221 protein-coding genes (2 of these 221 running past the window's edge) are annotated in these 230,686 nt (G+C 41.8%); 12 read left to right on the forward strand and 209 right to left on the reverse strand.

The window, feature by feature from the left end:
• A protein-coding gene (locus ACFVS1_RS12935) for a peptidase G2 autoproteolytic cleavage domain-containing protein (protein WP_387547916.1) crosses the window boundary here: on the reverse strand, positions 1 to 48 show its beginning. It extends 2,100 nt beyond the left edge of the window; only the first 48 of its 2,148 coding nucleotides appear in the window; the start codon lies at positions 46 to 48; the stop codon falls past the left edge of the window.
• Positions 49 to 828: 780 nt separating this feature from the next.
• Between ACFVS1_RS12935 and ACFVS1_RS12940 the strand changes: the two genes are divergently transcribed.
• Positions 829 to 1,650, forward strand: coding sequence for an SMI1/KNR4 family protein (locus tag ACFVS1_RS12940; protein WP_387547918.1), 822 nt, complete (start codon positions 829 to 831; stop codon positions 1,648 to 1,650).
• Positions 1,651 to 1,796: 146 nt separating this feature from the next.
• Here ACFVS1_RS12940 and mutL read toward each other — a convergent pair whose 3' ends face one another.
• The 5 genes from mutL to miaB all read right to left on the reverse strand — a co-directional run bounded on the left by mutL (position 1,797) and on the right by miaB (position 9,382).
• Positions 1,797 to 3,737 carry a DNA mismatch repair endonuclease MutL gene (gene mutL / locus ACFVS1_RS12945; RefSeq protein WP_387547920.1) on the reverse strand — a complete coding sequence of 647 codons (1,941 nt, stop codon included), beginning with the start codon at positions 3,735 to 3,737 and terminating at the stop codon, positions 1,797 to 1,799.
• 22 nt (positions 3,738 to 3,759) lie between these two features.
• Complete coding sequence (gene mutS, locus ACFVS1_RS12950; protein WP_387547922.1) at positions 3,760 to 6,384, reverse strand: DNA mismatch repair protein MutS; 2,625 nt, start codon at positions 6,382 to 6,384, stop codon at positions 3,760 to 3,762.
• 271 nt (positions 6,385 to 6,655) lie between these two features.
• A complete protein-coding gene (locus tag ACFVS1_RS12955; RefSeq protein WP_034313495.1) occupies positions 6,656 to 7,195 on the reverse strand; it encodes an outer spore coat protein CotE in 540 nt (179 codons plus the stop codon).
• Positions 7,196 to 7,407: 212 nt separating this feature from the next.
• The gene (locus ACFVS1_RS12960; protein WP_101224709.1) at positions 7,408 to 7,836 is read right to left on the reverse strand and encodes a YlbF/YmcA family competence regulator; all 429 of its coding nucleotides are present in this window, start codon (positions 7,834 to 7,836) and stop codon (positions 7,408 to 7,410) included.
• Between the two features lies 1 nt (position 7,837).
• Complete coding sequence (miaB, locus tag ACFVS1_RS12965; protein WP_352921358.1) at positions 7,838 to 9,382, reverse strand: tRNA (N6-isopentenyl adenosine(37)-C2)-methylthiotransferase MiaB; 1,545 nt, start codon at positions 9,380 to 9,382, stop codon at positions 7,838 to 7,840.
• Positions 9,383 to 9,700: 318 nt separating this feature from the next.
• Between miaB and ACFVS1_RS12970 the strand changes: the two genes are divergently transcribed.
• Entirely contained in the window at positions 9,701 to 10,051 is a 351-nt protein-coding gene (locus ACFVS1_RS12970) for a hypothetical protein (protein ID WP_387547927.1), read from the forward strand.
• Between the two features lie 72 nt (positions 10,052 to 10,123).
• Here ACFVS1_RS12970 and tdh read toward each other — a convergent pair whose 3' ends face one another.
• The 22 genes from tdh to ACFVS1_RS13080 all read right to left on the reverse strand — a co-directional run bounded on the left by tdh (position 10,124) and on the right by ACFVS1_RS13080 (position 33,991).
• On the reverse strand, positions 10,124 to 11,164 hold the full coding sequence (tdh, locus tag ACFVS1_RS12975; RefSeq protein WP_387549347.1) for an L-threonine 3-dehydrogenase: 1,041 nt from the start codon (positions 11,162 to 11,164) through the stop codon (positions 10,124 to 10,126).
• Between the two features lie 230 nt (positions 11,165 to 11,394).
• Positions 11,395 to 11,748, reverse strand: coding sequence for a hypothetical protein (locus tag ACFVS1_RS12980; protein WP_387547929.1), 354 nt, complete (start codon positions 11,746 to 11,748; stop codon positions 11,395 to 11,397).
• 116 nt (positions 11,749 to 11,864) lie between these two features.
• The gene (locus ACFVS1_RS12985) at positions 11,865 to 12,731 is read right to left on the reverse strand and encodes a 2-oxoacid:ferredoxin oxidoreductase subunit beta (protein WP_352921364.1); all 867 of its coding nucleotides are present in this window, start codon (positions 12,729 to 12,731) and stop codon (positions 11,865 to 11,867) included.
• Positions 12,718 to 14,475 (reverse strand): 2-oxoacid:acceptor oxidoreductase subunit alpha, encoded by a 1,758-nt coding sequence (locus ACFVS1_RS12990; protein ID WP_352921366.1) that lies wholly within the window; start codon positions 14,473 to 14,475, stop codon positions 12,718 to 12,720. Before ACFVS1_RS12990 ends, ACFVS1_RS12985 begins: the two co-directional genes overlap by 14 nt.
• A 216-nt stretch (positions 14,476 to 14,691) precedes the next feature.
• Positions 14,692 to 15,627 carry a dipeptidase gene (locus ACFVS1_RS12995; RefSeq protein ID WP_387547931.1) on the reverse strand — a complete coding sequence of 312 codons (936 nt, stop codon included), beginning with the start codon at positions 15,625 to 15,627 and terminating at the stop codon, positions 14,692 to 14,694.
• A gap of 133 nt (positions 15,628 to 15,760) precedes the next feature.
• Entirely contained in the window at positions 15,761 to 16,021 is a 261-nt protein-coding gene (gene spoVS, locus ACFVS1_RS13000; RefSeq protein WP_029281188.1) for a stage V sporulation protein SpoVS, read from the reverse strand.
• A gap of 173 nt (positions 16,022 to 16,194) precedes the next feature.
• On the reverse strand, positions 16,195 to 16,992 hold the full coding sequence (locus ACFVS1_RS13005) for a TIGR00282 family metallophosphoesterase (protein ID WP_387547933.1): 798 nt from the start codon (positions 16,990 to 16,992) through the stop codon (positions 16,195 to 16,197).
• Between the two features lie 151 nt (positions 16,993 to 17,143).
• Positions 17,144 to 18,703: a ribonuclease Y gene (gene rny / locus ACFVS1_RS13010; RefSeq protein ID WP_063231807.1), complete on the reverse strand. Its 1,560-nt coding sequence runs from the start codon at positions 18,701 to 18,703 to the stop codon at positions 17,144 to 17,146.
• 354 nt (positions 18,704 to 19,057) lie between these two features.
• Positions 19,058 to 20,104, reverse strand: a complete 1,047-nt coding sequence (gene recA, locus ACFVS1_RS13015; RefSeq protein ID WP_207437422.1) for a recombinase RecA — start codon at positions 20,102 to 20,104, stop codon at positions 19,058 to 19,060.
• 346 nt (positions 20,105 to 20,450) lie between these two features.
• Complete coding sequence (locus ACFVS1_RS13020) at positions 20,451 to 21,683, reverse strand: competence/damage-inducible protein A (protein ID WP_387547936.1); 1,233 nt, start codon at positions 21,681 to 21,683, stop codon at positions 20,451 to 20,453.
• Between the two features lie 23 nt (positions 21,684 to 21,706).
• Entirely contained in the window at positions 21,707 to 22,291 is a 585-nt protein-coding gene (gene pgsA, locus ACFVS1_RS13025) for a CDP-diacylglycerol--glycerol-3-phosphate 3-phosphatidyltransferase (protein ID WP_352921373.1), read from the reverse strand.
• Positions 22,292 to 22,455: 164 nt separating this feature from the next.
• Positions 22,456 to 23,364 (reverse strand): helix-turn-helix domain-containing protein, encoded by a 909-nt coding sequence (locus ACFVS1_RS13030; RefSeq protein WP_387547938.1) that lies wholly within the window; start codon positions 23,362 to 23,364, stop codon positions 22,456 to 22,458.
• Between the two features lie 8 nt (positions 23,365 to 23,372).
• Entirely contained in the window at positions 23,373 to 24,164 is a 792-nt protein-coding gene (locus ACFVS1_RS13035; protein WP_034313530.1) for a DUF3388 domain-containing protein, read from the reverse strand.
• Positions 24,165 to 24,405: 241 nt separating this feature from the next.
• A complete protein-coding gene (locus tag ACFVS1_RS13040; RefSeq protein WP_283917438.1) occupies positions 24,406 to 24,663 on the reverse strand; it encodes a DUF3243 domain-containing protein in 258 nt (85 codons plus the stop codon).
• An 80-nt stretch (positions 24,664 to 24,743) separates the two neighbouring features.
• A complete protein-coding gene (gene ymfI, locus ACFVS1_RS13045) occupies positions 24,744 to 25,469 on the reverse strand; it encodes an elongation factor P 5-aminopentanone reductase (protein WP_352921377.1) in 726 nt (241 codons plus the stop codon).
• 19 nt (positions 25,470 to 25,488) lie between these two features.
• A complete protein-coding gene (yfmH, locus tag ACFVS1_RS13050) occupies positions 25,489 to 26,775 on the reverse strand; it encodes an EF-P 5-aminopentanol modification-associated protein YfmH (protein WP_387547942.1) in 1,287 nt (428 codons plus the stop codon).
• Positions 26,775 to 28,055 (reverse strand): EF-P 5-aminopentanol modification-associated protein YfmF, encoded by a 1,281-nt coding sequence (gene yfmF, locus ACFVS1_RS13055; RefSeq protein ID WP_387547945.1) that lies wholly within the window; start codon positions 28,053 to 28,055, stop codon positions 26,775 to 26,777. Before yfmF ends, yfmH begins: the two co-directional genes overlap by 1 nt.
• A gap of 211 nt (positions 28,056 to 28,266) precedes the next feature.
• Complete coding sequence (locus ACFVS1_RS13060; RefSeq protein ID WP_352921381.1) at positions 28,267 to 29,226, reverse strand: ABC transporter permease; 960 nt, start codon at positions 29,224 to 29,226, stop codon at positions 28,267 to 28,269.
• Entirely contained in the window at positions 29,227 to 30,270 is a 1,044-nt protein-coding gene (locus tag ACFVS1_RS13065; RefSeq protein WP_352921383.1) for an ABC transporter permease, read from the reverse strand.
• On the reverse strand, positions 30,263 to 31,798 hold the full coding sequence (locus ACFVS1_RS13070; protein ID WP_387547949.1) for an ABC transporter ATP-binding protein: 1,536 nt from the start codon (positions 31,796 to 31,798) through the stop codon (positions 30,263 to 30,265). The genes ACFVS1_RS13065 and ACFVS1_RS13070 overlap by 8 nt, the downstream gene beginning before the upstream one ends.
• 209 nt (positions 31,799 to 32,007) lie before the next feature.
• Positions 32,008 to 33,105 carry a BMP family lipoprotein gene (locus tag ACFVS1_RS13075; RefSeq protein WP_144527119.1) on the reverse strand — a complete coding sequence of 366 codons (1,098 nt, stop codon included), beginning with the start codon at positions 33,103 to 33,105 and terminating at the stop codon, positions 32,008 to 32,010.
• A 160-nt stretch (positions 33,106 to 33,265) separates the two neighbouring features.
• Entirely contained in the window at positions 33,266 to 33,991 is a 726-nt protein-coding gene (locus tag ACFVS1_RS13080; RefSeq protein WP_101224693.1) for a GntR family transcriptional regulator, read from the reverse strand.
• 304 nt (positions 33,992 to 34,295) lie between these two features.
• Here ACFVS1_RS13080 and ACFVS1_RS13085 point away from each other — a divergent pair, with 304 nt between their 5' ends.
• Complete coding sequence (locus ACFVS1_RS13085; protein WP_352921389.1) at positions 34,296 to 34,595, forward strand: DUF6509 family protein; 300 nt, start codon at positions 34,296 to 34,298, stop codon at positions 34,593 to 34,595.
• 29 nt (positions 34,596 to 34,624) lie between these two features.
• On the opposite strand, the gene ACFVS1_RS13090 is transcribed toward ACFVS1_RS13085, so the two are convergent.
• The 100 genes from ACFVS1_RS13090 to ACFVS1_RS13585 form a co-directional block, all read right to left on the reverse strand.
• Positions 34,625 to 36,955 carry a DNA translocase FtsK gene (locus tag ACFVS1_RS13090; protein ID WP_387547953.1) on the reverse strand — a complete coding sequence of 777 codons (2,331 nt, stop codon included), beginning with the start codon at positions 36,953 to 36,955 and terminating at the stop codon, positions 34,625 to 34,627.
• 238 nt (positions 36,956 to 37,193) lie between these two features.
• Positions 37,194 to 37,421, reverse strand: a complete 228-nt coding sequence (locus tag ACFVS1_RS13095) for a YlzJ-like family protein (RefSeq protein WP_241591238.1) — start codon at positions 37,419 to 37,421, stop codon at positions 37,194 to 37,196.
• Complete coding sequence (locus ACFVS1_RS13100) at positions 37,418 to 38,164, reverse strand: ClpP family protease (RefSeq protein WP_034313566.1); 747 nt, start codon at positions 38,162 to 38,164, stop codon at positions 37,418 to 37,420. Before ACFVS1_RS13100 ends, ACFVS1_RS13095 begins: the two co-directional genes overlap by 4 nt.
• 131 nt (positions 38,165 to 38,295) lie before the next feature.
• Positions 38,296 to 39,966 carry a ribonuclease J gene (locus tag ACFVS1_RS13105; RefSeq protein ID WP_352921393.1) on the reverse strand — a complete coding sequence of 557 codons (1,671 nt, stop codon included), beginning with the start codon at positions 39,964 to 39,966 and terminating at the stop codon, positions 38,296 to 38,298.
• Between the two features lie 275 nt (positions 39,967 to 40,241).
• Entirely contained in the window at positions 40,242 to 41,108 is an 867-nt protein-coding gene (gene dapA / locus ACFVS1_RS13110) for a 4-hydroxy-tetrahydrodipicolinate synthase (protein WP_387547958.1), read from the reverse strand.
• 50 nt (positions 41,109 to 41,158) lie between these two features.
• Complete coding sequence (gene dapG, locus ACFVS1_RS13115) at positions 41,159 to 42,385, reverse strand: aspartate kinase (RefSeq protein ID WP_352921395.1); 1,227 nt, start codon at positions 42,383 to 42,385, stop codon at positions 41,159 to 41,161.
• A gap of 77 nt (positions 42,386 to 42,462) precedes the next feature.
• The gene (gene asd / locus ACFVS1_RS13120; protein ID WP_098370982.1) at positions 42,463 to 43,518 is read right to left on the reverse strand and encodes an aspartate-semialdehyde dehydrogenase; all 1,056 of its coding nucleotides are present in this window, start codon (positions 43,516 to 43,518) and stop codon (positions 42,463 to 42,465) included.
• Between the two features lie 211 nt (positions 43,519 to 43,729).
• Complete coding sequence (locus ACFVS1_RS13125) at positions 43,730 to 44,332, reverse strand: dipicolinate synthase subunit B (RefSeq protein ID WP_101224686.1); 603 nt, start codon at positions 44,330 to 44,332, stop codon at positions 43,730 to 43,732.
• Positions 44,329 to 45,231 (reverse strand): dipicolinic acid synthetase subunit A, encoded by a 903-nt coding sequence (gene dpaA / locus ACFVS1_RS13130; RefSeq protein ID WP_230177688.1) that lies wholly within the window; start codon positions 45,229 to 45,231, stop codon positions 44,329 to 44,331. The genes ACFVS1_RS13125 and dpaA overlap by 4 nt, the downstream gene beginning before the upstream one ends.
• A 229-nt stretch (positions 45,232 to 45,460) precedes the next feature.
• The gene (locus ACFVS1_RS13135; protein WP_241591230.1) at positions 45,461 to 45,730 is read right to left on the reverse strand and encodes a YlmC/YmxH family sporulation protein; all 270 of its coding nucleotides are present in this window, start codon (positions 45,728 to 45,730) and stop codon (positions 45,461 to 45,463) included.
• Between the two features lie 162 nt (positions 45,731 to 45,892).
• Positions 45,893 to 47,119, reverse strand: a complete 1,227-nt coding sequence (locus tag ACFVS1_RS13140) for a M16 family metallopeptidase (RefSeq protein ID WP_241615843.1) — start codon at positions 47,117 to 47,119, stop codon at positions 45,893 to 45,895.
• A 46-nt stretch (positions 47,120 to 47,165) separates the two neighbouring features.
• Entirely contained in the window at positions 47,166 to 48,125 is a 960-nt protein-coding gene (locus ACFVS1_RS13145; RefSeq protein WP_352921399.1) for a polysaccharide deacetylase family protein, read from the reverse strand.
• Between the two features lie 158 nt (positions 48,126 to 48,283).
• Positions 48,284 to 50,401 carry a polyribonucleotide nucleotidyltransferase gene (gene pnp / locus ACFVS1_RS13150; protein WP_230177479.1) on the reverse strand — a complete coding sequence of 706 codons (2,118 nt, stop codon included), beginning with the start codon at positions 50,399 to 50,401 and terminating at the stop codon, positions 48,284 to 48,286.
• A gap of 319 nt (positions 50,402 to 50,720) precedes the next feature.
• The gene (gene rpsO / locus ACFVS1_RS13155; protein ID WP_053345367.1) at positions 50,721 to 50,990 is read right to left on the reverse strand and encodes a 30S ribosomal protein S15; all 270 of its coding nucleotides are present in this window, start codon (positions 50,988 to 50,990) and stop codon (positions 50,721 to 50,723) included.
• A 135-nt stretch (positions 50,991 to 51,125) separates the two neighbouring features.
• Positions 51,126 to 52,076, reverse strand: a complete 951-nt coding sequence (gene ribF, locus ACFVS1_RS13160) for a bifunctional riboflavin kinase/FAD synthetase (RefSeq protein ID WP_387547965.1) — start codon at positions 52,074 to 52,076, stop codon at positions 51,126 to 51,128.
• Between the two features lie 33 nt (positions 52,077 to 52,109).
• Complete coding sequence (gene truB / locus ACFVS1_RS13165; RefSeq protein ID WP_387547968.1) at positions 52,110 to 53,030, reverse strand: tRNA pseudouridine(55) synthase TruB; 921 nt, start codon at positions 53,028 to 53,030, stop codon at positions 52,110 to 52,112.
• Positions 53,031 to 53,200: 170 nt separating this feature from the next.
• Positions 53,201 to 53,560, reverse strand: a complete 360-nt coding sequence (gene rbfA, locus ACFVS1_RS13170; protein WP_101224680.1) for a 30S ribosome-binding factor RbfA — start codon at positions 53,558 to 53,560, stop codon at positions 53,201 to 53,203.
• A gap of 17 nt (positions 53,561 to 53,577) precedes the next feature.
• Positions 53,578 to 53,859, reverse strand: coding sequence for a DUF503 domain-containing protein (locus ACFVS1_RS13175; protein WP_352921406.1), 282 nt, complete (start codon positions 53,857 to 53,859; stop codon positions 53,578 to 53,580).
• Positions 53,856 to 56,006 (reverse strand): translation initiation factor IF-2, encoded by a 2,151-nt coding sequence (gene infB / locus ACFVS1_RS13180; protein ID WP_101224678.1) that lies wholly within the window; start codon positions 56,004 to 56,006, stop codon positions 53,856 to 53,858. The genes ACFVS1_RS13175 and infB overlap by 4 nt, the downstream gene beginning before the upstream one ends.
• A gap of 19 nt (positions 56,007 to 56,025) precedes the next feature.
• On the reverse strand, positions 56,026 to 56,331 hold the full coding sequence (locus ACFVS1_RS13185; RefSeq protein WP_034313614.1) for a YlxQ family RNA-binding protein: 306 nt from the start codon (positions 56,329 to 56,331) through the stop codon (positions 56,026 to 56,028).
• A gap of 4 nt (positions 56,332 to 56,335) precedes the next feature.
• A complete protein-coding gene (gene rnpM, locus ACFVS1_RS13190) occupies positions 56,336 to 56,611 on the reverse strand; it encodes an RNase P modulator RnpM (RefSeq protein ID WP_061462443.1) in 276 nt (91 codons plus the stop codon).
• Between the two features lie 15 nt (positions 56,612 to 56,626).
• A complete protein-coding gene (nusA, locus tag ACFVS1_RS13195; protein WP_352921409.1) occupies positions 56,627 to 57,757 on the reverse strand; it encodes a transcription termination factor NusA in 1,131 nt (376 codons plus the stop codon).
• A gap of 43 nt (positions 57,758 to 57,800) precedes the next feature.
• On the reverse strand, positions 57,801 to 58,274 hold the full coding sequence (gene rimP / locus ACFVS1_RS13200) for a ribosome maturation factor RimP (RefSeq protein ID WP_352921411.1): 474 nt from the start codon (positions 58,272 to 58,274) through the stop codon (positions 57,801 to 57,803).
• A 193-nt stretch (positions 58,275 to 58,467) separates the two neighbouring features.
• Complete coding sequence (locus ACFVS1_RS13205; protein WP_352921413.1) at positions 58,468 to 62,790, reverse strand: PolC-type DNA polymerase III; 4,323 nt, start codon at positions 62,788 to 62,790, stop codon at positions 58,468 to 58,470.
• 158 nt (positions 62,791 to 62,948) lie between these two features.
• Positions 62,949 to 64,649, reverse strand: a complete 1,701-nt coding sequence (locus tag ACFVS1_RS13210; RefSeq protein ID WP_352921415.1) for a proline--tRNA ligase — start codon at positions 64,647 to 64,649, stop codon at positions 62,949 to 62,951.
• Between the two features lie 266 nt (positions 64,650 to 64,915).
• Positions 64,916 to 66,184, reverse strand: coding sequence for an RIP metalloprotease RseP (rseP, locus tag ACFVS1_RS13215; protein WP_101224674.1), 1,269 nt, complete (start codon positions 66,182 to 66,184; stop codon positions 64,916 to 64,918).
• Between the two features lie 7 nt (positions 66,185 to 66,191).
• Entirely contained in the window at positions 66,192 to 67,352 is a 1,161-nt protein-coding gene (gene dxr, locus ACFVS1_RS13220; RefSeq protein ID WP_387547975.1) for a 1-deoxy-D-xylulose-5-phosphate reductoisomerase, read from the reverse strand.
• Between the two features lie 43 nt (positions 67,353 to 67,395).
• Entirely contained in the window at positions 67,396 to 68,193 is a 798-nt protein-coding gene (locus ACFVS1_RS13225) for a phosphatidate cytidylyltransferase (RefSeq protein ID WP_241591212.1), read from the reverse strand.
• A 25-nt stretch (positions 68,194 to 68,218) separates the two neighbouring features.
• Entirely contained in the window at positions 68,219 to 68,992 is a 774-nt protein-coding gene (locus ACFVS1_RS13230; protein WP_352921418.1) for an undecaprenyl pyrophosphate synthase, read from the reverse strand.
• 399 nt (positions 68,993 to 69,391) lie between these two features.
• Positions 69,392 to 69,949: a ribosome recycling factor gene (gene frr / locus ACFVS1_RS13235; RefSeq protein ID WP_352921420.1), complete on the reverse strand. Its 558-nt coding sequence runs from the start codon at positions 69,947 to 69,949 to the stop codon at positions 69,392 to 69,394.
• A 3-nt stretch (positions 69,950 to 69,952) separates the two neighbouring features.
• Positions 69,953 to 70,675, reverse strand: a complete 723-nt coding sequence (gene pyrH, locus ACFVS1_RS13240) for a UMP kinase (protein WP_034313639.1) — start codon at positions 70,673 to 70,675, stop codon at positions 69,953 to 69,955.
• 125 nt (positions 70,676 to 70,800) lie between these two features.
• The gene (tsf, locus tag ACFVS1_RS13245; protein WP_241591208.1) at positions 70,801 to 71,685 is read right to left on the reverse strand and encodes a translation elongation factor Ts; all 885 of its coding nucleotides are present in this window, start codon (positions 71,683 to 71,685) and stop codon (positions 70,801 to 70,803) included.
• Positions 71,686 to 71,981: 296 nt separating this feature from the next.
• The gene (gene rpsB / locus ACFVS1_RS13250; protein ID WP_053345349.1) at positions 71,982 to 72,695 is read right to left on the reverse strand and encodes a 30S ribosomal protein S2; all 714 of its coding nucleotides are present in this window, start codon (positions 72,693 to 72,695) and stop codon (positions 71,982 to 71,984) included.
• Between the two features lie 154 nt (positions 72,696 to 72,849).
• Complete coding sequence (locus tag ACFVS1_RS13255; protein WP_352921423.1) at positions 72,850 to 73,482, reverse strand: hypothetical protein; 633 nt, start codon at positions 73,480 to 73,482, stop codon at positions 72,850 to 72,852.
• Between the two features lie 199 nt (positions 73,483 to 73,681).
• Entirely contained in the window at positions 73,682 to 74,446 is a 765-nt protein-coding gene (locus tag ACFVS1_RS13260) for a FliA/WhiG family RNA polymerase sigma factor (protein ID WP_387547982.1), read from the reverse strand.
• Positions 74,447 to 74,572: 126 nt separating this feature from the next.
• A complete protein-coding gene (locus ACFVS1_RS13265; RefSeq protein ID WP_387547985.1) occupies positions 74,573 to 75,076 on the reverse strand; it encodes a chemotaxis protein CheD in 504 nt (167 codons plus the stop codon).
• Positions 75,069 to 75,707, reverse strand: coding sequence for a chemotaxis protein CheC (locus ACFVS1_RS13270; protein WP_387547987.1), 639 nt, complete (start codon positions 75,705 to 75,707; stop codon positions 75,069 to 75,071). The genes ACFVS1_RS13265 and ACFVS1_RS13270 overlap by 8 nt, the downstream gene beginning before the upstream one ends.
• Before the next feature lie 4 nt (positions 75,708 to 75,711).
• Entirely contained in the window at positions 75,712 to 76,167 is a 456-nt protein-coding gene (locus ACFVS1_RS13275; RefSeq protein WP_352921429.1) for a chemotaxis protein CheW, read from the reverse strand.
• Positions 76,168 to 76,271: 104 nt separating this feature from the next.
• Positions 76,272 to 78,314, reverse strand: coding sequence for a chemotaxis protein CheW (locus tag ACFVS1_RS13280; protein ID WP_387547990.1), 2,043 nt, complete (start codon positions 78,312 to 78,314; stop codon positions 76,272 to 76,274).
• 21 nt (positions 78,315 to 78,335) lie between these two features.
• The gene (locus ACFVS1_RS13285) at positions 78,336 to 79,433 is read right to left on the reverse strand and encodes a protein-glutamate methylesterase/protein-glutamine glutaminase (protein WP_352921433.1); all 1,098 of its coding nucleotides are present in this window, start codon (positions 79,431 to 79,433) and stop codon (positions 78,336 to 78,338) included.
• Positions 79,434 to 79,443: 10 nt separating this feature from the next.
• On the reverse strand, positions 79,444 to 80,310 hold the full coding sequence (locus tag ACFVS1_RS13290; protein ID WP_387547992.1) for a MinD/ParA family protein: 867 nt from the start codon (positions 80,308 to 80,310) through the stop codon (positions 79,444 to 79,446).
• Positions 80,294 to 81,451: a flagellar biosynthesis GTPase FlhF gene (gene flhF / locus ACFVS1_RS13295; RefSeq protein WP_387547994.1), complete on the reverse strand. Its 1,158-nt coding sequence runs from the start codon at positions 81,449 to 81,451 to the stop codon at positions 80,294 to 80,296. The genes ACFVS1_RS13290 and flhF overlap by 17 nt, the downstream gene beginning before the upstream one ends.
• Complete coding sequence (gene flhA / locus ACFVS1_RS13300) at positions 81,448 to 83,484, reverse strand: flagellar biosynthesis protein FlhA (RefSeq protein WP_387547997.1); 2,037 nt, start codon at positions 83,482 to 83,484, stop codon at positions 81,448 to 81,450. The genes flhF and flhA overlap by 4 nt, the downstream gene beginning before the upstream one ends.
• Positions 83,485 to 83,524: 40 nt before the next feature.
• Positions 83,525 to 84,607, reverse strand: a complete 1,083-nt coding sequence (flhB, locus tag ACFVS1_RS13305) for a flagellar biosynthesis protein FlhB (RefSeq protein ID WP_352921440.1) — start codon at positions 84,605 to 84,607, stop codon at positions 83,525 to 83,527.
• Between the two features lies 1 nt (position 84,608).
• On the reverse strand, positions 84,609 to 85,385 hold the full coding sequence (gene fliR / locus ACFVS1_RS13310; protein ID WP_387548000.1) for a flagellar biosynthetic protein FliR: 777 nt from the start codon (positions 85,383 to 85,385) through the stop codon (positions 84,609 to 84,611).
• A 3-nt stretch (positions 85,386 to 85,388) separates the two neighbouring features.
• On the reverse strand, positions 85,389 to 85,658 hold the full coding sequence (fliQ, locus tag ACFVS1_RS13315) for a flagellar biosynthesis protein FliQ (RefSeq protein WP_101224658.1): 270 nt from the start codon (positions 85,656 to 85,658) through the stop codon (positions 85,389 to 85,391).
• A gap of 14 nt (positions 85,659 to 85,672) precedes the next feature.
• A complete protein-coding gene (gene fliP, locus ACFVS1_RS13320; RefSeq protein WP_387548003.1) occupies positions 85,673 to 86,338 on the reverse strand; it encodes a flagellar type III secretion system pore protein FliP in 666 nt (221 codons plus the stop codon).
• Positions 86,335 to 86,994: a flagellar biosynthetic protein FliO gene (locus ACFVS1_RS13325; RefSeq protein WP_387548006.1), complete on the reverse strand. Its 660-nt coding sequence runs from the start codon at positions 86,992 to 86,994 to the stop codon at positions 86,335 to 86,337. The genes fliP and ACFVS1_RS13325 overlap by 4 nt, the downstream gene beginning before the upstream one ends.
• A gap of 15 nt (positions 86,995 to 87,009) precedes the next feature.
• A complete protein-coding gene (gene cheY, locus ACFVS1_RS13330) occupies positions 87,010 to 87,372 on the reverse strand; it encodes a chemotaxis protein CheY (RefSeq protein WP_063231856.1) in 363 nt (120 codons plus the stop codon).
• Between the two features lie 17 nt (positions 87,373 to 87,389).
• Positions 87,390 to 88,607, reverse strand: a complete 1,218-nt coding sequence (gene fliY, locus ACFVS1_RS13335) for a flagellar motor switch phosphatase FliY (protein WP_387548009.1) — start codon at positions 88,605 to 88,607, stop codon at positions 87,390 to 87,392.
• The gene (fliM, locus tag ACFVS1_RS13340; RefSeq protein ID WP_387548012.1) at positions 88,597 to 89,595 is read right to left on the reverse strand and encodes a flagellar motor switch protein FliM; all 999 of its coding nucleotides are present in this window, start codon (positions 89,593 to 89,595) and stop codon (positions 88,597 to 88,599) included. Before fliM ends, fliY begins: the two co-directional genes overlap by 11 nt.
• Positions 89,596 to 89,647: 52 nt before the next feature.
• On the reverse strand, positions 89,648 to 90,076 hold the full coding sequence (gene fliL / locus ACFVS1_RS13345; RefSeq protein ID WP_241591174.1) for a flagellar basal body-associated protein FliL: 429 nt from the start codon (positions 90,074 to 90,076) through the stop codon (positions 89,648 to 89,650).
• Positions 90,073 to 90,309 carry a flagellar FlbD family protein gene (locus tag ACFVS1_RS13350; protein ID WP_387548016.1) on the reverse strand — a complete coding sequence of 79 codons (237 nt, stop codon included), beginning with the start codon at positions 90,307 to 90,309 and terminating at the stop codon, positions 90,073 to 90,075. The genes fliL and ACFVS1_RS13350 overlap by 4 nt, the downstream gene beginning before the upstream one ends.
• A 28-nt stretch (positions 90,310 to 90,337) precedes the next feature.
• Positions 90,338 to 91,603 (reverse strand): flagellar hook protein FlgE, encoded by a 1,266-nt coding sequence (locus ACFVS1_RS13355; protein WP_352921452.1) that lies wholly within the window; start codon positions 91,601 to 91,603, stop codon positions 90,338 to 90,340.
• 385 nt (positions 91,604 to 91,988) lie between these two features.
• Complete coding sequence (gene flgD / locus ACFVS1_RS13360) at positions 91,989 to 92,636, reverse strand: flagellar hook assembly protein FlgD (RefSeq protein ID WP_387548019.1); 648 nt, start codon at positions 92,634 to 92,636, stop codon at positions 91,989 to 91,991.
• Between the two features lie 8 nt (positions 92,637 to 92,644).
• A complete protein-coding gene (locus tag ACFVS1_RS13365; protein ID WP_387548021.1) occupies positions 92,645 to 93,952 on the reverse strand; it encodes a flagellar hook-length control protein FliK in 1,308 nt (435 codons plus the stop codon).
• Positions 93,953 to 93,963: 11 nt separating this feature from the next.
• A complete protein-coding gene (locus ACFVS1_RS13370; protein ID WP_387548023.1) occupies positions 93,964 to 94,593 on the reverse strand; it encodes a MotE family protein in 630 nt (209 codons plus the stop codon).
• Positions 94,594 to 94,597: 4 nt separating this feature from the next.
• Positions 94,598 to 95,044: a flagellar export protein FliJ gene (gene fliJ / locus ACFVS1_RS13375; RefSeq protein WP_241591164.1), complete on the reverse strand. Its 447-nt coding sequence runs from the start codon at positions 95,042 to 95,044 to the stop codon at positions 94,598 to 94,600.
• Between the two features lie 2 nt (positions 95,045 to 95,046).
• Positions 95,047 to 96,366, reverse strand: a complete 1,320-nt coding sequence (gene fliI / locus ACFVS1_RS13380) for a flagellar protein export ATPase FliI (protein ID WP_387548026.1) — start codon at positions 96,364 to 96,366, stop codon at positions 95,047 to 95,049.
• A gap of 2 nt (positions 96,367 to 96,368) precedes the next feature.
• Positions 96,369 to 97,136 (reverse strand): flagellar assembly protein FliH, encoded by a 768-nt coding sequence (gene fliH, locus ACFVS1_RS13385; RefSeq protein ID WP_387548029.1) that lies wholly within the window; start codon positions 97,134 to 97,136, stop codon positions 96,369 to 96,371.
• Complete coding sequence (fliG, locus tag ACFVS1_RS13390; RefSeq protein WP_387548032.1) at positions 97,120 to 98,139, reverse strand: flagellar motor switch protein FliG; 1,020 nt, start codon at positions 98,137 to 98,139, stop codon at positions 97,120 to 97,122. Before fliG ends, fliH begins: the two co-directional genes overlap by 17 nt.
• A gap of 13 nt (positions 98,140 to 98,152) precedes the next feature.
• Positions 98,153 to 99,751: a flagellar basal-body MS-ring/collar protein FliF gene (gene fliF, locus ACFVS1_RS13395; protein ID WP_387548034.1), complete on the reverse strand. Its 1,599-nt coding sequence runs from the start codon at positions 99,749 to 99,751 to the stop codon at positions 98,153 to 98,155.
• A 94-nt stretch (positions 99,752 to 99,845) separates the two neighbouring features.
• The gene (gene fliE / locus ACFVS1_RS13400) at positions 99,846 to 100,154 is read right to left on the reverse strand and encodes a flagellar hook-basal body complex protein FliE (RefSeq protein WP_352921468.1); all 309 of its coding nucleotides are present in this window, start codon (positions 100,152 to 100,154) and stop codon (positions 99,846 to 99,848) included.
• Between the two features lie 23 nt (positions 100,155 to 100,177).
• The gene (gene flgC, locus ACFVS1_RS13405) at positions 100,178 to 100,636 is read right to left on the reverse strand and encodes a flagellar basal body rod protein FlgC (RefSeq protein ID WP_352921470.1); all 459 of its coding nucleotides are present in this window, start codon (positions 100,634 to 100,636) and stop codon (positions 100,178 to 100,180) included.
• On the reverse strand, positions 100,636 to 101,031 hold the full coding sequence (gene flgB, locus ACFVS1_RS13410; protein ID WP_352921472.1) for a flagellar basal body rod protein FlgB: 396 nt from the start codon (positions 101,029 to 101,031) through the stop codon (positions 100,636 to 100,638). The genes flgC and flgB overlap by 1 nt, the downstream gene beginning before the upstream one ends.
• 750 nt (positions 101,032 to 101,781) lie before the next feature.
• Complete coding sequence (gene codY, locus ACFVS1_RS13415) at positions 101,782 to 102,561, reverse strand: GTP-sensing pleiotropic transcriptional regulator CodY (RefSeq protein WP_057278408.1); 780 nt, start codon at positions 102,559 to 102,561, stop codon at positions 101,782 to 101,784.
• 90 nt (positions 102,562 to 102,651) lie between these two features.
• Positions 102,652 to 104,061 (reverse strand): ATP-dependent protease ATPase subunit HslU, encoded by a 1,410-nt coding sequence (gene hslU / locus ACFVS1_RS13420; RefSeq protein WP_048684871.1) that lies wholly within the window; start codon positions 104,059 to 104,061, stop codon positions 102,652 to 102,654.
• Positions 104,062 to 104,073: 12 nt separating this feature from the next.
• Positions 104,074 to 104,601, reverse strand: a complete 528-nt coding sequence (gene hslV, locus ACFVS1_RS13425) for an HslVU peptidase proteolytic subunit (RefSeq protein WP_048684874.1) — start codon at positions 104,599 to 104,601, stop codon at positions 104,074 to 104,076.
• A gap of 20 nt (positions 104,602 to 104,621) precedes the next feature.
• The gene (gene xerC, locus ACFVS1_RS13430; RefSeq protein WP_352921475.1) at positions 104,622 to 105,524 is read right to left on the reverse strand and encodes a tyrosine recombinase XerC; all 903 of its coding nucleotides are present in this window, start codon (positions 105,522 to 105,524) and stop codon (positions 104,622 to 104,624) included.
• 59 nt (positions 105,525 to 105,583) lie between these two features.
• Positions 105,584 to 106,891 (reverse strand): FADH(2)-oxidizing methylenetetrahydrofolate--tRNA-(uracil(54)-C(5))-methyltransferase TrmFO, encoded by a 1,308-nt coding sequence (trmFO, locus tag ACFVS1_RS13435; protein ID WP_352921477.1) that lies wholly within the window; start codon positions 106,889 to 106,891, stop codon positions 105,584 to 105,586.
• A gap of 428 nt (positions 106,892 to 107,319) precedes the next feature.
• Positions 107,320 to 109,395: a type I DNA topoisomerase gene (gene topA / locus ACFVS1_RS13440; RefSeq protein ID WP_387548041.1), complete on the reverse strand. Its 2,076-nt coding sequence runs from the start codon at positions 109,393 to 109,395 to the stop codon at positions 107,320 to 107,322.
• 267 nt (positions 109,396 to 109,662) lie between these two features.
• Positions 109,663 to 110,529 (reverse strand): DNA-processing protein DprA, encoded by an 867-nt coding sequence (gene dprA / locus ACFVS1_RS13445; RefSeq protein ID WP_387548043.1) that lies wholly within the window; start codon positions 110,527 to 110,529, stop codon positions 109,663 to 109,665.
• Between the two features lie 120 nt (positions 110,530 to 110,649).
• Positions 110,650 to 111,552 (reverse strand): succinate--CoA ligase subunit alpha, encoded by a 903-nt coding sequence (gene sucD / locus ACFVS1_RS13450; RefSeq protein WP_387548046.1) that lies wholly within the window; start codon positions 111,550 to 111,552, stop codon positions 110,650 to 110,652.
• Positions 111,553 to 111,570: 18 nt separating this feature from the next.
• Positions 111,571 to 112,731 (reverse strand): ADP-forming succinate--CoA ligase subunit beta, encoded by a 1,161-nt coding sequence (gene sucC, locus ACFVS1_RS13455; RefSeq protein WP_241591139.1) that lies wholly within the window; start codon positions 112,729 to 112,731, stop codon positions 111,571 to 111,573.
• Positions 112,732 to 113,223: 492 nt separating this feature from the next.
• Positions 113,224 to 113,496 (reverse strand): EscU/YscU/HrcU family type III secretion system export apparatus switch protein, encoded by a 273-nt coding sequence (locus ACFVS1_RS13460; protein ID WP_387548049.1) that lies wholly within the window; start codon positions 113,494 to 113,496, stop codon positions 113,224 to 113,226.
• Positions 113,493 to 115,412, reverse strand: a complete 1,920-nt coding sequence (locus ACFVS1_RS13465) for a hypothetical protein (RefSeq protein ID WP_387548052.1) — start codon at positions 115,410 to 115,412, stop codon at positions 113,493 to 113,495. Before ACFVS1_RS13465 ends, ACFVS1_RS13460 begins: the two co-directional genes overlap by 4 nt.
• Before the next feature lie 13 nt (positions 115,413 to 115,425).
• Positions 115,426 to 116,208, reverse strand: coding sequence for a ribonuclease HII (locus tag ACFVS1_RS13470; protein WP_387549349.1), 783 nt, complete (start codon positions 116,206 to 116,208; stop codon positions 115,426 to 115,428).
• Positions 116,209 to 116,378: 170 nt separating this feature from the next.
• On the reverse strand, positions 116,379 to 117,251 hold the full coding sequence (gene ylqF, locus ACFVS1_RS13475; RefSeq protein WP_241591136.1) for a ribosome biogenesis GTPase YlqF: 873 nt from the start codon (positions 117,249 to 117,251) through the stop codon (positions 116,379 to 116,381).
• Between the two features lie 17 nt (positions 117,252 to 117,268).
• On the reverse strand, positions 117,269 to 117,829 hold the full coding sequence (gene lepB / locus ACFVS1_RS13480) for a signal peptidase I (protein WP_387548055.1): 561 nt from the start codon (positions 117,827 to 117,829) through the stop codon (positions 117,269 to 117,271).
• A gap of 216 nt (positions 117,830 to 118,045) precedes the next feature.
• Positions 118,046 to 118,393, reverse strand: coding sequence for a 50S ribosomal protein L19 (gene rplS / locus ACFVS1_RS13485; RefSeq protein ID WP_034313702.1), 348 nt, complete (start codon positions 118,391 to 118,393; stop codon positions 118,046 to 118,048).
• A gap of 130 nt (positions 118,394 to 118,523) precedes the next feature.
• The gene (gene trmD, locus ACFVS1_RS13490) at positions 118,524 to 119,258 is read right to left on the reverse strand and encodes a tRNA (guanosine(37)-N1)-methyltransferase TrmD (RefSeq protein WP_387548058.1); all 735 of its coding nucleotides are present in this window, start codon (positions 119,256 to 119,258) and stop codon (positions 118,524 to 118,526) included.
• The gene (gene rimM, locus ACFVS1_RS13495) at positions 119,258 to 119,776 is read right to left on the reverse strand and encodes a ribosome maturation factor RimM (protein ID WP_214750782.1); all 519 of its coding nucleotides are present in this window, start codon (positions 119,774 to 119,776) and stop codon (positions 119,258 to 119,260) included. Before rimM ends, trmD begins: the two co-directional genes overlap by 1 nt.
• A 10-nt stretch (positions 119,777 to 119,786) precedes the next feature.
• On the reverse strand, positions 119,787 to 120,173 hold the full coding sequence (locus ACFVS1_RS13500; protein ID WP_034313711.1) for a YlqD family protein: 387 nt from the start codon (positions 120,171 to 120,173) through the stop codon (positions 119,787 to 119,789).
• Positions 120,174 to 120,382: 209 nt separating this feature from the next.
• Positions 120,383 to 120,613, reverse strand: a complete 231-nt coding sequence (locus tag ACFVS1_RS13505; RefSeq protein ID WP_048684915.1) for a KH domain-containing protein — start codon at positions 120,611 to 120,613, stop codon at positions 120,383 to 120,385.
• A 13-nt stretch (positions 120,614 to 120,626) separates the two neighbouring features.
• A complete protein-coding gene (rpsP, locus tag ACFVS1_RS13510) occupies positions 120,627 to 120,899 on the reverse strand; it encodes a 30S ribosomal protein S16 (protein ID WP_275730449.1) in 273 nt (90 codons plus the stop codon).
• A gap of 153 nt (positions 120,900 to 121,052) precedes the next feature.
• Positions 121,053 to 122,393, reverse strand: coding sequence for a signal recognition particle protein (gene ffh, locus ACFVS1_RS13515; RefSeq protein WP_101224630.1), 1,341 nt, complete (start codon positions 122,391 to 122,393; stop codon positions 121,053 to 121,055).
• A gap of 11 nt (positions 122,394 to 122,404) precedes the next feature.
• Positions 122,405 to 122,737, reverse strand: a complete 333-nt coding sequence (locus ACFVS1_RS13520; protein WP_034313718.1) for a putative DNA-binding protein — start codon at positions 122,735 to 122,737, stop codon at positions 122,405 to 122,407.
• 213 nt (positions 122,738 to 122,950) lie between these two features.
• Positions 122,951 to 123,973 carry a signal recognition particle-docking protein FtsY gene (ftsY, locus tag ACFVS1_RS13525; RefSeq protein ID WP_352921494.1) on the reverse strand — a complete coding sequence of 341 codons (1,023 nt, stop codon included), beginning with the start codon at positions 123,971 to 123,973 and terminating at the stop codon, positions 122,951 to 122,953.
• Between the two features lie 27 nt (positions 123,974 to 124,000).
• A complete protein-coding gene (smc, locus tag ACFVS1_RS13530) occupies positions 124,001 to 127,564 on the reverse strand; it encodes a chromosome segregation protein SMC (RefSeq protein WP_387548066.1) in 3,564 nt (1,187 codons plus the stop codon).
• Between the two features lie 24 nt (positions 127,565 to 127,588).
• A complete protein-coding gene (rnc, locus tag ACFVS1_RS13535) occupies positions 127,589 to 128,329 on the reverse strand; it encodes a ribonuclease III (RefSeq protein ID WP_352922609.1) in 741 nt (246 codons plus the stop codon).
• Between the two features lie 263 nt (positions 128,330 to 128,592).
• Positions 128,593 to 128,826, reverse strand: coding sequence for an acyl carrier protein (locus ACFVS1_RS13540; RefSeq protein WP_034313729.1), 234 nt, complete (start codon positions 128,824 to 128,826; stop codon positions 128,593 to 128,595).
• Between the two features lie 57 nt (positions 128,827 to 128,883).
• Entirely contained in the window at positions 128,884 to 129,627 is a 744-nt protein-coding gene (gene fabG, locus ACFVS1_RS13545; protein WP_352921498.1) for a 3-oxoacyl-[acyl-carrier-protein] reductase, read from the reverse strand.
• Positions 129,628 to 129,629: 2 nt separating this feature from the next.
• Entirely contained in the window at positions 129,630 to 130,571 is a 942-nt protein-coding gene (gene fabD, locus ACFVS1_RS13550; protein ID WP_352921500.1) for an ACP S-malonyltransferase, read from the reverse strand.
• Positions 130,572 to 130,598: 27 nt separating this feature from the next.
• Positions 130,599 to 131,585, reverse strand: coding sequence for a phosphate acyltransferase PlsX (gene plsX, locus ACFVS1_RS13555; RefSeq protein WP_352921502.1), 987 nt, complete (start codon positions 131,583 to 131,585; stop codon positions 130,599 to 130,601).
• Between the two features lie 24 nt (positions 131,586 to 131,609).
• On the reverse strand, positions 131,610 to 132,167 hold the full coding sequence (gene fapR / locus ACFVS1_RS13560; RefSeq protein ID WP_034313744.1) for a transcription factor FapR: 558 nt from the start codon (positions 132,165 to 132,167) through the stop codon (positions 131,610 to 131,612).
• A 119-nt stretch (positions 132,168 to 132,286) separates the two neighbouring features.
• Positions 132,287 to 134,338, reverse strand: coding sequence for an ATP-dependent DNA helicase RecG (recG, locus tag ACFVS1_RS13565; RefSeq protein WP_352921504.1), 2,052 nt, complete (start codon positions 134,336 to 134,338; stop codon positions 132,287 to 132,289).
• The gene (gene sdaAA / locus ACFVS1_RS13570) at positions 134,335 to 135,219 is read right to left on the reverse strand and encodes an L-serine ammonia-lyase, iron-sulfur-dependent, subunit alpha (protein WP_241591117.1); all 885 of its coding nucleotides are present in this window, start codon (positions 135,217 to 135,219) and stop codon (positions 134,335 to 134,337) included. The genes recG and sdaAA overlap by 4 nt, the downstream gene beginning before the upstream one ends.
• Before the next feature lie 37 nt (positions 135,220 to 135,256).
• Entirely contained in the window at positions 135,257 to 135,919 is a 663-nt protein-coding gene (gene sdaAB, locus ACFVS1_RS13575; protein ID WP_352921506.1) for an L-serine ammonia-lyase, iron-sulfur-dependent subunit beta, read from the reverse strand.
• Between the two features lie 207 nt (positions 135,920 to 136,126).
• Complete coding sequence (locus ACFVS1_RS13580) at positions 136,127 to 137,797, reverse strand: DAK2 domain-containing protein (RefSeq protein WP_387548073.1); 1,671 nt, start codon at positions 137,795 to 137,797, stop codon at positions 136,127 to 136,129.
• 18 nt (positions 137,798 to 137,815) lie between these two features.
• Positions 137,816 to 138,178 carry an Asp23/Gls24 family envelope stress response protein gene (locus ACFVS1_RS13585; protein WP_034313762.1) on the reverse strand — a complete coding sequence of 121 codons (363 nt, stop codon included), beginning with the start codon at positions 138,176 to 138,178 and terminating at the stop codon, positions 137,816 to 137,818.
• Between the two features lie 251 nt (positions 138,179 to 138,429).
• On the opposite strand from ACFVS1_RS13585, the gene rpmB reads away from it, so the two are divergent.
• On the forward strand, positions 138,430 to 138,618 hold the full coding sequence (gene rpmB, locus ACFVS1_RS13590) for a 50S ribosomal protein L28 (RefSeq protein ID WP_034313767.1): 189 nt from the start codon (positions 138,430 to 138,432) through the stop codon (positions 138,616 to 138,618).
• Between the two features lie 187 nt (positions 138,619 to 138,805).
• Here the strand turns inward: rpmB and spoVM are convergent, their stop codons facing one another.
• The 17 genes from spoVM to ACFVS1_RS13675 all read right to left on the reverse strand — a co-directional run bounded on the left by spoVM (position 138,806) and on the right by ACFVS1_RS13675 (position 156,827).
• Positions 138,806 to 138,886 carry a stage V sporulation protein SpoVM gene (gene spoVM / locus ACFVS1_RS13595; protein WP_034313769.1) on the reverse strand — a complete coding sequence of 27 codons (81 nt, stop codon included), beginning with the start codon at positions 138,884 to 138,886 and terminating at the stop codon, positions 138,806 to 138,808.
• A 122-nt stretch (positions 138,887 to 139,008) separates the two neighbouring features.
• The gene (locus ACFVS1_RS13600; RefSeq protein WP_387548077.1) at positions 139,009 to 139,662 is read right to left on the reverse strand and encodes a thiamine diphosphokinase; all 654 of its coding nucleotides are present in this window, start codon (positions 139,660 to 139,662) and stop codon (positions 139,009 to 139,011) included.
• Between the two features lie 102 nt (positions 139,663 to 139,764).
• Complete coding sequence (gene rpe, locus ACFVS1_RS13605) at positions 139,765 to 140,412, reverse strand: ribulose-phosphate 3-epimerase (RefSeq protein WP_352921511.1); 648 nt, start codon at positions 140,410 to 140,412, stop codon at positions 139,765 to 139,767.
• A 1-nt stretch (position 140,413) separates the two neighbouring features.
• Positions 140,414 to 141,295, reverse strand: a complete 882-nt coding sequence (gene rsgA, locus ACFVS1_RS13610; protein ID WP_230177534.1) for a ribosome small subunit-dependent GTPase A — start codon at positions 141,293 to 141,295, stop codon at positions 140,414 to 140,416.
• A 23-nt stretch (positions 141,296 to 141,318) separates the two neighbouring features.
• Positions 141,319 to 143,352 carry a Stk1 family PASTA domain-containing Ser/Thr kinase gene (gene pknB, locus ACFVS1_RS13615; RefSeq protein ID WP_387548080.1) on the reverse strand — a complete coding sequence of 678 codons (2,034 nt, stop codon included), beginning with the start codon at positions 143,350 to 143,352 and terminating at the stop codon, positions 141,319 to 141,321.
• A gap of 5 nt (positions 143,353 to 143,357) precedes the next feature.
• Positions 143,358 to 144,107: a Stp1/IreP family PP2C-type Ser/Thr phosphatase gene (locus ACFVS1_RS13620; protein WP_137018768.1), complete on the reverse strand. Its 750-nt coding sequence runs from the start codon at positions 144,105 to 144,107 to the stop codon at positions 143,358 to 143,360.
• A 4-nt stretch (positions 144,108 to 144,111) separates the two neighbouring features.
• Positions 144,112 to 145,206, reverse strand: coding sequence for a dual-specificity RNA methyltransferase RlmN (gene rlmN / locus ACFVS1_RS13625; protein WP_387548083.1), 1,095 nt, complete (start codon positions 145,204 to 145,206; stop codon positions 144,112 to 144,114).
• Positions 145,206 to 146,558 (reverse strand): 16S rRNA (cytosine(967)-C(5))-methyltransferase RsmB, encoded by a 1,353-nt coding sequence (gene rsmB / locus ACFVS1_RS13630; RefSeq protein ID WP_387548086.1) that lies wholly within the window; start codon positions 146,556 to 146,558, stop codon positions 145,206 to 145,208. The genes rlmN and rsmB overlap by 1 nt, the downstream gene beginning before the upstream one ends.
• Positions 146,545 to 147,504 (reverse strand): methionyl-tRNA formyltransferase, encoded by a 960-nt coding sequence (gene fmt / locus ACFVS1_RS13635; RefSeq protein ID WP_387548088.1) that lies wholly within the window; start codon positions 147,502 to 147,504, stop codon positions 146,545 to 146,547. The genes rsmB and fmt overlap by 14 nt, the downstream gene beginning before the upstream one ends.
• Positions 147,501 to 147,986 carry a peptide deformylase gene (gene def, locus ACFVS1_RS13640; RefSeq protein WP_352921521.1) on the reverse strand — a complete coding sequence of 162 codons (486 nt, stop codon included), beginning with the start codon at positions 147,984 to 147,986 and terminating at the stop codon, positions 147,501 to 147,503. The genes fmt and def overlap by 4 nt, the downstream gene beginning before the upstream one ends.
• Positions 147,987 to 148,079: 93 nt before the next feature.
• Positions 148,080 to 150,491, reverse strand: coding sequence for a primosomal protein N' (priA, locus tag ACFVS1_RS13645; protein ID WP_387548091.1), 2,412 nt, complete (start codon positions 150,489 to 150,491; stop codon positions 148,080 to 148,082).
• Positions 150,492 to 150,497: 6 nt separating this feature from the next.
• Positions 150,498 to 151,706, reverse strand: coding sequence for a bifunctional phosphopantothenoylcysteine decarboxylase/phosphopantothenate--cysteine ligase CoaBC (gene coaBC / locus ACFVS1_RS13650; RefSeq protein ID WP_387548094.1), 1,209 nt, complete (start codon positions 151,704 to 151,706; stop codon positions 150,498 to 150,500).
• Between the two features lie 259 nt (positions 151,707 to 151,965).
• Positions 151,966 to 152,172 carry a DNA-directed RNA polymerase subunit omega gene (rpoZ, locus tag ACFVS1_RS13655; RefSeq protein ID WP_098371057.1) on the reverse strand — a complete coding sequence of 69 codons (207 nt, stop codon included), beginning with the start codon at positions 152,170 to 152,172 and terminating at the stop codon, positions 151,966 to 151,968.
• Positions 152,173 to 152,175: 3 nt separating this feature from the next.
• Positions 152,176 to 152,790, reverse strand: coding sequence for a guanylate kinase (gene gmk / locus ACFVS1_RS13660; protein ID WP_241591087.1), 615 nt, complete (start codon positions 152,788 to 152,790; stop codon positions 152,176 to 152,178).
• 10 nt (positions 152,791 to 152,800) lie between these two features.
• Positions 152,801 to 153,064, reverse strand: coding sequence for an extracellular matrix/biofilm regulator RemA (gene remA, locus ACFVS1_RS13665; RefSeq protein WP_034313813.1), 264 nt, complete (start codon positions 153,062 to 153,064; stop codon positions 152,801 to 152,803).
• Between the two features lie 53 nt (positions 153,065 to 153,117).
• Positions 153,118 to 153,993: a YicC/YloC family endoribonuclease gene (locus ACFVS1_RS13670; RefSeq protein ID WP_352921528.1), complete on the reverse strand. Its 876-nt coding sequence runs from the start codon at positions 153,991 to 153,993 to the stop codon at positions 153,118 to 153,120.
• A 158-nt stretch (positions 153,994 to 154,151) separates the two neighbouring features.
• Positions 154,152 to 156,827: a cation-translocating P-type ATPase gene (locus ACFVS1_RS13675; RefSeq protein WP_387549352.1), complete on the reverse strand. Its 2,676-nt coding sequence runs from the start codon at positions 156,825 to 156,827 to the stop codon at positions 154,152 to 154,154.
• 424 nt (positions 156,828 to 157,251) lie between these two features.
• Between ACFVS1_RS13675 and ACFVS1_RS13680 the strand changes: the two genes are divergently transcribed.
• A complete protein-coding gene (locus ACFVS1_RS13680) occupies positions 157,252 to 158,973 on the forward strand; it encodes an Rqc2 family fibronectin-binding protein (protein WP_387548098.1) in 1,722 nt (573 codons plus the stop codon).
• Between the two features lie 45 nt (positions 158,974 to 159,018).
• Here ACFVS1_RS13680 and pyrE read toward each other — a convergent pair whose 3' ends face one another.
• From pyrE to ACFVS1_RS13890, 42 genes are all read right to left on the reverse strand, one after another.
• Entirely contained in the window at positions 159,019 to 159,654 is a 636-nt protein-coding gene (gene pyrE, locus ACFVS1_RS13685) for an orotate phosphoribosyltransferase (protein ID WP_387548101.1), read from the reverse strand.
• Positions 159,648 to 160,364 carry an orotidine-5'-phosphate decarboxylase gene (gene pyrF, locus ACFVS1_RS13690; RefSeq protein ID WP_352921534.1) on the reverse strand — a complete coding sequence of 239 codons (717 nt, stop codon included), beginning with the start codon at positions 160,362 to 160,364 and terminating at the stop codon, positions 159,648 to 159,650. The genes pyrE and pyrF overlap by 7 nt, the downstream gene beginning before the upstream one ends.
• Positions 160,336 to 161,277 carry a dihydroorotate dehydrogenase gene (locus ACFVS1_RS13695; RefSeq protein WP_387548104.1) on the reverse strand — a complete coding sequence of 314 codons (942 nt, stop codon included), beginning with the start codon at positions 161,275 to 161,277 and terminating at the stop codon, positions 160,336 to 160,338. Before ACFVS1_RS13695 ends, pyrF begins: the two co-directional genes overlap by 29 nt.
• Positions 161,274 to 162,053, reverse strand: a complete 780-nt coding sequence (locus ACFVS1_RS13700) for a dihydroorotate dehydrogenase electron transfer subunit (RefSeq protein WP_352921538.1) — start codon at positions 162,051 to 162,053, stop codon at positions 161,274 to 161,276. Before ACFVS1_RS13700 ends, ACFVS1_RS13695 begins: the two co-directional genes overlap by 4 nt.
• Entirely contained in the window at positions 162,050 to 165,256 is a 3,207-nt protein-coding gene (gene carB, locus ACFVS1_RS13705) for a carbamoyl-phosphate synthase large subunit (protein ID WP_387548109.1), read from the reverse strand. Before carB ends, ACFVS1_RS13700 begins: the two co-directional genes overlap by 4 nt.
• Positions 165,235 to 166,341: a carbamoyl phosphate synthase small subunit gene (locus tag ACFVS1_RS13710; RefSeq protein ID WP_241591070.1), complete on the reverse strand. Its 1,107-nt coding sequence runs from the start codon at positions 166,339 to 166,341 to the stop codon at positions 165,235 to 165,237. The genes carB and ACFVS1_RS13710 overlap by 22 nt, the downstream gene beginning before the upstream one ends.
• Positions 166,338 to 167,624 carry a dihydroorotase gene (locus tag ACFVS1_RS13715; RefSeq protein ID WP_241591067.1) on the reverse strand — a complete coding sequence of 429 codons (1,287 nt, stop codon included), beginning with the start codon at positions 167,622 to 167,624 and terminating at the stop codon, positions 166,338 to 166,340. Before ACFVS1_RS13715 ends, ACFVS1_RS13710 begins: the two co-directional genes overlap by 4 nt.
• On the reverse strand, positions 167,587 to 168,522 hold the full coding sequence (locus ACFVS1_RS13720; RefSeq protein ID WP_352922616.1) for an aspartate carbamoyltransferase catalytic subunit: 936 nt from the start codon (positions 168,520 to 168,522) through the stop codon (positions 167,587 to 167,589). Before ACFVS1_RS13720 ends, ACFVS1_RS13715 begins: the two co-directional genes overlap by 38 nt.
• A 197-nt stretch (positions 168,523 to 168,719) precedes the next feature.
• The gene (locus tag ACFVS1_RS13725; RefSeq protein WP_101224597.1) at positions 168,720 to 170,009 is read right to left on the reverse strand and encodes a solute carrier family 23 protein; all 1,290 of its coding nucleotides are present in this window, start codon (positions 170,007 to 170,009) and stop codon (positions 168,720 to 168,722) included.
• A 176-nt stretch (positions 170,010 to 170,185) separates the two neighbouring features.
• On the reverse strand, positions 170,186 to 170,728 hold the full coding sequence (gene pyrR / locus ACFVS1_RS13730) for a bifunctional pyr operon transcriptional regulator/uracil phosphoribosyltransferase PyrR (protein ID WP_352922619.1): 543 nt from the start codon (positions 170,726 to 170,728) through the stop codon (positions 170,186 to 170,188).
• Positions 170,729 to 170,924: 196 nt separating this feature from the next.
• Complete coding sequence (locus tag ACFVS1_RS13735) at positions 170,925 to 171,842, reverse strand: RluA family pseudouridine synthase (RefSeq protein WP_214750815.1); 918 nt, start codon at positions 171,840 to 171,842, stop codon at positions 170,925 to 170,927.
• Entirely contained in the window at positions 171,835 to 172,305 is a 471-nt protein-coding gene (gene lspA / locus ACFVS1_RS13740; protein ID WP_101224594.1) for a signal peptidase II, read from the reverse strand. The genes ACFVS1_RS13735 and lspA overlap by 8 nt, the downstream gene beginning before the upstream one ends.
• A gap of 194 nt (positions 172,306 to 172,499) precedes the next feature.
• The gene (gene ileS, locus ACFVS1_RS13745; protein ID WP_352921547.1) at positions 172,500 to 175,268 is read right to left on the reverse strand and encodes an isoleucine--tRNA ligase; all 2,769 of its coding nucleotides are present in this window, start codon (positions 175,266 to 175,268) and stop codon (positions 172,500 to 172,502) included.
• Between the two features lie 394 nt (positions 175,269 to 175,662).
• On the reverse strand, positions 175,663 to 176,178 hold the full coding sequence (locus ACFVS1_RS13750) for a DivIVA domain-containing protein (protein WP_034313857.1): 516 nt from the start codon (positions 176,176 to 176,178) through the stop codon (positions 175,663 to 175,665).
• Between the two features lie 85 nt (positions 176,179 to 176,263).
• Positions 176,264 to 177,037, reverse strand: a complete 774-nt coding sequence (locus tag ACFVS1_RS13755) for a YlmH family RNA-binding protein (RefSeq protein WP_352921549.1) — start codon at positions 177,035 to 177,037, stop codon at positions 176,264 to 176,266.
• A gap of 134 nt (positions 177,038 to 177,171) precedes the next feature.
• Positions 177,172 to 177,438 carry a YggT family protein gene (locus tag ACFVS1_RS13760; protein WP_034313862.1) on the reverse strand — a complete coding sequence of 89 codons (267 nt, stop codon included), beginning with the start codon at positions 177,436 to 177,438 and terminating at the stop codon, positions 177,172 to 177,174.
• A gap of 6 nt (positions 177,439 to 177,444) precedes the next feature.
• The gene (locus ACFVS1_RS13765) at positions 177,445 to 177,909 is read right to left on the reverse strand and encodes a cell division protein SepF (protein ID WP_352921551.1); all 465 of its coding nucleotides are present in this window, start codon (positions 177,907 to 177,909) and stop codon (positions 177,445 to 177,447) included.
• 21 nt (positions 177,910 to 177,930) lie between these two features.
• Positions 177,931 to 178,602, reverse strand: a complete 672-nt coding sequence (locus ACFVS1_RS13770; protein WP_352921553.1) for a YggS family pyridoxal phosphate-dependent enzyme — start codon at positions 178,600 to 178,602, stop codon at positions 177,931 to 177,933.
• 2 nt (positions 178,603 to 178,604) lie between these two features.
• Positions 178,605 to 179,432: a peptidoglycan editing factor PgeF gene (gene pgeF / locus ACFVS1_RS13775; protein ID WP_387548119.1), complete on the reverse strand. Its 828-nt coding sequence runs from the start codon at positions 179,430 to 179,432 to the stop codon at positions 178,605 to 178,607.
• Between the two features lie 55 nt (positions 179,433 to 179,487).
• A complete protein-coding gene (locus ACFVS1_RS13780; RefSeq protein ID WP_101224588.1) occupies positions 179,488 to 179,757 on the reverse strand; it encodes a YlmC/YmxH family sporulation protein in 270 nt (89 codons plus the stop codon).
• A 220-nt stretch (positions 179,758 to 179,977) separates the two neighbouring features.
• Complete coding sequence (gene sigG, locus ACFVS1_RS13785; protein WP_034313871.1) at positions 179,978 to 180,757, reverse strand: RNA polymerase sporulation sigma factor SigG; 780 nt, start codon at positions 180,755 to 180,757, stop codon at positions 179,978 to 179,980.
• Positions 180,758 to 180,907: 150 nt separating this feature from the next.
• Entirely contained in the window at positions 180,908 to 181,627 is a 720-nt protein-coding gene (sigE, locus tag ACFVS1_RS13790; protein ID WP_034313874.1) for an RNA polymerase sporulation sigma factor SigE, read from the reverse strand.
• A gap of 58 nt (positions 181,628 to 181,685) precedes the next feature.
• Positions 181,686 to 182,612 carry a sigma-E processing peptidase SpoIIGA gene (gene spoIIGA / locus ACFVS1_RS13795; RefSeq protein ID WP_101224587.1) on the reverse strand — a complete coding sequence of 309 codons (927 nt, stop codon included), beginning with the start codon at positions 182,610 to 182,612 and terminating at the stop codon, positions 181,686 to 181,688.
• Between the two features lie 448 nt (positions 182,613 to 183,060).
• Complete coding sequence (gene ftsZ / locus ACFVS1_RS13800) at positions 183,061 to 184,218, reverse strand: cell division protein FtsZ (RefSeq protein WP_098371076.1); 1,158 nt, start codon at positions 184,216 to 184,218, stop codon at positions 183,061 to 183,063.
• Between the two features lie 44 nt (positions 184,219 to 184,262).
• Positions 184,263 to 185,561, reverse strand: coding sequence for a cell division protein FtsA (gene ftsA, locus ACFVS1_RS13805; protein ID WP_241594359.1), 1,299 nt, complete (start codon positions 185,559 to 185,561; stop codon positions 184,263 to 184,265).
• 267 nt (positions 185,562 to 185,828) lie between these two features.
• On the reverse strand, positions 185,829 to 186,194 hold the full coding sequence (locus tag ACFVS1_RS13810) for a small basic family protein (RefSeq protein WP_137018793.1): 366 nt from the start codon (positions 186,192 to 186,194) through the stop codon (positions 185,829 to 185,831).
• On the reverse strand, positions 186,194 to 186,904 hold the full coding sequence (locus ACFVS1_RS13815; RefSeq protein ID WP_387548126.1) for a DUF881 domain-containing protein: 711 nt from the start codon (positions 186,902 to 186,904) through the stop codon (positions 186,194 to 186,196). Before ACFVS1_RS13815 ends, ACFVS1_RS13810 begins: the two co-directional genes overlap by 1 nt.
• A gap of 42 nt (positions 186,905 to 186,946) precedes the next feature.
• Positions 186,947 to 187,639 carry a DUF881 domain-containing protein gene (locus ACFVS1_RS13820; protein WP_387548129.1) on the reverse strand — a complete coding sequence of 231 codons (693 nt, stop codon included), beginning with the start codon at positions 187,637 to 187,639 and terminating at the stop codon, positions 186,947 to 186,949.
• Positions 187,626 to 188,408, reverse strand: coding sequence for a cell division protein FtsQ/DivIB (locus ACFVS1_RS13825; RefSeq protein WP_352921563.1), 783 nt, complete (start codon positions 188,406 to 188,408; stop codon positions 187,626 to 187,628). Before ACFVS1_RS13825 ends, ACFVS1_RS13820 begins: the two co-directional genes overlap by 14 nt.
• Before the next feature lie 130 nt (positions 188,409 to 188,538).
• Positions 188,539 to 189,447, reverse strand: coding sequence for a UDP-N-acetylmuramate dehydrogenase (murB, locus tag ACFVS1_RS13830; protein WP_387548133.1), 909 nt, complete (start codon positions 189,445 to 189,447; stop codon positions 188,539 to 188,541).
• Positions 189,448 to 189,801: 354 nt separating this feature from the next.
• Positions 189,802 to 190,902, reverse strand: coding sequence for a stage V sporulation protein E (spoVE, locus tag ACFVS1_RS13835; protein ID WP_098371083.1), 1,101 nt, complete (start codon positions 190,900 to 190,902; stop codon positions 189,802 to 189,804).
• 160 nt (positions 190,903 to 191,062) lie between these two features.
• On the reverse strand, positions 191,063 to 192,415 hold the full coding sequence (gene murD / locus ACFVS1_RS13840) for a UDP-N-acetylmuramoyl-L-alanine--D-glutamate ligase (protein WP_241594364.1): 1,353 nt from the start codon (positions 192,413 to 192,415) through the stop codon (positions 191,063 to 191,065).
• Complete coding sequence (gene mraY / locus ACFVS1_RS13845; protein WP_352921568.1) at positions 192,416 to 193,393, reverse strand: phospho-N-acetylmuramoyl-pentapeptide-transferase; 978 nt, start codon at positions 193,391 to 193,393, stop codon at positions 192,416 to 192,418.
• 88 nt (positions 193,394 to 193,481) lie between these two features.
• Complete coding sequence (locus ACFVS1_RS13850; RefSeq protein ID WP_387548137.1) at positions 193,482 to 194,954, reverse strand: UDP-N-acetylmuramoyl-L-alanyl-D-glutamate--2,6-diaminopimelate ligase; 1,473 nt, start codon at positions 194,952 to 194,954, stop codon at positions 193,482 to 193,484.
• A gap of 158 nt (positions 194,955 to 195,112) precedes the next feature.
• Positions 195,113 to 197,035, reverse strand: a complete 1,923-nt coding sequence (locus tag ACFVS1_RS13855; RefSeq protein WP_241594366.1) for a stage V sporulation protein D — start codon at positions 197,033 to 197,035, stop codon at positions 195,113 to 195,115.
• A 113-nt stretch (positions 197,036 to 197,148) separates the two neighbouring features.
• The gene (locus ACFVS1_RS13860) at positions 197,149 to 199,305 is read right to left on the reverse strand and encodes a penicillin-binding protein (RefSeq protein WP_387548140.1); all 2,157 of its coding nucleotides are present in this window, start codon (positions 199,303 to 199,305) and stop codon (positions 197,149 to 197,151) included.
• Between the two features lie 2 nt (positions 199,306 to 199,307).
• Positions 199,308 to 199,664 (reverse strand): cell division protein FtsL, encoded by a 357-nt coding sequence (gene ftsL, locus ACFVS1_RS13865; RefSeq protein WP_101224576.1) that lies wholly within the window; start codon positions 199,662 to 199,664, stop codon positions 199,308 to 199,310.
• Positions 199,665 to 199,695: 31 nt separating this feature from the next.
• Positions 199,696 to 200,628 (reverse strand): 16S rRNA (cytosine(1402)-N(4))-methyltransferase RsmH, encoded by a 933-nt coding sequence (gene rsmH / locus ACFVS1_RS13870; protein WP_352921574.1) that lies wholly within the window; start codon positions 200,626 to 200,628, stop codon positions 199,696 to 199,698.
• 52 nt (positions 200,629 to 200,680) lie between these two features.
• Positions 200,681 to 201,112: a division/cell wall cluster transcriptional repressor MraZ gene (gene mraZ / locus ACFVS1_RS13875; RefSeq protein ID WP_034313914.1), complete on the reverse strand. Its 432-nt coding sequence runs from the start codon at positions 201,110 to 201,112 to the stop codon at positions 200,681 to 200,683.
• Between the two features lie 343 nt (positions 201,113 to 201,455).
• Positions 201,456 to 203,084, reverse strand: coding sequence for a bacillithiol biosynthesis cysteine-adding enzyme BshC (gene bshC, locus ACFVS1_RS13880; RefSeq protein ID WP_387548145.1), 1,629 nt, complete (start codon positions 203,082 to 203,084; stop codon positions 201,456 to 201,458).
• A gap of 109 nt (positions 203,085 to 203,193) precedes the next feature.
• The gene (locus ACFVS1_RS13885; protein WP_387548148.1) at positions 203,194 to 203,586 is read right to left on the reverse strand and encodes a DUF3397 domain-containing protein; all 393 of its coding nucleotides are present in this window, start codon (positions 203,584 to 203,586) and stop codon (positions 203,194 to 203,196) included.
• 4 nt (positions 203,587 to 203,590) lie between these two features.
• The gene (locus tag ACFVS1_RS13890; protein WP_387548151.1) at positions 203,591 to 204,475 is read right to left on the reverse strand and encodes a 2-dehydropantoate 2-reductase; all 885 of its coding nucleotides are present in this window, start codon (positions 204,473 to 204,475) and stop codon (positions 203,591 to 203,593) included.
• Between the two features lie 470 nt (positions 204,476 to 204,945).
• Here ACFVS1_RS13890 and ACFVS1_RS13895 point away from each other — a divergent pair, with 470 nt between their 5' ends.
• Positions 204,946 to 205,434 (forward strand): N-acetyltransferase, encoded by a 489-nt coding sequence (locus ACFVS1_RS13895; protein ID WP_387548154.1) that lies wholly within the window; start codon positions 204,946 to 204,948, stop codon positions 205,432 to 205,434.
• Positions 205,435 to 205,478: 44 nt separating this feature from the next.
• On the opposite strand, the gene ACFVS1_RS13900 is transcribed toward ACFVS1_RS13895, so the two are convergent.
• The 4 genes from ACFVS1_RS13900 to ACFVS1_RS13915 all read right to left on the reverse strand — a co-directional run bounded on the left by ACFVS1_RS13900 (position 205,479) and on the right by ACFVS1_RS13915 (position 207,852).
• Positions 205,479 to 206,099: an RsfA family transcriptional regulator gene (locus ACFVS1_RS13900; protein ID WP_352921582.1), complete on the reverse strand. Its 621-nt coding sequence runs from the start codon at positions 206,097 to 206,099 to the stop codon at positions 205,479 to 205,481.
• Between the two features lie 79 nt (positions 206,100 to 206,178).
• Positions 206,179 to 206,943 (reverse strand): enoyl-CoA hydratase/isomerase family protein, encoded by a 765-nt coding sequence (locus tag ACFVS1_RS13905; RefSeq protein WP_387548156.1) that lies wholly within the window; start codon positions 206,941 to 206,943, stop codon positions 206,179 to 206,181.
• A gap of 148 nt (positions 206,944 to 207,091) precedes the next feature.
• A complete protein-coding gene (gene rpmF / locus ACFVS1_RS13910; protein ID WP_034313929.1) occupies positions 207,092 to 207,265 on the reverse strand; it encodes a 50S ribosomal protein L32 in 174 nt (57 codons plus the stop codon).
• 65 nt (positions 207,266 to 207,330) lie between these two features.
• The gene (locus ACFVS1_RS13915) at positions 207,331 to 207,852 is read right to left on the reverse strand and encodes a YceD family protein (RefSeq protein ID WP_098371093.1); all 522 of its coding nucleotides are present in this window, start codon (positions 207,850 to 207,852) and stop codon (positions 207,331 to 207,333) included.
• A 219-nt stretch (positions 207,853 to 208,071) separates the two neighbouring features.
• Between ACFVS1_RS13915 and ACFVS1_RS13920 the strand changes: the two genes are divergently transcribed.
• Positions 208,072 to 209,277 (forward strand): nucleotidyltransferase, encoded by a 1,206-nt coding sequence (locus tag ACFVS1_RS13920; protein ID WP_387548159.1) that lies wholly within the window; start codon positions 208,072 to 208,074, stop codon positions 209,275 to 209,277.
• 94 nt (positions 209,278 to 209,371) lie between these two features.
• On the opposite strand, the gene ACFVS1_RS13925 is transcribed toward ACFVS1_RS13920, so the two are convergent.
• Together ACFVS1_RS13925 and ACFVS1_RS13930 are read right to left on the reverse strand one after the other, a co-directional pair.
• A complete protein-coding gene (locus ACFVS1_RS13925; RefSeq protein WP_352921588.1) occupies positions 209,372 to 210,397 on the reverse strand; it encodes a SepM family pheromone-processing serine protease in 1,026 nt (341 codons plus the stop codon).
• A complete protein-coding gene (locus tag ACFVS1_RS13930) occupies positions 210,387 to 211,184 on the reverse strand; it encodes a patatin-like phospholipase family protein (protein WP_352921590.1) in 798 nt (265 codons plus the stop codon). The genes ACFVS1_RS13925 and ACFVS1_RS13930 overlap by 11 nt, the downstream gene beginning before the upstream one ends.
• Before the next feature lie 307 nt (positions 211,185 to 211,491).
• On the opposite strand from ACFVS1_RS13930, the gene ylbJ reads away from it, so the two are divergent.
• Positions 211,492 to 212,709 (forward strand): sporulation integral membrane protein YlbJ, encoded by a 1,218-nt coding sequence (ylbJ, locus tag ACFVS1_RS13935; RefSeq protein WP_352921591.1) that lies wholly within the window; start codon positions 211,492 to 211,494, stop codon positions 212,707 to 212,709.
• 42 nt (positions 212,710 to 212,751) lie between these two features.
• On the opposite strand, the gene coaD is transcribed toward ylbJ, so the two are convergent.
• Together coaD and rsmD are read right to left on the reverse strand one after the other, a co-directional pair.
• Positions 212,752 to 213,243 carry a pantetheine-phosphate adenylyltransferase gene (gene coaD / locus ACFVS1_RS13940; RefSeq protein ID WP_352921593.1) on the reverse strand — a complete coding sequence of 164 codons (492 nt, stop codon included), beginning with the start codon at positions 213,241 to 213,243 and terminating at the stop codon, positions 212,752 to 212,754.
• The gene (gene rsmD / locus ACFVS1_RS13945; protein ID WP_034313946.1) at positions 213,244 to 213,819 is read right to left on the reverse strand and encodes a 16S rRNA (guanine(966)-N(2))-methyltransferase RsmD; all 576 of its coding nucleotides are present in this window, start codon (positions 213,817 to 213,819) and stop codon (positions 213,244 to 213,246) included.
• A gap of 458 nt (positions 213,820 to 214,277) precedes the next feature.
• Here rsmD and ACFVS1_RS13950 point away from each other — a divergent pair, with 458 nt between their 5' ends.
• Positions 214,278 to 214,667, forward strand: coding sequence for a DUF7147 family protein (locus ACFVS1_RS13950; protein WP_387548166.1), 390 nt, complete (start codon positions 214,278 to 214,280; stop codon positions 214,665 to 214,667).
• 48 nt (positions 214,668 to 214,715) lie between these two features.
• On the opposite strand, the gene ACFVS1_RS13955 is transcribed toward ACFVS1_RS13950, so the two are convergent.
• Positions 214,716 to 214,991 (reverse strand): YlbG family protein, encoded by a 276-nt coding sequence (locus ACFVS1_RS13955; protein WP_048684554.1) that lies wholly within the window; start codon positions 214,989 to 214,991, stop codon positions 214,716 to 214,718.
• 137 nt (positions 214,992 to 215,128) lie between these two features.
• On the opposite strand from ACFVS1_RS13955, the gene ACFVS1_RS13960 reads away from it, so the two are divergent.
• Positions 215,129 to 215,452, forward strand: a complete 324-nt coding sequence (locus ACFVS1_RS13960) for a hypothetical protein (protein WP_387548169.1) — start codon at positions 215,129 to 215,131, stop codon at positions 215,450 to 215,452.
• Between the two features lie 179 nt (positions 215,453 to 215,631).
• On the opposite strand, the gene ACFVS1_RS13965 is transcribed toward ACFVS1_RS13960, so the two are convergent.
• The 5 genes from ACFVS1_RS13965 to ACFVS1_RS13985 all read right to left on the reverse strand — a co-directional run bounded on the left by ACFVS1_RS13965 (position 215,632) and on the right by ACFVS1_RS13985 (position 218,942).
• Positions 215,632 to 216,081 (reverse strand): YlbF/YmcA family competence regulator, encoded by a 450-nt coding sequence (locus ACFVS1_RS13965; protein ID WP_352922621.1) that lies wholly within the window; start codon positions 216,079 to 216,081, stop codon positions 215,632 to 215,634.
• A gap of 60 nt (positions 216,082 to 216,141) precedes the next feature.
• Positions 216,142 to 216,567 carry a hypothetical protein gene (locus tag ACFVS1_RS13970; RefSeq protein WP_387548171.1) on the reverse strand — a complete coding sequence of 142 codons (426 nt, stop codon included), beginning with the start codon at positions 216,565 to 216,567 and terminating at the stop codon, positions 216,142 to 216,144.
• Positions 216,568 to 216,627: 60 nt separating this feature from the next.
• Complete coding sequence (locus tag ACFVS1_RS13975; protein ID WP_101224562.1) at positions 216,628 to 216,870, reverse strand: YlbE-like family protein; 243 nt, start codon at positions 216,868 to 216,870, stop codon at positions 216,628 to 216,630.
• A 12-nt stretch (positions 216,871 to 216,882) separates the two neighbouring features.
• Positions 216,883 to 217,314 (reverse strand): YlbD family protein, encoded by a 432-nt coding sequence (locus ACFVS1_RS13980; RefSeq protein WP_241594380.1) that lies wholly within the window; start codon positions 217,312 to 217,314, stop codon positions 216,883 to 216,885.
• Between the two features lie 593 nt (positions 217,315 to 217,907).
• Positions 217,908 to 218,942, reverse strand: a complete 1,035-nt coding sequence (locus tag ACFVS1_RS13985; protein ID WP_352921600.1) for a CAP domain-containing protein — start codon at positions 218,940 to 218,942, stop codon at positions 217,908 to 217,910.
• A 346-nt stretch (positions 218,943 to 219,288) separates the two neighbouring features.
• Here ACFVS1_RS13985 and ACFVS1_RS13990 point away from each other — a divergent pair, with 346 nt between their 5' ends.
• Positions 219,289 to 219,651, forward strand: a complete 363-nt coding sequence (locus ACFVS1_RS13990) for a YugN family protein (protein WP_101224559.1) — start codon at positions 219,289 to 219,291, stop codon at positions 219,649 to 219,651.
• A 114-nt stretch (positions 219,652 to 219,765) separates the two neighbouring features.
• On the opposite strand, the gene ACFVS1_RS13995 is transcribed toward ACFVS1_RS13990, so the two are convergent.
• From ACFVS1_RS13995 to cyoE, 7 genes are all read right to left on the reverse strand, one after another.
• Positions 219,766 to 220,227 carry a DUF420 domain-containing protein gene (locus tag ACFVS1_RS13995; RefSeq protein ID WP_057278459.1) on the reverse strand — a complete coding sequence of 154 codons (462 nt, stop codon included), beginning with the start codon at positions 220,225 to 220,227 and terminating at the stop codon, positions 219,766 to 219,768.
• Positions 220,228 to 220,435: 208 nt separating this feature from the next.
• The gene (ctaG, locus tag ACFVS1_RS14000; RefSeq protein WP_352922623.1) at positions 220,436 to 221,347 is read right to left on the reverse strand and encodes a cytochrome c oxidase assembly factor CtaG; all 912 of its coding nucleotides are present in this window, start codon (positions 221,345 to 221,347) and stop codon (positions 220,436 to 220,438) included.
• A gap of 141 nt (positions 221,348 to 221,488) precedes the next feature.
• Complete coding sequence (ctaF, locus tag ACFVS1_RS14005; RefSeq protein WP_048684534.1) at positions 221,489 to 221,824, reverse strand: cytochrome c oxidase subunit IVB; 336 nt, start codon at positions 221,822 to 221,824, stop codon at positions 221,489 to 221,491.
• 4 nt (positions 221,825 to 221,828) lie between these two features.
• Positions 221,829 to 222,458, reverse strand: a complete 630-nt coding sequence (locus tag ACFVS1_RS14010; protein WP_034313980.1) for a cytochrome (ubi)quinol oxidase subunit III — start codon at positions 222,456 to 222,458, stop codon at positions 221,829 to 221,831.
• On the reverse strand, positions 222,458 to 224,329 hold the full coding sequence (ctaD, locus tag ACFVS1_RS14015) for a cytochrome c oxidase subunit I (RefSeq protein WP_106027286.1): 1,872 nt from the start codon (positions 224,327 to 224,329) through the stop codon (positions 222,458 to 222,460). The genes ACFVS1_RS14010 and ctaD overlap by 1 nt, the downstream gene beginning before the upstream one ends.
• A 24-nt stretch (positions 224,330 to 224,353) precedes the next feature.
• Positions 224,354 to 225,436 (reverse strand): cytochrome c oxidase subunit II, encoded by a 1,083-nt coding sequence (gene coxB, locus ACFVS1_RS14020; protein WP_352921602.1) that lies wholly within the window; start codon positions 225,434 to 225,436, stop codon positions 224,354 to 224,356.
• A 253-nt stretch (positions 225,437 to 225,689) separates the two neighbouring features.
• A complete protein-coding gene (cyoE, locus tag ACFVS1_RS14025; RefSeq protein ID WP_352921604.1) occupies positions 225,690 to 226,628 on the reverse strand; it encodes a heme o synthase in 939 nt (312 codons plus the stop codon).
• A gap of 601 nt (positions 226,629 to 227,229) precedes the next feature.
• Between cyoE and ACFVS1_RS14030 the strand changes: the two genes are divergently transcribed.
• Positions 227,230 to 228,216, forward strand: a complete 987-nt coding sequence (locus tag ACFVS1_RS14030) for a COX15/CtaA family protein (RefSeq protein WP_352921606.1) — start codon at positions 227,230 to 227,232, stop codon at positions 228,214 to 228,216.
• Positions 228,217 to 228,399: 183 nt separating this feature from the next.
• Here ACFVS1_RS14030 and pyc read toward each other — a convergent pair whose 3' ends face one another.
• Positions 228,400 to 230,686, reverse strand: the 3' portion of a protein-coding gene (gene pyc, locus ACFVS1_RS14035; RefSeq protein WP_387548180.1) for a pyruvate carboxylase. The gene runs 1,151 nt beyond the window's last position; only the last 2,287 of its 3,438 coding nucleotides appear in the window; the start codon falls outside the window, past its right edge — the gene reads right to left on this strand; it ends in the stop codon at positions 228,400 to 228,402.

Genomic DNA, 230,686 nt, shown 5'->3' on the forward strand with positions numbered 1-230,686 from the left:
CGCTTCCGAACAAGTCCCTATCGGATTTTGGTTACATCCATTTGCCATTATCGTTCTCCATTCTTATAAAATTTTTTCATATTAAAAAATCTATATTATGTTATGCATATTTCAAAAAATGGTATAGACAAGCTTCATTTACTAAATAGCCCATATAGGATTTTGACTTGATAATTGCGTTGTTGTAATAATTAGTGGTCTATCACGGAGATTATATCTTGAATACAGGACTCTTCAGCAGAAAGCTTTTCAAACGCTTTGTTAAAGATTATGACCCATAATTGTAATCATTTAACGAAAAAAGCAAGGAGAACCCTATTACTTTAATGTTTATCTATTGCTTTTAATTACATGATCCGTTTTTTACTTCGCCACATCCTTACATTTGGTGTCCACCCAATGTGGTTTATGGGTATTTAAAAATCCATAACATGCTTGGATACAATTATCCGTTATATAATCTAAATATATTCTACCGAGTTTCTTCTTATAATATAAGAAATTCTCAAATTACTCCCCCTAATACAGCAACAGATTATTCAGTTTGCGGTTGGCTCAGAACTACTCCTATCTTTAAAAGAACCTCCAACTATCAAAATGCTCAATCTAGTTCTATAAAATTTAATCATCTGTGGCTTAATAGTGCATCACAGGTTCTATCTAAAAAGGAATTATTGAAATTTTATAAATGCAAATAAATTAAAACATTTTTTTGGATAAATATAAGAAATCACCTTACAATTGAAAAAGCCTATAAATAGTTGAGATTTTACTGTTGTATGATTTATTTGAGAAGAATGAAACTAAGTAATATGGAGAGTGTGATACTTGGAGTCTATTTTTGAAGAATTCGAAGATATGGATTTTGATGAATATAACCTAAATGAATTAACAGAAGGAGATATCCTTGATGCTGAAACAAATTTAAACATTAAACTCCCAAAAGAATATATTGAACTATTAAAAATTCAAAATGGAGGATATTTAAAATACAACGCATTACCAGTGAGTTTTAAAAATTCCTATGCTGATAATCATATTGCTGTAGACTTTCTGTTTGGAATTAAAGAGAATGAAGGAATTTACAAATCAAAATACCTTCTTAATGAATGGGGAATTAAAGAAAAAGAATTTGTAACAATCTCTGGAGATGGACACACGTGGATTGTATTAGATTATAGAAAAAATAAAGATGAACCAGAAATAACTTTTATAGACATTGAAGAGAATAGAACTTCTGTTATCTTTAAGACTTTTAAAGAAATGATTGAAAATTTATATGAACCGCCAACAGAAGATTTGTCCGATTACATTGGTGGATATGAGTTATCCGTTGAACGTGCAAAAGAATTGTGTAAAAGTATAGATACTGAGGACATTTTAGATGGTATAAGCATATGGGCATGTAGTTATAAAGATTTAACAGAACTCGCATCTACACTGATTATGTTCCTTGAAACTAACTCAGATATATATATTCAAGAAAGCGCATCTCAAAATTTAGTTGAATTAATCAGCGATGAGTTTGTAACTGATGAAAACATAATAAAAAAAGCGTTGCATATTTTAGGCTCTGTAGAAGAAAGGGAAATCAATAGTGATATAAAGTATTCACACAAGTTATTACTTGACTTTATAAACAGGAACTAACTCAGTTACTTCGAATATACAGGTCTCTTATGCTGAAAACTTTTCAAAAAGCTCTAGGAAAAAAGAGCATGGACCAATAAATGTGGTCATTTAACTAAAAAAGAAAGGGAGAACCCTATTACATATGGGTTCTCCCTTTCTTTTATTTACATGATTCTCTTGAACATTTTCTCCATTTCATAAATGGAATAAGAGATGATGATAGGTCTTCCATGCGGGCATGTGAAGGGATCGGTTGTCCGTCTTAATTCATCCAACAGCGCTTGGATTTCATCATTGCGCAGATGGCGGTTTGCCTTTATGGAGGCTTTACAGCTCATCATGATAGCTGCTTCTTCGCGCAATTTTTTGATGTCGACCTTTTTCATCGAGAGCAATTGTTCAATCATTTCCTCAAGGATTTCCTGTTCAATTCCCTTAGGGAACCATTGAGGATGCGATCGGACAATATAGGCGTTGTAGCCAAACTCCTCTAAATAGACGCCGACTTTTTCCAACTCATGCCGATATTCATTTATCCGGATACATTGGTCTGTTGAAAATTCTAGGGTGATGGGAACCAGCATGTCCTGTAGCTCGTTTTCAACACGCCCGACCTTCTCTTTAAAATATTCGTATTTGATCCGTTCCTGGGCAGCATGCTGGTCAATGATATATAAACCTTTTTCGTTTTGGGCGAAAATATATGTTCCATGCATTTGCCCAATCGGGTACATGGGAGGAATGCGGTTAGCATGTTCATTCGCCTCGATTTCTTCCTCTTGTTCGACCGTGTAGGTGGTATACTTTTCAGCTGACTCGAAATATGGTTTGCTTTCATCATCTTGTAAGACCGGTACATAGGCATCTTCCATTTGCTGCTGTTCAGTGCTATAGATTATTTCCTTTATTGGTTCAAGATTGAAATCTTCATTATGATCCACGTAATTCTTTTGTTCCTGCTTTTCCCGGATCAAGGTATCCTTCAAGAGGGAAGCTTCTTTCTTGGCTTCTTCGAGGACCCGCTTGCCGCTTTCAACAACATGGTCCAATTCCAGAGTGGTTTGCTCACTTTTCACTTGTTCCGGCTTTGCTGCAGGTGTATATCCACTTGGAATTAGAGACATCTTTTTAAACGAAGATTTGATCGTTTCCGATACAAGACTGAACAATTCCTGTTCCTTGCTGAGTCTTACCTCCATTTTGGACGGATGTACATTGACATCGACAAGAATCGGGTCCATTTCAATATTCAGCAAAGCGATTGGAAAACGCCCTATTGGTAGAAGTGTATGGTACCCATCCAATATTGCTTTCACGAGCGCATAGTTTTTAATGAAGCGCCCGTTTATCATGGTTGAAATATAATTCCTTGAAGCCCGGGTGATTTCGGGCATGACGATATATCCGGATAATTTGAAATCCAGTGAGCTTACCTGAACCGGAATCATCTTTTTGGCAATATTCGTACCATAGATTGCGGCCAGCACCTGCCTGACATCACCGTTACCATTCGTATGGAGGATACGCTTCTCATTGTGTGTTAACCGTATAGAAACATCGGGATGTGAAAGTGCGAGCCTGTTAGCGACATCCGTAATATTTCCTAGCTCGGTATGAATGGTTTTCATATATTTCAACCTTGCAGGGGTATTGTAAAACAAGTCGGAAACAAGAATATCCGTTCCTTTACGGCTGGATGAAGCCTCAAGTTCCTTAACCATGCCGCCTTCAAGAAGTATGCGCGTTCCTACACCTTCGCCAGTGCTGCTTTTCATTTCAAAACGGGAAACTGAAGCAATACTGGGCATTGCTTCTCCGCGGAAGCCGAGTGTTCGGATTCGGAAGAGATCATTTTCATCTTTTATTTTACTTGTGGCGTGACGTTTAAATGCCGCTTCTATGTCATCAGCCAAAATCCCATCGCCATTATCCACGATCCTAATGGAACCGAGTCCCGCCTCCACCAATTCAATCTCTATAATGGTGCTGTTTGCATCTATTGCGTTTTCCACAAGTTCCTTAACGACTGAGGCTGGGCGTTCAACAACTTCGCCAGCTGCGATTTTATTAGATAAAGCCTCGTCGAGCTGTATGATTTTTCCCATTTTTATCGCCTCGCTTTAATTCTCATTTAAGTTTCTTTTGTAACTTATAAAGGGTATTCATCGCCTCAAGCGGCGTCATTTCAAGGATATCCAATGATTTTATGTCATCGAGCACCTTTTTTTCCTTAGGCGAGGAATCCATTTTTCCTTTAGGAGCCTCTTCCCCAAAGAAGGAAAGCTGTGCCTCATTGACGGATGTTACCGGGGCGACTTCGGCAATAGGTGCTTTTACAGCAGCAGGCTGTTCAGCCATCCCCTTTGCCTGTCCATTTTCATTTTCCAGCTGGGCTAAAATAGCGGCCGCCCGATCTATTAACTGCTCCGGTAAATCAGCTAGCTTTGCCACATGAATTCCATAGCTTTTATCTGCTGGACCTTCTTTAATTTTATGAAGGAAAACGACATTTCCATTTTGCTCAATGGCACTGACATGGATATTTTTCAATTTTGGCAGTTCCTCTGACAGCACTGTCAATTCGTGATAATGAGTCGAAAAGAGAGTCTTTGCCCCAATTTCCTCATGAATATATTCAATGATGGCCTGGGCAAGCGCCATCCCGTCATATGTTGATGTTCCCCGCCCGATTTCATCAAATAATATCAAACTGTTTTCTGTCGCATTCATGATGGCATTTCTAGCTTCAAGCATCTCGACCATGAATGTACTTTGGCCGGAAATCAAATCATCTGCCGCGCCAATCCTAGTAAATACCTTATCAAAAATAGGCAATTCAGCTATACTTGCGGATACGAAGCATCCGATTTGCGCTAGAATCGATGTTAGCGCTATCTGACGCATATACGTACTTTTACCCGACATATTGGGCCCTGTGATCAAGAGTAACTCCCGGTCTCCATCCATGAAGCAGTCATTCGGGACATACTCCTGTGATTGAAGGACTTTCTCGACAACTGGATGCCGGCCTTCCTTCAGTACGATCCTTCGATCATCAGAAAAGACAGGCTTCACATAATGGCGTTCTTCGCTAATTGTCGCAAAGCACTGCAAGACATCCAGTTCACTTACACCTTTCGCTAAATCCTGTAAGCGTGGGATATAGCTTTTGACCTCTTCACGAAGATTGAGGAATAGGTCATATTCCAAACTGATGCTTTTTTCTTCTGCTTGTAAAATCAAAGCTTCCTTTTCTTTCAACTCAGGTGTGATATAACGTTCGGCATTCGTTAAAGTTTGCTTCCGTTCATAACGGCCTTCTTCAAGCAGATGCAAATTGGCTCGTGTGACTTCAATATAATAGCCAAAAACACGATTATATCCGATTTTCAATGATTTGATCCCTGTGCGTTCCCGCTCTTCCCGTTCAAGCTGTGCAATCCAAGTTTTCCCGTTTCTGCTGGCATCTCTGTATGTATCCAGCTCCTTATGGAAACCGTCCTGAATGATATTTCCTTCCTTCACGGACAATGGCGGGTTTTCTACAAGCGCAGTTTCAAGCAAATCCGTCACTTCTTCGCAAGGATCCAATTTATCGGCCAGAATTGAAATATCCTGATTTGAAGCCATTGACTTCACGATTTCCCGAATGATCGGCACCTGTTGCAATGAACGCTTCAGTTGGATCAAGTCCCGAGCGTTTACATTCCCGAAGGCCACCCTTCCGGCAAGCCGCTCCAAGTCGTACACTTCCTTCAGGCGTTCACGTAAGTCCTGCCGTTCGAAGTATTGATTTTTCAGGGTTTCAACAAGGCTTTGTCTCCGCTCGATTTGTTTTTTATTAATGAGCGGTCTATCAATCCATTGTTTCAACATTCTTCCGCCCATGGCTGTTTTCGTTTCATCAAGCAGCCATAATAATGAGCCTTTTTTACCTTTGGAACGAATGGTTTCAGTTAATTCCAAATTACGTTTGCTATAATAATCAATTTTCATATATTGTGATGTTTCATATGCAAGCACTGGCTGTAAATGATCCAAGCTGCGTTTTTGGGTCCGGTAAAGATAATTCAATAAACGTGAGGTCGTTGTCGCCAGCTTCTGGTCTTTTAACAAATGAAGCAATGTAGCGAATGACTCGCTTTGATCCAAATTATTCTCTAGGGATAGAGCGGCAGCGCCCCGTTCTTGCAGCTTTTTTTTCCATTCTTCATTGAAATCCTCAGCAATGACCACTTCACTTGCACCAAGGATGGCAAATTCATTCAGAACTTCCTCGAAACTCTCAATTAAAGTGACCTTATTTTCCCCTGTCGATAAATCATTGTATCCAAAGCCAAACTGACCATCCGTAAAATAAGTGATCGTAGCAATATAATTATTTTCCTTTTCACGAAGACCCTTACTATCCATTTTCGTTCCCGGAGTAATCAGCTGGACAACTTCCCTGCGTACCACGCCTTTGGCTTGCTTCGGATCTTCGGTTTGTTCACAAATAGCTACTTTAAAACCTTTTTCTATCAATATATCAATATAATTAGCAGCCGAGTGATACGGAATGCCGCACATGGGAATTCGCTCTTCACTACCGCCTTCTCGACTTGTTAATGTGATTTCGAGCTCTTGAGATGCATTCAGTGCATCGTCAAAAAACATTTCATAAAAATCGCCTAAACGAAAAAATAAAAAGGCATCCTGATACTCTGCCTTAATTTTTAAATATTGCTGTATCATCGGAGTATATCCAGCCATTCCTTCAAAACCTTTCCAAACTATAATCTATTACACATTTATGTCCTTCATTATAACATACGGGAAAGCAACATTGCCTGTATTCGAAATTGCATGGTAAATCAATTATCCTTTAATTTGTAGCTAGCTGTATCTGCAAAGCCATTCGCACGGTTATAGTAACATTGCATTCCTATATTTTTCTCATAGCCAGATCTGCAAAGGACTTGTCCCGCTTCAAATTAAATAAAACCGGATGAAGGGAATGTCATCCGGTATTAATTTCTATATTCTATTCGTCTTCGAATTCATCAAGGAAATCCGGATCTAAATCTTCGAAATCCTCATCATCGAAATCAGAGCCCCAGTCATCCTCACAGCGGCCATCTGGACTTACAGCGACACAAATTTTCGTTTCGCCGACGACTTCCACAAAGAATTCCCTTTCCACATGGACAATGATTTTTTGTCCACATGGGGAGATGCAAGCTTCTAAACAATTCGGCTGTTGGACAGCTTTTGCAACGATTTCATGGTCATCAAGACAATCGGGATCACGGTATTTCAGCGAAATAACGTCGGTATATTGCACTTTTTCAGTTACAACTTCCGTCTTCGAATTTTGGTTATAGGAATACCAGACGTTGATTTCGTAGCTGCCGTGAATTTCTACCTTTTTGCCGACTTTCTTTGCATCGTATTTATGGTTGATGATCCAACAACCTAGAATGCTAGAAGGATGATGAGCCGGGCAAATGGTGTGAGAGGACTTTGTGAATTTGCGTCCTTTTGCCACCACCGCTTTAGTAATTATCTCTCTATATTGTGACATGCTAGCGAACCCTCCTCATACAGTTTCCATTCATCCTATGCGTGGTAAAAGTCTAGTGTGCGTAGAATTTTAATTGTTTGAAAACTGCTGTAATGTTTTAAACCTAGGTTATTTTATGCGCATGTTTTGGGATATGTGTCACGAATGGGCACTGTATAAGGATTTCTGCATCTAAAAAAAGCCCTTCTGAAATCAGAAGGGCTTTTTGATATTCATGAACAGCTTCCGCCGCCTGCTTGTACCTTTGAACCTGTCTCACCGCGAAGGACGTCACCTTCAGTCGATTCAATAATCAAGTCCGTCACCTTATTCGATACCTGTGAGGAAACCATTTGTAAAAGGTCATTTACATCCACTTGGGATTGTTTGAATTCTTGCACGATCGGAAGTTCATCCAATTGTTTTTCCAGTGCATCAATTTTGGCCTGTACTTGACTGTATGCTTTCTCTTTGCCATAATGCTGGAAGTTTACAGCCTGTTTTTGTAAGCTCTTGATGCTGGCGATCATTTCACGGATTTTTTGATTTTCATTGATGTGAGCTTCTGCCCGTTTAAAGAAATCGACTTCTTCCGTGCTTGCGATCATTTCAGCAAGCTCGGCAGCTTTGTTCAGAATGTCATCTTTAGTATATTTCGTCATATTACTCCACCTCAATCGCCGTTGCTTCTTCAACCATATCTCCATTCAGTGACCATGTTTTCGTTCCGGTGATTTTCACTTTTACGATTTGGCCAATGGCGGATTTTGGTCCTTTGAAGTTCACGAGCTTATTTTTCGTTGTATAACCTGCCAATACTTCCGCATTCTTCTTGCTTTCGCCTTCAACGAGCACTTCAACAATCTGCCCATCATACTCCTTCATTTTCAATGCACACGTTTCATTGACAAGGGCGTTCAAGCGTTGCAGACGTTCCTTTTTCACTTCCATTGGTACATTATCCTGCATTTTCGCAGCCGGTGTTCCCTCACGTGGTGAATAGATGTAAGTATATGCCGCATCGAAACCAACTTCACGGTATAATGACATCGTTTCTTCAAAGTGCTCTTCCGTTTCATTCGGATAGCCTACAATGATGTCAGTGGTTAGCGATGCACCTGGGATGGCTTCCTTGATTTTTTTTACTAGCTCTAAATATTGTTCACGTGTATATTTACGGGCCATGATTTTAAGTGTGTCCGTACTTCCCGATTGAACTGGGAGATGGATATGGTCAACGAGATTGCCGCCCTTCGCCAATACTTCAATCAAGTGATCATCGAAATCACGGGGATGGCTTGTCGTAAAACGAATACGCGGAATATCGATTTTGCGGATTTCATCCATCAAATCACCGAAACGGTATTCGATATCCGTAAAATCTTTACCATAAGCATTCACATTCTGTCCAAGCAGGGTTATTTCCTTGTAACCCTGTGCCGCTAAATGACGGACTTCCTGTATGATATCTCCAGGCCTGCGGCTTCTTTCTTTCCCTCTTGTGTACGGTACGATGCAGTATGTACAAAACTTATCGCAGCCATACATGATATTGACCCATGCCTTCGTTTTTCCTTTACGCACTTTCGGAAGGTTCTCGATTACATCACCTTCTTTAGACCAAACCTCAATGACCATTTCCTTGGAAAGATAAGCTTCATTAAGAATTTGCGGGAGGCGGTGGATATTATGCGTTCCGAAAATCATATCTACAAAATGGTGCTTCTCTAATATCCGCTTTACAACTGACTCCTCTTGTGACATACAACCGCAAACCCCAAGCAATAGATCCGGCTTTTCCAATTTCAATGATTTTAAATGCCCCAATTCACCGAACACTTTATTCTCTGCGCCTTCCCGAATTGCACAAGTGTTAAGTAAAATGACGTTAGCATCATCCACCGTGTCTGTCGGCTGATAACCAAGTGCCATAAAGATGCCCGCCATGACTTCTGTATCATGTTCGTTCATTTGACAGCCATAAGTACGAATATAAAACTTTTTACCTTCTCCCATTCCACGGAAACCTTCAGGAATGGCAAAGTCATCATGATATTCTACTTCTTCTTTGCCTCGCTTTTTCGCATCTTTTAAGGAAGGCGGAATATAAACGGCTTGAAAGTACTTACTGAAGTCCTTTTCGGATTTTTTGTCCGCTGGATTCTCAGCCTGTACTTGTTGTGATTCTAATCGTTGTTTCTCGTTCATAGTTAATCTCCTTTCAAAATAGTTAGTTTATTTCTTTCACCAACTATTTCAAGACCTATCTTCTAATGGTTTTATACGGATTCCTTTTTAGGAATCACCAGTAAATACTTGCTTTTAAGTGTGATATATCCACATTATTATAGTATAAAGCTTTTAACAGCAAGAAACAATCATTCTGACATGGCTTCTTTAAATGTAAGAAATTTTTCACAAATACAGAAAATAAGAACATGAAAGAAGAGGCTAAAACGAAATTAGCCCCTTCTTATTAAAATAATAGGATGATATTATTCCTTACAGCTATTTCTAAAGCATACCATGCAATTTACTCTTGAATTTGAGCGATTTACTCGTGAATTTGGGCGTTTTACTCGTGAGTTTGACCGCTTTACTCGTGAATTTGGGCACTTTACTCGTGAGTTTGGGCACTTTACTCGTGAATTTGGGCGTTTTACTCGTGAGTTTGACCGCTTTACTCGTGAGTTTGGGCACTTTACTCGTGAGTTTGGGCACTATACTCGTGAGTTTGGGCACTTTACTCGTGAGTTTGGGCACTTTACTCGTGAGTTTGGGCACTTTACTCGTGAGTTTGGGCGTTTTACTCGTGAGTTTGGGCGTTTTACTAGTGAATTTGGGCACTTTACTCGTGAGTTTGCGTTTTACTCGTGAGTTTGCGTTTTACTCGTGAATTTGGGCACTTTACTCGTGAGTTTGCGTTTTACTCGTAAACCTTCTCACTCTTTAAGGTATCAGGAGAACCTTACCACACTGACCTTTGATCATCAGTTCAAATCCCTTTTCAAAATCGCTTAGTGAAAAACGGTGGGTAATCATTGGTTTTACATCAACCTTGCCGCTTTCAAGCAGGCTTGAAACCTGTTGCCAGGTTGAAAACATCTTCCTTCCCGTTATTCCCTGGACAGTAAGGCCCTTGAATACTATATCCTCCGTTATATTAAGGGTGACGGGCTTAGTAGGCAAACTTAGAATGGATATTCTTCCACCATTTGTCGCCATCTTAAACCCTTGTTGGATAGCCGCCGGATTACCGCTCATTTCGCAAACGACATCCACCCCATCGGCACTTGTCAGGCTTTTCGTGATTTTCAATGGATCCTGTTTAATTGAATGAATGAGGTCTGTAGCACCCATCTTTTTGGCAAGCTGCAGTCGATAATCATTAATATCAAGAGCGATTACTTTATCAGCACCCGCGGCCTTTGCTACAGCAATCGCCATAAGTCCAATTGGGCCACAACCGATTATTGCCACCGTTTTACCCAGCACCTCGCCAGCTAGCACGGAATGGACTGCATTACCCATCGGTTCTTGGATGGTAGCTATATCGAGTGGCATATCACTTGGGTTTTTCCATAAATTTTTGGCTGGCAGAGCTATATACTCTGCAAAGCATCCTTGTTTATCAACACCGATAATGTTTGTTTTTTTACAAATATGGAATTGACCGGTTAAGCACTGCCTGCATGTACCGCAAACGATATGTGTTTCGGCAGATACGCAATCACCAAGCGAAACATTGCTTACACTTGCCCCTATCTCCATTACTTCCCCAGCAAATTCGTGCCCAAATACATATGGTGGACTCACTCTTCCCTGCGACCATTCATCCCAGGTGAAAATATGAATATCCGTTCCGCAGATCGAGGTCATTTTCACCCGAATCAAGACCTCGTTATCACGAATATCCGGTATATCGACAACTTGTAACTGTGCCCCATAACCTCGGTGGTGTTTGACGACGGCTTTCATTTTACCTCTCAACATGTACATTCCCCCTGAAATAGGGCTGCTCACTTCATATTCCTTAATATGTAAAATATATGAAAAATCCGTCACGAAAATACCATAATCGCTTTTCACATTAATAATGATAATTTTTAGGGCATTCGTACATTTTTGTTAAATGGGTCATGTTTCTATAGCATCTCGTACGCTCTTGAATAAGATATCTTGTACAAACAAACAAAAATTATGAAGGAGTGACTTATATGTCATGTGGATGCAATAATCATGATCATCATGATCATCATGATCATCATGATAACCGCAATAATAACGACAGAATCGCAGACGATTTTTGTCGTGCGGTGAGGGGCTGTAATAAACGCGACCGCGACCGCGACCGGGATCGGGACCGCGATCGGGACCGCGATCGGGACCGCGATCGGGACCGCAATCGCGACTGTGATCGGGACCGCGATCGAGACCGCGATCGGGACCGCGGTCGTCATGAACGTTGTTGTTGTAGAAGAAGGAATCGTTGTTGCTTCGGTTTCGGTGGCGGTTTCTGTGGCGGTTTCGGTGGCCGTTGCGGTTTTTAACCGTAACTTCGGCGGATGCAACAACGGTTGTTAAGCTAAGCCAGTCGAAAGTCTTCTAGCATGTGGCACATCTACTGGAGAGCCTAATAATTAACCACAAAAAAGGTTCACCCCATCTTAAGGGGTGAACCTTTTACCTTTTACATAAATTCAGCGACAAGCTTATCAAAGTGCGCTTGATCAAGAGTCAAATCTGATTTATTTAACGCTTTTTCAGCATACCCTGGCACTAATTCCTGGTACGAAGGGCGCGAAGAGTCTTGATAAATAATCCCTGTCACAAGGCTGTCATGCTGCATCAAAGTCTGCATGGCCTGTTCTTTATTTGATGAATCATAGTCTTCAATCGTGTTCAATTTAGTCAAGTTTTGTTTAAACCAGTCATACGTATTGATTTTATTGTATGTTACGCAAGGAGAGAAAACATTGATAAAGGAGAACCCTTTATGGTTTATCCCTGCTTCAATGATCGCCGTCAGGTCTTTCAAGTCTGTGGAAAAGCTTTGGGCGACAAACGTAGCGCCAGCTGATAAAGCTAATTCCATAGGTGAAACAGCCTGTTCTATCGATCCTTCTGGAGTGGATTTCGTTTTAAATCCAGCAGCGGACCTCGGAGAAGTCTGGCCTTTTGTCAATCCATATATTTGGTTATCCATGACAATATAGGTAATGTCGATATTACGGCGGATCGCATGGATGGTGTGTCCCATCCCGATTGCAAAACCATCTCCATCTCCGCCTGAAGCTATAACGGTCAATTCACGATTGGCCATTTTTACGCCTTGGGCAATTGGCAGTGAGCGGCCATGGATGCCGTGGAAACCATATGACTTGATGTAACCGGAAATACGCCCTGAACAGCCGATTCCGGAAACAACAGCCAAATTCTCCGGCTCCAATCCCACATTCGCTGCCGCACGCTGCATGGCAGCCTGAACGGAGAAATCTCCGCAGCCAGGACACCAGTTAGGTTTTACATCATTCCGAAACTCTTTAAACGTTGCCATATTCGAACATCTCCTTGCATTGTGTGTGAATTTCATGCGGGAGGAATGGATTGCCATCATATTTTAGGATGCTTTTAATTTTATTAACATGTCCGACATTCATCTTGATAATATTAGCCAATTGTCCAGTCGCATTATTTTCAATAACTACTACTTTCTTAGCTCTTTGCACCAATGATAGGACTTCATCAGCTGGGAAAGGATGAATCAAACGGATTTGCGCATGATTCACTTTCATTCCATCCGTTTCTAACCGGCCGATCGCTTCATCAATCGTCCCGCGTGTTGAGTTAAAGCCAAGAATTAATAAATCCGCTTCTTCATGCGGTGTGTTTTTGTATACTGGTGTTTGGAATGTGTTAGTTAAATTATTCAGCTTACGCATCCGTTTATCCATTTGCAATTTACGATTCAAAGCCGTCTCGGAAGGTCTGCCCGTTTCATCATGTTCAACACCAGTAACATGGTGAATTCCATTTTTCATTCCAGGCACCACACGCGGTGAGACTCCGTCTTCCGTTACTTCATAACGCTTGAAATAAGATTTGTCTTCAGCCTCTTCAATTTCAAAGTCCACCAATTTACCGCGTCTTATCTCCACTTTGCCGTAATCAAGCGGCTGAACCGTTTGTTTACCTAATGATAGCTGTAAGTCGGATAGAACGATAACTGGACATTGATATTCCTCTGCAAGGTTGAATGCTTCCGCCGTATCATAAAATGCTTCCTCAACTGTACTCGGAGCCATGACGATTTTAGGTATTTCACCATGTGTACCATAAATCATGGCCATTAAATCGGATTGCTCCTGTTTTGTAGGAAGTCCCGTAGATGGACCGCCACGTTGAGTATCGACGATGACAATTGGCGTTTCGGTAATGCCCGCTAAACCAATCGCTTCCATTTTCAAGGATAGTCCAGGTCCAGCTGAAGCTGTGATGGCACGTACGCCGCCATAGTTTGCACCGATGGCCATTGTAGCCGCCGCGATCTCATCTTCAGTCTGGATGACCGTTCCGCCAAATTGAGGAAGTTTTTTTATTAAGTATTCCATAATTTCCGAGGCAGGAGTAATCGGGTAAGCTGCCATAAAGCGGCAACCGCCTGCAACTGCACCTAAAGCGATAGCATCGTTTCCAATCATGAACATTCGTTTTTGGCCGTCTGCCTTTTCCAGCTCCATGGCGCCCAGTTTTTCTCCAAGCAACACTTCCATTGCCTTATAGCCAGCAGTAATGGCATCCATATTCTTCTTAACGATTTCTTCACCCTTACGGCCGAATATTTCATCAACCACATCGTTGAATACGGAAATTTCCATTCCTAGAACAGCACATGTCGCACCGATGGCGACCATATTTTTCATTAATGATGTTCCTAATTCGGCTGCTATTTCCGTAAAGGGAACAATATATAATTCTGCCTTTGTATCTTCTGGGCAGACAGGTTTGAATTTTGCATCTGCAATTATGATGCCACCCTCATGTAATTCTTTATAATTGACGTCAATCGTTTCTTGGTCAAAAGCAACTAAGATGTCTAAATCATCAGAGATAGCACGAGTTTCCGTAGTACTAACACGAATTTTGTTATTCGTGTGTCCACCCTTGATTCGGGATGAGAAATGACGGTAGCCATACAAGTAATAACCTAAGCGATTGAGGGCAATACAGAATATTTCTCCTGTACTTTCAATACCTTCACCTTGTTGTCCGCCAACTTTCCATGAAAGTTGATTGATCATGTCTTACACTCCTTTAGGACGTTCGTATATAAATGCATTTAACCGCACCTCTCTTCAGAACATTCAACTATGTAAAATTATCGTTCTAATTTAGGAAAGGTGTACTAAACGCTTTCAATTCTATCGGTTAAATCAACAAATTGCAACCTTTTTGCTTTTATTTTTTATATTTTCAGAATATTTATTCATATCTATATAGTAAGAATTGAAAATCACTTAAGATATTTCCTTTTCTAGCGGAAAATTACGAGTGAAATTATCAAAAAGGAGACCTTTTACAAACTCACTGGAATAAAGCCTGTTCAGTTCATTGATTAAGTTATGATAATCCTTATATGACATCAAATTCTCTACCATATGATCGATTCCATCGAAGTCAGACCCTAATCCAATTTGTCTTTCCCCTCCCAAACTGCATATATGCTCAATATGTTTCAGGATATCCTTGATCGAAGCCGATTCACCATTTGCCAGAAATTGCGGGACAAAGGTTACGCCGATCACACCATTTTTCTGCAAAAGGGCTTTTATCTGCCCGTCTTTTAAATTTCGCGGATGCGGACAAAGATGGTAAGCATTCGAATGGGAGGCAATTGGGAATTTCGCCAAATTTAAGGTGTCCCAAAATCCCGCTTCGGATAAATGGGATAAATCGCACCAAATCGACTTCTCATTCAATTGCGCGACCACCTCGGTTCCAAACCCTGTCAAGCCGCCCCCTCTTGTTTCTAATGCCCCATCCGCTACCAAGTTAGCGTAATTCCAAGTTAGGCCTACGGAGGACACTCCAAGATGAATAAGGGTTTTCAGCTTCAATAAATCATTCCCGATGCAATCGCACCCCTCCAAAGTTAGCATTGCACCTATTTCCTTTTCTTTTAAAGATTCGATGTCTGCCTTGGTCTTTATAAATTTCATTTCCGGCTCCGATAAAATCTTTTCATGAAAAATATCGACCATTGCCAAAGCAGCTTGAAATCTCATATCAGGGTGGACTTTTTCAGGAATATATATTGCAAAACATTGGACCTTTCCCCCTTCATCCAATAATCCCCGCTTATTTATATGTAACTTATCACTATTCGCAAAAGAAATATCCGGATCGATGAACATCTTCATCAGTACATCACAATGGGCATCAAAAATCGCCAATGTAATCCTCCTTCCTGTGCCTTTTTATGAACCTATATTCCATTATAAAGGGATATGGATTTTTCGTCATTTGGATTTCACGACAAAAAAGAGCCTGCTCGCCATCCGACAAACAGGGCATCCAAACATGGAATTATCTTGGTTCAATGATTAGTTTTATTGCCGTTCGCTCTTCGCCATCAATAAGTATATCTGTAAAGGCAGGAATACAAATCAAGTCAACTCCACTAGGTGCGACAAACCCTCTTGCGATTGCTACTGCCTTGACGGCTTGATTTAACGCACCTGCACCGATGGCTTGAATTTCGGCTGCTCCTCTTTCCCTGAGCACTCCCGCTAGTGCGCCTGCTACAGAATTAGGATTAGATTTTGCTGAAACTTTTAATATTTCCATTCCTAGTCCTCCTTGTTTTCCCTGCCGATTCTAACTTGGCTCAATAGTTATAACACTTTCCACTGCTACTATATTCATCAAGTAAAACTTGTATGACAAAGAAAACCGGGATTGTCCACCATTTATTAATGAATGGAAAAACGGATGGCCAGTTGACTGTCCATCCGTTCGAATCAATGATAAAAGGGATGATCTTCGTTAATCAGTATCCTTTCTATTTTTTTAGCCTTGCCAGTTTTATCATCAATTTCAAGCAGAATTCCGCTTAATAGGGTCCGCCCCTCTTTTGGCACTTCGAAACGAACCGGAAGGCTGGTTAGGAACCGATGGATGACTGCATCTCTTCCCATACCAAGGATGCCATCATAGGGTCCTGTCATGCCCACATCAGATATGTAAGCGGTGCCTCCAGGCAGTATACGGTTATCTGCTGTCTGGACGTGTGTGTGTGTCCCGACAACAGCTGTAACCTTCCCATCCAAGAACCACCCCATAGCCTGCTTTTCACTTGTAGCTTCTCCATGAAAATCGACAAAGATGATTGGTGTCTTTTTTTGAGCCTCTGCCACGAGTTCTTCAGCCTTTTTGAACGGACAATCCAAATCCGGCATGAATGTTCTCGCTTGCAAATTGATGACTGCTATTTCATATTGGTTCAATTTTAAAAATTTCATTCCTTCACCAGGTACCCCGTCTGGAAAGTTCGCAGGACGGACGAGATATTTCGCTTCATCGATAAAATTGAAAATATCACGATTATCCCATGTATGATTTCCCATGGTCACCGCCTGCGCTCCCCACTCTAAAAAACTGCGGTAAATCTTTTCTGTAATTCCCCGGCCACTTGCTGCATTCTCGCCATTGATGACCGTTATGTGCGGGCGATACTTTTCTTTTAACTTAGGAAGGTATTCTTGGACCATATCACGACCAGGAGACCCCACTACATCTCCAATAAATAGCAATTTCATTGTAAAACCCTTTCTGGAATCACCTAATTATATGAATTATTCAAGTATGTATTGTAACATAATTTGGGGTAATTATAAGAATTACGCAAGTCGATTAACATCCGAAAAAGAAAAAACGAAGTGGTTTCACCACTTCGTCTTTCATTAACGATTATTTAGCGTATTCTACTGCTCTTGTTTCACGGATGACCGTGACTTTTATATGACCAGGGTAATCGAGCTCTTCTTCAATCCTTTTCCGGATATCACGTGCGAGTCGATGGGCCGAAAGATCATCAATTTGTTCTGGTTTCACTAGAATCCGCACTTCTCGTCCGGCTTGAATCGCAAATGATTTTTCCACTCCATCATAGGATTCGGAAATTTCCTCAAGTTTTTCAAGTCTTCTAATGTAATTTTCAAGCGTTTCACTTCTAGCTCCCGGTCTTGCAGCTGATAATGCATCAGCGGCAGCCACAAGCACTGAAATGATGGAAGTTGGTTCCGTATCGCCATGATGTGAAGCGATGCTGTTAATGACAGTTGGGTGCTCTTTATATTTGGTTGCTAATTCAACGCCAATTTCAACGTGACTGCCTTCCACTTCATGATCAATCGCTTTCCCAATATCATGCAATAAACCTGCACGGCGGGCAAGAACTTCATCCTCACCAAGTTCAGCGGCCAGTAAACCTGAAAGCTGTGCCACTTCAATTGAATGTTTAAGTACGTTTTGCCCATAACTGGTACGGAACTTCAAACGTCCTAGTATTTTGATGAGATCTGGATGGAGACCGTGAACGCCAACTTCAAAAGTTGTTTGTTCACCAATTTCACGAATATGTTCATCCACCTCACGTCTTGCTTTGTCAACCATTTCTTCAATGCGGGCCGGATGGATCCGTCCGTCCTGAACAAGTTTCTCAAGAGCCAAGCGTGCCGTTTCCCGTCTAATTGGGTCGAATCCAGATAAAATGACAGCTTCAGGAGTATCATCGATAATAAGGTCAATACCTGTTAGCGTTTCTAACGTCCGGATATTTCGACCTTCACGTCCGATTATCCGTCCTTTCATTTCATCGTTTGGAAGATTTACTACAGAAACGGTGGTTTCTGCAACATGATCAGCCGCACAACGCTGAATGGCAAGAGAAAGAACTTCTTTTGCTTTTTTATCAGCTTCTTCTTTGGCACGGGTATCACTTTCTTTAATCATAAGCGCTACATCGTGAGCAAGCTCGTTTTCCATTCGGTCTATAATGATTGCTTTAGCTTCTTCACGAGTTAAACCGGAAACACGTTCAAGCTCTGTTTGCTGCTTACGAACCGTCTCGTCCACTTTGCTTTCCATCTCTTCAATATGCTGTTGTCTTTGGTTTAGAGAATCTTCTTTTTTCTCCAAAAGGCTTTCACGTTTGTCTAACGTTTCATCCTTGCGGTCCAGATTCTCTTCTCTTTGCAATAACCGATTTTCTTGTTTTTGTAATTCGTTCCTTCTTTCACGGGCTTCCCGATCCGAATCGGCACGAACTTTATGAATTTCATCTTTTGCTTCCAACAAGGCTTCTTTCTTAAGTGCTTCCGCTTCACGTTTTGCATCCTCAAGGATGTGTTCAGCAGAGCCCTTTGCCCCTGCTATTTTACTCTCAAATTTTGATTTGTGAATAAAATAACCAACAACTGCACCGACGATTAGGCCAAGCAAAGTGAAGATGATTGTCATGGGTTCCATCGTTTCACCTCCCCTTGCTATGAACTTTTTACATAAAATGTTGAACTGTCGGCAAGTACATTGCACATAAATTCAATATACAGCACTTAATTTTCAAAATTTTAGTTTGAAAAATTGTAAAATATACATATTAATTGTATAGTTGAGAATTTTTATTGTCAAGCGTTTGTCCCTTATGTATCAATGATTATTCAAGTTTTCTTAATATCAACCATCATAATGTACAGCATTCTTTATGGAAGAAGTCTGTAAATCTGATTTCAATGCCATTTATTCCGCTGAAAAATTTCACACTTTTCTCAAAATATATAGAAAAGGCCTAAGCGAACAAGCTTAGGCCTTTTCCAAATACCATTAATCAAGCAATTCAAAATGCTCTTCTGGCTCATTTTCTTCTGGCGGTAATTCATGCTCTCCATCGAGATTATAGTGATCTCTGATTTTTTGAGAAATTTCCTGAGCGATATCCTGATTTTCTTTCAAGAACAGCTTCGCATTTTCGCGGCCTTGTCCGACACGCTCTTCATTGTATGAATACCACGAACCGCTTTTAAGGACGATATCAAGATCTGCACCCATATCGATGATTTCACCTTCCTGGGAAATCCCTTGACCATACATGATGTCAACTTCTGCTTGACGGAATGGTGGAGCAACCTTGTTTTTTACAACCTTGATTTTCGTTTTATTACCGACGATTTCATTACCCTGTTTTAATTGTTCCGCACGGCGCACTTCCAGACGAACAGTTGAATAGAACTTCAATGCCCGGCCTCCCGGAGTCGTTTCTGGATTCCCAAACATAACACCGATTTTTTCACGGACTTGGTTAATGAAAATGGCAATGGTATTTGATTTATTAATGGCACCAGACAGTTTTCTAAGCGCCTGGGACATCATCCGCGCTTGAAGACCCATATGGGAATCTCCCATTTCGCCTTCAATTTCAGCTTTAGGAACAAGTGCTGCAACCGAATCAATGACAATGATATCTACAGCTCCACTTCGAACTAATGCTTCAGCGATCTCCAAGGCCTGTTCACCCGTATCAGGCTGTGAAAGAAGTAATTCATCTATATTCACACCAAGTTTTTCTGAATATGCTGGATCTAAAGCATGCTCTGCATCAATGAATGCAGCCGTGCCGCCAGTCTTTTGTACTTCTGCAATAGCATGTAATGCAACAGTCGTTTTACCGGAGCTTTCAGGTCCATATATCTCAATGACCCGGCCTCTTGGATATCCGCCCACTCCCAATGCTACGTCCAATGCTAAAGAACCGCTTGAAATCGTTGAAATCCTACGATCAGACTGTTCCCCAAGTTTCATAATAGAACCTTTACCAAATTGTTTTTCAATTTGTTTTAACGCCATATCTAAAGCCGCTTGACGATCACTCACTCAATTTCCTCCTCTATATTCAAATAATCGGCTGTCCGATTAAAGGTGTACTTACGTTAGCAATTATTCGAGATCAAAGTTTGCATCCTGTCTCAAAACCTATCTTTACTATATACTCTTTTTACTATTTTGCCAAGCAAAAAGTCGAACATTCATTCGTTTTTTTCTTTCGGGGCATTCTCTGTAAAAGAGCGTTTTTTCTTAAGGAAATCTCCATTTCCTTTCACTTGCTCTCTAAAAAAACATTTTCATTGAATTAACTTTTTTCTTTTTTTCCCTATTTTCCAAGAAACAAACTTCTTAAACCAAATAAAAAGCAGAGCTGTAAAAAGCTCTGCTTATAGCGTTATAAATCCCTTAATAGGTAATGACAGCCGTACTTCACACTCCGAATCCGGTTTTGCGCCCTGCTTCCGGAAAGATTCAACTCCTTGAAATGAGTGTTTCCATCCCGATAGGAAATGCCAATGAATACTGTCCCTACAGGCTTGCCTTCTTGTTCATCCGGACCTGCAACACCCGTAAAGCTTATGCCTACATCCGCATCGAGCTTGCTCCGGACATTAGAGGCCATTTCCATTGCACACTCACCGCTGACCACCCCATGCTCAGATATGGTATGATCGCTGACCCCAAGGACGTTCGACTTCGCATCATTCGTATAGCAGACAATTCCGCCTTTGAAGACTTTACCGGCACCCGGTATGGTTGTCAGCTGTTCTTGGAACATCCCTCCGGTCAAGCTTTCAGCTGCCGCAATTGAAAGCTTGCGGACCGTTAATTCTTTTACAAGTTCCTTTATTAGCGAAGTATTATCACTTCCATAATGGAACTTACCGACCCTGCTAAGAATTTCTTTTTCCGCTTCTAAAATAAGCTCTTCGCATTTTTCTTTAGAAGAGTCTTTAGCGGTAATCCTTAACGTCACTTCCCCTTCGGCTGCAAGCGGAGCAATTGTCGGATTCGTTTGATTGACAAGAAGATCCTCAATCACCGTTTCCAGTTCTGCTTCACCTATACCGTAGAACCGAAGAACCTTCGAATCGATCCGCTCATGCTTTTCCAGTTTATTCATGATCTTTTCATAACCATAACTTAAAAACATCGGCTCCATTTCACTTGGCGGACCAGGGAGAAGCATATATGTAATCCCAGATTTGGACAAGACCATTCCCGGAGCCATGCCATGATCGTTTACCAACACTTCACTGCCTTCTAAGACAAGGGCTTGCTTTTTGTTGTTTTCCGTCATCGGCCGTTCCCGTTTTTGAAAGTAAGCTTCAATGGATTGCAAAGCTTCATCATTAAAAACGAGCTTTTTCCCTATATGGCGAGCAATCGTTTCTTTCGTTAAATCATCTTTGGTAGGACCGAGTCCACCGGTAAAGACTATCAAGTTCGCCCTCGATTCAGCGATTTCTATAGCTTGTTGTAAACGGCGGTCGTTATCCCCTACCACAGTATGATAAAAAACGTTGATTCCCATTTCCGCAAACTGCTGCGATAAGAACCTTCCATTAGTGTTATTGATTTGTCCTAAAAGAAGCTCTGAGCCCACTGCAATGATTTCTGCATCCATCTTTTCAAAACCACCATTCGTTTTTACTTTGAATTAACAAATACTTCTTTGTTTTTTATAAAATAATCCATGCCTGACCAGATTGTAAAGATTAATGCAATCCACAATGCGATATTGGCAAATGGAAGTGAAATGAGGGCAAATGGAAGGTTATGCAGCAATAAAGCCGAAATAGAAACGATTTGTGCCCATGTTTTAATTTTACCAAGCTGGTTCGCTGCAACCACTTCCCCTGTACCCGCTAGCACTAAACGCAAACCGGTTACTGCAAACTCGCGGCTTATGATCACGATGGCGATCCATGATTGACCGTACATTAAATCTAGATCAACCAAAACGATTAAGGCAGCCGAAACCAGAAGCTTATCAGCCAGTGGATCTAAAAATTTCCCTAAATCAGTAATCATATTATATTTTCTGGCAAAATGGCCATCGATCCAATCCGTAGTGGAAGCGATAATAAAGAGGATGGCTCCAGCTAAGTGCGCAACTGGCAAACTGTATTCTCCCCAAGTCAGCGTCCCCCATGAAAAAGGAACGAGCATGATGATTAAAAATACTGGTATTAAACAGATTCTTGCTACTGTAATCTTATTAGGCAGATTCAAAACTTTTACCTCCAAAATTTACGCCTGCCATTCGGGCCTGCGTCTTAGATCTAAAATACGCTCTTATGTATAATTTAACTCAAAATCCAATCTTATATGCCGGGTTAATCCATTTCCCGACACCTTACTATTATATAGAGCAAAAATAGTCATCTATAAGATGACTATTCGGCTTTCGTAAATTGTATCGTAACCAATTGCGTATTCACTTCAGTCGGTGAAATGGAATACTCCAGCTTCTCATCATTCACATAAATCTCAGTTTCATATGCTCTGCCTATATTGATGACAGCTTCTTTTTCATTGGTGAAATCAATTTCCTGGCTTTTATCCTTGTCGATAGTGCCCTGGAATAGTAATTTACCTTCACCATTTTTTATGCCGACCCATGGTGAGCCTTTTGAGGTCACCTTTAATTTAAAGGTATCTGTATTTTTTAATTCATACGTACTATTTTTACCGCTGGAACTTGTGACGGCAAGTTTTTGCTCTTTCTTTTCATCTTTGACAACTTCATCATCTTCATTCTTCTCATCAGTTGAATCCGGTTTTTCTTCATTCTGTTTTTTGTCTGCATTCTCTTTTTCTTCGTTAAAACCATCACTTTTATTATAGCCCACAGCTTCATTCTCTTTAGCGTTCTTTTTATCATCATTATCTGGGTTACTCATATAATTCGATACCAGTACCCATATCAAAATGGCCGCACCAATTACTAAAACGACAGCCAAGATCTTAGGTAGCATTTCCACAACCTTTGAATCTCCTGCCGGTATAGTTTTCCGGGATTGGACCCTTGAGAGCTGTTCTGGCAATTCCTCGCTATAGATAGATGGCACTTCACTTTTATATTGTTCGAAAATCTCTTCCGGGTCCAGTCCGACCGCTTCACAATATTGCTTTATGAATGCCCGTACATAGAACTTTCCAGGCATCATACTATAATTTCCCTCTTCAATGCCAATAAGGTAACGCTTTTGAATCTTCGTTAATTCCTGCAAATCTTCCAAGCTAAGGCCTTTGGCTTCCCTAGCTTCCTTTAATCGATTACCTAACTCAGTCAAATAAAACACCTGCCATTTTAAAAGTCAAAGGAACCAAAATCGGACCCTGAAAACTGGTCTTTTTGGTCGACAACTTCATATGTTATTTCTTCTTCAGGATTGTTTCGCAATTCAATAATATAATCAAAGTCTTCGAGGGTATACTCTGTATTTTGGACAAAAACATCCGGATGTTCGATTACTTTGACAGCATCAAGCCTCATTATTTCGCGAATTAACTGCCAATGACGCTCATTTGCACGGCGAGTGGAAACAATTCCATCCAAAATGAACAAATTATCATTATTATATTCATCCTCAATAAGCTGACTGCGGATAGTCTGCTTTAAAAGGGTCGATGACACAAACAACCATCTCTTATTAGCACATACACTCGACGCTACGATGGATTCAGTTTTCCCGACACGAGGCATCCCTCGTATCCCGATCAATTTATGACCTTCCTGTTTAAACAGCTCGGCCAGGAAATCGACAAGCAAGCCCAGTTCATCACGGACAAACCTAAAGGTGTTTTTCTCATCGGCATCGCGCTGAATATAACGTCCATGCCTGACTGCGAGGCGATCACGCAATTTAGGTTCCCTCAGCTTAATGACCTTTATCGTATCCATAGTACGGAGAATTGACTCGAATCTCTCTATATTACGGCTGTCTTTCGCCAACAAAAGTAAACCACGCCTGCCTTCATCGACCCCGTTAATGGTGATGATATTAATGGAAAGCATACCCAGAAGGGATGAAATATCCCCTAATAAACCAGGACGGTTGACTTGGATTTCATATTCAAAATACCATTCTTTATTATCCACGATAACACTCCTTAAGCCTAAAAGCTTTCACCCTACTCAGGGGCAAAAAACTTATCCATCGTAAATTTCAAGGTCTGAACACTTTTTTATTAATTGTCTAGCTTCTATAATATAGCATTTCGTGATAAGTTAAAAGGAAAAACCCTAGAAAAATATTCATTTTTATATAAGAAGATAAATAATCATCCACTTAAATCCAAAAGGCCCTGTTAATTTATAACAGGGCCTTTGGAGAGATATTTTACTTCGTTCCATTGTTCTCGACTAACTTGACCATGACACTTGCCATGGCGTGTTTTTCTTCATCGCTTGCAACTGACCAAAGATCAGCAAGCACTTTCTCTTGATCATTCTGGGGCTCAACCTGATTAGCCAGGTAATCACCGATTTCGAAAGCCAAGTTGTTAACAGCGCCTTCTGACAAGCCTTGTTGTTCACCTTGATTTAATCTGTCGCCTAAAAAGTTTTTCCATTGATCCCAATTGTCCAGTACAGACATGAATGGTCACCCTTTCCTTCAAAATAGTACATAGATATTTTGTGAAGGAACCGAGGAAATTATACATGTCTTAAAAAAAATCATGTGTACCATCCGCCATTTACGCCTAAAATTTGCCCGGTTATATAGGATGACTTGTCGGAAAGCAAATAGTAAACGGCCTCTGCGACTTCTTTGGAATGCCCCATCCTGCCCATCGGGATATCGCCTTTGATGATCTCCAGATCTTCTGCACTGAATGATTCGAGCATGGAAGTGGAAATCGCACCGGGGGCAACGGCATTCACCCGGATTCCATTAAGCGAGACTTCTTTGCTAAGCGCCTTGATAAAAGCATTTTGACTGCCCTTGACCATTGAATATAATACTTCACAGGATGCACCTGTCTGCCCCCAAATCGATGTGACCGCAACGATGGCAGCCTGTTCTTGGTACATAAGCTTTGGAAGCAGTTCCTTTGTTAATTGGAAAGGGCTCGTTACATGCAGCTGCACCATTTCATTAACGATTTTTTCTTCCATATCTGATATTAGTCCATAATAGCTATTGCCGCTATTGAGGACGATTGCATGTAGGGCAAAAATATTTTCAGCCAATTTCTTGTATCCATCCGGTGCAGCCAAATCCGCTTGAACCGGAATAAGTTCGACTTGATGGGGCTTCAGTTCTTCAATCAGTTCAAGTATCGCTTCTTCATTGCTGTTATAATGTAAATAAAGTGAATAATTCTCCTCGGCGAGCTTTATAGCGATTTCCCGGCCGATTCCTCCACTGGCTCCAGTAATAAGGGCAAAACGTTTCCCCACATTCGAGCCCCCTTTTATATTATTTAGGAAGTACCTGACAGACTGTCATCCGTTCATCGGATATTAAGTCCTTGGCGAACTCCCTGATATCTTCAATCGTTAGTTTTTCCAATACTGATACAACATCGAACAAGTTCATATCATTGAATGCATATCTGGTGAATTGATTCGCTATATATTCCGGCGAATTCAGAGAACGAAGGAACGAACCGATTTTTTTCTTGATTGTCCTTTGCAGGCTTTCTTCATTCAGGCCGGTTCCGGCTTTTGATTTTTGCAGGATACCAAATAAAGACTCCGTCAACTCATCAGGTTTGGCACTGTCCCCGCCAATTAACGCAAATCCAAAACCTTGTTCCTGTGTATAATCATATGAGAAGCTTTGATCAATCAACCCTTCCTCATATAGCTCTTCATGCAAAGGTGAACTTTTGCCGAACAGCATCTCCAGATAAATATTGGTTGCCAATTCCCTTTTCAAAAGCTGTAAACCGGATTGATGGACATTGGTCGCCTTGATTCCCAGCATCACTTTAGGTGTCTGGACATTCATTCTTAAGACTTCCTTGTCCTTGGCAACAATTTCCGGCTCTTGGTCAACCTTACGTTCCACCTCAGGTTGTTCGTTGTACCCTTTATTATTTTGATTATCCCGGATCAGCTTCATGGTGCTTTCGACATCCACCGGTCCTACAACGAATAGGAGCATGTTGCTAGGATGATAAAACGTATTATAACATTCGTAAAGCATATCCTTCGTAATATCTGCAATGGATTCCACAGTACCGGCAATATCGATTTTTACGGGATGCTGATGATACATATTGGCTATCGTCCCGAAATATAATCGCCAGTCCGCATTATCATCATACATATTGATTTCCTGTCCAATGATTCCTTTTTCCTTCTCTACCGTCTTTTCCGAAAAGTAAGGATCCTGGACAAAGTCGATTAAGGTAGTTAGGTTCCTCTCGAAATCGGACGTGCTGGAAAATAAATAAGCTGTACGGGTGAAAGAAGTAAAGGCATTTGCAGATGCTCCCTGCTTTGAAAATTGCTGAAAAACATCTCCATCTTCCTTTTCAAAAAGCTTATGTTCAAGAAAATGGGCAATCCCATCAGGTACTTTAGTGAATTCCGTTTCATTCAATGGTTTGAAATGGTTGTCAATCGAACCATATTTCGTCGTGAAAGTGGCAAATGATTTATTGAAGCCAGTTTTCGGAAGAATATACACTTCTAGGCCATTATCCATTTTTTCATGGAAAAGTTCTTCTTTCAATTGAGTGAATGCTATTTTTTCCATTACCCTTGCACCTCCTCTTCCGTTAGGAAATAAATCGTATCAAGCTGAATCTTTTGACCAACTGCAATGATTTCTTCCTTTGTCGTCCGCTCTGTGTTTGCAAACCACTCGTCGAGTGATATATCATGCCCGGAAACCACATTATGATATAAGATTTCCACAAGTCCTCTCGAAACGTCAATGGTTTCAAGGAGTTGATTCTTTACGACCGCCTTTGTCTGTGCCAGCTCTTCTTCAGAAAAGTTCCCTTGCTTCATTTCCTTCATTTGTGCATGAATGATATCCAATGCCTGCTTGTAGTTGGCATTTTCAATGCCGGCCATGACCATTAATAGACCTTTATGACTTTCGAGCCTCGAAGCTGCATAATAAGCAAGGCTGGCTTTCTCCCGGACATTGATGAAAAGTTTGGAATGTGAAAAGCCACCAAAAATCCCATTGAAAAGCTGAAGTGCATAATAATCCGGATCACCGTAGGCAACTTGGGTTCGATAACCGATATTCAATTTCCCTTGCTTCACATCCGAATTCTCAATGATTTCTTTTTCCTTCTCCACTACCTTGCCCGTCTTCCGTGGCAGTCTCACAGGAACTCTTTCTTGCAATGAAACATACTTGTCAGCCAGGGCCTGCACTTCCGATTCATCGATGTCACCGATTACGTATAAATCGATTTCATCCTCCGCCAGCACTTTTTTATAATAGGCGAAAAGGGACTCAGGAGTCATCGTTTCCAAGTCTTGTAGATTACCGCTCGCTTCTAAAGCATATGGTTCGTTTTTGCACATTTCCTCTACAAGGCGTATAGCTGAATATCGCATTTTGTCATCGGAAATGGACTGAATCCGTTGTTTTAAAGAACGGATTTCATTGGAAACCGTTTTAGGGTCAAAGGCTTCGCCTTTCTTCTTCGGATTAAAGATCACCTCTGATAATAACCCAAAAGCCTTTTCGAGGAGAGGGGTTGAATCATTAAGGAATTTTTCATTGACGATATCGATCGTAAAACTTATGATTTGATATTCGCCTTTTTTAGCTACATCAACATAAAACCCTGCTCCATATAAATCATCGAGATACGATCGAAGCTCGGGTGTTGTAGGATATTTACTTGTATTGCTTTGTAACACATATGGCAGCAATGCGCGATATGTAACGTCCTCTTTTGTCAACGGGGCTTTCAATTTCAGTACAAGAGTATTCGTTTTATATTTATCCGTCCGGACCACATGAAGCTTGTAGCCGCTTTTTTCCGTAATTGTATCGGAAGCAATAGACATGAATAATCCTCCTCATTATATAAATCACCTTTATTAGCTTATTGTTTGTAGATCGGAACCCTTTTAAACATCTACTTAAAATATACATGTGAAAGGAAAAATCATGCAAGTTACAGCTACTTTTTTTGGTATTTCACCGGCCTCACCATCACTTACGGCTCCAATCTCAAGAGAAAAAACCGGCCAGCAAAGTTGCTGACCGGTTCAATCCTTATCTTTTCCCTTTGATGTATGGCTGTCCGGATGCTTTCGGAGCATCTGCACGTCCAATGAAACCAGTTAGTGCAATAATCGTCAAGATATATGGCATTATCAATAAGAAAACGGACGGTATGTCTTTTATAAACGGAAGGCTGGAACCGACGATGCTTAAACTTTGTGCCAAACCAAAGAATAACGCAGCTCCCATTGCTCCAAGCGGATTCCATTTACCAAAAATCATGGCGGCAATGGCCATGAAACCTTGACCATTGATGGTCGTATGACTAAAGTCATTCGCAAATAAAGTCGCATGGATGGCTCCCCCGATACCGGCAAAGGCTCCTGATAGAAGGACAGCCTGATAACGGATCTTGGTCACATTTATGCCCATTGTATCAGCAGCCATCGGATGCTCCCCTACAGACCGGAGGCGAAGTCCAAATGATGTTTTAAAAATGATATACCAAACGAAAATTGCCACAATAATTGCCAGATAAGCAATATAGTAGCCGTTCGAGAATAATATAGGACCTATAATAGGGATATCACTTAGCAAAGGAATATCTATCCTCGGGAAAGTTTCGGTGATAATATCCGTTTGACCTTTATCATAAATCTTCTTAACAAGAAATAAGGTAAGCCCCACTGCCAATAAGTTTATAGCCACCCCGCTTACGGTTTGATCCGCGCGGAATGTTATGGACGCAACTGCATGTAGCGCTGAAAATAGCAACGCAGCAATCATGGCGACTAAAACGGAAAGCCATGGTGTCCAGGCCCCCAATACATCTGCATACATTAAGTTGAAAACGATTCCTGTGAAGGCTCCAATTACCATTAGCCCTTCCAGCCCTATATTGATAACACCAGATCGTTCAGAAAATACACCACCAAGCGCAGTGAAAATCAGCGGGGCAGCGTAAGCAATCATGGACGGAATGATGATTTGTAGCACTTGATAAATGTCCACTTATTTCGCCCCCTTCTTAAAGCTTTGCACAATCCAGCGGATAAAATAGCTGGATGCAACAAAAAATATAATTAATGCAATGACAATATCAACAATTTCACTTGGAATGCCGGTCTGTAATGGCATATTGATTGCCCCTGCTTTAAGTCCACCGAACAAGAAAGCCGCCAGGACAACCCCGATTGCTGAGTTGGCTCCCAATAACGCAACGGCAATCCCATCAAAACCGATTCCCGTAAATCCACCTTTAATGGCTGCATAACCAAAAGTCCCCAGACCTTCCATCGCTCCAGCTAAACCTGCAAATGCACCTGAAATGACCATGGATAGAATGATATTTTTGTTTACACTCATTCCGGAATACTCGGAAGCCTGCTGATTAAATCCAACAGCTTTCAACTCGAAGCCGGTTTTTGTCTTTTCCAAGATGAACCACATAATGAATACACAGATGATCGCTATGAAGATTCCCCAATGAAGTCGGGAGAAATCTGTTAAACTCTCAAAAAATGGGGAACGAAGGGACGCTGTTTCAGCAATCCGTTCCGTTTTGTCCTGATTATCGGAAATAACGTTTTGTATTAAGTAATTGGTTACATACAAAGCCGTGTAATTTAGCATGATGGATACAATTACTTCATGTACGCGGAATTTAGCCTTCAAATACCCTGGAATAAAGGCCCAAAGCGATCCAGCTACAGCTCCTGCAAGTATTGCTAATGGTAAGTGGATGATTTTCGGGAGATCAAAAGCGACTCCAACCCAAACTGCTGCAAGCCAGCCAACGATTAATTGACCTTCAACTCCAATATTGAACAAACCTGTTCTAAACGCGAAGGCAACGGCTAAACCAGCAAGGATATACGGTATGATTGTTCGTAAAGTTTCGCCTGCATAATAGGAATCGCCAACGATTCCAGCCAACATTGCCCCATATCCTTCAACTGGATTATATCCACTCACCAACATGATAACTGCTCCAGCAAGCAATCCAAGGATGACAGCAAATAATGGACTCGTTAATTTATAAAAATATTTAGACATGTTCTCTTTCACCTGCTTCCGGACGCTTACTTCCAGCCATTAATAATCCCAATTCCTGTTCTGTCGTTTCTTTAGGATCCACAATTGCAACTATTTCTCCTTCATAAATGACGGCGATTCGATCACTGACATTCATTACTTCATCTAGTTCAAAAGAGATCAGAAGAACGGCTTTACCAGCATCACGCTGTTCAATCAACCGACGGTGGATGAACTCGATAGCACCGACATCCAACCCACGTGTAGGCTGTGCCGCAATCAATAAATCAGGGTTTCTATCCACTTCTCGACCAATGATTGCTTTTTGCTGATTTCCTCCTGATAGTGCCCGGGCAGGCGTATATTCATCAGGTGTCCTAACATCATATTCTTTAATGATCGTACGAGCCTTTTCAAAGATTTTCTTAGCGTGCAAAATGCCGCCTGATGAAAAAGGCTCTTGATAATATGTTTGCAGTACGATGTTTTCACCAATGCTAAAGTCCAGGACAAGCCCATGTTTATGACGATCTTCAGGTATATGCCCTACTCCAGCCTCAGTGATTTTACGAGGTTTCATATTCTGTATCTGTTTTCCGTTCAATGATATAGTTCCAGTGGTCACTTTCTTCAATCCTGTAAGAGCCTCGATAAGTTCGGACTGTCCGTTGCCATCCACTCCGGCAATGCCAATTATTTCACCAGCACGTACAGAAAGGTCAAGGTTATGAACAGCAGATACACCACGGGAATCTTTCACTTCCAGATTCTTCACTTCTAAAACGACTTCTTGAGGATTCGCTACTGATTTTTTCGTTTTAAAAACGACATCCCTTCCAACCATTAAACTGGCTAGTTCATCGGGATTTGTTTCTTTAACATTCACTGTCCCAATGCCCTTGCCTTTTCTAATAACCGTGACTCGATCGCAAACCTCCATAATTTCCTTTAACTTATGGGTAATCAGGATAATGGACTTTCCTTCCTTAATAAGGGCTTTCATGATCGTGATCAATTCTTTTATTTCCTGAGGTGTCAATACAGCAGTAGGTTCATCAAAAATCAGAATTTCCGCACCTCGGTACAAGGTTTTCAATATTTCCACCCTTTGCTGCATCCCAACGGAAATATCAGCAATTTTCGCATCTGGATCCACACTTAAATGGTACCGTTCCGAAAGTTTCCTTACCTCTTCACTCGCTTTCTTTACATTAACCTTTCCATATTTCGATGGTTCTTTTCCAAGAATGATATTTTCGGTAACTGTAAATGGATCTACCAGCATAAAATGTTGATGCACCATTCCAATTCCGAGGTCATTGGCAACATTCGGACTTGTAATCTGAACAACCTTCTCATTCACACGGATTTCTCCCTGCTCTGGCTGATATAATCCAAATAGTACATTCATTAGCGTGGATTTTCCAGCTCCATTTTCGCCTAGCAATGCGTGAATCTCCCCTTTTTTCACCTGAAGGGTTATATTATCATTTGCAATAATACCTGGGAATTCTTTACGGATATTAAGCATCTCAATTACATGTTCCACGTATAATCAACTCCTATAGAAATGAGGATTCTGATACCTAACTAGGAGATATTGATAGATTCCTAATAGTTCTCATTTGGTTTTTTCATAAAAAACCAAATGAAAAACTACAAAAAGTTTCATAGTCTTTCATTCGGTTTTTCATCCATATGAAAAAGGATTCGAAGGCCTTCAACAGACCTTCTTATTCCTTTTCATTTCTGAATGAATTATTTAAATCCTAATTCCTTTAATTCTTTTTCAGTACCAGGAGTTTTTTGTTCGCCAGATTTAATTTTTTCCACGTATTCATTAACCGCTTTTAATGATTCTTCAGTTACATTTTCTTGAGATTCCGAAATCATGATCCCGTTTTCCTCAAGACCGTATTCAATCGTTTCTCCACCAGGGAAGTTACCCTCTTTTGTCTTTTTCGCTAAATCCTGAACTGCAACATCTACACGTTTTACCATTGAAGTCAAAGTAACATTATAATCCTTTCCATCAACTTTCAATGCGCCTTCTTCTTTTTGGTCACGGTCTACCCCGATAACCCAAATGTCTTTTTTAGGATCTTTTTTCTTCAATTCTTTAGCAGAAGTGAATACACCGTTTCCTGTTCCACCAGCCGCTTGGTAAATGATATCAATTCCAGAAGAATACATGTTATTTGCCATTTGCTGACCTTTAGCTGCATCTCCAAATGACCCTGCATATTGCGCTGTAATTTTCGCATCCGGATTTACTGATAGCACACCAGCTTTAAAGCCTACCTCAAACTTCTTGATTAGTTCGGAATCCACACCGCCGATGAAGCCTATTTTATCCGATTTAGTCTGTAAACCGGCAATAACGCCCACTAGGAATGATCCTTGTTGCTCTTTAAAAACGATGCTTGCAACATTGTCTTGTTTTACAACGCTGTCAACGATTGCAAATTGAGATTTAGGACGCTGTGTTGCCACCTCATCAACCGATTCCGCTAATGCGTAACCAATCGCATAGATAATATTATAATTTTCTTTAACAAGTGTATTTAGGTTCGTTGTATACTCAGAATCTGATTTTGACTGAATGTAATTATAGCCGTCTTTTCCTTTTTCCAATCCATTGTCTTTACCAAAAGCTTGAAGACCTTCCCAAGCGGATTGGTTGAAGGATTTGTCGTCGATACCGCCAATATCGGTAACCATCGATACCGTGAAGTTATCTTTGTTTTTCCCATTTGAAGATTCTTTATCATCATTCTCTGAATTACCACATGCTCCTAGTAGCGTACCGGCTGCAAGAACAAGTGAAAGAGCTAGTCCTAATTTGCGCTTTTTCAATTTTTATCCCCCTAATTTACATAGTTTTTTGAGCAGGAATGTTCTGAAAAGTCATTTATGTTTGCGTTTTCACTTCTCGTTAATTTTTTTTGCATCCGCTTGATCGACTTTTTCGGAATCGAAACAAACGCTTGCATTCACCCGTTTGCAGAGTCAAGGCCTACACACGTTTACGAAGAACATGAAAGCTGAACATATTGGCTTTAAAGTAGTTTACAGAATACAGGATAGGCTGGTCCCAATCATCCAGATGCATCTGCTTTAGAACGAGCAGTGCGGCTTCTGGCGAGCATTTAAGGATAGGAGAAACTTTCTCATGATATCCAATAGGCTCAATCTCAGCTACAGCATGCGTAATTTTCCGATGCGCATCTCTTTCCAATATATCTAAAAGAGACTCATCATTACGGTCAAAATTTTCTGATAGTATAGATTCAGGAATTTTGTCAATACAGTAGACAACTGGCTCCCCATTAGCAGTCCTCACTCGTTCGATGATGACGATGCGTTCATCTGTCGAACACGAAAACCTGCGTATATCCTCTTCTGTAGGTTCTTGGGCCGTCGAGCTTAAGAAAATCGTACCCGGTTTCATTCCTGCCTCTTCAATCATGTTCGTGACACTTTTTAATTGCTCGATACCTGAAGTGAACCGAGGTTTCGGATTGACGAAAGTCCCCACTCCGTGGCGGCGAATGATGATGTTTTCTTCTTCTAAAATTCGCAGCGCTTCTCGAAGTGTCGCCCTACTAACTCCCAATTTTTTTGCAAGATCGAATTCTGAAGGGAATTTTTCATTTTCCTGATAGACTCCAGCTTCAATATCCTGCTTCAGGTAATCAATGACCTGCAAATATAAATGTCGACTATCTGATTTTATTGACATACAGTTTCCCCCAGCTAATTTCTTAAGACATCAGACCTCTGATGTTGAATCATTCCTACTAATCGAAAATAATATAACATTTTTTTTGACATAAATAAATAGTGTTTTACTATTTACTTTAAAAGAATTTAGGAGAAATTACCCTTCCCTGTGTCTTTTAATCTAGAAAAGGCCGCTGGATTTGTACGATTATTCTCCTAAATCAGATAATTTTTTTTTAAAAAAGCAAAATGAATGCTGCTCTGTTCAAGATGCTGTTTTCCTGTATAATAGGATTTATCTTCTTTGAAGGGATGTACACAAGATGTTAAAGATTACAGAATACACGATTGAAAAATTGAATGATCCATTTGGTATTTTGTCCGGGGAACGTTACGAGTTGTTCTTGGATATTGAAGTGCCTGAAGAGGATGAGCTCTTTTCAGAAAATGGTTTATATATCCGGGTGCTTTTTGCAGTGGAAGAGCAAGCTGGAAAATTGATTAAATATGATATTTTTGAAAAAGGTAATGAGGGCGCACTCGAATTCGATTTAGAAGAAGATGAAGAAGCGATGATTACCGACTTCTGCCTTAGACATTTAGACGAGGCGATGAATAATTAAAAAACCGGGCAGCAGCCCGGTTTTTTTACCTATGATGAATGCGCTTCATCTTGTTCATCTTTAGTGACCAACACATTTCGCGGTTTACTGCCTTCATATGGACCGACAATTCCCCTCGCTTCCATTTCATCAATCAATCTCGCTGCCCTCGTATAGCCAATCCGGAAACGGCGCTGCAGCATGGAAACCGATGCAGTCTGCATTTCTACGATCAAGGACACGGCATCCCCATATAAATCATCTTCGACTTCACCATTTGATGTTTCTGCAATTTCATCGGGTATCATCTCTTCGTTGTATTGTGCTTTTTGCTGTGAAATGACATATGTGACAACTTCCTCGACTTCATTGTCGGATAAAAAGGCACCTTGAACGCGAACCGGTTTTGAAGCTCCTGCAGGCAGGAAGAGCATGTCACCCCGGCCTAACAGTTTTTCAGCTCCGCCCATGTCGAGGATCGTTCTCGAATCAGTCATTGATGAGACACTAAAAGCAATCCGAGATGGGATGTTCGCTTTAATGACCCCTGTAATTACATCTACGGATGGCCGCTGAGTGGCAATTATCAAGTGGATACCAGCGGCACGTGCCATTTGCGCAAGCCGTGTGATGGCATCCTCTACATCATTTGAGGCGACCATCATCAAATCCGCCAGCTCATCGACAATCACTACGATATAAGGCAAGAGCGGTTGTTTGGCATCTTCTTCGATGTTATACCGGTTAATATAATCATTGTAGCCTTCAATATTACGCGTACCGGAATGAGAAAATAGCTCATAGCGCCTTTCCATTTCACTGACCACTTTTTGCAAAGCCTGTGCAGCTTTCTTTGGATTTGTCACTACAGGTGCGAGCAAGTGGGGAATTCCATTATAGACATTCAGCTCCACCATTTTTGGATCGATCATCATCATTTTCACTTCATGCGGTTTTGCCCGCATCAGGATACTCGTGATAATCCCGTTGATACAAACGGATTTCCCGCTGCCAGTAGCACCAGCCACTAGTAAATGGGGCATTTTATTGAGCTCCGCCTTAACCGCTTCACCGGAAATATTCCGACCTAGGCCTATTTGCAGTTTTGCGTCAGGCTTGTCAACTTCCTTGGCCTCTAAAACTTCCCTTAATGACACCATTGCCACTTCGGAGTTGGGCACTTCTATTCCGATAGCCGATTTTCCGGGAATCGGAGCTTCGATTCTAATATCCTTTGCGGCCAGTGCAAGGGCCAAGTCATCCGATAGGCTGACAATTTTACTTACCTTCACCCCTACGTCCGGATGAACTTCGTATTTGGTTACGGCTGGGCCTAAATGAACTTGAGTGACCCTAGCTTTTACTCCAAAGCTTTGAAAGGTGCGCTCAAGCTTCGCCGCATTTTCATGGATCAATTGGTATTCTCCGCTTTGGTCCGTTTTTTTGGGCTGCAATAATAAAGTAAGAGGCGGTAAAAGATATTCTTTATTCTCCACTTCCGTAAAATTCATAGGCGGAACGACATCATCCTGGTCCTCTTTATTATCAGCTGCAGGTTCCGCAACGACCGGAATTATTTCGTCTTCGTCGCTATAGGCTTTATCAGCAAAGCTGGAAATGATCCGCTCCGTCGCCATTTGCTGTGTATCCTCTTCTTGAAGAAGGGGATGATCCGTTTCTTCCACCGGTTCTTTTTCCCGTTTCTTCTTTTTAACCGGATTCTTTTTCTTTTCTTTTTTGTCTTCATTCCACGTTCTCATATCATCTCTGAATGCGGACCATTGCTTTTTGAAAAAGCCGCCAAGACCCATGAAAAACTTCCCGAGGGTTTCACCTAACGTTTTCCCTGTCAATAGGACGGCACCTACAATGATAAAAAGGAATGAAACGATTTTCGATCCTGCTTCGTCGAATAAAAAGTATGAGGCTGCAAATAATATCGCTCCAATCATACCGCCCCCAAGGTCCTTTGTGCTGGCCTTGCCGGTCACTTCCATCCAGAATAGTTCCCATGTATTCGAAATGACGCTGGGCTTCGTGAATGGCCCTCCATCTGCAAGCATGTTGAACAGCGTCACATGACTCAGTAGGAGCATGCTCGCAACAAGGAAATACATCCCGACGAATTGCCGTTTTAACAGGTAAGGGACCTCTCTCTTTATCATCAAATAGAACCCAGTTGCAATTGCTCCCAACAAAAAGAGGATATACCATTCCCCCATGAAGAAGCGGATTAAAAAGACCGTCCCATTTCCCACTGCCCCAAGCTTGGCAATGGCAATGATGGCCAAACCTATTATAGTGAGGCCAATCAATTCATATTTAAGTGTTAGTTTTAACTTTTCTGTACTATTCTTTTTTCTTCGTTTCTTCTTTGCCATAATATCACCTGATTCTTTATGAAACTATTCTAACTTTCCAATTCAACATCACTGCATGATTTCCCTTCACGAAACAAACGTTCGCTACTGATTATACCAAATAAATATGACCCTGTCCTTGATATAAATACCATTCATTCTTAAGGCGGACATTTTTCCCATATAATGAATAAAGCAGCCAAGCGGCTGCTGATTTTCATTCCAGTATATCATAATTTACCTCAGTTAGTCTTTTTTACTAAGGATTCATCTGTTGGAACACATTTATGACAGCTCCTGGCTGAATGTGTACATTCATATAATCCTCAGGATCTGTGCTCACAATTCGATCAATGCGAAACGTGCGGCCCCCGTCATGTTCAACCATCACATGTACGCCATTATAGATCATTTCTATTAAATTTGCCGTCTTCTCATGGTGATGAGGGAAAATTATTTCTTCAGGAACGATCGTATAAAGCGTCATTGCAGAAGCCCCTCCTCTTCCCCGGCAATTTTTGGCCTTCTTTCTTCCATGAAGCTATTCAGTTTTCTCATCGCCTGGCCTACTCCACCTACATCATCGATCATTCCGATTTCAACTGCCTCGGCCCCAATTACATTCGTACCGATATCACGAGTTAAATTTCCTTTAGCAAACATTAAATCCTTAAAACTTTCTTCCGTAACGTTGGAGTGCCGCGTAACAAATTTGATGACTCTTTCCTGCATTTTATCCAAGTATTCAAAGGTTTGGGGCACGCCAATGACCAGACCTGTCAAACGAATGGGATGAATCGTCATCGTTGCTGTTTCAGCAATATAGCTATGGTCACACGAAACCGCAATCGGCACACCGATCGAGTGACCTCCCCCAAGTACAATCGAGACGGATGGCTTTGAAAGCGAAGCCAGCATTTCTGCGATGGCTAGTCCCGCTTCGACATCTCCTCCCACTGTATTTAAAATGACTAGTAGTCCCTCTATATTGGGATTTTGTTCAATTGCCACAATTTGCGGAATAACATGTTCATATTTGGTCGTTTTATTTTGAGGCGGCAGCTGCATATGTCCTTCAATTTGTCCAATGATCGTCAAACAATGGATTTTTGAGTCCTGAGATAGTTGCGGAACGTTGGTAGCTCCCAGCTGCTGGATTTTCTCGATTAAAGTTGAATTCTTACCTTCCTGCTTGCCTTCATTTTCATTTGGTAATGGTGCATTATCCACTATGCCAACCCCTTTCTTCTTATAGCCTATAGCTTTATTATGTCTCGAGACTCGGACTTCATTCTTCAAGATATAAGAGGTTTGACACAGAAAAAAAGAACCCCTGACTGCTTAAATCAGGGGTTCCTTACTTAATATTCCATGATGATCGGCAAAATCATTGGACGGCGTTTCGTTTTTTCATAAAAGAATTGGTTTAACGCATCACGCATTTCCTGCTTCAGCGTGGACCAATCAAAAGGTTGGCGCGACCCATTTTTCTTTACGATTTCACTTACTATTTCAGTTGCTTCGCCAATCATTTTTTCTGATTCGCGAACATATACGAAGCCCCTTGAAATGATTTCAGGGCCAGCTGCAATGCTTTTATCCTGACGGTTCAACGTGACCACTACAATCAAAATGCCATCCTGGGATAACAAGCGCCGATCACGAAGAACGATATTACCCACATCTCCAACGCCGCTGCCATCTATCAAGATATTTCCTGCAGAAACTTTACCGGAAAGACCCATTTTATTGCTCTTAAGTTCGATGACATCACCTTTTTCGGCAATGATGATGTTTTCACGCTTAATCCCCGCTGCAACCCCAACTTTTTGATGGGCATATAAATGGCGGTATTCCCCATGTACAGGGATGAGGAATTTAGGATTCATCAAATTGATCATCATTTTCAGTTCTTCCTGACTGCCATGACCCGTTACGTGCACTTTATATTTATTTGCAGATACTACTTCCGCACCTACCCTGTATAGCAAATCGACGGTTTTGGATAAAATCAGTTCGCCGCCCTGTAAGGGTGATGCACTGATCAAAACTGTGTCTCCCTTTTTGATTGTCACCTGCTTGTGGGTTTGTTTTGCCATTTTTTGAAGTGCCGCAATCGGCTCCCCCTGATGACCGGTCGATAACACGACGATTTCACGGTCGTCATACTGGCTTATTTCATTAATTGGGATTATCAGCTCTTCTTCGACCTTTAAGTAACCTAGGTTCAAGGCTGTTTCATAAACGCGCTGCAGGCTTTTCCCTACAACTGCCACTTTTCTGCGACTTGCTGCCGCTGCATTGAAAACATGTTGAATCCGGTTAATATTCGAAGCGAAGCACGCAACGATGATCCTTCCGGAGGCAGCATGGAATACCTCTGTAATATCCTTGGCCACAACTGCTTCTGATGTCGTATAACCTGGCCTCTCGGCTCCGGTACTATCCGAAAGCAAGCATAGGACACCTTCTTCACCGATACTCGCCATTTTACCGATTTCCGGTTTATATAAATCTGTTGCTGCTTGATCGAATTTGAAATCCCCTGTATAAACGATTGCACCTTCACGAGTGTGGATCACGACTCCGACGGAATCAGGAATACTATGGTTTGTCCGGAAAAAAGACACGGCTGCTTGAGGGAAACTTAAAAGAGAATCCGAATCGATTTCAGTGAATGTCGCCCTGCCGTTAAAGCCATCTTCCTTTAATTTCGTTTTGATTAAAGCGAGAGTAAGCTTTGTTCCATAAACAGGTACCGGTAAATATTTCAAGACATAAGCAAGCGCTCCCATATGGTCTTCATGACCATGGGAAATGAATATTCCCTGTACCCGTTCCTTATTATCCATCAAATACGTAATATCTGGGATAACCGCATCGATTCCGAGCATTTCGTCTTCTGGCAGCATTAACCCTGCATCAAGAAGATAGATGTCCTCGTTCACCTCAACGACGTACATATTTTTACCAAGTTCCCCTTGTCCTCCAAGAGAAATCACTTTTATTCCATTATTTTTATCTTTACCCAATCGAATATCCTCCTTAAAAAATCCCGTTCATAATTTCCCAATGATTTCATTATAACCGATGTTCAAAAAACATGACAACACTTACCATTTTCAGAGGGACTTTTTCATTTAATCCAATAAAACAACCCATTATGTAAGAGATCCTTTGTACTTCCGGTTTCAATTGATAATAAAATTCAAATATTTTCATCCGAAAACGGAAAGTATATCCCATTCATATACATCATTATGTAAAAACAAGCCAATCTTCAACGATCAGCTTGTTCCGTGTCTTTTTATTTTTTTAATACCTTGGTTAATGCAAGGCGCTCTTGCTCAGTCAATGGCACGATTGGAAGTCTCACCGATCCAACGTCAATTCCATATAACTGAAGCGCTGTTTTGACAGGTGCAGGGCTAGGCGCTGCAAACAAACCTTTTATAAGCGGCAACAGTTCCTGATGCAGCCTGGCTGCCTCTTTCAAGTTCCCGCTGATGAAGGCCTCCACTATTTTCTGTAACTCATTACCTGCAATATGTGAAGCAACCGAGACTACACCCACACCACCAATCGCCAATACTGGGAGTGTTAATGCGTCGTCACCACTATATAATGCAAAATCTTCTTCCGTGCCGGCTATGATTTGGGTCATAGCGTTTAAATCCCCGCTCGCTTCCTTAACGGCTACGATATTAGGGATTTTTGAAAGGCGGATGATCGTTTCCGGTTCAATATTTACCGAAGCGCGCCCAGGGATATTATAAACCATAACAGGGAGAGTCGTACTGGCTGCAATAGCCTTAAAATGCTGGTACAGACCTTCTTGATTCGATCTACTATAATACGGGGCAACCAGCATTATCGCATCGGCGCCATTTTGTTCCGCTTTTTTTGTCAACTCGATTGACGCATACGTATTGTTGCTTCCTGTACCCATGATGATGGGCACACGTTTTTCAACAACCTTTGAAACATGACGCAATAAGGCGATTTTCTCCTCCGAAGATAAAGTTGGAGATTCCCCTGTCGTTCCCGAAAGCACAAGCGAATCGGTTCCATTCGCTAATAAGTAATTAACCAATGAAGTCGTCTTTTGAAAATCAACATTTCCCTTGCTATCGAAAGGGGTGACCATTGCGGTTGATACTCTACCAAATATCATTATCAAACACCTCTTTAATTTTTAAAACCTTTAATTATTAAAAAACCTGTTTATTGGACTTCCCTTTCATGCAATTGAAACGCATAGTGCAGGGAATTAACTGCTTCTATTAAATCTTCCTCTTTTACGAGTACCCAAATTGTCGTATGGCTGTCCGCTGACTGGAGAATGGCAATCTCCTTTTCGGAAAGCGCTGTGACAATCTTCGCTGCAACGCCTGGGACTCCATTGATGCCTGCACCGACTACTGAAACCTTGGCACAATTCCGTTCAATGACCGGTTCATGACCAAGCTCGGCCAAAATCGTGAGGGCAAGTTCTGTCATATCCTCCGAAACGGTATAAACTACGCCGTTTGGATAAATATTTATAAAGTCCACTGAAATGGAGGCATTGGCCATTGCTTTAAAAACTTCTGCCTGTAGATTATATTGATCTTTTTTCGCACGGACCTTGATTTGAGTGATCTTTGGTACATGGGCAATCCCGGTCACGAGCCTTTCACGGATGTCACTGCCCTGGCTTCCCTTGTTCATGCTTGTAACAAGTGTTCCCAAGCCTTCGCTGTATGTTGACCTTATCCGAATCGGGACTTTCGCCTGCATCGCAATTTCAACAGCTCTAGGATGAATGACCTTTGCCCCTTGATATGCCATATTGCAAACTTCCGTATATGAAACGATTGATAATGGACGAGCTTGATCGGCAATACGTGGATCTGCCGTCATGATTCCTTCCACATCCGTAAAAATATCGACCCGTTCAGCTTGCAATGCCGCACCTAATGCTGCGGCAGAAGTATCGCTTCCACCACGCCCGATGGTCGTGATGTCCCCGTTTTTAGCCGCTCCCTGGAAACCTGCTACAACGACAACATCCTTCACCTCAAGTTCTTTCATGAGACGGTCGCATTTCATTTCGATAATTTTCGCACTTGAATAGTCGGTATTCGTCAAGAATCCCGCTTGAGCTCCAGTATATGCGACAGCATCAATACCATGTTCCAAGAGCATGTTCGTAAATACGACAGATGATATCGTTTCCCCTACTGACATAAGTAAATCCTGTTCTCGTTTTGAAAGGCAGGCTTTCGCTCCATTTACCAGGGAAAGTAGGGTATCCGTTGCATAAGGATCGCCTTTTCTTCCCATTGCTGAAACTACAACCACCACTTTATAGCCTTCTTTAATCGCATTTTCAATATGCCCCTTGGCGAATGAACGGCTTTCCTCATCACGAACGGATGTCCCACCGTATTTCTGGACGATAATTTTCATAATATGCACCCCAAATATAAGCCAGCTTCCCAATCCGGGAAGCTGACAAAAACTCTCTATCCTATTGGAATTTGATTTTACTTAACGGTAACCAAACCTAATTTCAAAAGGCTCTCAGCAATTTGAACCGAATTCCAAGCTGCCCCTTTTAATAGATTATCGGAAACCACCCATAAATGGAAGCCTTTATCTTCATCCAAATCTTTGCGTATCCGACCGACGAATACATCATTCTTGCCGACGGATGAAGCAGGCGTAGGGTAAACTTGTTGTTCCGGTTCATCTTCTAACACTATTCCAGGTGCCGTTTTCATTAAATCTTTTATTTGAGAAGCCGCTATGCCTTCTTTTTCAACTTCAATGTATACAGATTCCGAATGACCTGTTACAACAGGAAGCCTCACGCAAGTTGCTGCCACTGGAAGGTCTTGCATATGCATGATTTTCTTTGTTTCATTAATCATTTTCATCTCTTCGAACGTGTACCCGTTATCTTGAAATTTATCGATTTGGGGAATGACGTTAAATGCGATTTGATAATGCTTTTCGTCCCCTTTTACCGGTAAAATTTTCGGATCTATTTCTTTTTCATCGAGCAAGTCGCGAGCTTGTTCCTTTAATTCATTAATCGCTGCTGCACCTGCACCCGAAACAGCCTGATAGGTAGAAACAACAATTTTTGATAAGCCGTATGTCTTGCGGATAGGTTCCAATGCCACAACCATTTGGATAGTTGAACAATTCGGATTTGCTATGATCCCATTATGCTGTTTCAAGTCTTCTTCATTTACTTCAGGAACGACTAGCGGCACATTTTCATCCATCCGGAATGCGCTTGTATTATCCACCACTATCGCACCGCGTTTCACTGCTTCTGGAGCCAATTCCTTAGACACGCTTCCTCCAGCACTGAATAAAGCGATATCGATGCCTTCAAAGCTTTCAGGTTTTGCTTCCTGCACTTCGATTTCTTCGCCCTTAAACGTAAGTTTGATTCCTGCGGAACGAGCCGATGATAAAAAGATGATTTTCTTAATCGGTAAGTCCCTCTGTTCGAGTGTTGAAATCATTTGTTGTCCTACTGCTCCAGTTGCTCCCACAACTGCAATACGCAATCCCTGTGTCTCAGTCATTTATACATACTCCTTTTCTATCTCTTAAATTAGTTATTATTGGATTTACTGCTTCTTTTTCAGAATATCATTTATTTTATCACATTAACATTCCAAAGGGTCGCACTTTAACAAAATATTCTGGTAGTGGAGTGGTTTTTTATAACTTCAACCTACAAATTTATGCATATATGTCAGTCGATAGAAAGCGGGATTGAGGCAGAATACTTTGTCAGACTAAATCATCCTTGAACCTTTCGACGATGACAGGTTGAATCTGTTCCCTTTCCAGTGCCGCGATGATCGTATCCCTTATCATGCTCATCCTTGCAACCATGGAACTTGGTTTACCTTTGGGATTATCCTGGCCATATGGGACGAAATAAATGTCTTTAGCTGCCATCAGCCTCATTAGATTGACACCATTTAACCCAAGTGCATCATTTGTTGATATGGCGACCACGACTGGACGATGATTTCTCATCGTCGCTTTTGCAGCCATAAGTACTGGCGAATCGGTAAGTGCATTTGCCATTTTACTCATTGAGTTACCCGTTAAAGGAGCGATCACCATGCAATCAAGTGGCAATTTAGGTCCTAAAGGCTCTGCTTTGACGATTGTATCAACGACATGGTTCCCCGTCAATTTTTCTATTCTTTCGACCCAGTCCTCTCCCTTTCCAAAACGGGTTTCTGTGTTTTGGACAGTGGATGTTACGATTGGAATGACTTCCGCTCCTTCATTTACAAGTTTTTCTATTTCCGGAAACACTTCATCATATGTGCAATGTGATCCTGTTAATCCGAAACCAATACGTTTCCCTTTGAGACTCATATCATTTTCCCCTTCCTTTTCAAGAACTCGCCTTGAATCAATAGTCCCAGTGCATTCGCTAATATCTGACCAGCTGTTTTCGGGGCAACTATACCCGGCAGGCTCGGTGCCAACAGCGCCTTAATTCCCCTTTTTTCAGCGTAACGAAAATCCGTCCCCCCCGGTTTTGAAGCAAGGTCGATGATTAATGTATGAACGGGCATATTGGCTATAACTTTTGCGGTAATTATCGGAAAAGGAATCGTATTGATACATATATCAACATCTTTCATTTCTGCAGCGAGTTCATTTAAATGAAAAGGAGCTAATGCCATTTCACTGATTCTCGCAATATCTTCGCTTTTTCTTGCCCCCACCTTCACTTTTGCTCCAAGTGCATGGAATGACCGGGCTACACTCATTCCGACCCTTCCCAGTCCGAGAACGGCTACATTCGATCCATGGATAGTAAAATCCGTATGTTGAATGGCCATCATGATTGCCCCCTCAACAGTGGGAATCGAATTATAAATAGCCACATCATCACGTTCGAACAATAGAACGAGTTTACGATCCACTTTCTTGAATATCTCATTAAGGTAGTCGTTACTGATTCCTGCATAAAAAATGCAATGTGCCGGGGTATTTTTTATCATTTCTTCAGTCAAAACAACCTCTTCACTGGAAAAGATTGTTTCTACTTTCCCATCTGAATCCGTGCCCCGGACAGGTAAAATAACTGAATCTAATTCCTTGAAGTTTATATCTTCCATTTTTTCCTTAACCGCTCCGGTAAAAGCATGGTCGAGCTGTTCAAAACCTACCAATAATAGCTTTGCATCAAGCTCCGTCAGTTTACGGACAACTTCAAGCTGACGCGCATCTCCACCAATTACAGCGATTTGCATGCCTGTGAGCATTAAAACCGTCACCTTCTTTATATAAAAGATCCTAAACATTCCTTGCTTCATGATATACAATTCCTTCAAGAAGCAATTCGGTTTTTGCTACATTCTCTAGTTACCCTGCCATCTTATGTTTTCACTTAAAAAACGGTGATAAGAAAAGAAAAAACGCCATAGCTATTGCCAGCTAAGGCGTTTTCGAGCTTGCGTTCCAAGAAGTTCAAGGTGCCTGGCACAAGCGTGGTCATCCATCCATATGCTCTCCGTCTTTAAGTGAAAGTCCTTCCTGAAAATCAATGATGACCATATCTGCACCGATTTTTTTTATATGTTCCCAAGGAACTCTTATTTCACTGCCATTCCTTAAAAGGCCGAACCATTTGACAGATGGGATGATCAATGAGGTAATTTGTCCAGTTTCATCTATTTCCAAATCAGTCTGACCAAGGACCCCTAATCTCTCCGCCCTATTCACATCGACTATTTCCTTACCGCTCAATTCGCTCAACCTCAAATTCGCTTCCCCCTTTTTCGCCTTCTATTCAATCTATATCCGAAAAAGGTAAACTTAGAAGGCATTTGTCCAAATATTGTCCATAACATTGGATCCTCCCGCATTCAAAGAAAAAAAGCCTGACCTCCCATTAATTAAAGGAAGGTGCAGGCGTGTTCGTCATTATTTATCCCAGTTTTCCAGCGGGCTCACTAATGACAAGGAATGTTCCGTAAAGATCTGGTTTGCCAATTCATTGACAGTATCCTCCGTCACCTCGTCAATCTTGATGATGATATCATCAAGGGTACGGTGCTCACCCAACATCAGCTCATTTTTTCCGTTCCGGCTCATGCGGCTATTCGTGCTTTCAAGGCTAAGCATCAAGCTGCCTTTAAGTTGCTCTTTACTATTCCGTAATTCCTTTTCGGTAATGCCATCCCTCTTTAAAGTATCCAGTGTTTCCTGAATGGTTTCATACAGGCTGTCAAGCTGATTTGTGCCTGTCCCCCCATATACTGTCACCATACCGCTATCTTGATAGCTGGAATGATAGGAATAAACGGAATAGGCAAGGCCTCGTTGCTCCCTGACATCCTGGAATAGGCGGCTGCTCATGCTTCCTCCAAGAATATTATTCAAGGTAATCAGGCTGTATGTTTTATCATTTCCGATTTCCAACCCTTTGTAGCCAAGGCATAAGTGGGCTTGTTCCGTATCTTTTTTACGGGTGATCCTATTTTCATGGAAGGAAGGCTTGACCAATTCAAGACGATCTTCCCCTCCTTGATACGAGCCAAAGTAGCTTTCGACTTCCTTAATCATTTTTTCATCTACATTCCCAGCAATGGATACAACTACTTTATCGGGTGTATACATGTCATGGACGTATTTTTTTAATGTATCACTATTGAACGTTTCAAGCGTATTTTCCGTGCCAAGTATCGGATAGCCAAGGGGATGATTTTCATATACCGCCTTGCTTAAGAGGTCATGGACAATATCATCTGGTGTGTCTTCGTACATTTTGATTTCTTCGTAGACGACATTTTTTTCTTTTTTCAATTCTTCCCCATCAAACGTTGAGTTGAAGAACATATCAGCAAGGATTTCAAGCGCATAGCTTGCATGGTTATCCATTACTTTTGCATAATAGCATGTATACTCTTTTGAAGTGAATGCATTCACCTGTCCGCCAATACTATCGAATGACTCGGCAATTTCACGCGCATTTCGCGTAGCTGTCCCTTTGAAGAACATATGCTCCAAGAAATGTGAAACCCCATTCAATTCCGGTGTTTCATTTCTTGAACCTGTTTTGATCCATACTCCAATTGCTGCAGAGCGTACAGTTGGAATATTTTCCAATACAATTCTTACTCCATTTTGACACGTGTATTTCTTAATCAACTAACATTCCTCCCAATCATTCTATGCTGCTATCGTAACCAATACATTATGGATTCGATCGCTCTTCATCTACTGCTTCCGAAACGGTAACAACATCTAAGTCTTTCTTTTTTATTTCAATTATTAACGTTTCCAGTGATTTTGCAGTAGATTCCGTCGGATGCATCAATATAAATGCTCCTGGGTGTACCTTAGAAAGCACTCTTTGTTGAAGGACTTCAGGGCTTGGCTTTTGCCAGTCAATCGTATCCACACTCCACATGACGGTCTCCATGCCGAAAGAATCCGCGATTTTCACCGTTTCGTCCCGGTAGCTTCCACTTGGTGGTGCGAACCATTTCATTTTCAAACCCGTCACCGCTTCAATGACTTCGTTCGTTTTTCGAATTTCCTCACGTGTAGCTTGTGCGGAGATGTTTTTCATATCGGGATGTGAATAAGAATGATTTCCAATTTCATGTCCGCCACCCTTGATCATCTTGGCCAAATCTGGGTTTTTCTTGGTCCAATTGCCTTCCAGGAAAAAAGTGGCCTTGACATTATACTTTTTTAACACGGCCAACATATCTTGTAAGTACTCATTCCCCCAGGCCACATTGATTAAAAATGAAACGACTGGCTTTTCGGGATGGGCACGGTAAATCGGAGCCGGATCCAGATCCTCCATATGTATCTTCGCAGGAACCTGCTGAAACACCAGCTTATCTTTATCGAACACGCCCTCCTTCTTCATGGCTTTATACGAATCATCAATATTTACCTTCAGGCCGTTATATGCAGGAACGGTTTTCCAGACAGAATCTATTCGTGCATCCTGTGGTGCAATCTCATATTTTTTTGTTGATTCTTTTATTTGTAAAAGAAGCTCGTCTTCTTGCTTCATTGAAGCAACTGAATCATCGGTTAATTGGGTCAAGTAAATTTGTGTATATGGATTTTGCACTAATAACCATGATATACCTGCAATGGCACTTATCGCAACTATCTGCTTCCATTTATTATTCATTTTTTACGCCCCCTTCATACCAAAATGTATGAAGAAAACGGACAAGGTAGAACTTGACATCCTTTTAACGCCATTCACACTATGGATATCCCCATACTTTTAAACAAAAAAAAGCATGCAGATTCGCAAGGAACCGCATGCCGGATTTTCATTTTTCATTACGATTGAGAAGGGTTGGCTGCCTCTTTTTGCTCTTTCAAGACCGCTTTACGGGAAAGGTTTACCCTTCCTTGCTTATCGATCTCAGTAACTTTGACCAATAATTCATCCCCAAGTGAAACGACATCTTCCACTTTTCCGACTCTTTCTTCAGCCAGTTCAGAAATATGTACCAAACCGTCTTTACCGTTGAAGATTTCAACGAAGGCACCGAACTTTTCGATACGTTTAACTTTACCTAAGTATAGTTCGCCCACTACGACTTCACGTACGATATCCTCAATGATTTTCTTCGCTTTTTGAATCATTGGTTCATCAGTAGAAGATATGAATACCGTTCCATCTTGTTCGATGTCGATTTTCACGCCAGTTTCTTCAATGATTTTGTTGATATGTTTTCCGCTCGGTCCAATCACATCACGGATCTTATCCGGATTTATGGACATTGTAACGATTTTTGGAGCATATTTGGATAACTGCTCACGCGGTTGATTGATTGTTGACATCATTGATTCCAAAATATGCATCCGGCCATGTTTGGCTTGAAGTAAAGCTTCTTCAAGAATCTCTCTTGATAGACCCTCAATCTTAATATCCATTTGTAGGGCAGTAACACCTTTTGAAGTACCTGCGACTTTAAAGTCCATGTCTCCCAGATGGTCTTCCATGCCTTGTATATCCGTTAAGATTGTATAGTGCTCACCTGATTTGACAAGTCCCATGGCAATACCGGCAACTGGAGCTTTCAATGGAACACCGGCATCCATCATTGCCAAAGTGCTTGCACAGATACTTGCTTGTGATGTTGAACCGTTTGATTCAAGCACTTCAGAAACAAGTCTGATTGTATAAGGGAAGTCTTTATCGTTTGGAATAACAGGCTCCAATGCCCTTTCACCAAGTGCACCATGACCGATTTCACGGCGTCCTGCCCCACGGATGGGTCCAGTTTCACCGACACTGAAATGCGGGAAGTTATAGTGGTGCATAAAACGTTTTGACTCTTCGGTACCAAGTCCGTCCAGAATCTGCACATCACCAAGTGCACCTAATGTACAGATGGATAGAGCTTGGGTTTGTCCGCGTGTGAACAATCCGGAACCATGTGTACGTGGCAGAATGGTAACTTCAGATGATAATGGTCTGATTTCGTCAGGATTACGGCCATCCGGACGCACCTTTTCTTCCGTGATTAAACGACGGACTTCGGATTTGACCAATTTATTCAGGATTTCTTTGATTTGCTTTAATTTTTCTTCATCAGTTTCTTCCTCATAATGACCCAATACACGATCTTTTACTTCTTTGATCGCGTCTTCACGAGCATGTTTTTCCTGAACTTGTACAGCTTTGTTCAAGTCTGCTTCACATAGGCCTTTCACTTCTGCTTCCAGTTCTGCATCCACTTGATATAAAGTGACCTGCATTTTTTCCTTGCCGATTTCAGCAACGATTTTCTCTTGGAATGCAATGATCTTCTTGATTTCATCATGTCCAAACATGATTGCTTCAAGCATCGTTTCCTCTGGCACTTCATTTGCTCCGGCTTCAACCATGTTGATAGCATCTTTAGTGCCGGCAACCGTCAGATTGATGTCACTTTTAGCTAATTGATCGACAGTAGGGTTAATAATGAATTCATTATTGATCCTTCCCACTACAACTCCGGCAATTGGCCCTTCGAACGGAATATCGGAAACTGAAAGTGCAAGTGAAGAACCTAGCATAGCTGCCATTTCCGTAGAACAATCTTGATCGACACTCATAACCATGCTGATGATCTGAACATCATTCCTGAAGCCATCGGCGAAAAGCGGACGGATTGGACGGTCAATCAAGCGGCTTGCAAGAATTGCCCTTTCACTCGGTCGTCCTTCACGTTTAATGAAGCCTCCCGGAATTTTACCGACTGCATAAAGTCTTTCTTCGTAGTTGACTGTCAAAGGGAAAAAGTCGACATTTCTAGGTTCCTTCGAAGCCGTTGCTGTACTTAATACAGCAGTCTCTCCATAACGGACTAAAACTGCCCCGTTCGCTTGTTTGGCCAATTGCCCTATCTCTACCGTTACATTACGGCCGGCCCAGTCAAATGAATACGTATGTTTTTCCTGTCCCATTTATTAAACCCCTCTCTGAATCTTCACTTAGAGGCTTAGTTTACCTAAACCTGTATTTGATAAATCATTTATATGTGAAAAGTAACTAAACTCGAGTTAAAACCAAACTATTCCTATTATGCACGAAAAAAACAAGCATTAACAGTAAAATGAATAAAAATTTCATTCATTTGATTATGTATATCCCGATCATTTATAAATGGAAAAGGACCCGGCTCCTGCCGAGTCCCAAGGACGAAGGCCCAGCCTTAAGTAGAATACGTCCAAATCATTTGATTAACATCAAAAAAGCGGGAAATTTCCCGCCTTCCTGAAAAAATTATCTACGTAGACCTAATTTGTTAATTAGTGTACGGTAACGAGTAACGTCTTTGTTACGTAGGTAAGTTAAAAGATTACGACGTTTACCTACCATTTTTAGAAGACCGCGACGTGAATGGTGGTCTTTTTTGTGTGTGCGTAAGTGACCGTTCAAGTTGTTGATTTCTTCTGTTAATACTGCGATTTGAACTTCTGGAGAACCAGTGTCAGTATCGTGAGTTCTGAACTCAGCGATAAGTTCGTTTTTGCGTACTTGTGTAATTGCCATGTTATTATTCCTCCTAAAATTCTGTAAAATCACCTATTACCGAGCCAGCGTCGGAGTCTCGACTAGCCAAGCAATGGTTATTTTCATACATACAATAGAATACATGTTTTTCATTAAAATTGCAAGTCTTGTCTTTTATCCTTCAAGATTTGCAAAATAGTCTATGGCATTTTGCTTATCCGTTTCAATCTGAGCGACCAACGCTTCCAGTCCGGAAAATTTCTGCTCACTCCGAAGTCTTGTATGCCATTCAACCGAGACCTGGCTGCCATAAATATCTCCTGAGAACTCCAAGGCATGAACCTCCACAGTCGGATATTTAGGTTTTTCTTCGTGGAATGTAGGTTTGTAGCCGACATTGCAAACCCCTTTATACCATTTACCGCTTATTTTGATCCTGACGGCATATACGCCGGCAGCAGGAAAAATATAATCATCACCCACTTCAATATTAGCGGTGGGGAAACCCAATTTCCTGCCCCGCTTTTCACCGTGAACGACATGTCCTTTCGTTAAATAGCGGCGGCCAGCCAAATGATAAAAGTCGGTAAAGCTGCCATTACTTAGAGTTTCCCTGATTCTCGTCGAGCTAACCTTTTCATCTTCCATTGTCTGTTTTGCGACGACTGTCTGTGAAAATCTGCCCTGTGCATAAGCAGGCAAATCTTCCATCGACCCTTGACCATAGCGACCGTAGGAATAATCAAAGCCTGCAACTACGTGACGGACATTCAGCCCGGCAATGTATTCGTCAACGAACCGTTCCGGCAGTACCGAAGCAAATTCCTTGCTGAAATGGACAATGAATAAATAATCTATCTCCATCGACTCTATGATAGCCACTTTATCTTCAAGTGGAGTGATATAGCGGATATTTTCCGTTTTCCTACCCAGTACTGCAGAAGGATGTGGGTCAAATGTCATGACTGCTGACTTAAGATTCATTTCTTCGGCTTTTTGCTTGGCGGTCTGAATAACTATCTGATGACCTTTATGTATACCATCAAAAAATCCAAGCGCCATTACAAGCTCAGGAAAATCATCCGAATTAAATTGATGAGGATGCTCTATTGCGATCACTTTCACCTTTCAATCTCCTCTTTCCGGCGGTAAAACGGTCTATAATTCTTGTGCCAATACTTTTACAGGTTTAATTAATCCCTCTTTTGTCGGATGTATTTGATAAATGGCAATGGCCTTATCTGCTGGGTCGACCATAACAAAAGGCATCCCTTTATCAACAACAACATCCTTTGGTTGCTCCAATACCGCACCGTTAAGTACTTTCTTTGCTACTTTATCACTAATCTGAAATTTGGGCAAATGAAATAATCCCCGTTCCAAAGGCAGCAGAAATTTATCCGTTTGTCCACTTTCCATGAAATCTTCCACTTCCGCAAATGTGAAACAATCCTCCTGCTTAAAACCAGCTGATTCAATACGAGTCAAGTCTGACATATGGGCAGGGAAACCCAATTCTTCCCCCATCATGACTGCAAGCGTACGAATGTATGTTCCTTTGCTGCATTTGACGCGAAACCGAAAAGAAATGGTCTCCCCTTTGAATTCAGAACGATCATCGAGAAGGGTAATATCATAAATGGTGACCTCCCTTGTCGGCCTCTCCACTTCCACCCCTGCACGGGCATATTCATATAACTTCTTCCCGTTTACCTTTACTGCTGAATACATTGGCGGCGTCTGTTCAATCTTTCCAGTCAGTGATTCCAGCACTTCCAGAATCCGTTTACGCTGAATCACTTGATCAACCTTTTTCTCTTCCACTTTTTCACCGCTTGCGTCTTCAGTCGTCGTTGAAAAACCAAGGGTAACTTCCCCTTCATACGCTTTTCCGGCTTCTGTCAAATATTCGGCTATCTTGGTTGCCCTGCCAATACAAATAGGTAAAACCCCTGTTACATCAGGATCTAAAGTACCTGTGTGCCCAACCTTTTTTGTCTTTAGGATCTTTCTTAATTTAAAAACACAATCATGGGATGTCAATCCCTTGGGTTTCCATAATGGAAGAATACCGTTCACGCTTTCACCTCATCATTTATAAAACACCCTAAATTATTCTCATAAAAACAAAATGAATTCCAATTCCGATAGGTGTTTTTCGCTTTTTTACATACCCATTTTTCAAAAAAAAGAGACCGACTTCAAGAAGTGCAAAGCACTTATTGAGTCGGCCTCCTTTTACTGCTTGCTTATTCCTCGTCTTTTTCAGCCGGTTTATTGATTTGGGAAATCAACGACTCGATACGATTACCATAATCGACCGATTCATCAAATTCAAAAAACAGCTCAGGGGTTTTGCGAAGGCGGATCCGCTGCCCAATTTCTGAACGCATGAATCCTTTCGCCTTAGCTAGACCTTGCAGGGTTTTCTCCCTTTGTTCCTGGTCACCCAAAACGGAAATATAAACTGTTGCCTGTTGTAAATCGCCTGTAACCGCGACATCCGTCACAGTAACAAATCCGATTCTTGGATCTTTAATTTTTCGGCCGATAATTTCACTCAGCTCTTTTTTCATTTGTTCGCCAACACGATTTGAACGAAGGCTCATAATATCACCTCGATAGCCTAAAGCCAGTCTATATCTGTTATTGTTCGCTCTAGTTCCGGAAAAGAATCTAGAAATTTAAGGGCATTTTGAAGTTCCCGTTCAGTAGCCTTCCTCGAGGATGATACGGTAACGATAGTAATCTTTGTCCGCTGCCATAAATCCTGGAAATCGGTTTCTGCTACAGAAATATTGAACTTCTGCTTAAGCCGTGTCATGACACGCTGAAGCACGGCCCGTTTTTCTTTCAAAGAATGGGTGTCATGGATGATGCATTCACATTGGACAGAGCCAACGATCATTTACGTTCAATCTCTTCCATAACATACGCTTCAATTACATCGCCTTCTTTAAGGTCGTTGTAATTTTTAATCGTAATACCGCACTCATAGTTCGTTGCCACTTCTTTTACATCATCTTTAAAGCGTTTCAATGCATCAATTTCACCTTCAAAAATGACGACACCTTGACGAATTAAGCGAATTCCGCTGTCACGGGTAATTTTTCCTTCTGTAACGTAAGAACCGGCAATCGTACCCACCTTGGATACTTTGAAAGTCGTACGGACTTCAGCCTGACCGATAATTTTTTCTTCGAATTCAGGGTCAAGCATCCCTTTCATAGCCGACTCGATCTCTTCGATCGCTTTGTAGATGATGCGGTGAAGGCGGACATCAACATTTTCTGATTCAGCTGCACGCTTCGCATTCACGTCAGGACGGACGTTGAATCCGATGACGATAGCATTCGAAGCTGTAGCAAGGATGATGTCAGACTCTGTGATAGCACCGACGCCAGTGTGTATGATTTTCACTTTAGCGCCTTCCACTTCTATTTTATTCAGGGAAGCGGCAACTGCTTCCGCAGAACCTTGAACATCAGCCTTTAAAATGATGTTCAATTCTTTAATTTCCCCTTCTTTCATTTGCTCGAACAATGTATCTAGGGTTACACGGGATTTCTCATTACGTTGTGAAGCAAGTTGCCTTTGTGCACGCACTTCCCCAACTTGACGGGCCGTTTTCTCATCTTCAAAGACGATGAAACGGTCGCCGGCCTGTGGCACTTCGTTCAATCCAGTGATTTCAACAGGTGTTGATGGACCTGCATCCTTAACACGGCGTCCCAGATCGTTAACCATGGCACGAACACGTCCGAATGTATTACCGATAACAATCGGATCGCCGATTTTCAACGTTCCGTTTTGAACTAGCAAAGTGGCAACCGATCCGCGCCCTTTATCCAAACGTGCTTCGATGACCGTTCCATTTGCTTTACGAGATGGATTAGCTTTATACTCCTCCACTTCACTGACAAGAAGGATCATTTCAAGCAAGCTGTCGATTCCTTCACCGTTTTTAGCTGAAATTGGTACGAAGATCGTATCTCCGCCCCATGCTTCAGAAACTAAACCGTGTTCTGTCAATTCTTGCATGACACGGTCCGGATTGGCAGCTTCTTTATCCATCTTATTGACAGCGACGATAATTGGAACTTCTGCCGCTTTAGCATGGTTGATCGCTTCAATCGTTTGAGGCATAACACCATCATCCGCAGCGACGACAAGGATGGTGATATCGGTAACTTGTGCACCGCGGGCACGCATTGTCGTAAACGCAGCATGGCCTGGTGTATCCAGGAATGTTATTTTCTTATCATTAACTTTAACTTGATAAGCACCGATATGCTGAGTGATTCCGCCTGCTTCGCCTTCCGTTACTTTTGTATGGCGTATAGAATCGAGCAATGTCGTTTTACCATGGTCAACGTGTCCCATGATCGTCACGACAGCCGGACGTTCGATCAAATCTTCAGAAGCGTCCTCAGTGACAAGTGATTCCAGGTCTGTTAGGTCGATACGAATCTCTTCTTCGGCCACTACACCGTATTCCGCACAAATCAATTCAATCGCATCTTTATCCAAAGTCTGGTTGATTGTTGCCATAACACCAAGCATAAAGAGCTTTTTAATGATTTCAGAAGGTTCACGGTGAAGTTTTTTTCCAAGTTCCATAACAGTCAAAGACTCATAAAACGTAATTTTCTCTGGAAGTTCCCTTTCTTTACGTTTTGTAACAGGTGCCTGAGGCGCTTGTTGTCTTTGTTTATTATTTTTATTCTTGTTATTGCGGCCCTTGTTGAACTGACCTGTTGGTTTTTTCGTTCCTACAGGTTTAACTGGTGGTTTCTTCTTCAGTTTTTCTTTATTGACTGTGCTCTTTTCATCCGCTTCAGCTTCGTACTTCGCTACCGTAGCGTTAGCTTTTGGTTCTTGGCTTTTATCTTCGTTTTTAGGTTTGATTGAATCGTTTAATTTATTTACAGTTGAATCGTCTAATGCTGTCATATGGTTTGTTACCTCTATATTCATTTCTTTAAGTTTATTTATTACATCCTTGCTTGAAACGTTCTTTTGTTTTGCATATTCATATACACGCAATTTTGTCATACGTTCACCCCCGTAAAATTTAATCGAGCAGCGTTCGGAGTTTTTGTGCAAAACCTTCATCCAGAACTGCGACGGCAACTCTAGCATCCTTGCCTATCGCATGGCCGAGCAATGACCTGCTTTCGACTCTTTTTAAAGGAACCTGATAAAATGCGCACTTATCAGATATTTTTTTTTCAGTGTTTTTTGAAGCGTCCGCGGATAAAATAACAACTTTGGCATTACCGCTTCTAATCTCTTTAACCACTAATTCTTCACCCGAAATTAGCTTGCGTGCTCGATTGGCCAAACCTAATAGAGACATCCATTGTTGTTGTTGGGTCATGGTGTTAGTTTTTCTCCTTATTCACTAATTCAAGCAATTGTTCATAAAGGGAAGAATCGATTTGGGTACTAAGGTGATTAGCCAGCACATTTTTCTTTTTGGCCAGCTCGATAACATCCCGATCAAGAGTCAAATAAGCTCCCCTTCCAGATTTCTTTCCGGTAGGATCCAGGCTGACTTCCCCTTCTTTAGATCGAACGATGCGAATGAGTTCTTTCTTCGGCTTCATTTCGCCTGTAGCCACACATTTACGCATCGGGATTTTTTTTCGGCTATTCATCTTTTTCACCTCGAATTACTCGTTATCCTCTTCGAAATCTGTTTCCTCTTCAGTAACATAACTATCTCTGCTCAAAAGGAATTCCTGTTCTTCCACAGGATAAATACCAGCTTCGCGGGCTTCCGTTTCACTCTTGATATCAATTTTCCATCCTGTAAGCTTGGCAGCTAAACGGGCATTTTGTCCACGCTTACCAATTGCCAGCGAAAGTTGATAATCCGGAACGATTACAGTCGTCGCCTTTTCCTCTTCTTTCACTATAACTTCAAGTACTTTTGAAGGGCTTAAAGCATTCGCAACGAAAATGACCGGATTCTCCGACCATTTAACGATATCGATTTTTTCACCTTTCAATTCATTGACGATGGCCTGGACACGCTGTCCTTTTTGGCCTACACAAGAACCGACTGGATCTACTTCTTCGTTATCGGAGTGCACGGAGATTTTTGAACGGTCACCTGCTTCGCGGGCAACTGACTTAATTTCTACTGTTCCATCAAAAATTTCAGGCACTTCGATTTCGAATAAACGTTTTAAAAGGCCAGGATGTGAACGGGATACAAAAATTTGCGGGCCCTTGGAAGTCTTTTCAACTTTAGTGATGAAAACTTTAATGCGATCATGTGGCTTATACTGTTCATTCGGCATTTGCTCATTCACCGGGAGCAAAGCTTCGATTTTACCTAGGCTCACATAAATGAATCGGGAATCCTGGCGTTGTACGATGCCAGTCATGATATCCTCTTCACGATCGATGAATTCGGCATAAATGATGCCCCGTTCCGCTTCACGCACCCTTTGAGTGACGACTTGTTTTGCTGTTTGTGCAGCAATACGGCCGAAATCCTTAGGTGTTACTTCCATTTCGACAATATCATCTAACTGATAGTTGGGATCAATTGCTCTTGCTTCTTCAACAGAAATTTCCAGACGTGAATCGAACACTTCGTCTACAACGTCTTTTCTGGCAAATACACGCATTGTCCCTTTACCAAGATTCAAGTCGATACGTACATTTTGTGCTTGGTTAAAGTTACGGCGGTATGCCGATATAAGGGCAGATTCAATCGCGTCGATCAAAACCTCCCTGGAAATTCCTTTTTCGTTTTCTAAAATATAGAGAGCATCCAATAACTCATTGCCCATGGTGATCCCCCTTACGGATATTTAAATTAATGATTTGCTTGACTTAAGCGAAGGTAATCGCCAATCTTGCTTTGGCTACCTTTTCGAATGGTATGACGATCGTTTTCTTTCTTGTCTTGATTCTGACTTCGAGTGTCACTTCTTCACCATCGAAACTGGTTAAGATTCCTTCGAATTCTTTTTCATCTAAAATGGGCTCGTATGTTTTTATGTAAACATTTTTACCGATAGCATTAAGGAAATCCTTCTCTTTTTTCAGAGGCCTTTCTGCTCCGGGTGATGAAACTTCGAGAAAATAATTTTGTGGAATCGGATCAACCTCATCAAGCTTTTCACTGAGTTTTTCACTCACATTTCCGCAATCTTCAATATCTACGCCTGTTTCTTTATCAATGTACACTCGAAGGAACCAGCTTTTACCTTCCTTCACATACTCCACTTCGACTAATTCAAGCTGCAATTCTTCAAGAATTGGTAATGCTAATTCCTCTACGACTTCCGTTACCTTTTTACTCATTTGTTTCCTCCATACGTGCGTTGTATGCGCTTGGTTTCGGATTCAAAATTAAATGGTCAATACAACACGAAAGAGTGGGTTTCCCCACTCTTGCCATTGGTTCCTCTTAGTATTTCCAATAAAAATATACCATAATCAAGATATTTATGCAAATATCATGTCTGTTTCTTCCTTTTTGGAATCAGTTCCCTCTTTAAAATAAAGATAACTGGTTTTGTTCAGGCAATGACTCCAGACAGCCTTGTTTATCAAGGTATTCAAGGATGGTCTTCGAAACCTTCCCACGTTGCTGAAGGTCTTCTTTGGAGAGGAATTCACCATTTTTCCGTGCATTGACAATATTGATCGCCGCATTCGTCCCAAGACCCGGTATCGAATTGAATGGCGGTATCAATGTATTTCCTTCAATCAGGAATTGATCTGCACTGGATTTGTACAAGTCAACTTTAGCGAAGGAATATCCGCGTTCACACATTTCCAATGCAAGTTCGAGAACCGTCAATGTATTCTTTTCCTTGGTGGATGCATCCAATCCCTTTACCATGATTTCTTCCATTTTCGATTTGATGGCCTGCGATCCCCGAGTCATGGCGTCGATTTCAAAATCATCGGCACGCACTGTGAAATAGGCTGCATAATACAATAAAGGCAGATGGACTTTAAAATAAGCAATCCGGACAGCCATTAAGACGTAAGCTGCAGCATGGGCTTTCGGGAACATGTATTTAATCTTCTTACATGAATCGATATACCATTCGGGTACCTCATTTTTCCTCATTTCCTCTTCGAATTCCTCAGAGAGCCCTTTCCCTTTACGTACAGATTCCATGATTTTAAACGCTAGGGAAGGATCAAGACCTTGATAAATCAGATAGACCATAATATCATCCCGGCAGCCTATAACCTCACTTAGTGTACATATCCGGTTGTGAATCAGTTCCTGTGCATTGCTCAGCCATACATCCGTACCATGGGAAAGCCCCGAAATCTGAACAAGCTCGGAAAATGTCGTAGGTTTCGTATCTTCAAGCATTTGCCGGACAAAGCGCGTACCAAATTCCGGGATGCCCAGCGTACCCGTTTTACACATGATCTGTTCTTCGGTAACTCCTAAAGATTCAGTGCTGCTGAATATTTTCATTACTTCCGGATCATCGGTAGGAACGGTCTTTGGATCGATGCCGCTTAAATCTTGAAGCATCCGGATTACTGTCGGATCATCGTGTCCAAGTATATCAAGTTTCAAAATATTATCGTGAATGGAATGGAAATCAAAGTGAGTAGTTTTCCATTCGGAATTCCTGTCATCCGCAGGGAACTGAATAGGTGTGAAATCATAGATATCCATATAATCCGGAACAACGATGATTCCGCCCGGATGCTGTCCAGTCGTCCGTTTCACACCAGTACAGCCGGCAACAAGGCGATCAGTCTCGGCCCCACGCATATGGATGTTATTATCAGAGGAATACCCCTTTACATATCCATAAGCCGTTTTTTCGGCAACCGTACCAATCGTCCCTGCACGATATACATATTCTTCTCCGAATAGGACTTTCGTATAGTTATGGGCCTTCGGCTGATATTCACCGGAGAAGTTCAAGTCGATATCGGGAACCTTATCCCCTTTAAACCCAAGGAAAGTTTCGAATGGGATATCATGCCCGTCTTTTGTATAAGCAATGCCGCAATCGGGACAGTCTTTATCAGGCAGGTCAAACCCGGAACCTACAGAACCGTCATTGAAGAATTCGGATTTCTTGCACTCCGGACATACATAATGCGGCGGAAGCGGATTTACCTCTGTAATTTCAGTCATGGTGGCAACGAAAGATGATCCAACCGATCCCCTTGAACCAACTAGATAACCATCATTCAATGATTTTTTAACAAGTTTGTGAGAAATTAAATAAATAACGGCAAAACCGTGGCCGATGATGCTTTTCAATTCTTTTTCAAGACGGGCTTCCACGATTTCCGGCAGGTTCTCTCCATAGATCTTCCTTGCCATGCCATAACTCATTTCACGCATCTCTTCATCTGCACCTTCAATTTTAGGTGTATATAACTCATCCTTGATCGGCTTGATTTCATCAATCATATCAGCGATTTTATTCGTGTTGGTCACCACGACCTCTTTAGCTTTCTCGGAACCGAGGAAGGAGAATTCCCGCAGCATTTCATCTGTTGTCCGAAAATGTACGTCAGGAAGCTTATGACGATTCAGCGGATTGGCGCCGCCTTGTGAATTCACAAGGATTTTACGGTAAATTTTATCATTCGGATCCAAATAATGAACATTTCCCGTAGCTACGACTGGCTTATCCAATTTTTCACCAAGCTTGACTATATTGGAGATGATCGTTTCTAATGATTTATCATCCCGTACATATTCAAGCTCAACCAAATGCTGATACACTTCCTTCGGATGGATTTCAAGATAGTCGTAGAATTCGGCGATATCGACGACTTCCTCAAAACCCTTCTGCATCATCCCTTCAAAAACTTCCCCTTTATCGCAACCCGATCCTACCAAGATTCCTTCACGATACTTTTTAAGTTGTGAGCGAGGTAATCGGGGCACACGATAGAAATAATCGATGTGTGATATTGAAATTAATTTGAAAAGGTTTTTTAACCCCGCCTGTGTTTGCGCGATCAGCGTACAATGGGACGGCCGGGAACGCTGATAGGCATTTCCTTTACCCATATTGTCATTAAGTTGATCATGATGGGTAATCTCCCTTTCCATCGCATCCTTCAGCATCTTCAGCATAAGGTAACCTGTAGCTTCGGCGTCATAAATGGCCCTATGATGCTGGGTCAAATCAATATCGAACTTTTTACATAATGTATTTAACCGGTGATTTTTAAACTCCGGATATAAGAAACGGGCAAGTTCCAATGTATCAAGAACTGGATTGGAAGCTTTAGGATAACCCAAGTTTTTATAACCTATATTCAAAAAGCCCATATCGAAGGCTGCGTTGTGGGCAACCAGGATCGCATCGCCCGCCCAGTCCTTGAACTTTTCTAGTACTTCCGAGACTTCTGGAGCATTTTGTACAAGATCATCAGTGATTCCAGTCAACTCTATCGTCGTATTGGAAAGTGGGTGATGCGGATTCGCAAATGACTCGAATCGATCAATGATATCACCGTCACGAATTTTCACTGCAGCAAATTCAATGATCGTATCATAAACGGCTGACAGGCCTGTCGTCTCTACGTCAAACACAACATAGGTGGCATCCGCCAAAGCGATATGCGCCTCATTATAAACAATGGGTACACCATCATTTACAAGATTCACTTCGACGCCATATAGGATTTTGATACCATTCTTTTTACCGGCACTATAAGCTTCAGGAAATGATTGTGCGCCAGCATGATCTGTAATGGCCACAGCCTTATGCCCCCACTTTGCAGCCTGGGCAACAAGCGCAGAAGTAGGTGTCACGGCATCCATCTGGCTCATTGGGGTATGCATATGCAGTTCTACACGCTTTTCCCCTTCTGGAGCCTTATCCTGCCGTCCTTGTTTTGAAATTTCATTTATATCATTTGCGATCATTACAAGGTCACGTACGAATGTATCATTTTGGATGCTGCCTTGGGCACGTACCCACATCCCTTTTTTCACTCGGGCAAGTATGGCGGCATCTTCTTTATCACGCGAAAACATTTTGACCAATATCGAGCTCGTATAATCAGTGACTTTAAAGGTCAACAGGCTTCGTCCGCTGCGTAACTCACGCACTTCTGCATCAAATACGAAGCCTTCGATAGCAATCCTGCGCTCTTCATCAATAATTTGTTCGATTCTGCGGAAATCCGCATCTTCTTTAATCGTATAGCCAATTTTAACCGGTCCATCGTAGACGGCATCGTCGCCGCCTTTTTCCGATTCTTTTTTCTGCATTTCCACTAGGGCAGCAAGTCCCTTTTCTGCGTCTTCCTTTTGTTTCTCTTCTAAGAACTTCTGGTAATCAGGATTCGAAACCGTTTCCTTCACTTCCGCTTCAAGTGTCAACGGGGGAAAACCGAATGTTTGGTAGATATTCGAAATGATGCCGGAGTATTTTCGTTTTAACTGACCAGCCTCCGTATCATTTCGGGCGCTAACGATAAGCTTATATCCATTCACCGTTGGCACTTGTTCATTCAGAAGTGATAACAGTGCCGGAGACATGCCTTCAAGCTCGCTGATGCAGTTTTTCCAATACTCTTTCACCAATTGATCCGTCACCTGCGGATTAGCTACGTTCAAGTTGAATGTGACCTTCGCAATATGGGAAAACGTACTTGCTAGATGAGTAGCAAGTCTTGTATGAACACTGCAAGGAATTAATGCAGGTATATTAAAAGCAAAATGCCATGTTTTGGACTCCCTCTCGATTGAGAGTTTATCAATTTCGGCACCTATGAAATAATTCACAAAGGCATCCTCAGTCAAGTCCATCTGCTGGAGCAAGAGTTGAAATCTCTCTCTACCGCTATTTGGATTTTGATCCATTCCCTCTCTCCCCTATCTACTATCTCTTATTTTTCATTATCATTTTCTTTTGATACCAGAGGCTATTATAACATATCATGAATGTTTCACTAGTATCCAAATCCATGAAAAGGAAAGGCATCATCCAAGTGAATGATGCCTAATTCCGCTATTTTAAATTATGCCATTATTTCGTGAAGCTTTTGAGTCAGTTCGGCTCTTTCAATTTCAAGAACCTCACCCGTTTTACGGATTTTCACTTCGACGATTCCGTCGGATGCCTTTTTACCAACAGTCACCCTGACAGGAAGACCGATCAAATCAGAGTCTGCGAATTTTACGCCCGCACGTTCTTGACGATCATCCATAAGAACTTCCATGCCTTGTGCTTTTAGATCATTATATAAATCTTCTGCAAGGGCAGCCTGAGCCTCATCCTTCATATTGATTGGAATCAAATGGACTTGGTATGGCGCCAAATTCGCTGGCCAGACCAATCCTTTTTCATCGTTGAATTGTTCAGCAACAGCGGCAAGTGTACGGGAAACACCTATGCCATAACAGCCCATGATCATAGGCTGCGTCCGTCCATTCTCATCCAGGAATGTCGCATTCATAGCATCGGAATATTTAGTTCCCAACTTGAATACGTGGCCTACCTCAATTCCTTTGGCAAATTTAATTATTCCGTTTCCGTCCGGTGATGGGTCACCCTCTTGGATGAAACGAAGATCTATATAATTGGCCACGTTAAAATCACGAGCGGGATTTACGTTCACATAATGGTGGTCTTCTTCATTAGCACCACAAATTCCATTAGCCACGGCCTCGACGGCAACATCCGCAATTACTTCAACTTCAGAAGTGACATTGATTGGTCCAAGAGATCCAATTGTACATCCTAAGACTTCCTTCGTCTCATTTGGATCGACCAATTCAACGATTGAAGCGTTATAAAAATTCTTCAGCTTGATATCATTGACTTCATGATCTCCTCGTACCAATACAAGCACATACTTTTCATCCACTTTAAACAATAAGGATTTAATTAGTTTCTCTGCACTAGTATTCAAGAATGCAGCAACTTCTTCAATCGTTTTTTGACCTGGTGTATGGACCTTTTCAAGTGCAATTTGTTCTTCTGGGCTTTTTTCATATTTTACGCTCACAGGTGCCATTTCAATATTGGCTGCATAATCGGAACTATCCGAATAAGCGATGGTATCCTCCCCTATGTCAGACAGGACCATGAATTCATGTGTATCCTTACCACCCATTGCCCCTGAATCGGCAATGACGGCACGGAAGTTCAAGCCACAACGGCTGAATATATTCGAATATGCCGCATATAAATTTTTATAAACAGCATCAAGGCTTTCTTGATTGGCATGGAAAGAATAAGCATCCTTCATGATGAACTCCCGTCCACGCAACAATCCGAAACGCGGTCTTTTTTCATCACGGAATTTGGTTTGGATCTGGTAAACCGTTAATGGAAGACGCTTATATGATTTCACCTCATCACGAACTAAGCTGGTTATCACTTCTTCATGTGTGGCACCAAGCGCAAATTCACGGTTGTTGCGATCCTTTAGCCTCATCAACTCTGGACCATAAGTATACCAGCGTCCAGATTCCTGCCAGAATTCGGCTTGTTGTAAAGCCGGCATCAATAGTTCTACTGCGCCAGCATTTTCCATCTCTTCCCGAACGATCGCTTCAACCTTTTGAAGCACCTTTTTCCCAAGCGGCATAAAACTATAAACCCCGCTGGAGTTTTGTCTCATAAATCCTGCACGTAATAGCAGCTGATGGCTTTTGATTTCAGCATCTGCAGGCACTTCCCTCAATGTAGGGATCAACGTCATACTTTGTTTCATATCTGCACCTCTTCAATATTTCCTTTAAATTACTTGCAGCTACGGTATATTTAATACCGCAACAATAATACGGTCATTTCATACAAAAAAGACTTTCCGCGTTATTCAGAAAAGCTAATTTAATATACTCATTCTCGATTATACTTACGATTTCCCTAGAAAACAAACAATTTCCCCAAAACGATTAAAAAACTAGGAAATCCTTCAGATAATAAAACGGCCAACAGATAAATCTGCTGGCCTGTTTTGCATTATCAAAACATGTCTTACAGGAAGAAGCGCTGGATGTCGTTCCATGTAACGACAATCATCAATAACATCAGCAAAGCAAAGCCGATGAAGTGGACCATTCCTTCTTTTTGACGATCGATCGGTTTCCCTCTCAAGAATTCGACCACAAAGAATAACAGCCTTCCTCCATCCAGTGCCGGTAGCGGAAGCAGGTTCATGATTCCCAAGTTAATGCTGAGCAGCCCTGCCCATTTCATTAACGTGAATAAACCTTGTTTCGCCACTTCCTCTGTTGATTTATATATTCCTACAGGACCGGATAAACTGTCGATTGTAAACCCACCCGTTACGAGGTCACCAAGGATGATGAAGATTTGTTTTGTCCAAAAATACGTTTCTGTAAAACCATATTGTATAGCTTTAATCGGTGCTTTTTCAACCGGAGGGTATACTCCGATAATCCCGATTTTCTTCCCTTCCCTCTCCACTTCTTGCGGAACAACCGGAACTTCCAATGTTTTCCCGTCCCTGTCAACGACGAACTCGATCTCTTGCCCAGGGTTCTTTTGAATGCTTTCCTGAACATCTCCCCAAGTGGAGACTTCCGTCCCTTCTATGGATTGAATGACATCCCCCGATTTTAAACCGGCATTTACAGCCGAGCCATCCGGTGTCAACTCGCCAAGTTTCGCTTCATCCACCACGACTCCTTGAAACAGGCCGATCAATACAAAAATGACAAAAGCCAAAACGAAATTCATTGCCGGTCCAGCTACAATCGTTAGGAACCTGTGCCCAAGCGACTTTGAGGCAAATTGCCGGTCAAAAGGAGCAATCTGGTTCTCTACTCCATTTTCAACGATCACCGCTTCTTTATGAATGGCAAACGTTTTTAGTGTTTCTTCCTCGCCCTCTTCATAACCAGTAAGGATCAGTTTATGATCAAGGTCGATCACTTCAACTTCCACAAGACGAATATCAGGATATTTATCTTTATTGTTCAAAATGATTTTTGTAACATTCTCTTCATTATCAAACATTAATCCCACTCTGTAGCCGGGCTTCAATTCTATATTCTCTGCATCTTCACCAGCCATACGCACGTACCCGCCAAGAGGAAGCAATCGAATGGTATAAACCGTTTCCTTCTTTTTATATGTGAATACTTTTGGCCCGAAACCGATTGCGAACTCACGGCATAAAATTCCTGCTCGCTTTGCAAACACTAAGTGCCCAAGCTCATGGAAAAATACTAGAGCTCCAAAAATGATGATGAACGCTATAATCGTTTCTAAAGTCTGCATGTTCCGGTCACCTATCTTTCACTAAAGATTCTATATACTGCCTTGTCATATGATCGACTTCCTGAATCGTTTCTAAATCTGGAAGGGCTATGACGGAATGCTGATTCAGCGCTTTTTCAATCAATGTTTCAATATCAAGGAAGGTTACCTTTCCAGATAAGAAAGCAGAGACTGCAGCTTCATTGGCGGCATTTAGCACAGTAGTCATCGTTCCGCCCATTTTACCCGCTTTATAAGCGAATTGCAAACAAGGATATCTGGTGAAATCCATATCGCTAAAATGCAGTTTGCCTGCTTCAGCAAGGTTAAGCCGTTTGCGCCCTGCCAGCGGAACGCGATCCGGATAAGTAAGTGCATATTGTATCGGCACCCTCATATCCGGTGTCCCCAGTTGTGCTATCACGCTGGAGTCATGAAACTCAACCATGGAATGGATGATGCTCTCCTTATGTAGCAATACATCAATTTTATCGTAGGGAAGATCGAATAGCCAGTGGGCCTCAATTACTTCCAATCCTTTATTCATCATTGATGCCGAATCGATTGTGATTTTAGCTCCCATTGACCAGTTCGGATGGTTCAGTGCCTCTTCCACCGTTACATCCTTCAATTCTTCCCTGGTCCTATCTCGAAAACTGCCTCCAGAAGCAGTAATGACAAGTCGTTCTATATTTCTTTCCTTTTCACCTTGCAATGCCTGAAAAATAGCGGAATGCTCACTGTCAACCGGCAGCAATCTAACCCCCGCTTTTTTTGCTTCACTTATGACCAAATGACCTGCCGTCACCAAAGTCTCCTTGTTGGCGATAGCAATATCTTTTTTAGCCTTTATTGCTTGAAGTGTCGGATAAAGACCAACGCTTCCGATTACAGCATTGACCAATATCGTCGCTTGACCATAAACGGCAACTGCGGTCAATCCCTCATCCCCATACATGAACTCGATATCTTTGCGGCTGGAGAATTCACTTTTCAAAACGTGATAATCTTCTTCCGTCTGGACTGAAACCAGTTTCGGTTCAAACTCTTTTATATAAGTCCTGACCAATTCTATATTCTTTCCAGCAGAAAGCGCCACGATCTTGAATTGATCTGGATGGGACCTTACTACATCCGCTGTTTGTTGACCAATCGATCCTGTCGCACCCAAAAGGCTGATATTTTTCAAATTGTTCATCTCCTAATTCAAATAACACTTGCCTATATTTATATTATAAAACGTGCAATAAATGCAAAATCGGTAAAATGAATATCACGCTATCAAGCCTGTCCAAAATTCCACCATGTCCCGGGAGAAGCGTCCCTGAATCCTTAACGCCATAATGCCGTTTATACGCCGATTGGACCAGATCGCCCAATTGGCCGAATACCCCAATGATTAATGAAATCAATAATAATTGTAATAACGTGTAATCAAGGCTGGAGAAGGCGTAAAACAGAACCCCCACTACCATTGCGGAAAATAACCCGCCGATAAATCCTTCCACCGTCTTGTTTGGACTTATTTCTGGCCATAGCTTTCTTTTACCAAGTGATTTACCTATGAAGTAGGCCCCGGAATCGGTTGCCCAGATCGTAAATAGGGTAAGGAGGATATAAATTAGCCCCAACCCCAATGAGTCACGTGTCTCAAATAGGTAATAGAAGCCTATCCCCAAGTATAGGATTGAAATCACTAGAAAGCCTGCGTCATCAAATGTAAAACGGTTTTTTGAAACGACTGTATAAAGCAACAGCAGCAAAACCCCGATTAAGAAGACTTGAACTTTATCGTAATTTATTTCTGCTAAAAAAGCAGTATACTCATTAGGCAATAAAAGCACCCACAATAATATGTAGGAAAGAAATGCTTCAAAAGACAGTACACGTAACTTTTTCATTTTCATCAGTTCATACAAACCAATTGACCCTAACAGATATACCGTCAGTAAAAAGGGAGTGCCCCCTAAAATGACTAGTGGAATGAAGATAGCGGCAACCACGACCGCCGTAATAATTCGTTGTTTCATTATTCCATTTTCCTCGCCTTCTACATTAAACGCCACCGAATCTTCGTGAACGCTTTTGATACTCCTCAACTGCCTGCAATAAATGCTCTTCACTAAAATCCGGCCATAGCACCTCAGTAAACCACAGCTCAGTATAAGCCGCCTGCCAAAGCATGAAATTACTTAAACGGATTTCACCGCTTGTACGGATCAGTAAATCAGGATCCGACAAATGTTTGGTCATCATGTAACTGGATAGCATTTCCTCCGTTGCATTTTCCTTTATTATACCATTCTTAGCATCTTGAATGATGCTATTCACTGCAGACACAATCTCCCCACGGCTTCCATAATTCAGAGCAAAATTCAGAATCATCCCATCATTGTCTTTCGTGTCTTCCATTGCCCGTTTAACGGCACTTTGAGTATGTGACGGAATGAGAGACAAGTCCCCTATCATTTCAACTCTTACATTTTCGGAAATGAGCTCGGGTAAAAATGTTCCAAGAAATTCCTGTGGAAGCTTCATCAAAAAGTCGACTTCACTTTTCGGACGTTTCCAATTTTCAGTGGAAAACGCATAGACTGTCAAAGTTTTGACCCCTAATTTATTGGCAACTTTCGTAATTCTACGAACTGTTTTCATACCTTCATGATGACCCGCCACACGTGGCAATGCACGCTTTTTGGCCCAACGGCCGTTCCCATCCATAATGATGGCGATATGCTGAGGAACATCAAACTGTTTAATATGCTGAATCCTATTTGTTACATCGGAAGAAGCATCTTTTTTAACGAAACGCTTCCAAAGTGAATACATATGTTAGTCCCCCATCAGGTTGTACTTATCTCTCTACAAAGGCAAAGTTTTCGTGCACTATGTATATCAAGCTTTCTGCCGCTTAAAAAGAATCTATATTATAATATCAAAAAAAAACTGGTTCTCATATTATTATTATGAAAATTAATTCTTCATTAGAAGCTAGAAAGGGAGAAATCATTCCTTCTTTTTTAAAAAAACCGGTTGTGATTACCATGAAAAATGCAAAAAAAGGACCACCTCCAACGTTTGCATGCAACATACTAACTCTAGGAGCAATCATTATCGGAGAAACCTTATTATAACAGTTTTCTCCTTTAAGCACACCTATATGTTAGAACCAAGACATGACCCGGTATGGATTCGGCCCTCTTCATTTAATCAACTCTTCAGTGGAAATTATACTTCCAAAATTTCTTTTTCTTTATCTTTTGTAATTTCATCAATTTTCGTAATATTGCCATCTGTCATCTTTTGGATGTCATCTGCATAGCCACGTAAATCATCTTCCGTGATTTCACCACTTTTTTCAAGCTTTTTCAAATCATCATTAGCATCGCGGCGAACATTACGGACAGCAATTTTCGCTTCTTCCGCTTCTTTTTTAACGACTTTCACAAGCTCTTTTCTGCGCTCTTCCGTTAAGGCTGGGATGGCTATCCTGATGACCGATCCATCATTAGAAGGATTTAATCCTAAGTCTGATTTCAAAATCGCCTTTTCGATTTCACCCAAAACCGTTTTATCATATGGTTGAATGACTAATAGTCTAGCTTCCGGGACAGAAATGCCTGCCACCTGATTGACTGGTGTCGGCGATCCATAATATTCGATCGAGATTTTATCAAGCAATGAGGCATTTGCCCTTCCGGCACGGATGCTTGCTAATTCACGTGTATACGCTCCAATGGCTTTTTCCATTTTCGTTTTCGCATTCGAAATAACTTGTTTCGGCATCTTTTATTTCCCCCTTACAATAGTACCAAGCGTTTCGCCTAATACGGCCCGTTTAATATTACCTTTTTCCATGATCGAGAAGACGATCAATGGGATATCATTGTCCATGCATAGTGAGGACGCAGTTGAATCCATTACTTCTAACCCTTCTTTAATCACATCAAGGTAAGAAAGTTTATCATACTTCACTGCATTTTTGTCCTTAACCGGATCTGCATTGTATACGCCATCCACATTGTTCTTCGCCATCAAGATGACATCAGCTTCAATTTCAGCAGCACGCAGGGCGGCAGTGGTATCCGTTGAGAAGTATGGATTACCTGTGCCAGCTGCAAAAATCACCACTCTCTTTTTCTCTAGATGCCTGATAGCACGGCGTCTAATGTATGGCTCTGCGACTTGCCTCATCTCGATGGAAGTTTGCACGCGCGTTTCAATTCCAAGCTGATCAAGGCTGTCTTGTAATGCCAATGAGTTCATGACTGTAGCCAGCATACCCATATAATCGGCATTAGCACGATCCATGCCCATTTCACTGCCTATTTTCCCGCGCCAAATGTTTCCGCCGCCGACAACAACAGCCACTTCCACATCAAGCTCAGCCACTTCCTTGACTTGTTCAGCAATCGATTTAATTACTGCAGGGTTAATTCCAAATCCTTCTTCACCGGCTAATGCTTCGCCACTTAGTTTTAAAACGACACGTTTATATTTAGCGTTACTCATGAGAACCTCCAACTATGTAATCTTTTCATTCGTTCATCATGCTTTCTTGCAATACTACCAAAAATTCATGACATTTCAAAAAATAGGGAACACCAGAGTGTTCCCTATTATTAATTATCTGACAATTAGTCTTTTTTAACTTGGTTCATTACTTCTTCAGCAAAGTTTTCTTGACGTTTTTCAAGACCTTCCCCTACTTCATAACGAACGAATGATTGGATTTTTCCGCCTTTTGATTCAACGAATTGTCCCACTTTTTGATCTGGGTTCTTAACGAAAGCTTGTTCGTTAACACAAATTTCTTCGTAGAATTTATTGATACGTCCTTCAACCATTTTTGCAACGATTTTTTCAGGTTTCCCTTCATTAAGGGCTTGTTGCGTTAGTACTTCGCGTTCGCGTTCTAATTCGCTAGCATCAACTTGGTCACGAGAGATATATTTCGGGTTGATTGCAGCGATATGCATTGAAACGCCTTTAGCTGCCTCTTCGTCAGTGGTACCTTCAAGAACTGATAGTACACTGATACGTCCACCCATGTGAAGGTATGCACCAAATGCGTCGTTATCTGTTTTAGAAACGACTTGGAAACGGCGTAGAGTTAATTTTTCCCCGATTTTAGCTACTGCAGCATTGATATGATCTGCTACTTTTGCTCCATTTTCCATTGTTTGCTCAAGAGCTGCTTCAACGCTTTCAGGTTTGTTAGCAAGTAGGAATCCAGCCAATTCTTTAACAAGAGTTTGGAAGCCTTCGTTTTTAGCAACGAAATCAGTTTCTGAGTTCACTTCAAGGATTACCGCTTGGTTTCCTTCAACAACGATTGAAGTTAGACCTTCAGCAGCAATACGGTCGCCTTTATTAGCAGCTTTTGCAATTCCTTTTTCACGTAGGAAATCGATTGCCTTTTCCATATCGCCTTCTGTTTGTACAAGTGCCTTTTTACAGTCCATCATACCGGCACCAGTTTTTTCACGCAATTCTTTAACTAATTGTGCAGTGATTGCCATAATATATATCCTCCTCAAATTACATGCAGTTTATTCAATCTTTACCCATTATTGCCAAAAAATACTTGTTATCATCCAAGAGAATAACGAGCCTTGACAATATTTCCGAAAAAACATCCACTTTTTCAGTCAATATGACGGAACATTTTAATTCCTGAAAAATCGCCCATACCTTTTTAAAAAGACATTACGTACAGTGATTTTATGTATGCTTATTTAGTGCAAAAAAAAGGGATAAAAGGCATTATCCTCTTATCACCTTTTTTCTTACTAAATAAGCAACCTTTTTTTACTTATTAAGCAGTAGTTGTTTCAGTTGCTGTTTCTTCGCCTTGTTTAGCTTCTAAGATAGCATCTGCCATTTTACCTGTTAATAATTTAACAGCACGGATTGCATCGTCATTCGCAGGAATAACTACATCGATTTCATCCGGATCACAGTTTGTATCAACGATACCAACAAGCGGAATGTGTAATTTGTGCGCTTCCGCAACAGCAATACGCTCTTTGCGAGGGTCGATAACGAAGATCGCATCAGGAAGAGTCTTCATATCTTTAATACCGCCTAAGAATTTCTCTAAGCGATCCCATTCTTTTTTAAGTTGGATAACTTCTTTTTTAGGAAGTACTTCGAAAGTTCCGTTTTCTTCCATTTTTTCGATATCTTTAAGACGAGTGATACGTTTTTGGATTGTTTCAAAGTTTGTTAAAGTTCCACCTAACCAACGTTGGTTTACATAGTACATACCAGAACGGATAGCTTCTTCTTTAACAGATTCTTGAGCTTGTTTTTTAGTTCCGACGAAAAGAACAGTACCACCGTTAGCAGCTAGTTCTTTCACGAAGTTATAAGCTTCTTCAACCTTTTTAACTGTTTTTTGAAGGTCGATGATGTAGATGCCGTTACGCTCAGTGAAGATATATTTCTTCATTTTTGGGTTCCAGCGACGTGTTTGGTGTCCGAAATGCACACCAGCTTCAAGCAATTGTTTCATAGAAATGACTGACATTTTAGTTCCTCCTAAATGGTTTTGTTTTTCCTCCGCACCGATCATTTTCATACAGAAACTGTCATAACAGCACCATCTGCAAGAATTACGGGGCGTGTGTATTAACACCATTTCATAATATATCATAATGGCTCTGCACAATCAAGAGATAACTTTATCTATTCATGCGAAACTTTAGTAATAGCTCTACCTCGGTTTGACCGCGACCTAACTTTTTGGCGATTTCCTCTACTGAATGTCCTTGATCCGCTAACATATCCACTTTTTCATTTAATGATCGTTCATTTAACGAAGCCTGCAGCATGTCCGAAAATTCCATGCCAGCCGGCTGCCCTTCGTTTTTTGGAGAAGCGGCAGCCGATGAAAGCTCCAATTTGTCCGCGACTTTTACTGGTAAAGCATTGGTTTCATTTTCTTCAGGCATAATTTTATAGGCATTGATCGCCTGCTTTTTAGCAGCGGCGCGGCTTCCCTCTTTAAACTCTAGCAGCATGTTTTGTTTTTCTACTTTATCTTCCTTTTTTTCTTTGATCGAGCCATGTACTTGTCCTTTTTGACCATGCTCATGATCCATTGCCACCGAATTGTTGAATGCCTTTACCAATGTCTCGTTATCCTCTTTCATCTCCATCAAATAACCAGACAATATTTGTTCCATTTCTCCAATGATGGCCTTTTGGTCTTTTTCCAATTTACTTAAACGATTTTGCCGAAGATATAAAACGATGATGGCGAAAATGGTGAATATGTTTAATACAAACAACAGAAATATAAAAAATGCTGTCATGTTGCCTCCTAATTAACCGGAATAGTCAATCTGTTGTTTTTCTCTTATTGACTAAGTACAGTTCGAACATTCTGTGATTTCGAAGCATTTATTGATGCGGGTTCCGTATCAATTCTTTCAAGCTGGCAGGGGGCTTTCTAAGTTCAATTAGGATTTTATGCTTCCCAGACTCAGAAGCCCTCTTCAATAGATATCATGATTAATTCTTTTGTTCTTGCATAGTGTTTCTTAATTTATATATCGCTTTTGAATGAATTTGGGATATCCGGGACGTAGATAGGCTCATCACTTGCCCGATTTCGGTCAATGTTAGTTCTTCTTTATAAAAAAGCTGTAAAACCAACTGTTCTTTTTCATTAAGGGTTTCTATGACTTTGGCTAATTCAACATACAGTTCATCCCTTAACACATGTTCCTCAGGTAAATCCGCCTTTTCATCTTTAATATGAAAATTCGCGCTTTCTTTATCGTCTTCTTGGGGATTTTCATCCATTGATAGTACATTGGCAAAGAAGTTCTCATTCAATGCAGCATATACTTCATCTTCCGGAATATTCAATTCAGCGGCTATCTCATTTGGCGAAAGGTTCCTCATGTATTGCTGCTCCAGCTTTTCTATTGCAGCTTCAATTTTCTTGGCTTTATCTCTTGCGCTCCGAGGAAGCCAATCCTCTTTTCTTAATCCATCTAAAATAGCACCACGTATTCTAAATGATGCATATGTGTCAAACTTCAGGTCACGCTTCGTGTCAAAACGTTCCAGGGCATCGAATAACCCCATCATCCCTAAACTCCTTATATCATCCCGGCTCACATTTTTAGGAAGACTTACTGAAATACGTTGAACATGATACGATACGAGGGGTATGTATTTCTTCACCAAAATGTCCCCGGCTAGCGGATCTCTGCGATCCACCCAATTCTTCCAACATAACTGCTCTTCTTCGATGGTCAGATGAGACATTGGACATCCTCCTAACAATGTTATACGATTTGTGACCGATACGGCCCCTAAACCCATACATGCAATAATAATTAGATTGCAAGTGTACCTGTCATATTTTTGGCTTTTCAAAAGCCAAATCCGATCCTATATGTTTTTAGTCCCTTTTGTAACGGTCCGTATATTTAGCAAACAATCACTTAAATTGAATTCAATCGTTCTTCCGCTATTCTCGCCAACATCTTCGGCGACGACTCTAATGCGCAAGTCAGATAACTCTTTCCGGACAGCTTCCACATTCCGGGGTCCTATTCTCATTAAATCCTCTCCGGAGGCAAATTGAAACATTTGTGCTCCGCCAGCCAACTTCGCTTTTAGGAATGGCATTCTTGCGCCTTCTTTTACTAAGAGCCGCACTAATTCCTTTATCGCGGTATCTGCAAATTTGGCTGCATTGATCTGCCCCGATTTAGTTAGTGAAGAGTCAGGCAGCATAATATGTGCCAAACCTGCAATTTCTTTTTTCTCATCATAAATTACAACACCAACACACGACCCCAAACCGGAAGTGCGAATCGTATAGGGAGGTTTTATTATATTCATATCCGCTATTCCAACCTTAACAACCTGGACATTTAACAATTCAGTCATTAGGTGACACTCCTAAAGCGGAAAAAATGATATCTAAAAATTCGGGATCAGGTAATAAAAAGAAATGACCATTAATGGAATCAGCGAATAGCTGGTCTTTTTCAAGCACAGTATCAATGACGATGGCTGCGTCACTTACTACGGATAATTCCAGTAATCCGTAACTGATCGTTGCCCCTACCATATCGATGCTCAGGGATGGAACGGATGGATAGATATTCAATCGGGTGAAATCAGAAAGGGAAGAGAGATAGGATCCCGATAAGATATTCCCTAATTCCTGAAGGCAAGAAAGTGCCAAATCATTATAGTGTGCGGATTCCATCAAAAAGGTCTCATCACCTGTCATCTTACGAATCAAATATTGGGCTACAGGAAGCGAAAGGATAAAAAACATACTCCCTGAAGCATCACCTTCTATTCTAAGGAAAACGCTGGCAACGACGTGATCGGCCCCGCCAGCCATTTCCATCATTTCATCAAATGAAACGATTCGGACATTAGGAACATTCGTATCAATTTTCCTATTAAGGATGGCAGAAAGCGCAGTTGCTGCGTTCCCTGCACCTATATTGCCGATTTCCTTCAAAATATCGAGTTGAAAAGGGTTGATTTTCTCAATGAACGACATATGATTATCCTTCTCTTAACATATTTTCAGTCATTTCCAGACTTAGGGCCTTCTCCAAATTGATTAGGACGAGCAGTCGCTTTTCAATTTTAGCCACTCCGCTAATGTATTCTGAAGCCAAATGTCCCACAACTTCAGGCTGAGGTTCGATACTCTCCACAGGAATATCCAAAACATCATTGGCAGAGTCCACTATTAACCCAACTTCCATATCATCCAGAATGACGATGATAATTCTTGTTGTTTCATCGTATTCCACCTCTTCGAAACCAAAACGTACCCGTAAATCAATAATTGGGGTGATTACACCCCTTAGATTTATGACTCCCTTAACAAACTTTACAGCCTTTGGAACTCTGGTAATATGCAGAATCTTTTCGATACCGCTGACTTTATCCACTGGAATTGCATATTCTTTATTCTTAATTTGAAATACGATTACTTTCATATCCTCAGACATCTATTCCCCTCCTTTTAATAAACTCATGATTGATGTGCAGTCTTAACGAAAACCTGAATCGAAACGGGCGAACCAACGTCCCCTTCGCCCCATCTATCTATCATTCAATGAATCAATGTGTTGCAATCTATGATTAAAGCAACTTGACCATCACCAAGAATCGTTGCCCCCGATATTGCAAATGCGCTATTTAAATAATTACCTAGTGATTTCAGAACGACTTCCAGCTGCCCGATGAATGAATCAACGACTAATCCGGCTAATTTATCGCCTTTTCTTACAATGACCACAGAGAGGGACTCTTCTTCTTCCTGACTGATAGGCACTTCAAATATATCTTTCAAGAACAGAAGCGGCAGAATCTTTCCCCTGAAGTCAATAACCTGTTGATTATGGGCATTCAAGATATCTGCTTTTTTTATGATGGCAGTTTCTATAATGGAAGAAAGCGGAATGGCATATTTTTCGTTTTGGATTGCAACAAGCATGACAGAGATAATGGACAATGTAAGCGGAAGCTGAATTAGGAAGATGGATCCCTCATTCTCTTTGGAATCGATCGTGACAGATCCACCGAGAGACTCAATGGTATTTTTAACCACATCCAGCCCAACACCGCGCCCCGATACATCTGAAATGGTTTCCGCTGTTGAGAAACCCGAAGCGAATATCAATTCATAGATTTGCTTATCCGTTAGGGTGGCGGCAGTTTCCTTGGTTAATATCCCATTGGATAGCGCCTTGTTCAAAACTCGATTTTTATTGATTCCTGCGCCGTCATCCTGGATTTCAATGAAAACATGATTACCGCTGTGGTAGGCTTTTAACAGGATTTTACCTTCTTCATTCTTTCCTTTCGCCAAACGTTCTTCAGGTGTTTCAATTCCATGATCCATGGCGTTTCTTAATAAATGGACGAGAGGATCACCGATTTCATCAATGACTGTACGGTCAAGTTCCGTTTCTGCACCGTTGATTTCCAAATTGACTTTCTTGTTTAAATCCCTTGCTAACTGACGAACCATTTTAGGAAAACGATTGAATACAGTTTCAACGGGCACCATCCGCATATTCAAAACGATTGTTTGTAAATCACTTGTTATACGGGACATTCTTTCTACTGTTTCATGCAATTCTTGATTATCCAAATCACTGGAAATTTGGTCAAGTCTGCCTCTATCGATTACTAGTTCCTCGAATAGGTTCATTAATATATCAAGCCGCTCAATGTTCACCCGAATGGTCTTGCTTGATGCCGGCTTAACTGGTGCCTGTTTTTTCTTATCATCCTTATCAGTTGGAAGCACGGCTTTATTTGTCTCTTGTTCCGGTATTTCAGCAACTTGATCTTCTATAGAATTGCCTCCATGCCTCAAGCCCTCAAGATCAAGGGCATTTACCACAACTTGATCCACTTCGGAAACCTTCATGACTTTTTCTTTTATCTCATCACTCGATTCTGTTGTTACCATCGTGACTGTAAATTGCTGATCGAATTGCTCTTCTTCCAAAAGTTCGACTGGTGGGTGTGACTTGATTACTTCACCTGACTTTTCAAGCACCTCGAAAACCATAAACACCCGGGCAGCTTTTAAAAGACAGTCCTCACGCAACCCTATCGAGATTTCGAAGCTGTTGAAGCCTTGATCTTTGGACTGCTGAAGCACTGTCCATTCAAATTCATCATACTCTCCCGCAGTCAATTCCTCTTTTTCAAGGACGGCAGAAGCTGCTGCAATCTCTGCAATGGTGGAAGAAACGGGCGACTCCCCTTTTTCAATCATTTCCAGCTGTTGGACAACCACCTCCACATTTCTTTTTCCATCTCCACCTTCAGCAATGGACATGACCATCGCTTCTAAATCATCAACCGCTAAAAATATCACATCAAATAATTCTGGAGAGAGAGCGATTTGGCTATTTCGGATCGCATCCAACACATTCTCCATTTTATGAGTTAAATTGGTTAGATCCTCATACCCCATAGTCGCCGACATCCCTTTTAAGGTATGGGCGGAACGAAAGATTTCATTTACGATCGAGAGGTCTTCCGGATTCTTTTCGAGTACCAGCAACTGTTCGCTGCACGTTTGAAGATGTTCTTTACTTTCTTCTATAAAAACCTCTAAATACTGATTCATATCCATACAATCTCACACCTCCACGTGTTAACAATAGCTTATTATCGCTTTAGCTATTTTTTCTACATCCTCTATGCTATCTATTAACTTGGTATTGATTGCCGCCTTGGGCATACCAAAAACGATTGATGTCTCCTGTGATTCGGCTATCGCTTTTAAAGGACCCTCCTGTTTAAGCTTCATGAGTCCCATCGCCCCGTCCATCCCCATCCCGGTCATGATAACGGCTATTTTCGCAGATTCATTCATTTCACTTACCGATTCAAATAGCACATCAACTGACGGGCGATGTCCATTACGCAATTCGGATTGATCCAAAAGGATTGCCCAGCTCATTCCGACTTTCCTCACTTTCAAGTGAAAACCTCCAGGTGCGATATAGGCGACACCTTTTTGAATCAGTTCCCCCTCTTCAGCTTCCTTCACTTTAATCTTGCATAATGAATTCAGACGTGTTGCCAAGGATTTTGTGAAACCGGGGGGCATATGCTGGACAATGAGTATGGGAGCATCAACCTCTTCCGGGAGTCCTGCCAAGACGGTCTGCAGAGCTCTCGGACCTCCTGTTGATGTACCGATGACTATTATCTTTTTGTACCCATAGGACCATTTTTTTTGATTTTTTTCAATTTTAGACGATTCTTTTGAATCTATTTTACTATATTTTCCCCAAACGGATGGGCTTCTTTCAATATTCATCGCATTTTTTTCTAGTTTGTGAACATTTGCCCTGCTGGCTGCCATAACTTTTTCATGGAGGTCTTTCTTGATTTTATGTAGATCCAATGAAATGGCACCCGAAGGTTTTGCCACAAAGTCAAAGGCTCCGCCGTTCATGGCGGCAAATGTATTTTCCGTTCCTTTTTTCGTTGTGCTTGATAACATGACTACAGCAGTTGGACATTCATCCATGATCCGGCTTAATGCTTCCAATCCGTCCATAATGGGCATTTCCACATCCAAAGTCACGACATCGGGTTTTAAAGCCTTTATTTTGTCTAAGGCATCTCTTCCATTCCTGGCAGTCCCGATGACCTCCATCCTGCTATCTTCCGCTAAAAACTCTGAAATTAACTTTCTCATAAACGCAGAATCGTCCACTATCAGCACTTTTACTTTACTCATATTAGGAGACCTACTTTCCAAAAAAATATCTCTTCATATTTTGGAGGAAATGACTTTTTTGCAAAGTCAATTCTTCCCCAAATGAATGATTTGCAAATCTTGAAGCAATGTCCATAATGGCTTTGGATACATCGGCTTCAGAATCGAAAAGGAGAAAGGGAATTTGTCGGGAAACAGAATTGGGTACGGTTCTATCATCCGGCAAGTAACCAAGAGCTACAGTTTCCAGTCCCAAAAATTTCACTAGTGCATTTTGGAGGCGCTTAATTGTTTCTTTGCCGTCCTTACTCGTGAAAACCCGATTGCAAACAAGGAAAAATGGAATCTCTTTATTTACTGAATGGATATATTTCATTGCAGAATATGCATCCATGATAGAAGTGGGTTCAGGCGTCGTGATAACGACTAATTCATCCACACATAACAGAAATTTCATGGAATCCTGAGTGATGCCTGCACCCATATCAAATAAGATATAATCATAATTCGCCAACAATAAACTGAATTCCTCATTAAACCGGGTATACTTTTCTTCATCAAGTGAAAAGAGATTTGTCAACCCCGTTCCACCTGTAATGATTGAAATGTTTCCCGGTCCTGCCATGATGATATCCTTCAAACTAAAATCGTTTTCAAAAAAATCAATAATGCTGCTGGGAGATTGTTCCCCGATCAAAATATCAATATTCCCCATACCGATATCCATGTCGAACAACAGTACTTTTTTGCCGCTTTGGGATAAGGCAATCGAAAAATTCAAAGAAAAGTTTGATTTTCCCACTCCGCCTTTCCCGCTTAAAACAGCAATCGTTTTGGCCATTGATCGATTTTGGCGGGCTTCCAATCTTCTTCGCAAATTCTCAGCTTGATCTTTCATATTCATTAGCCCCAATAGCCATTTTCAATAGCTGTGATGATGTAGCTATTTCTATATCGTCTGGCACATTTTGTCCATCTGTTATATAGGCGGCTCCTAATTTATGAGTGTGTATAAAATTGAATATCTGCCCGAAAGTGGAGGTTTCATCCGCTTTTGTAAAAATGACCTGTTTAATAGGTATGCTAGCAAACTGTCGATAAATATCTTCCATATCCTTTTGTTTAGAGGTCAACGACAATACTAAATAGGTTTCCATCTCATCTGTAAAATGGATGATTTCATTAAGATCCTTGACATATTGCGGGTTACGGAAATTCCTTCCGACTGTATCAATAAAAACAAAATCATAATGGGAGAAGCGTTCAGCAGCCCTTTTAAAGTCTTCTAAATTATAAGCAACTTCAATTGGAACGTTTAAAATCTTGGCATATGTCTTAAGTTGATCTATTGCAGCAATCCTGTACGTATCTGTCGTAATGAAAGCCACCTTTTTATCATGCTTCAATATGGTTTCCGCCGCTACTTTCGCCAAGGTTGTTGTCTTTCCCACACCTGTTGGGCCAACAATGTTAATATATTTTTTTTGCAGCCCGGGTTTTCCGTTTTCAACCTTTTCCAAAATCCTGAGCATGGCTTCTTCCAACCAAACTTGAACCTCTTCATCAGTGGATTGCTGTTTAAAAACGAACCATTTTTCAAGCAATTCATCCATGATTTGGGACCGAAGTGATATATCCACTTCCTGCTCGGTTAGGTATTTGTGGATTTTCTCCAGCTTCCCCGGATATTTTTTATCAGCTGAATAGATTTGCAAACTCTTTATCATATCTTTCAAACCTTCGATTTCTTTTAATAAGTCAGCACTTTCCCTATTCCCTTCATTAGGTTCAGAGGCATGACTTGCCATTTCCAGCTTTGATGGCAACTTTTTAGATTTTTGCTTGGTTACGGCTTGGATAGGCTGGGGCACAGGGTCTATGGCGGCAATGACTTCAATATTCCTCTTTTTGAATAATCCTAAGAAACCACCATTATATACAGCCTTCGAACTTAAGATTACTGCATCACTGCCTAGTTCCGCCCTTATTCGTTTCATTGCCTCGTTCATTGATGGCGCCAAATATTTCTTTACCTTCAATCGATATTCACCACCCCTACACTTTGTACTTCTACATTCGACTCGAGTTCATTGTATGAAAGAATCGGCACATTAGGAAAATAACGTTCAGTTAGTTGCCGGGCATACATCCTTACTGCTGGAGAGCAGAGTAAGATCGGTTGGTGATCCATTAGGGTCAGCTCTTCCAATTTGGCTGCAACTGCCTCCAATATGGATTGTGATATCGTTGGATCCAATGATAAAAAATTACCATGTTCGGTTTGCTGTACACCGTCCGCGATGGTCTTTTCAACTTTCCCCGATAATGTTATGACTTTAATTCTATTATCATCCGAAATAAAAGAATTCGTTATTTGTCTGGCTAAATTCTGCCTTACATATTCAGTAAGCAAATCTGTGTCAGTCGATAACTTGCCATAATCAGCAAGCGTTTCGAAAATGATCGGTAAGTTCCTTATCGAAACTTTTTCCTTCAATAATTTTGCCAATACCTTTTGTACATCTCCTATAGACAAGGGATTCGGAGTGACTTCCTCTACTAGAATTGGCGCCGATTCGTGGAGATGATCGATCAATTGTTTCGTTTCCTGCCTGCCCAATAATTCCTGCGCATTGGACTTTATGACTTCCGTCAAGTGGGTGGATACAACACTTGGCGGGTCCACAACTGTATAACCCAGCATCTCGGCATGTTCTTTCATATCATCCGTAATCCACTTGGCCGGTAAACCGAACGATGGTTCTATCGTATCGATTCCTTCTATTGAATCATCCTCCATCCCTGGACTCATGGCCAAGAAATGATTTAGGAGCAATTCCCCCTTTGCCATGACACTTCCCTTAATCTTCAGCCGATACTCATTAGGATTCAACTGAATATTATCACGTATTCTGACGACAGGGATCACGAGCCCTAACTCAATTGCAAGCTGCCGGCGGATCATGACGACCCGGTCGAGAAGGTCTCCCCCTTGATTGGCATCCGCAAGCGGAATCAATCCATATCCAAACTCAAATTCGATCGGGTCGACACTTAAAAGGTTAACGACGCTTTCTGGACTTTTCATTTCATCGGTTTCCAGCACTTCTTCCATTTCTTGTATTTCACTTTCGTCCTGCTTCGGTATCCTTGAAATTGTATACCCTCCAACGACTAATAAAGCAGCGATCGGAATGGTGAACAAGTCGGAAATGGGAGTGAATAAACCTAAAAGGAAAATGGTTGCTGCTGTTAGGTAAAGCATTTTGGGAAATTGAAATAACTGCTCAACAATATCCGCTCCGAGGTTTCCATTCGAGGCTGCCCGGGTTACGACAATTCCCGTAGCTGTAGAAATCAATAAAGCTGGTACCTGACTCACGATACCGTCACCAACCGATAACATGGAAAAATGAACGGCTGCTTCTCCAAAGCTCATGTCCAATTGCATGACACCAATGATCATACCGAAAATCAAGTTAATGATGACAATGATGATGCCCGCTATGGCGTCTCCTTTAACAAACTTACTAGCCCCATCCATGGATCCATAAAAGTCTGCTTCGTTACTAATTTTTTCCCTTCTGGCACGTGCTTCGTTTTCTGAAATCATCCCAGCATTTAAATCTGCATCGATGGCCATCTGTTTACCCGGCATCGCATCCAGCGTAAATCTTGCCGCTACCTCCGAGACGCGTTCGGAACCTTTAGTGATGACGATGAAATTGATGATGACCAAAATGATGAATACAACTAATCCTACAAGCACGTTACCGCCGACTACAAACGACCCAAAGGTTTCTACAACTCCTCCAGCATCGCCATAGGTCAAAATGGCACGAGTCGTCGAAACATTCAACCCCAGCCTGAACAATGTCAGTAAAAGGAGCAAGGAAGGAAAGATTGAAAATTCGAGAGGTTCTTTCATATTCATCGCAGTCAATAGAACCAGCAACGCAAGAGAGATATTTAAAAGGAGTAAAATACTTAACAACCATGTTGGCAATGGAATGATCAACATGGCAACGATCATGATGACGCTCGATATAACAACTAAATCTCTTGCTCGCATGTTTTTTCTCTCCTAACTAGCGGGTTACCCTATTACATCTTTACAGTTTACCTTTGGTTTTATATACAAAGGCCAGTATTTCAGCGACTGCCTTAAAGAACTCTTCCGGTATCGCCTGGCCTAATTCAGCTTGATCATATAAAGACCTGGCCAAAGGCCGATTTTCCACCATGATCACATCATTTTCTTTAGCAATGAATTTAATTTTCTGGGCAACAAAATCAACGCCCTTTGCCACTACATACGGAGCCTCAGCTTTTTCTTCATCATATTTTAAAGCAATAGCAAAATGCGTCGGGTTAGTGATGACGACATCCGCATTGGGAATTTCCTGCATCATTCTTTGAGCGGCCATCTGCCTCTGCTTTTGCTTTATCTTGGATTTGATGAGCGGGTCCCCTTCGGAATTTTTATATTCATCCTTTATATCCTGTTTGGACATCCGGATGTTTTTTTCAAAGTCATATTTTTGATACAAATAGTCTAATAGAGCAATGAACAATAAAGCCACGGCAGCATAAAATCCTACTTTAATCGTAATATCCGCCAAGGTTGCCATCGCTTCTTCCACAGAAATCTGTGATAAAATCATAATCTCGTCCATGCGCTGCCATAGTACATAAAAGGCAACAAAACCAACAAATGATATTTTAAGAATGGATTTCAATAATTCAACAATGGCCCTCATTGAAAAAATGCGTTTGAACCCTTTAATGGGATCTAATTTTTCAAGTTTGAACTGTATGGATTCGGTCGAAAACAAAAAACCGACTTGCATGACATTAGCCAATATCCCAGCTAGTATCGCTGCTGCAAAAACGGGTCCTAGGATAAGGCCCATCTCCTTTAAAACCTCTATCAAGATAATTTGCATATTCTCCTCACTGAATCCAGCCAAGGTAAAATTCTGCAGATATTCTTTCATAAGAGCGAGCAAATGATTATACATGTACGGTCCCATAAGCAATAACACTGAAAACACTGCAATTAAATTCACAGAGGTATTTACATCTTGACTCTTTGCCACCTGACCTTTTTTCTTAGAATCCTGACGTTTTTTGGGAGTCGCCTTTTCGGTCTTTTCACCAGCGAAAAACTGCAAATCCAGCTGAAACCTCTCCATATCAAACGCCTCCAATCAATTGCATTAGGTGACGCATGGTCAAAAGCAAGAAATTGAAGAGTTGGGTGACAACCGTCATCATCGTTCCCATTACCAGCATGATAACCGCTAAGCCGGCAATGATTTTCACTGGAATCCCAACAACGAACACATTTAATTGAGGAACTGTCCTGGCAAGTATCCCTAGCGTGACATCCACTAAGAAAATACTTCCCACCACTGGAATGGACATTTGAAAAGCAATCATGAAAGCTTTGCTGAAAGCTTTGGCCAAATATTCTATCAGCGCATGATCTCCGAATGGCACAAATAATTGGTCAATCGGGATGAACTGATAACTATAAAAAATTCCATCCAAAAGCAAATGATGGCCATTCGTACTCAATAGAAATAATAAAGCGATTGTATAAAGATATTGTCCCATCAACGGGCTTTGTGCCCCCGTTTGGGGATCGATGACATTCGCTATTGAAAAACCCATTTGAAAATCAATCAATCCGCCAGCTATTTGAACGGCCGATAAAATCATATACGCTGCAAATCCAATGAAAAGGCCAACAAGCGCTTCCTTCATGATCAATAAATAAAATGTGACATCCAATTCCAGAACCGGAGCATCAATGGTGTAGTACATGATCCAGGCAAGGAAGATCCCAAGCCCGATCCGATGTTGTACCGGTATAGATCGGTATGAAAAGATCGGCATGGCCACGAAAAACGTAGTGACCCGGACCACAATTAATAAAAAGGCGGGAAAGTGCGGAAATAATTCCTCCATGCCCTACCCTACAAATCGATTCAGATTACCGAATATTTCATTTGCATAGGATAATAGGTGGCTCAACATCCATGGAGCCAATAAAATGAGTCCCAATAAGACTGCGACGATCTTCGGAACAAATGCCAAGGTTTGTTCCTGAATCTGTGTAGTTGCCTGAAAGATGCTTACTAATAGTCCTACAATAAGAGCGATTACCATCAATGGGCCCGCGATAATCAATACCATATAAATTCCTTTTTCCGCTATATCAATAACAAAATCTGCACTCATTTTTTCTCACCTGCTTAAAAACTCTGTAATAAAGACTTCACCACTAAATACCATCCGTCAACAAGAATGAAAAGGAGGATTTTAAATGGCAGCGAAATCATGACTGGCGGCAACATCATCATCCCCATCGACATCAGGACACTTGCAACGACCATATCAATAACCAAAAAGGGAATGAAAATCATGAAACCTATTTGAAAAGCTGTTTTGATTTCACTGATTGCAAAAGCTGGTACAAAGGCAGTCAAGGGAATGTCCTGTATCGTTTCAGGCTTATACACCTTGGCATATTCCAAGAATAGCTCAAGGTCCTTCTGCCTTGTATGGGCACTCATGAATTCCTTAAATGGTATCGATGCCTGTACATATGCTTCTTCTAAATCTATCTCTTCATTAAATAACGGGGTTAATGCCTTTTCATTCACTTCCTGAAAAGTCGGTGCCATTATGAAAAATGTCATGAAAAGTGCCAGGCCGACCAACACCTGATTCGGCGGCATCTGCTGTGTAGCTAGCGATGTTCTCACAAAACTCAGGACAATGATGATTCTTGTAAAGCAGGTCATCAAGATCAATATGCTTGGAGCCAGCGATAAGACAGTCATCAGTAGAACAAGTTTGACGGAAGTAGAGACATTAGCGGGATCACTGTTATTAAAAAACTCCATGAACTCATTCATTCATTGTCTCTTCCTTTCCTATCAAGCTCCTTTAACAGCTTTTTCCTGCTATCAGACAATTGATCGAGTTGACTTTTGAACTCTGCAGAGAAACTGGCGGTTTCGGATCCGCTTTTCTTCAACCACTTATTTTTCAACTTCATTGCAAGCTCCCCAGGCTGGATCATTTGATCGATCTTATCGTTGTGATTTTTCAAAAGCTGTTCATATTCCTCGGGATCATCTATTTCTTTCAAGAGCTGAATATTTTCACCGACCCCGATCACCAATATTCTCCCGCCAACTTTAACAAGCTGGACAGAACGATTTGCGCCAAGGCCCGTACCGCCTAAATTCTCCACTGAATTTGCCTTTTGATACGATTTACTTTTTTTATTGATGAACTTTAATAGGCTATAGAGAAGGGCCACTACAAAAATAGTAGCAAATATCATCCTCAGAAACTCCCAAACGGTTATCCCCACTTTGTCAGGATTCGTTGTCTGTTTGGTAGATTTAGAGCCTTTTGATTCACCTTTATCCACCTTTAAATCATCTGGCTGTTCATAAACATCCTTCACTGTTTTTTCAAGATCTTCCGCATGGGCCTGTATGGCCCCAGAGGAGAATACCACTATCATCAGTGAGACCTGAAGCCATTTTTTAATTAAAAACAATATGAAGACACCCTCTTAACTTAATGCTTTATTTATGGCTTCCAAAACACGGTCTGCCTGGAATGGCTTCACGATAAAGTCTTTTGCACCCGCCTGGATCGCATCAATGACCATGGCTTGCTGTCCCATCGCTGAACACATGATGACCTTAGCTTGAGGATTTACCTTTTTAATTTCCTTTAATGCCGTAATTCCATCCATTTCAGGCATGGTAATATCCATCGTTACAAGATCCGGATGAGTTTCTTTATATTTTTCCACTGCTTGGGCGCCATCTGCTGCTTCCCCGACTATTTCAAAACCATTTTTTGAAAGGATATCCTTAATCATCATTCTCATAAATGCTGCATCGTCCACAATTAAAATTCTATTAGCCATAATTTTCGTCCCCCAAATTATCTTATTTTATTTAATCGGTCACTTTGACTCATGATATCTGTAACACGCACTCCAAAGTTTTCATCAATCACCACTACCTCGCCTTTTGCTATCAAGCGGCTGTTTACCAGGATATCCACTGGCTCTCCCGCTAATTTATCCAATTCGATGATCGATCCGGAGGACAGCTCCAAAATATCCTTGACGGAGCGTTTCGTTCTTCCAAGCTCCACCGTTACCTGCAAAGGGATATCCATCAGCATACTGAGATTTTTTGTTTGAGACTCCTGAAGCTGATAAGGCTGAAAACTGGTGAAACTGGCAGGCTGAACATTTACCGGCTGTCCTGTTGGTACGGATGAAACGCCAAAATGTTGTGGTACATTCGGCATTTGGTTCGCTGGTTGGGTTTGGTGACCGACTTGTCCATAAGTTTCATTTACCGATCGTTCATACCGGCTATCCTGGAATGGTGGCGGCTCCTGAGTTGGAATGTTTGTTACTGGTTCACTTAGTATTTTTTGCGTTTTCATCTCGGCAGGATCGCTTTCGCTCGTCCCATTTAATAATTCAGAAACTAACCCTTTAGCAAACTCTAACGGCAACAACTGCATGATACTGGAATCAATTAAGCTGCCGACACGGAGACGGAAAGAGATTTTTGCAAATAAATCCTCGTTCGGTATCGCATTTTCACCTTCACCATTTAAAAAGTTAAGTAAATCTATGCTAGGTGGAGAAATATCCACTTTTTTACTGAAAATGGTCGACATGGATGTCGCAGCAGAACCCATCATTTGGTTCATGGCTTCCTGGACAGCACTCAATTGAATTTCCCCAAGCAGGTCAGAAGGATTCTCCCCATCTCCTCCAAGCATCAAATCAGCAATGACAGCAGCATCGCTCTGCTTGATGACCAGCATATTTATACCTGAAAAACCTTCTGTATATTGCACTTGAATCGCTACATACGGATGCGGGAATTCTTCCGCGATCTGTCCCCTTTCAATCAATGTAACCGTCGGAGTGGTGATATCCACTTTTTGATTCAACAAAGTGGATAGGGCAGTGGCCGAACTTCCGAAGGAGATATTACCGATTTCACCGAGTGCGTCGAGTTCCATCATCGATAAATAATCGTCAATCGAGAGAGGGAACACCTCATCTTCAATATCACTTGTACCTTTTAAAAGGGCATCTATCTCGTCTTGTGAAAGCATTCCATCACTTACCATCTTCGTCTCCCCCTTTCAAAATATCAAGAATCTGGATAGCATGTTTTTTTCCTACTTTTCCTGGCTGCCCGCTGTATTTTGGGACCCCTCCAATGGTAATCGTCAAAGGTTCATCGATTGCCTTATTTAAATCGATGATATCGCCAACATCAAGCAGCAAAAAATCCTCGATGGTGATGTCCGTGGAACCAAGTTCGGAAATAATGGGAAGATCTGCGTTTCGGATACGCTTTTCCAAAATCATGATTTCCTCCGGGATTTTTTCCTTTTGGGAATTTTCCATCCAATAATGAGCGGATAACTTTGGTATGATCGGTTCCAATACGACGTGAGGAATGCAAACATTAATCATTCCACTCGTTTCGCCGATTTGTGTATTCAAGGAAATGACCACGACAGTATCATTGGGTGAAACTAGTTGTAAAAATTGTGGATTGACCTCGAACTCTGTCATCACCGGTTCGATTTCAACAATCGTTCCCCAAGCCTCCTGTAAATTTTCAAAAGCCTTCTCGAATAAATTCGACATGATTTTCGTTTCTATTTCCGTTAAACTATCCACCTTATTCACGCTTATGCCCCGCCCGCCCAAAACGCGATCCATCATGGAATAAGCGATATTCGGGTTGACCTCAAGAATGATTCGGCCATCCAAGGGCGGCACCTCAAAAACATTCATGATGGTCATTTTAGGAATCGATCGGATAAACTCTTCGTAAGGTATTTGATCTGCCGAAGCAACGGATATTTGGACATATGTTCTAAGCTGAGCAGAAAAGTATGTGGTCAGCAGCCTTGCAAAGTTCTCGTGTATCCTGGTCAAACTCCGGATTTGATCCTTAGAAAACCGAAGCGCCCTTTTAAAGTCGTATACTTTCACTCTTTTTTCTACTTCTTCTTTTTTTAAATCATCTGCATCCATTTCACCTGTGGAAATGGCCGATAACAAAGCATCGATTTCATTTTGCGATAATATTTCCCCGGACATTAACACTCACCTCCAAAGCTTCTCCTTCTTATTTAATGAAGCAAGGATGTTCTTATTGCAGAATCGAGGAGGTTATATAAACCTTTTCAACTTTTCCTTCTTCCATTAATTCATTCATTCTAGTCTTTAACGCTTCTTGAAGCTTTTCCTTGCCTTTTTTACCGGTTAACTCTTCCGCTTTCATTTCTGATAGTTCGGTAATGATGATATTTTTCACTTGAAAATTTCTTTTTTCCAACTCTTCTTTTGCTTTTTTATTTTCTGTTTGGACCATAAATGAGATTTTGATATAATCATTGCCGGCAAGATTCGTAGTAATTTCAGGAATCTCAACTGAAGATTTGACAATTTCGTCAATGCTAGGCTTATCTTCGGCAGATGTGGGATCAGATAACTTTGTCACTACCACGACCGCTATGACACCAACAAGCGTTATAGCCACGAGTATGATCAACATAATGGTCAATAGATTTTTTTTCATGAACTCTCCTCCACATCCTTACGAAAACCGAGAATATTAACGGTACGATAAAATTGTATAATAGCTTCAACCAGTTCCTCTTCCTTCTCTAGCACAACGATTTTCTTACCATTTGTAAAAGTAATGGTCGTATCTGGCAATGACTCGACTGTGTCTATGTACAATGCATTGATATAAAAGCATTTTCCATTGAGCCTTTTGACTTTGATAATGATATTTAGGAGCCAAGGCAAAAAGCACCTGGCTCCTCCCTCCCTTAACCTATCGTTTTAAGTTAACCAATTCCTGCAAAATCTCATCCGACGTCGTGATGATCCTAGTATTCGACTGGAAACCACGTTGAGCAACGATCATTTCAGTAAACTCTTCGGATAAATCCACATTGGACATTTCCAAAGAACCTGATGCAATAACACCGCGCCCCTCACCTGCGATATTGATATTTGCAGTACCTGAATTTATTGATTCCTGAAAAGTATTGCCACCAGTTTTCGTCAAGCCAGATGGATTGGAAAACTTGGCGACGGCCAGTTGGCCTAAGGTAGTGATCAGACCGTTAGAATAAACGCCATTTATTTCCCCTGATGAACCAATATTAAAGCTTTCCAGTTTACCTTCTTTATTACCATTCGGATTGACTAGAGCAGTGGTGGAACCTTTAACTTGAGTAAGATTCGAGAAATCAAAATCCAAATTAACTTTTTGTACGCTTTCATCACCTTGTGTATCCGAGTCATCCTCTTCGCCGCTTGAAATATTTATGGTTTGACCTGACTGGGTTTTATCAGCTGCCACTATCTGACCATTAGCGTTGAAATTAACCGTTGTGAACGGTTTTGGTTTAGTAGCTGATGTATCCCCAAAAGCAGCAGGTTCTTCATCAAAAAGCTCCCATTTATCATCACCGTTTTTTTGGAAATAGATAGTTGCCGTTTGTTCTTTACCCTTGTCATCCACAACTTTCATTTGCTGGCTAAATACGGTACCATCAATTGCGTCGGCAGCTAGATTTCCACTTACTGATATTTTAGTGGTGGTAATGGCAGGTAAAATCGCATTGACGTTAACAGCAACGTCGCCAATCGTTTTTGATCGTTTCCCGTTTTCATCAACCTTGTAGGCCTGCACTTTCAAACCATTCGCGTTGACAAGGGTACCATTATCATCCAAATAAAAGTTTCCTGCACGTGTATATGAAAGAGAATCGCCTTGCTTGACGACGAAATAGCCATCACCGGATATTCCTAAATCAAGATCGCGGCCGGTGGTTTGCAGGCTTGACTGTGTATGGATCGTATCGATTGTAGCAATCGTGGAGCCCAATCCAATTTGTTTAGAATTGGTTCCTCCTTTATTGGCTGTTGCTGCACTTGCACCAGATACCGTTTGGTTCATCGCATCGCTGAATGTCACACGGCTTTTTTTGAAACCATAAGTATTGACATTGGCGACGTTATTACCGATAACATCCAATTTTGTTTGTAAGTTTTTTAATCCGCTTATTCCCGAATACATTGAACGAAGCATGGTAAAAGCTCCCCTTTCATATAAAGACTGCTTCCGTCATTCCACAGTCCAGGCTTCCTCTTTCAGGTCCAGCCTATTTATCTAAAATGATGATTCCATTGATGTTCGTGAAAATTTGACATGTTGCTTCTTCCCTGTTCGTGCTGTGATGACCTTATTGTTTATCGTGCTTACTATCAGTGCCGCATTCCCTTTAATGTAATGATAAGAGATTCGGTTACACCCATTTTTGACTCATCCGCAATTGAACATGTTTACTGATGGTCTATGTGTGTAGACAGCAGCTTGAAAATGCTGTTGGAAGCCTTGCTGGATCATCTGCCTTTGCCTTAACAATCATATTTGTTTGTGTCATCGCTTGAGCGGAATTGCTTGAAAACCAAGTTTATTCATATCCCGCCCCTTCAGCGACTTTTATCAATTGATCTGATGATAACTTGGTGTTGTTTTCATCATCCACTTCAATTTGCAGTTTGCCATTATTCATGGATACCGAGATTACGACAGCTGATGTCTCTCCATTTTTTTCATCCATCCAGGAAACGCGCTTGCCTATTAATTCACTTGCCGCCGTCAAGCTATTCGACGTGGAAGTTGTTTGTTTCATTGTCGAAATATTTGCGGGTTCAAGCTTTGTGCCATCTTCTAAAAGAAAATAAACTCCATCACCCTTATATTGGATCGATTTAACGATGCCTGTTCCTTCTTCTATCGCAAGGTCATCATCGCCTTCATCCAATTTGTGCCAAGTGACTTCCTTTCCGACAAAAGAGTTATAGTTCATTAAACTATTTTGTTGATTGATCCCGATTATTTCTTCCATTTGGGCTCCCATATTCATCATCTGTTCCAGAGAAGAAAAAGTGGCCATTTGGGCGATGAACTCGGTATTGTCCATCGGGCTTGACGGATCTTGGTTTTGAAGCTGGGTAAGCAACAATTTCAAGAAATCATCTTTTCCCAATGCATCCCCGGTTTTTCTGTTTTCAGTTTGGGATTTTGATAATAGTAGTGATGTATCGATGGTCGTCATTTTTTCACCTACACTTCCAGATTTAACAGAGCATCGGCAAGGGATCCCGTAAACTCGCTTTCCGGCTCTTCATTGCTTTCTTCCTTACTCTCCTGTTGTTCATTATGTTCATCCGCATCTTTCTGGCTGAATTTCTCAGAGTTAAAAGCATTGAAGGTCTGTGATATTTCAATTCTTTCCATTTGAATGTTTTGTCCGCTAAACGCTTGTTTTAAACCATGAATCTGGTTCTCCAGAATATCTTTGGCTTGGACAGTAGTAGCCAGAATCTTGGCTGACAGCATACCGTCCCTTTGAATCAGCTCGATTCTTAGGGATCCTAAATGTTCAGGATTCAATCTGATCAACAGTTTATTTACACCGTTAGTTCCGCTAAAGTTCGCCTTACTTAAAATATTTTCAAATTGCTTAACAAACTCATCTTGACTGACAGTTTGCTCAACTTTGGGAGCCGCCAAGACGAATTGCTCCAGCTTTGTCATGAGAAAAGGCATACCAGGCCCTTGATGTTTACCGCTATCCGGTCTTTGCAAAGTCACACTGCTAGCGACTGCTCCATCTTTATTCACCTTGTCACTCCCAGATAGATGCGATAATGCGCTTCTAAATGTTTCTATTGCTTTAGTTTGCCTTGTCTCCGAAGTGTTGGATTGGTCAGGTTCTGTTTTTGATTTTGACTGATTGGACAGCCATTTCTCCAGCTTCCCCGTTATTCCTTCAAGCAGGTGTTTCATTTGTTTCTGAATGGCCGCTTCATCTTGTGTCATATCCTTATTCTCCGAAAGAAGATCTTGAATTTTCACCAGTTTCAAAAGATTCACCACACCAGACAATGGGAGGTCATGCCATTCTTCTTCGCTCAATACAGTAACTTTTTTCAGGGTGGTATACAGTTCAATGACATTGGCTGATAACAAACTTTGTGGATTCAGGCTGAAGTCATCACCTTCTTGTTCTAAATCCAGTTCCTCGATGCTCGCAAAGAAATCATCAAGGGCACCCTCACCATTTCCAAGTATATTTTTTTGGACCTGTAAAATAAGGGTGCTGTCTTGTTGGTTTGTTGAAGGGGCAACGGCTGCACTCTCTTCCCCTGTATCACTTAACCTTTCAAGTTTCAAAAAAACAAGCAAATCGTTTATTTCAGACATTCGCCCTTCAGGGTTGCCCCCTTTATCCGATGGAATGGGAGGTTCTGCCACTATCGCTGATTGAAGGACTGATCCAAACCCTGAATTAGTTTGTTGATTTGGCTTAATTGGTACCTTTTGAGTTAATGATGCCAAGGGAAGTAAAGAATTAATGGCAGAATTCATATATTCACCTCCTAACTCTTTTCACTTAAACTTTGTTCCGTTAGTTTCTTCGTTAACCTTGCAGCATCAGCCGTTGTCATTTGCTCCAAAACCTTTGCTAAAGTGGCTGCTTTCATACTTGAGAGAATTTCCACTGCATCTTCATCATTCATTTCGGTAATGATGGGTGCAGCCTTCTTGGGAGCCATCGTTTCATAAGTACGGATGATATCTTTGAACGCTTGTTTACTATTATTCTGACTATCTTTAAGTTGATTCATTTCTGTTTGAAGCTGCTGTTTTTCCGCTTCTGCCTTTTCAATGGCCTTGTCACGTGTATCGATGATGCTCTCAAGCTTGTCTATCTCTTTTTCCTTGTTTTCAATCTCGGTTTCTAATTTTTCGAGCTTCATGGAAACTTTCTCATCACTCTTGGCTGGTTTATCTTCCTCTTCATCCTTTTGATCCGATTCAATGAAGGGTATTTTCGCAGACATTTCTTTTGCCTTTTCCACTACATTCACCCCTGCAACTGTAAAAACGATTAAAGCTACAGTTACCGCAAAGATTAATGGAATGAAGATGACAAGAAACCATTGAAACTTACTTATCTTGCTTTCTTCCAATTCTTCCAATCCATTAGATTCACTTTTTTTACCCATTCCATCACCTTACGCCTTTGCTTAAGAATTGCCGGATTGATATTTCATCCATTTGTTTGTTCTCAGCTTCCTTTATGACATCGAGGAATTTATGAAAATCATTTTCTTTCATTTTCTCGTACTTTTTAACCTCGATATTTCTTTCCATTAATATATCCCGTTGAATATTCATCTTGTATCGCGCTTCAATGACTTCCTGTTGACAGTGGTTTAAGAGTTTTTCCAAGTTGTCCATAAATAACTGATGATGACGAATTTCCTGTATGGATAATCCATTTCGCAGCTTTTCCTGTTGAAACTCAAGCAGCTCTTCCTTTTTCTTTAAAAGCTTATATAACTTTTCTGCCACTTCTTCAAATTTTTTTAAAGCAGCATTATATTTAGCTAGTGCATCGGTTTTTTCTTTTTCTTTGATGGTCAGGATCTTCTCGAATTTATATTGATAAATCATTATTAATCACCTTTCTCCATCAATTCGACAAGGGCATTGATACTATTATCTTTGGTAGCTTTTTCATGGGTTCCTTGCTTCAAAAATGAAATGATTTCCGGATAGCGTGTAATTGAGTTATCAATTTGTTTGGAAGAACCCTTCTTATAAGCTCCTATATTAATCAAATCTTCCGACTCCATATAGGTTGATAAACTTGCCCGTAATTCTTCCGCGGCGTTTTTATGCTTGTCACCAACTATATTGTTCATGACACGACTAATGCTCTTTAATACATTGAGCGCTGGAAACTGTCCTTTATTGGCTAAGTTACGGTCCAGTATGAAGTGACCATCCAAAATTCCCCTTACAGCATCAGCAATCGGTTCATTCATATCATCACCGTCGACGAGTACCGTATAAAAAGCTGTAATCGTACCGAGCTGATTTGTACCCGTTCTTTCGAGTAACCTTGGGAGGATGGCGAAAACGGAGGGGGTATACCCTTTGGTCGTCGGCGGTTCCCCGATGGCAAGCCCAATTTCCCTCTGGGCCATCGCCACCCTCGTGACCGAATCCATCATCAGCATCACACTCAATCCCTTATCACGAAAATATTCCGCGATGGCAGTTGCCGTCAAAGCACCCTTTATCCTCATCAATGCTGGCTGGTCAGATGTCGCCACTACAATGATTGATCGTGCCAGCCCTTCCGGACCAAGGTCTTTCTCAATGAATTCACGAACTTCACGGCCACGTTCTCCAATAAGACCGATCACGTTTAAGTCAGCCGTCGTATTCCTTGCCACCATACCAAGCAACGTGCTTTTCCCGACGCCGCTTCCTGCAAAGATACCAACACGTTGTCCTTTTCCAACTGTTAATAAACTATCAATTACCCGGACTCCTACATCTATCGGTTCATTAATGGGAGGCCGTTTCATCGGATTCGGCGGATCTTGATCCACAGAAATTGTCGCCAAACCTTTTGGAAGAAGTGAGTCATCAATGGGATGCCCCAATGGATCGACTACTTTGCCAATAAGCTCACTTCCCACCTTTATCTCAAGACTCCGTCCGCTTCCTTCCACGATACAGCCCGGGGCAATATCACTAACTGCTGTAAACGGCATTAAAATAACCATTTCATCACGGAAACCGACCACTTCGGCTATGATTCGGTTTTTCTTATTTTGTATGCCTGTATGGATATAACAAACATCACCTACAGAGCTTTCAGGGCCTTGAGATTCTATCATTAACCCCACGACACGTTTGACCCGTCCATAATGTTTGAATGGATCAACTTCATCAACCAAGGGCAATAGGTCTCTAGTTTTCATCTTTATTCCCCTTCCAGCAATTCAGTTAGTTTCACTTTTATTTCCTGCAGTTGACTGTCGACACTCGCATCCATCCTTCCGTTTTCGGATTCGATGATACAGCTGCTTTCTTCAAGCTCATCATCCGGAAAGATATACAGCTCAGTATCTTTCGGAAAGATTGCCATCAACTCTTCTTTATGAGAAAGAATCGAGTGATATCGAATCGGATGGATATGCAATTGCACTTCACGGTAATCCCTCACTTCTTTGATGGCTCTTTTGACTATGGATAAAAAAGACTCTTCATCTTTTTCAAGCTTTTGCCCGATAATTTTCTCTGCCACCTTCAGGGCAAGATTCAAAATAACGGTTTCAGATGATTCGATATGGTGCCGATAATCTTTTTTAGAGGACTGCACCACTTCTTTTGCAAAAGCTATTTCCGCGGCAATCTCGCTATAACCCTTTTGGATCCCATCTTCGACTCCCTGCTGATACCCTTCTTTTTGAGCTTGTTCGATAAACATTGCTTTTTCTTGAATCTCCCATTGTTCTCGGTCTTGCTGGATTTCAGCAGCAATCGCTTGGGCTTTTTGCTTAGCATCGAGCAATAATGTTTCCGCTTCCTGTTTGGCATCTTTGAGAAATTCATCAGATTGAATATAATGAAGGTTTTTTCGCTCATCTGCATCATCATTTAAGTCAAAAGGGCGAACTTTTATCGCTATCTTTTTACTTTTCTCTTGGTTAGCCTGCTGGGATTTGATAATCCTAGACAATGATATCATCCCCTCCGCCGCGGGCAATCACGATGTCTCCAGTTTCCTCCAGTCGTCGAATGACGGCAACAATTCTTGATTGTGCTTCTTCTACATCACGCAAACGTACCGGCCCCATATATTCCATTTCTTCCTGGAACGTTTCAACCATCCGTTTTGACATGTTTCGGAAAACGATTTCCTTCACTTCATCACTAGCCACTTTAAGAGAAAGTTTAAGATCTTCGTTATCGGATTCCCTGACAACGCGCTGAATCGCTCTGCCATCAAGGGTCACGATATCCTCAAAAACAAACATTCTTTTCTTGATTTCCTCAGCAAGCTCCGGATCTTGAATTTCAAGCGCATCCAAGATCGTCCTTTCCGTTGAGCGGTCAACACCATTCAACACTTCTACAACGGCTTCCACTCCACCAGTCTGTGTATAATCTTGGGTTACAGTCGCTGAAAGTTTCCTTTCAAGTATTTGCTCCACTTCATTGATGATTTCCGGAGAAGTGCTATCCATTAAAGCAATCCTCCTAGCAATATCGGCCTGCACCTCTTGCGGAAGCTCAGACAATATTTTTCCAGCCTGTGTGGGATCAAGATAGGACAAGATCAATGCAATGGTCTGCGGATGCTCGTTCTGAATGAAATTCAAGATTTGTCCAGGATCTGCCTTCCGAGCAAAGTCGAATGGACGCACCTGCAAGGATGATGTTAAACGGTTAATGATGGCGGTTGCCTGATCAGTACCCAATGCCTTTTCAAGTACCTGCTTGGCATATCCTATCCCGCCCTGGGAGATGTAATCCTGTGCTAAAGCAATAGTATGGAATTCTTCCAGAATTTCTTCTTTATCTTGGGAGTCCACTTTCCTCACTCCCGAAATTTCAAGGGTCAATCTCTCAATTTCCTCTTCGGAAAGATGCTTATATACGGATGCAGAAACATCCGGGCCTAAGGAAATAAGGAGGATGGCAGCTTTCTGTTTGCCAGTCAATCCGGCTTTTTTTTTTCTATCTGTCATTTTCTTAAGCCTCCTAGTCTTCTGCTATCCAGCTTCTTAATAATTTCGCAAATTCATCCGGCTTTTCTTTTGCCAGCTTCTCCAGTTGTTTTCTTTTTAAAGACGCTTCCGTTTCCTTCTCTTTGTTCAGATCCGGAACATCGAATACGACTTCTTCCTCTTCAACCACGTACTCCTCTTCCATTTCAGCTTGCTTTCGGGAACGGAGGAATAAGATTAAGAGAATGATAATGGCAAGTATTAGCACTCCGCCGACGATGTATGCCCATATTGGTAACGAAGGTTTCGTTTCATCTTTTTGCAACTTCATTTTCCCGTTAAACGGCTGCACGGAAATCGCAATTTTATTATTAAGCTCCTCGTCCGTCAGCTCTTCCCCTTCAGCTTTTTTCTCGATTGTCGTGCGGATTATCGTACCAAGGATTTGTGTAATATCATCCATACTCTGTTGTGATAAAGAATTCGGATCGTCAGCTGTGGGCGGTTCGACCATGACCTGAATACCTAAATCTTTGACTTTATATGGGCTTTCGACTATTTCTTTCTTGATTCGGTTCACTTCACTATTTATCGTTTCATCCACTTTTTCATAATCACCGGATCCATTTGTGCCTTCAACGTATTGGGTTCCCAATGAATCTGAGGAATCCTCACTTTGCGGAACGCCTCCTGCACCTGCTGGGTACCCGCTATACGTTTCATTGATTCTTTGCGCAGAAATCTCTATTCCAGCCATATTTTCTTCATCGACCGGTTCAACTAAATTCTCTTCCCGATTTTCTTGAGTGAAATCAATGTCTGTCGTGACAGAAACAACCACTTTGTCTCTCCCCATTATCGTTCCAAGCATATTTTGTACCTGTCTTTGAATATCGCGTTCTATTTCTTTTTTTATTTCGTTTTGGGTAGCAAATGCGGACGCAAAAGAAGAATTTTCATTTTCAAGATCGAAGTACTCAAACTCTTGGTTCATAATGACGATATTATCTGTAGGGAGATTCGGAACACTTTTTGAGACGAGATGATAAAGGGAATTGATTTGACTTTCTTCAAATTTATAACCGGGTTTCGTATTCAATACAATGGATGCTGACGCTTCCCCAGCTGAATCACTGACAAAAACTCCTTTATCAGGAAGAGTGATCATAACACTGGCATCTTCTACTCCATCAATCTTTTTTATTAAACTGGCCAATTCCGTTTGCATCGAGTCAAGTTTAATGACATTGAATTCATTTTCAGTCATTCCGATACCGGCACTTTGACTAAAAAAGGAATAGTCGATACTGCCTGATTCCGGAATTCCTTCAGCTGCCAGCTCCACTTTAAGTGAATCCAGTTTTTCTTCCGGAACTTTTATGGTCGTTCCATTTTCAGAAACTTCATTCATAATCCCTTGACTGTCTAAATTTTCTTTAATGCTCCCCGTTTCCGAAGGAGTTAAGTTGGAATATAAGGGCACCAGCGTCGTACGCGTGGTTAAAATTGAAACTGCCGTAATGATGATGATAATTAATACCGCTGAACCAATCATCATGAATTTCTGTTTTTTACTGCGGCTTGTCCAGTAAGCAGTTATTTTGTTTTTAAAGTTCACTAGTACTTCATTCATTTAAATCCCCCGGTCAGTCTATGAATTTATGATTGGGGGATTTCTTTTCCCCCTGGTCATTTTTTCTCTATATTATGAGGTTAAAAAATGAATGCTATATACTCATTCTCATCATTTCCTGGTAGGCTTCCACAACCTTATTCCGAACCTCTAATGTAGCCTGCATGGTAACGCTGGCTTTTTGTGAAGCTATCATCACCGAATGAAGCTCAACATCCTCCCCATTAACCAATTTGGTTGTAAGATCATCAGATGCCACTTGTGTTTCGTTAACTTTATTCATTGATTCTTTTAATACGGACGCAAAATCTTGTTGTGCTTCGTATGGTGTATTAGTCTTGTTTTGCTCTTTTTTCAGAACATTACTTGCACTGTTCACTGCAGAAAGAGAAATCCCCTCCATATCCACAATCTCCTTTCAAACTTTTATTTCCCGATTTCCAAAGCTTTCATCATCATTCCCTTTGATGCATTTAAAACTGTCACATTGGCTTCGTATGAGCGTGTGACACTCATTAAATCAACCATTTCCCGAAGCGGGTCGACATTTGGCATTTCAACATAACCATCTTCATTGGCATCAGGATGTTCGGGATTGTAATCCAGTTCAAAAGGTGTTTTATCTTTTACTATTCCAGTCACCTTCACTCCATTCCCTATCTCGCTCGTTGTTCCTGATGCTGCGTTTAAGAAACTCGAAAAACCGTTTTCCTTACTTTGCAGCACAACCGATTTTCTTGTGTATGGCTTCCATGTTTTTGATTCGGCGTCATATTCCGCCCTGGTAGAATCGGCATTAGCCATATTAGCGGAGATTACATCCATCCTTACCCTTTGACTCGTCAGGCTAGATCCGGTCATGTTTATACTTTGGAAGATTCCCATCACTTACCTCCTCTAATTACATTCTGCAAAGATTGAAATTTACCTGAAAGCCTGTCCGTTACTGCATTATAATAAATCTGGTTGGCAGCAAGATCCGTCATTTCCTTATCAACGTCCACACTATTCCCATTATTGTTATATCGGACATTTTTCTGCGTCACGATGTTAGAAGCATGACTTCCCTCTGATTTGAAGGTAAAATGTCGTTCATCGGTACGATATGACTCCAGGGAAGATTCCAGTTCTCCTTTAAAGGATTGTGTTTTATCGACCTCTTTAGCTTTATAATTAGGCGTATCCGAATTGGCTATGTTCTGTGAAATGACTTTTTGTTTGGCATTAGAATAATCAAGGGCATTTTCAAGTGATTGAAAAGTATTCGAGAATAATTCCACATCGATCACCTCTTTCTATAATTAACAAATAATGACTTTATCAATAAATTAACCCAGCACATTTACGTTTTAATTTTAAAGAAACATTATAACTATGTCCATAAACAACACATAGACTTTAGACCTATTATCGTCGAAATTTGTCATAAATCACTCAAATTTGTCGTTTTTATTAGTATAATTTCAGGTCTATTATGACGTTATATTACATATTATTATGATATTCTACATATTAACCAATTTTTACTTCTATTAGCTTATATATCATATCGAAAAACAAATCCATATACCTGATACTTTAGAACTAATTTTTAAAATTTATTATTTCATTTTAGTTGATTTCACCCTTTTAAATAAAGGGTTTTAAGAAAACAAGTAATTCCTGCTTTCTTTTTTTTTTTGAAAAAAAAACGATATTTTTTAAAGCTCTGTTCCATTCGACAAAACTCCCAACAGGTTTGGACCCCGTTATCCATAGGATCTTTAAAATCAAAAAGTAACATCATCGTTCATTTTCATCATATCGACAGTTATAATAATATAATTACCCTTTTTAAGAAATATTTAACTATCTTTACTGCTTCTAATAAAAAACATGCCTATATTCACATTTCCATTTAATCCGAATTACCTCTTTTTCCTTTCCCCCCATGTCATTCACCCACATTTGCCTGTTAGTCCCAGAACGGCAACAGATCCAAATATCACAAAAAAAGGCAGCCCTTTTTCAAGGACTGCCTTTTTGGTATGTTAATTATTTTTTAGCTTCTCTAATTCAAGTAGGAATTTATCGTTCAATACTTTGATATAAGTACCTTTCATTCCAAGAGAGCGTGATTCAATGACTCCTGCACTTTCCAGTTTCCTTAGTGCATTTACGATAACGGAACGGGTGATGCCGACACGGTCTGCAATTTTGGAAGCTACAAGAAGACCTTCATTACCTTTAAGCTCTTCGAAGATGTGCTCAATTGCTTCCAATTCGCTGTAAGATAACGAGGAAATTGCCATTTGAACGACAGCTTTACTACGAGCTTCTTCTTCTATTTCTTCTGATTTTTCACGCAGGATTTCCATGCCGACTACAGTCGCACCATATTCAGCCAAAATTAAATCATCATCGTGAAATTTTTCTTGTAATCGGGCAAGCACCAATGTTCCTAATCTTTCTCCCCCGCCCATAATCGGTACGATCGTTGTTAATCCAGTTGCGAAAAGCTCTTTATTTTCGACTGGGAAAGCAGTATATTCGCTTTCGATATCAAGGTTCGATGAGGTTTCAGGAATATTGAAAAGGTTTTTTGTGTACTCTTCTGGGAATTGTTTATCTTCCAACATTTTGTACATGCGTTCGTTTTCAATTTGCTGACTTACCGCTATGCCTAGTAATTTCCCGCGGCGGCTGACGACGAATACATTTGCTTCGATAACTTCACTTAAACTTTCAGCCATTTCCTTGAAGTTAACTGCTTTACCTGCTGCTTTTTGGAGCATTGCATTGATTTTTCTTGTTTTTGCTAATAAGTTCATTTGATTTGTTCCTCCTAAAAATACCATGGTTCACAATAACTATGAAGTTGTATTTCCGTAATTTTATGTTCATTGCCCTTTGTTTCTTAATTAAAGGATAAACTGGCTTAAATCTTTGTTCCGGGCGATAGAACCAAGCTTACCTTCGACATATTGGGGAGTAATTGTAATCTTCTCCATCGTTATTTCCGGAGCTTCAAACGATAAGTCTTCAAGCAACCGTTCCAAAATGGTATGAAGTCTTCTTGCACCAATATTGTCTGTGTTTTGATTTACTTCGAAGGCCACTTCAGCTATCTTACGAACAGCATCGTCAGAAAATTCAATTTCTATACCTTCAGTTTCTAATAAAGCTACATATTGTTTTAACAAGGCATTATCCGGTTCATGAAGAATCCGTACAAAGTCGTCTACAGTCAGTTTGTTCAATTCAACACGAATTGGGAATCTACCTTGTAATTCAGGGATAAGGTCGGATGGCTTAGCCATATGAAAGGCCCCTGCAGCAATAAATAGGACATGATCCGTTTTAACTGACCCATATTTAGTCACTACTGTCGAACCTTCTACAATTGGCAGGATGTCCCTTTGGACACCTTCTCTTGAAACATCCGCTGATGAACTTCCCGATTGCTTACTTGCAATTTTGTCTATTTCATCAATGAAGATAATCCCATTTTGCTCAGCCCCGTATACTGCATCGGAAGTGACTTCATCCATATCAATCAATTTTGCCGCTTCTTCATTTGTTAAAACGGTTCTCGCTTCACTTACTTTCAATTTGCGCTTCTTGCTTTTTTTCGGCATCAAGCTTCCTAAAGCGTCCTGCATGTTCATCCCCATCTGTTCCATTCCCGAACCTTGGAGCATATCAAACATCGAAGCAGCCTGTTCTTCCACTTCGACCGTTATCATTTCACTTTCCAACTCACCATTAGCCAGCTTTTCAGCGACGATTTTTCTTTTTTCCTGCAAACTTAAATCTTCGGAATTTTCTTCCGGATCTTGTTCGTCTTGATTGTTATTGCCTCCAAAAAAGACTTCAAGAGGATTCTTGAAATTACTCTGTTTTTTAGTGGATGGCACTAATAGCTCTATTAAACGGCGATTTGCATTTTCTTCTGCCCGTTCTTTTACGCTGGCCATCTTTTCTTCCTTCACGAGGCGGACGGAAGTCTCCACCAAATCACGGACCATGGACTCTACATCCCGGCCGACATACCCGACTTCCGTAAATTTCGTTGCTTCAACTTTAACAAAAGGAGCACCTACCAATTTAGCCATTCTCCGAGCTATTTCTGTTTTCCCAACGCCTGTCGGTCCAATCATTAATATATTCTTCGGTACGACTTCGTCACGAAGTTGATCCGAGAGAAGGGAACGTCGGTAGCGATTCCGAAGAGCCACTGCCACTGCCCGTTTTGCCTCACGCTGCCCTACGATATACTGATCCAGTTTTTCAACGATTTGCCTCGGTGTTAAATTAGCTTTTTTTGACATTTGCGCTCCTCCTTACAACTCTTCCACGATTATATTCGTATTTGTAAATACACAAATTTCCGCTGCAATTTGTAAAGATGATTGAGCGATTTCCTTTGCCGATAAGTGGTCGCTGGAAAACCGCATTAATGCCCTTCCGGCAGCCAATGCATAATTTCCTCCCGATCCTATGGCGAGGATCCCGTCATCCGGTTCAATTACTTCCCCGGTGCCAGAAACGAGCAGTAAATGGTTCTTATCCATCACGACTAGCATGGCTTCAAGCTTCCTCAATACATTGTCACTTCTCCATTGCTTTGCCATTTCGACGGCAGCGCGCTGAAGATTGCCATTATACTCTTCAAGTTTTGCTTCGAACATCTCAAATAAAGTGAAAGCATCTGCAACGGAACCTGCAAAACCTGCAAGGACATTACCATTAAAGATTTTCCTTACTTTCCTCGCTGTATGCTTCATCACTACTGAATTTCCTAAAGTAACCTGCCCATCACCGGACATGGCACATTCACCTTTATGATGCACTGCAAATATCGTTGTCATAAAGTGTCCCCTTTCAACATTTAAGGCCGCGGATGTGATGCATTGTAGACTTTTTTCAATTGGTCTTTTGTAACATGCGTATACACTTGCGTTGATGAAATTTTAGAATGACCAAGCAATTCTTGAACCGTGCGAATGTCCGCCCCATTATTCAATAGGTGTGTAGCAAACGAATGCCTTAGCATATGGGGATGAAGACTTCCATCTGCGGCTGACTTTTTAATCAATTCATTCAATATATAGCGAACTCCCCTAGGTGTCAGAGGGTCTCCACGAAAATTAACAAATAAATAAACATGCGCCTTGGCGTCAGACGAAGTCAATTCCATCCTGGCTGTACGTATGTATAAATCTATCGCTTCCTGTGCATATCTACCAACCGGAACGTAGCGATCTTTTTTTCCTTTTCCATGGATCAGTACTGTCCCTAAGGAAAGATCGATATCCTGCAGTTTAATATCACAACATTCACTTACGCGAATGCCTGTAGCATACAATAATTCCAGTAAGGCATTATTCCTTATTCCTATCGGTGAATCTTTCTTTAAAGAAGAAAACAACTGATCCATTTCCTTCTCATAGAGAAAACGTGGCAGTCTTTGATCCTTTTTAGGTAAAGAAGCAAGAGAAAAAGGATTATCCTTAACATCACCTTCACGCAGTAAAAATTTATAAAGGCTCCGCAAACAAGAAGTTTTTCTTGCTACAGTGCGCTTAGAAAGTTTTTTCTCATATAAATTCGTTAAATATAACCGGACATCAAGATATTCAACGGACGTGAAGTCCTCAATGCCCTGTTCATTAAGGAACAGAAAAAATTCGTGAATATCACGTTTGTAATTTTCAATGGTGTAATGTGAACTGTTCTTTTCAATTTGTAAATATTCGATGAAGGATGATAATGCCTTTTTTTGATTAATCATGGAAACACCTCGCAAAGGCTAATAAATAGTATCATACTTTAAAACAGCAGGCAAATATTTTACAAATTTTTCACAAAGTTCTGAATTGTGTCTAAAGCGCGTTTAGCATGCGTTTCATTCCGCTCTTTTTTGGATTTGATTCTCACTTCAAGGTCTGGAAGCAATCCAAAGTTGGCATTCATCGGCTGGAAGCTCTTACCATTCGTCGAAGTTATGTACCTTGCCATGCTGCCCATCGTCGTCTCTGCAGGGAAAATGATAGGATCCAATCCTTGGACGATCCTTGCAGCATTGATACCTGCAACCAGTCCCGATGCAGCCGATTCTACATATCCTTCGACGCCAGTCATCTGACCGGCAAAGAATAAATCATCCCGATTCTTGAATTGGTACGTAGGCTTCAAAACATTAGGTGAGTTTATGAAAGTGTTTCGATGCATAACTCCATAACGGACAATTTCCGCATTTTCCAATCCAGGAATGAGCTGCAATACTTCTTTTTGCGGCCCCCATTTCAGATGTGTCTGAAAACCAACAATATTGTAAAGTGTTCCTGCAGCATCATCTTGACGCAATTGAACTACTGCAAAAGGACGTTTTCCCGTTTTTGGATCTTCTAAGCCAACAGGCTTCAATGGACCAAATAACATCGTTTTCTTCCCGCGTGATGCCATCACTTCAATGGGCATGCAGCCTTCAAAAAAGATTTCTTTTTCGAATTCTTTAAGTGGAACTGTTTCAGCAGCAATCAATGCTTCATAAAAGCGGTCAAACTCTTCTTCCGTCATCGGACAGTTCAGATAAGCTGCTTCACCTTTATCATAGCGGGATTTCAAATATACTTTATCCATGTCGATGCTGTCTTTTTCAAGAATTGGTGCGGCAGCATCATAGAAGTACAAGTATTCTTCATCCATGATTTGCTTTAAACTGTCAGATAGTGACTGACTTGTTAGCGGACCGGTTGCAATGACGGTAGGACCTTCCGGAATTTCCGTCACTTCTTCATTGATGACCGTTACATTTGGATGATTTTTGACCCTTTCCGTAACAAGACCGGCAAATTCATGACGATCAACAGCTAAAGCACCGCCAGCCGGTACAGCACAAGCATCCGCTGCGGACATGATGACCGAATCCAGAATACGCATTTCTTCTTTTAATACACCAACTGCATTTGTTAACGTATTTGCCCGAAGTGAATTGGAACAAACAAGTTCAGCGAATTTATCGGTATGATGGGCTGGCGTTTGTTTTACAGGGCGCATTTCATATAGATCGACTTTAATTCCTCTTTTAGCTAACTGCCACGCCGCTTCACTTCCAGCAAGCCCGGCACCGATTACACTTACTTTTGTTTCTTTCATTTTTCGAACCTCCATGTATAGATATGATAAGACAGGATCATTTATCATTAAAACTGCTTTCATAAAAGTTTCATTTTTAACGATACCTATGTATTTATACCCGAAATACTCATTCCTGCTAACGATCATTTAAAGAATATGCCATATAATAGCCGTATTCTACCTGCAATCCATTGCTTCTAAGAAGGGGAACGGACACAAATAGGAATTATATCTTTAAAAGAATGTACTTGTCCACTGAATTTTACATCACATGGCTTAAATAAAAAAGTTTCAAGCTTTATCCATTGTCTTCTTTGAAGTAAATCCACTTACTATCATGATATCATACTTTCCTGAACATAAAGAAACTCGGCAGATGCCGAGTCAATTTATCTTTAGGTTTTTTCGATAGTTCACAGTGATAGTAAACGATTTCACGGTCTTTTCTATGCTTGGGGCAATTCTTTGAAATCACAATCCATGCACTGTACCTGGACGCCTTTTTTGAGTTTTTTCTCAACAAGTGTCCCTTCACATTTTGGACAACTCCGCGGCAGCGGTTTATCCCAAGATATGAAGTCACATCCAGGATAGGTATCACACCCGTAAAATATGCGGCGTTTTTTACTTTTCCTTTCAATGATGTTTCCTTCTTTACATTTTGGACATTTAACACCGATTTCTTTAACGATTGGCTTTGTGTTACGGCAATCCGGGAAATTACTGCATGCCATGAACTTTCCGTAACGCCCCATCTTAAAGACCATCCCATGTCCGCATTCCACGCAATCTTCACCTGCAGGTTCATCCTTGATTTCAATTTTCTCCATCTCGACTTCGGCTTTAGCCAAATGAACTGCAAATTCCTTATAAAATTCATCGATGACCTTTATCCATTCGATACTGCCTTCCTCGACGCTGTCGAATTCCTGTTCCATCTTGGCAGTGAACTCTGCATCAAGAATATCCGGGAAGAATTCGCGTATCAATTCAAGAACGATCTCACCAAGCTCCGTCGGTATGAACCGTTTATTATCCAAAGTAACATAGCCTCGTTTTTGAATTGTATCCAAGGTAGGAGCATATGTGGAAGGACGGCCTATTCCCAGTTCCTCTAGGGTTTTGACAAGACGGGCTTCCGTATATCGGGGCGGAGGCTGTGTGAAATGCTGCTTCGGCTCGATATCTTTTGAAAAGAATTGATCCCCTTTTTTTACATCCGGAAGTGCATTTTCCTTTTCTTCCACCGAGTCATCGGACCCTTCAACATATACCTTCATGAAACCCGGAAATTTAATTTTCGAACCAGTTGCCCTGAAGATGACGTCCCCGTTATGCAAGTCGATGCTCATCGTATCCATGACCGCCGAAGACATTTGACTAGAAACGAATCGTTCCCAAATCAATTTATAAAGACGGAATTGATCTCTGGATAAGAACTCCTTGACTACACTCGGTTCACGTAATGTACTTGTTGGCCTGACCGCTTCATGGGCGTCCTGGGCATTAGTCTGTTTTTTCTCTTTACGCTGTTCAACCTGAACATAATCTTTACCATAATTATTTTGAATGAAGGTATGAACTTCCTCTTTCGCAACATCGGAAATCCGGGTCGAATCGGTTCTCATATAAGTGATTAACCCGACTGTACCTTCCTTGCCAAGCTCGATTCCTTCATAAAGCTGCTGAGCAAGCATCATGGTTTTCTTTGCACGGAAATTCAATTTACGTGCCGCTTCCTGTTGCAGGGAAGAAGTCGTAAAAGGAGCGGCTGGATTGCGCCTTCTTTCTTTTTTTGCCACAGCTCCTATCGTGAATTCGCCGCCATTTAAAGAAGCAAGCACTTTTTTGACGTCCTCTTCGTTATTCAACTCCTTCTTCTCACCGCTAATGCTGAAGAAGGAACCTTCAAACTGTTCTTTTCCTTTTATAAAATCAGCCTTGATTGTCCAATACTCTTCAGGGGTAAAATCTTTGATCTCCTTCTCCCGGTCAATGATCATCCGTACAGCAACTGATTGGACCCGTCCCGCGCTTAAGCCTTTTTTCACCTTTTTCCACAAAAGCGGGCTTATATTGTATCCGACCAAACGATCCAATACCCTTCTTGCCTGCTGGGCATCAACCAATTTCATATTTATTGGCCTCGGTGATTTAAATGATTCTTTGATAGCCTCTTTCGTGATCTCATTGAATACCACGCGGCAATCTGAGTTAACGTCAACATCAAGACTGTGAGCCAAATGCCAGGCAATGGCTTCCCCTTCCCTGTCGGGGTCAGCCGCGAGATAGATTTTTTTCGCTTTTTTTGCAGCTGTTTTCAATTCTTTTAAAACCGGGCCTTTGCCGCGGATAGTTATATATTTAGGTTCATATTCATGTTCAACATCGACACCCATTTGACTTTTAGGCAAATCGCGTACATGCCCCATGGAAGCCTTTACTTTATATTTTTTTCCTAAGTAACGTTCTATCGTTTTCGCCTTTGCGGGCGATTCCACAATCACTAAGTATTCTGACATCCAATAAATCCTCCTCAAAGAGGTAATATAAATCTTCACTATTATTAATCATTCAAAAATCATTTGTCAACACCTCTTTACTTTTCAAAGCTTACTGATTCATTTAATTATAGGTATTTTGACAAGAGGTGCCATTTGCAAAACTTATAACAGTTTTACAATATTTTCAACCTTTTTGTCTATTAATTCAACCCATCCTTTTAAAAAACCACCTTTTTTTCATTATTTTTCCGTTTGATTCTCCGTCTATCTTCTATATTATATTGTTCAAAACTCTTCCTCGATCTGCCTGGCACTCAAAACAAGTTTGGCACCATCAGAAATCAATTGATTGGTCCCCAGCGATTCAGGGCTCGTAACATTACCAGGAAGCGCAAACACATCCCTGCCGTGTTCCAATGCAGCTTGGGCCGTAATAAGGGATCCGCTTCTTTCTTTTGCCTCGACCACGAAGACTCCCTGTGATAATCCACTGATGATTCGATTCCGAAGCGGAAACATCCATGGTTCCGCCCTCAATTCCGGTGGAGTCTCAGATAAAAGCAAGCCTTTTTCAATGATTTCTTCAGCAAGGGGTATATTGGATTTTGGATATATTTGCATAAGTCCCCCTCCTAATATCCCAATCGTATCTCCGCCTTCACTTAATGTGATCTTATGTGACTCTGCATCGATTCCAGCCGCCACTCCACTTATGATCACGAACTTTTTCTTTACAAGCGGTATTAGAATCGTTTTTAAGGCCTCCAGACCATACGAGGTTGGCTTACGCGTTCCAACAACACCTAGCGTATTCTTACTTGTTAAAAGCCTCTTATCGCCTTTAAAATAAAGAACCCACGGAGGATCGAATATTTGCTTCAGCAAAAAAGGGTAATCATCATCAAAGATCGTTAAACAATGAATTTGGTTATCTTCGTATCTTTTAAGTTTATCGATGGTATGGAGGGAATGTAAATCTTTGAGAAAGGGGTTGAGCTTATTTGAAGGGATAGGGAGCATTTTTGCCCATTCAGCGTGATTCGTCGTGAACAGGGAAGATAATGATGGGTCTTTGGACATGATGATTTGGATTGTTCTCCATCCTGCTCCGCGGCAATGATGGAGATGGATTAACTTTTCTTTTTTATTCAATTGAAAACGCCCCTAATCGGATATTTTTTAAAAATAGGTTGATAGTGATGTACTTGGTGTCTCCCGAGGAAATTGGAGGGGAAAAAAGGCCGACCCAAAAAAAGGTCGGCCCAGCTTGAATCAATGTGTTTTACAAGGTTCGTAAATATCTTTTTCTTTCAAGACGGAGATCAATGTTTCACCCATTACGGATGGAGTTTCGGCAACTTTAATTCCACATTCGTTCATAACGCGGATTTTCTCGTCAGCAGTACCTTTTCCTCCTGAGATAATGGCACCGGCATGACCCATGCGTTTACCGGCTGGAGCCGTACGGCCACCAATGAAACCAACAACTGGCTTAGTCATATTTTCCTTCACCCAGATTGCTGCTTCTTCTTCTGCCGTTCCACCGATTTCACCGATCATGATCACCGCATGTGTTTCCGGATCTTCATTGAACGCTTTCAAAACATCAATGAAATCCGTTCCGTTAACGGGATCTCCACCGATGCCGACAGCCGTAGACTGTCCAATGCCTGCTTGCGATAACTGGTGAACGGCTTCATACGTCAAAGTTCCCGAACGTGAAACTACACCTACATGGCCTTTTTTGTGGATATACCCTGGCATGATACCAATCTTACACTCTTCAGGAGTAATGACACCTGGGCAGTTCGGTCCGATCAAGCGAGTTTTTTTGCCTTCCATGTAGCGCTTCACCTTGACCATATCCAGGACAGGAATATGTTCCGTGATACAAATGACAAGATTAAGTTCTGCGTCTACGGCTTCTAGAATTGCGTCGGCAGCAAATGGAGCCGGTACATAGATAACAGATGCATTCGCTCCGGTTTCAGTGACAGCTTCGAAAACCGTATTGAATACAGGTACCCCTTCCACTTCTGTTCCACCTTTACCCGGAGTGACTCCTCCAACGATTTTCGTGCCGTATTCCAACATTTGTTTTGTATGAAATAATGCTGTTGCACCAGTGATTCCCTGAACGATCACTTTCGTATCTTTATTAATATAAACGCTCATTATGTTCCCCCCTGCCTATTATCCTACAAGTGATACTATTTTTTGTGCTCCATCTGCCATTGATTCAGCAGACGTAATATTTAAACCTGACTCTTTTAGAATTTTTTTGCCAAGGTCCACATTCGTTCCTTCAAGACGAACAACAAGAGGGACATCCAGGCCAAGCTCTTTAGCAGCAGCCACGACGCCTGTAGCGATGATGTCACATTTCATGATTCCTCCGAAGATATTAACGAATATGCCTTTAACATTTTGATCGGAAAGGATGATTTTGAAAGCCTCTTTCACTTTTTCCTCAGTGGCGCCGCCACCAACGTCAAGGAAGTTAGCCGGATCTCCCATATAATGTTTAATGATGTCCATCGTCGCCATAGCAAGACCGGCACCATTAACCATGCATCCGATATTTCCGTCAAGCGATATGTAACTAAGGCCATGTTTAGATGCTTCAATCTCTTTCGCATCCTCTTCATCCAAGTCACGGTACTCCGCGATGTCTTTATGGCGGTAAATCGCATTATCATCGAAGTTCAATTTAGCATCAAGCGCCATTACATCGCCGTCGCCCGTTACTACTAATGGGTTGATTTCTGCGATTGAGCAATCTTTATCAACGAAAGCTGTATATAAGTTAACCATCAGTTTGGAAGCTTTATTTATAAGTGGAGCCGGAATATTGATATTGAATGCAATCCTCCGTGCCTGGAAACCAGTCAGGCCGACAACCGGATCGATTACTTCTTTGAAAATTTTCTCTGGTGTCTTTTCGGCCACTTCCTCAATTTCCGTTCCGCCTTCTTCAGAAGCCATCAATACGACACTGTCCGTAGCACGGTCAAGGACCAGCCCGATATAATATTCTTTTGTAATGTCGCAGCCTTCTTCAATAAGTAAACGCTTAACTTCCTTGCCTGCAGGACCTGTTTGATGGGTCACCAACGTCTTGCCAAGAATCTCTTCTGCATATGTACGTGCTTCATCAAGATTCTTCGCTACCTTGACTCCGCCGGCTTTCCCGCGGCCACCCGCATGAATTTGAGCTTTTACGACAACAACTTCCGTACCTAACTCCTTCGCTGCTTCCACTGCTTCATCAACAGTAAAGGCAACCCGGCCATTTGGAACGGATACCCCGTATTGTCGTAATATCTCTTTCCCCTGATACTCATGGATATTCATTTCCCATCCTCCTTATCTACTAAAAAACAACTTTGGAATTTAATGCGTGATTTCTCTACTATATTACAACAAAATTCTCCTTCGTGCATAATTTTCTTTCACATAATTTTTAAAATATTATTATAATATACTTCTATATCCTTGATTAAAATGGAGAAAACCTTCTTCTCCGTTGTGTTTTTTCTTATTAAATTCATATATTTTAGTTCTGAAAATCTATTTTCAAAAAAATCATCACAGTGAATTAATCTTCTAAAAACACTTCCTTGAAAGCCTTTTCAACATAATAATTCAGAAGTCCTTTCATTGAAAAATCACAATTATCCTTGTCTTTGCCCAAAGGAAAAGCAAAAGGACAAAGCCATGGCCTTGTCCTTTTGCAAATACGTTATTATTCTTTTAATATAATGAAAATTCGTCAGTGATTTCCCTAATATTCTACATAAAATAACAGTGATCCATTTAGTGATACCACCTGGATAAATTAAGAAACTATCGATTCATGTCCTTGTCAACTTTATAAATGAATGCGAATACCTCTGCAACAGCTCCATACAATTCTTCCGGAATCGTTTGATTTATATCCAATTGACCTAAAAGTGCAGCAAGCGATTCGTCCCTTTGGACAGGTATATCCAGTTTCTTCGCCTTTTCCAGAATTTTTTCAGCAGTTTTACCTTTTCCCTTCGCCAATATGACGGGCGCTTTGGATGTCTTTTGATCATACCTTAAGGCAATCGCTTCTTTTCGTTTATCATTCATCATATTCGAATATCCACTCCACTATACGAACCGGCTACTGAAAAAGGAACCGGTTTCACCCCATGATCCCGCTCTTTTTCATTCACAGGATGTACAAAGGAAACCCCTGACAATCGGTAATCCATTTTTTCGAGGTTCTCTCTCAGGATGTCAAGATATTGGCCGGCTGCCTCTTCAAGGACAGCGCCATTCCCATTGGCGACCGTCACTTTGATGATTCGGTTTTGAACCTGCATGTCGATGACCGTCTCTTTAAGGCGTTCCAATTCTAAATAAAATAGGACACGGCAGTAATCCGGGTCAATTTTGCCATCTTTTGTTTTTCTTCCGCTCCATTGTAAAGTCAGGTCCGTTTGAGCAGACCCCAGATTGAGTGGAAGTGTAAGAAGTAAATGCTGAATCGGTCCATTTCCCTGTGAAAGGATCTGTTGCGCAGTAATCCGATTTAGGATTTGTTCTGCCATCTCCTTCGTAGATGCCGAAATTTGCTCATTCAGCAATTTAAGCAGCAGCGGTTTAAGTGTCTCCAGATCCTTTGGGAATTCCTCCATATCAACCGCTGAAAGGTTAATGAGTGCATGTTCCAGCTGAAGACCAAGGATCTTGGTCATTTCTTTCAGTTGATGTGCAACAGAAGGTCCGTCGGTGAAATCGATTGTTTGAAACTCAGCTTCCAATACATGTGAAAGGACCAGCTTCTCATTAAACTTAGCGTATTGGGCCTCAGGAAGCCTATTAAGCGCCTGAAACAATAATTCAGCCACCTTACCCTTCGACTCAGCTACTTGATCTGTGTCCTTATTCATGTAGCCTATAAGGTCATTCACTTCCTTTTTTTCGCCTACTGCCTTTTTAGCTGTTGCTTCGATAAAGGAACCCCGGAGTAAATGAAAGGCCAGAGAGGAAAGTTTTTCTGCAGGAATGTTTTTTCTCGGCATCGAGTGAATATTAATTGGCAGTTTTGCCCCCACCTGTTCATGACCGTTCAATATGCGATTAATAGCAGTATCGATCTCTTCAACTTTTGCAAATGCTCCGCTTTTTGCCTCGGAAAGCAGCTGCAATCCTTGGTGTAATTTATCAACCGCTGAATTCTTAGCAATACCTGCCCTAGCCTCAGCTCCATCAATTAAATTTTCCAGAAAAACAGATTCCGTCATTCCCTTTGGTATGAAACCCGTCTTTTGAAGTAGGGAAAATGCACCGGATTTCATTTCTGGCGTTGAATCGGAATCCAGCCAAGTGGTCACTAGTTTTTGCAAACCGATTTGTTGAAGCTGGTCCTGTTTAGCAACATGTAAAGAGTCCAATACTTCCATAAGCTTGACGGCAGTCCTCGTCACTGCTCCACTATCCTCCAGCTTTTGCTTGAAGCTACTGAGGAGTTTGTGGAAAGGTTCACCTTTGAACTGTGTAAATAATGCTTCAAATACATCTTTTACAAAAGGCAATTGCTGAATGAACATCGTTTTTATTACAGGCAGACCGACTTCTGCAGCATCAGCAGCTTTTAACCATTGCATGGCGGGCTGAAAAGTTTCCTTGGTTATCGGGAGGCGATTTGTCAGGAGATATTCGGCAAGCTTCGTTGCGGACGGTTCGGGCGTTATGCCGAGATGAGCGATTAATTTTGCAGCCGTTCCCTTTATGCCGGAATCGTTCAAATCGGGGGCATTTAAAGCTTTTAACACGAGCCCCCCCTCAATTGGGTGCTGCACTTTAAACCAATGCCTTTCTCCTGTTCGAAGCGGGATATCTAGAGTGGCAATCATTTTTTGATGGCCAATCTGTACCTCGGCCGTTCGGTTAGGTAAAACCTTATTCACCTTCCCGAAAAGGATTTGCCCGTTTTTCCAACTCGCAGTTCCTTTTATTTCAATCGGTGAAGGTAACGGTTGTCCGCCTGTTATGGATTGCACCACACACCCCCCCTTAATCCTTCGTTCGTGCAGCTATTTCCTTAACTGGTGCAAAACTTCTTCTATGCCAAGGTGTAAGCCCGTGCGTGTCGAGCGCTTCTAAATGTTGGCTTGTCCCGTAACCCATGTGCTTTTCAAAACCAAATTCCGGATATTTCTCACCATATTCCTTCATCATTCTATCACGGGTCACTTTCGCTATTATGGATGCCGCAGAGATGCTAATGCTTCTTGCGTCCCCCTTTATGAGCGAAAGCTGCGGAATCGGCACATCCAGTTCCATTGCATCGATCAACAAATGATCAGGAAGTTCCGACAGGTCGTTCAATGCGGCCACCATTGCCTTTTTCGTAGCTTGATATATATTGATTTCATCAATTACTTCGCTATGTACAACACCTACACCTATGGATAGTGCTTCTTTAAAAATCATTTCATAAAACAGTTCCCTTTTTGCCTCTGGAATCTTTTTAGAATCATTAAGCCCTGGCAAATAAAAAGATTCAGGCAAGATGACTGCACTCGTCACAACTGGTCCTGCAAGAGGTCCTCTTCCGACTTCATCAATACCAGCCAGAATGGAAAACCCCTGTTTTCGCAATCGCCGTTCAAACTCCGTCATTTCCGTGAAAGCATCCCTTACCTGTTGTTCTTTTTCATAAGCTCTTTGCCATTTGCTTACTAAGTCGGTTACTCCCTTTCGTCCGTCCTCCCGGCACTTCTGTAAAAATAAATCTTCGGGCTCTCTTATTGTCTTTAACTTTGAGGAGATTTCCTTAATGCTCATTTCGGTTATCATCGTTATCACCCATCATATTAATTATCGGCAGCCTTGCTCCCTTTCTACAGACAAAAATACGGAGCGGAAAAGAGACATCAAAAAGAGTAAGCCTTTTCGACTTCCAACTCCAGCTCCGTATCAATCCTTTTCACTGATTGTCTTCAACAATCAGGCTAATGTTAATGTTATTCGGGGATATCATTCTCTTCATAATCCAAAGGGACCTCTAGCGTAAGCGGACCCATCTTTTCTGAACGGATTTCACGTACGACCAACTCTGCGGTTTTGTCATAATCGATGAAGCCCCCAGATGCTAAACAGCCCCTGAACTTTCCGACCGCATCGAACAATTCGAGCGTTTCCTGCGGAATTACATCCAGGTTATAACGGGATTTCAACCTATCCGGATATTCTTTTTCCAAAAAGCGAAGGCCGTATAATGAAACTTCATGCAAGTTTAAAATCGTATCTTTAATCGCACCTGTCAACGCAAGCTTCAAGCCTACTTCTTGATCCTCGAATTTCGGCCAGAGAATCCCCGGCGTGTCGAGCAATTCCAATTCCTTGCCAACTTTTATCCATTGCTGCGCTTTCGTTACGCCAGGTGTATTCCCTGTTTTGGCAATGTTCTTTTTGGCAAGTCGATTGATCAAAGTCGATTTCCCCACGTTCGGAATGCCGACTATCATGGCACGGATCGCTCTCGGCTTTATTCCTCTTGATTCCATCCGCTCATATTTCTCTTTTAAAAGTTTTTTTGAAGCAGCTGTAATCTGGTTTAAACCGTTTCCCGCCTGTGAGTTAATGGCAATCGCCGTTTTCCCCTGCGATTTATAATGTTCAAGCCACATATTCGTTTTTACAGGATCGGCCATATCAGCTTTATTTAAAAGGATGACCCTCGGTTTATGCTGAATGATTTCATCGATCATCGGATTTCTTGAAGATGCCGGTATCCGGGCATCCACAAGTTCAAAGATGATGTCGATCAGTTTTAATTTCTCTGTTACTTCCCGTCTTGCTTTGGCCATATGGCCAGGGAACCACTGTATTGTCAATGGAATGCACCTTCCTACTATTCCGCCAATCGAAAGTCTTCGATCGGCCAATAAACTAATTTAGTTTTTCCTAACACTTTATCGTAAGGAACGACACCTACGCCAATATGGCGGCTATCCTTACTAAAACGGCGATTATCCCCCAGGACAAATAGGTGGCCTTCAGGCACCTTTTCTTGATCTATGACATCACTTAATGTAAAAGGTTCCGTCAAGTCCCCGCCATCAATCAATTGTTCTTTATATTCATCCAAGTATGGCTCATCATAAGCTTTTCCATTCACGTAAAGAGTATCATTTTTATATTCGACTTTTTCCCCTGGCAACCCGATGACCCGCTTTATGTAATCCTTGCCTTCTGGAGCTTCGAAAACGATAATGTCGAATCTTTTCGGTTCGCCAATCGAATAGGAAATTTTATTAACGATCATGCGGTCGGTATCCTTTAATGTCGGCATCATGGAATTACCGTCCACCACAATAGGAGCCAGAAGGAAATAACGAATCAACGTCGCCGCTATAACCGCGATTATGACCGCCTTTGTCCATTCCCACAATTCATTTTTCTTTTTCGCCATCCTTACCCACCCTTTTTGAAGCATATCAACAATTATTTTAACATGTTGCGGACGCTATAGCGAGCAGGATTCTATATAGTTTTCACCGTAAGTGTATTCATCGTTTCTTAAAGTGCAAAAAGGGAGCCTGATAAACAAGCTCCCTTTTTGCATGATACTGTTTGGTTATTCACCTTATGTGGATCATGGTAAACCCGCATGAAGATATTCGAAGAATTAACGACGAATTTCTTTAATACGTGCTTTTTTACCACGAAGTTCGCGTAGGTAATAAAGTTTCGCACGACGTACTTTACCGTGACGGATAACTTCTAGTTTCGCAATTTTTGGTGTGTGAACAGGGAAAGCACGTTCTACTCCAACGCCGTAAGAGATCTTACGTACTGTGAAAGTTTCACTAACTCCGCCGCCACGACGTTTGATTACAACGCCTTCAAACAACTGGATACGTTCGCGAGTTCCTTCAATAACCTTTACGTGTACACGTACTGTGTCACCAGGTCTGAATGATGGAAGATCTGAGCGAAGTTGTTCTTTTGTGATTTCGTTAATAAGATTTTGCATCGATTTCAACTCCTCCTGGACGCTCTTGCAAATACTTATTGTTTGCAGCGGAACATCGTTATAAGACTGAGCATTTTGCCCAAGTCACAAGGTATATCCTATCATACTATAAACGTCTATGCAATAGACATCAGTCTTCTTTTTTAATCTCGGACAATAATTTTTCTTCGACTTCCGATAGTTCATAACTATCGAGCAAATCCGGACGTCGAATCCAGGTTCTGCGCAGGGATTCTTTCATCCGCCATTCATCGATTTTCTTATGATTCCCGGATATTAGCGGATCGGGAACTTTCATCCCACGGAAATCTGCAGGTCTAGTATAATGTGGATGCTCTAACAAACCAGAAGAATACGAATCAAGAATCGGGGAGTCAACATTTCCAAGAACGCCAGGCAGCAAGCGCACAACGCTGTCAATAATGACCATTGCGCCCAATTCCCCGCCTGTAAGCACGAAGTCACCTATCGATATTTCATCAGTGACGACATGCTCCCGGATCCGCTCATCATACCCTTCATAATGCCCGCAAATGAAAATGAGATGTTCCTCTTCAGCCAACTCTTCGGCTTTTTTCTGCGTGTAACGCTCTCCCTGGGGGCAAAGCAGGACTACCCTTGGGGTTAGCTCAGTTTGCCCTTTAAGAGCTTCCACGGCATCAAAGATCGGCTGTGCCTTCAATACCATTCCAGCACCGCCGCCATACGGATAATCATCTACCGTCGAATGCTTATTATCTGCATAATCTCGGAAATTGGTCACCTTATAGCTGACAGCCTGCTTTTCCGAAGCCTTTTTTAAGATTGACGAACCAAATACCCCTTCGAACATTTCTGGAAAAAGCGAAAGCACATCGATTTTCATCAGTCTAAAAGTCCTTCCATCGGTGTAATGATGACCTTTTTAGCGGAAATATCCACTTCTTTTACAATTTGTTCAATATACGGAATCAGAATGTCCTTACTGCCAGCTTTCTTTATGACCCAAACATCATTTGCACCAGGCGTAAGAACCTCAATGATTTCCCCAACTTCCATGCCCTCATCCGTAAATACCGAACAGCCGATGATTTCATGGAAGTAGAACTCACCTTCGTCCAATTTACCAAGCTGTGCTTCCTTGACTTTAAGGACCCCGTTTTTAAAAGCCTCGACTTGTCCGACGTTATAATAGTTCTCGAACGTCAATAGGTTAAAGTTTTTATGGGTGCGATGCGACCTGATGACAAGCGGCAAAGGTTTTTTCTCAGTGTCCCTAAACAAATACAGAGTATTTCCTACTTTGTATCGTTTTTCTGGAAAGTCTGTTGAAGAAATAACACGGACTTCTCCTAAAAGACCATGTGTGTTGACAATTTTACCTACATTAAACCATTTTTCCATTCTTTCACCTCTAACGAATTTCCGAGACGATTCCATCTTTAATGACAATGGTCTTCGTTGCCATGATTTCGTCCCAATCTGCCCCAATTTCCACATCAATGATACTTTGAACTTCCCGTTCCTTCAATTCACTTCCGGCGGGAAGGATCTCCAACTGCTCCATTTGAAATTCAAGCAGTTTAATTTTTTCTTGCCTCTGATTTATTTCTTTTTCAAAATGAGCACGGAGACTAGCAGGTTGGAGAGTTCTTGTTTTTTCAAGTTTTTTCAGTTCAAAGCGAAGTTGTTCACTTTCTTTTTGAAGCTGAAGGCGTTTTGACTTGTATTTCTCGAGGAGCTGATTCTTGCTGGATTCCGTTAATACTTGGTTAACGATTACATTTTGGAGAATTTTCATTCCAGCACCTCCTATTATCTATGATTTCGTATATCCTTCTAAAAATATGTATGATGGGGTAATCTTTTTGAAATGGGGGTCATTCTCTTAAGTATAACGTAAATCGGTAAAAGATGCGTCTTAAAAGGCGTAAAGTTTAAAGCCCGAATTTGATTAATTGGGATCTAAGCTTTCTTGAAGTACAAAAAAAGGAGGGGTATTAACCCTCCTTATTCGGAAATCTCCAAATAGATTTTCTTCTGCTGTGAAGATCCTGCTGCATATACCACAGTCCGAATCGCCTTAGCAACACGCCCTTGTTTACCGATCACCTTGCCCATATCCTCTTTATGAACGGAGAGGATATAAACAATCCGGTCGGATTCTTCCTTGGAGGTCACGATGACCTCTTCCGGATAATCCACAAGTGCTGAAACAATCGTTTCAATCAGTGCTTTCATCAACTACCGTCGATTACTTGCTGTTTTTTGCAACATGGAATTTTTCCATGATGCCTTGTGTTGAGAATAAGTTACGAACTGTATCAGATGGTTTAGCTCCATCTTGTAACCATTTAAGAGCAAGCTCTTCGTTGATTTCAACTTTTGCTGGTTGAACAACCGGGTTATAAGTTCCTACCACTTCAATGTAACGTCCGTCACGTGGTGAACGAGAATCTGCAACTACAATACGATAGAAAGGAGATTTTTTAGCTCCCATACGTTTTAAGCGAATTTTTACTGCCATTTTAAATAAGCACCTCCGAATAGTTTCACACAAGATAGTATAATATCAAATGTCTTGCATGTTTGTAAAGGTTTTTTTCTTAACAGGTAAAAAAAGTGTTGAAATACATGGCTTCGACCCGTATTTCACCTTAGTTTTGACCTAAAATAAACCTTACATGAACGGGAATTTGAATCCCTTTTTCTTTCCTTTTTGCATGTTCGTAACCTGTTTCATCATCTTTTTCATTTCTTCGAATTGCTTCAGTAGACGGTTCACTTCCTGAATCGATCTGCCGCTTCCTTTGGCAATCCGTTTCTTGCGGGAGGCATTCATGGTTTCCGGATGTTCCTTTTCATGCGTTGTCATTGAACGGATGATAGCTTCAACATGACCGATTTGTTTCTCATCGATCTGAAGGTTGTCCATCCCTTTCATTTTATTCGCACCGGGAATCATTTTCAGAATATCATCAAGCGGTCCCATATTCCGCACCTGACCGAGCTGATCAAGGAAATCATCAAAGGTAAAAGTGGCTGTACGCATCTTTTTCTCTAATTCTTTCGCTTTTTCTTCATCTACATTGGCCTGCGCCTTTTCGATAAGGGTCAATACATCACCCATGCCGAGGATCCTTGACGCCATCCGTTCTGGATGGAAAGCCTCAAGTGCATCCAATTTCTCACCCATACCGACGAATTTAATCGGCGTGTTGGTGACTGAACGAATCGAGAGTGCCGCACCACCACGTGTATCCCCATCAAGTTTCGTCAATACGGCTCCTGTCAGGCCTAGCTGTTCATTGAAGCTTTGGGCTACATTGACCGCATCCTGACCGGTCATCGCATCGACAACCAGGAAGATTTCATCTGGTTTTGTCAACTCTTTGATATCTTTCAGTTCGCCCATCAAGTTTTCATCAACATGAAGGCGGCCTGCAGTATCAATCAACACATAATCATGATGTTCTTCCTTAGCTTTTTCAATTGCCTGTTTGGCAATTTCAACAGGACTGACCTGGTCCCCAAGGGAGAAAACAGGCATGCTTAATTGTTTGCCAAGTGTTTCAAGCTGCTTAATCGCCGCCGGACGGTAAATATCAGCCGCAACGAGCAATGGCTTGCGGTTGTATTTTTTCCTTAGAAGATTGGCAAGCTTTCCGGTGGTCGTCGTTTTACCTGCACCTTGAAGACCTACCATCATGATGACAGTCGGCGGTTTCGAGGCAACGGCAATCTTGCTTTGTTCGCCGCCCATCAGCTCCGTCAATTCTTCCTTGACTACCTTTATTACCTGTTGACCGGGGGTTAAGCTTTTCAGCACTTCCTGACCTACCGAACGTTCACTGACACGTTTTACAAAATCCTTCACGACTTTAAAGTTAACATCCGCTTCAAGCAGGGCCAATCGAACCTCACGCATCATTTCTTTAACGTCCGCTTCGTTGACTTTCCCTTTTCCACGGATCTTTTGCATCGTGCTCTGCAGTCGGTCGGCCAATCCTTCAAATGCCATATTGCCGCCTCCTAATCCAACTTCTCAAGCGTTGTGATTGCGTCTAGCAGCTTCTCTTTTGAAAAGGATTCCTTTTCTATGAGTCCCTTCATATTCGCAATCCACTGGTTACGCTCTTGAAATTTTTGAAATAACAATAGCTTTGCTTCATATTCCTCAAGCATCGCTTCTGTTCTTTTTATATTATCATAGACTGCCTGCCTACTGACTTCGTATTCATCGGCAATCTCGCCAAGAGAGTAATCATCCAGATAGTAGAGGGACATGTAGCTCTGCTGCTTCTCTGTTAACAACGATTGGTAGAAGTCATACAAATAATTAATCCGCGTTGTCTTTTCAAGCATCTTAGCAAGCCTCCCTGCTGTTAAGTGAAAACCCTTTACAAGTTTATATTGTAAAGCCTTGTTTATTTGATGTCAAGTTAAACTCCTTACCACTTGCTTGCAAAGCTTTATTTTTTTCTTTTTCCGCTTTTTAGACTTTTATGCAATTGTTTCCCTAATGTGCACAGTGAACAAAAAACCAGAAGAGAATGATCTCTTCTGGCTTACAATTTCTTAAACCTCTTCTTTATCGATGATATCGGCAAAAAGGCCATAAACATATTTCTCAGCATCGAATTCCTGTAGATCGTCCATTTTTTCACCTAGCCCGACAAATTTAACGGGAATGGCCAATTCATTGCGAATGGCCAATACAATTCCGCCTTTTGCGGTGCCATCAAGCTTTGTTAAAACAATACCGGAAACATTGGTCACTTCCTTGAATGTCTTGGCCTGAATGAGGGCATTTTGTCCAGTTGTAGCATCAAGGGCAAGCAACACCTCGTGCGGTGCACCTGGTACTTCACGTTCAATTACCCGTTTCACCTTTTCCAATTCCTTCATTAAATTCACTTTATTCTGCAAGCGACCGGCAGTGTCACAGATCAGGATATCCGCTTTACGTGCCTTTGCGGCCTGAATGGCGTCGAACATGACCGCAGCAGGGTCAGATCCTTCACCCTGTTTGATAACACTGACACCGACACGCTCTCCCCAAACCTCAAGCTGTTCAATCGCACCGGCACGGAAGGTATCCCCTGCAGCCAATACGACAGATTTTCCTTCTGTTTTGAATTTATGGGCAAGTTTACCAATAGTCGTCGTTTTACCTACCCCATTCACCCCTACAAACAAAATGACCGTCAAACCTTCTTCTTGTATATTCAGATTTGAAGTCGCTTCATCATCACCTTGGTAGATTTCAACAAGCTTTTCGGAAATAACGGACTGCACTTCCCTCGTATCAGAGATATTGCGAAGCTTGACTTCCCTTTTCAATTGATCAATCAGTTCCATCACAGTATCGAAGCCTACATCAGCCTGTATCAGGATTTCTTCAAGTTCTTCAAAAAAGTCCTCATCCACTTTCCGATAACGGGCAACAAGTTCATTAACCCTTCCAGTAAAGGAGTTCCTTGTCTTTGTCAAACCTTGCTTGAATTTTTCCCCTATGGATACTTCTGCTTCAACTGATTTTTCTTTTTCTTTTTCTTCCTGGGTCGTAAATTTCTCTTTTAGCTTTTTGAAAAAACTCATTGTCCCACTTCCTCTAATTCATGAATTTTAAACTTCAATAAAGTTTTCTGATTCTTCCATCCGGACGGAAACAAGTTTGGAGACGCCTGACTCTTGCATCGTTATGCCATATAGGACATCTGCCTCTTCCATCGTGCCTTTGCGGTGAGTAATCACGATGAACTGCGTTTCCCTGCTGAACTTCCTTAAAAATTGACTGAACCGGACAACATTCGCCTCATCAAGCGCTGCCTCGACTTCATCAAGAATACAGAAAGGCACCGGACGCACTTTTAGAATGGAGAATAAAAGGGCTATGGCTGTCAATGCTCGTTCTCCCCCGGATAAGAGACTCAAATTTTGCAGTTTTTTCCCGGGTGGCTGTGCAATGATATCCACCCCTGTATTTAGTAAATCATCCGGATTTGTCAGCTTCAGCTCGGCTCTGCCTCCGCCAAATAAAGCTTTGAAGACTTGTTCGAATTCTTCACGGATCGAATAGAAGGTATCGGCAAAGCGCCGTTTCATTTCATCATCCATTTCATCGATGACTTGGAATAATGTATCCTTCGCCTGTTGAAGGTCTTCCTTTTGGCTTAGAAGGAATTCATAGCGTTCAGCTACACGTGCGTATTCATCAATTGCACCTAGATTCACCGTCCCCAGTTCCTCGATTGCAAGTTTGATGAGCTTCACTCTTTTTTGAGCTTCTTCAGCAGGCATCATCAATGGATACTGTTCTTTAGCCCCTTCAAAGGAAAGGGTATATTCTTCCCTCAAGTGGTCGAGACGATTTTCCAGTTCGACATCCAGACGAGTTAATTTCACTTCTTCATCCTTTATCACTTCGACAATGCCTCTATAAAGTCGATTTTCTTCTTTCAAGGACAGTTCTAGTGATTCAACTTCCTTAAGAAGCTCGTTTTTTTCCTGTTTTTTTATGGTGATTCCTTCAATTGCCCCATTTTTGTCGAGCAATTTCTGCTGAGCCATATCTTCCAGTGACTCTTCCCCGCTTGAACTGTCTGTCATTTCATTGGTCAGGAGCCCTAAATCATCTTTGTTTTCGGCAAGCCTGCTTGTTTCCTTTGAAAGATCCGATTCAATGCGTTCCATCTTCTCTTTTTGGTTTTGCAGCTGGCCACGCTTAGAGGCAAGCATTACCCTCAGTTCATTCGTTTCTTCAGCAAGGCTCTCTTTTGAGGATTGTTGAGATTGCTTTTGTTCGGTCATTTCGGAAATCAACCTGTCAAGCCCTTCAATTTCCGATTTACATGAGTCCAAAAGTTCTTCCAGCTCTTCAAGTCTTGCTGTTTTTTGCTGTTGTTCTTCTAAATATGAATTTTTATCCAAATCATAAAGATGCAGCCGTTCATTCACATTTCTTTCCTGCAGTTCCACTTCACGGAGTTCGCCCTTAAGGGTTTGTTCTTGTAATCGAAGTCTCTCTCCTGTTTTTCTGGTTTGTTCAAGCGTTTGCTCTTGAACGCCTACATCCACTTTGAGCTGTTTGACTTGCTTTTCTAGCTGATTCGTTTTAGCTTCCATGGCAGCAAGTTTTTGTTGGAGCTCTTCCAATTCCGTTTTCCTTGAAAGCAGGGAGGTCGTTTTTTGCTTTAAGGCTCCACCAGTCATTGAACCACCTGGATTGACGATATCCCCCTCAAGTGTTACGAAGCGGAAACGGTGCTGCATCATTTTTGCCAGGTCATTTGCACCTTTTAAATCTGTAGTGATTATCACGGTTCCCAATAGGTTTTCAGCAATCGCTGCATGCCTATCATCATATTGGATCAATGAGGAACCAGTCCCTACAAAAGCTGAATGGCTCTTCAGCATCGATAATTGGTTAGCTGATATCTCTCTTGCCTTTATGACTGATAAAGGCAAGAACGTCGCACGCCCATACCTATTTTTCTTCAAGAAGGAAATGGCTTCCCGTGCATGCTCTTCGCGTTCCACGACAACATGCTGCATCGCTCCGCCCAGCGCCGTTTCGATGGCCGTTTCATATTCCTTTGGAACTTTTATCAATTCCGCAACTGCCCCTTCAATGCCTTGAAGGGTTTCTTTCGCTTTCAAAACCTCTTTTACACCCTGAAAGAATCCTGCATAATCATCTTCCATTTCTTCAAGCAGTTCCTTACGCGATTTTGCCTGTTGAAGGAATTGATAGGCCTTATAAAGGGTGGTTTCTTGTTTTTGATACGTATCTTTTGCCGCATTCAATTTATTCTGCTGATTTCGGAAATAAGTGACATGCTCTTCAAGCTGCTTGGTCATATTGTCCATCAGCTTTGAATATTCCATTTTTTTAGCAGTGATATCCATTCTTTCGGTTAAGAACTTTTCATTTTCCATGTCCAGTTTAGCATTTTTATGTTCCTGCTGTGTTAGCTGCTGGAGCAGGTATTGTTTTTCGTTTTTAGCCGATGCCTGCTTGTTCAACCACTCGATATAGTCACTCTTTTTCGCTTCGATCATCGCTTCGATATCACTATTGAATAGACCCAGGCTTTTTTGTTTTTCATGTAAGGTTTCAGATATCCCTTTCACTTCCAAGTTCAGTGCATTCAGGATTTCCGTTTCTCTTTCCTTTTGCAAAGACAGACGCTCGACAGCAGCCTCACCTTCCACAATCGCTTTTTCCAGCTGCGACTTGTTTTGGGCGGCATTTTTTTTCCGTTCTTTCAAAACTTCTTTACGGCCTTCAAGCTTTTCAAGTTCTTCGCTGGCATTCAGGAGAATTTCCTGAAGACCATTGATCGATGTCTCAAGCGTCGCAAGACTGTCCCTTAGCTTTTTGAGATGCGCTTCCCTATCATGAAGCTGTCCTGCCATTTGCTGTTCCAGTTCATTATGTTTTTCAAGTTCCTGTGATAGTTTTTCCCATTTTCCATAAAGTTCTTCTATTTCAAAAACGGTTAAAGCCACTTCTATTTGCTCAAGCTCATCTTTCTTCGCCAAAAATTCCTTGGCGAGGGAAGACTGAATTTTTAACGGCTCCACCTGCCCCTCCAATTCATGGAGGATATCATGGACACGGTTTAAGTTATCCTGTGTTTCCGTCAGCTTCGATTCCGCTTTTCGTTTTCTCGTTTTATACTTCAGGACACCGGCTGCTTCTTCAAAAATCACTCGTCTTTCTTCAGCCTTACTGCTAAGGATTTCTTCCACTTTCCCTTGGCTGATGATGGAAAACGCTTCTCTCCCAAGACCAGAATCCATGAAAAGGTCTATGATGTCTTTCAGCCGGCAACCTTGATTATTAATGAAAAATTCACTTTCTCCCGATCGATATACACGTCTTGTCACACTGACTTCATGAAAGTCAATCGGCAGGGAATTGGTCTCGTTATCAAGGGTCAATGATACTTCCGCAAAATTCAACGCCTTCCTCGTGTCACTTCCCGAAAAGATGATATCTTCCATTTTTGCTCCACGCAGTGATTTCGCAGACTGCTCTCCAAGTACCCATCGGACTGCATCGGTCACATTACTTTTACCGCTTCCGTTTGGTCCAACCACTGCCGTGACACCAGGTACAAAATCAATCGAAATTTTCTCTGCGAAAGATTTAAATCCTACAACGTCCAAACGTTTGAGGAACATGACCTTTCCCCCTCTACTGTTCAACTATCTTGTTGATTTTTTTTCTTTTAAAACGATCAATGCATGCTCGGCAGCATGCTGCTCCGCTTCTTTTTTGGACTTTCCTATTCCAGAGCCCAGTTCTAATCCATTCAAGGAGACGGTCGAAACAAACTCCCGATTATGAGCAGGTCCTTTTTCCTGCAAAATCTTATATTGCAGGACACCGATGGCATCACGCTGGATCAGCTCCTGAAGCTGGCTCTTATAATCCATCACATGAGAAAAAGCACCCTCGTCTATCTTCGGAAACACGACATTCGTCAAAAACTGCACTACTGACTCTAATCCTTGATCAAGGTACAAAGCACCAATATAGGCTTCGAATACATCCGCAAGCATGGCAGGGCGTTCTCTTCCGCCTGTCATTTCTTCCCCTTTTCCGAGCAATACATATTCCCCGTAAGAAAGGCTATTGGCAAAAGCAACAAGTGAAGGCTCACATACAATGGCTGCCCTCAGTTTGGTAAGTTCACCTTCGCTCATCATCGGATATTTTTGATATAAGTATTTAGAGATGGTCAGTTCAAGTACAGCGTCCCCCAAGAATTCAAGCCTTTCATTATCTTCATAAGGCTTACGGCGATGCTCATTCACATAAGATGAATGTGTAAAAGCTTGTTTCAATAAATTTTCATCTTTAAAATGAAAACCCAGATTTTCTTGCAACTGTTTAAATTTATTATCCTTGATTGATGGTTTACGATTATTTCCGTTCCTACGCATCACACAAAACCCTCCACAACGGTTCAAAAAGCATATTTTTCCAAAATATAAAAAGAAACCTGGCAGGAATTCCTGTCAAGCTTTCCTATGTACCATCATACATTATTATCCGCTTAAAGAAAACTAATGGCAGAAGACCGCTGCCATGCATGCGGTGCTTATCCCGTACATGCTCATTCCCTTATCTGACGCGGCATCAAACTTCTTTAGCAATAAGAGAAAGCCCCGTTAAAAAACGGAGCTTTTAGTCAAATGACAATTCATTACATAGTGCTTTGTATGTAATTCACAGCATCACCTACTGTGGCGATTTTTTCAGCGTCATCGTCCGAAATTTCCATATCAAACTCGTCTTCGAATTCCATGACTAGTTCGACTACATCCAGGGAATCGGCACCAAGATCTTCTTTGAAAGAAGCTTCAAGTTTTACCTCTGATTCTTCTACGTTCAAACGATCTACAACGATTTTAGTTACTCTTTCTAATACATCTGCCAATGTGTTCACCTCCCCTCAAGACATTATAAATTAATTTCGAAAAAAATCAAAGAAAACTTACATGACCATGCCGCCATCTACATGAAGGGTTTGCCCAGTCATATATTTGCTTGCATCGGAAGCGAGGAAAGACGCCACTGCAGCAATATCTTTAGGGTCACCGAACCGTGCAAGCGGAATTTGGTCCAGCATGGCTTTTTGGACTTCTTCAGGCAATTCCCCAGTCATATCCGTAGAGATGAAACCTGGGGCAATCGCATTGACCGTAATGCCTCTTGAAGCAAGTTCTTTTGCCGTGGTTTTAGTCAAACCGATCACACCAGCTTTAGCCGCAACATAATTAGCCTGCCCTGCGTTTCCGCTTACGCCGACGATCGATGCCATATTGATAATCCTGCCGCTGCGCTGCTTCATCATTTGCCTTGTAACCGCCTTTGTGCATAGGAACACGCCTTTAAGATTCGTATTGATCACAGAATCCCATTCATCTTCTTTCATACGCATCAATAGGTTATCACGTGTGATACCTGCATTATTAACCAGGATATCCACTCTGTCAAACTGTTCTATGACCTCTTTGATCATGCTTGTCACCGATTCACTATTTGCAACATCGCATTGGATGGAAAATGCTTTACGGCCCAATGCCTTGATTTCATCAACCACTTCATTTGCTTTAGCTTCACTGCCGGAATAGTTGATGGCAACGTCTGCTCCCTGACGGGCAAGTTCCAATGCAACTTCCCTGCCAATACCTCGTGAAGCTCCCGTTACAAGTGCTTTTTTACCTTCGAGGATCATGCTTATACCCCCTTCAATGTTTCAATTGTTTTAGTCAGAGTATCTATATCGGATACTGAATGAATTTGAACGGAACGGTCGATTTTCTTTATCAATCCGCCCAATACTTTCCCCGGGCCCACCTCGATGAACGTATCCACGCCCAATTCAAGCAGCTTTTTCACGCTGTCTTCCCAAAGAACCGGTGAATACAGCTGTTCGATTAATTTTTCTTTAATTTCAGCAGGTGCTGTAATGGGCTTGGCCGTTACGTTTGAAATGACTGGAATTCCTGCCTGGTTGAAGCTTACTTCATCGAGTACCCCCTGTAACTTTTCTGCTGCCGGTTTCATTAATTCTGAATGGAACGGTCCGCTCACTTCAAGAGGAAGAGCCCGTTTAGCCCCATTTTCCTTGGCTTTTGCACTTGCAAGTTTAACCCCTTCGGAGGTGCCTGAAATGACGATCTGCCCTGGACAATTAATATTGGCCAATTGAACGGATTCACCAGTGGCCGTAATTTCAGCAGTGACTTCAGATAAAGCTTCACGGTCCATTCCCAATATGGCAGCCATTGAGCCTTGGCCGTTCGGTACCGCAGCTTCCATGAATTCACCACGTTTACGCACTGTAAATACGGCATCTTCAAAAGAAATTGCGCCAGATGCCACTAATGCCGTATATTCACCTAAACTGTGCCCGGCTGTATAATCGGGTTTGATCCCCGCTTCTTCAAGTTCTTTGACAAAAGCATAACTCGTGGTCAATAAAGCAGGCTGTGCATTATAAGTCACCGTTAATTCTTGTTGTGTGCCATTAAAGATCAATTCTGAAAGTGGAAAATCAAGTTTTTCATCCGCTGATCGAAAAATTTGCTGAGCACGCTCGTTTTCCTGAAATAAGTCATGCCCCATTCCTATTGATTGTGATCCTTGTCCTGGAAAGACAAAAGCAATTTTACCCATATGTTACTCCCCTGCCTCTATGATTTATTATTGTTTTTCTATCGTCTCCGCAATTGTCGATATGACGTCATTTCCAACCATATCGCGAGTCTGGCGTATTGCATTATAGACTGCATTCGCATCTGAGGAACCATGAGCCTTAATGACAGGGGCCTTCAAACCGAAGAGGCCGGCACCGCCATACTCCGAGTAATCCATTTTATTTTTTATGACTTTCAGTTCAGGCTTTACCATTGCTGCAGCCAGCTTACTCTTTAGGTTGCTCATCAAGGCCGCTTTCACCATTTTAAATACACCCATAGCAGTACCTTCAAGCGTCTTTAACACCATATTCCCCGTGAAGCCGTCCGTAACGACAACATCTGCCGGCCCGCTAAGGAGGTCCCTTGCCTCTACATTGCCAATAAAGGATATCTCCGATGATTGCTGCAATAATGTAAAGGCATGCTTAGTCAGTTCATTCCCTTTTTTTTCTTCTGTTCCGATATTAAGTAATCCAACACGGGGCTTTTCAATTCCCCGCACTTTTTGTGCATAAACAGACCCCATTATGGCGAATTGAAGGAGGTGCTCCGGTTTCGCATCGGAGTTCGCGCCTACATCCAGAAGTACAAAACCTTTGCCATCGATTGTCGGAAGGGTAGGAGCCAACGCCGGACGTTCAATGCCCTCTATCCTTCCGACCACAAACAAGCCTGCAGCCATTAGGGCCCCCGTATTGCCGGAAGAAATGCATGCATCCGATTCTCCGTCAGCCACTTGCTGTGCTGCCAATACCATCGAAGCGCTTTTCTTGCGGCGAACCGCACGAACAGGTTCATCGGTGCTTAATATTTTTTCATCAGTATGTATAACCTTTATACGGCCATGTTTCGCTAAGTATTGGTTGATCTCCGATTCATTGCCTATTAAGGTGATTTCCACATCGGAAAAAGCCTCGACAGCTTTCATCGCTCCCAAAACCTGTGCCTTTGGAGAATTGTCGCCACCCATTGCATCTATCGTTATCTTCATTTTCTTTCATCCTTTACTAGCAAATTAAGAGCGATACATTTCGAACTCGCCTTTAAAAACCAGTTCATTACCCACGTAGCTTCTAACCTCCACCACGGAACGATCGTTGGTGTGATCCACGTTTTTAACCCTAGCTTTGGCTACCACTCTTTCATTTTCCTTTACAGAACGAGTAAATAAAATGGATGCTTTCGCAGTTAATGCCAATTCATCATTTATGACTGCTACAGCCAATGAATTTGCTTGGGCAAAAAGGTGATGTCCCCTTGCAATTCCATTCCGCTTAAAGACATGCTCTTTATTTATATCCAAAATCGAAATTGCGTTATCATCTAAATTAAGATCAATTACTTCCCCGATGATTTCATCCAAAGGCAATGCCCTGATTTCGTCGCTGAATTTTTTCTCGGCCACGCTTTTAATACGTTCACGCAGTTCCGGTATCGATAATTCAAGACGGTCAAGCCTAATGGTCTGGACGCTCACCGAATATTTTTCAGCCAGCTCCTCATCCGTTACAAAAGGATTCTGTTTAATCGTTTCGATTAATAATTGCTGGCGTTCCTTCTTATTTCTTCGCATTTGAAGGTCACCATCCGTAGTATTATGACTAGGTACTAATAGTAGTATATATATTTTAAAAACAGATTGCAAGATATTGAGTAAAATCTCACAATCTGCTATTGGTTTTTTTATTCAGCTCAGTCCAGCTTTTCTCCCGTGAATACTCCCGTTCCCGCTAGGTAGTTCCGCAGCGGTGCATACTCAGGGGAATGCCAAAAGCTTTGGGAGGCAATCAATTTTGCAGCATCTTCCCTTGCCACTTCCAAGGTCCTGTAATCATGGACCATGTCGGCTACCTTGAACTCGGGAAGGCCGCTTTGTTTTTTACCGAAGAAGTCCCCGGGGCCGCGCAGTTCCAAATCTTTTTCGGAAAGGGCGAATCCATCGTTTGTCTCGGTCATGATTTTCATCCGTTCTTTGCCGACTTCCGTTTTCGGATCAGCCAGCAGGATGCAAAAGGACTGATCGCTTCCCCGTCCAACCCTTCCGCGCAACTGATGCAACTGTGAAAGCCCAAAGCGCTCAGCATCATAAATGACCATTACCGTTGCATTTGGAACATTCACCCCAACCTCGACAACCGTCGTGGAAACAAGGATTTGTGCTTCATTGGCACTAAACTGCTGCATCACTTCGTCTTTTTCATCCGCGGACAGCCTGCCATGCATAAGTCCCACTTTGTACCTGTTCGCAAAGTATTGAGTCAGCATTGCATGAACATCGAGAACATTCTGTAAAGAATCGAGTTTCTCCGACTCCTCGATCAATGGACAGATAACGTAAGCCTGTCTCCCTTTCTTTAGTTCCTTTTCGACAAATGTTAAGATCCGATCAAGCATTTGGTGTTTTGCCCAATAGGTTTCTATCGCTTTACGCCCGGCAGGCATTTCATCGATCGTCGAGACGTCCATTTCCCCAAACACTGTAATTGCAAGCGTTCGCGGAATCGGTGTAGCCGTCATGAAAAGTACATCTGGATTTGTACCCTTTTCTCGAAGGATCCGGCGCTGCTCCACTCCGAAACGATGTTGTTCATCCGTTATGACAAGTCCCAGGTTCCGAAAATTCACTTCATCCTGTATCAATGCATGTGTTCCTATCAAAAGATCTAGCTCCCCGGATTCCAGCATTTGCAATAGTTCCTTGCGCTTTTTGCCTTTTACCGAACTTGTCAACAATGCGACCTTCACTCCACTCGGTTCCAACATCGCCTTCAGCGATTGAGTATGCTGCTCAGCCAAGATTTCCGTCGGGACCATTAATGCACCTTGGAAACCTGCTGTAATCGTCGCCTTCAGGCATATCGCGGCAACCACCGTTTTTCCAGACCCGACATCCCCTTGAAGCAGCCGATTCATCCTGTAGGGGGATTTCATGTCATTCATTATTTCCTCGACGACCCTATTCTGAGCGTTAGTCAAAGGAAAAGGGAGAGTTCCAACAAAAGCTTCCAACTGCTCCATGTCAAACTCCTGGCCAATTCCTTTTGACTGCTCCCGCTGCACTTTACGAAGTGCCTGCATTTTAAGTTGAAACAATAAAAATTCTTCATACACAAAACGGCGGCGAGCCTTTTTCACATCATTGGCCGATTGAGGGAAATGCATGGTACGAAGAGCGTCGTTACGCGGCATCAGTTTGTATGCCGACAATAATTGCGGGGGCAGATTTTCTTCTATCATTGCCCCATATTCAGAAAATGCATTGGAGATAAAGCGACGGATCCCTTTGACAGTAATGCTGCCCTTCACTGAGTATACCGGTTCGAACTCTTTCTCCCGGCTACGATCGCCAACGTGGCATTCCGAGCCTGTAATGGTTTGGCGATGACGATCCCACTTTCCTGTTACCGTTACGGTTTCGCCTATCGCAAGCTTCGGCTTCAGATATGGCTGGTTAAAAAAAATCACATTTATTAAGTATCTCCCAGTTAACACTTTAATCGTAAGCCTGGATTTTTTCTTTCCGAAGTACCCTAATGTAGGTACCGTATGAACTTTGCCTTCTATGGTAACCCGCTCATCATGCTCGACCGTTTCTAAATCCCTCAATCGGTAATCTTCATAGCGATATGGGAGGTGCTCAAGGAGATCCGCGACGGTATGGATCTCCATTTCCCCCAAAGCTGCCCCCGTTTCGGCCCCAATGCCCTTTACTGCTGTTATCGGTTCCTGTAAAGCGGTGTTCACTTCTTATTCAGCGGCAAGCCAAAGATTTTGGCTTCCAACTCCCGTCCAGTCGGTGTAGCCGCTAAACCTCCTTGTGCAGTTTCCCTAAGAGCCGATGGCATCGTTTGCCCGATTTTGTACATCGCATCAATCACTTCATCACACGGTATGCGGCTTGTGATCCCCGCTAGCGCCATATCTGCGGCAACCATAGCATTGGCTGCACCCATGGCATTACGCTTCACACAAGGCACCTCCACAAGCCCAGCAACAGGGTCACACACAAGGCCAAGCATGTTCTTTAATGTGATTGCCATCGCTTCTGCACTTTGTGCAGGTGTTCCTCCTGCCATTTCAACGATGGCCGCCGCAGCCATGCCTGAAGCAGAACCGACTTCAGCCTGACAGCCCCCTGCGGCTCCAGAGATCGAAGCATTATTCGCTACAACAAAACCAAACGCCCCTGCTGTAAATAGGAACTCAATTTTCTGTTCCCGATTCGGCTTTAGTTTATTTTGCAAAGCAAAAAGGGTTCCAGGTACAACACCGGCAGATCCAGCTGTAGGTGTCGCACAAATCGTTCCCATGGCTGCGTTCACTTCGTTTGTTGCCACCGCTTTGCTTACCGCATCCAGCAGCAGTTCACCGGATAAGGAATTTCCTGATTTAATGTAAGTCTGAAGAAGGACTGCATCCCCTCCCGTCAGGCCTGAAACGGAACGGACACCTTGAAGTCCTTTTTCAACTGCCTGTTCCATTACATCCAGGTTGACTCCCATCTGGCTGATGATTTCTTCACGGCTTTTTCCCGTTACTTCCATTTCCTGTTCTATCATCAGCGTTGAAATTTTTTTTTGCTTTGATTCAGCTAATTCTACTAATTCCGCTACATTACGAAACATGATTTCTTCTCCTTCCTAAGTGGAAACGATTGCCCTATCAATCCACAATCCTCGCTACTTGAGTGATGTTGGGGAGTGCTGTAATTTCAGCGATGACGTGATCCTCCAGGTTTTGGTCCACTTCAATCGTCATCAAGGCCATCTTCCCTTTTTCTTTTCGGGAGACTTCCATCTGACCAATATTGATTTGATGCTTGGCTAATATGTTTGAAACATTTGCGATGGCACCAAATCGATCATCATGAACGACGAGTATGGCAGGGTTGTGCCCGGAGAGCCTCAATTTAAACCCGTTCAGTTCGACGATTTCGATTTTCCCCCCGCCTATCGATATTCCGACAAGTTCCAGTTCACCATCCTCATCACCAACCGTTATTTTTGCTGTATTGGGATGCTCCGGTACGGCTTCTTCTTCCCGAAAAGTAATTTTCATCTTCTTTTTGCGGGCTATATCCAGCGATTCTTTGATTCTCTCATCAAATGTATCAAAATCAAGTAAGCCTCCTACAATGGCTACATCCGTTCCATGGCCTTTATAGGTTTTGGCAAACGATCCGTAAAAAGAAATATGGGCCCATTTTGGTTCCCGGTCGAATAAATTCCTGGCAACCCTTCCGATCCTTGCAGCTCCTGCTGTATGTGAACTAGAGGGGCCAATCATAACAGGACCAATTATATCGAATACACTTCTAAATTTCATGATTTGCTCCTCCTTCTATACACTGGGAGTCAGGTTAATAATAAAGCCTGATATATTGTAATTACAATTACGCTGTCCGTAATCCTTCTTTTCATAAAAAATAAAACTGCATAGCCTAATGACATATGCAGTTTATTGCCTTTTATTTTTTTCAGGATCCTTAAACATTGTGACGAATAAGTCTCCCTCATCTTCATGGTTCTCTACTTATTCAATTGAAAAAATGAAAGAATATAAAGGTTGTTTCCCATTATGCACTTCAACTTCAACGTCTTCGAAATTCTCATTACAAAACGCAACAAGACTTTCGACATTTTCAGCAGTGGCATCTTCTCCATATAAAATGGTAAGGATTTCCGAATCTTCATCAATCATATCGGAAAGAAGATCTTTTGCCGCTTGAGTCATGTCTTTATCCTTCACTTTGATGGTGCCTTCAGCAATTCCCATGAAGTCCCCGGTCTCGATTGCAAGACCGTCAATGTTGGTATCCCGGACAGCATAAGTAATCTGGCCCGTTTTCACATGTGAAAGGGCTTCGATCATCGCTTTTTTATTCTCTTCAGCATCAAGTGAAGGGTTGAAAGCCAGCAATGCAGCCATTCCCTGTGGTACTGTTTTCGTCGGGATGACAGTCACATGATCCCCGAGTACATCAGCAGCCTGATTGGCCGCCATGATGATATTTTTATTATTAGGCAAGATGATCACATGATCTGCGTATGCCTCTTCGACAGCTTTAACGATATCTTCCGTGCTAGGGTTCATCGTTTGTCCGCCTTCGATGACAGACTTAGCGCCGATGCTTTTGAATAATTCGCTGATGCCAGCACCCATCGCCACTGACACTATAGCATACTTCTCTTTGGTGGACGGTTTAGTTTGAAGCGGTGTATTCGTCTCACCTAAAATGGCAGTATGCTGTTCACGCATATTATCGATTTTCATTTTTATTAAGCTACCATATTGCTGTCCATAATTCAGGCACGTGCCAGGCTGTTCAGAGTGAATATGTACCTTGACGACTTCATCATCTGAAATGACTAATAAAGAATCTCCGTATTCACTTAAATCATTTCTGAATTTTTCTTCATCAAATGATTCATTGGCAAGTTTTTCACTTTCCAATCGGACCATGAATTCCGTGCAGTAGCCATACACGATATCTTCCGTGTTCATATGCCCTTGTACCTTCATGTGATGTTCGGCATTGATCATGTCATCCATGCTTGGTCCATTTGCAGGTCGGACTGGAAGGGCCTCACCTTTCAGCTCAGCAAGGAAACCTTCATAAACGAACACCAACCCTTGCCCGCCGCTATCAACGACTCCCACTTCTTTTAAGACTGGAAGAAGATCCGGTGTGCGTTTTAATGAAGCATTGGCCTCCGTAACGATTTCTTCCATCACCTGAATAAGGTCTATATGCTTTGCTGCAGATGAAACCGCTTGCTTGGCTGCATCTTTTGCAACCGTTAAAATGGTTCCTTCAACAGGTTTCATAACGGCTTTATAAGCTGTCTGAACCCCCGCTTCAAAAGCTTGGGCAAATTCTTCACTATTGATTTCCGATTTATGTTCAATCGCTTTAGCAAAACCGCGGAACAGTTGCGAAAGGATAACTCCCGAATTGCCGCGTGCGCCCATTAGCAATCCTCTTGAAAGTGACGCACCCACTTTCCCGATGTGTTCCTGGACGTTATTTTGCACTTCCTTCGCACCCGAAGTCATCGATAAATTCATATTCGTTCCTGTATCCCCATCCGGAACAGGGAAAACATTCAACGCATCAACCATTTGGGCATTAGCCGCTAAATGGTTGGCACCTTGAATGATCATTTCTGCAAAGCGCTTTCCGTTCAAACTTGTAATTGACACAAAACTTTCCTCCTATACTTAAGGGTTCGTCACACGAACTCCCTGTACAAAAATGTTGACGGAATCAACAGCTAATCCTACAGTTTTGTCCAGGGTGTACTTTACCTTTGATTGCACATTATGTGCAACTTCCGAGATTTTCGTTCCATAACTTACGATAATATACATATCGATATGAACTTCTTCCTCTTCTTGACGGACAATTACACCCTTAGTAAAGTTTTCTTTTCTTAAAATTTCGGCAATGCCGTCTTTAAATTGTTTTTTGGAAGACATTCCTATAATTCCGTAGCAATCCACGGCTGCGCCGCCTGCTACAGTAGCGATAACCTCATTAGAGATATCAATTTGTCCATACTTCGTTTGTAATTCGATAGACATTTTCTTTTCCCTCCCAAAAATCAAATCAACTAAAGACATTTTACTATAATGTCTATGGTTTTAAAAGTAAATGTCTTACGGTACTATATATAATTGAATTTTGAAGTATGTATGTCAAGGTTTTTTTCTTGAAAGTAATTAACTGAAGTATTGCATTCTAACGGTAGGTATGATAAATTATTAAAGTATTTTACAAAGACTTAAGACGACTGCGAAAACTTAAGCTTGTTGTAGTTAGGAGGGAATTTGACATGGCACGTAAATGTGTAATCACTGGAAGAAGAACTCGTTCTGGTAACAGCCGCTCTCACGCAATGAACGCTAGCAAGCGTACATGGGGCGCTAACCTTCAAAAAGTACGTATTTTAGTTGACGGTAAACCTAAACGTGTATACGTTTCTGCAAGAGCTCTTAAATCGGGCAAAGTAGAACGCGTATAATGTTACGGCATCCTCTTAGGATGCCTTTTTACTTGTAATGGCCGGTACTTAATGGGGATGGTTTCAATTCGTTGATCAGGTCTTTCCTGCATCAAGGAGGAAGCCTTCACCCATTAACGGATGGCCTCACCTTTTTACAGAAAAAATAACACCTCCCTTAATTTGAGAGGTGTCATGGAGATAAGTATCAGCCTTTTTTAAACGCTCCGAGCATAGCCCTTACCAAACTGCCCAGAACTTTTGGCAATTTAATCGTATAAAATTTCATCATGCCCCTCCTCTTTGCATCCCACAATTAAAGATGAAGTGGAATTTTTCTATTACAACATAAGCTTTTAAGCGGATATAGGATGATCGTAATTATATCCGAATCTGCTCTAAGCATGAATTTTAATCACTGCTTCTTATCACCATTAATATGCCTTTCTCAAATGAAACATTCCCAGATTCGGAAATTAGTTCATTGCTGATGCAAAGCGTCGAACCTATTTCCAAGCTCGCACCATCCAGCGGGTATTTGAAACCCGAAAGAGTAATGCCGGTGACTTCAGCCGTTACAGGGAGCAATGACAAGTATTTCTTATCTTTCAAAGCAGTGACCTCATATGAACCTGCTGTCTTTACCGTGATTATATTTTGCCGATCGACTATGTATATATCCATATCTCCATGATGAGGGAGGACACTTTCTTTTTGGAGCAGCTGGATATTCCCAAGAAAATGGTCCATTCTTCCCCCTGTTGCGCCAAGAATGTGAATTTCACTTGGTTTTTGCCCTATTGCCCATTTAAATGCAATCTCTAAATCCGTTTCATCCTTTTCCGAAGAATATAGATTGATTTGTTCCAGCCTTTGTTCAATTTTCCTGTATTCACCTTCCGAAACTGAATCAAAATCCCCAAAACCGCATTTAGGTTCGATACCTTTTTCAAGCAAAGACCACACTCCCCTGTCAACCCCGACCCAAAGGTCTGTCTTCTCCTTATACCATGTCAGATCTGGCCAAAAACATTCCGGACCTCCAGCCATAATACTAATAATCATCGATATCATCCTTTTCTTTACATATTCATATTAAAGATTCCTATGTTTGATTGATAAAAAAAGCCGATCACCCTCATACGAATATGATAGTGTCGGCTTATATCACTTTCCCCGAATCTTTTGAATCGCTGCGTTTCGATCTTCTTGATTATATATTGCAGAGCCTGCCACAAGGATTGTCGCCCCTTGTTCAATACATAGTTTAGCCGTCTCTTCATTTACTCCACCATCAATCTCAATTTCCAGATTTTGATTATACATTTCCGCCATTGCCTTCACTTCGGCAATTTTGGGAAGAACGGATTTAATGAACTTCTGTCCGCCAAAACCAGGATTAACCGTCATCAACAATACCATGTCAATATCTTCGATTATAGGTTGGATCAAGGAAGCTGGAGTGGCCGGATTAAGCACCACGCCTGCCTTTACACCAAAAGATTTAATCAATTGGATCGTCCGATGCAAATGTGTGCAGGCCTCTACATGGACAGTTATATAATCGGCTCCCGCTTTCGCAAAGTCCTCGATATAACGATCTGGTTGTTCGATCATTAAATGAACATCAAGCGGAAGCTTTGTCACCGGGCGGATGGCATCAACAATTAGTGAGCCTATCGTTATATTCGGCACAAAATGCCCATCCATGACATCTACATGGATTAAATCCGCTCCTCCCCTTTCCACATCAAGAATTTCTTCTCCCAATTTTGCAAAGTCAGCTGATAAAATGGATGGTGCGATTTTAACCATTTTAATACCTCGGCTTTCTGTCTCTGATTTCTTCTAAGAATTGCATATAATGCTCATATCGATAACGTGGAATTTCCCCGGCATCGACCGCTTCCTTCACTGCACACTTCGGTTCTTTATCGTGCAGGCAAGCCCTGAATTTACAGTCTTCCCCATGTTTATGCATTTCCGGGAAGCAATAGGATAACCGTTCAGCTTCCATTTCCATGAATTCAAGTGAACTGAACCCTGGAGTATCCGCGACAAGTCCAGAGCCGATATGAATCAATTCAACGTGGCGGGTGGTATGCTTCCCTCGTCCCAAGTGTGAAGAAATATCATCCGTCTTTAAAGCCAATTCAGGATTGATTGCATTCAGCAAAGACGATTTCCCAACACCTGACTGCCCGGCAAATACACTGGTTTTTCCTTCTAAATACGGCACTAGTTCTTCAATTCCTCCAGCGGTAACAGAAGATGTTTCCAGTACAGTATAGCCAAGCTTTTGATAGTCCTTGATATACTGAGACAATTTCTTTTGGTTTTCAGCTGTAACCAAGTCCAATTTCGTCACGACGATAATCGGTTCGATTTCGTTATCTTCAATCAGTACGAGAAATCGATCGAGCAATGCCGGACTGAAGTCAGGTTCTACTGCTGAAAATACGAGGATTGCCTGGTCTACATTTGAGATTTGCGGACGTATCAATTCATTCTTTCGCGGTTTTATTTCGGTCACGGTCCCGTCCGTTTTATTTTCCGCTTCAAAAACAACATAATCACCCACTAGCGGGGTTACCTTATTCTTCCTGAACAGGCCCCTTCCACGGCATTGATAGACCTCTTCACCATCAAGGACATAATAAAATCCACTTAATGCTTTGATAATTTTTCCTTCGGGCATAACCACACTCCTAATTATTAAATTTATTCTGGATATGAGACGGATTTATCAATGATGACCTGATTGTCCCGCATGACTTTATATCCTGCTTTTTTATCCGGGGAAACCATTAATTCGATCGTTCTCTTGGCATCTTCCAATATATAGAATGTTTCTTTAGGCTCGGTCATGCTATTGTTGATATCCTCGATGAAAATTTGTATTTTTTGCGTTTTGCCAGGCTCAACCGGATCATACTCGATTTTGATTTCCTCCGTTACACTCTTAGGAGGAATTTCTTCTTTCCCTTTTGAAATGACCACTTTCACTGTACTGCCCTTTTCCACCTTTGTAGCAGGTTCGGGTGACTGGGAAATGACCAGCCCCTCCGCAACGGAATCATCATAGATTTTTTCTTCGACATCGATCTTTAGTCCACTTTCACTGGAATAATCATCAAGGCCAGCTTGATTGAACCCCGTTAAGTTCTTCAAGCTCAGCAAATCTGCCCCTTTACTGACCGTTAACTCGAGCTCCGTTTCGGATGGTACGACCTCAGTGGCACCCGAGGGCGATTGTTCAATGATCGTGCCGGCTGCACTGTCATCATATTTTTCGGTCACGCTTATGTTTTTGAATCCCATTTTATCAAGGAGGGCTTTTACATCAGAGTAGTCTCGACCTTCATAGCTGGACAATGAAATCGTCTCTTTACCAATGCTTTGATAAATATCGATCACTGCATCTTCCTTGACCGTCTTACCTTCCTTAGGGTTGGTTTTAATCACAAGACCAGCTTCAACCTCTTCATCTTCAATCTCGATCGTTTCTCCAACTTTCAAATTCAATTCAAGCAATTCAGTAATGGCATCATCCAATTCTTCCCCTTTAAGGTCCGGGATCGTCACTTCCTTCGAGACAAGGAGGGGAGGTACAACAGTGATAGATAAAACAGCAAGCAGGGCGAGAACTAAAAAGGTGGTAACCAGGATTGCAGGCATGTTCTTTCGTTTTTTACCTTTATGTTCCGACTTGTTTTTTTGTTTTTTCTGTTTCTTTTGTTTCTTCTGTTTCTTTTTCGATTTACTCTCTGCTTCAGAATCACTTTTCTCATCATCCGCATAAACTAAAGTATTTTTTTCAGGACCCCTTATGATTGTCTCATCGACGCTGGAAAGCTGATCATCCGTTATGACGGGGATGGCTTTTGTTGCATCATGATCTTCAGGAATGGCAAAAGGCAGTTCATTTGAACGCTCAGGATTAAGCGACGTCCGTATGTCATCTTCCATCGAGTCTACGCTCTCATAGCGGTAATATGAATCTTTAGCTGTCGCTTTCAAGATAATATTTTCCACACTCTGAGGTATTTCAGAGTTCCAGCGTTTTGGCGACGGAGTTTCCGATTGTAAATGTTTAAGAGCGATCGACACGGCTGATTCACCCGAAAATGGCAATCTTCCCGTCAATAATTCAAACATGACGATGCCAAGTGAATAAATGTCCGACTTCTTATTGGCCATACCACCTCTGGCCTGTTCCGGAGACAAATAATGAACCGAGCCCAAGACTGCGTTGGTCTGCGTTATGTTTGTTGCACTTAGGGCCAATGCAATGCCGAAGTCCGTAATCTTGACGGTTCCTTCTTTATCAATCAAAATGTTCTGTGGCTTGATATCACGATGAATGATTCCATTATGATGGGCATGGGAAATCGCTGCCGTGATTTGCCTCATGATATCCAAGGCTTCATCCACTGGAATTGGATAATATTTTTGTATGTATTGCTTAAGTGTAAAACCGTCAACGTATTCCATTACAATATAATAAATGGAATCTTCTTCTCCAACATCATAAATACTTACGATATTGGGATGGGCCAAGCTGGTTGCCGATTGGGCTTCCCGATTGAAGCGCTTGATGAACTCTTCGTCATTATTAAAATCCATGCGAAGGATTTTCAATGCGACATCCCTATCCAAGATCATATCTCTTGCAAGGTAAACATTCGCCATACCGCCGCCGCCGACCATCTTGATCAGTTTATAACGGCCGTTGATTCTTCTACCAATCAACATTCAATTCACCTGCTTTCACTTTCTTCAGTAAATTGAACAAGCACAAGTGTGATATTATCTTCCCCACCGTAGTGATTGGCCTTATCTATTAATGAATTCGCCTTTTCTTCAAGTGACTGTCCATTGGTTACCGTTTCTTCCAGTTCCTGTTCACTCACTTTATTCGTCAATCCATCCGAACAAAGCAATAGTAAATCATTTTCTTCGAAGATGACCGTCATAATGTCCATTTCCACTTGCATTTCTGTCCCCAAGGCTCGTAATAAAACATTTTTTCTTGGATGGTTTTCGGCATCTTCCTTCGAAATCTGACCGGAACGGACCAATTCGTTAACGAGTGAATGATCTTCCGTGACCTGCTTAAAACCGCTCTCATTATACAAATAACACCGACTGTCCCCGATGTTGGCAATCGTAGCAAACTTGTCGGTGCAAATGGCTGCAACAATGGTGGTCCCCATGCCCTTACATTCCGTATTCGCTTCTGCATGTTCAAAAAGCAATTGATTGACCGAGAAGATTTGCTGCTTCAGCCAATCCTCGGCATCATTTGCCGTTTCGATTCCGGTTGATACTTCCCAGCCCTTTTTCAGAAGGTCTATCGTCATTGCACTGGCTACATCCCCGGCACGGTGGCCGCCCATGCCATCTGCAACGATGGCAAGGCGAACGCCTTCCGAGTTCTTAAAGATTCCGCCATTATCTTCATTATGCTGGCGGACTTTTCCACGGTCTGTCTTAAATATTGCCCTCATAGGGTCACCTCGTCTCTTCTTTGCGCTCCTTGGCCCGAAGCTGGCCGCAGGCTGCGTCAATATCACTGCCTTGTTCCCTTCGGATCGTTACATTAATGCCGCGCTTCTTCAATGTTTTTTCAAACTCAAAAATTTGGTCCCGAGGTGTTCGTACATAGTTGCGTTCAGGTACATAGTTAACCGGTATTAAGTTGACATGGCATTTTATCCCTTTTATTAAAGTTGCTAATTCTTCAGCGTGCTCCACTGTATCATTCTCGCCACCGAATAGACCATATTCAAAACTTACACGGCGACCTGTTTTTTCTGTATAATACTTGATTGCTTCAATCAAGTCTGGAAGTTTGTAGGCCTTATTGATCGGCATCAATTTACTTCTCAATTCCGTATTCGGTGCATGAAGGGAAACGGCAAAGTTTATTTGCATGCTTTCTTCGGCAAACTGATAGATTTTAGGAATGATTCCACTTGTGGAAACGGTAATATGACGTGCCCCGATGTTCAAGCCCTTTTCATGGTTTATATTCTTCAAGAATGACATCATATTATCGTAGTTATCAAACGGTTCACCTATACCCATGATTACGACAGAACTAACACGTTCTTCCGATTCGTCAAGTGCTTGCTGAACTTTTACGACCTGGGCAACTATTTCCCCTGATTCAAGATTCCGCTTTAATCCGCCTAATGTCGACGCACAGAATGTACAGCCAATTCTACATCCTACCTGTGTAGTCACGCAAATGGAGTTTCCGTATTCATGGCGCATCAGCACCGTTTCTATCGAATAACCATCTTGGAGTTCAAATAAAAACTTAATCGTTCCGTCATTGGACGTTTGCTGAATCAAAGTTTTCAAAGTTGTGAAAGTGAATTGCGCTTCCAGCTTATCCCGTAATGATTTCGAAAGGTTGGACATATCTTCAAAACTGGAGACACGTTTTTTATAAAGCCAGTCATATACTTGATCGGCCCGGAATGCCTTTTCTCCATTTTGAACAAGCCATTCTTTAATTTGGTGTAGCTCCAATGAGTAAATCGACGGTTTTTCTGGTGTCGTATCTTTTCTTACTCTAGATGATTTAGTGATTTCTGCCATTACAGCACCTTCTTTCTAAAACTCGCAATAAAGAATCCGTCACTGCTAAAATATTGCGGAAAAACTTGCAGCGTATGACCCTCGATGAATGGCTGAACGCTTTCAGGCATTCTTTCGGACAAGGTTGCATCGCTTTCAAAATCCGGGTGGCTTTCCAAAAATGCTGCAGCGACTTTGTCATTTTCTTCTTTATCCACCGTACAGGTACTATATACTAACCGTCCGCCTTGCTTAACAAGCGGGGCAGCCGATTCCAATAATTGTTTTTGTATACTTGAGAGTTTCATTATATCATCTTTTGTTTTAGTGTACTTTACATCAGGCTTCCGGCGCATGACTCCCAACCCTGAACATGGTGCATCGATCAGGACCCTGTCAAAACCTTCCTTATTGAAGTGTTCTTGCACTTTTCGGCTATCAAGGGCCATTGTCTTAATATTGTTTCTGAGCTTTAGGCGCTCCGCCTGCTCTTTAATGAGCTTGACCTTATGCTCATGAAGGTCGAGCGCATATACTTGTCCAGTGGTCAAACCTTCTGCGATATGTGTCGTTTTCCCTCCAGGTGCGGCACAGCAATCGAGTACAGCATCATTTTCATTCGCACCCAAAGCATGGGCTACAAGCATTGAACTCTCGTCCTGAATCGATAAATAACCCAATTTATAGCTTTCTGAATAAGCAAGATTCCCTTTATAGCTGACAATTGCTTCGGGAACGACCTCACTTGCTTCAACATCATATCCTTCTTCCGTTAATATGCTGATCAGTTCACGGCGTGAAGTCTTCTTTAAATTGACCCGACCCGTCTGTAATGGCGCAGTTAAGTTGATTTCACACATTTCCTTGGTTTTTTCATAGCCGAATTGCTCTACCCAACGCTTTACAAGCCAAATTGGATGACTTACTTCTATGGAAAGCCGTTCCAGATCATCTTTAATTTCATCTAATGAAGGAACACCATTTCTTTGGATGTTGCGAAGCACGCCATTGACCATCGAAGATGTACCCTTGTGTCCGCGTCTTTTGGAAATTTCGACAGCCTCGAAAATGATTGCATGATCAGGCACTTTATCTAAATAGACCATTTGGTAAACGGAAAGCCTAAGTAAATTGATGACCCAGCTTTGCGTTTTTTTAGGTTGTTTAATATACGGGTTCAAATAATAATCCAAAGTCATCTTACGCTGTATGGTACCGTAGCTTATTTCTGTAAGCAAACCGCTGTCCACGGCGGATAACTGGTGCTTTTTAATCAAGTTGTTCAATAATAGATTACTGTAGGATTGGTTTTTCTCTACAGATTCCAAAATATCGAGAGCGATTTCACGTACTCCCTTTTTAGTTTGCTTCATTCTGTTCTCCTAACTTCATGCCTGCTTTAATGAACGATCCGGCACCGCGCAAGTAATCTTTCGCTGGCATTTTTTTCTTTCCTGAAGGCTGCAGTTCTGTAACCAGTATTGCCGTCTCATTGCCTGTCGAAACGATGAAACCATCATTTTGTACATCAATGACCGTGCCCGGCACAGCCTGATTGCCATCTTCAAGTTTCTTTACCTGCCAAATCTTCAAAATGGAACCTTCTAAGGTTGTATAAGCAACAGGCCAAGGATTCAGGCCGCGTACATGGTTATAGATGTCTTCCCCTGATTTCGACCAGTCGATTCTTTCCTCTGACCGTTTGATGTTAGGTGCAAATGACGCTCTAGCCTCATCCTGCTTGATCGGCTGTAACTCCTCATTAATGAGTTTCGGAAGTGTCTCTGCAAGTAAATCCGACCCAATCTTGCTTAATTTATCATGCAGCGTTCCGACATTATCTTGTTCCTCTATAGCAACTTCCGCCTGAGTCAATATATCACCGGCATCCAATTTTTCCGCCATATACATGATGGTTATCCCAGTCTTTTCTTTCCCCTGTAAAATGGAATAATGAATGGGCGCCCCTCCACGCAGTTCTGGAAGCAGGGAGGCATGTACATTAATACATCCGTACTTAGGGGCATCCAGCAATTCATTCGGAAGGATTTGTCCGAAAGCAGCCGTCACCACCAAGTCAGCATTCAATGCGATGATCTTTTCAAGTTCTTCTTTTTCACGAATTTTTTCGGGCTGATAAACGGGAATCCCATGCTTTTTGGCTTCGACCTTAACTGGAGGGGGCGTTAGCACCTTTTTGCGCCCTACTGGACGATCGGGCTGTGTGACAACAGCGATCACATCATACCCTTCATCAATGATTCTTTTCAATACCGGCACCGAAAAGTCCGGTGTACCCATAAATATTATTTTCGTCATTCTTCTCCATACCTTTCTAACTCTTCTTCCGAAATATACCGGGAAACCTTACTTGTAAATAAAACTCCTTGCAGATGATCGATTTCGTGCAGAAGGGCCCTTGCAAGGAAATCTTCCGCTTCTATCTCGAAAAAAGATCCTTTTCGGTCTTGTGCCCGGACTTTGACAGTGTATGGACGCGTTACTTCGCCATATAAACTCGGGAAGCTCAAGCATCCTTCAACACCTGTCTGTTCGCCTTCCATTTCCAGTACTTCCGGATTAATCAGTTCGATCGCACCTGATCCTTCCTCTATTTCAACGACGGCCACTTGCTTTTTCACGCCAACCTGAGGTGCTGCAAGTCCAACGCCATCCGCCTCCACCATCGTTTCATACATGTTATTTAACAGCTTTGCCAACTTTTTATCAAAACTTGTTACTTTATCGCATTTTTGTTGTAAAATTTTTTCAGGAAACAAAACAATCGGTAAAATAGCCAAAATTAAAGGTAACCTCCTAGATATGAAAAACAGCACTTCATTATATAAAAACGCAAGCTGTAACAGGTCGCGGTAATCATCTCTCTTAAACAATTACATCATGATCTGTGGATTTAAATCTATTGAAATCTGAAGCTGATTCTGAGCGGTTTCTTTTTGATAATGCTCCAAAAGTGTGCGTAAATGCTGATTCAGGTCCCGCTCTCGTCTGTATTTTATCAGACATTGATAGCGATATCTATTGTTGATTCGACTAATGGGCGAAGCAACCGGACCTAGTACGATCGAATCCCGATTCAATCGTGAGCCTAAATAATTCGTGATTTTCTCAGTAACACTCACTGTCTTCATTAAATCTTCATGTGAAACGGTTATAAGGACAACATAATAATAGGGAGGGTAATGACTTTGCCTCCTTAGATGCATCTCCCGTTCATAAAAAGCATCATAATCCTGAAAGGCAGAAAGCTCGATGCTGTAGTGCTCAGGTGTATAGGTTTGGATGACCACTTCTCCCGGAAGCTGATGACGTCCTGCCCTTCCGCTGACCTGTGTCAGCAGCTGGAATGTCTTTTCTGAAGAACGGAAATCAGGCAGATGCAGCATCGTATCAGCAGAAAGGACTCCAACAAGGGTGATATTAGGAAAATCAAGGCCTTTGGCAATCATTTGGGTGCCTAGCAATATATCGGCCTTCCCTTCACCAAAGGCATTCAGCAACCGCTCATGTGAACCCTTCTTACTCGTCGTATCAACATCCATCCGTATGACCCGTGCTTCAGGGAGGATTTTCGCAAGCTCTTCTTCAACCTTTTGAGTGCCTGTACCGAAGAACCTAATATGTTCACTTTCACATTCAGGGCAAGCGGAAGGCATTCCCTCTTCAAAACCGCAATAATGGCATTTCATTATATCATTAAAGCGATGATATGTGAGTGAAATGTCACAATTAGGGCAGTTGATGACCAATCCGCAGCTTCTGCACATCACAAAGGAAGAATGCCCCCTTTTATTTAGCATCAGAACTGTTTGCTCCCCCTTCTCAAGCCGATCCTTCAGCTTGGTAAAGAGCAGCTCCGAAAACATGGAACGATTTCCCGTTCTTAGTTCTTCGCGCATATCTACAATATCCACTGCTGGCAACGCATTATTATTCATCCTCTGGCTAAGTGTCAATAATTTATAGACATTTTTCTTGGCTCGCGCAAAAGATTCAAGTGTAGGTGTCGCGCTGCCAAGAATAACCGGACACCCATATGATTTTGCTCTTTCAATGGCTACGTCCCTGGCGTGGTACCTTGGCGTTTCTTCTTGCTTATAACTGGATTCATGCTCTTCATCAATGATGACCAGCCCCAGGTTTTCAAAAGGAGCAAACACGGCGGAACGAGCGCCCACCACAACTTTTACTTCTTTACGGTGAATTTTCCGCCATTCATCATATTTTTCACCTACGGATAAACCGCTATGCATGACAGCTACCTGCTCCCCAAACCTTTCCTTGAACCTCTTCACCGTCTGTGGGGTTAAGGAGATTTCAGGTACGAGCATGATGGCTTCCTTCCCTTTTTCAATGACAGAGGCAATAGCCTGTAGATACACTTCAGTCTTCCCGCTTCCGGTTACACCATATAAAAGGAAAACATCATGTTCATCATGATGTATTTTCTCTTGGATAGGCTTCAAGGCAACTGTTTGTTCAGCTGTAAGTGTAAAGGGAGTGGATTTTTCGAACACACGGTTTTCATAAGGATCTCGGTATATTTCTTGATCCATTTCCGCCAAGGCCCCTTTTGACACTAGGGATTTGACGGTACCGCTTGATGTGTTCATCAATTCAAGCAATTTTTTTAACGGAATGGGCTCTTGATGTTCAATAAAGTACTGAAGGAGTTCCTGTTGTTTTTTTGCATGGCTTGACATGGCTGATGCCATTTCTTTCAGTTCCTTAGGGGAAAGCAAAGATTTTATGACACGGATGGTCTTCTTATTAAGTCGGTTTTTCACATTATATACGAGCTCAAGATTGCCATTTTGCATTTCCTTTTGGAAAAGGGAGGCGTTCTCCCCTTCAATCACGTCTTTCCAGGATATTGAATCATTTTTTCCGAAAAGGGTTTGAATGAAGGGAGGCAGCTGATCCTTTTTATCTTCAACGACTTTGATCACTTTTTCATACTTTGCTTTCATCGCTGCCGGAAGCATGGCCTGCAGTGCTGAAATTTTAAAGCACATCGCCTCTTTGGTCAACCAGTCACCCAGCTGAAGCAATTCATCATTAAGGATGGGCTCCAAATCCATTGGTTCTTTTATATAGCGTAATTTCGCAAAGTCGCTTTTAGCTTTCAAGCCTGTGACGAATCCCTGAACCATCCTTGGACCGAATGGGACGATGACCCGCATTCCGGGTTTGATGACTTGGTTCCACTTTTCAGGTATGCGATAGTCGAATTCACGATCCGTTTGTTTAGCAGGTACATCCACGATGACGGATGCTATATCCATATGACATCATTCCTTTTGCATGCGAGATACTTCTTCCAGGATGCTTTTAGCTATATCCGCTTTACTCATTTTTGGAAGTTCGGTCGCACTTCCATCTTTATCGTAAATAGTCACGATGTTCGTATCCGTTCCAAATCCTGCCCCTGGGGCGGTAACATTATTGGCAACGATCATATCTGCATTCTTTTTTGCTAATTTCCCTTTTGCATATTCTTCAACATTGTTCGTTTCAGCCGCAAAGCCTACCAAGAACTGATGAGTTTTATTTTCACCGAGTTCCATGAGGATATCCTTTGTCCGTTCAAATTCAATCACATTTTCCCCTGGCTGCTTTTTCATCTTTTGAGCATGATAAATCTTCGGTTTATAGTCCGCCACTGCAGCTGTCATGATTACGACGTCACTGGAATCGAACTGATCGAATACCGCAAGATACATATCTGCTGCTGATACCACTGGTATTACTTCGGCCTTGGAAGGTGGTGTCAAGTTCACTGGGCCAGTGATCAAAGTTACCTCAGCTCCCATTTCGATTGCCTTTTCGGCTAGGGCATAGCCCATTTTGCCGCTGGAATGATTCGTCACGTAACGCACGGGATCGATTGCTTCACGAGTCGGTCCTGCCGTTATCAAATATTTCTTTCCTTTAAGAGGCTGTTGGTGTGATTTGCGTTCATCGAAATACCGGTTAAGATGTTCTACGATTGTTTCCGGTTCCTCCAATCGCCCTTTCCCTACATAACCGCAGGCCAAATACCCTTCACCCGGTTCAATGAAATGATATCCAAACGACCGAATTGTCTCCATATTTTTCTGGACAGCTGGGTGGGCGTACATGTGCACGTTCATTGCCGGCGCAACCCAGACAGGCGCTTCCGTTGCCAGAAGTGTGGTCGTAATCATATCATCCGCGATTCCATTGGCTACCTTTCCGATGACATTGGCTGTAGCTGGAGCCAACAGGATGATATCGGCCCAATCAGCCAAGTCGATGTGTGCAATGACTGATGAATCCTTCTCATCAAAAGTATCTGTATACACATCATTTCTCGAAAGTGCTTGAAAGGTGAGCGGCGTCACGAATTCACGTGCCGAATCACTCATGATCACTTTAACATGTGCACCTTCCTGAGTTAATTTACTTGTCAGGGCAGCAGCCTTATATACAGCAATCCCGCCGGTGACACAAAGAAGTACTTTTTTATCGATAAGCATGCAAATTTCCCCTAACTATACATTCTATTTGCTTCTAATTATGACGGAAAACCGAAGAAATTTCATTTGAAATGCGCAATAACATATTGATTTTCCTAAACATTCCATATCTTCTGCTTTCATCAATGACTTTCCGGACTTTTTTAAAACCAAAACAAACAGGCCTGACACCTTGGCCGCAGGAAGGAAGCACTTTCCAAATGTAACGCTCCTGTTTGCTTTAGGGTGTCAGGCCCGATAGGTCAAGCTATGTGTTCTTTTAGTTTTCCTCGTAAGAATTATCGTAAGTCAATTTACCGGAATGAATCTCTTCAAGGGCACGACCTACTGATTTATGGGAAACCGGTTTGGTAACGAGGCAATTATCTTTAATTTGCATTTCCCTGGCACGCTTTGCTGCCACAGATACAAGTGAGTATTTTGAATCGATTTTAAGTAATAGAGAATCAATTGATGGATATAACATAATTTATTCCGCCTCCAACATTTTTTTATATAAAGCAGCAACTCTTTCCCGACGGCAATGCTCGGCTATTACAATTGCATTAATTCTAGCACATGCGGCATCCACATGATCATTTTCAACAACATAATCATACAGATCCATAAGTTCTATTTCTTCCTTGGCCACTTTCATCCGTCCTTTTATCGCTTCCTCCGTCTCGGTTCCGCGAGTAACGATGCGGCTTTCGAGTTCGGTCAAACTCGGAGGAGCAAGGAAAATGAAAAGTCCTTCAGGGAATTTCTCCCGGACCTGTTTAGCTCCTTGAACTTCAATTTCCAGAAATACATCTTTTCCGGAATCGATTGTTTCACGGACATAATCCACGGGTGTTCCATAATAATTACCGACGAACTCAGCATACTCCAGCAATTTGCCTTCTTCGATCAGTGCTTCGAATTCCTCGCGTTTTTTAAAGAAATAATCCACTCCGTCCACTTCACCATGGCGAGGCAGCCGTGTCGTCATCGAAATTGAATATTCGAATGCCGTTCCTGGCTGAGAAAAAATCGCCTTTCTTACAGTTCCTTTACCAACACCGGATGGACCGGACAAAACGATTAATAAACCTTTTTCTCTCATATTGTTTCAGTTACCCCTCTTCTACGCTGTCATCTCTATCTTGAAGCCGTGCGGCAACCGTTTCCGGTTGAACGGCAGATAAGATAACATGGTCGCTGTCTGTAATTATAACGGCCCTAGTCCTTCTGCCATATGTAGCATCTATTAAGGATCCGCGGTCACGGGCATCTTGGATGATCCTTTTGATCGGGGCCGATTCAGGGCTCACGATGGATACGATCCGGTTTGCGGAAACGATATTCCCAAAACCAATATTAATGAGCTTAATTGACATTTTTGTCCCCCATCCATATCTATTGTCACCTTGTTAGGTTCATCATAAACTGACTACTCGATATTTTGAACCTGTTCCTTTAATTTTTCAAGCAAACTTTTCATTTCCACCACTTCTTTGGTAATGGCCGAATCATTTGCCTTTGATCCAATCGTATTGACTTCCCTATTCATTTCCTGGACAAGAAAGTCGAGTTTCCTTCCGATTGGTTCACTATGGGTAAGTGTCCTTGAAAATTGCTGTACATGGCTATCAAGTCTGGTCAGTTCTTCATTTATATCACATTTATCAGCAAAAATGGCCGCTTCTGTCACAATGCGGCTATCTTCGATCAATCCTTCAGTCAACTCTGCCAGTTTGATTTCCAAGCGGGCTTTATATTTTTCGACGACTGAAGGTGCATGCATTTTGACCCCTGCTACAATCTCACCAAACTTTTCAAGCTGGCGTTTCATGTCCAAGGCCAGTTCCTGACCTTCCAGATTCCGCATTTTTTTCAGATTTTCCAATGCCCCCGTGACAGCCTTCAATAACAGGGATTCCAAATCAGCAGGAACCGCAGGCACTTCCTCGGTTATGAAAATCGATTCAAGTTGCAGCATATCCTGTAATGTAATGGAACTTTCCAGTTTGTATTTTCCCTTGACTTCTTCCATCAATCCCACATACTGATCAGCAAGATCCCAATCGATCTTCACCTTTTTGGAAACCAGGCTCTCACCTTCAACGGTAATGAAGATTTCCACCCGTCCCCTTCTTATGTATTGATTCGCCTTCTTCTTCACCTTTTCTTCCAAAACCAAAAGCTGGCGCGGCATTCGAATCGTATATTCACAAAAACGATGGTTCACGGTCTTAATTTCAGCAAAAACCTTGACCTGTTCGTTTTCCGCTTCTTCTCTTCCATAGCCCGTCATACTGGTAACCATGGTTCCACATCCTATCAAACATAATGTAGTCATTTAGCACTTAACATTCATTATATATTAGCTACAGCACGAAAACTTTAGCTCACAAATAAAATACTACAAAAATAAAAAGGCAATAGAGCAAAACTCTACCACCTTAAAGATTATATCATATATCATTATGCTTTTCTTGCTAAAAAGGTTCCAGCCAGTAAAAAAGTTGGTATGGATGCCATCCCTATTACTAATAGCCAATCCCTTCCCGAAATCGGTACCGTATGAAAGATTGTTTGTAAAGGCTGCACATACATGACGGCTACCATCAATAATAGGGAGGATAATACCGCCCCCACTAGATAGAGGTTACCGAATGGATTTCTCGAGAAGATCGAACGTTCACTCCGGCAATCGAATACATGTATAAGCTGAGCCAGTACCAAGGTAGCGAACGCAATCGTTTGTGCATAAGCAAGGTTTTCCGGATTTGCACGATATACAACATAAAATGCGATCAATGTAGAAACCCCGATCAGAAATCCGCGTGAGATGATCTTCCAGCCAAGCCCTCTTCCAAAAACACCTTCATTGGCATTTCTTGGATTTCTTTTCATTACATCTTCTTCGGCGGCATCCAGGCCCAACGCCATCGCGGGCAGTCCGTCAGTTACAAGGTTCACGAATAAGATCTGGATTGGTATTAAAGGTAAAGGCAAGGCACATAACATCGCAAAAAACATGACCAAAATCTCCCCCACATTGGAAGCAAGCAGATAACGGATGAACTTCCTGATGTTTTCATAAATATTCCTGCCTTCTTTGATGGCTGATTTAATTGTAGCAAAATTATCGTCAACCAATATCAAGGAAGAAGCTTCCTTCGCGACATCAGTACCTGTTATGCCCATGGATATACCAATATCCGCTGATTTTATTGCAGGTGCATCATTGACACCATCCCCTGTCATTGCAACGACATGTCCTTTATTTTGCAAGGCTTTTACGATTTTCAACTTATGCTCCGGGGAAACGCGGGCAAATACCGAAACACTTTCAACAACTTCCTCAAGTTCCCCGACATCCATGTCGGCCAATTGCCGTCCTTCAAGTACACGGTCTTTTCCTTTTAAAATACCAAGTTCTTTAGCTATTGCCTTTGCGGTTATTACATGGTCGCCAGTAATCATGACAGTTTTGATCCCGGCATCCCTGCATTCCTTAACTGCCTGCTTCACCTCCGGACGCGGGGGATCGATCATACCCTGAAGTCCCATGAAGGTCAAATTGCGCTCAGCTTCGGTTTCTTGAAGCAAAATCGTTCCTTTTGAAAGGGGTTTATAACCAACAGCAATCATTCGAAGTGCCTGCGAGGCAAGCTCATTCATGTCTTGCTGTACCCTTTCCTTACTCTCCCGATTTAATATTTCCGACCTTCCTTCCCAAAGAATCGTATCGGACTGGGCGATCAATACGTCAGGGGCCCCTTTTGCGATGACAAAATGATTGTCTTTATCATCCTTCACTATGACACTCATCATTTTGCGGCTCGAGTCAAATGGAAACTCCTTGACTATCGTAAACCTCTTAGACAGATGTTCCCTCGTCAACCCTGCTTTCATTGCCGCGACCAACATCGCCCCTTCTGTCGGATCACCGTCTAAAATATATCGTTTACCATTCTCCTTTAACTCAGCTTTGTTACAGAGCATGCCAAATGTAATTATTTGCAGCAATGCATTATGGTTTCTCGGGGCAACCGATACTCCCCCTAAAGAAAACTCTCCGACAGGTTTATAACCAGTACCGCCGACATCCCAAGTTTTCCCTCCACTCCAAACCTTTGTCACCGTCATTTTGTTTTGGGTCAGTGTTCCTGTCTTATCTGAGCAAATCACCGTTGCGCAGCCAAGCGTTTCTACGGCAGGAAGTTTGCGGACAATCGCTTTTTGTTTGATCATACGCTGAACGCCTAAAGACAAGGCTACGGTCACAATGGCTGGCAAGCCTTCGGGAATCGCCGCGACAGCCAACGATACCCCGGCCAAAAACATCGTATAGAGGTCATGCCCTTGAATGACACCAGTCAGGACCACAATTACAGTTAATATTAAAGCCGTGACGATCAAAATTTTGCCTAGCTGCTCCAACCTCCGCTGAAGCGGTGTTTCTTTTGTTTCTGCAGTCTGCAGGAGATTCGCAATCTTGCCCATCGCCGTATTCATACCTGTAGCGGTTACGATTCCGACTCCATTTCCTCTTGTCACCATCGTTCCCATAAAAGCCATATTTTCTTGATCACCGATACCTTCAACTTCATTCATCAATGGATCGGAACATTTAACGGCCGGGAGTGACTCGCCGGTAAGTGCAGACTCTTCTATTTCAAGGCTTGAATGGTCGACGATCCGTAAATCGGCACCAATTCGGTCACCGCTCGAAAACTTCAGGATATCCCCCACAACGACTTCTTTCGATGGAATTTTCAGCCACTGTCCACCACGAAGCACGTTAACTTGCGGCGCAGCCATTTCCTTTAGGGCATCCAAGGATTTTTCTGCCTTCCGTTCTTGAAAAAAACCAAGTAATCCATTCAAAAAAACAATCGCCATGATGGCAATCGCATCGATATATTCACCCAAAATCCCGGAGACCAATGTCGCGGCAAGTAAAACGATGACCATGAAATCTTTGAATTGGGCGAAGAATAAAAGAATGGCAGACTGTTTTTCTCCTTCCTTCAATTCGTTAAAGCCATGCTTTCGCAGCCTGTCCTTTACTTCATCATCGTCCAAACCGTGTGTAACGTTTGTTTGAAGCGCTTTCTCCATTTCTTGATTATTCATTTCCTTGAACTCCATCAAGTATCACACATCCCTTTGAATAGAATGAATTAGGCTCCTGTATACATCTCAACAGGCGCTTTTTGCTATACTCATCCAACACCTGCCTGCTTACCGATACATAAAACAACCTGCTCTTCTTCCATGATTATTCAGACTCGTCCAAAATAATGCTATAATTAAACAGAATTGCGGAAAGAAGAACGATGCGGATAATATAATGAATGAACGAGAGCTAATCATGATGGATGATCAAATTTAGGATTAATCTCAGGAACCTACTATAAAAATAGCATCCATTCAATATTCCCGAACAGCAGCTTCAGCTTTTCACCCAGTTCGCTTAAATCTGTGATTGCTAAAATGGGGAATCCTGAAGCACTGATAACGCCTAGCAAAATGAGTATCTTAGAAAATCTTATGTAAAGGAAGTAAAAATAGAATGTCATTTGATGGATTATTTACGAAAGCGATGACGGAAGAAATCGCTTCTATATTAAAAGGTGGACGAATCAATAAGGTACATCAGCCTTATAAAAATGAAGTAATACTGGTTGTTCGTGCTGGAGGTAAGAACCATAAGCTCTTATTGTCAGCCCACCCAAGTTATTCGAGGGTGCAAATGACCGAAGAAAGCTATGAAAATCCCAAAGAAGCACCCATGTTCTGCATGCTTCTTAGGAAGCACCTCGAAGGCTACACGATAGAAAATATTTATCAATATGAACTTGATAGGATGATCATTTTTGAAGTGAAGGGCCGCAATGAGCTTGGTGATGTCTCCCAAAAGCAGTTAATCATCGAAATCATGGGGCGTCACAGCAACATTGTTTTAGTCGATAAAGAACGGAATATGATTTTGGACAGCATTAAGCATGTTTCACATGCAGTAAACAGCTATCGGGCGATATTGCCTGGCCAGGAATATAAGGCTCCACCTGCACAAGAAAAGATTAATCCCTTCGATGCTACGGAGGACGATATCAGGAAGAATATCGACTTCAATGCAGGAAAGCTGGATCGACAGCTTGTTGCCCATTTTTCCGGAGTTTCACCATTAGTTGCAAAGGAAGCCGTCTACCGGGCTGGACTTGCCAACAGCACGACCCTTCCTTCAGCATTTTTAAGTATTATCCAGGAAATCTCGGAGCAGCAGTATGCCGCCACGATCAAACAAGATGGAAATAAAGAAGTTTTTTATATGCTTTCACTAGAGCATCTGACTGGCACTCAACGAACGTTTTCTTCATTGAGCGAGATGCTCGACCGCTATTACTTCGGAAAGGCAGAAAGAGATCGGGTTAAGCAAAAGAGCCAGGATGTAGAACGTTTCATTACGAATGAAATCGAAAAGAACTCAAAAAAAATCGGGAAGCTCGAACGTACATTAAAAGATACGGAACGCGGGGAACAGTATCAGTTGTTCGGCGAGCTGCTTACAGCTAATCTATATCAAATGAAAAAAGGCATGAAGGAAATTGAAGTCGTCAATTATTATGATGAAAATCAAAGTATCGTCACCATCCCGCTTGACCCTTTAAAAAATCCATCGGATAATGCACAAAAGTACTTCTCTAGATACCAAAAGTCCAAAAATGCAGTCGGAGTCGTCCAGGAACAAATCGAAAAAACAAAATTGGAATTGGCCTACTTTGAAGCCTTGCATCAGCAGCTTCAATCAGCGTCACCAAGAGATATAGAGGAGATTCGCGAAGAACTTCAGGAGGAAGGATACATTCGGCAAAAAAAGAAAAAAGGCATGAAAAAGCCTGCAAATGCAAAACCGCAGCTTGAAACATATTATGCTACAGATGGTGATCTCATTTTTGTCGGAAAGAATAATAAACAAAATGATTACCTAACCAACAAGTTTGCACGCCGTGATGAAATATGGCTTCATACTAAAGATATACCTGGCTCACATGTTGTGATTCGAAATGAATCGCCAAGTGAAGAAACGATAAAAGAGGCAGCCGTATTAGCGGCTTTCTACAGTAAAGCTAAGCAATCGAGCTCAGTGCCCGTTGACTTCACACAAGTTCGCCATGTCAAGAAACCGAATGGTTCAAAGCCCGGGTTCGTGATCTATGAGCAGCAGCAGACCGTATATATTACACCTGATGCCGATACCGTCATACGCTTAAAGGAAGCGGTAAAGGAGTAAAAAATAGAGTTGGCCCAATTCTCCGTGATTGGGCCAACTCTATTTTCATGCTGAAATCCAAGCTGTATCAGCCGGATTCTCTCGCCATTTTTTTAGCTTTTCCAATTCATCTGCCGTGATGTACCCTTTTTCATTAGCGACTTTTATCAAAGTCGAGTAGTCACTCAACGAATGGTTAATAATGCCCTCAGCATCGAATTTTTCTTTTCCCTTTTCCAATTCATAAGTGAAGATCGAAACGACTCCTAGAACATCACAGCCTGCTTCCTTCAGCGCGTTAACAGCAGTAATTACACTTCCGCCGGTTGAAATCAAGTCTTCCACAACCACCACTTTTTGTCCTGGAACTGCGCGGCCTTCGATTTGATTGCCCTTACCGTGCTCCTTGGCTTTGGATCGAACATAGCACATCGGTGCATTTAATTTTTCACTCACCCAAGCTGCATGCGGAATGCCGGCAGTTGCTGTGCCTGCAATCAGTTCAGCCTCAGGGAAGTGCTGTTCAATCAATCCTTTCAATCCTTCCGCTATTTCATTGCGAACCTCCGGGTATGAAAGGGTTAAGCGGTTGTCACAATAAATGGGTGATTGAATTCCAGATGCCCAAGTAAATGGGTCATTCGGCTGTAGGTACACTGCTTTTATTTCCAATAGATGTTGTGCGATCGTATTATTTAACATGATATTCCCTCCCAAGCTGCTTTCATATCCAAATAAGCCCTTAATGGATCTTCCGCCCCCGTTATGGCTCTTCCTACAACGATGGCATCCGCTCCAAATTCCCTAGCCTGTTCAGGCGTGGCAATTCTCTTTTGATCATGCGTCTGTCCTCCTGCATTTCGGATTCCAGGTGTGACCGTTAAAAATTCATGACCGATGCGTTCATGTATGTTCTTTACTTCATGGGTGGAACAGACGACGCCATCCAATCCTGCCTGTTTAGTAAGTTTTGCATAATGGAGAACCGAATCCTCCAGAGATCCGGCAATGTTTTGCTCAACATTCATTTGTTCTTGTGACGTGCTCGTCAGTTGGGTAACCCCTATGCATAATGGACGTTTTTCACCAGCGGACGTTCCCTTATCAAGGCCTTCGATGGCTGCTTCCATCATCATTTGGCCACCCGCCGCATGTACATTGACCATGTCGGCACCTAAAGTTGCCAATCCTGTCATGGCCATTTTGACCGTATTCGGTATATCATGAAGCTTCAAGTCCAAAAACACATCGTGGCCTTGCTCTTTTACGAAAGAGATGATGGATGGTCCATTCTGATAAAATAATTCCATCCCCACTTTTACGGCCAGTTTTTCCGAGTGGAACTGTTTTAGGAATTTCTCCGTTTGAATGAAGTCAGGGAAATCAAGAGCGATAATTAGTGACTGTTTCATTCTGCTTCCAGCTCCTTCCGATACATTCTGAAATATGGTCAAATCCCAGCTCATCCAACAATTTCGGTAATTCTTCAATGATGGTCGGGCATACAAAGGGATCCACGAAGTTCGCGGTTCCCACCGCAACAGCACTGGCACCCGCATAGAAAAATTCAATGACGTCTTCCGCTGTAGCGATGCCGCCCATTCCGATTATTGGAATCGACACTTGCTGGCTTACCTCATAAATCATCCGGAGCGCAACAGGTTTTATTGCAGGACCAGATAACCCGCCCGTTCTGTTCGAAAGGATCGGTTTACCAGTCTTTAAATCCAACCGCATGCCGACCAATGTATTTATCATTGTCAGCCCGTCTGCCCCGCCTTCTTCTACAGCTTTAGCCATTTCCACAATATCACTGACATTCGGTGATAGTTTCACATATACAGGAACGGAAGATACTTCCTTGACCGCCTTGGTTACCTCTTTGGCAACTTCCGGTACCGTACCGAAAGCTATGCCTCCTTCTTTTACATTCGGACAAGAGATATTCAATTCAAGTGCTTTTACATTCCCAACCTTGCTTATTTCACTGGCAACCTTTACATAGTCAGCTATTTGCGAACCTGCAACGTTGGCGATGATGGGAACATCATACCCACCTAGCCAGGCCAGTTCCTCATTGATGACCTTTTCTAAACCTGGATTCTGCAGACCGATGGCGTTCAGCATTCCCGAAGAGGTTTCCGCAACACGCGGAGTTGGGTTACCGAACCTTGGCTCAGGAGTGGTCGCTTTGATCATGATCGCCCCAAGAATATCCAAGTCGAAAAATTGACTGTATTCACGGCCGAATCCAAAGCATCCAGAAGCTGGCATGACTGGGTTTTTCAAATGTAATCCTGGTAATTCAACTGAAAGCCTGCTCATAGTACCACCTCTCCTGCCCGGAATACGGGTCCATCGCTGCATACCTTTTTATAACTGAATCCAGTTGGATCATCCCCTGTATGACACACGCAGGCAAAGCATGCACCGATGCCGCAGCCCATCCTTTCCTCGAGGGACAGGTAAAGCTTTTTCTCACGATAGCCCGCTTCCAACGCTCTTAACATTGGTGTAGGCCCGCAGGAAAAAATCGTTGCAAACTCTTGCTCCAGGTTGTCTATTACAGTCGTAACAAATCCTTTTGTCCCATATGAACCATCCACCGTGGCTATATGAGTATCACCTAATTCACTGAATTCTTTTTCGTAAAAGATGGCTGACTTGGTCTGGAAGCCCAATACATGGATTACCTTAACACCTTTCGCAACCAGCATCTGTGATAGTTGGTACAGGGGCGGGACACCAATCCCACCGCCAACCAATAATGCCGTTTCTCCCTTTTTGGCCTCATGAACGGGAAATCCGTTGCCAAGGGGTCCAAGAATATCAACTGCTTCCGCCTCTTTACGCTGTGATAACAGCGTCGTTCCTTTTCCTTCAGCCCGGTATATCATCGTGAACTGTTTTTCACTGCTGTTGTAAGAAGAAATTGAAATCGGGCGTCTTAACAATGGCTCAGTGCCTTCTGTTGTCTTGACCTGGACAAACTGGCCTGGTTGCTTCATCTCTGAAACCAATTCACCTTGCAAAGTAAGTTCAAAGATGGATGGGGCCAGCTCCTTATGATTTAACACCTTCATTCTTTCCTTCTTGATCATATATAGCTCACCTCACGACTTTTTTCCGTTTTTCCCATTGCTTCTGCCGAGAAGGTCATGGATTCTATCACTCTTAAAATAGCTTCTGCCGTATCAAGTGATGTTAAGCATGTCACTCCATTTTCAACCGATTCACGTCTGATTCTGAAACCATCCCGGGCCGGCTGCTTGCCTTTTGTCAAAGTATTTATGACAAATTGCGCTTCCCCGTTCCGGATAACATCCAGCAGGTTTCTACCTTCTTCGCCAATTTTACCGACAATCGCAGTCGGGATGCCTGATTGCTGCAATAGGGCAGCAGTTCCGCTAGTGGCTATCAGCTTGAAACCGATATTATGGAAACGTCTTGCTAAAAGTAGCGCTTCTTGCTTATCTTTATCCGATATCGTCAATAACACCGAACCATGCCCCTTAATTTTGAATCCGGAAGCGACCAAGCCTTTATATAAAGCCTTTTCAAGGGTGCTGTCTTTCCCCATCACTTCACCAGTCGATTTCATTTCAGGTCCGAGAGAAATATCCACGCCTCTTAATTTTGCAAAAGAGAAGACCGGCACTTTCACAAAGACCCCAGTTTGTTCTGGCACTAACCCAGAGTTGTAACCTTGGCTTTCTAGTGTATGTCCCAAGATGACCTTCGTGGCTAAGTTAGCCATCGGCACATTCGTAATTTTACTTAAGAATGGAACGGTCCGGCTCGAACGCGGATTTACTTCAATTACATAGACTTCTTCATTGCTGATGACATATTGAATGTTCAAGAGACCAATTATATTCAAGCCTTTTGCCAATCGGGTCGTATAGTCGATGATTACTTCTTTTTGTTTTTCCGTTAAATTTTGCGGCGGATAAACTGCAATCGAATCACCTGAATGGACGCCGGCACGTTCGATATGCTCCATGATTCCAGGGATAACGACCGTTTCACCATCGGAAATACCATCGACTTCGACTTCCTTACCCGTTAAGTAGCGGTCTATCAGGACAGGATGATCTGGATTTATTTTCACAGCATTTTTCATGTAATGCAGCAATTCTTCTTGTTTATAGACGATTTCCATCGCTCTTCCTCCGAGAACATACGATGGCCTTACTAAAACAGGGTAACCAATATCTTCAGCGATGACGATCGCTTCATCAACCGATGTTGCGGTTTTACCCTTTGGCTGCGGAATGCCTAAATCCTTAAGTGCTTTTTCAAATTTATTGCGATTTTCCGCCCTATCCAGGTCTTCAAGTGAAGTACCAAGGATTTTCACTCCTCTTTCAACAAGACCATCTGCAAGGTTGATTGCTGTCTGTCCGCCAAACTGGACGATGACCCCTTCTGGTTTTTCCAAATCGATGACATGCATGACATCTTCAATAGTCAATGGTTCGAAATAGAGTTTGTCGGAGATACTGAAATCCGTCGAAACTGTTTCGGGATTGTTGTTGATGATGATCGCTTCATATCCCGCTTCTTTTATGGCCCATACCGAATGTACGGTTGCATAATCAAACTCTACTCCTTGCCCGATCCGAATTGGACCTGATCCCAGAACAATGACACTTTTCTTGTCGGTCACGATGGATTCATTCTCATCTTCATATGTCCCATAAAAATACGGTGTTTCCGATTCGAATTCGGCAGCACATGTATCAACCATTTTGTAAACAGGGATGATTCCTTGCTGTTTCCGGTACTCATAAACGTCAATTTCGGGAACTTCCCATATTTCTGCGATCGTTTTGTCAGAAAACCCTAGTTCTTTAGCCTTTTGCAATACTTCACAATCAAATGAATGTTCTTTAAGCTGCTTTTCAAAGTCGATTATCTTTTTCAACTTATGCAAGAAGAATAAATCGATCTGGCTCCATTCGTGGATGGTTTCGATCGTTTTGCCCCTTCTTAAAGCTTCACCGATATAGAATAACCGTTCATCTCCGGCTTTTCGGATCCGTTTCTCTATTTTTCCATCCTCAAACTCGTCATTCAAGTTAAGATGGTATATACCCGCTTCAAGGGAACGGACAGCTTTTAATATGGATTCCTCGAATGTTCGGCCGATTGCCATGACTTCTCCGGTCGCTTTCATTTGGGTCCCGAGTCTACGGTTGGCGCTTTCGAACTTATCGAAAGGCCAGCGCGGAATTTTCGTAACGACGTAGTCCAGTGCCGGTTCAAAGCTGGCATAGGTTTTGCCAGTGACAGGGTTCATCATTTCATCAAGCGTCAAACCAACGGCTATCTTTGCTGCTAGCTTTGCAATTGGATACCCAGTCGCTTTTGAAGCAAGTGCCGAAGAACGGCTGACCCTTGGGTTCACTTCAATGACATAATATTGATAGCTGTTTGGATCTAGCGCAAGCTGAACATTACATCCACCTTCAATTTTCAAGGCGCGGATAATCTTCAAAGACGTATTTCGAAGCATTTGATACTCTCTGTCACTTAATGTTTGGCTTGGTGCCGCAACTATTGAATCGCCTGTATGGACACCGACAGGATCGAAGTTTTCCATATTACAAACGACTATTGCATTATCATTGGAATCACGCATCACTTCATATTCCACTTCTTTGAAACCGGCAATGCTCTTCTCAAGCAGACATTGGTGAACCGGACTGCTTTTCAGGCCACCCTCAACGATCTCGATAAGCTGCTCTTCGTTTTCACAAATCCCACCGCCTGTTCCGCCAAGCGTGAAGGCTGGACGAACAATGACCGGATAGCCGATTCGTTCAACGAATGTATAAGCTTCTTCCAAGTTATGAATAATGTCGCTGTCAGGCACTGGTTCCCCAAGATCGTTCATTAGCGTACGGAAAAGGTCACGGTCCTCCGCTTGTTGGATTGCCGAAAGTTTGGTCCCAAGAATCTGGACATTGCATTCTTCCAGGATTCCTGATTCGGCAAGCTCAACGGCCATGTTCAAGCCAGTCTGTCCGCCCAAGGTAGGTAACAGTGCATCCGGGCGCTCTTTACGAATGATTTTGCTGACAAATTCCAATGTGATCGGTTCGATATAAACCGCGTCAGCCATTTCAGTGTCTGTCATGATTGTAGCAGGGTTAGAGTTAATCAGGATCACTCGATAACCTTCTTCTTTTAAGGCTATACACGCTTGGGTTCCTGCATAATCAAACTCGGCGGCCTGTCCGATGACGATCGGACCGGAACCAATTACTAGGATGCTTTTTATATCAGTGCGTTTTGGCATGTTTTTTCCCCCTTGTTGGTTGCAGCTTCAATCATTTGTAAGAATTCATTGAATAAGTAGTTGGCATCTTCCGGACCTGGTGATGCTTCCGGGTGATATTGTACGGTGAAAGCCGGATACTTTTTATGGCGCAGACCTTCTATCGTATCGTCATTCAATGCTGTATGTGTCACAATAAGATCTGTACTTTCTATGGAAAGCTCTTCAACTGTATATCCATGATTTTGAGATGTGATGGATACCTTTCCGGTACGAAGGTCCCTAACCGGATGATTCGAACCTCGATGGCCGAATTTTAATTTTGCCGTATCCGCCCCGTTTGCAAGTGCGAATAATTGATGTCCTAAACAGATTCCGAATAACGGCACTTGCGTTTGGATTGTACGGATCATTTCGAGCGTCTCATGAACACTTTTCGGATCTCCAGGACCGTTTGAAAGCATCACGCCATCCGGATGATATTGCATCACTTCTTCGGCCGTGACGTTATAAGGCACAACCACGACATCACAGCCGCGCTTCGTCAACTCACGTAAAATCCCATGCTTCATGCCGTAGTCTACAAGGACTACCCGCGGGCCTCTGCCTGGGCTGGAATAAGGTGCTTTTGTTGAAACCTGCTTTACCTGATTAGAAGGAATTACCGTTGCTTTCAATTGGGAAACGACTTCACTTGCATCTTTATTGATATTGCAAAGCGCCCCTTTAAGTGCACCCGATTTCCTGATGATTCTTGTCAGCTTTCTCGTATCGATTCCGCTTATTCCAGGTATGTTCTTCATTTTCAGATATTCATCTAGTGATAATTGGTTTCGCCAGTTGGAAGGAAGTTCTGCTGTTTCCTTAACGACGAATCCTGATATGGCTGGATTTATGGATTCAAAGTCATCCCGGTTTATCCCATAGTTCCCGATTAATGGATACGTAAGTGTAACGATTTGACCGCAATACGATGGATCCGAAAGAATCTCTTGGTACCCTGTCATTCCTGTGTTAAAAACGACCTCACCTATTTTTTCTACGTCCCCTCCGAATGCTTCCCCAAGGAATACTGTCCCGTCTTCTAAAATTAGCTGTCTTTTCATCCTTGAACACGTCCTTTTTCCCAAGCTATTTTTCCTTCTGCAATCGTCATGACTGGCCAGCCATAACATTTCTTTTCATTAAAAGGTGTATTTTTCCCTTTTGAAGCAAACTCTTCAGCATTGATTTCTTTTTCCGTTTCCAAATCGATGAGCACGATATCCGCAATAGCGCCTTCCTTTAGCTCTCCATAAGGAAGGGAGAAACTTTCAGATGGCTTGATTGTCATGAAATCGATCAATTGTTTTAATGTTATGATGCCCTTTTTAACCAATTCGGTGTAAAGCAGCGGAAAGGCCGTTTCCAATCCTACTATTCCGAAAGGAGCCAGCTGCATCCCCTGCGCCTTTTCCTCTGCCGCATGCGGGGCATGGTCTGTAGCTATAAAATCGATGGTTCCGTCAAGCAGTCCTTCAATCAACGCGTCGCGATCTTCACGGCCCCTTAATGGCGGGTTCATTTTATAATTCGTATCAAGTCCCGGTATATCATCTTCACACAATAATAAGTGATGCGGTGTAACTTCGGCTGTAACTCGGATACCTGCGCGTTTTGCATCCCTTACCGTCCTTACCGATTCCTTCGTGGATATATGGCACACGTGATAATGGCAGTCCGCCGCTTCTGCAAGAAGGATATCCCGGGCAATATGTACAGCTTCACATACGGACGGAATTCCATTGATCCCCTGTTCTTTTGAGAATCTTCCTTCATGGACGGAGCCTTTATTGATTAAGCTATTGTCTTCACAATGAGCAACTATGGCCATATCTTGAGCGGCTGCCCGTTTCATCGCTTCCAGCATCATTCCGGCTTCTTGAATTCCTACGCCATCGTCCGTAAAGGCGAAAGCACCCGTTTGTTTTAATGAAGAAAAGTCGGTCAGCTCCTTGCCTGCTTCCCTAATCGTAATGGATGCATATGGGAGTACCCTGACATGAGCCGTTTCTTCTATTTTCCTGTTAAGCGCCTCAAGGTTCTCCACTGTATCAGGAACTGGCCTTGTATTCGGCATCGCCGCTACCGTAGTGAAACCGCCTCTTGCCGCTGCAAGCGTCCCGCTTGCGATTGTTTCTTTATGTTCACCGCCCGGTTCACGTAGATGGACATGCAGGTCAACAAATCCTGATGTAATAAGTAACCCTTCAGCGTCAACTACCTTACAATTTTCCGTTGCCAAGTTCTCGCCGATTTTTGTGATGACCTTGCCTTCCATTTCAATGTCCGCTTTTTTGAATGAGTTTTGATTATCTAGCAATACTCCATTTTTGATTACTGTTTTCATGAATGTTTCCCCCTTCGGATTGTTCAAGCACATTTTTTAATACGGCCATTCTAATGAACACGCCATTCTCCATTTGTTTAAAAATTCTTGAGCGGCTGCATTCGACTAGATCACTGTCTATTTCAACACCGCGGTTTATTGGTGCAGGATGCATGATGATCGCATCCGGTTTCATGTTTTTTTCACGTTGTTTGGTCAGGCCGAAACTTTCCAGATAATCTCCATTTGCCTGATCGTATTTTTCAACATGCCTTTCATGCTGTATTCTGAGCAGCATCACCACATCCGCTGTAGCTACCGCATGATCGATGTCTTCATACCTTCCTAAACTGTTTGTTGTGTCAAACCATTCAGGCGGACCCGAAAATACGACATTCGCTCCTAAACGGGTTAATGCTTCTGCATTCGATTTTGCAACCCGACTATGCATCACATCACCGATTATCGCAATCTTCAGACCTTTGAAACTTTTAAACTCTTGTTTTATCGTCAATAAGTCCAGTAATGATTGGGTTGGGTGATTTCCGCAGCCATCCCCTGCATTGATTATTGGAATCCCGATTTTCCCATTCAATTCGTCAAAATAATTATCCTGTTCATGACGGATGATCAAGGCATTTACACCTATTGCTTCTAACGTTTTAACAGTGTCATATAAAGTTTCGCCTTTTAACACGGATGATGTACCCGCATCAAAAGGAATGACCTCGAGTCCCAGTTTTCTTTCAGCCATTTCAAAGCTTGATTTTGTACGTGTGCTTGGTTCAAAGAAGAGATTGGCAACTGTAGTCTGTTGCTTTGGATTCCACCTGGATCCATTGGCAAAACCTTCTGCCTCATGTAAAATTCTTTCAATATCAGTCAAAGTCAATTCTTTCATGGTCAATAATTTTTTCATCGATCCTGCTCCTTTCACATTTGTGATGCGGGGCATAAAAAACACCCCGCCATTAAGGACAGGGTGCAGGTCATAAAGATTGTGAGGACACGGAATGGTTTACACTTCATCCCGTTCTCATTCATCTTTACAGCAACACCCTTTTAAGCCTCTCTGGACTTCTTTTAAAAGGTGATTTATTTTTTTGTTGCAGTATCTTATTTTTCAAAAATATCTCCGGATATTTTTTCCCGGTCCGGAAGAATCAAGTTAAGAAGGATTCCGACGATGGCTGAAAGTGCCATTCCGGAAAGCGAAACCGTTTCAGATAGTTGTACGAACGCTCCTCCGATTCCTAACACGAGGATGACTGAAGCTATCATCAGGTTTCTTTTCTTGTCAAAATCGACCTTGTTATCAATCAGCATCCTTAATCCGCTTGATGCGATGATACCGAAGAGCAAGATGGAAATGCCGCCCATCACCGCGCTGGGTATCGAGCTGATCACTGCTGAAATCTTACCGTTAAAGCCAAAGATGATTGCAGTTAATGCCGCACCGCCGATGATATACACACTATACGCTTTTGTCATCGTCAGGACCCCGATATTTTCACCATATGATGTCAGCGGCGGACCACCGATGAAAGAACCAATCATGATTCCTGCTCCATCTCCTAAAATCGAGCGATGCAAACCGGGCTTTTCCAAAAAGTTTCTGCCAACTACTTTGCTCAGTACCATTTGGTGACCAATATGTTCTGATAAAGTTACGATGGCGACGGGTACCATGATGGCAATGACCTCCCATGAGAAGGTCGGTGTATAGGTTACATATGGCAACATGAAGTCAGGCATTTCCCACCATTGCGCTGACTTGATCGGTTCATAATCTATTATTCCTGCAACAGCCGAACAGGCGTAGCCCACGATGATTCCCATTAAAATCGGGATCAAGTTTATGAATCCTTTAAAGAATACGTTACAGATGATGGTTACCGCTAAAGTGATCAGCGCTATAACTATATAGGTGACGCTGTATTTATCTTGTGGATCATACATTGCCATGTCCACGGCCGTTCCAGCAAGGCTTAATCCGATTACGATGATGACCGGGCCCACCACAACCGGTGGAAGTATATTCATTAACCAGCGCAATCCGACTTTTTGGATAATCAATGCTACTATCCCATATATGAACCCTGCTGCAAAACAGCCGATCATGGCTGCCTCCGGACCGCCTAATGCCTTTGCCGCGATGATTGGCGTAATGAAAGCGAAGGATGACCCGAGATAAGCTGGTATCTGACCCTTGGTTATCAATAAGTATGAAAGTGTGCCCAATCCGCTTGAAACCAGTGCTACCGCTGGGCTTAACCCTACCAAGAACGGCACCAGCACCGTTGCACCGAACATGGCGAACAAATGCTGGATGCTTAACGTTATCCACTGGCCAGCCTTTGGAACGTCTTCAACATCCAATACGATATCCCTTTTTGTTTCTTCCATTTCCGTATCCCCCTCATGAAAATCCCATCAAAACTGCAAAAACCCTCTTTGCATTATACAAAGAGGGTTTCTCAGAAGGCGAATGCCTATGCATAGGCATAGCTCTCCCGATTGACTCCCCTTTGCCAGCCTCTCTGGACTGTCTTTAAAAGGGTAATATGAAATTTTCATGTTGTTTAGTTTTCTAATATAGTAACTTGATCTACTTCATCTACTTCTGTTAACGCTACTGTAATTTTTTCAGATTGGGAAGTCGGAACGTTTTTGCCGACGAAATCCGCGCGAATAGGCAATTCCCTATGTCCCCTATCCACTAATACGGCAAGCTGGATTTGCGAAGGTCTTCCCAAATCCACCAAAGCATCCATTGCCGCTCTAACGGTTCTGCCTGTGAAAAGAACATCATCCACTAAAATCACTTTCTTGTCGGTGATATTGACCGGAATGTCTGATCCTTTTACGATGGGTTCCCCATCATTAGTCTTTTTCGAAAGGTCATCGCGATAAAGTGTAATATCCAGTTCACCCAGCTCTATTTCCTTGCCTTCTATTTGATTGATGCGCTTTGCAAGTCGGTCAGCGAGGAAAATCCCGCGTGTACGTATCCCGATTAAGACGCAATCTTCTATACCCTTATTTTTCTCAATAATTTCATGGGCAATTCTCGTCAAGGCTCTGCTAATGGCCTTCTCATCAAGTACTATGGCTTTCTCATTCAACACGTCGGCCACCCCGATTCCATTTTTCTGATAGGTCAATTTCAACAAAAAATCCTCATGCCAAGAAGGCATGAGGATTTTATCGCCATGGGCATAATTATCCCATTTTGCGTATCCGTTTCCTTCTCAGTCTCTCTGAACTGTGTTAAAGGTTCTTATTAAGTTGTTATTATAATATATCAGAAAAACGAATTTGTCAATCCTTACTTCTACGCAATTGATTAATTAGATTTTCAAACTCTTCCGGAATCGGAGCTTCGAATTCCATATACTCATTTGTACGAGGATGAATGAAACCCAAAAGACCTGCGTGCAATGCTTGTCCATCTAATTTCAGGGTCTTTTTCGGACCATATTTCGGATCACCTGCTAGCGGGAAGCCAATGTATTTCATGTGAACACGGATTTGATGTGTCCTTCCTGTTTCAAGCTGGCATTCAACTAAAGTAAAATCCTTGAAGCGTTCGATGACCCGGAAATGCGTGACAGCATTTTTGGCATTCGAATCTGTGACAGTCATGCTTTGGCGATCTTTTTTATCGCGGCCGATCGGTGCATCGATCGTTCCGAAGTCATGAGGGATCACACCATGAACTACAGCTTGATACTTACGGGTAACCGTTTTGTCAACAAGCTGCTGTACCAGTTTTTCATGTGCCATATCATTTTTGGCAACCATCAATAGACCTGATGTATCTTTATCGATTCGATGAACGATTCCAGGCCGCATGACACCGTTAATTCCAGAAAGGTCCTTGCAGTGAGCCATCAATCCATTTACAAGCGTGCCAGATACATGTCCAGGTGCCGGATGGACGACCATACCGCTCGGTTTATTAACCACAAGTACATCTGCATCCTCATAATAGATATCCAAATCCATTTCCTCTGCTACCGCATCCAATTCCTCAAGATCAGGAATCGTCACTTCGATTGTATCGCCAGGAACAGCTTTGTAATTCGTCTTTATCGCCGTGCCATTTACCAAAACATGATCATCCTTAATCCATTGCTGGACCTGAGTACGTGACCATTCCTCATTCAAAGTGGAAAGAGCCTTATCAATCCTAACTCCTTTTAGCGTTTCATCGATGCTGTATAACCTTTTATCCATTATCTTTCTCCTTAGCGTTTTTTTCTTCTAAAAACATATGAATCACGAGCAGTCCGACACCAATTGATAGCGCAGCATCAGCAACATTAAATACCGGGAAACTGTAGCTGAAAATATAGGTATGAACGAAATCCACCACTTCCTGACGAACAACACGATCGATGAAATTACCAATCGCACCGCCTAGCATGAGAGCAAGTGCAGCTCCAAGCAAAACGCTTTCCTTCGCCATTTTCTGAATATAATAGACAAGTCCAATAATGACAGCGATGGTGATGATGTAGAAAAACCACATTTGACCTTGCAGAATTCCCCATGCTGCCCCACGATTACGATGCGAGGTGATATATAGAAGGTTTTCAATAATTTCAATGCTTTCTCCGTACTCCATTTTTTTCACAATCATCCATTTTGTCAGCTGATCGAGAGCTATGACCAAAAGGGCAATCAAATAATAAAACACATTTTTTCCCCCAAACTAATCAAATCTTCACTTTTGAATTGTAGCATAAACTAGAAATAATGACTAATCCAAAAAGCAGAATCTGCTGTCGGTACCTGAAGAATATAGGGGAGATTGGATAAAGACAATTCCCTATGGAGGTTTTACGCAAAAAAGCCGGCCCTTCATAAAGGGACCGGCTTTCCTTTTTTGAATTATTGATTCACGTAATGCTCTTTCACGACTGTAGCGCAACGCGGGCAAAGTGTCGGATGTTCTTCCACTTGACCTACTTCCTTCGAAACATTCCAGCAACGTTCACACGTTTCACCTTCTGCTTTTGTAACAAGGATCGCTATATCCTCAAGCTTAACCGCCTCTGCCGGGGCACTTGCCACATCACCAGCGATTTCGAATTCGGATACGATGAATAGCTGTTCAAAGCTTTCCTTGATGCTATCAAGCAGGTTTTTCGTTTCTTCATTAACATAGACCATCACTTTAGCGTTCAGTGATTTTCCGATGACCTTTTGGTTACGGGCTTCTTCTAATGCTTTAAGTACATTATCACGGACATCCATGAACGCCGTCCATTTTTCCTCAATGACTTCAGCATCATCAATGGAAATTTCTTCAGGCATCAATGTCAACTGTACACTTTCTTCCGTTACACCCGGAATGAACGCCCATACTTCATCAGCTGTATGAGAAAGGATCGGTGACACCAATTTCGTTAAGCTGACCAATGATTCGTAAAGGACCGTTTGAATGGCCAAACGCTCTTTACCATTTGGTGCTTCACAATAAAGAATGTCTTTTGCATAATCGAGGTAGAACGAACTTAAATCCTGTGTACAGAAATTATTGACCATATTATAAATTGTAGCAAACTCATAATTTTCATAACTTAACTTCGACTGTTTGATCAGTTTATTCAATTTAACCAGCATGTATCGATCAACTTCAGGCAATTCTTGAACTGCCACTTTATCGGTTTTTGGATTGAATCCATCCAAGTTCCCTAACAGGAAGCGGAAGGTATTACGGATCTTACGGTAAACTTCCGAAACTTGTTTTAAAATAGGATCCGAAACCCTGACATCCGATTGGTAATCCACCGAAGCTACCCAAAGTCGCAAGATATCTGCTCCAAGTTGGTTCATGACCTTGGATGGCAACACAACGTTCCCAATTGACTTACTCATTTTACGGCCTTCGCCATCCAATGCGAACCCGTGGCTCAGTACACCTTTATATGGCGCTTTGCCTGTAACTGCAACACTAGTTGAAAGCGATGAGTTAAACCAGCCGCGATATTGATCGGACCCTTCTAAATAAAGGTCAGCAGGCCGTTGCAAGTCGTCTCTTTCTTCAAGTACAGCTTGATGGGAAGAACCGGAATCGAACCATACGTCCATGATATCCGTTTCTTTCGTGAAGATCCCATTCGGGCTGCCTTCATGTGTATAGCCTTCAGGCAGAAGATCTTTCGCTTCACGCTCAAACCAGATGTTTGAACCGTGTTCGCGGAATAGATTTGAAATATGGTTGATTGTTTCATCCGTAATGATCGGCTCGCCATTTTCTGCATAAAACACCGGAATTGGCACGCCCCAAGCGCGTTGGCGGGAAATACACCAATCCCCGCGGTCACGGACCATATTGAATAGGCGCGTTTCGCCCCAAGCTGGTACCCATTTGGTTTCTTCAATCGCTTCCAGAAGCTCACTGCGGAAGTCTTTGATTGAAGCGAACCATTGTGCGGTTGCACGGAAGATCGTCGGCTTCTTCGTCCGCCAGTCATGTGGGTAAGAGTGCGTAATGAACGTCAAGTTCAATAACGCGCCTGCTTCAGTTAATTTTTCGGTAATAGGTTTATTCGCTTGATCATAAAATAATCCGGCAAATTCCCCTGCCTCTTCCGTCATGACTCCTTTTTCATCTACAGGGCAAAGTACGTCCAATCCATATTTTTGCCCAATGATAAAGTCATCTTCACCATGGCCAGGAGCAGTATGAACACAGCCCGTTCCAGCTTCAGTCGTTACGTGCTCACCTAACATCACTAAAGATTCGCGGTCATAAAGAGGATGTTTGGCAACAGCACGGTCCAACTCACTACCTTTCACCGTTTTTTCGATAGAAGGGTTTTCCCAGCCTAATGTTTCCGTTACCGATTCAAGCAGTGCCTCAGCAAGTAAGAATTTTTCATTTTCGACAGCCACTACTACGTAATTTAATTGCGGATGCAATGAGATACCAAGATTGGCAGGAATCGTCCATGGAGTTGTCGTCCAGATTATGATTTTGACGCCTTCATCGATTACGCCTTTGCCATCTGTGACTTCAAAAGCAACATAGATCGACGCAGAGCGTTTGTCTTGATATTCAATTTCAGCCTCGGCTAGCGCTGATTCACTTGATGGGGACCAGTAAACAGGTTTTTTGCCTTTATAAATGTAGCCTTTTTTCGCCATTTCACCGAATACTTTAATTTGCTGTGCTTCATATTCAGGCTTTAATGTGATATAAGGATTTTCCCAATCACCACGGACCCCTATTCTCTTAAACTGCTCACGTTGATTGTCAATCTGACCATAAGCATACTCTTCACAAAGCTTTCTGAATTCAGCAACGCTCATTTCTTTCCTTTTCACGCCTTTTTTCGTCAATGCCGTTTCGATTGGAAGCCCATGTGTATCCCAGCCAGGTACATACGGTGCTTGAAAACCGCTCATCGATTTAAATCGGACAATGAAATCCTTTAAAACCTTATTCATTGCATGGCCCATATGGATATCGCCGTTGGCATATGGAGGTCCATCATGCAAAATGAATAAAGGACGTCCTTCCGTTTGTTCTTGCACTTTTTTATAGATGTTCATTTCTTTCCATTTTTCTTGGATTTCCGGTTCACGTTTCGGTAAATTCCCCCGCATTGGAAATTCAGTTTTAGGCATCAATAAGGTATCTTTGTATTCCATCATAAAATCCTCCATCCGTCTTTTAAAAAAATTCATTCGAACCGATGACTTGATATCCGGCCAAAATAAAAAGCCCTCTCATCCCTAAAAAAGGGACGAGAAAGCTTTGCTTCCCGCGGTACCACCCTGGCTAGAAGGATCCACACAGTGAATCCAACCTCTCGAGCATTCGTAACGTGAATGAAACGCCTCATTTACTTACTGCATAAGCAGGTTCAACTCAGAACTCAAGGGTGATCTTCAATATCTTCGCTTATTCCGGGCTTTCACCATCCCCGGTTCGCTAAAAATAAGTGTGTGAAGAATTTACTTTCCCTGTCATCGTCTAATTTCATAATGAATAGTATTGTTAAAAAATTATATGCGAAAAAAGTGTTCAAAGTCAAGGAATCGTTTAAATTTCCTCTTCCACTCTCTCATTTAGTTCTATTTCAGTCGCATCCACTTCATAATCCAGAAGATGATCCCAATCATCATTGTCCAGCAAATCCAGCTGTGCACCGACAAGCATTTTGAAACGCGTCCGGAATACTTTGGATTGCTTTTTCAAATCCTCAATGTCCATCGCTATTTTCCTTGCTTTCACAAGTGACTCATTGACGATCCTGTCAGCATTTTTCTCTGCTTCCTTTATGATCAGTTTCGCTTCTTTTTGGGCATTGCGCCTTAATTCTTCGGCTGCTTCCTGAGCGACAATAATCGACTTGTTAAGTGTACCCTCAATTGTCGTAAAATGTCCCAAACGGTCAAAAGTCTCGTTCAGTTTATCTTCAAGTTCTTTCTTCTCCCTCAAAATCAGTTCATAATCTTTAATGACCTGGTCGAGAAATTCATTTACTTCATCTTCATCATACCCTCGAAATACTTTGTTAAATTCCTTGTTATGTATATCTATCGGGGTTAAGGGCATTACGGCACCTCCAGAACGGTTTCTACTCTAGTATGTTAAAACTCTATATTCGACAATAAATTTATAAATCCTGCTTTTTATTGAATTATTTTTGTCTGCCTAACGAGATTCTCCACTTATCCTTCTTGGTTTTCCCATCGATTGAAGCTATTTTACATCTGCCAAAACCTCTAATGGAAAGTGTATCACCTTCACGGCATTCTTCCGAGACGTTTTCCGTTTGCTTGAAATTCACCTTTACTTTTCCTGACGTTATCAAGGCCTGCGTTTTTTGACGGGACATATTCAGGACGGACGATAGCACACTGTCAAGCCTAAGGGAACTGACTGTGGTTACTTGCTCTTCCCATTTTTCCTTAACTTGGACGATATTCTCGATCGGAAGCCGTTTGATGGAAACGGAAGCGTTACCTATTTTCTCCAGATTTCCTGTGAGATATGAATCCATCTCTTCGGCAGCTATAAATTGAATTTGCTCTTCCGTCACTATTATATCACCAAATTTTTCACGTTTTACCCCCAGTGACATCAAGGTTCCAAGTATTTGCCTATGTTCAAGCGTAACAAACTTTTTTGGATAGGAGATATCGTATAAGGAGATGTTGAAATCCGATGGTTCAGGAGAGTAATAATCAGGGTAGATGAGCACACGTTTTCGCTCTACGAAATCGCTCCCGCCATTAAATCGCAGCTTCACATCCGGGTCATTCCCAATTAAGGAAGTAAGGATTTCCTGCTGACGCGGATCTAGAAAATCCGATAGTTTCGGAGCGTAGGAATTTTTAACCTGATCAATCCAATTCATAGCCTGGTCAATAAAATCTTTTTCCTCCGGCCTGAAATGCTGATAAATACTCATGATTGAATAAATGCTCCTTAGTTTATCAAATGAATGGTCGATCATAAGGAATGAATTAAACTCATTCTGCGTTGCTACTACACAGCGGAGAATCTTCCGGCTGTGTAGTAAGATGCATGTAGGTTAACTGTTGATCATCCTATCAAAGTCTGTAAGTAATAGATTCCGTAACCGCTGGCAAAATTAAGAACCAGCAAGGCCACAAGAGGTGAAAGATCGATCATGCCAAGCGGCGGAATGAACTTTCTGAACGGTTCTAAATACGGTTCGCAAATCTTTTCCAGAAATTGACCAATCGATGTCTCCCTTGCATTGGGGAACCATGACATCAATATGTAAACGATTAATGCCATTGAATAAATTTCAATTAAATAATATAAACCCTGAAGCACTAAACCCATTAACCATTACCACCTCGCTTCTTCGTACTCCTCATCGGCGGCGAAGCCGGTAATATTACCGGAAACATCGACGTTGTCCGGGGTACATAAGAATATATCTGTTCCAATTTTTTGGATATCCCCGCTGATTGCATAGACAGTCCCACTTAGAAAATCGATGATTCGCTTTCCTTGGTCATGCTGGATTCGTTGAAGGTTCACGACTACAGCGCGCCTGTTTTTTAAATGGTCAGCTACCTCCTGGGCTTCTGCATAAGCACGAGGCTCCAATAATACTACTTTAGAAGATTTCTGTACGCTTTGCAAACTTACGATATTCTGATTTGTATTATTCCCTGCAGAAGCTGACTGCTGCTGTTTAGCTGACTTCACGACTTTTGGTTCAGCCTCCTCTTCCTCCATCACTTCATCCCTGTACTCATACTCATCATCCAGCGCGAAATAAGATTTAAATTTTGATACGAACGACATCTATAGCGTACCTCCTTAAAATTATTCGCCTACAAGTGCTGTACCAATCCTGATCATTGTTGCGCCTTCCTCAATGGCAATCATGAAATCATTGGACATACCCATGGACAATTCAGTGCAGGGGGCATGCTTCAACCCTGAATTTTGTATTTCAACCTGGATGCCCTTCAGTTTCCGGAAGCATTCCCGCAAAACCTGTTCATCATCGGTCAATGGAGCCATCGTCATCAATCCTGCAACATTCACCTTATCAAAATCGGATAACCCTTTTATGAAATCCATTGTCGCGTCAGGATCCAGACCATGTTTTGATTCCTCACCAGATACATTCACCTGCACTAAACAGTTTATCGGCTCTTTTGCGCGCTTTTGAATTTCTTCTGCCAAAGAAATGCGATCCAATGAATGGATATACGAAATTTTATCGATGACATTCTTGACTTTGCGTGTTTGCATGGAACCAATATAATGCCAGGTGGGCTTGTCCTTGAGCACTTCATATTTAGACAAAAGCCCTTCGTCACGGTTTTCACCCAAATCGAGTATTCCCGCTTCCAAAGCTTCATTCGCTCTCTCGACCGAAACATATTTCGTTACTGCGATCAACTTTATCGCTTCACGATCCCTACCACTATTTTCACATGCTCTATTTATTTTTTCTTCGATGTTTTTTAAATTGTCCACTACTTTCACTATTACTCTAAATCCTCCTTCCAACCGATAAAGCTCATCAATCTGCCTGTCTTCCCGTTATCACGGCGATGTGAAAAAAACAATTCATGATCACAGCTTGTACAGTATGATGAAATGTCGATCTGACTTTTTGGAATTCCTGATTTTTGAAGAATCAATGCATTAAGTTGCTTAAGGTCCAACTGATATTGTCCTTCACTGATTAAATTATAGGGCTTTTCGTCAATATCTACCAGCAAATTCTGCACTAAATCCATGACATAATCATCAACTACATAGCACTTCGAACAAATCGACGGTCCAATAACAGCAAATATCTCACTTGCTTTTATACCCTCACTCAGCCAAGCCTCAACCATTTTTCGTGCAATTCCATTAACGGTACCCTTCCATCCAGCATGTGCCACCCCAATCATGCCATGTGCCGGAGCAAGAAAGAATAAGGGCACGCAGTCTGCATAGCAAAGGGTCAATAGAGCGTTTTGGTCCTTCGTATAGAATCCGTCCGTTGCTTTAAAGGCCGAATCATAATCCGTAGCACCTCTCCCGCCATCACGGCTGGTAACTTGATGGATTTTCGTTTCATGTGTCTGCTCGGCGCCTATCCATTCATTAAGCGGAAACATCAGCTTATCGGCTATAATCCTGCGGTTTCCCTGGACATCTTCAAGTTTATCACCGACATGAAAACCTGTATTCAATGTTTGAAAATCATCTGTACTGACTCCCCCATTTTTTGTGGTGAAGCCCGCTACGAGCTGGAGATTTGTTTGTCTCCAGCTGTCAATGAGCATATATTGGTCTTTTATTAAAACAAATGGCTCTTTCATGCTATAAACCTCTTTATTTTTAGTCTAGTGTATCATATATTTACGCCATTGCACCTTAAAACCGTTCATCTTTCAGTTCTGCTTGAAATACCGTCTGATGTTCAACAAGTATGACATCTGCACCGATTTTTTTTATTTTGCGCCACGGAATCACAATATCCTGATCCCTTCCAAAAAAACCCATTAATCTGGTTCCATTCGAAACGACGATGGCCTCTATTTTCCCCGTGGCCGTATTGATTTCAAGATCTGACATATTACCTAATTTCTTACCATCCGCTATATTGACGATATCTTTAATTTGAAATTCGGAAATCCTGGTCACATCACTCAGCTCCTCAAAATTTCATCATGGATGAAGGTCCTATTCCTATGTATATGACATGATGCGCTCAAGGATGAAGAATACGATAAATAAACGTCCATTCTACTCACGGATGGCTTTTCTACAAAATAAAAAAGCCGCTATGGGATAAGTAGCTGCTAAGCGGATATCGACATTTTTGCCCTACCCGCTTCAGCTAACTACTTCTCATGCTCAGCTTCTACTGTTGGATATTTTTATTCATTTGCTTGATTGCCGCTTTTTCCAATCGGGAGACCTGTGCTTGTGAAATGCCGATTTCCTCGGCTACCTCCATTTGCGTCTTCCCTTGGAAAAACCGTTTCCGAAGGATCATTTTTTCCCGGTCATTCAACCGTCTCATGCCTTCATTTATAGCTATTTCATCAATCCAGGTACTATCTTTATTTTTTTCATCACTCAGTTGGTCGAGTACATAAATCGGATCCCCGCCATCATTATAAATCGGTTCAAAAAGTGAAACTGGATCTTGTATAGCATCTAATGCAAAAACAATTTCTTCATGAGGTACTTCCAACACCTTGGCGATTTCTTCAGCTGTCGGCTCACGAAGGGTCTGGCTTATGAGCTTCTCTTTTACCTGCAAAGCTTTATAAGCGATGTCTCTTAAAGAACGGGATACCCGAATTGGATTATTGTCACGAAGATATCTTCTGATTTCTCCAATAATCATCGGTACAGCATACGTTGAAAACTTAACATTTTGACCTAGGTCAAAGTTATCTATCGACTTCATCAACCCTATACAGCCTACCTGAAATAGATCATCTACATACTCTCCCCGATTGTTGAAGCGTTGAATGACGCTTAGAACGAGTCGAAGATTCCCGTTTACCAGTTTTTCTCTTGCTGAAATATCGCCATCTTGCAGTTCTTTAAAGAGTTTTCTCATTTCTTCATTCTTTAAAACCGGTAATTTTGATGTATCCACACCGCAGATTTCAACCTTATTACGAGACAAAATTATTCCCTCCTCACAGGAGCGCTGTACAAAAAACAGTATCTCCGCGGGAGGAAAAAATATGCACATGGCTAGATCAGAAATTCCCCATTATTTATCAATATAGCTACCAAAGTATTGATTTGATTGACATTTAAGCACATTATTTTTTTACACCATTTTATTAAATTCTTTACGAAGCCTCTTAATAATTCTTTTTTCCAAACGCGAAATATAAGATTGGGAAATCCCCAGCATGTCGGCAACGTCCTTTTGGGTTTTTTCTTCTCCGCCTGCAAGTCCAAAACGGAGTTCCATAATCTGTTTTTCACGTTCGGATAACTGTGTAAGAGCTTTTGTCAGCAGCTTACGGTCAACGTTTGCCTCAAGATCTTTCGTGATAATGTCATCGTCCGTTCCAAGTACATCGGATAAAAGAAGTTCATTTCCATCCCAATCAATATTCAGAGGTTCATCAAAAGAAACTTCAGAACGGATTTTGTTATTTCTGCGTAAATACATTAATATTTCATTCTCGATGCATCTCGAAGCATATGTAGCCAGTTTTATTTTCTTCTCAGGATTGAATGTATTCACAGCTTTGATTAAACCTATGGTGCCAATGCTGATTAAATCTTCAATATTGATGCCGGTATTTTCGAATTTCCTGGCAATATATACCACCAGCCTTAAATTACGTTCAATCAAGATCGAGCGTGCAGCTTCATCGCCATTGGGTAATTTATTGATCAGTATTGCCTCTTCTTCCTTTGAAAGGGGAGGCGGCAGTGCCTCACTCCCTCCTATATAAAATATTTCGTCCGTTTTCAATCCGAGCTTGAACAATAGTTTGTACCAAAAATAAGTGAGCCGAAGAATGAATTTCTTCAAAATAATTCTCCCTTCTAATAAACGGATTATGGGTCAAATTTAAGAGTGAATCGATGGTTCAGGAGGCATTTTGCACCGGTATCCCGGTTAACATTTTCGGGTGAACGATAGATTGATAGCTATTGTCGGGAGAGAGTTGCTGAAAGGTAAACGAAACGAGACCCTGCTTGACGTGAAATTCTTTTTCTCCTTGTACGATTTTGATGTAATCCGGTTTGATTGCGGTTAACAGCTGATGTTCATGACCCACGACTTTATAAGGGATGACACGCATTCTTCCTGTCCATGAATATTCTGGCTGCTCTTCCTGACTGATCAGGTTATCAGGGTTTTTAAAAAGCTCCAGCATATCGTCCGGAATTCCTGCTTCCCCGCCTGAGAGAGAGATGATCATTACTGGGGAACGTGTAATCGGGTCATATAGTTGATTGCCGCTATCCACCAATCCATGAAATTTCCCTTCGAAGTCAGAAATTTTAACCGAAACCGAAACCATTTGTTCATGTGTAAGTTTTGTCATCTCCATTCCTTCAAGTGTCCGCTTGGAAAATTGCCATGCGAGCGGGAATCCGATCATTACGAATATCCAGCTGACAGGGTCCCCAAAACGGTTGATTCCTGCATATTGACCAGGGTCCTTGGACACGATTTGGAATTCAAATAGGTAATGTAGTCCCAGAAGAATTCCTCCCGATAAAAACGTCACGAAATATAAAGTGGCCACCGATTTCATGAAAAGTTTTAACCTATTAAACCCAAAGGTTGCCAGCACCATGACCAGGGATACTAAAATCTTCATGTACACTCGGTCGGCAATTGCATAAAAAGGAGTGAATGCCAATACGATAATGAAGGAACCAATCAGCCCGCCGATGCATACCCGCCAAAGAGCTACCCTTCGTTTGAGAATGATTGCGGTCCAATATAAAAGGAGGCAGTCAAATAACCAATTCAACAACCAGATCACATCTAAATATAAAGTCAAACACCCTCCCCCCTTTTTATGAACTAACCTTCCACTAGCAAAAAGTATAGCGTACCTGCCCTTAGAAAGTGTGTCACTTTTTGTACTGAAAACTTAAGAGTTTTTCAGTCATTTTTACCCTTTTTGTAGAAAAACAGCTATTGATATTTTCCATACTGTCTTAGAGACTATCCTGCTCCCTTTTACTTCTGTCGATTTATGTTATATAAGTTTACTAATTTATCGCACTCATCTTATTGAATTCCTTCTGCCAAGGCGATCCGTCAGATACCGCTGAGGGACATGCAGGCAAGAACAAAGATACGATTATGCAGATTACATTCTGCTCTTCGGTCAGAGTGATAAAGCTGAAGAATGCCCCATTATGATTGGAGACTACTGCTTTTAAGGAATCCATTTATTAACGACAAAAACCGTCCCCAAATGGGGACGGCATGTGACGTCGATATTAACGGCGTCTATTACGGTTACGGAGGAATGTTGGAATATCCAAGGCCTCATCACCTTGATTGGCATTACGTGCAGGCTGTTCATTGACTTCTTCCCTCTTCACTTCCCGCTTCACGTTTGGCTGCGGCGTTTGTTGTGTCTGAGGTCTTGATTGCTGCTGTTGTCCGAGTGTTGGACGTCCAGTAGGCCGTATTGAGGCTTCAACCTCGTTAAAGCCTGTTGCAATTACCGTAACGACGATTTCATCTTTTAAGTTTTCATTGATAACCGAACCAAAAATCATGTTTACGTCTTGATCGGATGCAGTAGCCACGATATCGGCCGCTTCCTGGACTTCAAAAAGACTTAAGTTCGTACCACCGGTAATATTCATCAGTACGCCTTGTGCACCATCAATCGATGTTTCAAGCAACGGACTGGAAATGGCTTTTTTCGCCGCTTCCGCCGCACGGTTTTCTCCTGAGGAGATCCCGATTCCCATAAGTGCGGAACCTTTGTTGGACATGATGGTCTTCACATCGGCAAAGTCCAAGTTAATCAGTCCTGGAACAGCAATTAGATCTGAAATCCCTTGTACACCTTGACGAAGCACATTATCGGCTTCACGGAATGCTTCAAGCATTGGCGTGCTTTTATCGACGATTTCAAGGAGGCGGTCGTTCGGAATGACGATCAGTGTGTCAACCGATTCCTTCATGGATGAGATGCCGCCTTGTGCCTGTGTTGCACGTTTTCGGCCTTCGAAGGTAAATGGACGCGTAACTACACCCACTGTAAGTGCTCCTAGATCTTTAGCAATGCCAGCTATGACAGGAGCAGCCCCCGTTCCCGTACCGCCGCCCATTCCAGCCGTTACGAAAACCATATCGGCACCTTTAAGCGCTTCTTCGATCTGCTCTTTGCTTTCTTCTGCAGCTTTTTTTCCTACCTCGGGATTGGCACCTGCACCCAAACCGCGTGTAAGCTTTCCACCGATCTGCATTTTGATTTCTGCTTTTGATAGATTAAGAGCCTGTGCATCCGTATTGACCGAAATAAACTCAACACCCTGTACACCATGCTCGATCATTCTGTTTACCGCATTGTTTCCGCCGCCGCCAACACCTATTACTTTTATCGTTGCTAATTGTTCTAGATTAGAATCAAACTCCAACATGACAATCCTCCTATTTTGACGAAATTCCCGATTCTTAATGATTGTTATTCAAAAAAGTAACCTAGGATTTTTTTGAATTTAGATTCACCTTTTTCACCTTGTTTTTTAGCCGTGTTCTCTTTGTTTTTCTGAGAAACCTTCTGGCTGCGCTGGTCGTTATCTTCTTGTGCTTGTCCAGCTGCTACAGGAGTTTTATTAGCGGTGTTTTTTTGCATTCTCTCTTTCTTGCATGCGTGTTTAATCAAACCAACAGCTGTCGTGTATTGTGGTTCCCTGACACCGATGTAATTCGGTTCAGCTGTCCTTACGCGGTTTTGGAACACATATTGAGCAAGCTCCAGGACTCCCGGCATCTTGACGACGCCCCCGGTTAACACGAAACCACCCGGTATATCCTGGAAGCCAAGTCTCCTCAAATCATCTTGAATCAACTCGAATATTTCGGTCACCCGCGCTTCAATGATATCCGAAAGCATTAACTGGTTGCAGGTTTGCTGCTGATCGCTGCCGATGATCGGTATTTGGAATACTTCATCTTCGGACGCGTCATCATAAAAGGCATGTCCATGCTTCACTTTTATTTTCTCAGCTTCTTCCATCGTTGTCCTTAGAACGATGGAAAGATCCTTCGTAAGTGTCTCCCCGCCTATAGGTATCACAGACGTATATTGTAGAAAGCCTTGTTCGAAAATTGCCAGAGTCGTGGAACCTCCGCCAATATCGACAAGTGCCACACCAAGTTCTTTTTCATCCTTGGATAATACAAGGGAACCTGCGGCCAAGGGCTGAAGGGCGATATCGGTTATTTCTAACCCTGCCCGTTCCACACAGCGCAGCGTATTATGTAAAATTGTCCGAAGACCTGTGATTAATATCCCTCTCATTTCCAACCGGACACCTATCATGCCCCTTGGATCACTGATTTCGTCAAGTTCATCAACTTTGTAATGGATCGGCACCACGTCGATGATTTCCCTGTCGGATGGTATCGTTATTAACTCCGCTGCTTCCCTGACACGGAAAACGTCATGCTCGGTAATCTCTTTATTGTCACTGGATACCGCTACTACCCCATGACACGGCTGAAGCGTCACATGATTTCCGCTTATGCCGACGATTACCTTTTTTATCTCCATCCCTATCATCCGTTCTGCTTGCTCTATAGCCTTTTGAATGGATTGGACGGTTTCATCTATGCCGACGATCGAACCCTTTTTGAGCCCCTCTGATTTAACATTTCCCACGCCGATTATATTTAATGTGTCATTGACCATTTCCCCAATGATAACTTTTACACTGGATGTACCGATGTCAAGACTTACGTATATTTCGTTGCTGTTCATTCCATGGCACCTCCTTCAGTTTTATACATGTATTAGTAGAATAGCATTTTTATATCGAAGACTTATACATTATAGAATAACAGAACTGATTGCAACAACTCGCGAATTTTTTCATAATAAACGGTTCAATTTGTATTTCCCGAACAAAACTCGTAGATTTCTCTCTTTATGGTGCTTATCGTTCGCTTCTTTAACGGGACTGATATCCTTAATAAACTACATACTGCCATAAACTATTCGTCAATTAAGACTTAATTCCCTTTAAAATTATCGATTTTTTTTCTGCTTTTTCCGGGAAATAGACCATTTTTCAATCAGGATCCTTCTAATCAGGGCTATATTTTGAAACAGCCTTACGCCGAAAACAAAGATTGCGGCTAAATATAAGTCTACACCAAGATGTACACCTAGAAAAGCCAAACCTGCGGCTAAAACTATATTAAAGAAGAATCCTGTTACAAATACTACTTCATCATAAAGGTTTTGCAGATGAGCCCGTATGCCTCCAAATAAGGTATCAAAAGCAGCAAGCACGGCAATGGAGAGATAATTTGAATATTCGTGGGGAATATCAAAATCCACCAAAAAACCAAGCGTGATTCCAATCAATAGCCCGAAAACCGGAAGCCACATTACGATTCCCCCCCATCCATAATGGGTTCCATGTGTTCTACATCAATAGCATTTTGGTAGGCCGGCAATGTCAACTCACCGGAAGGCACCTTAATCCGCACTTCAAAATTATCAATAAAGAAATCATCCATAAGTTCGGAACCTTCTATGCGCTGCTTCAGTTTCTTTGGATTGACGGTTATTGCCTGCAGTTCGACCGGGTAATGAACAAGAGGATATCCGTCCATTTTCGGCTGCCCATTAATATCACGAATAACCGATGTTGATATATACCTTTGTCCTGAAATGGAAATTTCGTCAGCGCCATACCTATACATTTCATTTATGAGCCGAATGATCAATACAGGTGAAATATACTCGACCTTCTCACCAAGAATGATATCCGCTTTGATAGGCTGTATGGAAACGATGACCCCATTACCTTTTATTTCAGTCAAACCTGCGTCAGTCTTTAATTCGGTCAGGGTGTCACGCAATACTTCTTCTTTACTCTCATTTTTCTTTGTTTCATAGGATGCTATTTTCCCCTCAAGCTTACTGATACCCTCTAATAACTTCGCCTGGGTCTGTTGTTCTTTCAATAAATCATTTTTCAGCTCCCACATATCCCTTGTATCGGATACGACAGGCTGATTCACCAAATTGAATTGAATAGCGAGCATGAAGCCAGCAATCAACGTAACCAAACTAAAAGAAAGCTTTTTATTCATTTCCAGTTTCTCACCAATCTTTCATCGAACCCGGCGGTCTGATCACCCTCCAATAATTGGATCAAAAATGATTGTCTTTTGCTTTTCCACTGTAAAGATAATATTCTCATTAACCAGCTGTTCCTTGATGCCACCGGGCAGGTCTAGTGAAGCAGCCAGGACATCCGGATCCCCAATCGCAGAAATGATGAAGGGAGCAGGATGCTGATGGCCATCTATTGTAATTACAGGCCCATTACAGATTATGTATGAATCATGTTTTAACCTTTGACCGTTAATCGCAACAGCCTCTGCACCTGATATGTATAGTTCATTGACGACCTTGAAGACATGCTGTTCATGAACGAGGTAGTTATTTACATTGGCTTCCGACTCCATATCTGTACCATCTTCAAGCGTCACCTGAAGGCCTGAGCCTTTCACCTTCACTTTTCCGAGAAACATCCGGTATTTTTCCGTATCTCTTGCCAAATTGAAAAAAAGCTGTTTTTCCTGCGCTAGGTCCTTTTCTATTTGGGACACATTTTCCTGCTTCTGAAGGAGTTCCTTCTGAAGTTCCCGGCTTTGTTTCTCTTGTTCGATCAGCTGCTGCCTGAGCTCAAATTCCTGGTCCCAGGCTTTGTCCTTCCCTGCACCTTCACCATCTTTGGTCAGATTGTAAGAAAAGGCAATCATGAATCCGAGAACCACGCAAACCAGGGGTAAAACCACCCGTTTGCCATTAATTTTCCTCATTGGTGTCTTCCTTTTGTTCAGCGTCTTCATATGCTTTAAAATAAGAACCCACTTCCAGATCGATGACTCCCTTTACCTCTGGATCCAACTGGCTGACTATCGATGGGTAGTGAATCATTTTCTCGTATAAAGTACGGCTTGTCGCACTTACTTCAAACCCATCGTTCATAAACATGACGATATGGTATTCATCGGTTTTGGTTGGAGCGTAATGAATTTCTGAAATGGCATTCTGAATCTCGACAGGAAGCTTGTCCAGTTCTTCTAAAAGCAACTTTAAAGCTTTACCCTCTTTGAAACCAATTAAAACAGGGGCAAATACTGGAATTTCGCCTGTTGCTAGCTCCTCTAAAACGGACCCGTTTTCCAAAATGGGTGCAAACTTCCCGTTATTGGACAGATATGCCATCCTGTTATTTTCCGAAACCGTAATTTTAATGGAATTGGGAAATACCGGAGTCACCTTAACGCTTTTTATTTCTTGATTTTTTTTGATATTGGCTGCTGCTGCCCCTGTATCAACCTTCCAGATGCTTCGATCCTTCTTCACCTTACTCAATTTAATGATCTGTTTGGAAGTAATATAACGATTCCCCTCTACCTGCACGGATTTCACATAGCTCAACGGGGATAGGAAATATAGCACACAAGCAACCAGAATGAAGAAAAGGGAAAGCAAAAGAACAAGCCGCCTGTTTGCTTTGCTTTTTCTTAATTGTTTTAATTTCGGGATGCGGTCCTCAATGGAAACGATTTTCCCCTTTTCCATCCCCTTCACCTCTTCCTGAAAAAATGGATGGTTCTTGAAAGTGTGAAATCAAGACAAACTCAATATTTGGTTTTTTACAAACTTTAAAAGGTAACACATTATATCACAATATTTGGATATAATGAATCCATTATTTTCTGCCGATAATTTCCACTTCTGTTTCCATTTCAATTTCAAATTTATCGTACACAGTATCCTTTACATGCTGTATCAAGGCTTGAACATCCGCTGCACTTCCATTACCTGTGTTGACGATAAAGTTCCCGTGCATCGGTGAAATCTGTGCTCCGCCAATAGAATGTCCCTTCAGGCCTGCATTCTCAACCAATTTACCCGCATGATGTGGAAGTGGATTCCTAAATATGCTCCCGGCACATGGAAGATTATACGGCTGGGTATCTTTACGGTAATTCTTGTTATTCTGCATTCTTTCTACGATTTCGGTTTTATCGCCCTCTGTCAATTGAAAAATTACTTCCAGTACGATACCCGGTTTTTTCTTCTGAAGCAGAGAAGTTCGATAAGAAAACTCCATTTCTTCCTTCGAAAGCCAAGCTAAAGTTCCATCTTCGAAAAGAACATGTGCCTCCTTGAGAATTTCACTCATATCGGAACCGTGTGCACCAGCGTTCATATAGACAGCTCCGCCCACGGAACCAGGAATCCCACTGGCAAATTCCAATCCTGCATACCCTTTTTTACTGATTTGCACGGATAGGCTGACAAGTGATACCCCAGCTCCTGCTTTTATCTCCGTCCCATTTATCTCGAGATGATCAAGTCCTTTACCCAATTTAAGAACGGCACCTTCAATTCCGCCGTCACTGACAAGTAGGTTCGAGCCCCTGCCGATCACCCTCCATGGCAGCCCATGATCTTTAATGACCTGCATCGTTTTTTCTATATTTTCAATGGATGACGGCACGATGAATAAATCAGCCGGCCCCCCAATTTTCATAGTTGTATGATTCGCAAGCGGTTCCTGTTCAAGAACTTTGCCAATTTTCATTTCAGTTAATTGCTTTATCACATTATCCATGATAAACCTCCTTGTTGTTCCAAAAATTCCAAGTTATAAATTTTCATTTCCTCTTCCATGAGGTCCCTTATATTACAAGATTAATAACGCATTTTAGCAGAAAAATGAACAGAAGCAAGCCCCAGTACGGCCTAACCCTCTTATACTATAGTCTAAACAAAGCCGTATTGCCAATATTTATTGTGGATTCCCCAACATTCATACATGGTAATATTTAAGCGACATTTCATTTATTTCTAAATTTCTGCAAGGCATCCTCCAAAATCGTTTTCCTGTAAGGGTTTTTAACATAGAAAAGGGATGCCCTGCGTTTTACAGGACCTCCCTTATGCCAAACGATATATTTTACTTATTTCAGAACCTTGAATAACGGCTAATATTCAGGAGGACCCCTATCGCCATCAACATGAGCGTCAGTGATGAACCGCCATAACTTAAGAGGGGCAAGGTGATCCCCGTAACCGGCATCAGTCCCGTTACCACCCCTATATTGATCATCACTTGAATGGCGACCATCGCGATGATTCCCACCGCTACAAGGCTCCCATATAAATCAGGGGCACCTAGTGCGATCCGAATTCCCCGCCAAAGCATGAGCGCAAATAATAAAATGACGAGAGAGCCCCCGATGAAGCCAAGTTCCTCTGAAAGGATGGCAAAAATGAAATCAGTCTGCGGTTCTGGTAAATAGAAAAACTTTTGGCGACTTTGCCCGAGTCCCAGGCCGAACAATCCACCGGGCCCGATTGCATAAAACGATTGAATCATTTGAAACCCGCTGCCCAAAGGGTCTTCCCAAGGATCCAGAAAAGACGTGATCCTTTTTATCCGGTAAGGCGCCGACAAAATCAAACCGATAAAACCTGCTACCCCGATTAGCCCCAAGCCGACAAAATGACTGATCTTTGCCCCGGAAATAAAAATCATGACGATGCACGTTCCAACCATTACCGTTCCCGTTCCAAGGTCCGGCTGTAACATGATCAATCCAAATGCCAAAAACACTAAACCCAAGGATGGAAGCATCCCTTTTTTAAAGGAGGTGATCAGCTTTTGCCGTTCTGATAAAAACTTAGCTAAGAAAGCGATCATTGCCAGCTTCATGAACTCAGAGGGTTGGACCGAAAAGGCACCTACACCAATCCAGCTCCTCGAACCATTTCTCGCCATCCCTATACCTGGTACAAGCACAGCCAGTAACATAATGAAACAAATGATGATAAGGATCTTGGCCCATGTCCGCCACGTCCAGTAATCCACATTCATGATGAAAAACATGGCAATGACACCAACGCAGGCAAACAGCAACTGTCTTTTAGCAAAATAAAACGAATCATCAAATTTATATGTTGCCCATATGGCACTCGCGCTGTAAACCATGATTAATCCAACAGTCAAAAGACTTAAGGTGACGATAATGAGAATGAGATCAGGATTCGATTTTTTTAATGGCACGGACATCCACCTCTAGGAAGTTTTTCGAGCCTGCGAATATAAACATCAATGCTGATTGCTTGTCAGCACTTTAGTCAAAAAAAAAGCGATAACGGCTCATTATCGCTTTTTTTCAAGGTGTCAACGTAGAAGCAGGTTCACTTCTCTTTTGCGAAAGCTCTTACTTAAGTTTATGCACGGCCTCCATAAACATGTCTCCTCTTTGCTCAAAAGTTTTATATTGATCCCAGCTTGCACAAGCCGGGGAGAGAAGAATGCAGTCGCCTTCATTTGATAATTCAAATGCAGCCGGTACGGCCTTTTCTACATTATCGACACGTTTTATATTCGCTATTCCTATTTCTTTGGCTACCCGTTCAATTTTTTCTGCCGTTTCACCAAAAGTTATCACGGCTTTGACATTTTTCATCGCCGGTTTCAACTCATCGAATTCATTTCCGCGATCCAAACCGCCTGCCAATAAGACGACGGGTTCGGTAAAGGATGTTAATGCTTTGGAAGCAGCAAGAATGTTCGTCGCTTTCGAATCATTATAAAATTTACGGTTATCGATCGTTGCGACAAACTGCAGACGGTGCTCGACACCATAAAATGTTTTCAGTACAGTCTGAATGGCTTCGTTAGCTACACCCTTCAGTTTTGCCGCGGAGATGGCCGCAAGCACATTTTCCAAATTATGCTTACCAGGTAGGGCTATCTCTGAAACTTCAATGATTTTTTCCCCTCGGAAACAGGCAGCACCATTTTCCACATAGGCTCCATTTTCATGTTTCACTTCAGCTGAAAAAGGGACAAGTTCAGCCTTGGTCTTTTTCGCCATGGATAAAACAAGATCTTGATCTGCATTATAAATCATGAAATCTGAGGCTATTTGATTTTTCGTAATGGCAGCTTTTGCTTCGACATATTCCTGTTTGGAGCTGTGGTAATCCAAATGTGCATCATACAAATTTGTCACGATTGAGATTTCAGGACGAAATTCGTCTATTCCCATTAACTGAAATGACGACAATTCAATGACGATCGAGTCATCGGGTTTTGCTTTTTGGGCAACACCAGAAGCTACTGTCCCAATATTACCGGCAATCAGCGGGGATTTTTCACCGGTCTTCAACATTTCGTATATCAATGTTGTCGTTGTCGTTTTCCCATTTGTACCAGTGATTCCTATGAAAGGTGCCTCGCTTATTTGATAGGCCAGTTCAACTTCCGTTATAACCGGAATCCCTTTTTCCAATGCCCCTTTGATAATAGGGTTCCGATAGGGGATTCCCGGGTTTTTCACGATCAGCTCGAAACCTTCATCAAGGAGCTCAATCGGATGACTGCCGCAGATGACTTTGATTCCCTGTTCAAGAAGTCCCTGAGCCTCAGGGTTTTCCGATAAAGGCTTCATGTCATTAACTGTCACGAATGCACCTAATTTATGTAGAAGCGAAGCTGCCATCACTCCGCTTTTTGCCAAACCCAATACTAATATCTTTTTCTCTGAATACTTCGCAGTCTCTTTCAATTATATCCACACCTCTAAATAGATTCCGAGTACCGCACACAGCAGCCCCACTGTCCAGAAAGTCACGACGACACGCCATTCCGACCAACCGGAAAGCTCATAATGGTGGTGAAGCGGACTCATTTTAAAAATACGTTTACCAGTCGTTTTAAAAGATCCTACCTGCAGGATGACCGAGAGCGTCTCTATTACGAAGACTCCGCCAATGATTACCAGGAGGATTTCAAGCTTCGTTAACAAAGCGATGGTTGCGATCGCTCCTCCAAGGGCCAAGGAACCCGTATCCCCCATGAAAACCTTTGCTGGATGTGCATTGAATACCAAAAACCCAAGTACTGCACCGACAACCGCCACCGAAAAAATAGCGACATCATATTGTGACTGACTCCAGGCCAAAATGGCAAAAGCACCAAAGGCAATGGCTGATGTTCCTGAGACAAGTCCATCAAGCCCATCCGTCAAATTGACGGCATTCGAAAAACCTACAAGCCAGAAAATAACGATAAACAGATAAAACCAGCCAAAATCAAAAGTAAAGTCAGTGCCTGGAATCGTCAATTCAGGATTAAAACGGTCTGTTTGCTTAAAGACGAAGTAAAAGATGACCGAAATCACAATTTGTCCAAGCAGTTTTTGCTTGGAGGTCAGTCCCAGGTTTCGCTTCATGACCACTTTAATGAAATCATCCAGGAAACCTAATAAACCAAAACCTAAGGTAACGAATAGTAATAAATACGTTTCGGTTGAAGGTGCCGAGAATTTCAAAGTCATGATCAGTGTAGCGATGGTAACAGATAATAATATGACCAAACCGCCCATGGTGGGTGTTCCCGTTTTCTTCAGATGCGATTGTGGGCCTTCTTCCCTGATACTTTGCCCGAATTTCAATCTTCTTAAAAACGGGATGAAAATCGGCGAAAGAAGAACGGTTACTAAAAACGCCACCAAAATCGTATAAAAAATCACTTGTTCCAACATTCCTTACTCCCTCATTCCTAACACAATTCAAATATAAAATTCTGCTTGATGTCTTTTCTTATTTGCTCCAGGGCAATTTAGCGTCGGTTCAAACTGAACCCAAACGATTTTGAATTGCCTTTTCCGCTTCTTCACGGTCATCGAAGTGAAGCACTTCGTCACCGACCAATTGATAGGTTTCATGACCTTTTCCAGCTATTAATATAACGTCGCCCTCTTCCGCCTTGGAAACAGCATAAGCTATCGCCTGCCTGCGGTCTTCGATAACCGTATATTCTTTGCCTGCTACACCAGCTTCCATATCCCGGAGGATCTGGGCAGCATCCTCACTGCGCGGATTATCCGAAGTGAAGATCGGGTCAGTCGCCAAGCTGCAAGCAATTTCAGCCATGATGGGACGCTTTGTCTTGTCTCGGTCCCCGCCGCAGCCCACTATCACAAAGATTTTCTTTCTAGCAAACTCACCAACAGTCTTGAGAACATTTTCTAAGCTGTCCGGAGTATGGGCGTAATCAACAATGACCGGGAAGTCCTGATTCGCTGTAATGAGCTCAAAACGGCCTGCAACACCTTTTATTTCCTCGATGGATTTAATTGTCTCATCCAGATCGTTACCGGCGCACAGAGCGGCAGAAATGGCAGAGAGTACATTATAAACACTGAATTTACCAATCAGCTTCAGCTGAATGTATCGCTCTTCTTTACCTGCTGTCAAGGTGAAAGATGTGCCATTTGCATCAATTTGTATATCCGTGGCCCTGATATCCGCATCTTTGTCTATGCCGTAAGTAACCACTGTCGCAGCAGTCGCTTTAATGAAATCAGCTGTCGCCTCATCATCCGCATTAAGCACAGCATATTTAGGACGATTTTCTATGTAAGCATTGCCGAGTTGTGAGAAAAACAAGGATTTTGCTTGCTTGTATCTGTCCATGGTTTTATGAAAATCCAAATGATCCTGTGTAAGATTCGTAAAGACGGCAATATCATAATCGCAGCCATGGACGCGTCCAAGCTCAAGTGCATGAGATGAAACTTCCATAATAGCCGTGGTAACAGATGCTTCGGCCATTTCATGAAAAGCCTTCTGCAGCGTAACGCTATCTGGCGTCGTATTCTTGGTTTCATATACCGTATCGGCAATTTTTGTATACATCGTGCCAATCAAGCCTGTTTTTTCTTGTCGATCCTCGAAAATCTTTTCCAATAAGTGACTGGTCGTCGTCTTTCCATTCGTACCTGTAATTCCGATCAAGCGCATCTTTTGAGTTGGATGGCCATAAAATGCATCGGCAAGCACCGCCATCGCCCTGCTCGAATCCCTGACTACGATCACGGGAACATCGAGGTCAAGCGGCCTTTCGGCAATGACTGCTGCAGCTCCATGTTCTACAGCAAGTTGGGCAAAATCATGACCATCGACTGTATAACCTTTTATACAAACAAATAAACTTCCGTCTATGACTTTACGGTTATCATTTTCAATGGAGGTGATTTCAGGATTTTCTCCTTCATACGGAAATAAGGAGTGTAAATAAGATAGTAATTTGTGAAGCTTCATTTTTCCATCCCTCTCAACTTAATTTGAGGATTCATTATATGTGATTAGCCTCGGCTTGTCGAGAAACCAATTTCAATTATACGGGGTTATCCCGACTCCGTAAACAAAGCGGCTGATGATTCTTCAGCCGCTTTAACTATTCATATATTATATTATACTTATTCTGTATTTTCGCCAAGATAAATTCTTATTGTAGAGCCTTGTTTTACTTTAACTCCTGGATCCGGGGCTTGATTTATGACTTTATCCCCATTTCCGGCAATATCCAACTTAAGGTCGATGAGCTGGGTTTGCAACTCTTTTTTGCTGAGACCCACAACATCAGGTACCTCGACCATGACCGGATCCGTCCAAACCGTTTCCTTCTCAATCTGGTTTTTCCTTGGCTTGACGCCCATGGCCCTAAGTGAATCCTCCATGATATTCCCAACGATCGGTGCGGCAACGACCCCGCCGAATTGCACCGTTCCTTTCGGATTATCCACGGCTATATAAACGACGATTTGCGGATCATCCGCTGGAGCGACACCAATGAAAGAGAGAATATAATTATTGTCAAGGTATCTGCCATTTTCAGCTTTTTGGGCTGTACCCGTTTTCCCGCCCACTCGGTACGACTCCACGAATGCTCCTTTACCGCTCCCTTGGGCGACAACCGATTCAAGTGCTTCACGGACTTTCTTCGAGGTTGCTTCTGAAATCACCTTTTTCTTCGCTTGAGGGGTCTTTCGCATCAGCACTTCCCCATTTTTTGGATTCACGAGTTCCTTCGCGATATAAGGTGTATACAAAGTCCCGCCATTCACGGCTGCCGAAACCGCTGTCACCTGCTGAATGGGCGTTACGGCTACACCTTGACCAAACGCAGTCGTTGCCTGCTCAACCGGACCCACTTGATCCATGTTGAACATGATTCCTTTTCCTTCTCCGGTTAAATCAATTCCCGTCTTTTGCCCAAACCCGAAATCATTTATATATTTAAACAGCTTGTCTTTACCAAGCCGGTTCCCTAATTCTACAAAACCAGGGTTACATGAGTTCTCGACTACTTCAAGAAAGGTTTGGTCCCCATGTCCCCCGCTTTTCCAGCAATGCAGCGTAGACCCTGACACCTCGACATGTCCGGAATCATAAAAATGTTCCTTTTGTAAGTCGACCTTCCCTTCCTCAAGCGCCGCAGCAAGCGTGATGATCTTAAAAGTCGAACCTGGTTCATATATACTCCAAACTGGTAAATTACGATTATACACTTCTGAGGGTACATTTTGAAAATTGGCCGGGTCGAAGGTTGGCCTGCTGGACATTGCCAATATTTCGCCAGTGTTCGGGTCCATTGCAATGGCAATTATACCATCGGGATCATATGTCGCCTCCGCATTATCGAGCTCCCTCTCCACAATTGTCTGGATTTTGCTATCGATGGTCAGCTTCAAGTTATCACCATCAACAGGGGGCTTATAGTCATCGGCCATATTCTCGAGCCTTTTCCCTTTTGCATCTGAGTAAAATTTAACGAATCCTTTTTCCCCGCTTAGTTCCTTATCATAAGACAACTCAATACCCATCAGCCCTTGATTATCGGAGCCTGTAAAGCCAAGAACATGCGAAAGGTATTCACCAAATGGGTAATGCCGCTTTGAATCTTCAGCGATGTAAACACCCTTTATCCCTAATGCTTTAATTTCCTTCGCCTTTTCATGAGATATCTTTCTGCCTTCGGGAATCCTGACGCTCATCGCCTGTTTCGTTAACCATTGATAAGCTTTTTCCTTTGACATATCCAATATTGAAGCAAGCTGTTCCGCCGTCTCCCCTGGATTCTCAATCTGCCTTGGGATCACATAGACCGTTGGCGCAGATATATTCGTTGCCAGCTCGACACCATTCCGATCGAGGATTTCTCCTCGTTTGGCTTCAAAAGGAATATTCCTGCTCCAGGAATCTTTAGCCAGCCCCGTCAACTTATCCCCAAGATAAAACTGTACAATTCCCAATCGGATATCAATGATAAAAAAAACAACGATACCGATTGCCAATGCGATTGCCAGCCGTTTTCGGACAGTAACATTCGAAACACGCAAAAACAGGCACCTCCATTTCATACATGCTTCAATATATGCTTGTCTACTTGACGCTAGACTAGAAACTTTGAAAGAAATAAAGAGGGAATCCATTTAGGATCCCCTCTTTATCTTCACTCTGTACTCTCTTTAGTCGGTATATCTACACCAGCCCCTTCAGGCTGGGATAATTCAATATTGATGGTCTCCCCTTCCTTTACTTTTTTCCCGGCCACAAGACTCTGTTTACTCACGTATCCTGCACCTTCGGTTTTCAGATCCAGTTTTGCGACCTTAGCCAATTTCATAACATCGCGCAGAGACCATCCCTTCATGTCTGGAACTTTCATTTCGCCTTCTGTCCTGAGGATTATCTTTTCACCCTGTAAGAGTATACTCCCGGCTTTTGGGGATTGATCGAGCACTTTACGCCCACTTCCGATCGTACTTACATCATAGCCAAGTTCCTTCAGTTCTTTGACAGCTGAACTCTCGGTTTGATTCGAATAGTCTATGATTTTATTTGCTTTTTGTTTTTTAATATCAGAAGGTTTGATGTTTAAATATTGCAGGCTATTTTGCATGACAGGATTAAATATCTCTGACAATGGATCAGCCCCAACATAAGATGCACCTAACTTCGGCTGCTTGACTGCCACATACATGACCAACTGCGGATCATCTTTTGGCGCCATGCCTAAAAAGGAGAATACATAGTTATTTTTCCCTTCTAAATATCTACCTGTCGGACCTGGAATTTGTGCGGTACCGGTTTTTCCCGCTACTTCATATCCATCAATGGCATATTTTTTCCCAGTTCCTTTTTTCGCGGTAATTACCGTTTCCAAATAATCACGTACCTGTTTTGCAGTTTCTTCCGAAATCGGTTGCCCTGTCACTTTCGGCTTTGTCGTTTTCAAATTTTTTCCGGTATCCTGGTCGGAAATGCTTTTTATCACGTATGGCCGCATCATTTTTCCATCATTGGCTATTGCGGATGCAGCTTGGATTTGTTGAATCGGTGTAACGGTCGAACCCTGTCCAAAGGCAGTAGTCACTTTTTCAAGCTTATACTTGTATTGAATTTTACCGGTTATCTCGTTCGGCAGGTCAATTCCCGTCTTTTTATCAAATCCGAACTTAGTCAAATACTCACGAAAAGTATCCGCTCCTATCTTATCCATTGCAAGTGTTGCGAAAGCTACGTTGGAGGAACGCTGAACCCCTTCAAGAAAGGTCATGCTCTTCCCTCTTTCGATTCCGCTATGATCTCCGATTTTACCCGATCCGGCTTTGTAGGTTCCTGCCACAAAGCTTTCATTCGGATTAAATACCCCTTCTTCAACAGCAGCGGCAAGGGTGAAAGTTTTCATGGTTGAACCCGGTTCGAAGGTTTCTTCAATAGCCAGGTTACGCCATGTATCCGTAAGCCCGACTTTCGTTGTCGGATGGAAGGTAGGCCTTTGCCCCATCGCCACAATCTCCCCCGTTTTTGGGTTGGAGACAATCGCTATGATTTGTTCGGGATCGTATTTTTCCTGCACTTTGCTCATCGAATCTTCCAAGAACGTTTGTATTTTCTTATCGATGGTCAGCATGACATCATTGCCATTATCCGGGGCAACCACCTTTTCCTCCTTATCTGGTAAAAGGAAGCCCCAACTATCACTGTCATATGTCAGCTTCCCATCCGTTTCCTGCAATTCTTTATTGAGGTACCTTTCAATGCCGAACTTACCAGCCATTTCTCCCGTTTCTTCATCCTTTTCCACATAGCCAATCAGGTGGGAGGCGAAAATCCCATTAGGATAGAAACGTTTATTGGTTCTTCCGAATGTAATTCCCGGCAGTTCCAATTTTTCTATTTTCTGCTTGACGACCTGAGTCAAATCCTTGCCGGCACTGCCAAATTCCACCTGGTATGCCCCTGTTTTCGTAAGTCTCTCATAAATGTCCTGTTCATCCATGTCGATATATTTTGCAAGCTTACTAGCGGTCATTTCCGGATCCTTGACATGCTCGGGCTCCTTTTCACTGAGTACAGCCCTTAAGATATAGGAGGAGGTATCCTCGGCGATGACTTCCCCCTTTGTATCGAGTATGCTTCCCCTTTTAGCTTCTATGACCTGTTTTTGTTCATATTTCTTGTCGATTTTCGAAGCCAGTACCTCCCCGCCCGCTGTTCCTGTCACCTGAATATACAAAAAGCGGCAGACTAATACAAAAAAGAGCAGGCCGAATAAAAAGAATAATCCGGCTGCCCCATGCTTCATATTTTTTTGTTTCTGCATTATCACTGCACACCCTTCACATTATTCTCATTTAACTTGAACCCTAGCGCTGCAGCTTTTTTCCAAATTCTTTCGTATGTACTAAGTTCAGCAACCTGCACTTTCAAATCATCATTCACTTTACCCTGTTCTTCAATCGACGTTTCCACTAGCTGGATCTCTTTATTCGTTTCATAGATGGCCGCTTGATTTGAGACTATTTTCACTCCCATGAAGGTAACCATGATAGCAAGGGCACATAGTAAGAAAACTTCACCAATGGATATCTTCGCTTTACGGATGACCACCGTTTGATGTGTCTGTTGCTGCTGTTGGTCTTCATATTGCTGTTCTTGTATTTTTTTGGCTATGGAACTCATTCATGTTCCCCCTTACTGTTTTTTTCTATAATTATTGCTTCTCGGCAATTCTTAGCTTAGCCGACCGGGAACGATTATTCCCTTCCAATTCTTCTTCCGAAGGTAAAATCGGTTTTCTCGTAATTATTTTCATGGTTGGCTTGAATTCATCCGGGATAACTGGAAGTCCAGGCGGAAGGTCCGGCATGCTGCTGGCCTTTTTAAATACCGTTTTACAAATTCTATCTTCAAGCGAATGGAATGTAATGACAGATATTCTTCCCTCTTTATCCAAAAGCGATATAGCTTGCTCCAAGGAATCTTCAAAGACACCAAGTTCGTCATTCACAGCGATTCTTATTGCTTGGAACACTCGTTTCGCAGGGTGTCCGCCTTTACGTCTTGCCGGGGCCGGTATCCCATCCTTTATTAACTCCACAAGCTCAAACGTCGTTTCAATCGGCTTTATTTCTCGTGCCGCTTCAATTTTCCTGGCAATTTGTTTCGAAAACTTTTCTTCTCCATATTGGAAGAAAATTCTCAGCAAGTCATGGAATGACCAAGTATTCACGACATCATAGGCAGAAATGGCAGCACTTTGGTCCATCCTCATATCCAAAGGTGCATCATGGTTATAGCTGAAACCACGCTCAGGTGTATCCAATTGTGGGGATGACACGCCTAAATCATAAAGGATCCCGTCCACTTTCTCGATTCCCCGGGCATTCAACTCTTCTTTTAAGTATTTAAAATTATTAGGAACAAGAACAATACGTTCGCCATAGTTTTCCAATTTTTCCTTAGCATTCCGAATTGCCGTTTCGTCCTGATCAAAAGCATAAAGCCTGCCTTTGTCAGAGAGCTGTGAAAGCAAGTATTCGCTGTGACCGGCTCCTCCTAAAGTACAATCCACATAAATTCCATCAGGTTTGATGTTCAATCCATCAACCGTCTCTTTTAATAACACTGTTGTATGTTGAAACATGCTAGACATCCTTCCAATCGGTTATTGAGTGACTCTATTTCTGAGGGCAGCCTTAAATATCAAAGCCAATCATATTTTCTGCTATCTCAGCGAAAGAATCCTCCGAAGCTGAAAAATAGTTTTCCCAAAGGGATTTGCTCCAAATCTCAATACGATTGGTAACACCAAGAATTACACATTCTTTTTCCAATTGGCCATATGAAGTAAGCGGCGTGGGGATATTAATTCGCCCTTGTTTATCAATTTCGCATTCTGTGGCTGCAGAAAAGAAAAAACGGGTAAAGGCTCGGGCATCTTTTTTTGTTAAGGGCAGGGCTTTCAGCTTTTCTTCAAGCAGCTTCCACTCTTCCATAGGATAACCAAATAAACATTGATCGAGTCCGCGGGTAAGAACAAATTGCTCCCCGAGATTTTCCCTGAATTTCACCGGGACTATCAAACGGCCCTTTATATCGATGTTATGATGGTACTCTCCCATGAACATACCCACTACCCCCACATTCTAATCTCAATGTACCACATTCCCCCACCTTTCTCCACTTGTTTTTACTTTCTCCTTCCAAGTAAAAATTCCCTTCTTTTCTTCTTAAGTTTATTTAGCCAAATTATTCAAAGAAACTTGCATTTCCCTCGAATGGACTCAGACTAAGACACAGTCCCACTATTACTGTCGAAGCACTACCGAATAAGTGCCCGGGAAACAGAAAAAAAGACAGGCTTTAGCACCTGTCTTCTGTTTACTTTTTAATCCCTCCGTCAGGAATGGTAAGTGGGAACTTCATAAAAAAACGATTAGTCCGCCACTTTTCCCCAAAACGGATGGTTATTTAAATGAAAATCAATTTATGCTGATTATTGAACCGATATTCCAGCTTCATCATATCCCGTACAAACTCCGGCCCATATTGATTCAAGTAATAAAACACGTTCCAAATCCGCTCCTGAGGTGATTCAAGAGGGTACAGTGAATTTGCTATCCGTTCATATTTCTTCAATATGACCGAATGCCGTTCCTTTGTACGGTCATCGATTTTGCCATACATGAAATTCAATTGCTTTTGGATGAATTCAATGTTTTTGTTCAACATCGGCTCAAGTCCTCTATCTAAAGAGACAGCGTGGACAAATAGCTTTTCATGGTTCTCTTCAAGCTGTGATTTCAGCGTCCCAAACAGATTGTCAATCGTCTCATCCTTCACGGAATCAAGGTAACTTTTCACAGCATTAGCGGTTCCTTCAGTCAGAACAGTTTCCAAACTGAGTTCCATTTCTTCAAGATCGCTTTGGATACTGCGCTCTACCAGCGTAATGTTTAACCTAGGAATGATTGGCGGCATCTTCATGGAAAACAACTCAAATACCTTTTTTAATTCCGCCCAATAAGCTATTTCCCCTGGCCCTGAAATGAAAGCCAATACAGGGAAAAGCATTTCCTGCATTAGCGGGCGTGTAATGACATTATTGCTTAATCGTTCTGGATGGTCTTTGGCTATCTGCAAGAGTTCCAGCTCGGTAAATGATACCTCACCGTTTTTCCCGCTGAAACCGCCTTCTACACGTTCAAGTAAACATCGATCTTTTTTTTCTGGATCATAATAAAATAAATTAGCGGCTTGTTTATCCATTTCAATCATTTTTGCATACCCTTTCGCATGCATGAATGATTGCTGTTCCTCTACCACTTCAGCAATCCGTCCACTTTCATTGACCATCGATTCGAAGTAAACCTTCTCAATTCGCCTTAATTCCGGATCTCCCGCATCGACTAGTAAAAGGCCATATTCTTCGAACCATTCATGAATAAGCCTGGCGAAGAAGTCGACGAAGGTATCGGATTGTTTAATGGTTTCCTTCATATCAATCAGGAGTTTATTCGTAAAGGCCGTTTCTCCATATGTTTCAATGATTTCCTCAAGCCACTTCTCTGCCTTTTCCGTTTCCAGTTCCACGTCAGAAACCATTGTTTTATACGGTTGATAAGAAGGATAGGTTTTTTTATCGGGTTTACCGTTTTTCATGACATAAACATGATTGACTTCAGCTAAATCATGATCTTCTCCAGCTATCCAAAAAACTGGAATGACCGGCTGCCCCAATTCTTTTTCCTGTTCTTCCGCAAGCTTAATGATTGAAATCACTTTATGAATGGTATACAGCGGCCCTGATAATAACCCAGCCTGCTGTCCTCCAATCACAACCACGGAATCATCCCTGCGCAACCTTTCAATATTCCCCTTAACTGCCTTACTGAATGAAAAACGAGACATGTATTGTTGTATGTAATCCGACAATTCATCACGTGAAAAAGAGCGGTTCATCAATTCACTATATCTATTGAGATAAATGTCAGGCTTTGCTAAGTCATAGTGAAAATATTCCTCCGTTTCAAGACGGTTTTGTAAATAGTCCGATGCAAAACGATTTAAAGATGGTAACGCGAGATCTTTCATCTCCATTTCTGTTCTCCCTTTCTCTGCAACTACAATTCTTTTTAGAGTATAACATTCCGGTTTAAGAAAACAAAAGAAGTTGCCCAGCAGCAGAAAATTGATGCGATGTTCTATGTTATGTAGTCAATATCCTCGTAATACTTGTAATTATACCAATGGAAAATAATAGAAGGTAAGCCACGAAAAAGAAGGCGAAGTTCACTCTCCAAAAACCCTTTAATACCTTATGGAAAATGATTTCTTCTTTTACCTTATAATGGACAAGGACCACCAAGAATGCGTTAAGTATCATGACGAGTATGATCAACCAAAGAATTTGCTTATCCCAAATCGTAATGATCAAATAATGGACGGATAATACGAACAGCAGCGTACTCATGTCCATTGCAAATTGAACGGAGCGCCTATGGTTCCCAGTAAATTGTTTGGCACTAATAAAAAAAAGTATATATCCCGCGAAAGGCAAGGTAATAAATATCGCGGCAAGGTTTGAAACTACGTACGGCACATCCTCATCCCCCCTGAGACTCTTTTCCTTTGACCATCTTATATAAAGAAGACGTCAGGCAATAACTTTTCCCTTTGCTCTTTGCCTCCGAGAGGATATGACCCAAAATAGCATCAATTTCCGTTTCACGGCCATTTTCTAAATCTTTTAGCATCGATGATCGATTTTCCGCTGTTGCCATACAAACGGACCTCACATTTTCGAATGACTCATCCTTATTTTGAACTTCCAAAATACCGGAGACTTCTTCAAAAAGCTCTCGGAATAATTGGTAATAAAAGGGGTTCGTAATCAAACAGCCATTTTCCACGCCAAGTATCGCTGTTAATGGATTTATCACTGAATTGACGACAAGCTTGTCCATCAGCATCGAGTGAAAATCCTCACTCTTAGTAAATGGAAAATGATCGAACCTTTCATCCACTAACGTTAGTTGCTCAAGTTCCCCTTTAAAGGAAGCGATCCTTGTAATGCCGAGCCCTGTATGCTCGACGGTATTGCCGTCATGTTTCAATGCCCCATGCTCCACCACCCCCACATATATGTTCGGGGATTGAAGCTGCTTTAAATAAGAAATATGCCCATAGCCATTCTGCAAGAATAGCATTGGAACCTGGATACCTTTGATTCTAGGCAGTATTTGCGGCAGGTGATATTGCTTGACGGCCAATATAAGAAGATCTACATCCAATATCCCTTCATCCAGACCCATAGAAATGATACCTGTCAGCAGCCGGCTTTCACCACCCGCAATAAGACGGATTCCTTTACGTTGGATGATGGACGCCTGATCCGCAGTATGGGTATAAAGAGTCACACTATGTTTTTCACTTAAATGAGACGCAAAAAGCAGCCCGATGGCCCCTCCCCCAATGATTCCAATTCTCATAATACCCTTCCTTACTTTTTGAAATATATTTACTATTTTATCACATTATCTTTTTTTTCCTGCATCAATTTCTCATCATTAACTTTGGAAACGCCGTCAACCTGATTGCATGAAGTTTACCTGCCATCAACAAGGCTCGCCATAAAATATCAATGGAAAGAATTATTAATACGCCATTGAAGATATATTCTCTTCTTTAAGCGTTAATTTAATGGTATATTAGATACGAAAAGCTTAGCCATTTTAAGGACTTTATAGGAACAAAAGATAACTCCAATCTCTACCCACGAAATATTGAAGGGAAAAGGGCGGGGGATAACAGGCTATAAGCATTTAATCAGCTAGGATAAATCGATGATGTCATACTAGATATAATCTAAGCTGGAATTCCACATGGTAAAGCATCAGTGGGATGACTTTCAAAGGGTACTATCGGAAGAGGTTTATCAGAATTAAGGGGGAGCTTTTTTATGGAATACAAGGTTGAACGATTACTTGTAAATTTTAAAACGCTTGAGGAATTCAAAAAATTCAAAGAATACGGGATACAGGAACTGTCCATGCTCGATGATTTAGAGGCTAACATCATTGAAAATGACAGCCAATCACCTTTTTACGGAATCTTTTATGGCGACAAACTTGTAGCCCGCATGAGCCTGTATAAAAGAAGCGCTAAATTTGACCGGTATTTTGACAATTCCAGGGACTTCCTTGTTCTCTGGAAACTTGAAGTCCTGCCTAACTATCAGAAAAAAGGTTATGGAAGAGCTTTGGTTGAATTCGCCAAAAGCCTGAACATGCCTATCAAAACCAACCCGAGAGTTCATTCCCAAGACTTTTGGAAAAAGATGGGTTTTTCTGCTATTTCCTATGATTTGGACAGGGACCTTGGAGAAAACCCGTTGATTTGGAGCCCATTTGACATAGAAGATAAAAAAGAAATAGATACGCAAGAATAAGGAATACCAAGAAAAATGCGGGCGGATTTTCCCACCCGCATTTTTCATTTATTGACCCTTTCCAAATTACCATTCTTATCCATTTGGAAACTCACCTTCGGATTCGTCTTTTCATCCTCTTGTACACTAAGCTTTCTTGCGCGCTCCATGATCTGCATTAACGCACGATAATCTTCCTCAACAGCTTTCAGGTTTTCTTTAAGCAAAGCATTCTCTTCCAGCAATCGGACATTTTCCCGTTCAAGAAATAGGGACCGTTCAGAAATCTTTTCTTTTTCCTTATTATCAAGTTGAAAGAATTCATCCATTTTGGTTAAATATAATATAACTTCCTGAAGGGTAATAGATTCTTTATCTTCATGCCGGGGGGGCTTTTCTTCAATCGTGACATTTTCCACCGCCGCAACCGAATCCCTTTCCATTTCAGGGTTATTGACCACCTGTTCTTTCCTTTGTTTTTTCGCCAGCTCTATCCCTGATTTATATTGCTTCCTTACAAATGAATTCCAACGGAACCCACAAGCAGCAGATGTCCTCGATAGCTGTTTCCCCACTTCTTCAAACGCCTTTAATTGTGTACTGCCTTCTCGTATATGCCTTAGCACCACTTCAGCCAACAACAGATCCTCATCATGGGTCCATGCATCTTGTCTCGCAATCGTCATCTCTCTACCTCCTTAGCAAGTTTTAATTCATAATATGCACCTGCTAGGAAAGATAGAAGATATATAGAGCGTGTAATATTTATTTTTTCTTATTTAAAAAACGATCGACTGCAGCATGATGCTCATCACTCGCCCACAGTTTAGAGCATTCCCTGATTTCCGCATCCATTCTCCCTATAAGCCCGCTACCCTGCCATTTATGGACCAGCAATCGCTTATAGGCCATCAAAACCCCTGCCTCATGGCGAAGAAAATCTTCTGCGAACCTTTCCCATCCATCCGCACCTTCACCGACTATTTCATCTACGAAACCCAATTCCTTTGCTTCCTCAGCATTATGTATTTTCGCATCCAATAATAGCTTTAGCGCTTTTTGCCCTGATATTTTTTCCAGTAAAAGTGAAGCTCCGCCCCAGCCTGTCGTTATTCCCAGAGTACCTTGTACAAACCCCAGCTTAACTTCCCTCTTTGCCAATCTGAAATCACAAGCTGTCGCAATTTCGCATCCACCGCCGAAAGCACTTCCATTGATGAGCGCAATTGTCGGTTTTGGGAAAACTGCTAGTTTATACAGAATTTCACCCATTTTCGATAACATAGCAAAAGCCTCTACCTCTGTACGCAAATCCTGAAATTCCCTTAGATCCCCGCCTGAACAGAACGCCTCAGAGCCCGCCCCTGTCAGGACCAGCACCTTAACTTCATCATCACATGCAGCTTCTGACAATATCGACTCGAGTTCGTCCATCAATTGATAATTCACGGCATTCCTTTTCTCCGGTCTATTAAACAGGAGCTTCATGAAACCGCGTTCATCCTTTTCAACATTAATTACCCGATCCACGTAAACACCTTCTCCGAAACCATCGGCAAACACAGATGATTCAAAATATTCTGCCAAATATATTTGTAAAAAAAGCACAGAGAAAAATCCCTGCGCTTTGATTAGCGTGTTGCATCAAGAAAGCAAAGCTCTCAAGTAGGTCAAGAAATTATTTTGCGACAACTTCTTTTCCTTTATATGTTCCACATTCTTTACAAACGTGATGTGAAAGAGTCATTCCACCACAGCTCGGGCATTCTACCATACCAGGTACTTGAAGCTTGAAGTGTGTACGACGTTTTCTTTTTACAGTTTTCGACGTTCTTCTAAAAGGTACAGCCATTATTCCCACCTCCTTAAAAAATATAAAAAAGCTGGAAAAATCGGATTAACGATTTTTCGTTCCAATCAAGATTCTTTATTGTTGTCAAAAAAGTCGGCAAGCTTTGCAAATCTCGGATCAACCTTATGCTCATTTTCCTCTTCAGAAATAACAGCCCAGTCTTTCCCGGATTGAGGAGCAGCTTCATTCGAATCGACATCCTCACAAAAAACCTGCATCGGAATTTCTAGCAATAAATTTTCTTTAATTACCGGTATTAAGTCTACAACGTCACCTTCCACAACAGTGACATCGTCTCCGTAGAAATCGGCGCCATCTGCCTTTAAAAGAAAGGTTTCCTTTGTATCAATATCAATCGGATATTTAACGTCTACCAGTGTACGGGAGCAAGGTAATGTTAATTCACCTGAAAGATGCAAGTGAAAAGTAATCTCGGTCGAGCTGATATCAGCTCTTCCTGCTACTCTGATCGGAGAAACATCGCGAATTTGCGGGTCTCTTTCTCTAATGTCCAAGACATCCACCAGTTCATCAAACCGTAAATCTTTGTCCCGAATTTTTTGAAGTTGACTAATCGTCCATTTCAATTGAAATCACCTCAAGGCAACAAAAATAATTATAGCTTTCAATTATAAGTTTGTCAATATTTTTTCTTTACACTATAATGTAGTCATCCTAACTGATTGTCTAGGTTTAAGAATCATTACAAACAAAAAAATCCGGACGATTACTTATAGTAATTTTACTTGAAATACTATTTTAGCACTAAGTTGATAAAATACAAAGTTTTTCTCTGAGGTGAACGAATGAAAGCTTGCGGTTTAGTAGTCGAATATAACCCTTTTCATAATGGACATGTTTTACATGCAAGAGAAAGTAGAGAAAAAACAGGGGCAGATGTTGTGGTCGCTGTCATGAGCGGGCCCTTTTTACAGCGTGGCGAGCCCGCTATCGTCAGCAAGTGGACCCGAGCCGAAATGGCCTTGAATGGCGGCATAGATCTTGTCATTGAGCTTCCCTATGCTTTCGCGACACAGAAGGCGGAGATATTTGCAAAAGGATCTATTTCCCTTTTGGAATCCCTTGGCTGTGACTCCTTTTGCTTTGGAAGCGAGGATGGCCGAATTGAACCATTCATCACCGCCCACAGAATTCTTTCGGATAATTCCGCTGCATTCGATGCTGCCATTAAATCGGCTATGGATACCGGTAATAGTTATCCGGCCAGTGCTGCCCAAGCTTATCGATCGATCATCAATGATGATGCGGCATTGGATTTGACGAAGCCAAATAATATTCTTGGAAAGGAATATGTAAGTGCTGCCCTATCAAATGGCTACTCCATTCGCCCTTATACGATTCAAAGGGTCGCTGCCGGCTACCATGAAACAAAGTTGTCCACAGACCCTATTGCCAGCGCAACTGGGATACGTAAAGCCATCCATGAACACAGGGAATTAAATTCTGTTTCCAGTTATATTCCTCAGCCGACAATGAATGGTCTTGAGCAATATTTAACGCGCTACCATGCCTTGCATGACTGGGAAATGTATTGGCCCCTGTTGAAATACCGAATCCTTTCTTCCTCTTTAATCGAACTGGCAGGGATATACGAAATCGAGGAAGGCATAGAACACCGAATAAAGGAGCTGGCCAAACAATCTTCGAGCTTTTCTGGATTCATGGCGGATTTGAAGACAAAACGCTACACATGGACACGACTACAGCGAATGTGCGTCCACATATTGACCCATACAGTAAAGGAACAGATGAATCACAATGATCAACCAGCCTATATCAGACTTCTTGGCATGAATGGCCGGGGACAAGATTATCTTCGCACTGTAAAAAAAAGCTTACCCCTTCCGCTCATCTCTAAGCTTTCGTCCTATCAAAGGCAGGACATCGACACGGACTTGCGAGCGGCACAGGTATATGCACTTGGCTTGTCCGAACCTTATCAGGCTGCCTTGATGAAACGGGAATATGAATCCCCCATCATTTTCAAATGAAGAATGGTTTAAGCTTGGGCCGTCCACCTTTAAGAGTAGAGTGAAAATCCTCATTAAAAAAGCGCAAACAGTAGATGACTGCCTGCGCTTTTTTTCATTTTTCTTTTCCTTTCAGCTTCGTTAAATAGGCTATTGCATCATCAAAGTTGTCAACCGGTACGATTTTCATGTCCGTGTCGATATCCTTTGCTGCAATGAGTGCATCTTCATAATTCGAACCTGCTGCTCCGTTTTCATTTGGGGCAAAGAATATTTCCGCTCCAGATTTATCGGCTGCAACTATCTTCTGTTGAATTCCGCCAATTGGACCGACTGTCCCATCATCAGACATCGTTCCTGTACCAGCTATGTCATAGCCACTTGTAAGATCGCCTTTTGTTAATTGATTATAAATCTCCAATGAAAACATTAAACCAGCCGAAGGACCGCCTATTTGTTCTGAATCTATGGCAATCGCCGGTTTTGTGGTTACTTTTCGATTGTCATCCAGCGAAATGCCTATTCCGACCCTATTTGGGTCATTTTTAAAGGGCTGCAATGAAAGAACGGCCTTTTTCTCCGTCTCTTCCCGCTTATACACTATTTTCACTTCATCTCCAGCCTTTTTTCCGTTAATGTAGTCCATGAATTCCTGTGCAGACTTGAATTTAACGTCATCGACTTGAATGATTTGATCGCCCGCTTTCAGCTCTTTAGCTGCCGGCATTCCTTTTAGCACGTCCAAAACATATACGCCCAGGTACTCGTAATCGACTTCTTTCCCTGCTTTTTCATATGCGATCTGAATGGCATTATTTTTAGAACCATCCATTAAGTGCAGCTGCCTGATATTATATTCTTCATCTGTTTCATCCTCGCTTCGAATGGAGGTTTCCGGATAAAGCTCCTGATATTTGCTCCATTTCGCCAGCATGTAGGAATATATATTCGCCCGTCCCATCCTTACAGTGGTTAACATAAAGCTTCCTTTTGCTTCATCTCCTCCTGATACCTCAATGATTGGCTCCAATTCTTTAGCCATTCCTGGTTTTGATACATAAAAAGGCAGGGAATAAAGGGCTGATGCTATGAGAAGTATAGCCACCACCAGGAAAGTGCGTACATACATTTTACGGCTCATCTTCAAAGGACTCCTTCCAAGTAACAATGCTCTGCTTAATTTGATCCATCTTACCTCTTGCAGCTTCTTCTCCAATACTAATTATTTCCTGAACGTTTGTAAATGATTTAGAGCTGTATTTCTCAACCCTGGGGCGTATCATGACGTCTGAAGCAAACTCCCTGCTTTTAACCAGTTCCATTTGCAGGATATCGAGGCTTTGCATGATGACATCATAAATGGAGTTTATCTCCATATCCTGTTTCACGTGGGCTACATCCACACCAATTATGATGTCTGCTCCCATATCCTTCACGACTGAAACAGGAACCCTGTCAACAACGCCGCCATCAACAAGCAGTCTGTTTCCGATTTTTTCGGGAATGAAAATGCCGGGAATGGAAATGCTTGCCCTTACAGCCGGTGCAATGGGACCTTCCTGAAAAATGACTTTTTCCCCCGTTTTTATATCAGTGGCGACCACCGCCACAGGAATATCAAGTTCTTCAAATTTCTTGCCATATGTAAATACCCTGATTAAATCCTTTGTCCGTTTACCCGAAATGAAGCCCATTTTAGGTATGGTGAAGTCTAAATAATACTTTCGCTTAAATGCACGCGACAACTTATACAGCCTCTCGATATCCGAACCCGCTCCATAAAAGGCTGCAACCATAGCTCCCATGCTGCTTCCCGCAATCATATCTATCGGAATGCCTTCTTGCTGTAATACCTTTATCACGCCAATATGTGCAAACCCCCTAGCTCCTCCTGACCCAAGTGCAAGCCCGACTTTTGGTTTCGACAAAGATATCCCTCCCGCTATAACTAGTTCAAAATATTGAAATAACACTCATTCAAAGTTATGGTCTTAAACGGATTTATAGAAGCATATTATTTATATTGACAGTGAAACAAGCATGGCAGATATAAACTGTTCCAGCCAATAAAGTGCAGGGTTTCATTGACTCCATCGTGAGGGATCATCCTCATTTATACATGTAGGAACAATCCACATCTCATCATGCGCTTACTTTTCAGAAAAGGAAGTTCATATTTTATTATATACGAAACGAACTGCCCTTATTTAGTAACCTTCAAGAGGAGGCTGAATTTTGCTGAAATCAAAATCTAAAACAGTACTGTTAGCTACCTCCGTCACGATGATGGCAGTTGGCTTGATCATCTTCCCCCAAGAATCCTTTGAAGCTTCCAAAGGCGGACTCAATATTTGGTGGACAATTGTGTTCCCATCGCTTCTACCTTTCTTGATTTTCTCGGAGTTATTAATCAGTTTTGGGGTTGTCAGGTTCATTGGCGTCATGCTCGAACCATTCATGCGCCCCTTATTCCGTGTACCAGGTGTGGGCGGTTTCGTTTGGGCGATGGGACTTGCATCAGGATTTCCAGCTGGAGCGAAATTCACTGTGAGGCTGCGTCAGGAAGAACAATTGACCCGCATTGAAGCTGAAAGACTCGTTTGTTTTACTAATTCATCTAATCCATTGTTCCTGTTCGTTGCCGTTGCCGTCGGTTTTTTCCACAATCCTCACTTAGGGATCATCCTTGCACTTTCCCACTACCTAGGAAATTTTTGTGTAGGCATCATCATGCGTTTTTACCGTTGGAAAGAAGAAAAATCCCATACTAAAGTAATGACCAAGCTTCCCTCCATAAGACAAGCTTTTAGCCAAATGCATCGAACCAGAATAAAAGAAACAAGACCATTTGGCAGTCTACTTGGAGATGCAGTAATCTCGTCCATCCAAACCTTATTAATGATCGGGGGATTCATCATTCTTTTTTCGGTGGTGAACAAGCTTTTATTTCATATGAACATTACCGGATTGCTAGCATCGTGGGTCGGAGGAATTTTACATATTGTTCATTTCCCGGATTCCTTAAGCCTCCCCTTCATATCAGGCATGTTTGAAATGACTCTTGGTTCAAAATTAACCAGTACAGTCGAAGATGCGACACTCTTTCAGCAAACTGTGATGACAAGTTTCATCTTAGCTTTCAACGGTTTCAGCATTCAAGCGCAAGTTGCCAGCATCATTGCCGCAACAGACATTCGTTTCACTCCCTTTTTTCTGGCTAGGATTGCACATGGCCTTCTGGCATCCATTATTACCATCTTGCTTTGGGAACCATTGTATAAAGGCAATATGTACAGCGGCAGCCCGTTAAACGCATTCCCAGTCAGCGGATCCGGTGAACACGTGAATTCCCTATATCAGAACATGCTTGATTTCGGCCCCATTCTAACACTCTTGTTTTTGGTCCTATACATCATCATATTTACCAAAAGGCTATTCAAAAGCCTTTCTTAAACTAAAAAAAAGAGCATTGCGCGTCGGCAATGCTCTTTTTTTCTATCCTTTCAGTTCCGTGTACTTTTTGGCCAGGGCTTTCTGGACGACACTTGGCACTAGTTCGGAGATATCCCCGCCATACTTCGCTACCTCTTTCACGATACTTGAACTCAAGAAAGAATATTGATTTTTCGTCATGATAAAGAATGACTCTATTTTATTGTTTAGGAATCGGTTCATCGAAGTTCCCTGCATTTCATATTCAAAGTCGGAAGTCGCCCTCAATCCCCTGATAATGGCATTCGCGGAAACGCTTTCAGCATAGTCGACCGTCAATCCCTGATAGAAATCCACTTTAACATTCGGCATATGGGCCGTCGCCTCAGTAATCAATTCCAGTCTCTCCTCCACTGTAAAAAGTGAATTTTTCGCTGAATTGTTCACGATGACCACATATACCTCATCAAAAACATTCGCTCCCCTTTGAATGATATCAAGATGACCAAATGTTATTGGATCAAAACTCCCCGGACAAATCGCTATTTTGGACATTCATAGTTCCCCCTGTTCGTGTACGTTTCCCCATTGATAAATCGTAACGGCAATGACGCCGTAAACTTCTTTTCTCTTAACGGTAAAGTCACCAACTTTTTCTGGCAATGTAACATCATGGCCATGCTCACAAACAATGTATCCCATATCGTTCAGCAATCGGTATTTATGTATTTCTTCAAGAATCTCGACTAGCTTTTGTTTCTTATAAGGTGGATCAAGAAAAATCAATTCAAAAGTCATTTCCCTTTTCACCAAAGCCTTCAGTGCACGCTCTGAATCATTTTTATAAACTTCTGCACGGTCTGAAAACTTGCATAGTTCCAAATTGGCCTTAACCGTTTGATTTGCTTTAAAATCCCGGTCGACGAATATGGCTTTATCCATGCCTCTGCTTAACGCTTCAATTCCCAGTCCACCGCTCCCGGCAAATAAGTCGAGGACCAGCCCTCCTTCGAAATAAGGACCAATCATATTGAAAATGGATTCCTTGACTTTATCAGTAGTCGGCCGGGTTCCTGTACCCGGTACAGCCTTAAGTGGTCTTCCTTTGCAAATTCCGGAAACGACCCTCATCATCCTCACCACATTTTATGACAAATTTCTGTTACTTTCCTATCCTAACATATTAGAAAAAGCTAGCCAATATTTAAACCCAATTGGCTTCATTTCCAAGATGAAAATCAACGTATCAATTCGGACCATGGTTTCTTTTTATAAAACTTTTACATTTTGAATAATAAAGTGGTTTTTGGCAATAATGTGAATAACAACATTCCTTTTTAGGTGTTGTTGCCAACCGCGGAGAAGGCTTACGTTTCCCCATAAGCTCTTCCTCCGGTTTCTCCTCTCCCTTTGCCTTCTGGTCCTTAGTTAGACATAGAAGGACCCTGCATATTTTTGCAGGGCTTTTTTTATTGTTAAACCTCTGATATCTAAATGTCTTTGTCAAGCTTCGTCAATGAAGTTGTCCTTCTCTTTTATCAGGGATAATGATAAAGTAATGATTAATAAGTTAGTTAGGAGAGGTTTAATTGATTCAACGTTTTATTGAAATTGGACAAGGATATTCCGATATATATGAGTTGCTGGAAGTAGGACGCAATCAGAAACATCGAGTTGCAAGGCTTTTGGCCATGCATACTACTATAAATGATAAAAAGGTAACGTCATTGGTGATCGTCATGCAGCCCACAGATCCCGGCAAATTTCAGCCGCTTTACATGTGCCGTGAAGGTATACCTAACCCTCATGCCACCAAAAACAAACGCTTTGAGCTTTTTGAGAACTTGGCGGAGGAATTGGATAGACCGATTATTGAAATCGACGTGAAGCCTTCGGTGCTCTTCGCAGAAATCGAGTTGTACTACCAACACTTAATCGGCATTTTGCGAATGAATAGGTATCTGCCCCCATTAGGTTGAATGATCCCCTGAATTGAAAAAAGCTGACTCCGCATGAGTCAGCTTTTTTTAAATTCCCATTTTATAATCATATTCTTTCGCTTTATCCGGTTTGGAGTTTTCGAACTCCACCTTCAAAAAAGGCTTGTAAGAAAGGTCCACTTTTTTAACGAACGAATAATTATTCAGCTTTTCCACCAGCGGTTCCACTTCATCCATATTCGTATAAAGCACCACATATTTCAACTTTTTTGAAACATAATGGATATTTCCAAATTTCCTAAGCATTTTGGCTTGTTTTAATGTATGTAAATAGACGATGATTCCCTGTCTCGCTCCAAGCATATCAATAACTCCCTTTTATAAAGGTTTTAACTAAGTGTAGCATAGCAGAATCTTTACTTTCAACCAAGAAAAAAGATTATATACGAAATTCTCTCACTATTATGAATATACACACTGTGAAAGGAGCCTAACAAACGATGGATTTAAACCAAATTTGGCATCAATTTATTGATCATCTATTAGACAATGATGAAATTACCCAAGCTTCGATAAAAAAGTTCACAGGTATACCATTTCTATATATCCATTATCATCCTGCTCAAAATGAAAATAGCAAGCTTTCTTTTTTAATAAAAAAAGCCGCTAGCCTTTCAATGCGTGGCAAGCAGCTTCATTGTGAAACCATTTTCGTACGTCAGGAAGAACATTTATATGTTTTCCGGCATCGTTTTTATGTACCGCAGCAAAAGATGTTTTGCTGCGGCAACCTATGTCCGGATTGTATTTTATATCGCAGTTAATCGCTTTGTCACGTATCCGGAAATATAAATGATAATAACAAGAAATTCTTTTTACATGCATCGGTTCATTGAATCGAGAAGGTTCCTTACATGACACAGCCACCGAACTCCGTAGTAATGCCGAATTTCGATGGCTGCATTCAATATACCGGCCTAATGTTTATAATCTCTCCATTACCTTAAGCGGAGCATCCACAGCTTCCGCCGGTTCCGCAGCTTCCCGATGAACATCCACCGGATGAAACAAAAAATGGATTCCCCGCTGGAGTTTTGACCTGTTCAGAAACCGCTCGGCCAATCCTTCCGCTTATTTCATCTAGAACGGATTGCAATTCGGTCTCAGCCCGCTTAAACTCAGCAACGGCAGGATGCATATCCATGTCCCGTTTAGCTTGCCTGGTTTCTAAATTGATGCGTTTATAATCCGGATGATATTTACCGAACCTTTGAACATCTTCAAATAGATCCTTTAGCGATGTAAACTTGGAAATTTTCCGCTGGGCCTCTTTGTCGCTTTGTAATTTATATAAACTAAGGAAGTATTCTTCCCCTATTTCAGAATGAAGGATCATTTCAGCTAATCCATCAGCCTGTTGTAAAATGTCGATGATTTCCATAGTAGCAAGCATTAACAAGCTCACCTCCACAACCATTTTACCATTTCTCCCTTTTAGATGCTAATGGTTTGATTAAATCGAGGAAGTGATATGTACCTCAATCTCTTTTTGCAGCCCAGTTGTTTCACCTGAACCATTCAAAATCTCCAGCTTAATTTTATGCTTGCCATTTGGGACTTCCTTTAAGATAAATGCTGCCGTTTTCATATCGACTTTCTTTTGATTATCAATAAATACGGACACAATTGCCAACTGTTCTGGATTTGATTCAGAAAAACCATAGTTTTTCAAATAGCACTCTACATAGACAGAGTTGCCATTTACAAAAGTTTTTACCCGAAAATCCTCATCTGAATTTCGGATGCTCGATACAGTGGTGGCAGCTTTAAGTGCAGAAACACTCTGCACGGCTACTCCTGAATTTTCAGGTTCTGGTATTTTCTTCCCACAACCCGACGCTGCCATCAACACTGTTAGAGCCAATATGAACTTTCTCATTCCATCGCCCCCCTTTTGCCTTTATTGTTCGCCAAAAGGGATAATTTACTCTTTTTTTCTTCATTCACCTGAAACATTCATCGCTTGAAACATATGAAGCATCATGGAAGCGACCTGAACGCTTTCCGAAAATTTAGAGACCCGATGGGGAATCGACTTTTCAAAATAATATTTCGCCTCGGTTTCAAACACATCCACTTCATGTGGATTACGCATTAACCTTCTGTACCATCCAGGTTGAACCCTCAAGTAATTTCGCATATCTTCGTTTGTTTGGATGAATTCATATATATTCTGACGCATGAAAAACCCTCCTTAATCTTTGGTGAATAAAAAAGGGTTAGCTCTCTGCTCTTTTTCTTTTGGGGGAGGACTTGTATCACCTGATTTATTCCCTTGGAAAGCAGATAGCACTCCTTGGATTGCACCGATGGCCTGATTGGCATTCGTAATATATTGTTGAATCTGCCCCATATCCATATTTTTTACTGCACTCATTAACGAACCGATCAACTCAGTGCTTTGGTCTCCCTTTTCAACCGGCGGTGATGGGGACTCTGTATTCACTTTGGATTCTCCCACACTGCCGTCAGCCTGCCAGCGTGGATGATCATCTCCGAGTAAATACCACTCTTCAAAAAGTTCCTGCCATGTTGCTTGTTTGCTTCTCACTTCATTCACTAAATGAGGATGCTCCTTTACAAACTCCCGAAATCGATCCACGGAGGGCCGTTTTCTTTTTGCCATTACTCTCACCTCACACTTAGACATCGCCTATTGCACCATATGCTAAAGGTAAATAAAAAGTGCATCACATTCCATTAAAATCCAATTGGATTTTCCAAAGAAATAAGGAGGTATTGTCATGTCGCATGAATGTGATTTAACCAAGAAGTTCCGGAACTTGGATGAATCACTGGATCTTCAAATGAAACAGAATGATCTGATTTATCGGGAATTGATTCAGGGTTAAAAGCCAAAAGAGAGTATGGGAAACGCTCTTATTTTTCAATCCTGCTGCCATTAAATAAGGATGTCAGCAAATAGGGGACGACACTTACTATGACCATGTCTGACACACCTCTTAATTGAACATCTCATGAAGGCATGATGGCTACCTCGATAGATTCGACCTTGCAAGCTCAGTTCCAAAAGGGTACGCTGCCGTTACAGCGGAAATCCAATTTCGTTCCGTAAAACCCTCCATTGGATAATTACGTGCCATGCAAGTTAATACAGAGGCAAACTCATCATCGAGGGAAAGGTCCACCCGTGATGATGGATGGGGCACTTTGCGCTATATCCAGAACAGAAAACGGACCCAAATCGGATCCGTTTTTTTATTTCTTTATGAAATTCTGAGTATAATACTTTTTATATACCCCGACGCCCAGACCTGTAAATTCCTCGTTCAGCATCGCATCCCGATGACCTTTGCTATTTAGCCAGCCTTCCATGACTGCAGCTGCGTCCACATAATTAGCCGCTATATTTTCACCTGCTGACCTGTATTTTACATGACCTGCATCGAGACGCTTTTCCAAATCCCCATTTGTTTCAGAAACATGGGTTCCTTCAGGTGCGTCCGTCATTTCCCGGCTATGAAGGTAGGCAACCCTTGCTGTTGGAGCATCCCATTCTAAAGGCTCCAAATCAAACCGGCTGCGCATTATATTCGTAATATCGAATATTTGCTGCTCATTGCCATCTTCCACTTTCGCCATGTCTTCCTCAGAAAGATCCTTAACTGTCAAAAGCTCACCATGATAGGTCAACTCATACGGCTGTTGTTTCAATAGGGCGGAATCATTCAAAAATCGGATGCTTGAAACTGTTCCGGTGAATTTATCCAAATAAAGCTGAACATTAATATTCCCTAAATCAATCAACGGTCTCATGTTCATATCTTCCTCCGACAATTCAAAACGGTATGAACTGTCGCCAACTTCAATATCAACAGTAGGCTCCACATATAAACTGGAATAGATGGCATCAATCGATTGTCCAATTTTAAAAGGAGCGACATTGACCTCATCACCGATTCCATAAGCAGATACCACTTTTTCATTTTCAACGGCTAATTGGAAATAATTATTATTGTTCTTTTTATAAACCCACCAGTCATATCCATAGGCGGACATATCAATTCGATCTGGCTTACCGTATTCCTTTTCTATCTCTTTTGCATTTTTTCCAATTGTTACTGCCAGACCTTCTGTCACTTCAGTAACCCCTTCCTTTTCAGAGGAAGTGCTTTTTTCATTTATATGTCCATTGGGGTTAACACCTTTGTTACCATCTATAAGAGGGTTCCCTTCATCTTCATCGCCGATATTAAGATAAATACCGATTACGAAAAAAATAACGATTAACACCAACACCTTACCTAAATTGCGCAGAGGAACACTCCCTCTCTCTATCTAATTTATGTATCCAATGCAAAAAATCTTTCTTTCCTGATTATATCACTGTTCAATCATAATTTTCTAATTTACGATAGACTGCCCCTACATTAAATTTATTTTAAAAATGGAACTTTTGTGAATGATTGAAATACCATCGTTGAGTTCATTGCAACTTCCACCATTTCGTACTATTATAAAATATAGGATAAAATGGTATATTATAAACATACTTGGAGATTTTTAATATATTCATGTACATAATATTTTCCCGGTATGTCATTTTAATTCCCAATAGTAAACATAGGAGGTACTACTCGTGAAATTTGAAAGCTTTGGAATCGAAAACATCACAGCCGACTTAAACCGATTAGATGACCTAATGCCGCAATATGGTTTAATACGTGCAGAACAATGGGATTACGAAAGAGTCAGTTACGATCGTAAGTTCGAATTAAAAGAAGGCACGTTTTACCTGAGAATACTTGGCTATGCTACAGAGGGCGATGTAGGCTCTCACAGGGCCGTCATTAAACTTATGGTCCCTCTATTAGGAAAACACTATTATCCACACGGAGTAGAATATGGCGAAGGAGAGGATTTCCCTGCATCACTAGTTAAACAAAGTGAAAAAATTCTCTCTCAAATCAAAGAAGAACTTACACAATTCAACGGCCTGTAAAAGCCGTAAGTTAAAAATGAGGTACAAAGAGAGGGGATCAGGTGTGATGCTCTCTTTTTTTCTTATCCATTACAAAAGCCTGATGCTTTTTTTGCACCAGGCTTTTTCGTTATTTTAAAATCCTAGGATCGCCTTTATTAATGATGTAGTTTCGCCGCCATGATAAATGACATAAAGCAGGATGTAAACAGCTACTCCTGTAATCCCAGTGAAAAACCAAATGATGCTGGTGGCAGGTCCAATTTTTTTATGAATGGCGAATTTACCTTTAAAACCAGTGGTAAGCATGATGATCCCTAAAACTGCTCCAGTTGTCGCAAGCGTTATATGGAAGATCAAAAAAATCGTATAATAAATTTTAATGTCATCGGGTCCGCCAAATGACGTACTGCCAATGAATACCGTCCGGGAAAGATATATAGTGAAAAAGATCACCGCAAAAACCGCAGCTGCCATCATGGTTTTTTTATGGGTCTCGATTTTGCGTTGTTTAATTTGATACCAGCCTATTGCAACAGTGATGGCACTTAATACAATGAAAGCTGTACTTATCGTTGGAAGGATTGGTAAAGACATATGTATTGTAGTCCTCTCTATATTTATTAATCAACTACCATTTTATAAGAGGCAATCCTAAAATTCAATAAAATCAAGGATTATTAACAGAATGCTCACTTTTATAGAATAGCCAAGTCGAATCATTGGACTATTTTCTTTACATCGAAAATTAGGCAAAGGCAGGTAAAAGACCTGTCCGCCCCAAGACAAGTCTTTTACCGTACAATTATTCTACAGTCTGAAAATCCGAAGGTATCGGGTCGATATCATTTTTGCCGCCATTCTCCTTTTTGAACCAAGCAAAGAAAATGACACCTAATACATAGCCTAAAACAATTTCTTGGATCACCTTCATCAGAACCCCACCAAGCTGTTGATCCTCAAGCAATGGCAGTCCATTGAACATTTCCGGGCCACTGAGCGTTAAGCCAGACAGTGCAGAAGCAGGAACGCAAAGCTCCATGGCACTGGCCCAAGATTCCGCATTGGTGAATGTATCATACATCGGATCATTAGCAAAAATGATCAAAGCGCAAGCAGGGGTCATTAGAATGCCGCTGCCGAAAATATAAGCTACTTTTTTCACACCTGACAGACTTTCACGTTCCGGAAGTTGATTGACAAGCGGGAACCACATCAAAACAGCAGTCGTAAATAAAAGGACCGTGTATCCGGCATGAAACCACATCCCCGTTTTGATAAAGTCGAACACTAACGGGATATGGTACAACGAGAAAAGAACATTAAATAGTAAAAGGGCGACAAGAGGTCTCGTGAAAAATTGAAATAACGGCTTCACTCCCCTTGAATTTATGAAAGTTCTCATAAGCCAATCTGGAATCGCTATGATAAATAAAGGCGGAATCACAAGATAGAGCAGTGCCATTTGAAACATGTGAGCACTGAACATGATATGGCTCAATAAATCCAACGGTGACCCTTTTACTGCATATAGAAGGAACATGGCTATCAAAAAATAAGTTGCCTGTTTAACGGAAAGCGATGAACTGCCCGAAAACTTCTCCCTTTTTTTTGTCACCAGCCAAAAATAGCCAACGGTTATAAGTACGAGGACGGCAAAATAATAAGGACTCCACAAAGCTCGAAATCCGAAAATATCAATAGACAAAAAAATCACCTCGTTCATAAACTTTTTCTTACTTTCATTATACCTAAAATGAAACATGGTAACAAATATAGATAAACTTGGATTCTTTTTCTAGCTAATCAACACATAAAGAAAACCGGCTATCATTCAATAGCCGATTTCCTTTATGGTTTATAACCAAACAATCGTTGTGAACACAAGGACAGTTATCAAGCCGACTGCAAGGCCGGAAAATAAGAACAATGCAATGGTCCCATGCCCTTTATGCTTCATATGCATGAAATAATACAATTGGAAAATCACTTGTACAACTGCCAGCAGCAAAATGACTGGTTTAATGAACCAATGGGAAAAACCCTCGATTCCTACAGCAGCAAAAGCAAGTAATGTAAAGAAAATCATAAGTGTAAATGATATTACTTGGTGTTTCATCTCTTCAGCATTTTTCTTACGGCGATATTTTAAATCGACATTCGGGTTCGCTGAATTTGATTGTTCATTCGCCATCAGTTTATCCCACCATTCCCATTAAGTATACGACAGTAAAGATAAATACCCAGACTACGTCAATGAAATGCCAATATAGACTCGCAACAAAAAATTTAGGAGCGTTATACAAATTCAAGCCCCTTCCTGCATTACGAACCATAAGAGATATGATCCAAACCAAACCGAAAGCAACGTGTCCCCCATGAAAACCAACTAACGTATAAAACGCGGAGCCGAAGGCACTGCTCGTAAAGGTATGATGGAATTCATGAACATAGTGATTAAATTCATAAATCTCGAGTCCAAGAAAACCAAAACCAAGTGCAACAGTAATCACAAGCCAAGCCTGCATTTGTTTAAAGTGGTTATTTTTCATATGGTACATTGCATACACACTGGTCAATGAACTGGTCAATAACAGCATGGTTGCTACAAAAGTAAGTGGTAATTCGAATAAATCTTTAGCTAGGGCTGCATCACCATTTGGAACTTTATCCTTCAATGCTAGGTAAGTTGCAAATAGTGAGGCGAATAGTACAGTCTCTCCACCAAGAAACAACCAGAAACCTAAATACTTATTTTTACCTTCTAAAGTCGCTTTCTCGGGAGAAGCAGGCCAAGTGGCATCCGTGAATCTTTCATCTGTTTGCATTATGCCTTACCTCCCTTATCTTTATCGTCCATAAGGTCCGCTTTATGAATATGGTATCCATGATCGTCTTTAACTGAACGGATAAACATTGAACCAAATGTCACCAAAAGTCCTACAATCATTATAGGCAGGGTCCATGTCTTATCATCCATATGGTATAAAGCACCGAATGCGGCGATAAATAAACCTGAAGCAATCGTTAATGGAAGAATGGATGAATTCGGCATATGGATATCCCCAAGTGGTTCTGCAGGGGTCATTTCCTTTTTCCCTTCCATTTTTTCAACCCAGTAAGGATCTAATCCGCGGACTAACGGCAGTTGTTTAAAATTATAAAAAGGCGGCGGTGATGGAATGGCCCATTCTAGCGTACGGCCATCTCCCCAAGGATCATTGCCGACTTTTTCATTCTTCACAGATGTAATGATGATATTGATGACCATAACCAAGACACCAAATGCCATCAAAAAGGCTCCGACTGTACTAATCATATTACCTGTATTAAAGCCTTGATCGTCCAAGAATGTAAATACGCGACGAGGCATCCCCATCAAACCTAAGAAATGTTGAATGAAGAATGTTAAATGGAAACCAATTAAGAACGTCCAAAATGTGATTTGCCCCAATTTTTCGCTTAACATCGTTCCGAACATCTTCGGCCAATAGAAATTGATCCCTGCCAATAAACCTAATACAACCCCACCGACGATTACATAGTGGAAATGAGCAACAACGAAATAACTATCATGGTATTGATAATCAGCAGGTGCAGATGCGAGCATGATACCAGTCACGCCGCCCATTGTAAATGTAGGAATAAAGGCAACTGCATAAAGCATCGGAACCGTGAACTTGACGCTTCCTCCCCACATCGTAAAAATCCAGTTGAATATCTTAATACCTGTCGGTACAGCGATAGCCATGGTCGCCACGGCAAAGATTGCATTTGCGATCGGACCTAGACCAGTGGTAAACATATGATGCGCCCAAACCATGAAACCTAAGAAACCGATTAAAACGGTTGCAAATACCATCGATGAATAACCAAACAATCTTTTTCTGGAGAAGGTAGCGAAAATTTCAGAAAAAATACCGAACGCCGGAAGAATCAGGATATACACTTCCGGGTGACCGAATATCCAGAATAAATGCTCCCAAATGATCGTATTTCCCCCTGCCGCTACATCAAAGAAATTCGCACCGAACATCCGATCGAACATCATTAACACCAATCCAACGGTAAGCGGAGGAAAAGCGAATAATATCAATGCAGAAACAACGAAAGTTGACCATGTAAACAGCGGCATACGCATATATGTCATACCTGGCGCACGCATATTAATGATGGTTACCAGGAAATTGATCCCTGCCATTAGTGTTCCAAAACCTGATATTTGTAGTCCAAGGACGTAAAAATCAATGCCATGGCCTTCGGAGTGAAGGGATAGCGATGCATACGATGTCCAGCCTGCATCGGGAGCCCCCCCTAAAAACCAGGAAAGATTTAAAAAGACTCCCCCAAAGAAAAACAGCCAAAAACCCAATGAGTTTAAAAATGGGAACGCAACATCACGTGCCCCTATCTGTAATGGCACAACCGCATTCATAACAGCAAATACCAATGGCATGGCCGCCAGGAAAATCATTGTCGTACCGTGCATGGTCAAAATTTCATTATAAAATCCGGCACTTACGAAGTCATTATTTGGGATTGCAAGCTGGATACGGATAAACATCGCTTCCAAACCGCCGATTACAAAGAATAACCCGCCAGAGATAAGATATAGAATGGCGATTTTCTTATGGTCCACCGTCGTCAGATAATCCCAAAGCGTAGCGCCAAATCCTTTTTTATTAGCGTACGTACTCACGATTTAACCTCCTCAATCAATGTTCTATTTGTCTTCCACCTTAAGCTCTAATAGATAAGCTGCCAGTGCATTAATATCTGAATCCGAAAGTTCGCCGTAAGTACCGGTCATCGTGTTACCCGGTTTATACTTCTCAGGATCCTTGATCCATTTCTTCACATTTTCTTCCGTATGATCCAATACACCAGCTACTTTTTGACGCTCACCGAATGTAGCCAGATTTGGAGCCTGACGTGCAGCTTCAGGCCTGCTGTCATTTGGTGTCACCGCATGGCAGCCTATACAACTTTGATTAAAGACATCTTCACCCTGTTTTGCCAGATCACCTTCAACGACTGGTTCCTTCGCGGCTTTCATATCTTTTGTCCATGCATCAAAATCGCTTTTAGACTTCGGCACGACTTTAAAATCCATCAAAGCATGTGAAGGACCGCAAAGCTCAGCACATTTCCCGTAGAACAAGTTGTTTGAATCTTCTGCCTTTTTACTATCGAATTCTAAATAGAACTGATTGACCCCTTCTGTATTGGTATCCATCTTTCCTCCGACAGACGGTACCCAGAATGAGTGCTTAACATCTGAAGCAGTTAGATTGAAGTACACTTTTTGATCTGTTGGCACAACCAAATCCTGACTTGTAACAACGCCAAGGTCTGGATATTCAAACTCCCACCAATAAAGGTTCGCCCTAACATTCACGACAAGTGCATCTTTCGTTTTTCCATCCTTATCCTTCTTGTCCATTGCCTTTGTATCGGCTAAGTCGAAAGTCGTGACGACAGTTGGAACAGCCAGAACAATTAAAAGAAGGATAGGAATAACAGTCCAGATAATTTCGAGTTTATGACTTCCTTCAATTTGTTTTGGTATTGTTTCGTCGCCTTTCTTCCGACGGAAGCGCAGTAAAACTACAACGAACAAAATAATCACAACAATAATAACCAGTACCATGATCAGTGTACTCAATATCAGTAAGTCATACTGAGATTGCGCAACATCGCCAGCTGGCTTCAGCGCGGATAGAAATGGTTCGCCGCAGCCTGAAAGGACAAGTCCTACAATACCCAGCAGAGCAATTAGGCGCCATTTGTGCAGCCTTTTTTTCATAGCTTCAGAAACCCCTCTTTCGTCAAAATTTTCTCACAAAAATAAAAATGGGCGCAATTGCGAATATTCTCTCTATGTCAATTTCTAAAAAGAAAGAATCCCTAATCTAAGGAATTATTAAGTTGATTCATGTAACCGCTCTTATGTATGACCTCGTTGGTTCCGTTAATATGTATGAATGGCGGTCAGTGCTTTATTTATCAGTAAACTGGAGCCTGTAAAAGAACAGGCCGCCAGTTTATTTAAACCAAAACTAGATCAGTGTGACAATAACCATCGCTACAAATAAAATGGTCATATAATTTAAAGAATATACAAACATGGATGTTGCCCATTTAACATCTTCTTTCTTTTTATACCCCTTAATTCCCAAAATAAGCCAACCTGTACTCAATAATGCAGCAAGAATAACTAGCGGTGTTCCTAATGGAGTTAAAAAGAAAGGAATGAACATTAAACAGATGATCCATAGCATAATCGATCTTTTTGCAGCCTTGAACCCTTTTACGACCGGAAGCATAGGTACTCCCGCTGCCCGATATTCTTCGACACGCCTCATTGCTAGTGCATAAAAATGAGGCGGCTGCCACAAGAACATGATCGCGAACAGGACCCAGGCGATCTTATCAAGGCCCGGGTCGACTGCAGCCCACCCGATAAGCGGAGGCACCGCTCCGGAAATACTGCCTATAATCGTATTCGAGACAAATCTACGTTTGAAAACCATGGTATATAAAACAACATAGGCGAAAACGCCGAATGCACCTAGTATGGCAGTTGTCATATTAGTCAATGCAAGTAATATCAGCCCCGCAGCAATTAAGCCGAAACTTAACGCCAATACCTTTGAAGGCTGTACTTTCCCAGTTACCGTTGGACGGTTTTTCGTTCTTTCCATTAAATGATCGATATCACGGTCATAATAATTATTGAAACTGCAAGATCCCGCCATAATGAGCGCCGAACCTGCAAGTGTATAAAACACTACATCCAGATTGCTTAAGAAGCTAAGCCCCGAAAAATGAAGAGCTAACCATACGCCGGTAAAAGCTGTAATTATATTTGAATTGACGATCCCCACTTTTATAAGTGCGAGAAAATCCTTCCAAGCTGTTGTTTCAGGTATATCCGATTGAAGGGCGGCTTTACTGTCCTCCATGACAGCTTCTGACAAACCCCTTGTTTCTGACATTTGTTTTCCTCCTTTAAATCATTCAGCACAGACGCAAATGCAAAAAAATCCTTACATATGCTATAGAACATTATTTCATACTTTTTGATATTTGTAACCAAGGAAGCGTAAACAAAAAGTAAATTATTTACCAATGACCGTTGTCAATGGAATCCATCGAGAGCTATCATTCTTAATATCATGCTTATTAACAGTAAAATTTAGTAAAATCATTTCTTCAATATATTAAAACACATTTTTGGAAGCTTTTGTGAAATTTTTTCGGATAATTTTTGACCAATTTGTGTCTCAATAATTTACTGCTGTTATAAGATGTTCATCAAGAACATGAATAGTATGCTGTTATCATCATCCCCTAGACTTATTCCCTATTTTGCTCCTACTTGAAGGTTTACACTCCCTTTATTTCTATCAAAGTCTTTTGTAACTTTCAACTATTTCAGGCATTTTAATTAATAGTTATAATATTAACTGAACTTGTAAAATCATTCTATTTTGTGTAATATCGAGGAAGTTCGACAAATATTATGAAAAATCATATGCTATTATTAATTTTATGGAACAATCCTAATTTGCTACAGAGAAAAAGGTGGGACTACTAGTGAAATCGTCTCTTAAATGGTTTGCTGTTTTAACAACGATTGTAATGCTTTTCATCTTACTAGGTGGAGCTTTAGTCACGAAGACGGATTCCGGCATGGGTTGCGGCAGATCCTGGCCATTGTGCAACGGCCAATTGATCCCGGACAAAATCACGATTGAATTGGTCATTGAGCTTTCCCATCGGCTCGTTTCAGGTGCTGGAGGATTCTTGGTTTTAATTTTATCGTATTTGTCTTGGAAAAAAATCGGCCATATCCGTGAAGCGCGTTTCTTATCCGTCCTGTCTTTTGGATTTCTGTTACTGCAAGGGTTGATCGGAGCCGCTGCCGTCATTTGGTCACAATCCGACTTCGTCCTTGCCCTTCATTTTGGAATATCGCTCATTTCCTTTGCTGCCGTCTTTTTACTGACACTGTTGATTTTTGAAGTAGACAAGAAGTTCGAAGCCGAAAAACTTATCGTTGACAAACGAATGAAATTCCATATTATTGGCGTATTGATTTTTTGTCTGGCAGTCGTATATACGGGTGCTCTTGTAAGGCATACAGAATCCAGTCTTATCTGTAAAGATTGGCCTTTATGTGTAAATGACAGCGCTGCACTCCCCTCAAACCTTTATGAATGGATTCAGATGGGGCACCGTGCAATGGCAGGCGCTATTTTCATTTGGGTATCATATGTGGCTTATATAGCCAAAAAACATTACAAAAATCAAAAAGTTTTATATGGCGGTTGGATGGCTGCATTCATTCTCGTATTTTTACAGGTTTCCGCTGGAGCCTTTATCATTTTCTCTAGGCAAAACTTATATATCGCATTGACACATGCATTGTTCATTGCCTGCTTTTTTGGTGTAATGAGCTATTTGATGCTATTGACATCAAGAAGCAAAAAAAATGCCCTAGCCATCCAAAAAGGGAGCTCCACGCACACAGTCAAAGGACAGGATGAACAGGATATATCACCAACGGCACCCGCCCGTTAATGTCTGATTGTTCAATCAATAATATAATAGGATAAAACAAAAACCACCATTCCCCAGGGAATGGTGGTTTTTGTTTTATCTTAAGATGACCGTGGATTGCCTTGAAAGAGGGTGTAGGGAAGCTTGAAACATCAAGCATACCCCATATACCCTAAATCATTCAGAAGGTCACAGTCAGCGATATTACTTAGTTATTTCAATCAATAAGTCTCCAGTACTTATCGCTTCTCCATCTTTTACATAAATATCTTTGATGGTCCCGGAGTATGGTGCTTGCACGGTAGTTTCCATTTTCATCGCTTCCGTAATGATTAGGTGATCACCCTGCTTGACCTGATCTCCTTTCTCGACCACTACACGAATAACCGTACCTGGCATTGTCGCACCGAGTTGTTCTTTATTTTTTGGATCAGCTTTTAGTTTTGAAACAACGGATGATTTAACGTTTTCATCCTTGATGATCACTTCACGTGATTGACCATTCAACTCAAAATACACGACCCGTGTTCCATCAGCCAATGGCTGACCGATTGAAACCAATTTTACGATAAGCGTTTTACCCTTTTCAATTTCAACTTCGATTTCTTCCCCTAGCCTCATGCCATATAAGAAAGTCGCGGTATCGAGGTTGGAAACATCTCCAAATAGCTCAATCGTTTTATTGTAGTCCAGGAATACTTTTGGATATAGGGCATATGCAAGCACATCGAAATCAGTGACTGTCCGTCCCAATTCCTTGAACAATTCTTCTTTAAGTGCTGCAAAGTCCACTTCTTCCAATAACTCACCCGGTCTTACCGTTATAGGTTTCTTCCCTTTCAGGATAACTTCCTGAAGCTCTTTAGGGAATCCCCCAACTGGCTGACCTAGATAGCCTTCGAATAACTCTATGACTGAATCAGGGAAATCGATGGATTTACCTTTTGTCAGAACATCCTCTTCAGACAGATTATTTTGTACCATGAATAAAGCCATGTCCCCAACAACTTTGGATGAAGGAGTCACTTTAACGATATCGCCGAACATTACATTGACGCGCTGATACATCTCTTTCACTTCATGCCAGCGGTCTCCCAGCCCAACTGCTTTGGCTTGCTGCTGCAGATTACTATATTGGCCGCCCGGCATTTCGTGTTTGTAAACCTCGGTATGAGGTGCATTCATTCCGCTTTCGAAGTCATGATAGAATTTCCTTACCTCACCCCAGTATTCTCCTAAACGCTCTAGTGATTCGACTTCCAACTTAGGCTGTCTGCTTGACCCCTCCAATGCATAATGAAGTGTTTGTACACTTGGCTGCGAAGTCAGTCCAGCTAAAGAACCAATCGCCGTATCAACAATATCCACACCGGCTTCAATCGCTTTAGAATACATGTAAATTCCATTTCCGCTTGTATCATGAGTATGCAGATGAATCGGAAGGGATGTCGATTCTTTCAGTTCCGAGACAAGGCGGTAAGCGGCATCCGGTTTCAAGAGGCCGGCCATATCCTTGATCGCTAAAATATGGGCACCGGCTTGTTCCAACTCCACCGCCATATTTTTATAGTATTCGATATTATACTTGCTGCGTGACGGATCATTCAAATCCCCTGTATAACAAATGGCAGCTTCCGCAATTTTGCCGGATTGACGGACTGCATCAATAGCCAATTCCATCCCTTTAACCCAGTTTAAACTATCGAAGATACGGAAAACATCAATGCCTGCATCCGCTGATTTCTCTACGAATTCACGAATGACATTATCAGGATAATTTTTATAACCAACTGCATTTGAAGCCCTTAAAAGCATTTGTAATAGGACATTCGGTGCTTTTTTCCTGAAACTTAACAGCCTGTCCCACGGATCTTCTTTCAAGAAACGATATGCGACATCGAAAGTTGCCCCGCCCCACATTTCCATTGAAAATAAATCAGGAAGCAGTTTTGCTGTAGGTTCTGCGATATCAAGGATATCTTTCGACCTAATTCTCGTCGCCAGTAAAGATTGATGTGCATCACGGAAAGTCGTATCGGTGATCAATACCTCTTTCTGTTCTTTGATCCAATTGACCAGTCCCTCTGCGCCTTGCTCTTCAAGTATATTTTTTGTACCTGAGATAAGCGGCAGGCCACCAACATTCGGAATTGGTGCTGGATCAAAAACAGGTTTTTTCTTTTTCTCGACTCCCGGGAATCCATTCACGGTCACATTTCCGATATATGAAAGCATTTTTGTCCCACGGTCTTTTCTAATTGGGAAGTCAAATAATTCCGGTGTTGAATCAATGAATGATGTATCATATTCCCCATTTATGAATTTTTCATGTTTAACAACGTTTTCAAGGAAGGGAATATTTGTTTTAATACCACGAATCCTGAATTCCTTAAGGTTACGAACCATTTTGGAAGCTGCCTGCTCAAATGAAAGTGCATGAGTAGAAAGTTTAACGAGAAGGGAATCATAATATGGTGTGATGACCGCACCT

This window comes from Peribacillus sp. NPDC058075, from assembly GCF_042885195.1.
Lineage (GTDB): Bacteria > Bacillota > Bacilli > Bacillales > DSM-1321 > Peribacillus.

Excerpts from the sequence above, each read along its gene's own strand:
- mutL (WP_387547920.1), bottom strand. The coding sequence starts at position 3,737 with ATGGGAAAAATCATACAGCTCGACGAGGCTTTATCTAATAAAATCGCA.
- mutS (WP_387547922.1), bottom strand. The coding sequence starts at position 6,384 with ATGGCTGGATATACTCCGATGATACAGCAATATTTAAAAATTAAGGCA.
- ACFVS1_RS12955 (WP_034313495.1), bottom strand. The coding sequence starts at position 7,195 with ATGTCACAATATAGAGAGATAATTACTAAAGCGGTGGTGGCAAAAGGA.
- ACFVS1_RS12960 (WP_101224709.1), bottom strand. The coding sequence starts at position 7,836 with ATGACGAAATATACTAAAGATGACATTCTGAACAAAGCTGCCGAGCTT.
- miaB (WP_352921358.1), bottom strand. The coding sequence starts at position 9,382 with ATGAACGAGAAACAACGATTAGAATCACAACAAGTACAGGCTGAGAAT.
- ACFVS1_RS12970 (WP_387547927.1), top strand. The coding sequence starts at position 9,701 with ATGCAATTTACTCTTGAATTTGAGCGATTTACTCGTGAATTTGGGCGT.
- ACFVS1_RS12985 (WP_352921364.1), bottom strand. The coding sequence starts at position 12,731 with ATGGCAACGTTTAAAGAGTTTCGGAATGATGTAAAACCTAACTGGTGT.
- ACFVS1_RS12990 (WP_352921366.1), bottom strand. The coding sequence starts at position 14,475 with ATGATCAATCAACTTTCATGGAAAGTTGGCGGACAACAAGGTGAAGGT.
- spoVS (WP_029281188.1), bottom strand. The coding sequence starts at position 16,021 with ATGGAAATATTAAAAGTTTCAGCAAAATCTAATCCTAATTCTGTAGCA.
- ACFVS1_RS13005 (WP_387547933.1), bottom strand. The coding sequence starts at position 16,992 with ATGAAATTGCTATTTATTGGAGATGTAGTGGGGTCTCCTGGTCGTGAT.
- rny (WP_063231807.1), bottom strand. The coding sequence starts at position 18,703 with ATGGAACCCATGACAATCATCTTCACTTTGCTTGGCCTAATCGTCGGT.
- ACFVS1_RS13020 (WP_387547936.1), bottom strand. The coding sequence starts at position 21,683 with ATGGATGCAGAAATCATTGCAGTGGGCTCAGAGCTTCTTTTAGGACAA.
- ACFVS1_RS13040 (WP_283917438.1), bottom strand. The coding sequence starts at position 24,663 with ATGTCTGTACTGGACAATTGGGATCAATGGAAAAACTTTTTAGGCGAC.
- yfmH (WP_387547942.1), bottom strand. The coding sequence starts at position 26,775 with ATGGAAAAAATAGCATTCACTCAATTGAAAGAAGAACTTTTCCATGAA.
- yfmF (WP_387547945.1), bottom strand. The coding sequence starts at position 28,055 with ATGTCTATTGCTTCCGATACAATTACGGAAAAAAGCGGCTACAAGCTT.
- ACFVS1_RS13065 (WP_352921383.1), bottom strand. The coding sequence starts at position 30,270 with ATGTCTAAATATTTTTATAAATTAACGAGTCCATTATTTGCTGTCATC.
- ACFVS1_RS13080 (WP_101224693.1), bottom strand. The coding sequence starts at position 33,991 with ATGTCAATAAAATCAGATAGTCGACATTTATATTTGCAGGTCATTGAT.
- ACFVS1_RS13085 (WP_352921389.1), top strand. The coding sequence starts at position 34,296 with ATGTTAAAGATTACAGAATACACGATTGAAAAATTGAATGATCCATTT.
- ACFVS1_RS13090 (WP_387547953.1), bottom strand. The coding sequence starts at position 36,955 with ATGGCAAAGAAGAAACGAAGAAAAAAGAATAGTACAGAAAAGTTAAAA.
- ACFVS1_RS13095 (WP_241591238.1), bottom strand. The coding sequence starts at position 37,421 with ATGACGCTTTATACGATCGTTCCTGAAGAAATAATTTTCCCTCATCAC.
- dapA (WP_387547958.1), bottom strand. The coding sequence starts at position 41,108 with ATGATATTTGGTAGAGTATCAACCGCAATGGTCACCCCTTTCGATAGC.
- dapG (WP_352921395.1), bottom strand. The coding sequence starts at position 42,385 with ATGAAAATTATCGTCCAGAAATACGGTGGGACATCCGTTCGTGATGAG.
- asd (WP_098370982.1), bottom strand. The coding sequence starts at position 43,518 with ATGACTGAGACACAGGGATTGCGTATTGCAGTTGTGGGAGCAACTGGA.
- ACFVS1_RS13125 (WP_101224686.1), bottom strand. The coding sequence starts at position 44,332 with ATGAGTCTCAAAGGGAAACGTATTGGTTTCGGATTAACAGGATCACAT.
- dpaA (WP_230177688.1), bottom strand. The coding sequence starts at position 45,231 with ATGCTCACAGGCATGCAAATCGCTGTAATTGGTGGAGATGCGCGTCAG.
- ACFVS1_RS13145 (WP_352921399.1), bottom strand. The coding sequence starts at position 48,125 with ATGAATAATAAATGGAAGCAGATAGTTGCGATAAGTGCCATTGCAGGT.
- pnp (WP_230177479.1), bottom strand. The coding sequence starts at position 50,401 with ATGGGACAGGAAAAACATACGTATTCATTTGACTGGGCCGGCCGTAAT.
- rpsO (WP_053345367.1), bottom strand. The coding sequence starts at position 50,990 with ATGGCAATTACACAAGTACGCAAAAACGAACTTATCGCTGAGTTCAGA.
- rbfA (WP_101224680.1), bottom strand. The coding sequence starts at position 53,560 with ATGAGCCTTCGTTCAAATCGTGTTGGCGAACAAATGAAAAAAGAGCTG.
- ACFVS1_RS13175 (WP_352921406.1), bottom strand. The coding sequence starts at position 53,859 with ATGATCGTTGGCTCTGTCCAATGTGAATGCATCATCCATGACACCCAT.
- infB (WP_101224678.1), bottom strand. The coding sequence starts at position 56,006 with ATGACAAAATTGCGTGTATATGAATATGCAAAACAAAAGAACGTTTCA.
- ACFVS1_RS13185 (WP_034313614.1), bottom strand. The coding sequence starts at position 56,331 with ATGACCCAACAACAACAATGGATGTCTCTATTAGGTTTGGCCAATCGA.
- rnpM (WP_061462443.1), bottom strand. The coding sequence starts at position 56,611 with ATGAATAGCCGAAAAAAAATCCCGATGCGTAAATGTGTGGCTACAGGC.
- nusA (WP_352921409.1), bottom strand. The coding sequence starts at position 57,757 with ATGGGCAATGAGTTATTGGATGCTCTCTATATTTTAGAAAACGAAAAA.
- rimP (WP_352921411.1), bottom strand. The coding sequence starts at position 58,274 with ATGAGTAAAAAGGTAACGGAAGTCGTAGAGGAATTAGCATTACCAATT.
- ACFVS1_RS13205 (WP_352921413.1), bottom strand. The coding sequence starts at position 62,790 with ATGGATCAAAATCCAAATAGCGGTAGAGAGAGATTTCAACTCTTGCTC.
- ACFVS1_RS13210 (WP_352921415.1), bottom strand. The coding sequence starts at position 64,649 with ATGAAACAAAGTATGACGTTGATCCCTACATTGAGGGAAGTGCCTGCA.
- rseP (WP_101224674.1), bottom strand. The coding sequence starts at position 66,184 with ATGCAGACTTTAGAAACGATTATAGCGTTCATCATCATTTTTGGAGCT.
- ACFVS1_RS13225 (WP_241591212.1), bottom strand. The coding sequence starts at position 68,193 with ATGAAACAACGAATTATTACGGCGGTCGTGGTTGCCGCTATCTTCATT.
- ACFVS1_RS13230 (WP_352921418.1), bottom strand. The coding sequence starts at position 68,992 with ATGTATTCACTTTGGAAGCGTTTCGTTAAAAAAGATGCTTCTTCCGAT.
- frr (WP_352921420.1), bottom strand. The coding sequence starts at position 69,949 with ATGCCGAAACAAGTTATTTCGAATGCGAAAACGAAAATGGAAAAAGCC.
- pyrH (WP_034313639.1), bottom strand. The coding sequence starts at position 70,675 with ATGAGTAACGCTAAATATAAACGTGTCGTTTTAAAACTAAGTGGCGAA.
- tsf (WP_241591208.1), bottom strand. The coding sequence starts at position 71,685 with ATGGCAATCACTGCACAATTAGTTAAAGAATTGCGTGAAAAAACTGGT.
- rpsB (WP_053345349.1), bottom strand. The coding sequence starts at position 72,695 with ATGTCAGTCATTTCTATGAAACAATTGCTTGAAGCTGGTGTGCATTTC.
- ACFVS1_RS13255 (WP_352921423.1), bottom strand. The coding sequence starts at position 73,482 with ATGACAGCATTTTTTATATTTCTGTTGTTTGTATTAAACATATTCACC.
- ACFVS1_RS13260 (WP_387547982.1), bottom strand. The coding sequence starts at position 74,446 with ATGTCTCATCTGACCATCGAAGAAGAGCAGTTATGTTGGAAGAATTGG.
- ACFVS1_RS13265 (WP_387547985.1), bottom strand. The coding sequence starts at position 75,076 with ATGACTGAATTGTTAAATGTCCAGGTTGTTAAGGTTGGAATAGCGGAT.
- ACFVS1_RS13270 (WP_387547987.1), bottom strand. The coding sequence starts at position 75,707 with ATGTCGTTCATTGAGAAAATCAACCCTTTTCAACTCGATATTTTGAAG.
- ACFVS1_RS13275 (WP_352921429.1), bottom strand. The coding sequence starts at position 76,167 with ATGTCTGAGGATATGAAAGTAATCGTATTTCAAATTAAGAATAAAGAA.
- ACFVS1_RS13280 (WP_387547990.1), bottom strand. The coding sequence starts at position 78,314 with ATGGATATGAATCAGTATTTAGAGGTTTTTATAGAAGAAAGTAAAGAA.
- ACFVS1_RS13285 (WP_352921433.1), bottom strand. The coding sequence starts at position 79,433 with ATGAGTAAAGTAAAAGTGCTGATAGTGGACGATTCTGCGTTTATGAGA.
- ACFVS1_RS13290 (WP_387547992.1), bottom strand. The coding sequence starts at position 80,310 with ATGAAAGATCAAGCTGAGAATTTGCGAAGAAGATTGGAAGCCCGCCAA.
- flhA (WP_387547997.1), bottom strand. The coding sequence starts at position 83,484 with ATGCGAGCAAGAGATTTAGTTGTTATATCGAGCGTCATCATGATCGTT.
- flhB (WP_352921440.1), bottom strand. The coding sequence starts at position 84,607 with ATGGAGAGGTTTCAGCTGGATTTGCAGTTTTTCGCTGGTGAAAAGACC.
- fliR (WP_387548000.1), bottom strand. The coding sequence starts at position 85,385 with ATGGAGGAATTATTTCCGCACTTTCCCGCCTTTTTATTAATTGTGGTC.
- fliQ (WP_101224658.1), bottom strand. The coding sequence starts at position 85,658 with ATGAGTGCAGATTTTGTTATTGATATAGCGGAAAAAGGAATTTATATG.
- fliP (WP_387548003.1), bottom strand. The coding sequence starts at position 86,338 with ATGAATGAGTTCATGGAGTTTTTTAATAACAGTGATCCCGCTAATGTC.
- cheY (WP_063231856.1), bottom strand. The coding sequence starts at position 87,372 with ATGGCTAATAGAATTTTAATTGTGGACGATGCAGCATTTATGAGAATG.
- fliY (WP_387548009.1), bottom strand. The coding sequence starts at position 88,607 with ATGGTAAGTGATGGAATGCTTTCACAAGACGAGATAGATGCCCTTTTA.
- fliM (WP_387548012.1), bottom strand. The coding sequence starts at position 89,595 with ATGTCCGGGGAAATATTATCGCAAAATGAAATCGATGCTTTGTTATCG.
- fliL (WP_241591174.1), bottom strand. The coding sequence starts at position 90,076 with ATGAAAAAAAATCTATTGACCATTATGTTGATCATACTCGTGGCTATA.
- ACFVS1_RS13355 (WP_352921452.1), bottom strand. The coding sequence starts at position 91,603 with ATGCTTCGTTCAATGTATTCGGGAATAAGCGGATTAAAAAACTTACAA.
- flgD (WP_387548019.1), bottom strand. The coding sequence starts at position 92,636 with ATGACGACCATCGATACATCACTACTATTATCAAAATCCCAAACTGAA.
- ACFVS1_RS13365 (WP_387548021.1), bottom strand. The coding sequence starts at position 93,952 with ATGAATTCTGCCATTAATTCTTTACTTCCCTTGGCATCATTAACTCAA.
- ACFVS1_RS13370 (WP_387548023.1), bottom strand. The coding sequence starts at position 94,593 with ATGGGTAAAAAAAGTGAATCTAATGGATTGGAAGAATTGGAAGAAAGC.
- fliJ (WP_241591164.1), bottom strand. The coding sequence starts at position 95,044 with ATGATTTATCAATATAAATTCGAGAAGATCCTGACCATCAAAGAAAAA.
- fliI (WP_387548026.1), bottom strand. The coding sequence starts at position 96,366 with ATGAAAACTAGAGACCTATTGCCCTTGGTTGATGAAGTTGATCCATTC.
- fliH (WP_387548029.1), bottom strand. The coding sequence starts at position 97,136 with ATGATATCATTGTCTAGGATTATCAAATCCCAGCAGGCTAACCAAGAG.
- fliG (WP_387548032.1), bottom strand. The coding sequence starts at position 98,139 with ATGACAGATAGAAAAAAAAAAGCCGGATTGACTGGCAAACAGAAAGCT.
- fliF (WP_387548034.1), bottom strand. The coding sequence starts at position 99,751 with ATGAATGAAGTACTAGTGAACTTTAAAAACAAAATAACTGCTTACTGG.
- fliE (WP_352921468.1), bottom strand. The coding sequence starts at position 100,154 with ATGGAGGGGATTTCTCTTTCTGCAGTGAACAGTGCAAGTAATGTTCTG.
- flgC (WP_352921470.1), bottom strand. The coding sequence starts at position 100,636 with ATGGGAATCTTCCAAAGTATAAACATGACCGGATCTAGCCTGACGAGT.
- codY (WP_057278408.1), bottom strand. The coding sequence starts at position 102,561 with ATGAACTTATTAGCAAAAACAAGAAAAATCAATGCAATGCTCCAAAAA.
- hslU (WP_048684871.1), bottom strand. The coding sequence starts at position 104,061 with ATGTCAAAAAAAGCTAATTTAACACCGAGGCAAATCGTTGAAAAACTG.
- hslV (WP_048684874.1), bottom strand. The coding sequence starts at position 104,601 with ATGACAACGATATTTGCAGTGCATCATAAAGGTGAATGTGCCATGTCC.
- xerC (WP_352921475.1), bottom strand. The coding sequence starts at position 105,524 with ATGATTAATCAAAAAAAGGCATTATCATCCTTCATCGAATATTTACAA.
- trmFO (WP_352921477.1), bottom strand. The coding sequence starts at position 106,891 with ATGAAAGAAACAAAAGTAAGTGTAATCGGTGCCGGGCTTGCTGGAAGT.
- topA (WP_387548041.1), bottom strand. The coding sequence starts at position 109,395 with ATGTCAGAATACTTAGTGATTGTGGAATCGCCCGCAAAGGCGAAAACG.
- sucD (WP_387548046.1), bottom strand. The coding sequence starts at position 111,552 with ATGAGCGTTTATATTAATAAAGATACGAAAGTGATCGTTCAGGGAATC.
- sucC (WP_241591139.1), bottom strand. The coding sequence starts at position 112,731 with ATGAATATCCATGAGTATCAGGGGAAAGAGATATTACGACAATACGGG.
- ACFVS1_RS13460 (WP_387548049.1), bottom strand. The coding sequence starts at position 113,496 with ATGATGAATGATAAACGAAAAGAAGCGATTGCCTTAAGGTATGATCAA.
- lepB (WP_387548055.1), bottom strand. The coding sequence starts at position 117,829 with ATGGCGAAAAAGAAAAATGAATTGTGGGAATGGACAAAGGCGGTCATA.
- rplS (WP_034313702.1), bottom strand. The coding sequence starts at position 118,393 with ATGCAAAATCTTATTAACGAAATCACAAAAGAACAACTTCGCTCAGAT.
- trmD (WP_387548058.1), bottom strand. The coding sequence starts at position 119,258 with ATGAAAATCGATGTGCTTTCGCTTTTTCCAGAAATGTTCGAAGGGGTA.
- rimM (WP_214750782.1), bottom strand. The coding sequence starts at position 119,776 with ATGGAAAAATGGTTTAATGTAGGTAAAATTGTCAACACACATGGTCTT.
- ACFVS1_RS13500 (WP_034313711.1), bottom strand. The coding sequence starts at position 120,173 with ATGAAAATTCTCCAAAATGTAATCGTTAACCAAGTATTAACGGAATCC.
- ACFVS1_RS13505 (WP_048684915.1), bottom strand. The coding sequence starts at position 120,613 with ATGAAAGCACTGATTGAAACGATTGTTTCAGCACTTGTGGATTATCCG.
- rpsP (WP_275730449.1), bottom strand. The coding sequence starts at position 120,899 with ATGGCAGTAAAAATTCGCTTAAAACGTATGGGAGCTAAAAAATCTCCT.
- ffh (WP_101224630.1), bottom strand. The coding sequence starts at position 122,393 with ATGGCATTTGAAGGATTGGCCGACCGACTGCAGAGCACGATGCAAAAG.
- ACFVS1_RS13520 (WP_034313718.1), bottom strand. The coding sequence starts at position 122,737 with ATGCTTGAAAAGACAACGCGGATTAATTATTTGTATGACTTCTACCAA.
- ftsY (WP_352921494.1), bottom strand. The coding sequence starts at position 123,973 with ATGAGTTTTTTCAAAAAGCTAAAAGAGAAATTTACGACCCAGGAAGAA.
- smc (WP_387548066.1), bottom strand. The coding sequence starts at position 127,564 with ATGTTCCTCAAACGTTTGGACGTTGTAGGATTTAAATCTTTCGCAGAG.
- rnc (WP_352922609.1), bottom strand. The coding sequence starts at position 128,329 with ATGCGTAGGAACGGAAATAATCGTAAACCATCAATCAAGGATAATAAA.
- fabG (WP_352921498.1), bottom strand. The coding sequence starts at position 129,627 with ATGATCCTCGAAGGTAAAAAAGCACTTGTAACGGGAGCTTCACGAGGT.
- fabD (WP_352921500.1), bottom strand. The coding sequence starts at position 130,571 with ATGGGTAAAATTGCTTTTGTCTTTCCAGGACAAGGATCACAATCAATA.
- plsX (WP_352921502.1), bottom strand. The coding sequence starts at position 131,585 with ATGAAGATAACGATAGATGCAATGGGTGGCGACAATTCTCCAAAGGCA.
- fapR (WP_034313744.1), bottom strand. The coding sequence starts at position 132,167 with ATGCGAAGAAATAAGAAGGAACGCCAGCAATTATTAATCGAAACGATT.
- sdaAA (WP_241591117.1), bottom strand. The coding sequence starts at position 135,219 with ATGTTTCGTAATGTAGCGGAATTAGTAGAATTAGCTGAATCAAAGCAA.
- sdaAB (WP_352921506.1), bottom strand. The coding sequence starts at position 135,919 with ATGAAATTTAGAAGTGTATTCGATATAATTGGTCCTGTTATGATTGGC.
- ACFVS1_RS13585 (WP_034313762.1), bottom strand. The coding sequence starts at position 138,178 with ATGTCTATCGAATTACAAACGAAGTATGGACAAATTGATATCTCTAAT.
- rpmB (WP_034313767.1), top strand. The coding sequence starts at position 138,430 with ATGGCACGTAAATGTGTAATCACTGGAAGAAGAACTCGTTCTGGTAAC.
- spoVM (WP_034313769.1), bottom strand. The coding sequence starts at position 138,886 with ATGAAATTTTATACGATTAAATTGCCAAAAGTTCTGGGCAGTTTGGTA.
- ACFVS1_RS13600 (WP_387548077.1), bottom strand. The coding sequence starts at position 139,662 with ATGATTATTAGTATTATGGCTGGAGGTCCGGAATGTTTTTGGCCAGAT.
- rpe (WP_352921511.1), bottom strand. The coding sequence starts at position 140,412 with ATGGTTAAAATCGCACCATCCATTTTATCAGCTGACTTTGCAAAATTG.
- rsgA (WP_230177534.1), bottom strand. The coding sequence starts at position 141,295 with ATGCCCGAAGGAAAAATTATCAAAGCATTAAGTGGATTTTATTATGTC.
- pknB (WP_387548080.1), bottom strand. The coding sequence starts at position 143,352 with ATGTTGATTGGTAGAAGAATCAACGGCCGTTATAAACTGATCAAGATG.
- ACFVS1_RS13620 (WP_137018768.1), bottom strand. The coding sequence starts at position 144,107 with ATGAGGGCAATATTTAAGACAGACCGTGGAAAAGTCCGCCAGCATAAT.
- rlmN (WP_387548083.1), bottom strand. The coding sequence starts at position 145,206 with ATGGCAGAAATCACTAAATCATCTAGAGTAAGAAAAGATACGACACCA.
- rsmB (WP_387548086.1), bottom strand. The coding sequence starts at position 146,558 with ATGAAGCAAACTAAAAAGGGAGTACGTGAAATCGCTCTCGATATTTTG.
- fmt (WP_387548088.1), bottom strand. The coding sequence starts at position 147,504 with ATGACGAAAATAATATTTATGGGTACACCGGACTTTTCGGTGCCGGTA.
- priA (WP_387548091.1), bottom strand. The coding sequence starts at position 150,491 with ATGGATATAGCATCCGTCATCGTGGATGTACCTGCTAAACAAACGGAT.
- coaBC (WP_387548094.1), bottom strand. The coding sequence starts at position 151,706 with ATGCTTATCGATAAAAAAGTACTTCTTTGTGTCACCGGCGGGATTGCT.
- rpoZ (WP_098371057.1), bottom strand. The coding sequence starts at position 152,172 with ATGTTATATCCATCAATTGATTCTCTATTACTTAAAATCGATTCAAAA.
- gmk (WP_241591087.1), bottom strand. The coding sequence starts at position 152,790 with ATGAGAGAAAAAGGTTTATTAATCGTTTTGTCCGGTCCATCCGGTGTT.
- remA (WP_034313813.1), bottom strand. The coding sequence starts at position 153,064 with ATGTCAATTAAGCTCATTAATATTGGTTTTGGGAATATCGTTTCCGCA.
- ACFVS1_RS13670 (WP_352921528.1), bottom strand. The coding sequence starts at position 153,993 with ATGGTTACCAGTATGACGGGCTATGGAAGAGAAGAAGCGGAAAACGAA.
- ACFVS1_RS13675 (WP_387549352.1), bottom strand. The coding sequence starts at position 156,827 with ATGGAGTTCAAGGAAATGAATAATCAAGAAATGGAGAAAGCGCTTCAA.
- ACFVS1_RS13680 (WP_387548098.1), top strand. The coding sequence starts at position 157,252 with ATGTCATTTGATGGATTATTTACGAAAGCGATGACGGAAGAAATCGCT.
- pyrE (WP_387548101.1), bottom strand. The coding sequence starts at position 159,654 with ATGTTAAATAATACGATCGCACAACATCTATTGGAAATAAAAGCAGTG.
- pyrF (WP_352921534.1), bottom strand. The coding sequence starts at position 160,364 with ATGAAACAGTCACTAATTATCGCTCTTGATTTCCCTGACTTCATTCAA.
- ACFVS1_RS13695 (WP_387548104.1), bottom strand. The coding sequence starts at position 161,277 with ATGAGCAGGCTTTCAGTTGAATTACCAGGATTACATTTGAAAAACCCA.
- ACFVS1_RS13700 (WP_352921538.1), bottom strand. The coding sequence starts at position 162,053 with ATGATCAAGAAGGAAAGAATGAAGGTGTTAAATCATAAGGAGCTGGCC.
- carB (WP_387548109.1), bottom strand. The coding sequence starts at position 165,256 with ATGCCAAAACGCACTGATATAAAAAGCATCCTAGTAATTGGTTCCGGT.
- ACFVS1_RS13710 (WP_241591070.1), bottom strand. The coding sequence starts at position 166,341 with ATGAAAAGACAGCTAATTTTAGAAGACGGGACAGTATTCCTTGGGGAA.
- ACFVS1_RS13715 (WP_241591067.1), bottom strand. The coding sequence starts at position 167,624 with ATGAAAACAGTAATCAAAAATGGAGTATTGCTAGATAATCAAAACTCA.
- ACFVS1_RS13720 (WP_352922616.1), bottom strand. The coding sequence starts at position 168,522 with ATGAAAAAATTATTGACCATGAAAGAATTGACTTTGACTGATATTGAA.
- ACFVS1_RS13725 (WP_101224597.1), bottom strand. The coding sequence starts at position 170,009 with ATGGAAGAAACAAAAAGGGATATCGTATTGGATGTTGAAGACGTTCCA.
- ACFVS1_RS13735 (WP_214750815.1), bottom strand. The coding sequence starts at position 171,842 with ATGGATAAAAGGTTATACAGCATCGATGAAACGCTAAAAGGAGTTAGG.
- ileS (WP_352921547.1), bottom strand. The coding sequence starts at position 175,268 with ATGGAATACAAAGATACCTTATTGATGCCTAAAACTGAATTTCCAATG.
- ACFVS1_RS13750 (WP_034313857.1), bottom strand. The coding sequence starts at position 176,178 with ATGCCCTTAACCCCGATAGATATACATAACAAGGAATTTAACAAAGTA.
- ACFVS1_RS13755 (WP_352921549.1), bottom strand. The coding sequence starts at position 177,037 with ATGAGTATTTATCAGCATTTCAGGCCGGAGGAAAAAGATTTTATTGAC.
- ACFVS1_RS13760 (WP_034313862.1), bottom strand. The coding sequence starts at position 177,438 with ATGGGTTTAGTGCTTCAGGGTTTATATTATTTAATTGAAATTTATTCA.
- ACFVS1_RS13765 (WP_352921551.1), bottom strand. The coding sequence starts at position 177,909 with ATGTCGTTCGTATCAAAATTTAAATCTTATTTCGCGCTGGATGATGAG.
- pgeF (WP_387548119.1), bottom strand. The coding sequence starts at position 179,432 with ATGAAAGAGCCATTTGTTTTAATAAAAGACCAATATATGCTCATTGAC.
- ftsZ (WP_098371076.1), bottom strand. The coding sequence starts at position 184,218 with ATGTTGGAGTTTGATTCTAATCTAGAACAATTAGCAACGATAAAAGTA.
- ftsA (WP_241594359.1), bottom strand. The coding sequence starts at position 185,561 with ATGAACAGCAACGAAATATACGTAAGTCTTGACATCGGTACATCCAGT.
- ACFVS1_RS13810 (WP_137018793.1), bottom strand. The coding sequence starts at position 186,194 with ATGTGGCTTCCGGTTTTCGGGCTATTGATTGGAATCACGCTTGGTTTT.
- ACFVS1_RS13815 (WP_387548126.1), bottom strand. The coding sequence starts at position 186,904 with ATGAATAAAAAGCTTTCTTTTAGTTTGGTTACGTTGATTGCTGGCTTC.
- ACFVS1_RS13820 (WP_387548129.1), bottom strand. The coding sequence starts at position 187,639 with ATGAGGAAAATTAATGGCAAACGGGTGGTTTTACCCCTGGTTTGCGTG.
- ACFVS1_RS13825 (WP_352921563.1), bottom strand. The coding sequence starts at position 188,408 with ATGGAAAAGGGGAAAATCGTTTCCATTGAGGACCGCATCCCGAAATTA.
- murB (WP_387548133.1), bottom strand. The coding sequence starts at position 189,447 with ATGGATAATGTGATAAAGCAATTAACTGAAATGAAAATTGGCAAAGTT.
- mraY (WP_352921568.1), bottom strand. The coding sequence starts at position 193,393 with ATGTTGGAACAAGTGATTTTTTATACGATTTTGGTGGCGTTTTTAGTA.
- ACFVS1_RS13850 (WP_387548137.1), bottom strand. The coding sequence starts at position 194,954 with ATGAAGCTTCACAAATTACTATCTTATTTACACTCCTTATTTCCGTAT.
- ACFVS1_RS13860 (WP_387548140.1), bottom strand. The coding sequence starts at position 199,305 with ATGCAGAAACAAAAAAATATGAAGCATGGGGCAGCCGGATTATTCTTT.
- ftsL (WP_101224576.1), bottom strand. The coding sequence starts at position 199,664 with ATGAGTTCCATAGCCAAAAAAATACAAGAACAGCAATATGAAGACCAA.
- rsmH (WP_352921574.1), bottom strand. The coding sequence starts at position 200,628 with ATGTTTCAACATACAACAGTGTTATTAAAAGAGACGGTTGATGGATTG.
- mraZ (WP_034313914.1), bottom strand. The coding sequence starts at position 201,112 with ATGTTCATGGGAGAGTACCATCATAACATCGATATAAAGGGCCGTTTG.
- bshC (WP_387548145.1), bottom strand. The coding sequence starts at position 203,084 with ATGGAGATGAAAGATCTCGCGTTACCATCTTTAAATCGTTTTGCATCG.
- ACFVS1_RS13890 (WP_387548151.1), bottom strand. The coding sequence starts at position 204,475 with ATGAGAATTGGAATCATTGGGGGAGGGGCCATCGGGCTGCTTTTTGCG.
- ACFVS1_RS13895 (WP_387548154.1), top strand. The coding sequence starts at position 204,946 with ATGGAATACAAGGTTGAACGATTACTTGTAAATTTTAAAACGCTTGAG.
- ACFVS1_RS13900 (WP_352921582.1), bottom strand. The coding sequence starts at position 206,099 with ATGACGATTGCGAGACAAGATGCATGGACCCATGATGAGGATCTGTTG.
- rpmF (WP_034313929.1), bottom strand. The coding sequence starts at position 207,265 with ATGGCTGTACCTTTTAGAAGAACGTCGAAAACTGTAAAAAGAAAACGT.
- ACFVS1_RS13920 (WP_387548159.1), top strand. The coding sequence starts at position 208,072 with ATGAAAGCTTGCGGTTTAGTAGTCGAATATAACCCTTTTCATAATGGA.
- ACFVS1_RS13925 (WP_352921588.1), bottom strand. The coding sequence starts at position 210,397 with ATGAGCCGTAAAATGTATGTACGCACTTTCCTGGTGGTGGCTATACTT.
- coaD (WP_352921593.1), bottom strand. The coding sequence starts at position 213,243 with ATGTCCAAAATAGCGATTTGTCCGGGGAGTTTTGATCCAATAACATTT.
- rsmD (WP_034313946.1), bottom strand. The coding sequence starts at position 213,819 with ATGAGGGTCGTTTCCGGAATTTGCAAAGGAAGACCACTTAAGGCTGTA.
- ACFVS1_RS13955 (WP_048684554.1), bottom strand. The coding sequence starts at position 214,991 with ATGCTTGGAGCGAGACAGGGAATCATCGTCTATTTACATACATTAAAA.
- ACFVS1_RS13960 (WP_387548169.1), top strand. The coding sequence starts at position 215,129 with ATGGATTTAAACCAAATTTGGCATCAATTTATTGATCATCTATTAGAC.
- ACFVS1_RS13965 (WP_352922621.1), bottom strand. The coding sequence starts at position 216,081 with ATGCTTGCTACTATGGAAATCATCGACATTTTACAACAGGCTGATGGA.
- ACFVS1_RS13970 (WP_387548171.1), bottom strand. The coding sequence starts at position 216,567 with ATGAGAAAGTTCATATTGGCTCTAACAGTGTTGATGGCAGCGTCGGGT.
- ACFVS1_RS13975 (WP_101224562.1), bottom strand. The coding sequence starts at position 216,870 with ATGCGTCAGAATATATATGAATTCATCCAAACAAACGAAGATATGCGA.
- ACFVS1_RS13980 (WP_241594380.1), bottom strand. The coding sequence starts at position 217,314 with ATGGCAAAAAGAAAACGGCCCTCCGTGGATCGATTTCGGGAGTTTGTA.
- ACFVS1_RS13995 (WP_057278459.1), bottom strand. The coding sequence starts at position 220,227 with ATGTCTTTACCAATCCTTCCAACGATAAGTACAGCTTTCATTGTATTA.
- ctaF (WP_048684534.1), bottom strand. The coding sequence starts at position 221,824 with ATGGCGAATGAACAATCAAATTCAGCGAACCCGAATGTCGATTTAAAA.
- ACFVS1_RS14010 (WP_034313980.1), bottom strand. The coding sequence starts at position 222,458 with ATGCAAACAGATGAAAGATTCACGGATGCCACTTGGCCTGCTTCTCCC.
- coxB (WP_352921602.1), bottom strand. The coding sequence starts at position 225,436 with ATGAAAAAAAGGCTGCACAAATGGCGCCTAATTGCTCTGCTGGGTATT.
- cyoE (WP_352921604.1), bottom strand. The coding sequence starts at position 226,628 with ATGTCAGAAACAAGGGGTTTGTCAGAAGCTGTCATGGAGGACAGTAAA.